201 protein-coding genes, 4 pseudogenes and 1 riboswitch (2 of these 206 running past the window's edge) are annotated in these 225,266 nt (G+C 60.9%); of the genes and pseudogenes, 97 read left to right on the top strand and 108 right to left on the bottom strand.

Features of this window, described 5'->3' with window-relative positions; translation table 11 throughout:
- Positions 1 to 846, top strand: partial view of an SdiA-regulated domain-containing protein gene (locus PspCFBP13508_RS09930; protein ID WP_137214341.1) — the 3' portion only. Its footprint begins 72 nt before the window's first position; only the last 846 of its 918 coding nucleotides appear in the window; its start codon lies off the left edge, out of view; the stop codon is at positions 844 to 846.
- A 143-nt stretch (positions 847 to 989) separates the two neighbouring features.
- On the opposite strand, the gene rpiA is transcribed toward PspCFBP13508_RS09930, so the two are convergent.
- On the bottom strand, positions 990 to 1,664 hold the full coding sequence (rpiA, locus tag PspCFBP13508_RS09920; protein ID WP_007913886.1) for a ribose-5-phosphate isomerase RpiA: 675 nt from the start codon (positions 1,662 to 1,664) through the stop codon (positions 990 to 992).
- Positions 1,665 to 1,925: 261 nt separating this feature from the next.
- Between rpiA and ilvA the strand changes: the two genes are divergently transcribed.
- Positions 1,926 to 3,440 (top strand): threonine ammonia-lyase, biosynthetic, encoded by a 1,515-nt coding sequence (ilvA, locus tag PspCFBP13508_RS09915; protein ID WP_071172186.1) that lies wholly within the window; start codon positions 1,926 to 1,928, stop codon positions 3,438 to 3,440.
- A 41-nt stretch (positions 3,441 to 3,481) separates the two neighbouring features.
- Positions 3,482 to 3,894, top strand: a pseudogene (locus tag PspCFBP13508_RS09910) (DUF2269 family protein).
- A 105-nt stretch (positions 3,895 to 3,999) separates the two neighbouring features.
- On the opposite strand, the gene PspCFBP13508_RS09900 reads toward PspCFBP13508_RS09910, so the two are convergent.
- Positions 4,000 to 4,656 (bottom strand): HAD family hydrolase, encoded by a 657-nt coding sequence (locus PspCFBP13508_RS09900; protein WP_137214339.1) that lies wholly within the window; start codon positions 4,654 to 4,656, stop codon positions 4,000 to 4,002.
- Between the two features lie 143 nt (positions 4,657 to 4,799).
- Between PspCFBP13508_RS09900 and PspCFBP13508_RS09895 the strand changes: the two genes are divergently transcribed.
- Together PspCFBP13508_RS09895 and ptsP are read left to right on the top strand one after the other, a co-directional pair.
- Positions 4,800 to 5,279, top strand: coding sequence for an RNA pyrophosphohydrolase (locus tag PspCFBP13508_RS09895; protein WP_003229203.1), 480 nt, complete (start codon positions 4,800 to 4,802; stop codon positions 5,277 to 5,279).
- 22 nt (positions 5,280 to 5,301) lie between these two features.
- Positions 5,302 to 7,581, top strand: coding sequence for a phosphoenolpyruvate--protein phosphotransferase (gene ptsP, locus PspCFBP13508_RS09890; RefSeq protein WP_064364717.1), 2,280 nt, complete (start codon positions 5,302 to 5,304; stop codon positions 7,579 to 7,581).
- 263 nt (positions 7,582 to 7,844) lie between these two features.
- On the opposite strand, the gene PspCFBP13508_RS09885 is transcribed toward ptsP, so the two are convergent.
- Positions 7,845 to 8,591 (bottom strand): NRDE family protein, encoded by a 747-nt coding sequence (locus PspCFBP13508_RS09885; protein ID WP_137214338.1) that lies wholly within the window; start codon positions 8,589 to 8,591, stop codon positions 7,845 to 7,847.
- Positions 8,592 to 8,721: 130 nt separating this feature from the next.
- On the opposite strand from PspCFBP13508_RS09885, the gene PspCFBP13508_RS09880 reads away from it, so the two are divergent.
- The 3 genes from PspCFBP13508_RS09880 (at position 8,722) to PspCFBP13508_RS09870 (ending at position 11,420) form a co-directional block, all read left to right on the top strand.
- Positions 8,722 to 9,504, top strand: a complete 783-nt coding sequence (locus tag PspCFBP13508_RS09880; RefSeq protein WP_016772682.1) for a sulfite exporter TauE/SafE family protein — start codon at positions 8,722 to 8,724, stop codon at positions 9,502 to 9,504.
- Positions 9,505 to 9,582: 78 nt separating this feature from the next.
- Positions 9,583 to 10,398 (top strand): prolipoprotein diacylglyceryl transferase, encoded by an 816-nt coding sequence (gene lgt, locus PspCFBP13508_RS09875; RefSeq protein WP_016772683.1) that lies wholly within the window; start codon positions 9,583 to 9,585, stop codon positions 10,396 to 10,398.
- 50 nt (positions 10,399 to 10,448) lie between these two features.
- Positions 10,449 to 11,420, top strand: a complete 972-nt coding sequence (locus PspCFBP13508_RS09870; RefSeq protein WP_016772684.1) for a thymidylate synthase — start codon at positions 10,449 to 10,451, stop codon at positions 11,418 to 11,420.
- Positions 11,421 to 11,545: 125 nt separating this feature from the next.
- Here PspCFBP13508_RS09870 and cadR read toward each other — a convergent pair whose 3' ends face one another.
- Positions 11,546 to 11,995, bottom strand: a complete 450-nt coding sequence (gene cadR, locus PspCFBP13508_RS09865; RefSeq protein WP_137214337.1) for a Cd(II)/Pb(II)-responsive transcriptional regulator — start codon at positions 11,993 to 11,995, stop codon at positions 11,546 to 11,548.
- A gap of 84 nt (positions 11,996 to 12,079) precedes the next feature.
- On the opposite strand from cadR, the gene PspCFBP13508_RS09860 reads away from it, so the two are divergent.
- The 7 genes from PspCFBP13508_RS09860 to PspCFBP13508_RS09830 all read left to right on the top strand — a co-directional run bounded on the left by PspCFBP13508_RS09860 (position 12,080) and on the right by PspCFBP13508_RS09830 (position 21,156).
- The gene (locus PspCFBP13508_RS09860; protein ID WP_137214336.1) at positions 12,080 to 14,386 is read left to right on the top strand and encodes a heavy metal translocating P-type ATPase; all 2,307 of its coding nucleotides are present in this window, start codon (positions 12,080 to 12,082) and stop codon (positions 14,384 to 14,386) included.
- 13 nt (positions 14,387 to 14,399) lie between these two features.
- On the top strand, positions 14,400 to 15,263 hold the full coding sequence (locus tag PspCFBP13508_RS09855) for a LysR family transcriptional regulator (protein WP_137214335.1): 864 nt from the start codon (positions 14,400 to 14,402) through the stop codon (positions 15,261 to 15,263).
- A gap of 234 nt (positions 15,264 to 15,497) precedes the next feature.
- Positions 15,498 to 16,574 carry a putative 2-aminoethylphosphonate ABC transporter ATP-binding protein gene (locus PspCFBP13508_RS09850; RefSeq protein ID WP_130911882.1) on the top strand — a complete coding sequence of 359 codons (1,077 nt, stop codon included), beginning with the start codon at positions 15,498 to 15,500 and terminating at the stop codon, positions 16,572 to 16,574.
- Entirely contained in the window at positions 16,574 to 18,298 is a 1,725-nt protein-coding gene (locus PspCFBP13508_RS09845; RefSeq protein ID WP_137214334.1) for a putative 2-aminoethylphosphonate ABC transporter permease subunit, read from the top strand. Before PspCFBP13508_RS09850 ends, PspCFBP13508_RS09845 begins: the two co-directional genes overlap by 1 nt.
- Positions 18,299 to 18,324: 26 nt before the next feature.
- Positions 18,325 to 19,350 (top strand): putative 2-aminoethylphosphonate ABC transporter substrate-binding protein, encoded by a 1,026-nt coding sequence (locus PspCFBP13508_RS09840; RefSeq protein WP_042606530.1) that lies wholly within the window; start codon positions 18,325 to 18,327, stop codon positions 19,348 to 19,350.
- Between the two features lie 118 nt (positions 19,351 to 19,468).
- A complete protein-coding gene (locus PspCFBP13508_RS09835) occupies positions 19,469 to 20,602 on the top strand; it encodes a TIGR03364 family FAD-dependent oxidoreductase (RefSeq protein WP_137214333.1) in 1,134 nt (377 codons plus the stop codon).
- Complete coding sequence (locus PspCFBP13508_RS09830; protein ID WP_137214332.1) at positions 20,599 to 21,156, top strand: phosphonate degradation HD-domain oxygenase; 558 nt, start codon at positions 20,599 to 20,601, stop codon at positions 21,154 to 21,156. Before PspCFBP13508_RS09835 ends, PspCFBP13508_RS09830 begins: the two co-directional genes overlap by 4 nt.
- Positions 21,157 to 21,318: 162 nt before the next feature.
- On the opposite strand, the gene PspCFBP13508_RS09825 is transcribed toward PspCFBP13508_RS09830, so the two are convergent.
- Both PspCFBP13508_RS09825 and PspCFBP13508_RS09820 read right to left on the bottom strand, forming a co-directional pair.
- Positions 21,319 to 22,704 carry a GTPase/DUF3482 domain-containing protein gene (locus PspCFBP13508_RS09825; protein ID WP_137214331.1) on the bottom strand — a complete coding sequence of 462 codons (1,386 nt, stop codon included), beginning with the start codon at positions 22,702 to 22,704 and terminating at the stop codon, positions 21,319 to 21,321.
- Positions 22,697 to 24,070, bottom strand: a complete 1,374-nt coding sequence (locus PspCFBP13508_RS09820; RefSeq protein ID WP_137214330.1) for a DUF2868 domain-containing protein — start codon at positions 24,068 to 24,070, stop codon at positions 22,697 to 22,699. Before PspCFBP13508_RS09820 ends, PspCFBP13508_RS09825 begins: the two co-directional genes overlap by 8 nt.
- Positions 24,071 to 24,155: 85 nt before the next feature.
- On the opposite strand from PspCFBP13508_RS09820, the gene PspCFBP13508_RS09815 reads away from it, so the two are divergent.
- A complete protein-coding gene (locus tag PspCFBP13508_RS09815) occupies positions 24,156 to 24,668 on the top strand; it encodes a dihydrofolate reductase (protein WP_137214329.1) in 513 nt (170 codons plus the stop codon).
- Between the two features lie 90 nt (positions 24,669 to 24,758).
- Here PspCFBP13508_RS09815 and PspCFBP13508_RS09810 read toward each other — a convergent pair whose 3' ends face one another.
- Positions 24,759 to 26,150, bottom strand: a complete 1,392-nt coding sequence (locus PspCFBP13508_RS09810; RefSeq protein WP_137214328.1) for an L-cystine transporter — start codon at positions 26,148 to 26,150, stop codon at positions 24,759 to 24,761.
- 239 nt (positions 26,151 to 26,389) lie between these two features.
- Between PspCFBP13508_RS09810 and PspCFBP13508_RS09805 the strand changes: the two genes are divergently transcribed.
- Positions 26,390 to 27,445, top strand: coding sequence for a haloacid dehalogenase-like hydrolase (locus tag PspCFBP13508_RS09805; protein WP_137214327.1), 1,056 nt, complete (start codon positions 26,390 to 26,392; stop codon positions 27,443 to 27,445).
- 283 nt (positions 27,446 to 27,728) lie between these two features.
- Here the strand turns inward: PspCFBP13508_RS09805 and PspCFBP13508_RS09800 are convergent, their stop codons facing one another.
- The 7 genes from PspCFBP13508_RS09800 to PspCFBP13508_RS09770 all read right to left on the bottom strand — a co-directional run bounded on the left by PspCFBP13508_RS09800 (position 27,729) and on the right by PspCFBP13508_RS09770 (position 37,717).
- The gene (locus PspCFBP13508_RS09800; protein ID WP_178084482.1) at positions 27,729 to 29,483 is read right to left on the bottom strand and encodes an anti-phage dCTP deaminase; all 1,755 of its coding nucleotides are present in this window, start codon (positions 29,481 to 29,483) and stop codon (positions 27,729 to 27,731) included.
- 499 nt (positions 29,484 to 29,982) lie between these two features.
- Positions 29,983 to 31,824 carry a dihydroxy-acid dehydratase gene (gene ilvD, locus PspCFBP13508_RS09795; protein WP_137214326.1) on the bottom strand — a complete coding sequence of 614 codons (1,842 nt, stop codon included), beginning with the start codon at positions 31,822 to 31,824 and terminating at the stop codon, positions 29,983 to 29,985.
- Positions 31,825 to 32,079: 255 nt separating this feature from the next.
- Complete coding sequence (locus tag PspCFBP13508_RS09790; protein ID WP_137214325.1) at positions 32,080 to 33,312, bottom strand: multidrug effflux MFS transporter; 1,233 nt, start codon at positions 33,310 to 33,312, stop codon at positions 32,080 to 32,082.
- Positions 33,305 to 34,282, bottom strand: coding sequence for a diiron oxygenase (locus PspCFBP13508_RS09785; RefSeq protein WP_130911245.1), 978 nt, complete (start codon positions 34,280 to 34,282; stop codon positions 33,305 to 33,307). The genes PspCFBP13508_RS09790 and PspCFBP13508_RS09785 overlap by 8 nt, the downstream gene beginning before the upstream one ends.
- A complete protein-coding gene (locus PspCFBP13508_RS09780) occupies positions 34,279 to 35,352 on the bottom strand; it encodes a SagB family peptide dehydrogenase (RefSeq protein ID WP_137214324.1) in 1,074 nt (357 codons plus the stop codon). Before PspCFBP13508_RS09780 ends, PspCFBP13508_RS09785 begins: the two co-directional genes overlap by 4 nt.
- A gap of 450 nt (positions 35,353 to 35,802) precedes the next feature.
- A complete protein-coding gene (locus PspCFBP13508_RS09775; protein WP_137214323.1) occupies positions 35,803 to 36,999 on the bottom strand; it encodes a class I SAM-dependent rRNA methyltransferase in 1,197 nt (398 codons plus the stop codon).
- A gap of 178 nt (positions 37,000 to 37,177) precedes the next feature.
- Positions 37,178 to 37,717, bottom strand: a complete 540-nt coding sequence (locus tag PspCFBP13508_RS09770) for a type 1 glutamine amidotransferase domain-containing protein (protein WP_137214322.1) — start codon at positions 37,715 to 37,717, stop codon at positions 37,178 to 37,180.
- A gap of 228 nt (positions 37,718 to 37,945) precedes the next feature.
- Here PspCFBP13508_RS09770 and PspCFBP13508_RS09765 point away from each other — a divergent pair, with 228 nt between their 5' ends.
- From PspCFBP13508_RS09765 to PspCFBP13508_RS09755, 3 genes are read left to right on the top strand one after another with little or no spacing between them, the layout of a single operon-like run.
- On the top strand, positions 37,946 to 38,758 hold the full coding sequence (locus PspCFBP13508_RS09765; protein WP_161984078.1) for an HDOD domain-containing protein: 813 nt from the start codon (positions 37,946 to 37,948) through the stop codon (positions 38,756 to 38,758).
- 12 nt (positions 38,759 to 38,770) lie between these two features.
- Positions 38,771 to 39,583, top strand: a complete 813-nt coding sequence (mutM, locus tag PspCFBP13508_RS09760; protein WP_016772703.1) for a bifunctional DNA-formamidopyrimidine glycosylase/DNA-(apurinic or apyrimidinic site) lyase — start codon at positions 38,771 to 38,773, stop codon at positions 39,581 to 39,583.
- 56 nt (positions 39,584 to 39,639) lie between these two features.
- On the top strand, positions 39,640 to 39,963 hold the full coding sequence (locus tag PspCFBP13508_RS09755; protein WP_130911240.1) for a multidrug transporter: 324 nt from the start codon (positions 39,640 to 39,642) through the stop codon (positions 39,961 to 39,963).
- A gap of 124 nt (positions 39,964 to 40,087) precedes the next feature.
- On the opposite strand, the gene PspCFBP13508_RS09750 is transcribed toward PspCFBP13508_RS09755, so the two are convergent.
- From PspCFBP13508_RS09750 to PspCFBP13508_RS09730, 5 genes are all read right to left on the bottom strand, one after another.
- Positions 40,088 to 40,339: a YfhL family 4Fe-4S dicluster ferredoxin gene (locus tag PspCFBP13508_RS09750; protein WP_003195146.1), complete on the bottom strand. Its 252-nt coding sequence runs from the start codon at positions 40,337 to 40,339 to the stop codon at positions 40,088 to 40,090.
- 147 nt (positions 40,340 to 40,486) lie between these two features.
- Positions 40,487 to 40,966: a pantetheine-phosphate adenylyltransferase gene (gene coaD, locus PspCFBP13508_RS09745; RefSeq protein ID WP_003229157.1), complete on the bottom strand. Its 480-nt coding sequence runs from the start codon at positions 40,964 to 40,966 to the stop codon at positions 40,487 to 40,489.
- A gap of 115 nt (positions 40,967 to 41,081) precedes the next feature.
- The gene (locus tag PspCFBP13508_RS09740) at positions 41,082 to 42,677 is read right to left on the bottom strand and encodes a GMC family oxidoreductase (RefSeq protein WP_137214321.1); all 1,596 of its coding nucleotides are present in this window, start codon (positions 42,675 to 42,677) and stop codon (positions 41,082 to 41,084) included.
- Positions 42,678 to 42,811: 134 nt separating this feature from the next.
- On the bottom strand, positions 42,812 to 43,357 hold the full coding sequence (locus tag PspCFBP13508_RS09735; protein WP_137214320.1) for a twin-arginine translocation pathway signal protein: 546 nt from the start codon (positions 43,355 to 43,357) through the stop codon (positions 42,812 to 42,814).
- A gap of 29 nt (positions 43,358 to 43,386) precedes the next feature.
- A complete protein-coding gene (locus PspCFBP13508_RS09730; RefSeq protein WP_137214319.1) occupies positions 43,387 to 44,817 on the bottom strand; it encodes a coniferyl aldehyde dehydrogenase in 1,431 nt (476 codons plus the stop codon).
- A 147-nt stretch (positions 44,818 to 44,964) separates the two neighbouring features.
- Between PspCFBP13508_RS09730 and PspCFBP13508_RS09725 the strand changes: the two genes are divergently transcribed.
- Positions 44,965 to 45,636, top strand: a complete 672-nt coding sequence (locus PspCFBP13508_RS09725) for a TetR/AcrR family transcriptional regulator (protein WP_016772708.1) — start codon at positions 44,965 to 44,967, stop codon at positions 45,634 to 45,636.
- A 31-nt stretch (positions 45,637 to 45,667) separates the two neighbouring features.
- Positions 45,668 to 46,522, top strand: coding sequence for a sulfurtransferase (locus PspCFBP13508_RS09720; RefSeq protein WP_137214318.1), 855 nt, complete (start codon positions 45,668 to 45,670; stop codon positions 46,520 to 46,522).
- A 252-nt stretch (positions 46,523 to 46,774) separates the two neighbouring features.
- Here PspCFBP13508_RS09720 and PspCFBP13508_RS09710 read toward each other — a convergent pair whose 3' ends face one another.
- The 6 genes from PspCFBP13508_RS09710 to PspCFBP13508_RS09685 form a co-directional block, all read right to left on the bottom strand.
- Positions 46,775 to 47,782: a hydrolase gene (locus PspCFBP13508_RS09710; RefSeq protein ID WP_137214317.1), complete on the bottom strand. Its 1,008-nt coding sequence runs from the start codon at positions 47,780 to 47,782 to the stop codon at positions 46,775 to 46,777.
- Between the two features lie 69 nt (positions 47,783 to 47,851).
- Positions 47,852 to 49,324: a pitrilysin family protein gene (locus PspCFBP13508_RS09705; protein ID WP_130911988.1), complete on the bottom strand. Its 1,473-nt coding sequence runs from the start codon at positions 49,322 to 49,324 to the stop codon at positions 47,852 to 47,854.
- A complete protein-coding gene (locus tag PspCFBP13508_RS09700; protein ID WP_137214316.1) occupies positions 49,317 to 50,660 on the bottom strand; it encodes a pitrilysin family protein in 1,344 nt (447 codons plus the stop codon). The genes PspCFBP13508_RS09705 and PspCFBP13508_RS09700 overlap by 8 nt, the downstream gene beginning before the upstream one ends.
- Before the next feature lie 110 nt (positions 50,661 to 50,770).
- Entirely contained in the window at positions 50,771 to 51,373 is a 603-nt protein-coding gene (gene rsmD, locus PspCFBP13508_RS09695; protein ID WP_137214315.1) for a 16S rRNA (guanine(966)-N(2))-methyltransferase RsmD, read from the bottom strand.
- The gene (locus PspCFBP13508_RS09690; protein WP_137214314.1) at positions 51,373 to 52,863 is read right to left on the bottom strand and encodes a pitrilysin family protein; all 1,491 of its coding nucleotides are present in this window, start codon (positions 52,861 to 52,863) and stop codon (positions 51,373 to 51,375) included. Before PspCFBP13508_RS09690 ends, rsmD begins: the two co-directional genes overlap by 1 nt.
- Entirely contained in the window at positions 52,856 to 54,211 is a 1,356-nt protein-coding gene (locus tag PspCFBP13508_RS09685) for a pitrilysin family protein (RefSeq protein ID WP_125916683.1), read from the bottom strand. Before PspCFBP13508_RS09685 ends, PspCFBP13508_RS09690 begins: the two co-directional genes overlap by 8 nt.
- Before the next feature lie 608 nt (positions 54,212 to 54,819).
- Between PspCFBP13508_RS09685 and ftsY the strand changes: the two genes are divergently transcribed.
- The 4 genes from ftsY to rpoH all read left to right on the top strand — a co-directional run bounded on the left by ftsY (position 54,820) and on the right by rpoH (position 58,922).
- Positions 54,820 to 56,262, top strand: coding sequence for a signal recognition particle-docking protein FtsY (ftsY, locus tag PspCFBP13508_RS09680; protein ID WP_137214313.1), 1,443 nt, complete (start codon positions 54,820 to 54,822; stop codon positions 56,260 to 56,262).
- Positions 56,259 to 56,930 (top strand): cell division ATP-binding protein FtsE, encoded by a 672-nt coding sequence (gene ftsE / locus PspCFBP13508_RS09675; protein WP_016772715.1) that lies wholly within the window; start codon positions 56,259 to 56,261, stop codon positions 56,928 to 56,930. The genes ftsY and ftsE overlap by 4 nt, the downstream gene beginning before the upstream one ends.
- Positions 56,927 to 57,952: a permease-like cell division protein FtsX gene (ftsX, locus tag PspCFBP13508_RS09670; RefSeq protein ID WP_053124717.1), complete on the top strand. Its 1,026-nt coding sequence runs from the start codon at positions 56,927 to 56,929 to the stop codon at positions 57,950 to 57,952. The genes ftsE and ftsX overlap by 4 nt, the downstream gene beginning before the upstream one ends.
- A 115-nt stretch (positions 57,953 to 58,067) precedes the next feature.
- The gene (gene rpoH, locus PspCFBP13508_RS09665; RefSeq protein WP_016772717.1) at positions 58,068 to 58,922 is read left to right on the top strand and encodes an RNA polymerase sigma factor RpoH; all 855 of its coding nucleotides are present in this window, start codon (positions 58,068 to 58,070) and stop codon (positions 58,920 to 58,922) included.
- Positions 58,923 to 59,101: 179 nt separating this feature from the next.
- Here the strand turns inward: rpoH and mtgA are convergent, their stop codons facing one another.
- Positions 59,102 to 59,824 carry a monofunctional biosynthetic peptidoglycan transglycosylase gene (mtgA, locus tag PspCFBP13508_RS09660; protein WP_137214312.1) on the bottom strand — a complete coding sequence of 241 codons (723 nt, stop codon included), beginning with the start codon at positions 59,822 to 59,824 and terminating at the stop codon, positions 59,102 to 59,104.
- Between the two features lie 74 nt (positions 59,825 to 59,898).
- Between mtgA and PspCFBP13508_RS09655 the strand changes: the two genes are divergently transcribed.
- From PspCFBP13508_RS09655 to trmB, 4 genes and pseudogenes are all read left to right on the top strand, one after another.
- The gene (locus tag PspCFBP13508_RS09655) at positions 59,899 to 60,270 is read left to right on the top strand and encodes a DUF423 domain-containing protein (RefSeq protein ID WP_137214311.1); all 372 of its coding nucleotides are present in this window, start codon (positions 59,899 to 59,901) and stop codon (positions 60,268 to 60,270) included.
- Between the two features lie 181 nt (positions 60,271 to 60,451).
- A complete protein-coding gene (gene thiS, locus PspCFBP13508_RS09645; protein ID WP_161984075.1) occupies positions 60,452 to 60,652 on the top strand; it encodes a sulfur carrier protein ThiS in 201 nt (66 codons plus the stop codon).
- 60 nt (positions 60,653 to 60,712) lie between these two features.
- Positions 60,713 to 61,507 (top strand): thiazole synthase, encoded by a 795-nt coding sequence (locus PspCFBP13508_RS09640; RefSeq protein ID WP_007964131.1) that lies wholly within the window; start codon positions 60,713 to 60,715, stop codon positions 61,505 to 61,507.
- 9 nt (positions 61,508 to 61,516) lie between these two features.
- Positions 61,517 to 62,207 (top strand): annotated as a pseudogene (trmB, locus tag PspCFBP13508_RS09635) (tRNA (guanosine(46)-N7)-methyltransferase TrmB); the annotation flags it as partial.
- Between the two features lie 69 nt (positions 62,208 to 62,276).
- On the opposite strand, the gene PspCFBP13508_RS09630 reads toward trmB, so the two are convergent.
- From PspCFBP13508_RS09630 to PspCFBP13508_RS09585, 10 genes are all read right to left on the bottom strand, one after another.
- Positions 62,277 to 62,825 (bottom strand): RNA 2'-phosphotransferase, encoded by a 549-nt coding sequence (locus PspCFBP13508_RS09630; RefSeq protein ID WP_137214310.1) that lies wholly within the window; start codon positions 62,823 to 62,825, stop codon positions 62,277 to 62,279.
- A gap of 139 nt (positions 62,826 to 62,964) precedes the next feature.
- Positions 62,965 to 63,288: a DUF3392 domain-containing protein gene (locus PspCFBP13508_RS09625; protein WP_008083808.1), complete on the bottom strand. Its 324-nt coding sequence runs from the start codon at positions 63,286 to 63,288 to the stop codon at positions 62,965 to 62,967.
- 22 nt (positions 63,289 to 63,310) lie between these two features.
- Positions 63,311 to 64,516, bottom strand: coding sequence for a radical SAM family heme chaperone HemW (gene hemW / locus PspCFBP13508_RS09620; protein ID WP_137214309.1), 1,206 nt, complete (start codon positions 64,514 to 64,516; stop codon positions 63,311 to 63,313).
- The gene (gene rdgB, locus PspCFBP13508_RS09615; RefSeq protein ID WP_137214308.1) at positions 64,513 to 65,109 is read right to left on the bottom strand and encodes an RdgB/HAM1 family non-canonical purine NTP pyrophosphatase; all 597 of its coding nucleotides are present in this window, start codon (positions 65,107 to 65,109) and stop codon (positions 64,513 to 64,515) included. The genes hemW and rdgB overlap by 4 nt, the downstream gene beginning before the upstream one ends.
- On the bottom strand, positions 65,106 to 65,540 hold the full coding sequence (locus PspCFBP13508_RS09610; RefSeq protein WP_016772726.1) for a DUF4426 domain-containing protein: 435 nt from the start codon (positions 65,538 to 65,540) through the stop codon (positions 65,106 to 65,108). The genes rdgB and PspCFBP13508_RS09610 overlap by 4 nt, the downstream gene beginning before the upstream one ends.
- A gap of 26 nt (positions 65,541 to 65,566) precedes the next feature.
- A complete protein-coding gene (metW, locus tag PspCFBP13508_RS09605) occupies positions 65,567 to 66,187 on the bottom strand; it encodes a methionine biosynthesis protein MetW (protein WP_024014659.1) in 621 nt (206 codons plus the stop codon).
- Positions 66,188 to 66,194: 7 nt separating this feature from the next.
- Entirely contained in the window at positions 66,195 to 67,334 is a 1,140-nt protein-coding gene (locus tag PspCFBP13508_RS09600) for a homoserine O-acetyltransferase (protein WP_137214307.1), read from the bottom strand.
- A gap of 205 nt (positions 67,335 to 67,539) precedes the next feature.
- Positions 67,540 to 68,130: a YggT family protein gene (locus tag PspCFBP13508_RS09595; protein ID WP_016772729.1), complete on the bottom strand. Its 591-nt coding sequence runs from the start codon at positions 68,128 to 68,130 to the stop codon at positions 67,540 to 67,542.
- An 11-nt stretch (positions 68,131 to 68,141) separates the two neighbouring features.
- Complete coding sequence (proC, locus tag PspCFBP13508_RS09590) at positions 68,142 to 68,960, bottom strand: pyrroline-5-carboxylate reductase (RefSeq protein WP_016772730.1); 819 nt, start codon at positions 68,958 to 68,960, stop codon at positions 68,142 to 68,144.
- A 23-nt stretch (positions 68,961 to 68,983) separates the two neighbouring features.
- Positions 68,984 to 69,670 carry a YggS family pyridoxal phosphate-dependent enzyme gene (locus PspCFBP13508_RS09585; RefSeq protein WP_016772731.1) on the bottom strand — a complete coding sequence of 229 codons (687 nt, stop codon included), beginning with the start codon at positions 69,668 to 69,670 and terminating at the stop codon, positions 68,984 to 68,986.
- 56 nt (positions 69,671 to 69,726) lie between these two features.
- Between PspCFBP13508_RS09585 and PspCFBP13508_RS09580 the strand changes: the two genes are divergently transcribed.
- Positions 69,727 to 70,761 carry a type IV pilus twitching motility protein PilT gene (locus PspCFBP13508_RS09580; protein ID WP_016772732.1) on the top strand — a complete coding sequence of 345 codons (1,035 nt, stop codon included), beginning with the start codon at positions 69,727 to 69,729 and terminating at the stop codon, positions 70,759 to 70,761.
- A gap of 94 nt (positions 70,762 to 70,855) precedes the next feature.
- On the opposite strand, the gene PspCFBP13508_RS09575 is transcribed toward PspCFBP13508_RS09580, so the two are convergent.
- Positions 70,856 to 71,473 carry a C40 family peptidase gene (locus PspCFBP13508_RS09575; protein ID WP_024014657.1) on the bottom strand — a complete coding sequence of 206 codons (618 nt, stop codon included), beginning with the start codon at positions 71,471 to 71,473 and terminating at the stop codon, positions 70,856 to 70,858.
- A gap of 248 nt (positions 71,474 to 71,721) precedes the next feature.
- Between PspCFBP13508_RS09575 and PspCFBP13508_RS09570 the strand changes: the two genes are divergently transcribed.
- Positions 71,722 to 72,156 carry a TM2 domain-containing protein gene (locus PspCFBP13508_RS09570; protein WP_039757549.1) on the top strand — a complete coding sequence of 145 codons (435 nt, stop codon included), beginning with the start codon at positions 71,722 to 71,724 and terminating at the stop codon, positions 72,154 to 72,156.
- A gap of 152 nt (positions 72,157 to 72,308) precedes the next feature.
- Here PspCFBP13508_RS09570 and PspCFBP13508_RS09565 read toward each other — a convergent pair whose 3' ends face one another.
- The 7 genes from PspCFBP13508_RS09565 to gshB all read right to left on the bottom strand — a co-directional run bounded on the left by PspCFBP13508_RS09565 (position 72,309) and on the right by gshB (position 78,395).
- Positions 72,309 to 73,580, bottom strand: coding sequence for a dihydroorotase (locus PspCFBP13508_RS09565; RefSeq protein ID WP_110603640.1), 1,272 nt, complete (start codon positions 73,578 to 73,580; stop codon positions 72,309 to 72,311).
- Complete coding sequence (locus PspCFBP13508_RS09560; RefSeq protein WP_137214306.1) at positions 73,577 to 74,581, bottom strand: aspartate carbamoyltransferase catalytic subunit; 1,005 nt, start codon at positions 74,579 to 74,581, stop codon at positions 73,577 to 73,579. The genes PspCFBP13508_RS09565 and PspCFBP13508_RS09560 overlap by 4 nt, the downstream gene beginning before the upstream one ends.
- Before the next feature lie 27 nt (positions 74,582 to 74,608).
- Positions 74,609 to 75,115 (bottom strand): bifunctional pyr operon transcriptional regulator/uracil phosphoribosyltransferase PyrR, encoded by a 507-nt coding sequence (gene pyrR / locus PspCFBP13508_RS09555; protein WP_024014655.1) that lies wholly within the window; start codon positions 75,113 to 75,115, stop codon positions 74,609 to 74,611.
- A gap of 81 nt (positions 75,116 to 75,196) precedes the next feature.
- On the bottom strand, positions 75,197 to 75,634 hold the full coding sequence (gene ruvX / locus PspCFBP13508_RS09550; RefSeq protein WP_016772738.1) for a Holliday junction resolvase RuvX: 438 nt from the start codon (positions 75,632 to 75,634) through the stop codon (positions 75,197 to 75,199).
- Positions 75,634 to 76,206, bottom strand: coding sequence for a YqgE/AlgH family protein (locus PspCFBP13508_RS09545; RefSeq protein ID WP_016772739.1), 573 nt, complete (start codon positions 76,204 to 76,206; stop codon positions 75,634 to 75,636). Before PspCFBP13508_RS09545 ends, ruvX begins: the two co-directional genes overlap by 1 nt.
- A gap of 170 nt (positions 76,207 to 76,376) precedes the next feature.
- Entirely contained in the window at positions 76,377 to 77,276 is a 900-nt protein-coding gene (locus tag PspCFBP13508_RS09540) for an energy transducer TonB (protein ID WP_039757551.1), read from the bottom strand.
- A 147-nt stretch (positions 77,277 to 77,423) separates the two neighbouring features.
- A complete protein-coding gene (gene gshB / locus PspCFBP13508_RS09535; RefSeq protein WP_137214305.1) occupies positions 77,424 to 78,395 on the bottom strand; it encodes a glutathione synthase in 972 nt (323 codons plus the stop codon).
- 225 nt (positions 78,396 to 78,620) lie between these two features.
- On the opposite strand from gshB, the gene pilG reads away from it, so the two are divergent.
- The 16 genes from pilG to madM all read left to right on the top strand — a co-directional run bounded on the left by pilG (position 78,621) and on the right by madM (position 97,065).
- Positions 78,621 to 79,025 (top strand): twitching motility response regulator PilG, encoded by a 405-nt coding sequence (pilG, locus tag PspCFBP13508_RS09530; protein ID WP_016772743.1) that lies wholly within the window; start codon positions 78,621 to 78,623, stop codon positions 79,023 to 79,025.
- A 60-nt stretch (positions 79,026 to 79,085) separates the two neighbouring features.
- A complete protein-coding gene (gene pilH / locus PspCFBP13508_RS09525; RefSeq protein WP_039757553.1) occupies positions 79,086 to 79,451 on the top strand; it encodes a twitching motility response regulator PilH in 366 nt (121 codons plus the stop codon).
- A 10-nt stretch (positions 79,452 to 79,461) separates the two neighbouring features.
- Positions 79,462 to 80,001 (top strand): chemotaxis protein CheW, encoded by a 540-nt coding sequence (locus PspCFBP13508_RS09520; protein ID WP_130910563.1) that lies wholly within the window; start codon positions 79,462 to 79,464, stop codon positions 79,999 to 80,001.
- 141 nt (positions 80,002 to 80,142) lie between these two features.
- On the top strand, positions 80,143 to 82,191 hold the full coding sequence (locus PspCFBP13508_RS09515) for a methyl-accepting chemotaxis protein (protein WP_101161207.1): 2,049 nt from the start codon (positions 80,143 to 80,145) through the stop codon (positions 82,189 to 82,191).
- Between the two features lie 11 nt (positions 82,192 to 82,202).
- Complete coding sequence (locus PspCFBP13508_RS09510) at positions 82,203 to 88,112, top strand: Hpt domain-containing protein (RefSeq protein ID WP_137214304.1); 5,910 nt, start codon at positions 82,203 to 82,205, stop codon at positions 88,110 to 88,112.
- Positions 88,105 to 88,575, top strand: coding sequence for a chemotaxis protein CheW (locus PspCFBP13508_RS09505; protein WP_137214303.1), 471 nt, complete (start codon positions 88,105 to 88,107; stop codon positions 88,573 to 88,575). The genes PspCFBP13508_RS09510 and PspCFBP13508_RS09505 overlap by 8 nt, the downstream gene beginning before the upstream one ends.
- 513 nt (positions 88,576 to 89,088) lie before the next feature.
- Positions 89,089 to 89,454 carry a hypothetical protein gene (locus tag PspCFBP13508_RS09500; protein ID WP_137214302.1) on the top strand — a complete coding sequence of 122 codons (366 nt, stop codon included), beginning with the start codon at positions 89,089 to 89,091 and terminating at the stop codon, positions 89,452 to 89,454.
- 397 nt (positions 89,455 to 89,851) lie between these two features.
- Positions 89,852 to 91,522, top strand: a complete 1,671-nt coding sequence (mdcA, locus tag PspCFBP13508_RS09495) for a malonate decarboxylase subunit alpha (RefSeq protein WP_024014649.1) — start codon at positions 89,852 to 89,854, stop codon at positions 91,520 to 91,522.
- The gene (locus PspCFBP13508_RS09490) at positions 91,522 to 92,379 is read left to right on the top strand and encodes a triphosphoribosyl-dephospho-CoA synthase (RefSeq protein WP_137214301.1); all 858 of its coding nucleotides are present in this window, start codon (positions 91,522 to 91,524) and stop codon (positions 92,377 to 92,379) included. Before mdcA ends, PspCFBP13508_RS09490 begins: the two co-directional genes overlap by 1 nt.
- Positions 92,379 to 92,678 carry a malonate decarboxylase subunit delta gene (locus PspCFBP13508_RS09485; RefSeq protein WP_039757560.1) on the top strand — a complete coding sequence of 100 codons (300 nt, stop codon included), beginning with the start codon at positions 92,379 to 92,381 and terminating at the stop codon, positions 92,676 to 92,678. The genes PspCFBP13508_RS09490 and PspCFBP13508_RS09485 overlap by 1 nt, the downstream gene beginning before the upstream one ends.
- Positions 92,671 to 93,522, top strand: a complete 852-nt coding sequence (locus PspCFBP13508_RS09480; RefSeq protein ID WP_137214300.1) for a biotin-independent malonate decarboxylase subunit beta — start codon at positions 92,671 to 92,673, stop codon at positions 93,520 to 93,522. The genes PspCFBP13508_RS09485 and PspCFBP13508_RS09480 overlap by 8 nt, the downstream gene beginning before the upstream one ends.
- A complete protein-coding gene (gene mdcE / locus PspCFBP13508_RS09475; protein ID WP_137214299.1) occupies positions 93,519 to 94,304 on the top strand; it encodes a biotin-independent malonate decarboxylase subunit gamma in 786 nt (261 codons plus the stop codon). The genes PspCFBP13508_RS09480 and mdcE overlap by 4 nt, the downstream gene beginning before the upstream one ends.
- Positions 94,298 to 94,918: a malonate decarboxylase holo-ACP synthase gene (locus PspCFBP13508_RS09470; protein ID WP_137214298.1), complete on the top strand. Its 621-nt coding sequence runs from the start codon at positions 94,298 to 94,300 to the stop codon at positions 94,916 to 94,918. The genes mdcE and PspCFBP13508_RS09470 overlap by 7 nt, the downstream gene beginning before the upstream one ends.
- Entirely contained in the window at positions 94,915 to 95,835 is a 921-nt protein-coding gene (gene mdcH, locus PspCFBP13508_RS09465) for a malonate decarboxylase subunit epsilon (protein ID WP_137214297.1), read from the top strand. The genes PspCFBP13508_RS09470 and mdcH overlap by 4 nt, the downstream gene beginning before the upstream one ends.
- A gap of 67 nt (positions 95,836 to 95,902) precedes the next feature.
- Positions 95,903 to 96,295, top strand: coding sequence for a malonate transporter subunit MadL (gene madL / locus PspCFBP13508_RS09460; protein ID WP_016772756.1), 393 nt, complete (start codon positions 95,903 to 95,905; stop codon positions 96,293 to 96,295).
- Between the two features lie 5 nt (positions 96,296 to 96,300).
- Positions 96,301 to 97,065: a malonate transporter subunit MadM gene (gene madM, locus PspCFBP13508_RS09455; RefSeq protein WP_024014642.1), complete on the top strand. Its 765-nt coding sequence runs from the start codon at positions 96,301 to 96,303 to the stop codon at positions 97,063 to 97,065.
- A gap of 201 nt (positions 97,066 to 97,266) precedes the next feature.
- On the opposite strand, the gene PspCFBP13508_RS09450 is transcribed toward madM, so the two are convergent.
- On the bottom strand, positions 97,267 to 98,187 hold the full coding sequence (locus tag PspCFBP13508_RS09450) for a LysR substrate-binding domain-containing protein (RefSeq protein ID WP_056786436.1): 921 nt from the start codon (positions 98,185 to 98,187) through the stop codon (positions 97,267 to 97,269).
- Positions 98,188 to 98,328: 141 nt separating this feature from the next.
- Here PspCFBP13508_RS09450 and PspCFBP13508_RS09445 point away from each other — a divergent pair, with 141 nt between their 5' ends.
- Complete coding sequence (locus tag PspCFBP13508_RS09445; protein ID WP_039757573.1) at positions 98,329 to 98,946, top strand: hemolysin III family protein; 618 nt, start codon at positions 98,329 to 98,331, stop codon at positions 98,944 to 98,946.
- A 5-nt stretch (positions 98,947 to 98,951) separates the two neighbouring features.
- Positions 98,952 to 99,047 (top strand): annotated as a pseudogene (locus tag PspCFBP13508_RS27620) (metal ABC transporter ATP-binding protein); the annotation flags it as partial.
- A gap of 74 nt (positions 99,048 to 99,121) precedes the next feature.
- Here the strand turns inward: PspCFBP13508_RS27620 and PspCFBP13508_RS09440 are convergent.
- Positions 99,122 to 99,841, bottom strand: a complete 720-nt coding sequence (locus PspCFBP13508_RS09440) for a 16S rRNA (uracil(1498)-N(3))-methyltransferase (RefSeq protein ID WP_137214296.1) — start codon at positions 99,839 to 99,841, stop codon at positions 99,122 to 99,124.
- Between the two features lie 152 nt (positions 99,842 to 99,993).
- Complete coding sequence (locus PspCFBP13508_RS09435) at positions 99,994 to 101,400, bottom strand: adenosylmethionine--8-amino-7-oxononanoate transaminase (protein WP_137214295.1); 1,407 nt, start codon at positions 101,398 to 101,400, stop codon at positions 99,994 to 99,996.
- A 223-nt stretch (positions 101,401 to 101,623) separates the two neighbouring features.
- Between PspCFBP13508_RS09435 and PspCFBP13508_RS09430 the strand changes: the two genes are divergently transcribed.
- Positions 101,624 to 103,393: a flavin monoamine oxidase family protein gene (locus tag PspCFBP13508_RS09430; protein WP_130910861.1), complete on the top strand. Its 1,770-nt coding sequence runs from the start codon at positions 101,624 to 101,626 to the stop codon at positions 103,391 to 103,393.
- 363 nt (positions 103,394 to 103,756) lie between these two features.
- On the opposite strand, the gene PspCFBP13508_RS09425 is transcribed toward PspCFBP13508_RS09430, so the two are convergent.
- Complete coding sequence (locus PspCFBP13508_RS09425; protein WP_137214294.1) at positions 103,757 to 104,254, bottom strand: hypothetical protein; 498 nt, start codon at positions 104,252 to 104,254, stop codon at positions 103,757 to 103,759.
- 286 nt (positions 104,255 to 104,540) lie between these two features.
- On the opposite strand from PspCFBP13508_RS09425, the gene PspCFBP13508_RS09420 reads away from it, so the two are divergent.
- Positions 104,541 to 105,092, top strand: coding sequence for a cytochrome b (locus PspCFBP13508_RS09420; protein WP_039757579.1), 552 nt, complete (start codon positions 104,541 to 104,543; stop codon positions 105,090 to 105,092).
- Between the two features lie 31 nt (positions 105,093 to 105,123).
- On the top strand, positions 105,124 to 105,702 hold the full coding sequence (locus tag PspCFBP13508_RS09415) for a YceI family protein (RefSeq protein WP_039757580.1): 579 nt from the start codon (positions 105,124 to 105,126) through the stop codon (positions 105,700 to 105,702).
- 239 nt (positions 105,703 to 105,941) lie between these two features.
- On the opposite strand, the gene PspCFBP13508_RS09410 is transcribed toward PspCFBP13508_RS09415, so the two are convergent.
- From PspCFBP13508_RS09410 to ahcY, 5 genes are all read right to left on the bottom strand, one after another.
- The gene (locus PspCFBP13508_RS09410) at positions 105,942 to 107,804 is read right to left on the bottom strand and encodes a DEAD/DEAH box helicase (RefSeq protein WP_137214293.1); all 1,863 of its coding nucleotides are present in this window, start codon (positions 107,802 to 107,804) and stop codon (positions 105,942 to 105,944) included.
- A gap of 221 nt (positions 107,805 to 108,025) precedes the next feature.
- The gene (locus PspCFBP13508_RS09405) at positions 108,026 to 108,838 is read right to left on the bottom strand and encodes a transporter substrate-binding domain-containing protein (protein ID WP_137214292.1); all 813 of its coding nucleotides are present in this window, start codon (positions 108,836 to 108,838) and stop codon (positions 108,026 to 108,028) included.
- Between the two features lie 87 nt (positions 108,839 to 108,925).
- A complete protein-coding gene (locus PspCFBP13508_RS09400) occupies positions 108,926 to 110,008 on the bottom strand; it encodes a hypothetical protein (protein WP_137214291.1) in 1,083 nt (360 codons plus the stop codon).
- A 77-nt stretch (positions 110,009 to 110,085) separates the two neighbouring features.
- A complete protein-coding gene (gene metF / locus PspCFBP13508_RS09395; RefSeq protein ID WP_137214290.1) occupies positions 110,086 to 110,931 on the bottom strand; it encodes a methylenetetrahydrofolate reductase [NAD(P)H] in 846 nt (281 codons plus the stop codon).
- 159 nt (positions 110,932 to 111,090) lie between these two features.
- Positions 111,091 to 112,500 carry an adenosylhomocysteinase gene (gene ahcY / locus PspCFBP13508_RS09390; protein ID WP_016772771.1) on the bottom strand — a complete coding sequence of 470 codons (1,410 nt, stop codon included), beginning with the start codon at positions 112,498 to 112,500 and terminating at the stop codon, positions 111,091 to 111,093.
- 23 nt (positions 112,501 to 112,523) lie between these two features.
- Positions 112,524 to 112,622, bottom strand: a riboswitch (S-adenosyl-L-homocysteine riboswitch).
- A 190-nt stretch (positions 112,623 to 112,812) separates the two neighbouring features.
- On the opposite strand from ahcY, the gene PspCFBP13508_RS09385 reads away from it, so the two are divergent.
- Both PspCFBP13508_RS09385 and PspCFBP13508_RS09375 read left to right on the top strand, forming a co-directional pair.
- Positions 112,813 to 113,217, top strand: coding sequence for a hotdog domain-containing protein (locus PspCFBP13508_RS09385; protein WP_016772772.1), 405 nt, complete (start codon positions 112,813 to 112,815; stop codon positions 113,215 to 113,217).
- 238 nt (positions 113,218 to 113,455) lie between these two features.
- Positions 113,456 to 114,343 (top strand): formate/nitrite transporter family protein, encoded by an 888-nt coding sequence (locus PspCFBP13508_RS09375; RefSeq protein WP_137214289.1) that lies wholly within the window; start codon positions 113,456 to 113,458, stop codon positions 114,341 to 114,343.
- Here the strand turns inward: PspCFBP13508_RS09375 and PspCFBP13508_RS09370 are convergent, their stop codons facing one another.
- Together PspCFBP13508_RS09370 and PspCFBP13508_RS09365 are read right to left on the bottom strand one after the other, a co-directional pair.
- A complete protein-coding gene (locus tag PspCFBP13508_RS09370; protein ID WP_137214288.1) occupies positions 114,344 to 115,609 on the bottom strand; it encodes a sodium:proton antiporter in 1,266 nt (421 codons plus the stop codon).
- 309 nt (positions 115,610 to 115,918) lie between these two features.
- Positions 115,919 to 117,088: an MFS transporter gene (locus tag PspCFBP13508_RS09365; protein ID WP_071173880.1), complete on the bottom strand. Its 1,170-nt coding sequence runs from the start codon at positions 117,086 to 117,088 to the stop codon at positions 115,919 to 115,921.
- Positions 117,089 to 117,420: 332 nt separating this feature from the next.
- Here PspCFBP13508_RS09365 and PspCFBP13508_RS09360 point away from each other — a divergent pair, with 332 nt between their 5' ends.
- Entirely contained in the window at positions 117,421 to 117,804 is a 384-nt protein-coding gene (locus PspCFBP13508_RS09360) for an MAPEG family protein (protein WP_039757593.1), read from the top strand.
- 114 nt (positions 117,805 to 117,918) lie between these two features.
- Here PspCFBP13508_RS09360 and PspCFBP13508_RS09355 read toward each other — a convergent pair whose 3' ends face one another.
- Positions 117,919 to 119,103 (bottom strand): murein transglycosylase A, encoded by a 1,185-nt coding sequence (locus tag PspCFBP13508_RS09355; RefSeq protein WP_137214287.1) that lies wholly within the window; start codon positions 119,101 to 119,103, stop codon positions 117,919 to 117,921.
- Between the two features lie 128 nt (positions 119,104 to 119,231).
- Between PspCFBP13508_RS09355 and PspCFBP13508_RS09350 the strand changes: the two genes are divergently transcribed.
- Entirely contained in the window at positions 119,232 to 119,681 is a 450-nt protein-coding gene (locus PspCFBP13508_RS09350; protein ID WP_137214286.1) for a cytochrome c, read from the top strand.
- A 166-nt stretch (positions 119,682 to 119,847) separates the two neighbouring features.
- On the opposite strand, the gene PspCFBP13508_RS09345 is transcribed toward PspCFBP13508_RS09350, so the two are convergent.
- From PspCFBP13508_RS09345 to PspCFBP13508_RS09330, 4 genes are all read right to left on the bottom strand, one after another.
- The gene (locus PspCFBP13508_RS09345) at positions 119,848 to 120,243 is read right to left on the bottom strand and encodes a DUF1090 domain-containing protein (RefSeq protein WP_016772779.1); all 396 of its coding nucleotides are present in this window, start codon (positions 120,241 to 120,243) and stop codon (positions 119,848 to 119,850) included.
- A 97-nt stretch (positions 120,244 to 120,340) separates the two neighbouring features.
- A complete protein-coding gene (ligB, locus tag PspCFBP13508_RS09340; RefSeq protein ID WP_137214285.1) occupies positions 120,341 to 122,017 on the bottom strand; it encodes an NAD-dependent DNA ligase LigB in 1,677 nt (558 codons plus the stop codon).
- Positions 122,018 to 122,237: 220 nt separating this feature from the next.
- On the bottom strand, positions 122,238 to 123,428 hold the full coding sequence (gene metK, locus PspCFBP13508_RS09335; protein ID WP_024014624.1) for a methionine adenosyltransferase: 1,191 nt from the start codon (positions 123,426 to 123,428) through the stop codon (positions 122,238 to 122,240).
- Between the two features lie 18 nt (positions 123,429 to 123,446).
- Complete coding sequence (locus tag PspCFBP13508_RS09330) at positions 123,447 to 124,442, bottom strand: metalloregulator ArsR/SmtB family transcription factor (RefSeq protein ID WP_130911658.1); 996 nt, start codon at positions 124,440 to 124,442, stop codon at positions 123,447 to 123,449.
- A gap of 259 nt (positions 124,443 to 124,701) precedes the next feature.
- Between PspCFBP13508_RS09330 and tkt the strand changes: the two genes are divergently transcribed.
- From tkt to fba, 6 genes are all read left to right on the top strand, one after another.
- On the top strand, positions 124,702 to 126,699 hold the full coding sequence (gene tkt / locus PspCFBP13508_RS09325) for a transketolase (RefSeq protein WP_024014622.1): 1,998 nt from the start codon (positions 124,702 to 124,704) through the stop codon (positions 126,697 to 126,699).
- 151 nt (positions 126,700 to 126,850) lie between these two features.
- The gene (gene epd / locus PspCFBP13508_RS09315; protein ID WP_130911661.1) at positions 126,851 to 127,903 is read left to right on the top strand and encodes an erythrose-4-phosphate dehydrogenase; all 1,053 of its coding nucleotides are present in this window, start codon (positions 126,851 to 126,853) and stop codon (positions 127,901 to 127,903) included.
- Between the two features lie 12 nt (positions 127,904 to 127,915).
- Positions 127,916 to 129,079 carry a phosphoglycerate kinase gene (locus PspCFBP13508_RS09310; RefSeq protein ID WP_137214283.1) on the top strand — a complete coding sequence of 388 codons (1,164 nt, stop codon included), beginning with the start codon at positions 127,916 to 127,918 and terminating at the stop codon, positions 129,077 to 129,079.
- Between the two features lie 34 nt (positions 129,080 to 129,113).
- On the top strand, positions 129,114 to 129,335 hold the full coding sequence (locus PspCFBP13508_RS09305) for a hypothetical protein (RefSeq protein ID WP_137214282.1): 222 nt from the start codon (positions 129,114 to 129,116) through the stop codon (positions 129,333 to 129,335).
- Between the two features lie 57 nt (positions 129,336 to 129,392).
- A complete protein-coding gene (locus PspCFBP13508_RS09300) occupies positions 129,393 to 129,725 on the top strand; it encodes an MliC family protein (RefSeq protein ID WP_137214281.1) in 333 nt (110 codons plus the stop codon).
- Between the two features lie 263 nt (positions 129,726 to 129,988).
- Positions 129,989 to 131,053 (top strand): class II fructose-bisphosphate aldolase, encoded by a 1,065-nt coding sequence (gene fba / locus PspCFBP13508_RS09295; RefSeq protein WP_008081027.1) that lies wholly within the window; start codon positions 129,989 to 129,991, stop codon positions 131,051 to 131,053.
- A 213-nt stretch (positions 131,054 to 131,266) separates the two neighbouring features.
- Here the strand turns inward: fba and PspCFBP13508_RS09290 are convergent, their stop codons facing one another.
- The gene (locus tag PspCFBP13508_RS09290) at positions 131,267 to 131,614 is read right to left on the bottom strand and encodes a hypothetical protein (RefSeq protein ID WP_137214280.1); all 348 of its coding nucleotides are present in this window, start codon (positions 131,612 to 131,614) and stop codon (positions 131,267 to 131,269) included.
- Positions 131,615 to 132,277: 663 nt separating this feature from the next.
- Positions 132,278 to 132,946, bottom strand: a complete 669-nt coding sequence (locus tag PspCFBP13508_RS09280) for a polysaccharide lyase family 7 protein (RefSeq protein ID WP_122748171.1) — start codon at positions 132,944 to 132,946, stop codon at positions 132,278 to 132,280.
- A gap of 312 nt (positions 132,947 to 133,258) precedes the next feature.
- Here PspCFBP13508_RS09280 and PspCFBP13508_RS09275 point away from each other — a divergent pair, with 312 nt between their 5' ends.
- From PspCFBP13508_RS09275 to PspCFBP13508_RS09265, 3 genes are read left to right on the top strand one after another with little or no spacing between them, the layout of a single operon-like run.
- Positions 133,259 to 135,382 (top strand): EAL domain-containing protein, encoded by a 2,124-nt coding sequence (locus PspCFBP13508_RS09275; protein WP_137214279.1) that lies wholly within the window; start codon positions 133,259 to 133,261, stop codon positions 135,380 to 135,382.
- A gap of 45 nt (positions 135,383 to 135,427) precedes the next feature.
- A complete protein-coding gene (locus tag PspCFBP13508_RS09270) occupies positions 135,428 to 135,922 on the top strand; it encodes a M48 family metallopeptidase (RefSeq protein WP_137214278.1) in 495 nt (164 codons plus the stop codon).
- A gap of 18 nt (positions 135,923 to 135,940) precedes the next feature.
- Complete coding sequence (locus tag PspCFBP13508_RS09265) at positions 135,941 to 136,237, top strand: winged helix-turn-helix domain-containing protein (protein ID WP_137214277.1); 297 nt, start codon at positions 135,941 to 135,943, stop codon at positions 136,235 to 136,237.
- Between the two features lie 187 nt (positions 136,238 to 136,424).
- On the opposite strand, the gene PspCFBP13508_RS09260 is transcribed toward PspCFBP13508_RS09265, so the two are convergent.
- Entirely contained in the window at positions 136,425 to 136,877 is a 453-nt protein-coding gene (locus PspCFBP13508_RS09260; RefSeq protein WP_137214276.1) for a GNAT family N-acetyltransferase, read from the bottom strand.
- A 255-nt stretch (positions 136,878 to 137,132) separates the two neighbouring features.
- On the opposite strand from PspCFBP13508_RS09260, the gene PspCFBP13508_RS09255 reads away from it, so the two are divergent.
- Positions 137,133 to 137,870, top strand: coding sequence for a transporter substrate-binding domain-containing protein (locus tag PspCFBP13508_RS09255; protein WP_137214275.1), 738 nt, complete (start codon positions 137,133 to 137,135; stop codon positions 137,868 to 137,870).
- A 155-nt stretch (positions 137,871 to 138,025) separates the two neighbouring features.
- Here PspCFBP13508_RS09255 and yccS read toward each other — a convergent pair whose 3' ends face one another.
- The 10 genes and pseudogenes from yccS to betI form a co-directional block, all read right to left on the bottom strand.
- A complete protein-coding gene (yccS, locus tag PspCFBP13508_RS09250; RefSeq protein ID WP_130911667.1) occupies positions 138,026 to 140,200 on the bottom strand; it encodes a YccS family putative transporter in 2,175 nt (724 codons plus the stop codon).
- Positions 140,201 to 140,317: 117 nt separating this feature from the next.
- A pseudogene (locus PspCFBP13508_RS27615) lies at positions 140,318 to 140,419 on the bottom strand (metal ABC transporter ATP-binding protein); the annotation flags it as partial.
- An 11-nt stretch (positions 140,420 to 140,430) separates the two neighbouring features.
- Positions 140,431 to 141,609 carry an NAD(P)/FAD-dependent oxidoreductase gene (locus PspCFBP13508_RS09245; protein WP_137214274.1) on the bottom strand — a complete coding sequence of 393 codons (1,179 nt, stop codon included), beginning with the start codon at positions 141,607 to 141,609 and terminating at the stop codon, positions 140,431 to 140,433.
- Between the two features lie 153 nt (positions 141,610 to 141,762).
- Positions 141,763 to 143,148 (bottom strand): ATP-dependent RNA helicase DbpA, encoded by a 1,386-nt coding sequence (dbpA, locus tag PspCFBP13508_RS09240; RefSeq protein ID WP_024014613.1) that lies wholly within the window; start codon positions 143,146 to 143,148, stop codon positions 141,763 to 141,765.
- 350 nt (positions 143,149 to 143,498) lie between these two features.
- The gene (mdtD, locus tag PspCFBP13508_RS09235; RefSeq protein WP_130911669.1) at positions 143,499 to 144,926 is read right to left on the bottom strand and encodes a multidrug transporter subunit MdtD; all 1,428 of its coding nucleotides are present in this window, start codon (positions 144,924 to 144,926) and stop codon (positions 143,499 to 143,501) included.
- Positions 144,927 to 145,116: 190 nt separating this feature from the next.
- Positions 145,117 to 146,454: a TldD/PmbA family protein gene (locus PspCFBP13508_RS09230; RefSeq protein WP_122612389.1), complete on the bottom strand. Its 1,338-nt coding sequence runs from the start codon at positions 146,452 to 146,454 to the stop codon at positions 145,117 to 145,119.
- On the bottom strand, positions 146,454 to 147,896 hold the full coding sequence (locus tag PspCFBP13508_RS09225) for a TldD/PmbA family protein (RefSeq protein WP_137214273.1): 1,443 nt from the start codon (positions 147,894 to 147,896) through the stop codon (positions 146,454 to 146,456). The genes PspCFBP13508_RS09230 and PspCFBP13508_RS09225 overlap by 1 nt, the downstream gene beginning before the upstream one ends.
- Positions 147,897 to 148,148: 252 nt before the next feature.
- Positions 148,149 to 149,852, bottom strand: a complete 1,704-nt coding sequence (gene betA, locus PspCFBP13508_RS09220) for a choline dehydrogenase (RefSeq protein WP_137214272.1) — start codon at positions 149,850 to 149,852, stop codon at positions 148,149 to 148,151.
- A 148-nt stretch (positions 149,853 to 150,000) separates the two neighbouring features.
- A complete protein-coding gene (gene betB / locus PspCFBP13508_RS09215; protein WP_137214271.1) occupies positions 150,001 to 151,473 on the bottom strand; it encodes a betaine-aldehyde dehydrogenase in 1,473 nt (490 codons plus the stop codon).
- 88 nt (positions 151,474 to 151,561) lie between these two features.
- The gene (betI, locus tag PspCFBP13508_RS09210; RefSeq protein WP_008085771.1) at positions 151,562 to 152,155 is read right to left on the bottom strand and encodes a transcriptional regulator BetI; all 594 of its coding nucleotides are present in this window, start codon (positions 152,153 to 152,155) and stop codon (positions 151,562 to 151,564) included.
- A gap of 486 nt (positions 152,156 to 152,641) precedes the next feature.
- Here betI and PspCFBP13508_RS09205 point away from each other — a divergent pair, with 486 nt between their 5' ends.
- Entirely contained in the window at positions 152,642 to 154,582 is a 1,941-nt protein-coding gene (locus PspCFBP13508_RS09205; protein WP_241669511.1) for a BCCT family transporter, read from the top strand.
- 289 nt (positions 154,583 to 154,871) lie between these two features.
- Here the strand turns inward: PspCFBP13508_RS09205 and choV are convergent, their stop codons facing one another.
- The 3 genes from choV to PspCFBP13508_RS09190 form a co-directional block, all read right to left on the bottom strand.
- A complete protein-coding gene (gene choV, locus PspCFBP13508_RS09200) occupies positions 154,872 to 156,050 on the bottom strand; it encodes a choline ABC transporter ATP-binding protein (protein ID WP_016772804.1) in 1,179 nt (392 codons plus the stop codon).
- Positions 156,047 to 156,892 (bottom strand): choline ABC transporter permease subunit, encoded by an 846-nt coding sequence (gene choW, locus PspCFBP13508_RS09195; RefSeq protein WP_016772805.1) that lies wholly within the window; start codon positions 156,890 to 156,892, stop codon positions 156,047 to 156,049. Before choW ends, choV begins: the two co-directional genes overlap by 4 nt.
- A 77-nt stretch (positions 156,893 to 156,969) precedes the next feature.
- Positions 156,970 to 157,917 carry a choline ABC transporter substrate-binding protein gene (locus PspCFBP13508_RS09190; RefSeq protein ID WP_016772806.1) on the bottom strand — a complete coding sequence of 316 codons (948 nt, stop codon included), beginning with the start codon at positions 157,915 to 157,917 and terminating at the stop codon, positions 156,970 to 156,972.
- Positions 157,918 to 158,352: 435 nt separating this feature from the next.
- Between PspCFBP13508_RS09190 and PspCFBP13508_RS09185 the strand changes: the two genes are divergently transcribed.
- Together PspCFBP13508_RS09185 and PspCFBP13508_RS09180 are read left to right on the top strand one after the other, a co-directional pair.
- Positions 158,353 to 159,729 (top strand): L-serine ammonia-lyase, encoded by a 1,377-nt coding sequence (locus tag PspCFBP13508_RS09185; RefSeq protein WP_137214269.1) that lies wholly within the window; start codon positions 158,353 to 158,355, stop codon positions 159,727 to 159,729.
- 547 nt (positions 159,730 to 160,276) lie between these two features.
- Positions 160,277 to 161,380, top strand: a complete 1,104-nt coding sequence (locus tag PspCFBP13508_RS09180; protein ID WP_007949927.1) for a GlxA family transcriptional regulator — start codon at positions 160,277 to 160,279, stop codon at positions 161,378 to 161,380.
- 89 nt (positions 161,381 to 161,469) lie between these two features.
- On the opposite strand, the gene PspCFBP13508_RS09175 is transcribed toward PspCFBP13508_RS09180, so the two are convergent.
- The 6 genes from PspCFBP13508_RS09175 to PspCFBP13508_RS09150 form a co-directional block, all read right to left on the bottom strand.
- A complete protein-coding gene (locus tag PspCFBP13508_RS09175; RefSeq protein WP_016772808.1) occupies positions 161,470 to 161,733 on the bottom strand; it encodes a hypothetical protein in 264 nt (87 codons plus the stop codon).
- Positions 161,734 to 162,103: 370 nt separating this feature from the next.
- Positions 162,104 to 163,267: a gamma-butyrobetaine dioxygenase gene (locus tag PspCFBP13508_RS09170; RefSeq protein ID WP_137214268.1), complete on the bottom strand. Its 1,164-nt coding sequence runs from the start codon at positions 163,265 to 163,267 to the stop codon at positions 162,104 to 162,106.
- A 22-nt stretch (positions 163,268 to 163,289) separates the two neighbouring features.
- Complete coding sequence (locus PspCFBP13508_RS09165) at positions 163,290 to 163,766, bottom strand: thioesterase family protein (protein WP_137214267.1); 477 nt, start codon at positions 163,764 to 163,766, stop codon at positions 163,290 to 163,292.
- A gap of 127 nt (positions 163,767 to 163,893) precedes the next feature.
- Positions 163,894 to 164,859 (bottom strand): L-carnitine dehydrogenase, encoded by a 966-nt coding sequence (locus PspCFBP13508_RS09160; protein ID WP_137214266.1) that lies wholly within the window; start codon positions 164,857 to 164,859, stop codon positions 163,894 to 163,896.
- 133 nt (positions 164,860 to 164,992) lie between these two features.
- Entirely contained in the window at positions 164,993 to 165,880 is an 888-nt protein-coding gene (locus PspCFBP13508_RS09155; protein WP_016983621.1) for a 3-keto-5-aminohexanoate cleavage protein, read from the bottom strand.
- A gap of 118 nt (positions 165,881 to 165,998) precedes the next feature.
- A complete protein-coding gene (locus PspCFBP13508_RS09150) occupies positions 165,999 to 166,943 on the bottom strand; it encodes a choline ABC transporter substrate-binding protein (RefSeq protein ID WP_137214265.1) in 945 nt (314 codons plus the stop codon).
- Positions 166,944 to 167,133: 190 nt separating this feature from the next.
- On the opposite strand from PspCFBP13508_RS09150, the gene PspCFBP13508_RS09145 reads away from it, so the two are divergent.
- Positions 167,134 to 168,078, top strand: a complete 945-nt coding sequence (locus PspCFBP13508_RS09145) for a GlxA family transcriptional regulator (RefSeq protein ID WP_137214264.1) — start codon at positions 167,134 to 167,136, stop codon at positions 168,076 to 168,078.
- A gap of 95 nt (positions 168,079 to 168,173) precedes the next feature.
- Here PspCFBP13508_RS09145 and PspCFBP13508_RS09140 read toward each other — a convergent pair whose 3' ends face one another.
- The 4 genes from PspCFBP13508_RS09140 to PspCFBP13508_RS09125 form a co-directional block, all read right to left on the bottom strand.
- Positions 168,174 to 168,590, bottom strand: coding sequence for a DUF3010 family protein (locus PspCFBP13508_RS09140; protein ID WP_016772815.1), 417 nt, complete (start codon positions 168,588 to 168,590; stop codon positions 168,174 to 168,176).
- A gap of 28 nt (positions 168,591 to 168,618) precedes the next feature.
- Complete coding sequence (locus PspCFBP13508_RS09135; protein ID WP_137214601.1) at positions 168,619 to 168,942, bottom strand: helix-turn-helix transcriptional regulator; 324 nt, start codon at positions 168,940 to 168,942, stop codon at positions 168,619 to 168,621.
- A complete protein-coding gene (locus tag PspCFBP13508_RS09130) occupies positions 168,926 to 169,180 on the bottom strand; it encodes a type II toxin-antitoxin system RelE/ParE family toxin (protein ID WP_137214263.1) in 255 nt (84 codons plus the stop codon). Before PspCFBP13508_RS09130 ends, PspCFBP13508_RS09135 begins: the two co-directional genes overlap by 17 nt.
- Before the next feature lie 197 nt (positions 169,181 to 169,377).
- On the bottom strand, positions 169,378 to 169,779 hold the full coding sequence (locus tag PspCFBP13508_RS09125) for a lysozyme inhibitor LprI family protein (protein WP_073476459.1): 402 nt from the start codon (positions 169,777 to 169,779) through the stop codon (positions 169,378 to 169,380).
- Positions 169,780 to 170,010: 231 nt separating this feature from the next.
- Between PspCFBP13508_RS09125 and PspCFBP13508_RS09120 the strand changes: the two genes are divergently transcribed.
- The 6 genes from PspCFBP13508_RS09120 (at position 170,011) to PspCFBP13508_RS09095 (ending at position 177,763) form a co-directional block, all read left to right on the top strand.
- Entirely contained in the window at positions 170,011 to 170,988 is a 978-nt protein-coding gene (locus tag PspCFBP13508_RS09120) for a dipeptidase (protein WP_024014597.1), read from the top strand.
- Positions 170,989 to 171,093: 105 nt separating this feature from the next.
- Positions 171,094 to 171,624 (top strand): 4-vinyl reductase, encoded by a 531-nt coding sequence (locus PspCFBP13508_RS09115; RefSeq protein ID WP_039757633.1) that lies wholly within the window; start codon positions 171,094 to 171,096, stop codon positions 171,622 to 171,624.
- Positions 171,625 to 171,639: 15 nt separating this feature from the next.
- Entirely contained in the window at positions 171,640 to 173,700 is a 2,061-nt protein-coding gene (gene dgcA, locus PspCFBP13508_RS09110; protein WP_137214262.1) for a dimethylglycine demethylation protein DgcA, read from the top strand.
- A 113-nt stretch (positions 173,701 to 173,813) separates the two neighbouring features.
- A complete protein-coding gene (dgcB, locus tag PspCFBP13508_RS09105) occupies positions 173,814 to 175,763 on the top strand; it encodes a dimethylglycine demethylation protein DgcB (RefSeq protein WP_137214261.1) in 1,950 nt (649 codons plus the stop codon).
- Positions 175,763 to 176,983 (top strand): electron transfer flavoprotein subunit alpha/FixB family protein, encoded by a 1,221-nt coding sequence (locus PspCFBP13508_RS09100; protein ID WP_137214260.1) that lies wholly within the window; start codon positions 175,763 to 175,765, stop codon positions 176,981 to 176,983. Before dgcB ends, PspCFBP13508_RS09100 begins: the two co-directional genes overlap by 1 nt.
- A gap of 9 nt (positions 176,984 to 176,992) precedes the next feature.
- Positions 176,993 to 177,763, top strand: a complete 771-nt coding sequence (locus PspCFBP13508_RS09095) for an electron transfer flavoprotein subunit beta (RefSeq protein WP_137214259.1) — start codon at positions 176,993 to 176,995, stop codon at positions 177,761 to 177,763.
- 927 nt (positions 177,764 to 178,690) lie between these two features.
- On the opposite strand, the gene gbcA is transcribed toward PspCFBP13508_RS09095, so the two are convergent.
- Complete coding sequence (gene gbcA, locus PspCFBP13508_RS09090; protein WP_016772823.1) at positions 178,691 to 179,986, bottom strand: glycine-betaine demethylase subunit GbcA; 1,296 nt, start codon at positions 179,984 to 179,986, stop codon at positions 178,691 to 178,693.
- Between the two features lie 296 nt (positions 179,987 to 180,282).
- On the opposite strand from gbcA, the gene gbcB reads away from it, so the two are divergent.
- Positions 180,283 to 181,383, top strand: a complete 1,101-nt coding sequence (gene gbcB, locus PspCFBP13508_RS09080; RefSeq protein ID WP_016772824.1) for a glycine-betaine demethylase subunit GbcB — start codon at positions 180,283 to 180,285, stop codon at positions 181,381 to 181,383.
- Between the two features lie 58 nt (positions 181,384 to 181,441).
- On the opposite strand, the gene PspCFBP13508_RS09075 is transcribed toward gbcB, so the two are convergent.
- From PspCFBP13508_RS09075 to PspCFBP13508_RS09060, 4 genes are all read right to left on the bottom strand, one after another.
- Entirely contained in the window at positions 181,442 to 182,206 is a 765-nt protein-coding gene (locus tag PspCFBP13508_RS09075; protein ID WP_137214258.1) for a hypothetical protein, read from the bottom strand.
- Positions 182,203 to 183,558, bottom strand: coding sequence for a hypothetical protein (locus PspCFBP13508_RS09070; protein WP_241669506.1), 1,356 nt, complete (start codon positions 183,556 to 183,558; stop codon positions 182,203 to 182,205). The genes PspCFBP13508_RS09075 and PspCFBP13508_RS09070 overlap by 4 nt, the downstream gene beginning before the upstream one ends.
- Positions 183,559 to 183,662: 104 nt before the next feature.
- Complete coding sequence (locus PspCFBP13508_RS09065) at positions 183,663 to 184,148, bottom strand: Hcp family type VI secretion system effector (RefSeq protein WP_056786550.1); 486 nt, start codon at positions 184,146 to 184,148, stop codon at positions 183,663 to 183,665.
- Positions 184,149 to 184,307: 159 nt separating this feature from the next.
- Positions 184,308 to 185,348 (bottom strand): low specificity L-threonine aldolase, encoded by a 1,041-nt coding sequence (locus PspCFBP13508_RS09060; protein WP_016772826.1) that lies wholly within the window; start codon positions 185,346 to 185,348, stop codon positions 184,308 to 184,310.
- A gap of 126 nt (positions 185,349 to 185,474) precedes the next feature.
- Between PspCFBP13508_RS09060 and PspCFBP13508_RS09055 the strand changes: the two genes are divergently transcribed.
- The 8 genes from PspCFBP13508_RS09055 (at position 185,475) to fdhA (ending at position 195,587) form a co-directional block, all read left to right on the top strand.
- Positions 185,475 to 186,185 carry a TraX family protein gene (locus tag PspCFBP13508_RS09055; protein ID WP_137214256.1) on the top strand — a complete coding sequence of 237 codons (711 nt, stop codon included), beginning with the start codon at positions 185,475 to 185,477 and terminating at the stop codon, positions 186,183 to 186,185.
- Between the two features lie 287 nt (positions 186,186 to 186,472).
- On the top strand, positions 186,473 to 187,726 hold the full coding sequence (gene glyA, locus PspCFBP13508_RS09050) for a serine hydroxymethyltransferase (protein ID WP_024014589.1): 1,254 nt from the start codon (positions 186,473 to 186,475) through the stop codon (positions 187,724 to 187,726).
- A gap of 21 nt (positions 187,727 to 187,747) precedes the next feature.
- Positions 187,748 to 188,998, top strand: coding sequence for a sarcosine oxidase subunit beta (locus PspCFBP13508_RS09045; RefSeq protein ID WP_016772829.1), 1,251 nt, complete (start codon positions 187,748 to 187,750; stop codon positions 188,996 to 188,998).
- A 14-nt stretch (positions 188,999 to 189,012) separates the two neighbouring features.
- Positions 189,013 to 189,342 (top strand): sarcosine oxidase subunit delta, encoded by a 330-nt coding sequence (locus tag PspCFBP13508_RS09040; RefSeq protein ID WP_016772830.1) that lies wholly within the window; start codon positions 189,013 to 189,015, stop codon positions 189,340 to 189,342.
- Positions 189,339 to 192,356: a sarcosine oxidase subunit alpha gene (locus tag PspCFBP13508_RS09035; protein ID WP_137214255.1), complete on the top strand. Its 3,018-nt coding sequence runs from the start codon at positions 189,339 to 189,341 to the stop codon at positions 192,354 to 192,356. Before PspCFBP13508_RS09040 ends, PspCFBP13508_RS09035 begins: the two co-directional genes overlap by 4 nt.
- Positions 192,357 to 192,498: 142 nt before the next feature.
- Positions 192,499 to 193,131, top strand: coding sequence for a sarcosine oxidase subunit gamma family protein (gene soxG / locus PspCFBP13508_RS09030; RefSeq protein WP_016772832.1), 633 nt, complete (start codon positions 192,499 to 192,501; stop codon positions 193,129 to 193,131).
- A gap of 223 nt (positions 193,132 to 193,354) precedes the next feature.
- Positions 193,355 to 194,212: a formyltetrahydrofolate deformylase gene (gene purU, locus PspCFBP13508_RS09025; RefSeq protein WP_137214254.1), complete on the top strand. Its 858-nt coding sequence runs from the start codon at positions 193,355 to 193,357 to the stop codon at positions 194,210 to 194,212.
- 175 nt (positions 194,213 to 194,387) lie between these two features.
- Positions 194,388 to 195,587, top strand: a complete 1,200-nt coding sequence (gene fdhA, locus PspCFBP13508_RS09020; RefSeq protein WP_016772834.1) for a formaldehyde dehydrogenase, glutathione-independent — start codon at positions 194,388 to 194,390, stop codon at positions 195,585 to 195,587.
- 57 nt (positions 195,588 to 195,644) lie between these two features.
- Here fdhA and PspCFBP13508_RS09015 read toward each other — a convergent pair whose 3' ends face one another.
- Complete coding sequence (locus PspCFBP13508_RS09015) at positions 195,645 to 195,857, bottom strand: cold-shock protein (RefSeq protein ID WP_130909680.1); 213 nt, start codon at positions 195,855 to 195,857, stop codon at positions 195,645 to 195,647.
- Between the two features lie 48 nt (positions 195,858 to 195,905).
- The gene (locus tag PspCFBP13508_RS09010) at positions 195,906 to 196,148 is read right to left on the bottom strand and encodes a hypothetical protein (protein ID WP_241662833.1); all 243 of its coding nucleotides are present in this window, start codon (positions 196,146 to 196,148) and stop codon (positions 195,906 to 195,908) included.
- 222 nt (positions 196,149 to 196,370) lie between these two features.
- Between PspCFBP13508_RS09010 and PspCFBP13508_RS09005 the strand changes: the two genes are divergently transcribed.
- Positions 196,371 to 196,928 (top strand): DUF2780 domain-containing protein, encoded by a 558-nt coding sequence (locus PspCFBP13508_RS09005; RefSeq protein ID WP_130909676.1) that lies wholly within the window; start codon positions 196,371 to 196,373, stop codon positions 196,926 to 196,928.
- Between the two features lies 1 nt (position 196,929).
- Here the strand turns inward: PspCFBP13508_RS09005 and PspCFBP13508_RS09000 are convergent, their stop codons facing one another.
- A complete protein-coding gene (locus PspCFBP13508_RS09000; RefSeq protein WP_130909677.1) occupies positions 196,930 to 197,817 on the bottom strand; it encodes an acyltransferase in 888 nt (295 codons plus the stop codon).
- Positions 197,818 to 198,063: 246 nt separating this feature from the next.
- Here PspCFBP13508_RS09000 and PspCFBP13508_RS08995 point away from each other — a divergent pair, with 246 nt between their 5' ends.
- The 4 genes from PspCFBP13508_RS08995 to creD all read left to right on the top strand — a co-directional run bounded on the left by PspCFBP13508_RS08995 (position 198,064) and on the right by creD (position 202,238).
- A complete protein-coding gene (locus PspCFBP13508_RS08995; RefSeq protein ID WP_016772839.1) occupies positions 198,064 to 198,570 on the top strand; it encodes an ATP-dependent zinc protease in 507 nt (168 codons plus the stop codon).
- A gap of 69 nt (positions 198,571 to 198,639) precedes the next feature.
- On the top strand, positions 198,640 to 199,320 hold the full coding sequence (gene creB / locus PspCFBP13508_RS08990; RefSeq protein ID WP_137214253.1) for a two-component system response regulator CreB: 681 nt from the start codon (positions 198,640 to 198,642) through the stop codon (positions 199,318 to 199,320).
- Positions 199,320 to 200,738 carry a two-component system sensor histidine kinase CreC gene (creC, locus tag PspCFBP13508_RS08985; protein ID WP_137214252.1) on the top strand — a complete coding sequence of 473 codons (1,419 nt, stop codon included), beginning with the start codon at positions 199,320 to 199,322 and terminating at the stop codon, positions 200,736 to 200,738. Before creB ends, creC begins: the two co-directional genes overlap by 1 nt.
- Before the next feature lie 132 nt (positions 200,739 to 200,870).
- The gene (gene creD, locus PspCFBP13508_RS08980; protein WP_137214251.1) at positions 200,871 to 202,238 is read left to right on the top strand and encodes a cell envelope integrity protein CreD; all 1,368 of its coding nucleotides are present in this window, start codon (positions 200,871 to 200,873) and stop codon (positions 202,236 to 202,238) included.
- Positions 202,239 to 202,419: 181 nt separating this feature from the next.
- Here the strand turns inward: creD and PspCFBP13508_RS08970 are convergent, their stop codons facing one another.
- The 8 genes from PspCFBP13508_RS08970 to PspCFBP13508_RS08930 form a co-directional block, all read right to left on the bottom strand.
- A complete protein-coding gene (locus PspCFBP13508_RS08970; RefSeq protein WP_137214250.1) occupies positions 202,420 to 203,049 on the bottom strand; it encodes a glutathione S-transferase in 630 nt (209 codons plus the stop codon).
- 163 nt (positions 203,050 to 203,212) lie between these two features.
- Positions 203,213 to 203,392, bottom strand: a complete 180-nt coding sequence (locus tag PspCFBP13508_RS08960) for a hypothetical protein (RefSeq protein WP_110646298.1) — start codon at positions 203,390 to 203,392, stop codon at positions 203,213 to 203,215.
- Positions 203,389 to 204,519 carry a PepSY-associated TM helix domain-containing protein gene (locus PspCFBP13508_RS08955; RefSeq protein WP_122692409.1) on the bottom strand — a complete coding sequence of 377 codons (1,131 nt, stop codon included), beginning with the start codon at positions 204,517 to 204,519 and terminating at the stop codon, positions 203,389 to 203,391. Before PspCFBP13508_RS08955 ends, PspCFBP13508_RS08960 begins: the two co-directional genes overlap by 4 nt.
- A gap of 74 nt (positions 204,520 to 204,593) precedes the next feature.
- Complete coding sequence (locus PspCFBP13508_RS08950) at positions 204,594 to 207,020, bottom strand: TonB-dependent siderophore receptor (RefSeq protein ID WP_137214249.1); 2,427 nt, start codon at positions 207,018 to 207,020, stop codon at positions 204,594 to 204,596.
- A 203-nt stretch (positions 207,021 to 207,223) separates the two neighbouring features.
- Positions 207,224 to 208,198 carry a FecR family protein gene (locus tag PspCFBP13508_RS08945; RefSeq protein ID WP_137214248.1) on the bottom strand — a complete coding sequence of 325 codons (975 nt, stop codon included), beginning with the start codon at positions 208,196 to 208,198 and terminating at the stop codon, positions 207,224 to 207,226.
- Entirely contained in the window at positions 208,195 to 208,671 is a 477-nt protein-coding gene (locus PspCFBP13508_RS08940; protein ID WP_241669510.1) for an RNA polymerase sigma factor, read from the bottom strand. Before PspCFBP13508_RS08940 ends, PspCFBP13508_RS08945 begins: the two co-directional genes overlap by 4 nt.
- Before the next feature lie 359 nt (positions 208,672 to 209,030).
- Positions 209,031 to 209,738 (bottom strand): 3'-5' exonuclease, encoded by a 708-nt coding sequence (locus PspCFBP13508_RS08935; RefSeq protein WP_137214246.1) that lies wholly within the window; start codon positions 209,736 to 209,738, stop codon positions 209,031 to 209,033.
- Positions 209,735 to 211,669 (bottom strand): putative nucleotidyltransferase substrate binding domain-containing protein, encoded by a 1,935-nt coding sequence (locus PspCFBP13508_RS08930; protein ID WP_343287064.1) that lies wholly within the window; start codon positions 211,667 to 211,669, stop codon positions 209,735 to 209,737. Before PspCFBP13508_RS08930 ends, PspCFBP13508_RS08935 begins: the two co-directional genes overlap by 4 nt.
- A gap of 255 nt (positions 211,670 to 211,924) precedes the next feature.
- Here PspCFBP13508_RS08930 and PspCFBP13508_RS08925 point away from each other — a divergent pair, with 255 nt between their 5' ends.
- Positions 211,925 to 212,371: a response regulator gene (locus PspCFBP13508_RS08925; protein WP_137214245.1), complete on the top strand. Its 447-nt coding sequence runs from the start codon at positions 211,925 to 211,927 to the stop codon at positions 212,369 to 212,371.
- A gap of 264 nt (positions 212,372 to 212,635) precedes the next feature.
- On the opposite strand, the gene PspCFBP13508_RS08920 is transcribed toward PspCFBP13508_RS08925, so the two are convergent.
- Positions 212,636 to 214,813, bottom strand: a complete 2,178-nt coding sequence (locus PspCFBP13508_RS08920; protein ID WP_137214244.1) for a malate synthase G — start codon at positions 214,811 to 214,813, stop codon at positions 212,636 to 212,638.
- Between the two features lie 543 nt (positions 214,814 to 215,356).
- Here PspCFBP13508_RS08920 and PspCFBP13508_RS08915 point away from each other — a divergent pair.
- Positions 215,357 to 215,875, top strand: a complete 519-nt coding sequence (locus PspCFBP13508_RS08915) for a glycine cleavage system protein R (protein WP_016772854.1) — start codon at positions 215,357 to 215,359, stop codon at positions 215,873 to 215,875.
- Between the two features lie 223 nt (positions 215,876 to 216,098).
- Here the strand turns inward: PspCFBP13508_RS08915 and rarD are convergent, their stop codons facing one another.
- The 5 genes from rarD to PspCFBP13508_RS08890 all read right to left on the bottom strand — a co-directional run bounded on the left by rarD (position 216,099) and on the right by PspCFBP13508_RS08890 (position 221,943).
- A complete protein-coding gene (gene rarD / locus PspCFBP13508_RS08910) occupies positions 216,099 to 216,986 on the bottom strand; it encodes an EamA family transporter RarD (RefSeq protein ID WP_041476730.1) in 888 nt (295 codons plus the stop codon).
- 161 nt (positions 216,987 to 217,147) lie between these two features.
- Positions 217,148 to 218,122 (bottom strand): serine/threonine protein kinase, encoded by a 975-nt coding sequence (locus PspCFBP13508_RS08905; protein WP_137214243.1) that lies wholly within the window; start codon positions 218,120 to 218,122, stop codon positions 217,148 to 217,150.
- 164 nt (positions 218,123 to 218,286) lie between these two features.
- Positions 218,287 to 220,188 (bottom strand): PhoX family phosphatase, encoded by a 1,902-nt coding sequence (locus PspCFBP13508_RS08900; RefSeq protein WP_024014570.1) that lies wholly within the window; start codon positions 220,186 to 220,188, stop codon positions 218,287 to 218,289.
- Positions 220,189 to 220,258: 70 nt separating this feature from the next.
- Entirely contained in the window at positions 220,259 to 221,023 is a 765-nt protein-coding gene (locus tag PspCFBP13508_RS08895) for a TOBE domain-containing protein (protein ID WP_137214242.1), read from the bottom strand.
- 185 nt (positions 221,024 to 221,208) lie between these two features.
- Positions 221,209 to 221,943, bottom strand: coding sequence for a ComF family protein (locus tag PspCFBP13508_RS08890; RefSeq protein WP_137214241.1), 735 nt, complete (start codon positions 221,941 to 221,943; stop codon positions 221,209 to 221,211).
- A gap of 91 nt (positions 221,944 to 222,034) precedes the next feature.
- Here PspCFBP13508_RS08890 and bioB point away from each other — a divergent pair, with 91 nt between their 5' ends.
- The 4 genes from bioB to bioC form a co-directional block, all read left to right on the top strand.
- On the top strand, positions 222,035 to 223,090 hold the full coding sequence (gene bioB / locus PspCFBP13508_RS08885) for a biotin synthase BioB (protein WP_130911408.1): 1,056 nt from the start codon (positions 222,035 to 222,037) through the stop codon (positions 223,088 to 223,090).
- Positions 223,091 to 223,251: 161 nt separating this feature from the next.
- Positions 223,252 to 224,430, top strand: coding sequence for an 8-amino-7-oxononanoate synthase (bioF, locus tag PspCFBP13508_RS08880; RefSeq protein ID WP_137214240.1), 1,179 nt, complete (start codon positions 223,252 to 223,254; stop codon positions 224,428 to 224,430).
- The gene (locus PspCFBP13508_RS08875; RefSeq protein ID WP_137214239.1) at positions 224,423 to 225,154 is read left to right on the top strand and encodes an alpha/beta fold hydrolase; all 732 of its coding nucleotides are present in this window, start codon (positions 224,423 to 224,425) and stop codon (positions 225,152 to 225,154) included. The genes bioF and PspCFBP13508_RS08875 overlap by 8 nt, the downstream gene beginning before the upstream one ends.
- Positions 225,147 to 225,266 carry the beginning of a malonyl-ACP O-methyltransferase BioC gene (bioC, locus tag PspCFBP13508_RS08870; RefSeq protein WP_137214238.1) on the top strand. It continues 690 nt past the right edge of the window, so only the first 120 of its 810 coding nucleotides appear in the window; the start codon lies at positions 225,147 to 225,149; the stop codon falls past the right edge of the window. Before PspCFBP13508_RS08875 ends, bioC begins: the two co-directional genes overlap by 8 nt.

The raw sequence follows: 225,266 nt of genomic DNA, 5'->3' as shown, positions 1-225,266 counted from the left end.
ATCGGCCAATACCTGCGTCTGTTCGAGCGCGCCTGGTTCAACCTGCACACGCTGTGGCAACCGGTGAGCAGCGAGGCGATCGGCCTGGACCAATATCGGGTGACCATCGAGGCGCGGCCGATCGAGGGGCTCGACGATGACGTCTCGGCGCTGACCTACGATCCGGTGCGCAAAAGCCTGTTCACCGTGACCAACAAGAATTCCGAACTGGTCGAATTGTCCCTGGAAGGCAAGATTCTGCGGCGCATCGCTCTGGTCGGGTTCGGCGATCCGGAAGCCGTCGAGTACATCAGTGCCGACACCTACGTGATCACCGACGAGCGCCAGCAACGGCTGATCAAGATCCACCTCGAGGCCGACACTACTTTTCTCGATGCCGAGGATGCCGAGCAAATGACCCTCGGCGTGCACATGTCCGGCAACAAGGGTTTCGAAGGGCTGGCGTACGATTCGGTGGGCAAGCGGTTGTTCGTGGCCAAAGAGCGCGACCCGATGCTGATCTACGAGGTCCACGGCTTTCCGCACTTCAAACCGGACAAGACCTACGCCGTGCACGTGATCAACAACCCCAAGCGCGATGCCGGGATGTTCGTGCGTGATCTGTCGAGTCTGCAGTACGACGAACGCAGCGGGCACTTGCTGGCACTGTCGGACGAGTCGCGGTTGATTATCGAGCTGGATGTCGACGGGCGCCCCTTGAGCACCATGTCGATCAGCGGCGGGCGTCAGGGTTTGCAGAAAACCGTGCCGCAGGCGGAGGGAATTGCGATGGATGATGACGGCACGTTGTACCTGGTGAGCGAGCCGAATCTGTTTTACGTATTCAAGAAGCCCACACAAAACTGACCAACACCACAAAACACTGTGGGAGCGAGCCTGCTCGCGAAGGCGGTTGATCAGTCTCTGAATATGTTGACTGAACCGACGCTTTCGCGAGCAGGCTCGCTCCCACAGGTTTATTTGTCTGCCCAAGGCAAGTGGGCAGTCTGTTACTCAGCCTTCAGGGTTTTCACGCCTTCACTGGTGCCCAGCAACAACAGATCCGCCGGGCGCGCGGCGAACAGGCCGTTGGTGACCACGCCGACGATGGCATTGATCTGTGCTTCCAGCTCCACCGGGTTGGTGATCTGCAGGTTGAACACGTCGAGAATGATGTTGCCGTTGTCGGTCAACACGCCTTCGCGGTACACCGGGTCGCCACCGAGTTTGACCAGTTGGCGGGCGACGTGGCTGCGGGCCATCGGGATCACTTCCACCGGCAGCGGGAACTCGCCGAGCACCGGCACCAGTTTGCTGGCGTCGGCGATGCAGATGAAAGTCTTGGCCACGGCGGCGACAATCTTTTCCCGGGTCAGGGCCGCGCCGCCGCCCTTGATCAGGTTCAGGTGCGCATCGCTTTCATCGGCGCCGTCGACGTAGAACTCCAGATCGCTGACGGTGTTCAGCTCGTACACCGGAATCCCGTGGCCCTTGAGGCGCGCGGCAGTGGCTTCGGAGCTGGCGACCGCGCCATCGAACGCGCCCTTGTGCTGGGCCAGTGCATCGATGAAGCAGTTGGCGGTGGAGCCGGTGCCGACGCCGACGATGCTCTTGTCGTCGAGTTTCGGCAGGATGAAGTCGACAGCGGCCTGGGCCACGGCCTGTTTGAGTTGATCCTGGGTCATGCGGGCTCCGGAAGCGGGCAAGGGTTGGGCAGAAAGGCCGGCATTATAGGCCTCGCGGTGGTGAAGGTCATTGTCCTGTTGGCAGATCAAAAGATCGCAGCCTTCGGCAGCTCCTACACTTTGGAATGCATTCCCACTGTAGGAGCTGCCGAAGGCTGCGATCTTTTCGGCGCGATAAAACCTCTGGATCCGTGTGGTCGCCCGGGCAAAAGCCGGGTTAGACTCCTTGGCCCTGCCCAACTCGCCCAGTGATGCTTTCCGATGCTCGAACAGTACGTCAAAAAGATCCTCACCTCGCGCGTTTATGACGTTGCCGTAGAAACCCCGCTGCAGAACGCCCGCCAGCTCTCCGAGCGGCTGGGCAATGACATCTGGCTCAAGCGCGAAGACTTGCAGCCGGTGTTCTCGTTCAAGATTCGCGGCGCCTACAACAAGCTGACCCAGCTCAGCGACGAAGAGCGCGCCCGTGGCGTGGTCACCGCCTCGGCGGGCAATCATGCGCAGGGCCTGGCTCTGGCGGCGAAAGTGTTGGGCGTCAAAGCCACCATCGTCATGCCCAAGACCACCCCGGAAATCAAAGTCGAAGGCGTGCGCTCGCGCGGCGGTAAAGTGGTGCTGCACGGTGACTCGTTCCCGGAAGCGCTGGCCTATTCGCTGAAACTGGTCGATGAAAAAGGCTACGTCTACATCCACCCGTACGACGATCCGCACACCATTGCCGGGCAGGGCACCGTGGCCATGGAAATCCTTCGTCAGCACCCGCAGCCGCTGGACGCAATTTTCGTCCCGGTCGGCGGCGGTGGGTTGATCGCCGGTATCGCGGCGTACGTGAAATACCTGCGTCCGGACATCAAGGTAATTGGCGTCGAACCGGACGACTCCAATTGCCTGCAAGCAGCGATGGCAGCGGGCGAGCGCGTGGTTCTGCCGACCGTGGGCATCTTCGCCGACGGCGTGGCGGTGGCACAGATCGGCCAGTACACCTTCGAGATCTGCAAGGATTACGTCGATGAAGTGATAACGGTCAGCACCGACGAGATCTGCGCGGCAATCAAGGATATCTACGACGATACCCGCTCGATCACCGAGCCTGCCGGCGCGCTGGGCGTGGCCGGGATCAAGAAGTATGTTGAGCAGCGTGGCGTCAGCGGCCAGACTTTCGTCGCCATCGACTCCGGTGCCAACGTCAACTTCGACCGCCTGCGCCACGTCGCCGAGCGCGCCGAGCTGGGCGAGGGTCGCGAAGCGATCATCGCCGTGACCATTCCGGAAAAGGCCGGCAGCTTCAAGGCGTTCTGCGAAGCCATCGGCAAGCGCCAGATCACTGAATTCAATTACCGCTACAACACCGGCAGCGAAGCGCACATCTTCGTCGGCGTGCAGACCCACCCGGACAACGACCCGCGCAGCGCCTTGCTGGCAAGCCTGACCGAGCAGGGTTTTCCGGTCATCGACCTGACCGACAACGAACTGGCCAAGCTGCACATCCGCCACATGGTCGGCGGCCGCGCGGCGCAGGTGGTCGATGAAGTGGTGCTGCGCTTCGAATTCCCGGAGCGCCCGGGCGCGCTGTTCAACTTCCTCAACAAGCTCGGCGGGCGCTGGAATATCTCGATGTTTCACTACCGCAATCACGGCGCAGCGGACGGCCGCGTGGTCGCCGGCCTGCAAGTGCCCCATGACGAGCGTCATCTGGTGCCGGCGGCACTGGCGGAAATCGGCTACCCGTATTGGGATGAAAGCGACAACCCGGCCTATCAGCTGTTTCTTGGCTGAGCGGCTACGCTGATGGGCATGGATCTACGAAAGAGAACGACATGGAAACCCTGACCACCCTGAAAGTCCTCCACGTTGCGGCGACCGTGGTCATCCTCGTGAGCGGGCTGGGGCTCGCCGCCCTGACCTGGCGTAATCGCAGCGAAGGCCCGGCCAGTACGATGCGCCGTCCGTGGCTGTTCATCTGGTGTCTGATGCTTATCGGCATGTCAGCATGCCTTTCACCGGCTGGTGGCTGGTGCATCTGGTTGGCTGGCCACTGGGGCAATTGTGGATTCTGGGATCCAGCGTGATCTACGCCGTGGCCACATTCAGTGCGGTCTGGCTGCTGGTCCGGCTGGATCGGCTTTGGACCAGTGGGGTGGGCAATCGCAAGTTCAATCTGGCCCTGGCGATTGTCAGCGGCGTCGGATTTGTCGCCATAGCGGCGTTGATGGGGGCCAAGCCGGTTTAAGGCTGGAGACCGAGTCGATCCCATTCGCGAGCAAGCTCGCTCCCACATTGGATCTGTGTCGTTCACAAATTCCCTGTGGGAGCGAGCTTGCTCGCGAAGGCGGAGTCAGCCGCGCAGACTGATCACCGGCCAGCCACGCTTCTCGGCCTCGGCCCGCAGATTCGGATCAGGATCCACCGCCACCGGATTCGCCACCTGCTCCAGCAGCGCCAGATCATTCATCGAATCACTATAGAAATAGCTGTCCTCAAGCGAATGCCCGGTCTCTTCCAGCCAGCGATTCAGGCGCGTGACCTTGCCTTCACGGAAACACGGAATGTCGGTGCTGCGCCCGCTGTAGCGGCCGTCGACCATTTCGCATTCGGTGGCAATCAGGGTTTCCACGCCCAGGCGCACAGCGATCGGCGCGGTGACGAAACGGTTGGTGGCGGTGATGATCACCAGTTTGTCGCCGGCATCGCGGTGTTTTTTCAGCAGCTCCAGTGCCTTGGGCAGCACGATCGGCTCAATGCAGTCGCGCATGTAATCGCTGTGCCAGGCGTCGAGCACGGCCATTTCGGTGCGGCCGAGAATTTCCAGGCAGAAGTTCAGGTAGGCGGCGTTGTCGAGCTTGCCGGCCAGGTAATCCTGGTAGAACTCGTCGTTGCGCGCCTTGTAGGCGATCGGGTCGAGGAAGCCGCGCTCGCACAGATAATCGCCCCAGGCGTGATCGCTGTCGCCGCCCAGGAGGGTGTTGTCCAAATCGAATAGAGCCAGGCGCATTGCAGTTACCCGCTGAAAAGTCAGTAAAAAGGCGACAAGAATACGGTCTTTTCACAAGAGTGCACATAAGGTAGGAACCTTCGTTGCCGCCTCATCAAGCTTTGTGGAACAATGCGGCGACATGCGTTTGCGAGGTTGTTGCCGTGATCGACCCCGATGGTTTCCGCCCCAATGTCGGGATCATTCTGACGAATGACGCCGGCCAGGTGCTATGGGCTCGCCGTATCAATCAGGACGCCTGGCAGTTTCCGCAAGGGGGGATCAACCCCGAGGAGACGCCGGAAGACGCCTTGTACCGCGAGCTGAACGAAGAAGTTGGCCTGGAACGTGAAGATGTTGAAATACTGGCCTGTACCCGGGGCTGGTTGCGCTATCGTTTGCCGCAACGCCTGGTGCGGACCCACAGCCAACCGCTGTGCATCGGCCAGAAGCAGAAATGGTTTCTCCTGCGCCTGATCTCCAACGAGCAGCGGGTGCGGATGGATCTGACCGGTAAACCGGAGTTCGATGGCTGGCGCTGGGTCAGCTATTGGTATCCGTTGGGCCAGGTGGTGACATTCAAGCGCGAGGTGTATCGACGCGCTCTCAAAGAGCTTGCCCCGCGCCTTTTAGCGCGCGACTGACGACGGAGTTCGACCCCGAGCCATGCTCAATACGCTGCGCAAGATCGTCCAGGAAGTTAACTCCGCCAAGGATCTCAAGGCGGCGTTGGGGATTATTGTGTTGCGCGTCAAAGAGGCCATGGGCAGCCAGGTCTGCTCGGTCTACCTGCTTGACCCGGAAACCAATCGCTTCGTCCTGATGGCCACCGAGGGCTTGAACAAGCGCTCGATCGGCAAGGTCAGCATGGCCCCCAACGAGGGTCTGGTCGGTCTGGTCGGCACGCGTGAAGAACCCCTGAACCTGGAAAACGCTTCGGTTCACCCGCGCTATCGCTACTTCGCCGAAACCGGTGAAGAGCGTTACGCCTCGTTCCTTGGTGCACCGATCATTCACCACCGCCGCGTCGTCGGCGTGTTGGTCATCCAGCAGAAAGAACGCCGCCAGTTCGACGAAGGTGAAGAAGCCTTCCTCGTGACCATGAGCGCGCAGCTCGCCGGCGTAATCGCCCACGCCGAGGCCACCGGTTCGATCCGTGGTCTGGGCCGGCAGGGCAAGGGCATTCAGGAAGCCAAGTTCGTCGGCGTGCCGGGTTCGCCCGGTGCTGCCGTCGGTACCGCCGTGGTCATGCTGCCGCCGGCGGACCTGGACGTGGTGCCGGACAAGACCATCACCGACATCAACGCCGAGCTGGCGCTGTTCAAGACCGCCATCGAAGGCGTGCGCGCCGACATGCGCGCCTTGTCCGCCAAACTCGCGACCCAGCTGCGCCCGGAAGAGCGCGCGCTGTTCGACGTCTACCTGATGATGCTCGACGATGCCTCGCTGGGCAGCGAAATCACCACCGTGATCAAGACGGGGCAGTGGGCTCAGGGCGCGCTGCGTCAGGTGGTCACGGAACACGTCAACCGCTTCGAATTGATGGACGACGCTTACCTGCGCGAGCGCGCGTCGGACGTCAAAGACCTTGGCCGCCGCTTGCTCGCCTATCTGCAGGAAGAGCGCCAGCAGAATCTGGTCTACCCGGAAAAAACCATTCTGGTCAGCGAAGAGCTGACGCCGGCGATGCTCGGCGAGGTGCCGGAAGGCACGCTGGTCGGTCTGGTCTCGGTACTCGGTTCGGGTAACTCCCACGTCGCGATTCTGGCCCGGGCCATGGGCATTCCGACGGTGATGGGCCTGGTCGACCTGCCGTACGCCAAGGTCGATGGCATCGAAATGATCGTCGACGGCACCCGTGGCGAGGTCTACACCAACCCCAGCGAAGTACTGCGCAAGCAGTTTGCCGAGGTCGTTGAAGAAGAGAAACAACTGGCGCTGGGCCTCGATACCCTGCGCGACCTGCCGTGCGTGACCCTCGATGGTCACCGCATGCCGCTGTGGGTCAACACCGGCCTGCTCGCCGATGTGGCGCGGGCGCAGAAGCGTGGCGCCGAAGGGGTCGGTCTGTACCGCACCGAAGTGCCGTTCATGATCAACCAGCGCTTCCCGAGCGAGAAGGAACAACTGGCGATCTACCGCGAACAGCTCGCCGCGTTCCACCCGCAACCGGTGACCATGCGCAGCCTCGACATCGGCGGTGACAAATCGCTGTCGTACTTCCCGATCAAGGAAGACAACCCGTTCCTCGGCTGGCGCGGTATCCGCGTCACCCTCGACCACCCGGAAATCTTCCTCGTGCAGACGCGCGCGATGCTCAAGGCCAGCGAAGGCCTGAACAACCTGCGGATTCTGCTGCCGATGATCTCCGGCACCCACGAACTCGAAGAAGCCCTGCACCTGATCCACCGGGCCTGGGGCGAAGTGCGCGACGAAGGCACCGACGTGCCGATGCCGCCGATCGGCGTGATGATCGAAATCCCGGCAGCGGTGTACCAGACCAAGGAACTGGCGCGGATGGTCGACTTCCTCTCCGTCGGCTCCAACGACCTGACCCAGTACCTGCTGGCGGTAGACCGCAACAACCCGCGCGTCGCCGACCTCTACGACTATCTGCATCCGGCGGTGCTGCAAGCCCTGCAAACCGTCGTCACTGACGCCCATGCCGAAGGCAAACCGGTGAGCATCTGCGGCGAGATGGCCGGGGATCCGGCGGCGGCGGTGCTGTTGATGGCGATGGGCTTCGACAGCCTGTCGATGAACGCCACCAACCTGCCGAAGGTGAAGTGGATGTTGCGCCAAGTGAACCTGAGCAAGGCGCAGGAGATGCTGGCGGAACTGATGAAGATCGATAACCCGCAGGTTATCCACAGCTCGCTGCAACTGGCGCTGAAGAATCTCGGGTTGGCGAAGATGAATTCGCCGGTGGTGAACAAGGCCCTCTAAGATCAAAAGCCCCTCACCCTAGCCCTCTCCCAGAGGGAGAGGGGACTGATTGGGGGGTGCTCGGGAGCCACGCCGACCTGAAAGAGCGCTGCTGAATCCATAATCGACTCGATCTGGAAGTGCTGTCCCAATCCATAGTCAACTCGGTCTGGAAGTGCCGTACCAATCCATAATCAACTCGGTCTGTCAGGTCGATGTACCCCGCAAGACAGCTCGGTCGGCTCCCTCTCCCTCCGGGAGAGGGCTGGGGTGAGGGGCTGCTGTTAGACACAAACCTCAACTTCCCCTAGATGCCCCCCATACGGCCCAAAACTGCGCTCAACCATCCGCCGCGTGCCGTCCGCTTGTACGATCAACGCTGTACTCGCCCGCGTGCCATAACTCTGGCTGGCAATAAACACACTCGACAACAACGCTTCCGTCGCCATGCCTACCCCGGTATCCGGCAACTCCGCCTCGGGTGCGGTCTGCGCATCGCTCAGCAAGGCCAGCAAGCGCTCAGGCTGCGGATCGTCCAGTACCGCGCTCAACGCCGCCCTTGCCTTGAGCAGTTTTGGCCACGGTGTATCCAGTCCGGCATTGGATAACCCGTAAACCCCGGGCTGCAACATCACCGGCTCCGACGCCCGCGCATTGAAATGCCACAGCTCATGGGCATTGCCCAGCAGCAGATTGAAGCCAGCGTATTCGCCCGCACGGCCCACCACATCGCTCAAATAATCATCAATCGACAGATCGTCAGCAAGAAAGCGCGCCACCAGTTCGCCTCGGGATTTGGTCGCCGGTGGCTGTTGCGGATCGCGAATATTGGTCAGCGCGGCGAAGCGGCCGTTGGTGCCGATCCCCAACCAAGTGCCGCCGGCTTCAAGATCGCGCCCGGCATGCACATGCGGCGCCTCGGGCCACGGCGCCAATGGCAGGCTGGGGCGGGCGTAGAATTCGTCGCGGTTGGCCGCGACGATCAGCGGCTGGGCATGGCCCGGGCGCCAGGCGAAAACGATCAGGCACATAAGGTGGTCCTTGTGTGTTTTTTGCCCACTCTACGCATCCGGCGTCCGTGCATCCATCGCCAGTGGAGCAGAAGGCTGCGCATCCGTTAACATGCCGCTCCTGTTTTGCCGATGCGTGCTGGAGACGGTCATGGAATTTCTGCTCTACCTGGCGCTCGGCGCCTGTGCGGGCGTGCTCGCCGGGCTGTTTGGCGTCGGCGGCGGGATCATCATCGTCCCGGTGCTGGTGTTCAGCTTCACCCTGCAGGGCTTCGATCAGTCGATCCTCACGCACCTGGCGGTGGGCACGTCGCTGGCGACGATCATATTCACCTCGGTCAACGCCGTGCGTGAGCATCACCGCCGGGGCGCGGTGCGCTGGGCGATTTTTCGCTGGATGACCGTGGGTATCCTGCTCGGTGCCGGTTTCGGGGCGCTGACCGCAGAAGCCATCTCCGGGCCGAACCTGCAAAAGATCATCGGCGTGTTCGCTCTGGTGATCGCCGTGCAGTTGGCGCTGGATGTCAAACCCAAGGCCAGCCGCACGGTGCCGGGCAAACTCGGTCTGACCGCTGCCGGTACGGTGATTGGCTGGGCCTCGGCGATTTTCGGCATTGGTGGCGGCTCGCTGACCGTACCGTTTCTGACCTGGCGCAGCGTGCCGATGCAGCAAGCCGTGGCGACCTCGTCGGCCTGTGGCTTGCCGATCGCTCTGGCCAGTGCAGCAAGTTTCATGATTCTGGGGTGGCACGATCCGTTGTTGCCGGCCCATAGTCTCGGTTTTGTGTATTTGCCGGCATTGTTGGGCATCGCCCTGACCAGCATGGTCTTCGCCCGGCTCGGCGCGCGTCTGGCGCACAGATTGTCGCCGCGCTTGCTGAAAAGGCTGTTCGCCGCTTTGCTGTTCTGCGTGGGTCTGAGCTTTTTGCTCTGACCGCGTGGCAATCCTGGCTTAATCCTGAGGTGGCAGCGTCGCCCGGGAATTTCGCTTTCAACCTAACAAGGAGTCGCAATGCTGCCTTACCCGCAGATCGACCCGGTGGCCCTGGCCATCGGTCCGCTGAAAATCCACTGGTACGGTCTGATGTACCTGATCGGCATCGGCGGCGCGTGGCTGTTGGCGTCGCGCCGGCTCAACCGCTTCGACCCGACCTGGACCAAGGAGAAACTCTCCGATCTGGTGTTCTGGCTATCGATGGGCGTGATCGTCGGCGGCCGTCTGGGTTACGTGCTGTTCTATGACCTGAGCGCGTACCTGGCCAACCCGACGCTGATTTTCGAAGTGTGGAAGGGCGGCATGTCGTTCCACGGCGGATTCATCGGCGTGATGCTCGCGGCCTTGTGGTTCGGCAAGCGCAATGGCAAGTCGTTCTTCCAGCTGATGGACTTCGTCGCGCCGATGGTGCCGATCGGCCTGGGCGCCGGGCGCATCGGCAACTTCATCAACGCCGAGCTGTGGGGCAAGGCCACCGACGTGCCATGGGCGATGGTGTTCCCGCCGTTCAGCGATCCGGCGCAATTGCCGCGTCACCCGTCGCAGCTGTACCAGTTCGCCCTCGAAGGCGTGGCGCTGTTCCTGATCCTGTGGATCTTCTCGCGCAAACCGCGCCCGACCATGGCGGTCTCCGGCATGTTCGCGCTGTTCTACGGCATCTTCCGTTTCATCGTCGAGTTCGTCCGTGTGCCTGACGCGCAGTTGGGCTATCTGGCGTGGAACTGGCTGACCATGGGTCAGGTGCTCTGCGTGCCGATGATTGTCGGCGGGCTGTTGCTGATCTGGCTGGCCTATCGTCGCGCCCCGGCAGCGCCGCTCGCGCCGACGGCTTAAACTACGAACCCCGGCGCGCGACGCCGGGGCTCCAAGGACACAGGTAACTCATGAAGCAATATCTCGAACTGGTCTCGCACGTCATTCAGAACGGCACCAAGCAGGCCAACCGCACCGGCATCAACACCATCAGTTTTCCGGGAGCGATGCTGCGTTTCGATCTGCAGGAAGGTTTCCCGGCGATCACTACGCGCAAGATGGCTTTCAAATCGGCCATCGGCGAGATGTGCGGCTTTCTGCGTGGCGTCAACAACGCCGCTGAATTCCGCGCGCTGGGCTGCAAGGTCTGGGACCAGAACGCCAACGAAAACGCGCAGTGGCTGGCCAACCCGTTCCGTCAGGGCGACGACGACCTCGGTGAAATCTACGGCGTGCAATGGCGCAAGTGGCCGGCGTACAAGCAGATCCCGCTGAGCAACACTGCTGCCATCGAACAGACCCTGAGCAACGGCTACAAGCAGATCGCTCAGGGCGAAGAAGACGGCCAGGCCTACGTCGTGCTGTACAAGGCAATCGACCAGGTACGCCAGTGCGTCGACACGATCATCAAGGATCCGGGCAGCCGGCGCATTCTGTTCCACGGCTGGAATTGCGCCCAGCTCGATGAAATGGCCCTGCCGCCATGCCATCTGCTGTACCAGTTCCACCCGAACGTCGAGACCAAGGAAATCTCCCTGACTCTCTACATCCGCTCCAATGATCTGGGCCTGGGCACGCCATTCAACCTCACCGAAGGCGCCGCGCTGCTGAGCCTGATCGGTCGCCTGACCGGTTACACGCCGCGCTGGTTCACCTATTTCATCGGTGATGCCCACGTCTACGAAAACCACCTGGACATGCTCAACGAACAGCTCAAGCGCGAGCCGTTTGCCATGCCGAAACTGAAGATCTCCGACCGCGTGCCGGAGTTTGCCAAGACCGGTGTGTATCAGCCGGAGTGGCTGGAACTGGTCGAGCCGAGCGACTTCTCGCTGGAAGGCTATGAGCACCATCCACCGATGACCGCGCCGATGGCGGTCTAAACCACACCGCAATATCCCTGTGGGAGCGAGCCTGCTCGCGAAGAGGGCGTGTCAGTCGCAGATGTGTCGACTGATACACCGCTTTCGCGAGCAGGCTCGCTCCCACATTTGGTTGTGTGTTGGGCTCAGTGGCCGTGGCTACGGCCGACGTGGGAATGCTCAACTTCGGTTGCAACAACCCCGCCACTGACTTCCAGCCGCTGCAAGATCCCGCATTGATCCGACTCCGGCCCTTCGCCACAGCGTTGGCGCAGGTCGAGCAGTTGTGTCTGCAAGGCCAGCAAGCCATCAATCCGCGCTTTCACATGCTGTATGTGCTCGTCGATCAGCGCATTGACGCTCTCGCACTGATCCTGCGGGCTGTCGCGCAGGGCGAGGAGGCTGCGGATTTCTTCGAGGGTCATGTCGAGGGTGCGGCAGTTGCGGATGAAGGTCAGGCGCTCGGCGTGGGCCTGGGTGTAGACGCGGTAGTTGCCGTCGCTGCGCGCCGGTTCCGGCAGGAGGTTTTCGCGCTCGTAGTAGCGGATGGTTTCAACCGCACAGTAGGTGAGTTTCGCCAGTTCGCCGATCTTCATGACGGCCATCTCCAAAAGGGTGCTTGACCCTATAGTGGCTACAGGGTCTTTACTTGGCAACAGGCACCTTCATGGACGCGACCAATGAGCGATTCCCTGCACACCCACAAGCCCGGCGACGGCCACGATCACAGTCATAAATTGCAGCCGGTGCATAAACATTCGCACGGCGGCGATTCCTGCTGCGCTTCGAAAGCTGCGCCGGCCCCGGTTCATGCGCACGAAGATTCCTGCTGCTCGTCGAAAGCCGCAGCGCCTGCCTTGGTGCAATTGAGCGAAAAGACCAGCGCAGACGCGCGCCTGAGCAGCTTCCGCATCGAGGCGATGGACTGCCCGACCGAGCAGACGCTGATCCAGAACAAGCTCGGCAAGCTGGCCGGCGTGCAGCAGCTGGAATTCAACCTGATCAACCGCGTGCTTGGCGTGACCCACAATCTGCCGGGCACCGAGCCGATCACCGAAGCGATCAAGTCCCTCGGCATGCACGCCGAGCCGCTGGAGGCGGGCGTCGATGCGCCGGCACCGGCTGCGGTGAAAAAACACTGGTGGCCACTGGCGCTATCCGGTGTGACCGCGCTGGGCGCCGAAGTCATCCACTTCACCAGCGCTGCCCCCGACTGGGTGGTGGCGATTGTTGCGCTGGTGTCGATCCTCAGCGGCGGCCTCGGCACTTATAAAAAGGGCTGGATCGCCCTGAAGAACCGCAATCTCAACATCAACGCGCTGATGAGCATTGCGGTGACCGGTGCCATCCTCATCGGCCAATGGCCGGAAGCGGCGATGGTGATGTTCCTCTTCACTGTCGCCGAGCTGATCGAAGCGCGCTCGCTGGATCGCGCGCGCAATGCGATCAGCGGCCTGATGCAGATGACCCCGGAGCAGGCCACGGTATTGCAGGCCGACGGCAGCTGGCGCGAACAAGAGGTAAAAAGCGTCGAACTGGGCGCCCGCGTGCGGGTGAAACCCGGCGAGCGCATCGCCCTGGACGGCACGGTGGTCAGCGGCAACTCGACCATCGACCAGGCGCCGATAACCGGTGAAAGCCTGCCGGTGGAAAAAACTGTCGGCGATAAAGTCTTCGCTGGCACCATCAATCAGGCCGGTTCGCTGGAATACACGGTGACCGCTGCGGCGAACAACTCAACGCTGGCGCGGATCATTCACGCCGTCGAACAGGCCCAGGGCGCACGGGCACCGACGCAGCGTTTCGTTGACCAATTCTCGAAAATCTACACCCCGGCGGTATTCGTCTTCGCCTTGGCCGTGGCGATCATCCCGCCGTTGTTCATGGGCGCGGCGTGGTTCGACTGGATCTACCGCGCGCTGGTGCTGCTGGTGGTGGCCTGTCCGTGCGCACTGGTGATTTCCACCCCGGTGACCATCGTCAGCGGCCTCGCGGCGGCGGCGCGCAAGGGCATTCTGGTCAAGGGCGGCGTGTATCTGGAAGGCGGCTTCAAGCTCGATTATCTGGCGCTGGACAAGACCGGCACGATCACCCACGGCAAACCGGTGCAGACCGATTACCTGTCGCTCGAGCCGACCGCAGACGCCACGGCACCGGCCATCGCCGCCGCGCTGGCCGGGCGCTCCGATCACCCAGTGTCGCTGGCGATTGCCAGTGCCGCTGTGGTTAAAAGTTTCGCCGCGCTGACTGTGGATAACTTCGCCGCGCTAGGCGGGAGGGGCGTCAAAGGTGATATCAACGGCAAGACCTATCATCTTGGCAACCATCGTCTGGTTGAAGAATTGGGCCTGTGCTCGCCGCAACTGGAAGAGAAGCTGTTCGCGCTGGAAAAGCAGGGCAAATCCGTGGTTCTGCTGCTCGACAGCGCAGGCCCACTGGCGCTGTTCGCCGTGGCCGACACGGTCAAGGACACCAGCCGCGAAGCGATTCGTCAGTTGCATGAACTCGGGGTGAAAACCCTGATGCTGACCGGCGACAACGTCCACACCGCGCAAGCGATTGCCGCCCAGGTCGGGATCGACGAGGCGCGCGGCGACTTGCTGCCGACCGACAAGCTGCAAGCCATTGAAGATCTGTACAAGCAGGGCTACCGGGTCGGCATGGTCGGCGATGGCATCAACGACGCCCCGGCACTGGCCCGCGCCGAGATCGGTTTCGCCATGGCCGCGGCTGGCACCGACACGGCGATCGAAACCGCCGATGTCGCCCTGATGGACGACGATCTGCGCAAGATCCCTGCGTTCATCAGCCTGTCGCGCAACACCGCGAGTATCCTCAAACAGAACATCGCACTGGCGCTGGTGATCAAGGCGATCTTTCTTGCGGTAACCTTCGCCGGGCTGGCCACCATGTGGATGGCGGTATTTGCCGATATGGGCGTAAGCCTGCTGGTGGTATTCAACGGTTTGCGCCTGCTGCGCAAATAGATGAGGAAAGAGTGTGCTGAGTGCCGAGCTGAAAGCGTTTTACATGGTCGCCCGCCTGGGCAGCATCACGCTGGCGGCGAAAAAACTCGGCCTCAGCCAACCGACCGTGACCACGCAGATCCGCAATCTGGAGAGTCAGTATTCGGTGGAGTTGTTCTACCGTGGCGGGCGCCGTTTAAGCGTCAGTGACGAAGGCGCGCGCTTGCTGCCGATGGTCAAGACCCTGTTGCAGCAAGAGGCGGACATCGAGTTTTTCCTGCGCAACAGTGGGCAGGTCCAGGGCACGCTGCGCATTGCCGCGACGGCGCCGTATTACATCCTCGATCTGGTGAAGACCTTCCGCGAGCGTTTGCCACAGGTGGAGGTTTCGGTGGAAATCGGCAACTCGCAGCAGGTGCTGGAAGCGCTGGAGGATTACCGCGTGGATGTCGCGGCGTCGTCGCAGCTGCTCGACGATACGCGGTTGATTCGCCGGGTGCTCGGCACTGATCCGCTGGTGCTGGCGGTGCATCGCAATCATCCGTTGGCCTCGCTTGAGCATGTGACGTTGAATGCGCTGGCCGGGCATACGTTGTTGATGCGCGAGTCGGGTTCGACCACGCGGCGGTTGACCGAAGAGTTGCTGGCCAGCGCCGGAGTAAGCTTCGGGCCGTTGCTGGAGATCGGCAGCCGCGAGTCGATTCGCGAGGCGGTGCTGCGCAATATCGGCATCAGCATCATCGCGCGGCAGGAAGTGCCGCATGATCCGCAACTGCGCGTGCTGACCATCGAGAATGCACCGCAGATTCCGGAGTATCTGTATTGCCTCAAAGAGAGGAAGGGCGCGCGTCTGCCGGCGGCGTTTCTCGGCTTGGCACAAGAGATGTCTCCGGCATGAGACCTTCAATGTCTGAAAAGGCCTCTTCGCGAGCAGGCTCGCTCCCACATTGGATTTGGGTTGTGAACACGATCCCCTGTGGGAGCGAGCCTGCTCGCGAAGGCGTCACCCCAGGCAAAACACAATCTGAACCAAAATCCCCGAATACCACTATCAGCCGTTTTTGCCTCGCTGCCACATGACGGACGCATTACAACTCTAGGATTGGCCTCATCCGTTTGATGAGGCCTGTCCATGAATCCTGCCATCGCAACTGCCCTGACCAACCCCGGCGCGCCGATGAAAGTGCGCGGCGTGCACAAGCGTTTCGGTGCGTTCACTGCGCTGGACAACGTCTCCCTCGATGTCGCCGCCGGCGAACTGGTGTGCCTGCTCGGCCCGTCGGGCTGTGGCAAGACCACGCTGCTGCGCTGCATTGCCGGTCTGGAGCGGCAGGACAGCGGCGAGTTGTACCTGGGCGATCGCGATGTCTCGCACCTTGCCCCGCAAGCGCGGGATTACGGGATTCTGTTCCAGTCCTACGCGTTGTTTCCCAATCTGACGGTCGAGGCGAACATTGCCTACGGCCTCGCCGGCAGCGGGCGCGATGAAGTGCGCCGGCGTGTCGGTCAGATGCTGGAACTGGTGGGCCTCAGCGGCAGTGAGAAAAAGTACCCAGGCCAATTGTCCGGCGGTCAGCAACAGCGAGTAGCGCTCGCTCGCGCATTGGCGCCGGCGCCGTCACTGCTGTTGCTCGACGAACCAATGTCGGCCCTCGACGCGCGGGTGCGCGAGCATCTGTGCACCGAGCTGCGTCAGCTGCAACGCAACCTCGGCATCACTACGCTGATGGTCACGCACAATCAGGACGAAGCGATGTTGATGGCCGACCGCATCGCGGTAATGAACAACGGCCGGGTCGAGCAGTACGCCACGCCGCAGGAAATCTACAACCGCCCCGCCACGCCGTTCGTGGCCGAGTTTGTCGGCCAGGGCAACTGGCTGCCGTTCCAGCGCAGCAGCGACAGTCACGCCCAGGTCGGCGGGATGAATCTGCGTCTGGCCGATGGCAGCGTGCACGGCGCTTCGGGTCGACTGTTCTGCCGCCCGGAGGCGATCAACGTCAATCCGCTGGTGCACGAAGAGAACCTGTTCCCGGCCAAGGTTCGCGAAATCACCTTCCTCGGCAATCGTTGCCGGATGAGCTTCGAACTCGATCAACTTCCGGGCCACGCGCTGCTTGCCGAACTCGCCCCGGAGGCCATGCCGCGCCTCGGCGCGCAGCAGATCATGGTTGCCTTGCCGCCGCGCAGTTTGCAGGTGTTCGCCTGATGAACAGCAACCTCGCGCTGCCGCTACCGCACAAGCAGGTGCGACAGTCCTCGAAAGCCGAGATCGGTGATCGCCTGTTCGTGGTGGGCGGCAAAGTCCTCCTGCTGGTGTTGCTCGGCCTCGCGGTGCTGTTGCCGTTGCTGGCGATCTTCTGGCGCGGTTTCAGCAATGACGCCGGGCAGGGGGGTGGCTGGCTCGCGGCGAAGGAGTTGGTGACCAGCGCCAATTTCCACTGGCTGCTCGGCAACAGCCTGAAAGTGTCCCTCAGCGTTGCGGCCATTGTCGTACCGCTGGCCTACCTGTTTGCCTACGCGCTGCAACGCACGCTGATTCCGGGCAAAGGCATCTGGCGCGGGATTTCCCTGCTGCCGCTGATGGCGCCGTCGATGCTGCCGGGGATTGCCCTGGTCTATCTGTTCGGCAATCAGGGCATGTTGCGTGGGCTGCTCTCGGACAATATCTATGGCTTCTGGGGCATTGTGCTGGGCGAGGTGATCTACACCTTTCCTCATGCCCTGATGATTTTGCTCTCGGCATTGTCGCTGGCCGATGCACGTCTGTTCGATGCCGCGTCGAGCATGGGCGCCAGTCCGGCCAAGGCGTTTCGCAGCATCACCTGGCCGGCGACCCGCCAGGCGGTGTTCGCCGCGTTCTGTCTGGTGTTCACCCTGACCATCACCGATTTTGGTGTGCCAGTGGTGGTCGGTGGCGACTATCAGGTGTTGGCGCTGGAAGCCTATAAAGCCGTGGTCGGTCAGCAGCAATTCGGTCGCGGCGCCTTGATCGGCATGGTGTTGTTGCTGCCGGCGCTGTTCAGCTTCGGCGTCGATGCGTGGTTGCGTCGGGGTCACGGCGACTCCATGAGCGGGCGCGCGCAGGTGTTCAAGCCGCTGCCGTCCAGGCTGCGCGATGGCTGCTATCTGGCGATTGTTTTGCTGATCTGCGCCGCGTTGCTGTTGGTATTCGGCATGGCAGTGTTCTCCTCGCTGGTGAAGTTCTGGCCGTACAACCTGTCGCTGTCGCTCAACCACTATCAGTTCAACGAGACCGCCGGCGGTGGCTGGCTCGCCTACAGCAACAGTCTGAAAATGGCGCTGGGCACCGCGCTGATTGGCAGCGTGCTGATTTTCACTGGTGCCTATCTGATGGAGAAAACCAGCACTCAGCGCGGGCTCAACCTGGCTTTGCGCATGCTCAGCTTCGTGCCGATGGCGGTGCCGGGGCTGGTGCTTGGCCTGGGTTACGTTTTCTTCTTCAACCTCAGCGGCAATCCGCTGCATGTGCTCTACGGGACGATGACGCTGCTGATCGTCTGCACCATTGCGCACTATCTGACCACCGCACAAATGACCGCGACCACCGCGCTGCGCCAGCTCGACGCCGAGTTCGAAGCGGCGGCGCTGTCGCTGAAGGCGCCGCTGTACCGGCATTACCTGCGCGTCACCGTGCCGATCTGCCTGCCGGCGCTGCTGGACATCGTGCGCTACCTGTTCGTCTCGGCGATGACCACGGTTTCCGCCGCGATCTTCCTCTACAGCCCCGACACCATTCTCGCGGCGGTGGCGGTGCTGAACATGGACGACGCCGGCAACGTCGGCGGTGCGGCGGCGATGTCGACCCTGATTCTGTTCACCTCGGCCGGCGTGTCGCTGCTGCTGGCGTGGGCTTCGCGCGGCTTGCTGCGCCGTTCTCAAGCCTGGCGGCAAACCGCGCCCGGTCACTGATTCAACTCACCTACAGGAAAACGCTCATGTTCAAGCCTATGGCCCTGGCCGCTGCTGTGCTCGCGACTTTCAGCCTGAATGCCTTCGCGGCAAAAACCGAGTTGACGGTGTACACCGCCCTCGAAGCCGAACAACTGAAGTCCTACAAGGAGGCTTTTGAAAAGGCCAACCCGGACGTCGAGATCAAATGGGTGCGCGATTCCACCGGGATCATCACCGCCAAACTGCTCGCCGAAAAAGCCCGCCCGCAGGCCGACGCGGTATGGGGCCTGGCCGCGTCGAGCCTTGCGATCCTCGATCAGCAAGGCATGCTGCAAAGCTATGCACCGAAAGATCTCGGCAAGATCGGCGCGAACTACCGCGACGCCGCCAACCCGCCAGCCTGGGTCGGCATGGATGTGTGGGCCGCGACCATTTGCTTCAACACTGTCGAGGCCGAGAAGCAGGGGCTGAGCAAACCGGTGAGCTGGCAGGACCTGACCAAGCCTGAGTACAAGGGCAAGATCGTCATGCCCAACCCGGCGTCGTCCGGCACTGGTTTCCTCGACGTGAGCGCCTGGCTGCAAACCTTCGGCGAGAAGCAAGGCTGGGCGTATATGGACGGCCTGCACCAGAACATCGGCCAGTACGTCCACTCCGGTTCCAAGCCTTGCAAGCTGGCGGCGGCGGGGGAGTTTCCGATCGGGATTTCCTTTGAATATCCAGCCGTACAGCTGAAACGCCAGGGCGCGCCGCTGGACATCATCCTGCCGAAGGAAGGTCTGGGCTGGGAGATCGAAGCGACAGCGGTGATCAAAGGCACACCGCATGAAGAAGCGGCGAAGAAACTCGCTGATTTCTCCGCCAGCGCCGAGGCGATGGATCTGTACAAGGAAAACTTCGCCGTGCTCGCCCAGCCGGGGATTGCCAAGCCGCAGACCGAATTGCCGGCCGACTATGAGCAGCGTCTGATCAAGAACGACTTTGCCTGGGCCTCGAAGAATCGCGACGAGATCCTGGCTGAATGGCGCAAGCGGTATGACGGCAAGTCCGAGAAAGTTGTCGCCAAGTAAGATCTTTATCGACTGACAAGGCCCCATCGCGAGCAGGCTCGCTCCCACAGTTGCAATGCTGTCCCCTGTGGGAGCGAGCCTGCTCGCGAAAGCGGTTTCTCATTCAGAGCACCTCTACATGACACAACCCAAAGACCTGCTCATCATCGGCGCCGGCATCCTCGGTCTGTCCCACGCCTATGCCGCCGCCAAGCGCGGCCTCAAGGTCGCGGTATTCGAACGCACCGCCACGCCCCTCGGCGCTTCGGTGCGCAACTTCGGCCAGGCGCTGGTGACCGGTCAGCCGCCCGGCATCATGCTCGAACTGGCCAAGGCCAGCCGCGAGATCTGGGGCGACTGGGCGCAACTTGCCGGCCTGCAGGTCAAGCGCAACGGCTCATACCTGTTCGCCCGCAGCGAGGCCGAAGAACACCTGCTCGAAGCCTTCTGCGCCGGCCGCGCGGTCGAGCATGGCTACAACGTCGAGCTGCTGCGCGGCGCGGCGTTGCGTGATCTGTATGGCGGCCAGTTCAGCCATCACCGCGCCGCGCTGCACGGTATCGATGATCAGCAGTTGTACTCGCGCGAAGCGATTCCGGCGCTGATCGACTACTTGCGCCGTGACCTCGGCGTCGAGTTTCACTTTTCCACGCTGGTGCGCGACGTCGAGCCGGGGCGTCTGCACAGCACCGCCGGCAGTTTTACCGGCAAGCAGATCATCGTCTGCTCCGGCCACGATTATCAGACCCTGCTGGCCGAGCCGATTGCCGCGCTCAATCCGCAGATCTGTCGTTTGCAAATGCTCCGCGCCAGACCGCAGGCCGGTCTCAATCTGCAACACGCCGTGCTCACCGGCCTGAGCTGCGTGCACTACGGCGCTTTCGCCGATCTGCCGGAAGCCGCAGCGGTGCAGGCGCAGATTCTCCGTGAACAACCGCACCTGCACGCCAACGGCATTCACCTGCTGATCAGCCCGACGCCGTATGGTGAGTTGATCATCGGCGATTCGCATCATTACGGCAGCGATGCGTCACCGTTCAATGCCGAACAGGTCGACAACTGGATGCTCGAACTCGCCGAGCAGACCCTGGGCTGCCAGGTGCAAGTGGTCGAACGCTGGCAGGGCGTCTATGGTGCTCGTGGGCCGGCGCCGTTTTCATTCCTGCGCCCGGCACCGGGCCTGAGCGTGGCGCTGATGCACACCGGCGTCGGCATGAGCGTCGGCCCGGCGCTGGCGGAACGCAACATCGCGCAATTACTGGAGGAGGCATGAACCACGAACAGGTGATCGCCCGGGTGTTCGGCCTGTATGAACGCTTCGGCGCCAGCGATTACATCGGCGAACCGGTGTCGCAGCTCGAGCACATGTCCCAGGCCGCCGAGCTGGCGATGGCCGAAGGCTGTGACGATGAAGTAGTGCTGGCGGCGTTCTTTCATGACATCGGCCATTTGTGTGCCGAGGGCGCGGAAAACATGGGCGGTTATGGCGTGGTCAGCCATGAACGGCTCGGTGCCGATTATCTGCGTGAGGCAGGTTTCAGCGAACGGCTGGCGCGGCTGGTGGAATATCACGTTCAGGCCAAACGCTATCTGACCTTGCGCGAGCCGGGCTATTACGCGCGGTTGAGTGAGGCGAGTCGGCGCACGCTGGAATATCAGGGCGGGGTAATGTGCGCGGCTGAGGCGGATGCGTTCGAGGCTGATCCGTTGTGTGCGCTGAGTTTGCGCATGCGGCGCTGGGATGAGTTGGCGAAGGAGGTTGCGGTGCCGCTGGTGGATCTGAGTGTGTTAAAGCGCAAGGCTGAGAAATTGTTGTCGGCTGAGTGATTGCAGCCCTCACCCCAGCCCTCTCCCGGAGGGAGAGGGAGCTGATCTCCGTGCTTTTCAAACCTGAGTTCGACTGGATATCTCAGGTCAGTGTATGACCCAAGAGCAACACAGTCGGCCCCCTCTCCCTCCGGGAGAGGGCTGGGGTGAGGGGGTAGCGATCTAAAGCTCAAGCACCCGATCAACCAACGCCTCAACCTGCTCCTGCCTTTGCGCCTGGTTCAACTTCGCCTGCGGATTGAGCGACGACCACTGCGGATGCGCCCGGGCCTTGCCCAAGGCCTCGGGCAACTTGCCTTCGCGCCAGGTTTTATCCACAGGCGTGGCCACCTGAATGCTGTCCATCGCCGCATGCCCACGCTGATCGAGTGCCAGCAACAACTGGCGCTGGCGCAACGCCAACAGGCGCAGCACGGCGTCATCCACCGTCAATTCCCGCTGGCCTTTGATCTTGCCGAGCAGGCGACTGCCATAACTGCGCGCCGTTTGCAGCGCGCCACCGGCAATCGCGCCGGCCAGTGCCGCTGCGCCGAGAGTAATCCCGCCGACCAGTAAATCCACGCCAGCCCCGGCCGCCGCACCGGCAGCAACGCCGCCGCCGACGCGCACGCCGAGTTGTTTCAGGGTTTCCGGATTGAACAGGTCATCGCCCCAGCGCCCGTCGAGCAACGGCAAATCACTGGCCGCCGCGTCCTGCGGGCGAAACGCGTAGAGCTTGAGCAGCGCCTCAACGCACTTCTGCTCACGCTGGCGTACAGCTTTGCGCAGTTCGCTGATCGCCTGCTGTTCCTGCTCGGCTTCGCTGACCACACTGCGCCGGCACGCGGCGCAATCGATCAGCAATTCGGCAATCAGGCGCGCGGCACTTTGCTGGCGCGCGAGGCGCTGCGCCTGCTGGTCGGCGATCAACCGCTCCAGCTGCGGCCGGGCGTTTTCCAATAGCAGGGCGAGGCTTTCGTACAAGCGCCGCTCGCCATCCTCGGGCGGTGCGACGCTGTCGAAACGTACCAGCGCATGTAGCCCCAGCCGCGCCAGCGCCTCGCGCCAATCGGGTTCGCGATGGTTGGCGCTGCTGACGAAATTCAGCACCGGCAGCAGCGGCTTGCCGCAACTGGCGAGCACTTCCAGTTCGTCGCGGTACTTGGCCAGCACCGGCTCGCGGGCGTCGATCACATACAGACCGGCGTCGGAGGCGAGCAACTGCCGCAGTACCTTGGCTTCCTGTTCGAAACGCTGGCGCGCCTCGCTGCCGTCGAGAAACCGCGCCAGCCGCGCCGGGCCGTCGAGACGTTCGCCGGGGCGTTCCAGACGCTCGAGAAAATCCAGCAGGGCGATCGCATCTTCCAGCCCCGGCGTGTCGTACAGATCGAGCAACGGCTCGCCATCCACCGACAAGCGCGCGCCTTCGACATGTCGGGTGGTGCTCGGCCGGTGCGAGACTTCGCCGAAGCCGACATCGCGGGTCAGCGTGCGCAGCAGCGAGGTCTTGCCGACGTTGGTGTGGCCGACCACCGCAAGTTTCAGCGGGGCCTTGCGTGCATCAGTCATGTCCGCTCTCCAGCCAGTTCATCGGCGCGCAATCGGCAAATGGCAGTTCCAGCTGTTGCAGCGCCGCGTGCCAGTCACCCAGACGTTGCCCGTCCAGCGCTTCGCCAGGCGGCGCTTGCAGCAGCCAGATCCGAGTGGCGCCGGCGTTGCGCGCGAGTTCGGCGATCAATGCGAGGCTGCCGCGATCCGGCGAACGTCGTGGATCGCAAGCGATGGCCAGCCGCGCCGGCGGGAAGCGACTGAGTTGTTCGAGCAGTTTGTGCCGCGATTCGCGACTGTCGAGGATGCCTGCGTTGCTAACGTTTTTCGGCAGCGCGGGTGGCCACGGACGCTGTTCGTCCAATTCGATCGCCACCAGCAGCGCGCCTTCACTGGCCAGTTCGCCGACGTTGCTTTCGACGCGATGCAGTTGCGCCGGCTCCGGGTCGTTGACGCCGAGGCGCTCGCTGGTTGGCATCAACCGTTCGCGCAGTTGCGCGTAGCCGGGCAGGTTCAGATCCAGGCGCAGCGCGGCTTTGCCGCTGTTCCAGCGCCACAGGCACAACAGCGCGAGCAGCAGGCGCGGCAGCACGCCGAAGACCACCAGTACACCGACCAGCCAGGTCGCCCAGGCCTGTCGTGCGCTTTCGATGTCGAGGGCACCGTCGCCGCTGGCGCGGATCATTTCCTCGGTCGGCACGTTGAAACCGAGCAGCGCCGGCAGATAGCCGAGGGCTTGGGTGAGGTGGATAAAGGTGTCGGCGCCGAGGATCGTGGTTTCCCAGACAAAGCCGTAGCGCCGCGTGGCCATCAGCGTCAACAGCAGGATCAGCGCGCTGAGCATTGCCAGCAACCACAGGCCATTGACCAAGGCGCCGAGTGCCCAGCGGTTGAGTTTCTTGCGTTGCAGCAACAACAGCAGGGCCGGCGCCAGTTGCGCGGCTTTGGCGTCGCGGGCGAATTTTTCGCTGAGCCACAGCCACAAGCGCCCAAGGGTGGCGCCGTGCTCGCCAGCGAAGACCAAGCCCAGCGCCCAGCTCAGTAGCAAAATCAAATTGATCCCGAGCAGACTGCCCAAGGCCCAGAACACATTCACCGGCGTCTGCCCGAGCGCGGCGAAGGCCAGGCCGGCGCCGCTGAGCACGGCGAAAATCATCAACAGCACCAGCGCCAGGCGCGCGCCTTGCAGCCAGTGCCTGAGCGCGGCGGTCAGTCCGTCGCGCTCGGCCAGCCATAGCGCCCGGCGCGCAATGCGGCTCGGCAGATCGCCGCCAGCGGTGCGGGCCAGACGATTGGCTTCCAGATCATCCAGCGGCCCCGCGTGTTCTTCGCGCAGGCGGATGGTTTCGGTGAGCCAGAGGTTTTGCAGTGGAGTCAGTTCAGTCACGCGGCGTCCCGTCGCTAAATCGAGCGCTGAGCATAACCGCTGTGGCGCTTATCGGGGTAAGCGCGGCTCTGGTATCCTCGCCGCCATGACTAAATCACTGCCCCTCAGCCTGATCGCAGCCCTCGGTGAAAACCGCGTGATCGGCGTCGACAACAGCATGCCCTGGCACCTGCCGGGGGACTTCAAATACTTCAAGGCGACCACGCTCGGCAAGCCGATCATCATGGGCCGCAAGACCTGGGATTCGCTCGGCCGGCCGCTGCCGGGGCGCTTGAACATCGTAGTCAGCCGCCAGACCGATCTGCAGCTCGAAGGTGCCGAGGTCTATCCGTCGCTGGAAGCCGCCGTGGCCCGCGCCGAGGAATGGGCGAAAGCCCAGGGCGTTGATGAACTGATGCTGATTGGCGGCGCGCAGTTGTATGCGCAAGGGCTGGCGCAGGCCGATCGGCTGTACCTGACCCGCGTGGCGCTGAGCCCGCAGGGGGATGCGTGGTTTCCGGAGTTTGATGTGCACCAGTGGAAACTGGTGTCGAATGTTGAAAATCCGGCGGTTGAAGATAAACCCGCGTACAACTTCGAAGTCTGGGAAAAAGCCTAAAAGATCGCAGCCTTCGGCAGCTCCTACAGGATGTACGCATCTCCCCTGTAGGAGCTGCCGAAGGCTGCGATCTTTTGATCTTGCTTTACATCACGCCTGAGCCAACTCGGCATGCTCATCAGCATCCAGCAATGCTTTATCCGTCTGCTGCATGACCTGACTGGTTATCGCCCCAGCGGTAATCGAGCCACTCACGTTCAACGCGGTGCGGCCCATATCGATGAGCGGCTCCACCGAAATCAGCAACGCCACCAGTGACACCGGCAAGCCCATTGCTGGCAGCACGATCAGGGCGGCGAACGTTGCGCCGCCGCCAACTCCGGCGACACCGGCCGAGCTCAACGTGACAATCGCTACCAGTGTCGCGATCCACAGCGGATCCAGCGGGTTGATGCCGACCGTTGGTGCCACCATCACCGCCAACATTGCCGGGTACAGGCCGGCGCAACCGTTCTGGCCAATCGTTGCGCCGAACGAGGCAGCGAAACTGGCGACCGACGACGGAATGCCCAGACGACGGGTCTGCGCTTCGATGCTCAGCGGAATGGTCGCCGCGCTGGAGCGGCTGGTGAAGGCGAAGGTCAGCACCGGCCAGATCTTGCGGAAGAAACGCAGCGGGTTGATCCCGGCGGCCGACACCAGTACGCCGTGCACGACGAACATCAGGCCCAGGCCGATATACGACACCACGACGAAACTGCCGAGCTTGATGATGTCTTGCAGGTTGGAACCGGCGACCACTTTGGTCATCAGCGCCAGCACACCGTACGGGGTCAGCTTCATCACCAGACGCACCAGACGCATCACCCAGGCTTGCAGGGTGTCGATGGCGTTGATCACTTTCTGACCTTTCTCGACGTCGTCCTTGAGCAGTTGCAGTGCGGCGACCCCGAGGAACGCGGCGAAGATCACCACACTGATGATCGAGGTCGGCTTGGCCCGGGCCAGGTCGGCAAACGGGTTCTGCGGAATGAACGACAGCAGCAATTGCGGCACATTCAGGTCGGCGACCTTGCCGGCGTAGTCGTTCTGAATGGTTTGCAGGCGTGCCATTTCCTGCGTGCCGGCGACCAGACCTTCAGCGCTGAGGCCGAACAGGTTGGTCAGGCCGATGCCGACCAGCGCCGCGATAGCGGTAGTGAACAGCAGCGTGCCGATGGTCAGGAAACTGATCTTGCCCAGCGACGAGGCGTTATGCAGACGGGCCACGGCGCTGAGGATCGATGCGAAGACCAGCGGGATTACGATCATCTGCAGCAGTTGCACGTAACCATTGCCGACCAGATCGAACCAGCCGATCGAGGCTTTCAGCACCGGGTTGCCGGCGCCGTAAATCGTGTGCAGCGCTACGCCGAACGCCACGCCGAGGATCAGTGCAAGCAGGACTTTTTTCGCCAGGCTCCAGGTCGTATGGCGGGTTTGCGCCAGGCCGAAGAGCAGGGCGAGGAACACCAGCAGGTTGAGAATCAGCGGTAGATTCATGAGGACTCCAGAAAAGACTGTGCCAACAGCCATCCGGGGCTGCTGCGAACCGGCAAGCCTAACAGCTTGATTTGCAATGATTTAATACCAAAATGGCAGGGCGTCCGTCGTTTTTGGAATAAGAGCGTGTCGCTGTCGGCAATGCAACTGGCGCGCAGGGGACGCAGGCGGTCGCTGACAGGTGAGGGTTGTCACACTGATTTGTTAGCGTCGAACTCTTTGCATCGGGGAGTAGCGCTATGAGAATTGCACGCACGTTGTTGGCTGTGGCACTGGCGGCTGGCCTCGCCGGCCAGGCATTTGCCACGGACCTCAAGCATTGGCCGGCAGATCAGGCCAAGGCGCTGGACGCGATGATTGCCGCCAACGCCAACAAGGGTAATTACGCGGTGTTCGACATGGACAACACCAGTTACCGCTACGACCTCGAAGAATCCTTGCTGCCGTTCATGGAAAACAAGGGCCTGATCACCCGTGACAAGCTCGATCCGTCGCTGAAACTGATGCCCTTCAAGGACACCGCCGAGCACAAGGAAAGCCTGTTCAGTTATTACTACCGGCTCTGCGAAGTCGACGACATGGTTTGCTACCCATGGGTGGCGCAGGTGTTCTCCGGCTTCACCCTCAAGGAGCTCAAGGGCTACGTCGACGAGTTGATGGCTTCGGGCAAACCGGTGCCGGCGACGTATTACGAAGGCGATGTGGTGAAGAAACTCGACGTCAATCCGCCGAAGATCTTCACTGGCCAGCAGGAGCTGTATAACAAGCTGATGGAGAACGGCATCGAGGTCTACGTAATGACCGCCGCCTCAGAGGAACTGGTGCGCATGGTCGCGGCGGATCCCAAGTACGGCTACAACGTCAAACCGCAGAACGTCATCGGCGTTTCACTGCTGCTCAAGGATCAGAAGACCGGCGAGCTGACCACCGCGCGCAAACAGATCACTGCCGGCAAATATGACGAGAAGGCCAACCTCGGCCTGGAGCTGACGCCTTACCTGTGGACCCCGGCAACGTGGATGGCCGGCAAGCACGCGGCGATCCTGACCTATATCGATGAATGGAAAAAACCGGTACTGGTCGGTGGCGATACCCCGACCAGCGACGGCTACATGCTGTTCCACGATGTCGACGTGGCCAAGGGCGGCATTCACTTGTGGATCAACCGCAAGGACAAGTACATGACCCAGCTCAATGGCATGATGGCCAAGCACGCGGCCGCGCAGGCCAAGGAAGGATTGCTGGTGACGGCGGACAAGAACTGGGTGATCGTTAAACCGGAAGAAATTCAATAAGCCCTATTTCAGGCTCTACAGGCCAAACGGGCTTGCTTGCGAAGCGGTAGTCACCAGTAACGATATCGACTGACGACAAACCTTCGGAAACGAGCCCGCATTCATCGGCATGTGGGAGTGGATACAAAATCAGCTTTTTTCGCGATCTCGGGGGGGAGGGTTTGGTGAGCGTGAGTTTGCTTGGGCTGCTTTAAGTGACTCCTGTTTCCAAGTGGGCCACTGCTCTACCACGCGGCGGGACTCATTGAGGTAATTGATGAAATCTTGCTTGTTGCTGGTCATATTAGTTTTCCTCTATGTACCTTGATAGCAGAGCTGCAGCTATGGTTTCACGTTCCATGTACGAACAAGGCAACATCTGGGTCCGCAATTTAGCATCTGATTCTTTCCAGTCAATGATTTCACCTTGGTCGGTTTTCCGAATTACTGGATAGCCGCTACCGAGATTTGTTGAGAATAGATTAAAAAAGCTCCTTGGTCCAACCCCTATAAAAGGCTCAAAAATGACATTATTGCTTTCTTTGTCTAAAGATATTGAATCTGAGTGAAATTCTAACGCTTTGCTCTTCGGATAAGGTTCTACATAAATGACTCGTTGTATTCCAGCTGCCACGATATGCTTGGCGCAGTTGTGGCATGGAAAAGTAGTGCAATATAAATGACTGCCCGCAGTGCTTATTCCAGATCTAGCACTAGACAGAAGAGCCTCCATTTCAGCGTGAACAACTCGGCCGTACTCCGTAATATCTTTTATTTTGCTATTTTTTATGAGGGGGCTTAATTCTTCTCGATACCGTTCGGGGACGGCTTCTATTATTCCTTCTATAATTAATCTTTTCTGTATCGCATTCGAGTCCTCTCCTTTCATGTAGTCTCGGCCGTCGGCGATATCAACAATTTCTTGCGTTTTTTCGTCGATATCTGGCCAATACAACCCTCCATGTGCTTTAGGGACATCATTGGCGCCTGTTGAAATAATGCAACGGCTTTTTGTCAGCACAGCGCCAACTTGGCGAGAAAGATCTGCAGATCTTAATGATGCGGAGAATGCCATGAACATTGCATATTCGTCGAATGTTGGCGTGATGTACGGTTTCCCAAAGAGAAGATCTAAAATTCGCCAAATCTGTTTCTTTAAGGAGTCGGAATTGCCATTGTAATCGATGAAGAAGTCCGAAAGGTGATAAGTGTCACGAGTGTGCTGTCCGTACTCTTCCCTTTCGTCTGCATCTCGTTCAATAAGCTTCGATGCTTGCTCTTTGGACATGGATTTATCTTTAGTCAAATATTCATGTCTGCGCGTATGGTCAGCATGGACACCGATCAAGAAAAAGCCATCTGAGTATATTTTTCTTAATTTTTGAACTTCGGCAGGGCTTTTTAACGAGTTTACAATAAAAGCATTCCGCCGAAGCGGCTCCTGTTTTCCTCTCGATTTATTTATTTGGGCCGCAGCGCCTAAAGCTAAAATTGAATTATCTTGGCTTTCTTTTCTTAGTCTATTTCCTTCCTCCATATATGAGCTGATCCTCTCAAATTCATGACTGCTCTTAGAGGGGTTTCCAATGTTTGCAATTATGTCAGTTGAGATTTTTATGATGCGTGTTTCGTACTTGAAAGTTTTTAGTCTGTCAGTTATTAGCTTTGAAACTTCAGGTAGGTCTGTGCCAATTGTACCGACAAGCCCAATGATTAGCTCTGAGTCGGAGTAGGTGTCATCTATGAAATAGGCATTCTCTGATGTGTCCGTGGTTGATAGTTCTTCTAAAATCTCTTTGTTTTCTTCTGAACGATCTGTTTTGTTGTTCTTGCTTTGGTCTTCAGTGTTTAATAGTGGTTCTACTGATAACTTGAGTTTGTGTGCTGAGTGGGCCTTTCCTTGGAAATGAATTCTCCCTGTAGAGGGGTACCAGTTTAAGCTCCCTTTACTTTTGGTTTTAAATTGATGTTGGTTTTCATTTATTTCTCTCCATTCTCCCGCTGACGAGATTGGTTCTAATTTTTTCTTTAACTCGTCGATTGTTCCGTCAAAGCGCATGCTCAATCCTTTATACGAGAATTATATAAAGTGGCAAAGATCGTTGCCGTGGCTCCGAATGCCAATTGCGATCAACATAGCGCTTCGAGGACTTATTGGCTAGATGCACCGTGAAACTTTTTTGTAGAATATTTTTATGGCGCCTGCGGGGGTGTTTCTTGTGATATATGTCGGATTTTGTGCTCGGAAACAAAGTGTCAGCAAGTAGGAAATTTTTCCTTTGTATTGTGAGGTCTCGATGCGCTTATAGAAGGGTTTTGTATTTCGAATTAAAACTTGCCATGAAAGCTCTCGGAGCCGACCTTACGTGATGGGTAGCGTGCCCCGGTGTCATCATAAAATTCTAAATGTCTTTGAGAGCCAAAGATTACTTAGATGACTCTGTATGGGAATGCTTTCCATGCATTGGGCAGATATCTATTCCGTGCCAAACGGCGATTAATCGATTAACAAAAATGCCCCGCACTTGGCGGGGCATTTATTGTACGACGGTTAAGCCTTACAGCCCGTCGAGCATCGCCTTGTTGCGCACAGCACCCTTGTCGGCACTGGTCGCCAGCAGGGCGTAGGCCTTGAGCGCAGTGGTTACTTTGCGTGGGCGCACTTCAACCGGTTTCCAGCCTTTCTTGTCCTGCTCGGCGCGGCGTGCCGCCAGTTCTTCGTCGCTGACCAACAGGTTGATCGAGCGGTTCGGAATGTCGATCAGCACCTTGTCGCCATCCTGCACCAGACCGATCGCGCCACCGGCCGCAGCCTCTGGCGAAGCGTGGCCGATCGACAGGCCGGAAGTACCGCCGGAGAAACGCCCGTCGGTGAGCAGCGCACAGGCTTTGCCCAGACCTTTGGATTTCAGGTAGGACGTCGGGTAGAGCATTTCCTGCATGCCCGGGCCGCCTTTCGGGCCTTCGTAGCGAATGATGACGATGTCGCCTTCCTTCACTTCGTCGGCGAGGATGCCGCGCACGGCGCTGTCCTGGCTTTCGAAGATTTTCGCGTTGCCTTCGAAGACGTGGATCGACTCATCAACCCCGGCGGTTTTCACCACGCAACCGTCCAACGCGATGTTGCCGTACAGCACGGCGAGGCCGCCTTCTTGCGAATAGGCGTGCTCGAAGCTGCGGATGCAGCCGTTTTCACGGTCGTCGTCGAGGGTTTCCCAACGGGTCGACTGGCTGAATGCGGTCTGGGTCGGAATGCCCGCAGGACCTGCCTTGAAGAAGTGATGCACCGCTTCATCGCTGGTCTGGGTGATGTCCCACTTGGCGATGGCTTCTTCCATGCTGCGGCTGTGCACGGTCGGCAAGTCGGTGTGCAGCAGGCCGCCACGGGCCAGCGAACCGAGGATGCTGAAAATGCCGCCGGCGCGGTGCACGTCTTCCATGTGGTACTTCTGGATGTTCGGTGCGACTTTGCACAGCTGCGGCACGCTGCGCGAGAGACGGTCGATGTCGCGCAGGTCGAAATCGATCTCGGCTTCCTGGGCGGCTGCGAGCAAGTGCAGGATGGTGTTGGTCGAACCGCCCATGGCGATGTCGAGCATCATCGCGTTCTCGAACGCCTTGAAGTTGGCGATGTTGCGCGGCAGAACGGAGTCATCGTCCTCGCCGTAGTAACGCTTGCACAGCTCGACGATGGTGCGCCCGGCCTGGAGGAACAGCTGTTCGCGGTCGCTGTGGGTGGCCAGAGTCGAACCGTTGCCCGGCAAGGCCAGACCCAGTGCTTCGGTCAGGCAGTTCATCGAGTTGGCGGTGAACATGCCGGAGCACGAACCGCAGGTCGGACAGGCGCTACGCTCGTACTCGGCGACTTTCTCGTCAGAAGCGCTGGAGTCGGCGGCGATGACCATGGCGTCGACGAGGTCGAGACCGTGGGAAGCGAGTTTGGTCTTGCCGGCTTCCATCGGGCCACCGGAAACGAAGATCACCGGGATGTTCAGGCGCAGCGCGGCCATCAGCATGCCCGGGGTGATCTTGTCGCAGTTGGAAATGCACACGATGGCGTCGGCGCAGTGGGCATTGACCATGTATTCGACGGAGTCGGCGATGATCTCGCGGCTCGGCAGCGAATACAGCATGCCGTCGTGGCCCATGGCGATGCCGTCATCGACGGCGATGGTGTTGAATTCCTTGGCCACGCCACCGGCGCGTTCGATTTCGCGGGCGACCAGTTGACCCAGGTCCTTCAGGTGCACATGCCCCGGGACGAACTGGGTGAACGAGTTGGCGATGGCAATGATCGGCTTCTTGAAGTCGTCATCTTTCATGCCGGTGGCGCGCCACAGTGCGCGGGCGCCGGCCATGTTGCGGCCGTGGGTGGATGTTTTCGAGCGGTAATCTGGCATGGAGCACTCCGGGCGGCTAATCACGTACTAAAGGGGAGTGAGCTTCTGTTGACCTCTGAAACACCCGAAAAATGGCCGTGTGTCCGGAAGCTGCCGATGACGTTGCGGGATCGCCGCTGGTCTCAGCCTGAGCTCATAAACCCGCCGGGGATGAATGGCGATGAATGAGGCGATTCTACACCGCTGGCGTCGCGAGGGAATGGCGCAAGCGTTGTTCCCCCGCTGAAGAGGCACGCGGGATGACGACTGGCAGGATCAGTGGTCGCCTCCCGGCATCACCGGATTGCTGCGCAGGTTGCTGACGCGACGGCCTATCACGCTGTTGAGCAACAGCGATACGCCGCTCAACACCACGAAGCCGTAACCCAATGTCGCCTGCAGGTTGGCCGGGCCGAGGCTGATCAAGGCGCTGACCAGCCCGCCACAGATAAAGATGATGGTGCTGCCAGCGGACGCCGATGCGCCGGCATTTTCGGCAAACAGGCTCATGGCGCGGGAGGTGGCCGGTGGCCGTGAAATGGTCGTGCCCACCGTGCAGATCAGCATCGGAATCAGCACCGTCGCCGCTGACAGATCATGATTGGCCGCCAGATAGAGCATCACCAGCCCCGAGAGCAGGATCAGACTCAGCCCGGTGAGAATCTGCTGTTGCGCATTGATATGCCGATTCAGCACGCTGGCGAACACGCCGCCGAAGACATAGGCGGCGCCGTAGATCAGCAGGATCAAGGCGAAATCGTAAGGTGCCATCTGCAGCTGCTCCATGAAGATCAGCGGCGAAATGACAATGAAGGAAAAGTGGCAGGCGAAAGCGAAGGCGGAAATCAGCCAACAGCCGACAAATTCGAAATTGCTCAGGACGCGCTGATAGGACTGGAGGAAGCCAAGGCGGCTGGGATCATGAGGAGGACGGCTGTTATCGAGCAATCGCCAGGTCTTGATCAGAACTGCTGCGGCCAGGGCGATGAAGACCCAGAAGCTGCCGCGCCAGCCGAGCGTGGCTTGCAGAAACGTACCCGCCAGTGGCGATACCGAAATGAAGATGCCTGTTGCGGTGACCATCAGGATTCGCAGGCGATCGCGCTCGTTGCCTTCGAACAGATCCTGCACCAGAGCCTGGGACAGCACGAAACAACCGCATCCCAGTGCCTGCATCACCCGGAAAATCAGGAACAGCGTGTAGTCATTGCTCAGCGCGCAGCCAAGCGCGCCGAGCAGCGACACGCTCATGCCGGCAAGCAGCAGACCTTTGCGCCCGATCACATCGGACAACGGGCCGATCAATAGCTGGGCAAATGCGATGCCCACGGCAAACAGACTGATCGACAGGGCGATGTCGTTTGGCGATCGGCCAAAATGTGCTGCCAATGCCGGAAAGGAAGGCAGCAGCACATCCAGTGGAAACACGCCAAGCAGGGTCATCGCCAGCAGCAGGCTGACGGCTGCACGCTGTTGTCGACGGGTAACTACAGGGTTGTGTTTATCCATCGATCAATCCTGCCTTGGCGAAAAGTGTCCGGTTATGGGGCAGTGCAAAAAAACCCGCTTTGTGCAGGGCTTCAAGCGTGGGCCTGGAGCCAGCACGGGCGCGGGCGCGCCTGGCCTGCATCGTGGTCATGCCGGCGACAATCTCAAGCGCGTCGCTATCGGCAATACCGGCCGAGCGCAGGCTTTGTTGCAGCCAGCTTTCATCGGCTTCAAAGAAAATCGAAATGATCTCCACCAGCGTCTTGCTGGCGAACAACCGCTGGCGACTGTTCATCGCGATCCAGAAATAATGGAAAGCTTCGGCGAAATAGCGGCTGTGCCTGGCTTCGTCGGCCAGGTGATCGCGCAACATGTCGTTCACGCTGCTGACCAAAGTATCGCGGCAGGCCTCCAGCAACTCACGGGCAATGATCGTTTCCGAAACGAACCCAAGCAGGAACCAGGCCAGTGCGCGGTTCTTCTCCGGCGTGCGCGCGATCAAGGCGTTCATGCGGGTGATCCGCCTCGGAATGACGGGGCGCCGGGTGATGCTGTAGAACGCGGCGATCTGCTCGGCAATCTGGTTGGAAAACAACGCGTGATAGCCCTCGTCGGTATACAGCTGCAGCGCTGCATGTTTCATCGGCAGCGGAATGTAGATGGGCAGTTCGCGATGCACGATGACTTCCACTGCGCGGTTGACGATGCGGTGTTCAAGCAGGGTGGTGTAGTCGAGGAAGTACACCAGATGATTGGCCGTCAGGCGATGCAGGGTGTCCCGACCCTTGGCCTGAATGGCCGGGTGCGTCAGATAGGGCAGAAACGCCGGGGGGAACCAGTAGCGTGTCTGCAGTTGCTGCTCGACATCGCCTGGTAGTCGATAGTCATGGGTACTGCAGCGCACCGATGCACGGTTGTCCCAGTCTGGAAGGGTAAATTTGAGCGACCATGAAACCGGCGCTTCGCTCTCATCCATCGTCGGGGAAATCATGACGCTACCCCGCTCAGCAGATCACGCATTTCCTGGCACATGGCCTGGCCATCGCTTTCTCCGCAGCCGACGAAGAACAACGGTTGCTCGGCGCTGCCCGCGATGCCGAGCAGGGTTTCAACCTGCGCGTCGGCGAACGCGCCGGTCAGCCAGGTGTTGAGCCCCAGCGTTGTTGCGACCAGTTGAAATGTCTGCGAGAGATGGCCGGCCTCGATGAATGCCATGCGGTAGGCGCGTGAGTGCTCGTACTTCCACCAGAGACGATCAAACCTTGCAGTAATGAAGACGCCCAGCGGCAGGTTATTGATGAAATGCTGGCCACCGAGCAATTGACCCAGTTGCGGATCGGGCAGCGCATTGATCCGACTCAGAGCGTGTTCGGCAGGGTGGTAAGCGTAGACGCCGGGTTCCAGCCCGCTGACATTCTGCGCCAGAAGAAAGCCCTCACAGGCATTCAGTCCGCCACCGGACGGGCAGCTTCGGCGGGCCTCGAGTCCTGGCGCGACAGGATCATCGTGGGCATTTTCGCGCGGTGGCAGATAGCCGAGGGTGAAATACAGCAGCTTGCCCACCTCGTCCAGTGTCACCGCCGCACCGGTGTAGGAACGGCAGGTTTTGCGCTTGAGCAATGCCCGAGTCAGGCTGTCATCGTCCATCGCTCCCGGCTTAGGCAGGGAGATGAGCGCCTCCACAGGCTGCGGCGACCTGGAGTGTGGAGGTTCCGGCTTTGCCAGCACTTCGCTGCAATGCGCCAGATATTGCCTCGACCACTCGTGAATGTTCTGTGGAATATACTCACAAGGAATATTTTGTGTGCCGATGTGATAGATCCTGGATAGTTCATCCCAACCCCATTCCGGGCTGTCTATTTTTGCAATGGTTAGAATGTCTGCGTCCAGAAGTTGTTTGTCTATTATGTTGTCTGGGTCAAAAAGGTCAGGGTTGTCTATAAGTTTCGCAAGGCGATTGGAGTATTCAAGGCCAAGCTCGTGTTGAGTGTGGTTTTTGTAATTCCACACAACTTGGCCAGGTGGGCGCGGCAATATAAATAGAAAAGGATTGATATACATTTGTTCAGGTCACTCAGGAGTAGTCTGAAGGACGCCGCAGTGCCGGCATTCTGCGGCGTCCAGACTTACTTAACGTACGTTGGCTGCAACTAGAAAGGCGAGGTTGGCGATTTTATTTGTTTCCAGATAAATGGTTTTCATGATGTGAACTCCTTGTTCATAGAAAGTTGAAGTCGCTTCATGGCGACAACTTCATAATAGTTTGTAATCGAATATTGGCAAGAGGATATTAAGTAGGAATATTCCAGTAATTTTGTCGGAGTGATCTTGTGCTAATGACTTATTGTGTAGGTTAATTTTCCATAAATAGCGGACACAAAGAAACGTCCTGCAAAGCCGACGGAAATTATTGTAGGAAAAGTTTCAAGCACTCATGGTGAGTGTGAATAAGCGAGGGAAGGGCGTCGCAAATGAAACGGGGAGCCTGTGGCTCCCCGTGTTCAACCGCAATCAGCTATTGGGCAGCAGACGGCAGGTGATGCTTTTGATATAGCGGGTTTCAGCAATGGCCGGATGCACCGGATGATCCGGACCCTGGCCGCCACGCTCGAGCATCTGGATATTGCGGTCCAGATGACGGGCGCTGGTCAGCAGGATGTTCTGCAGATCGTCTTCCGGCAGGTGCATGGAGCACGAAGCACTGACCAGAATGCCGTCCTTGGTCAGCAGGCGCATGGCTTGCTCGTTCAGACGACGGTAGGCGCCTTCGCCGTTCTTCATGTCTTTCTTGCGTTTGATGAAGGCCGGCGGATCGGCAACGATTACGTCGAAACGTTCTTCGCTGGCTTTGAGTTCCTTCAAGGCTTCGAAGACATCGCCTTCGATGCAGGTCATCTTGTCCGCGAAGCCGTTCAGTGCAGCGTTGCGCTCGACACCGTCAAGGGCGAACGCAGAGGCATCGACGCAGAACACTTCGCTGGCGCCGAACGCAGCGGCCTGCACGCCCCAGCCACCGATGTAGCTATAGAGGTCGAGCACGCGTTTGCCTTTGGCGTAAGGTGCCAGGCGTGCGCGGTTCATGCGGTGGTCGTAGAACCAGCCGGTTTTCTGGCCTTGAATGACCGGCGCTTCGAACTTGACGCCGTTCTCTTCCAGCGCGACCCATTCCGGCACCAGACCGAACACGGTTTCGACGTAACGGTTGAGGCCTTCGGCGTCGCGGGCGGCGGAGTCGTTCTTGAACAGAATGCCGCTTGGCTTGAGCACCTGGGTCAACGCGGCGATCACGTCGTCTTTATGCGCTTCCATGGTCGCCGAGGCGATCTGCACCACGATGATGTCGCCGAAACGATCGACCACCAGACCCGGCAGCAGGTCGGAGTCGCCGTAGACCAGACGATAGAACGGCTTGTCGAACAGACGCTCGCGCAACGAAAGTGCGACATTCAGGCGATGCACCAGCAGCGACTTGTCCAGTGCCAGTTTGATGTCGCGCGACAGCAGGCGCGCGCAGATCAGGTTGTTCGGGCTCATGGCGACGATGCCCAACGGCTTGCCGCCAGCGGCTTCGAGCACCGCCTGATCGCCGGCCTTGAAGCCGTGCAGAGGCGTGGCGGCCACGTCGATTTCGTTGCTGTAAACCCACAAGTGGCCGTTGCGCAGGCGACGGTCGGCGTTGGCTTTGAGGCGCAGGCTAGGCAGGGACATGACGTCGCTCCGGAAAAAAGAGCGGGAGTATAGCGTGTTGAGGCGTGCTCCGGTCTGGCCTGCGATGAAAAGCGGATGGCCCCTTCGCGAGCAGGCTCGCTCCCACACTCCCACACTCCCACACTTGGAATGCATTCACCTGTGGGAGCGAGCCTGCTCGCGAAAGCGATTTCAGCTCTTATGCAGCCAGTGCGTCAATCAGGGCCTGGCTGAACGCCGGCACATCATCCGGCTGGCGGCTGCTGATCAGGTTGCCGTCCTTGACCACTTCCTGATCGACCCAGTTCGCACCGGCATTGACCAGATCGTCCTTGACCGTTTTGTAGCTGGTCATGGTCTTGCCGTTGACCAGTCCCGCCGAGATCAGCAACCAGCTGCCGTGGCAGATCACGGCAATCGGCTTGCCCGCCGAAGCGGCAGTCTTGACCAGATGCTGAGCATCCTGATCGATACGGATGGTGTCGGAATTCTGCACACCGCCGGGCAGCAGCACGGCATCGTATTGATCGACGCTCACAGCCTGGAAGGTGTTGGTGACGGGGAAGTCGTCGGCCGGTTTGTCATGGTTCCAGCCTTTGACGGTGCCGGCCTCGGCCGACAGGATATCGACCTGCACGCCGGCCTGCTCGAGGGCATCCTTGGGGCCGGTCATTTCGACCTGTTCGAAACCATCGGTAACCAAAATAGCGACGCGTTTGCCATTGAGGGAAGTTGCCATCGGTAAGCTCCTGAGTCTGTGGAGATTTTGCCATCGCAGCGGATCATTGAGGTCCGATGCGCCCTACAGAGTCCGAAGCCTGTGCACAGATGAAAGTTCCGGCGATGTGCCCATCGGTGTGTCGCCCTGCCGTTTCAGCGGTTAGAATCGCCGCCTGTCCCAGAGTGTGTACTTATGTCCCAAGAGCTGACCACCGAACAGATTCAACAATCGCTGCAAGGCATCAGTGTGCCGGCGCAACCGCAGATCATGGTGGATCTGCAAATGGAGCAGTACATGCCCGACCCGGACCTGGAGGTTATCGCCAAACTGATCTCCCAGGATCCCGGTCTGTCCGGCGCGCTGCTGAAAATCGTCAACTCGCCGTATTACGGCCTGAGCAACAAGATCACCTCGATCCAGCGTGCGGTGAACCTGTTGGGCAGCCGCTCGATCATCAACCTGATCAACGCGCAGTCGATCAAGGGCGAGATGAACGATGACACCATCGTCACCCTCAACCGTTTCTGGGACACCGCGCAGGATGTGGCGATGACCTGCCTGACCCTGGCCAAGCGCATCGGCACCCAGGCCGGTGACGAAGCCTATGCGTTGGGCCTGTTCCACGATTGCGGCGTGCCGTTGATGCTGCAGCGTTTCCCCAATTACATGACCGTGCTGGAAGAGGCCTACGCCAGCGCCAGCCCGGAATGCCGCGTGGTCGATACGGAAAACCGTGTGTTCAACACCAACCACGCCGTGGTCGGTTATTACACGGCCAAGTCCTGGCGCCTGCCGGAGCATGTCAGCGCCGCCATCGCCAATCACCACAACGCGCTGGCGATTTTCAGCGACGAATCGTCGAAAAACAGCCAGCTGAAAAACTTGCTGGCGATTCTGAAAATGGCCGAGCACATCTGCGCCTCCTACCGGGTGCTGGGCAACCAGAGCGAGGATTTCGAGTGGAATGCGGTTGGCCCGCTGGTGCTCGATTACGTCGGTCTGTCGGACTACGACTTCGAAACACTCAAACAAACGATTCGCGACCTCGGCGCGCATTGATCCGAGGACACCATGCCTGAACTGCCGGAAGTCGAAACCACCCGTCGCGGAATTGCCCCGCACCTGGAAGGCCAGCGGGTCAGCCGGGTCATCGTCCGCGACCGGCGCCTGCGCTGGCCGATCCCCGAAGACCTCGATGTGCGTTTGTCCGGGCAGCGCATCGTGCTGGTCGAGCGCCGCGCCAAGTACCTTTTGATCAACGCCGAGATCGGCACGCTGATCAGCCATCTGGGCATGTCCGGCAATCTGCGCCTGGTCGAGGCCGGGTTGCCGGCGTTGAAGCACGAACACGTCGACATTGAACTGGAATCGGGACTGGCCCTGCGCTACACCGACCCGCGACGCTTCGGTGCGATGCTGTGGAGCAACGACCCGCTCAATCACGAACTGTTGATTCGCCTCGGGCCGGAGCCGCTGACCGATCTGTTCGATGGCGAGCGCCTGTTCCAGCTGTCACGTGGGCGCTCGATGGCGGTCAAGCCGTTCATCATGGACAACGCGGTGGTGGTCGGGGTCGGCAATATCTATGCGACCGAAGCGCTGTTCGCCGCCGGCATCGATCCGCGCCGCGAAGCCGGGGGCATCTCCCGCGGGCGTTACTTGAAACTGGCAATCGAGATCAAACGCATCCTCGCCGCCGCCATCGAGCGTGGCGGCACGACGTTGCGCGATTTCATTGGCGGTGACGGTCAGCCGGGATACTTCCAGCAGGAACTGTTTGTCTACGGCCGCGGCGGTCAGCATTGCAAGGTCTGCGGCACCGGCCTGCGCGAAGTGAAGCTCGGTCAGCGCGCCAGCGTGTTTTGCCCGCGCTGCCAGACCTGAAAAAATCCTTGGGTCTATAGTGAGAAGTCTCACTGCGCAGCCCGAAGGATCGTGCCATGAAAGTTCTGCAAGTCCTTTTCGTCAGTCTGCTGCTGAGTTCCTGCCTGGCTGTTCAGGCCTCGGAAACCGGCAGCGGTGATCCGCGTTACACCATCCAGAATCCTCCGGCCTACGCCATGCTCGGCGACCTGCTGATTGCCCGGCCCTTGCTGGTGGTGGCCACGGTGATCGGTGCGGGGGCGTTCGTGGTGTCGTTGCCGTTTACCGCACTGGGCGGCGGTGTTGGCGATGCCGGTCAGGCGCTGGTGGTCGACCCGGCGAAAGCGGCGTTTGTGCGGTGTCTGGGGTGTACAGGGGAGGGGTTTGAGCAGCGCGAGTGAGCTGATCGGGTTTCAGTGGTGTGGCTGATGGCCCATTCGCGAGCAGGCTCGCTCCCACAGGGGAATGCATTGCAAATGTGGGAGCGAGCTTGCTCGCGAAGAGGGCGGTACAGGGCTGAAGAGATCAGGCCTTGCCGGTGATCTTGCGGTACTTCTCCATCAACTGTTCTTCAGTCTCCGGATGGGCTTCGTCCAGTGGAATGCAATCCACCGGGCAGACCTGCTGGCACTGCGGCTCGTCGTAGTGGCCGACGCACTGGGTGCACAGGTTCGGGTCGATCACGTAGATCTCTTCGCCTTGGGAAATGGCGGCGTTCGGGCACTCAGGTTCGCAGACGTCGCAGTTGATGCAATCGTCGGTGATGATCAGGGACATGCTAACTCCAGCCGGGGCGGCAGGCCCGGGCGCTATAAATCAATGCGCGCAATTGTGCCGCATTGGCGAGCGCAGTGCACGCGGGGGCGATCAAGGGCTCTCTTTGGCTGCGATCAAAAACGAAAGGATCGCAGCCTTCGGCAGTTCCTACTTCTTGAAGCGCAGGGTCAGCGCGTCGGCCACGGCCGGGTGGACGAACTTGCTGATATCGCCGCCCAGCGCGGCAATCTCCCGCACCAGCGTCGAGGAAATGAACGAATAACGCTCCGACGGCGTGAGAAACAGGCTCTCCACATCCGGCGCCAGTTGGCGGTTCATGTTGGCCAGCTGGAATTCGTATTCGAAGTCCGACACCGCGCGCAGACCACGCAGGAACACATTGGCGTTCTGCTCTTTGGCGAAATGCGCGAGCAGCGTCGAGAAACCGACCACTTCCACGTTAGGCAGGTGTTTGGTGACCTCGCGAGCCAGTTCGACCCGTTGTTCCAGCGGGAACAGCGGGTTCTTTTTCGGGCTGGCGGCGACCGCAATGATCACGTGATCGAACAGGCGCGAGGCGCGTTCGACCAGATCGCCATGGCCCTTGGTAATAGGGTCGAAGGTACCTGGGTACAACACTCGGTTCATCGCGTCGTCCTGGCGGGAGTCCGTTGGGGAGTCGGATGGTATCGCAGCCTTCCCGGTCGGCCAAGTCGCCTGTTGGATAAGAAAGCACTATAGACGATAGGAATATTCTGCTTTTTCATGGGTTGTTCAGCCGATCAGCCAAGGCTGTCGCCAGTTGCGCGGTGAGGCCATACACCGACAGCTGCGGGTTGGCGCCGATGCTGGTGGGGAACAGCGAGCCGTCGTGAATCGACAGATTGCGCAGTTGATGATGGCGACCGAGGCTGTCAGCGACCGCGCTTTGCGGATCTTCACCCATTGCACAACCACCCATCACGTGGGCACTGCCCAGTCGCGTGCGGTACAGCTCCAGGCTCAGTCCATCGATCATTGAGCGCGCCTCGGCCAGTGTCTTCACATAGCGGCCGTCGGCGTGCATCGGCATCACCGATTGCGCGCCGCCGGCGAACTGAATTTCGGCCATGACGTGAAAGGCCCGGCGCAAACCGTCCCATGCGTATTGCGAAACCTGATAGTCGAGCACCGGCGAGCCATCACCGCGCAGCTCCACCGAGCCACCGCTGCTGTCCGGGTGGAAGCCATCGCGCAGCAGCGCCAGCATCGCGTGGGTGTGCGGCAGGTCGGCCATATGCTGGGCGTTTTCCTTGCCGAAACCACCCAGCAGCGTGGCCGCCAGCGCCGGGTGCAGCGGCGGCACTTCGAGCTTGAACGCCATCGGCCCGGTGGTGCCGTCCTTCCATTGAAAATGGTCGGAATAGATCGACTGCGGCGCGCCGTAGAACGGATTGACCACCTCGGCGAAACGCGCGGCGGACATGTTCACCGGGTGCAGAAAGGTGCGCTTGCCCACGCGCTCATGCGGATCCGGCACGTCGGAGCGCAGCAACAGCGCCGGGCTGTTGATGCCGCCGCCGGCCAGCACGTAATGCCGCGCCTTGACGCTGATGCTGCGCCCGGTCGGCTCGACGCAGCGTTCGTCCATCGCCACGCAATGCAGCCCGGTAACCTTGTCGCCACTGATCAGCAGTTTCTCCACCCGCGCCAGATACAGCAGCTCGCCGCCCTTTTCCAGCGTCGCCGGGATGGTCGTGACCATCATCGATTGCTTGGCGTTGCTCGGGCAGCCCATGCCGCAATAGCCGAGATTCCAGCAACCGCGAACGTTGCGCGGGATCACGTGCCAGCTGTAGCCGAGTTGCTCGCAGCCTTTGCGGATCACATCGTTGTTGGCATTGGGCGGCACCATCCACGGCGCGACCCCGAGGCGCTGCTCCATTTTTTCGAACCACGGCGCCATCTCTGCTGGGCTATGGCCTTTGACGTTGTGCTCGCTGGCCCAGTGTTCGAGGGTCGGCTCGGGCGTGCGGAAGCTCGAGGTCCAGTTGATCAGCGTCGTGCCGCCGACCGCGCGGCCCTGCAGGATCGTGATCGCGCCGTCCTTGCTCATGCGCCCGATGCCTTCCTGATAGAGGCTGCTGTAGGCCTCGTCTTCGAGCAGTTTGAAATCCGAACTGGTCTTCAGCGGGCCTTCTTCGATCAGCAGGACTTTATAACCGGCTGCGCTGAGGATTTCCGCCGTGGTGCCGCCACCGGCGCCACTGCCGATGATCGCCACGTCGGCTTCAAGGGTGAGGTCGTCGCTCAGTTGCGCGCCGTTGTAGGTTTTCCAGCCTCGGGCGAGGCCTTCGCGGAAGGGATCGGGTACGGGCATCGGTCAGGTTCTCTTTATTATTCTGGATGCGGGTGTGTGTGGCGGCTGGCCCCTTCGCGAGCAGGCTCGCTCCCACATTCTGAGATGTAGTTTCCTGTGGGAGCGAGCCTGCTCGCGAAGGCCGCGCCCCGGTTTCAGACCTTCGGCGGCCCGGGATAACCGCAATGAGCCCAGGACTCGGCGCGGGTGTACCAGGCCATCATCACCATCTGCTGCAATGAGCTATGGCCCATGCGCAGCAAGCTCAGTGAACTGTTCTCCCAGCGTTCGAGGAAATGCCGCATCGCTTCAGGGCTGGCGTTTTCCCAACTGCCCCAGATGCCGGTGAGCGGGCCACGTGTCACGGCCATGCCCAGCACGTCGAACAGTTGCCGAGTGAGCTTGAGCATTTCCGGCGACAGGTGGTCGAGGCTGTAATCCAGTGACTTCAGCGTGCCGTCGACCGCTGCGGGCATTTCCCCGGCGGCAACGGCGCCGTCGAGCATCACCGGGATCAGCGCGCGCAGGAACAGCAGATCGCCGTCGCGCAAAACGACAAAGCCGTTGGCGCTGACGCCCGACGAGCAGCCAGTGAGGCTGGCGCCAAGGCCGGCGGTGGCGAGAAACGCGCTGGCGCCGAGGCTGAATTTCAGCAGGCCACGGCGCGACAGGGCAGGTGTTTCGGTCAGGCTTGGGTGCATTGTTGTTATTACCCGGCGTCGACGAACGTTTAGCGAATGAACAGCTTCTGAATCAGTTTCTGAATCGATCTGCCGTAGGGCGGGTAGATCAGCCGGGCCGCGTTGAAGCGCTGTTTGATCAGCACGCCCTTGGCCTTGCTGAACGTCAGGAAACCTTCGTGGCCGTGGTAATGGCCCATGCCCGAGGGACCGATGCCACCGAAGGGCATGTCGTCCTGAGCGACATGCAACAAAGTGTCGTTCAGGCATACGCCGCCGGAATGGGTCTCGTGCAGTACGCGATGCTGTTCGCGTTTGTCGTAGCCAAAGTAGTAAAGAGCCAGAGGACGAGGCCGCTGATTGATGTAAGCGAATGCCTGCTCCAGATCGCGGTAAGGCACGATTGGCAGCAACGGGCCGAAGATTTCGTCCTGCATCACGGTCATCTCATCGCTGACATTGAGCAGCACGCTGTGTGGCATGCGTCGGCCCTGGCCTTGCTCGAACAGCGGGATCAGCAGCGCGCCCTTGCTGGTCGCGTCGCTGACATAACTGTTGAGCCGGGCCAGTTGGCGCTCATTGATAATCGCGGTGTAGTCGGCGTTGTCGGCCAGGGTCGGGTAGAAGCCTTTCACGGCCTGGCGATACGCTTCCACGAAAGCGCCGACGCGGTCTTCCGGCACCAGCACATAGTCGGGCGCGACGCAGGTCTGCCCGGCGTTGAGGGTTTTGCCGAAGGCGATGCGTTCGGCGGCGTCCTTGAGCGGCACGTCGCTGGAGACAATGGCTGGGGACTTGCCGCCCAGCTCCAGCGTTACTGGCGTCAGGTTTTCCGCGGCAGCGCGCATGACGTGTTTGCCGACGCTGGTGGAGCCTGTGAACAGCAGGTGATCTAAAGGCAGGCGTGAGAACGCCACGCCGACATCCGCTTCGCCCAGCACCACGCAAACCAAGTCTTCGGGAAAGATCCGCGCCAGCAGTTCTTTGAGCAGCAGGCCGGTAGCCGGGGTCGATTCGCTGAGCTTGAGCATCACCCGATTGCCGGCAGCCAGGGCGCCGACCATCGGCCCCACGGCCAGATACAGCGGGTAGTTCCACGGCACGATCACGCCGACCACGCCCAGCGGCTGATAAACCACCTTCGCCGAAGCAGGCTGGAACGCCACGCCGACCTTGCGCCGCGAGGGCTTCATCCAGTTTTTCAGGTGACGACTGGCGTAGTGAATGCCGTGCAGGCTCGGCATCAGCTCGGCGAGCAGGGTTTCGTCGGCGCTGCGGTGACTGAAATCGGCGCTGATCGCGTCGATCAATGCCTGCCGCTCAGCGCTGAGCAGATCGCGCAAAGCCTTGAGCCATTGTTGCCGCTGTGCGGCCGGTGGCATCGGGTTGGCGGCGTACGCGGCCCGTTGTGCCTGGAACTGCCGATCGAGGGTTTCAAGAGGCTGTTGCAGCGTTTGCAGGTAGGCAATGTCGGCAGTCATCGCAGGCTCCGGATTTTATTGTAGTGGGCACTTTTTAGAGTCTATGCTCTAGAAAGTCAAACGACTTCCGCGCACGTCAGTGTTTTATCCACTTCCGGTTAGGTCGTAAGATGCGCCGTCAACGCACTCTGAATTAAAGCTCAAGCCATGGCCCCACGAATAAAAACCAGCGAGCGCATCGTTCAGAACAGCCTGGAGCTGTTCAATCAGCAGGGCGAGCGCAGCGTCAGCACCAATCACATCGCCGCGCACATGGAGATTTCTCCGGGCAATCTGTACTACCACTTCCCCAACAAGCAGGCGATCATCGCCGTGTTGTTCAGTGAGTACGAAGCCCTGGTGGACAGCTTTTTGCGTCCGCCCCAGGGCCGTCCGGCGACCGTCGAAGACAAGCGGTTCTATTTGAAGGAACTGCTTTCGGCCATGTGGCGCTACCGCTTTCTGCATCGCGACCTCGAGCATTTGCTCGACAGCGATGCGGAGCTGGCCGCGCGTTATCGGCGCTTTTCCCAGCGCTGCGTGATCCAGGGGGCCGCAATCTACGAAGGTTTTGTCGCCGCCGGCATTCTGAAAATGGATCGCGTGCAGATCGAATCGCTGACCCTCAACGCCTGGATCATCCTTACCTCGTGGGTGCGTTTTCTGTGCACCACGCGGGAAAACTCCAACCACCTCAGCGAACAGGCCGTTAAGCGTGGCGTGTATCAGGTGTTGGTGCTGGAAGCGGGGTTCGTCACCGATCAGGCGCGGGATGAGGTCAACGCATTGTTCGACGAGTTCTACGTGCCGCTGGCGCAGGCCCTTGAAGACGTGAAATAAACCGTTCAGCCGAATTCCACAGGAGCCCGTTATGTCGATTGCGCAGTTGATCAGCCCACAAGCTTTGGACGCTCGCAAAGAGCAGCCGGGGCTGGTGATTCTCGATTGTCGTTTTGCCCTAGAAGATCCGGATTACGGTCAGCGCAGCTACGCCGAAGGGCACATTGCCGGAGCGAGTTTCGCCGATCTGGAACGTGATCTGAGCGGTAAAGTCGAGAAGGGCGTGACCGGGCGTCATCCGTTGCCCGAGCCGGCGGCGCTGATCGAACGCCTGCAAGCCTGGGGCATCAGCAACGACAGCGATGTGGTTTTGTATGACGACGGCCCGGGTGCATATGCGGCGCGGGCTTGGTGGTTGCTGGCATGGCTGGGCAAGCGCGACGGCGTGTTCATTCTCGACGGCGGGCTCAAGGCCTGGCACGCGGCTGGCCTGCCGCTGAGTCTGGATCCGCCTAGCGTGACGCCGGGTAACTTCAGTGGTCAGCCGGACATGAGCCTGTTGCTCAGCGCCGAGCAATTGCAGCAGCGCCTCGGCCAGCCAACCCTGACCCTGCTCGACGCCCGCGCCTTGCCGCGCTTCAAGGGCGAAGTGGAACCGATCGATCCAGTGGCCGGGCATATTCCCGGCGCGCAGTGTGCGGCGTTCACCGACAACCTCGGCAGTGATGGACGGTTTTTGCCGGCAGAGCAGCTCAACCAGCGCTTTGCCGCGAAACTGGGCGATCGCTCACCGTCGGAACTGGTCGCCTACTGCGGCTCCGGAGTGACGGCGTGTCATAACCTGTTCGCACTGTGCCTGGCCGGTTATCCGCTGGGGGCGCTGTATGCCGGATCGTGGAGCGAGTGGATCAACGAACCGTCGCGCGGCATTGCCACCGGCGAATAAACACAGCGATCTCCTGTAGGAGTGAGCCTGCTCGCGATGGCGGTATGTCTGTGAGTTAAATGCCAACTGACTCACCGCTTTCGCGAGCAGGCTCGCTCCCACATTGAACCAGGTTGTGCCATGCATTTTCATGCCGACACAAATCCCTGTGGGAGCGAGCCTGCTCGCGAAGGCGTCCTGTCAGGCATTGAATCTCCAGACTGACACACCGTCATCGCGAGCAGGCTCACTCCTGCAAGGAATATGCGGTGCTCAATGACCGAGTGCGGCCAGCCATTGCGGGATACGCCGCTCCAGGTAATACCCGGGCCTGCGCACCGAGCCGTCGACGAAACCGACATGACCACCACGCGTTTGCAATTCGAATTGGGTGCAGGCTGACAACTCATCGGCCTGCGGCAAGCTGTGGGGAAATACGAAAGGATCGTCCGCCGCCTGAATGATCAGCGTCGGCGTGCGGATTTCGCCGAGGTAGTAGCGGCTCGAGGCGCGGCGGTAGTAATCCTCGGCATCATTGAAGCCATGCAGCGGCGCGGTGACCCGGCCATCGAAATCCCAGAATGTGCGCATGTTCTCCAGCGAACCCAGCGCGGCCAGTTTCGCCAGGCCGTCTTCGCGCCCGTCATGCTGGAACTGGCGCTGCTTGTTCTTGATGTAGGCAACCATCTCACGCATGAAATGCGCCTGATAAACCCGCGAAAATCCCTGGCCGATGCGATCGGCGCATTGATCGAGGCGAAACGGCACCGAGACTGCCACCGCGCCGAGCAAGCCGCTATTGCTACCAGTTTCACCCAGATGTTTAAGCAGCACGTTGCCGCCCAGTGAATAGCCGACCGCATACAAAGGTGCCAACGGGCGTTTCGCGCGCAGGTGCTGGATGGCTTCGGCAAGGTCTTCGCTGGCGCCGGAGTGGTAGCTGCGCGGCAACAGATTCGGCTCGCCGGAACAACCGCGCCAGTTCAGCGCGACGCTGGCCCAGCCCTGCTCGGCCAACGTCTTCTGAATGCCCGCCACGTAGGGCGAATTGGATGAGCCGGTCAAACCGTGCAGTACCAGCACCAACGGCGCCTCGGCACTGTGCGGGCCGTGCCAGTCGAGGTCGAGGAAGTCGCCGTCCTCGAGCCACAGGCGTTCGCGTTCGCGCTCGATGTGCACGGTCTTGCGCCACAAAGGACCCCAGAGGGTTTGCAGGTGCGGATTGCCGAGGCCGAAAGCCGGAACGAAGCGGGAGGCAGGAAGCGCGGACGGTGGTTGCACGGCAAATCTCGACAGGTCTTGCGTAAAGCGGCAGGCGCCCGGTGCGCCAGCCGCTTCTCAATGAAGCGCCTAACTTGCCACAAAGCCGGTGTCGGCGCGACACATGCTCTCATCAGCCTCGCTGACCGGTGCAGCCTCTGGCTCAGGTAATGGCTGCTGTTCGACAGTGGCACCTGCGGTGACCGACACCCAGCGATCTGCCGAAAGATGCCGGTCCATCGCGTTTTTAACATCGGCCACTGTCAGTCTGAGCACCTGCTGCACTGTGTAATCGAGATCGAGCGGCAGGTCGTAGCGGTTGATTTCCACTAGTCTGGCGAGAATCTGCCGATTACTGGCGCTGTCCAGCACGTTCCTGTTGGCCAGCCTGCGCTTGAGATGCTCCAGCTCCAGCGTGGTCGGCCCATCCCGGAGAAACTCATTGAGCATGTCGCGCACCAGCGCGGCGGTGCCAGCGCTGACTGAATTGCCGGTCTGCAAGGTGAAGGTCACTAATCCAGCGCCGCCGGCCCAATTGATGTTGGCGCCGTAGACGTCATAGACCCTACCGCGCTTGTGCCGCAATTCGTTCATCAGACGGTTGTTGCTGCCACCACCGAGAATCTGACCGGCGGCGTACAGGGCGGCATGATCGGCATGGCGACGCGGTACGCTGGTCTGGGCGAAAACGATGTGTGTCTGCTGCTGCTGCGCCAATTCGAGGTGGCCGGTCTGTAAGGCGCTCGGGCTGGCAGTCGCTGAAGCCAAAAACGCGTCGGGTGGCGTGGGCAGGGCATCGCTGATTTGCAGGCTGATCGCCTGCGCCTGCGCCACAGTGAGATCGCCGACCAGAGTGATTTGCGCATGGCGGGCAGCGTAATAGCGGCGGTGGAAATCCTCCACGTGAGCACGCGTCACGGCACTGAGCCCCGACTCGGTGCCGTAGACCGGGAGACTGTAAGGGCTGTCCGGCGCCAGCAATGTCTTGACTCGTTGCAAAGCCTGATAACCGGCTTCGGCTTGCTCCGCGGAGAGCGCGGCGCGCAGTTCGTGCTTGACCGGCGCCAGGCGCTCCTCGCTCAACAGTGGCTCGCTGAGAATTTGTGTCAGCAGGCTGATGGCCGGCAGGCGTTTTGCCGGATCACTGAGGCTGCGCAAGGAGAACATGGCGCGGTCATGATCGATTTCCATATCCCATTGCGCGCCCAGCCCGTCGAAGGTTGCCATGACGGCGGACAGGTCCTTGCCCGGTACCCCCTCGTTGAGCAGGGAAAATGTCGTGGCTGCCAGGCCCGACCGATCACCGTCCCGAGCACTGCCCGCCGCGAAGCTGACGTGAATATCGAACATCGGCAGGTCGGTCGTGCGTACGAACAGCACCTTGGTATCGTTGCGGGTTTTCCAGCCTCTGATCTTCAATGCACGCGGTTTGATTTCCAGCGCTTTGACTTCACCGAGCGATTGCAGGCGTGAGGTCCGCTTCTGCGCAGGCTGGCCATCAGCGCAAGCCGCTGCGGTCAGGCAGATCAGCACGAATCCTGTGAGCAGTGAAAGACTATTCATTGGCGGCCGCCTTGTGCACGTGGGCAACACCCAGACGCTCGCGGGTCAGCCAGAGGGCGGCCGCGTCGCGAATCTGCTCCGGCGTCACTTTCGCCAACGTTTCGGCATCATCATCCAGCAGGCGCCAGGGCAAGCCGATGGTCGGGTACGAGGCGAGCTGACGGGCCTGTTGCTGTATCGAATCGCTGGCATACACCTGCTGCGCGATCAGTTGCGTACGTGCCCGCTCCAGCTCCTCCAGCGACGGCGGCGTGGTGCGCAACGCATCGATCTGCGCCCACACCCGCGCTTGCGCACCTGCCAGATCGGTCAGCGGTGGATCGGCCAATTCGGCGGTCAACAGCAACAGGCTGTCGCCGCGCGTCATTTGGTTGTAAACGGTGTCGATGCGATTGAACACGCGATCGGTAAACATCAGCTTCTGTTGCAGCCGCGCGCCGTTGGCGCCGCCCAGTATCGCGTTGATCAGACGCAAGGCGTGCACGGTGCGCGGATCTTTCGCAGTGGCCAGTCCGGGAACATTGAACGCCATCAGCAACTGCGCGGCGGGGACTTCGCGGTGCAAGGTCAATTGGCGCTCGCCCGGCACTTTCAGTTCCACGGGACTTGGCAGGCGCGGCACGGAGCGTTTTGCAAGGACGCCAAAATAGCGCTCGGCCAGCGGCTGCACCTGTGCGAGGGTGACGTCGCCGACGATCACCAGTACGGCATTGCCTGGTGCATAACGGCTTTCATACCAGTGACGAAGTTCGCCGGCGTCTACCTGCTGCAAGTCATGCATCCAGCCAATAACTGGAGTGCGGTAGCTGTTGGCGAAGTGGGCCAGGGCAGAGAAGTGCTCAAGAACGGCAGCATTGACATTGTCGTCAGTACGCAAATGGCGCTCTTCGCGGATCACCGCCATTTCGGTGCTCAGGTCATCGGCATGCAGATGAGCGGTCGACATCAGGTCGGCCATCAGTTCGAAGACGACGCCCAGATAGCGCGGCGCCAGGGTCTGTTGGTAGCTCGTGGCATCCGCGTAGGTAAAAGCACTTTCTTCGGCACCAATGGATTCCAGAATCCGCGATGCTTCATCGGCGCAGGTCTTGCTGCTGCCTTTGAACAGCATATGTTCCAGAACGTGGGAGAGCCCGGTCTGCCCTGGCGCTTCGTCAGCCGGGCCAACCTTGAACCACAGCTGCGAAGTAACCAGCGGCGCGCGGTGGTCCTCACGGACCAACACCTGCAAACCGTTTTCCAGGGTGAATTGATGAGTCGGCGGGGGCGTGGCGGCCAGCGTCATGAACGGCGCCAGGCCAAGAAAAAGCAGCATCCGGCTGCAGAGCGTATCCATACGCGAAATGTCCTCAGTGGTTAACGCAGATTGCGGCAACCACTGTGGCGATTTGCGAGGGGCAGGGTGCGGTAACTATTTACCGCACTCTCAACCCAGTGCAGGCAGGGTCAGGCGCTGCGTTGCCACAACGCGTAATACACGCGACCGGATTTCTGTTCGCGGTGCAGGCGCCAGTTGCCCGGCAGGCCCAGCGTCGATGGCGCTGTTTCGCTTTCCGTGTAGATCCACGAATCGGCCGCCAGCCATTGGCGCTCTTCCAGCAACGTACATACCGCAGGCAGCAGATTCTGATTGAACGGTGGGTCGAGGAACACCAGATCGAACGGCGTCGCGGTCTGCGTTTCCAGATAGCGCAGCGCGTCGGCGGTCTGTACCTGACCATTGGCGCAGCGCAGAGTGCCGAGGTGTTCTTTCAGGCTGGAAACCGCAACGTTGCTGGCGTCCAGCGCCTGGGCCGTGGCCGCGCCACGGGACAGGGCTTCGAGAAACAGCGCACCGCTGCCGGCGAACGGGTCGAGCACTTTCGCCCCTTCGACATACGGCGCCAGCCAGTTGAACAGGGTTTCACGCACGCGATCCGGGGTCGGGCGCAGGCCCGGTGCGTCGGGAAAGCTCAGCTTGCGGCTGCGCCACTGGCCGCCAATGATGCGCAGCTGATTGACGCCGTTGTGCACGTTTTGCACAGGTTTTTTCGGTGCTCGAGTCGCCATTAATGCTCCGGAACCCCGAGCGGTTGCTCGGCAGGTTTATCAGATGGGGCCGGTAACGGCTTTTGCGGCACGGTCGGGCCAGCGGTGACGATGACCATTTTCTCCGTGCTCAGGTGTTTGTTAAGCGCAGCGCGGACTTGCTCTACGGTCAGGCTCTGTGACTGACGCATGAAATCGTCGAGATAGCTCAGCGGCAGATTATAGAAGCCCATCGCGCCGAGCTGGCCAACGATGTCGGCGTTGCTCGCGGTGGACAGCGGGAAGCTGCCGGCCAGTTCGCGCTTGGCATCGTCGAGTTCTTTCTGTGTCGGCCCGGTTTTCAAGAAGTCGGCGAGCACGTCCTGCACCAGTTTCAGCGTGCCTTCGCTCATCTCGGCGCGGGTCTGCAGATTGATCATGAACGGCCCACGGGCCTGCATCGGGCTGAACGCCGAATACACGCCGTATGTCAGGCCGCGCTTCTCGCGCACTTCGCTCATCAGGCGCGTACCGAAACCACCGCCGCCGAGGATCTGGTTGCCCAGCGACAGCGCGGCGTAATCCGGATCGTCGCGATCAATGCCCAGTTGCGCGAGCATCAGGTTGGTCTGTTTCGACGGAAACTCGATGTGGTTGACGCTGGCCTTCGGTTCCTGAGGTGCGGCGATTTTCGCCAGTGCCGGACCTTTCGGCAGGGCAGAGGAAACCTGATTGGCGATCGCCTCGGCTTCGGCTCGCGACAGATCACCGACCAGTGCAATCACCGCATTGCCGGCGGCGTAGGCCTTAGCGTGGAACTCGCGCAATTGCGCGACGGTAATCTTCGGCACGCTTTGCGGATTGCCGTCGCTGGAATGCGCGTACGGATGATCACCATACAGGCGCTTCATCAGCTCCAGACTGGCGAGTTTGCCGGGGTTCTGTTTCTGGTATTCGAAACCGGCGAGCAGTTGGTTCTTGATGCGCGCGAAGGAATCGGCGGGGAAGGTCGGTTTGCCGACCACATCGGCGAACAGCTTCAACGCCGGTTCACGCTGCTCAGGTGCGCTGAGGCTGCGCAGCGAAGCCAGCGCCATGTCCTTGAACGCACCGTTGCCGAAGTCGGCGCCGAGGCCTTCAAACCCCTGCGCGATCGCACCGACGTCTTTACCGGCGATGCCTTCGTTGAGCATGGCGTTGGTCAGCACCGCGAGGCCGGGCGCGTTGCCGTCCTGGCTGCTGCCAGCGGCGAAGATCAGGCGCATGTCGAACATCGGCAGTTCATGGGCTTCGACGAACAGCACTTTCGCGCCTTCAGCGGTGTTCCAGGTCTGCACATCGAGCTTGCGGCTGGCCGGGGCTTTGCCGTCGAGTTCTGCCAGCGATTGCAACTTTTGGCTGGTTTTTGCGTTATCCAGGGCTTCGCTGGCATGGCTGTCAGCGCTTGGAGACAGATAAACCGCTGCCGAGCCGATCACCGCGACAGCAATCAGGCCAAGCAGCATCAGGCGTGGGGTTTTGCGCTCACTCATGAGTCGTCTCCATTGGCAGGACGTGGGCGACGCTGAGACGTTCGCGGGTGAAATACTTTTTCGCGGCGTTCTGGATGTCTTGCGGAGTCACGCTTTCCAGATCGGCCAGTTCGGTGTCCATCAGCTTCCACGACAGACCGACCGTTTCCAGTTGACCGATCGCGGTGGCCTGGCTGGTGATCGAGTCGCGCTCGTAGACCAGGCCGGCGATGACTTGAGCGCGGACGCGTTCCAGCTCTTCGGCAGACGGCGCGGTGGTTTTCAGCTGCTCGAGCAGTTTCCACAAACCGGCTTCGGCCTGGGCGATGGTCTTTTTCTTCTGTGTGTTCGGCGTCGCCGACAGGGTGAACAGGCTGTCGCCACGGGTGTAGGCGTCATAGTCCGACGAGCCGCCGGAGACCAGCTCTTCGCCGCGTTCCAGCTGCGTCGGGATGCGTCCGCTGTAGCCGCCGTCGAGCAGCGCCGAGATCAAGCGCAAGGCGTTGACCGAGCGTTTGTCTTCAGCGGTAGCAATGCTCGGCACGTTGAAGCCAAGCATCAGGCTCGGCAGTTGGGTCTGCACGCGCAGGGTGATCTGGCGTTCGCCGGGCTCGGCCAGTTCCAGCGGTTTTTTCGCCGGTGGCACGTCGCGTTTGGCGACCGGGCCGAAATAGCGCTGGGCGAGGGTTTTCACTTCGTCTGGAGTGACGTCACCGACCACCACCAGCGTGGCGTTGTTCGGCGCGTACCAGGATTGGTACCAGTGGCGCAGTTCCTCGACTTTCATGCGGTCGAGGTCAGCCATCCAGCCGATGGTCGGCGTGTGATAACCGCTGGCCGGGTAGGCCATGGCCTTGTAGCGCTCATAGGCCTTGGACATCGGCTTGTCATCGGTGCGCAGGCGGCGCTCTTCCTTGATGACTTCGATTTCCTTGGCGAACTCGTCGGCCGGCAGGCGCAGGTTGGCCATGCGGTCGGCTTCCAGCTCGAAGGCCACGCCGAGACGATCACGGGCCAGCACCTGGTAATAAGCCGTGAAGTCGTCGCTGGTAAAGGCGTTTTCTTCGGCGCCGAGGTCGCGCAGGATCAGCGAAGCTTCGCCGGGGCCGACCTTTTCGCTGCCCTTGAACATCATGTGCTCGAGCGCGTGGGACAGACCGGTCTGGCCCGGAGTCTCGTAGCTGGAGCCGACCTTGTACCAGATCTGCGAAACGACCACCGGCGCACGATGGTCTTCGCGCACGACGACCTTGAGGCCGTTGTCGAGGGTGAATTCATGGGTCGGTTGCGGGTCGGCCGCCAGGGCCGAAAGGGGCAGGCAGACTGCGCTGAGCAGCAGGCCAGCAGCGCGGCGGGCTAGAGCATTCATTCGTTTTTCAACCTGTTGGGCTGCCCGCTTGGTCTTAGCGTCGGCGGGCGAGAGGTAGGGCGTGTCATTGATCATTACCAGTACCGCGCCGGCGCCTGATAGTGTGCAGGGCAAGGCGCGAGGAGTGTGGTTTGGTTGTTCCAAATAAACTCCGAGCAACGCAGCCCTGCACACTATCAGGCCCGGCCCTCCGGGTGGCGCCTGAAAACGGGCCATACTGCGTTGCAGTCCTTGGCAAGGAAAGCACATTCCCTGCGGCCTGCGCCTTGTCTGGCCCGTTTTCAGGCGGCCACGCGGTACTGGTAATGATCAATGACACGCCCTAGGATACTGATCCGTTTTACTGGCGGCCACGCCTATCAGGCTTCAGGGTTTGATAAGGCTGTATAGGTTTGCGGCGAAAAGCTGTGTTTTTCCCACTAAACTCCGCGTTTTCGCCGATCTTTGCCGGTTTAGATCAACGTTAATACGATCCTTGAGGTGCCTTCGGTGCCTCGACAAAATGTTGCGCGTGAACAAGCTGGATGAAACACAGTCTGTTCTGCATCGAATATTTATTTGCCGGGGCGCCCTGTTGGCGCGTCGCTACCGTGAGATAGCCGTCCTCCATGTTTGGTTCCAACGACGACAAGAAGAGCCCAGCTGCGGCTGGCGAGAAGAAAAGCCTGTTCGGATGGCTGCGGAAGAAACCGCAGGAACCCGTCGTCGAACAGCCGCCCGCGATTCCTGAGCCGGCCCCCGCGCCAGCACCTGTAATAGAAGAAGAGCCGGCGCCGATTGTGCTGCCGATCGCCGAGCCGGTGCTGCAACCGGAGGCTGAGGCCGAGCCGGAAGCGCCCGCCGCTCCCGAGTTGCCGCTGACGCCCGCCGCCGAGCCGTGGCTGACCTTGCCGGTGGCAGAAGAGCCGGTCGCGCTGGTTGAAGAAGCGGCGCCGCATGTGACGCCAGTGATTCCTGCGCCGGTTGCCGAAGTTGCGGCGCAGCCTGTGCCTGAGCCGGTTGTCCCACCGTCCGAGCCTGAGCCTGCACCGCTTGCCGCTGCGCCAGTTGTCGCTCCTATCGTGCCGGTCGAAGCGCCTGTAGAAACGCCCGTCGAAACCCCGCGCGCCGAGGAAACCAAAGCCGGTTTCTTCGCCCGTCTCAAGCAAGGCCTGTCGAAGACCAGCGCCAGCATCGGCGAGGGCATGGCCAGCCTGTTCCTCGGGCGCAAGACCATCGACGATGAGTTGCTCGACGACCTCGAAACCCGTCTGCTCACCGCCGACGTCGGCGTTGAAGCCACCACGCAGATCATCCAGCGCCTGACCCAGAAGGTCGCACGCAAGGAACTGGCAGACGCCGACGCCCTGTACAAATCTCTGCAGGCCGAATTGGCAGCGATGCTCAAACCGGTTGAACAGCCACTGAAAATCGCCTCGCAGAACAAGCCTTTCGTGATCCTGGTGGTCGGCGTCAACGGCGCCGGCAAAACCACCACCATCGGCAAACTGGCGAAGAAGCTGCAACTGGAAGGCAAGAAAGTCATGCTGGCGGCCGGTGACACCTTCCGTGCAGCGGCCGTGGAGCAATTGCAGGTCTGGGGCGAGCGCAACAAGATACCGGTGATCGCCCAGCACACCGGCGCTGATTCGGCTTCGGTGATCTTCGACGCGGTGCAAGCAGCCAAGGCCCGTGGCATCGATGTGCTGATCGCCGACACCGCCGGTCGCCTGCACACCAAAGACAACCTGATGGAAGAGCTGAAAAAGGTTCGCCGGGTGATCGGCAAGCTCGACGCTGACGCGCCGCACGAAGTGCTGCTGGTGCTCGACGCCGGTACTGGCCAGAACGCCATCAACCAGGCCAAACAGTTCAACCAGACCGTCGAACTGACCGGCCTGGCCCTGACCAAGCTCGACGGCACCGCCAAGGGCGGGGTGATTTTCGCCCTGGCCAAGCAGTTCGGCTTGCCGATCCGCTACATCGGCGTCGGTGAAGGCATCGACGATTTGCGTACCTTTGAAGCCGAACCCTTTGTCCAGGCACTGTTTGCCGAGCGGGAGCGTTCATGATTCGTTTCGAACAGGTCGGTAAACGCTACCCGAACGGTCACGTCGGCTTGCATGAGCTGAGCTTTCGAGTCCGTCGTGGCGAGTTCTTGTTTGTCACCGGTCACTCCGGTGCCGGTAAATCCACGCTGTTGCGCCTGTTGCTGGCAATGGAACGGCCGACCAGCGGCAAACTGCTGCTCGCCGGGCAAGACCTGAGCACCATCAGCAATGCGCAGATTCCGTTCCTGCGCCGACAGATCGGCGTGGTGTTCCAGAATCACCAGTTGCTGTTCGATCGTACGGTGTTCAACAACGTCGCCTTGCCGCTGCAGATCCTCGGCCTGTCCAAGGTCGAGATCGCCAAGCGCGTCGATTCGGCGCTGGAACGCGTGGCACTGTCGGACAAATCCGATCTGTACCCGGGCGACCTGTCCACCGGTCAGCAACAGCGCGTCGGCATTGCCCGCGCCATCGTCCATCGCCCGGCCTTGCTGCTGGCGGACGAGCCGACCGGTAACCTCGACCCGCGTCTGGCCGCTGAAATCATGGGTGTGTTTGAAGACATCAACCGTTTGGGCACCAGTGTGCTGATTGCCAGTCACGACCTGGCGCTGATCGCGCGCATGCGTCACCGCATGCTGACCCTGCAACGCGGCCGCTTGATCGGCGACGGGGAGGCCGGGGTATGAGTGCGACACGCAGTCCGAAGGTATCCGAGCGCGTGGCCCCGAAGGCCGCCGATCCGCAACCGCAGAAAAAGAAAAAGCACGACGATGACGACGGCCCGGACTTCGCCACGCTGTTCCGCGCCTGGATCGAAAGCCATCGCGCCAGTCTGCTCGACAGCCTGCGCCGCCTCGGCAAACAGCCGATCGGCAGCTTCTTCACCTGCATGGTCATGGCCGTTGCGCTGAGTCTGCCGATGGGGCTGTCGCTGTTGCTCAACAACGTTGAGCGTCTTGGCGGTTCCTGGCAGCGCGCGGCGCAGATTTCCCTGTACCTGCAACTCGATGCCAGCCCGGAACAGGGCGAATCGTTGCGTGAACAGATCAAAGGCATGCCCGGCGTCGCTGATGCCGAATATGTCGGCCGCGATCAGGCGCTGGAAGAGTTCCAGCAGCAGTCCGGTCTGGGCGAAGCCCTGCGTGAACTGCCCGAGAACCCGTTGCCGGGTGTGGTGCTGGTCACACCGAACGAAGTCGACAAGCCGACACTCGAAGCATTAAGACAAAAACTTTCCGAGCTGCCCAAGGTACAACAGGCGCAACTTGATCTAGTCTGGGTCGAGCGTCTGGCCGCCATCCTCAAGCTTGGCGACCGCTTTGTCTTCGGTCTGACGGTGTTGTTGGTGTCTGCATTACTTTTGGTGATAGGCAATACCATTCGTCTTCATATTGAAAACCGCCGCACCGAGATAGAAGTGATTAAACTCGTCGGCGGCACTGACAGTTATGTGCGTCGTCCTTTCCTTTATATGGGCGCGTTGTATGGCTTCGGTGCAGGGCTGTTGTCGTGGGGTGTATTGGCGTTCGGCCTGAACTGGCTGAACGATGCGGTGGTCGGACTGGCCGGCTTGTACGGCAGTGATTTCGCCCTGGCCGGTGTGCCAGTGGCCGACGGTCTGTCGCTCTTGCTTGGCGCGGTGCTGTTGGGTTATATCGGTGCATGGATTGCAGTCGCACGTCATCTCAGGGAGCTGGCGCCGAAGTAGAATCTTTTTTGCGCGTGATTGACCTTGCGGTTTTTATGGGAACTTGTACCTGAGTTCCCGGTCAATTTTTCGCAGTGCCGAGAGGCACGAGTATGTAAGTGGGAGGTTTTTTCGTATGACCAATTCTTTGCAACCTGCGTATGCGCTGGTTCCGGGTGCGAACCTGGAAGCCTATGTGCACACCGTCAACAGCATTCCATTGCTGACGCCGGAGCAGGAGCGTGAACTGGCCGAGAGTCTCTACTATGAGCAGGATTTGGGGGCGGCTCGGCAGATGGTGCTCGCCCACCTGCGTTTTGTCGTACACATTGCCCGTAGCTATTCCGGCTACGGTCTGGCCCAGGCTGACCTGATCCAGGAAGGCAACGTCGGCCTGATGAAGGCCGTCAAGCGCTTCAACCCGGAAATGGGTGTGCGTCTGGTGTCGTTCGCTGTGCACTGGATCAAGGCGGAAATTCACGAGTTCATCCTGCGCAACTGGCGCATTGTGAAAGTCGCGACCACCAAGGCCCAGCGCAAGTTGTTCTTCAACTTGCGCAGCCAGAAGAAGCGCCTGGCGTGGCTGAACAACGAGGAAGTCCACCGTGTGGCGGAAAGCCTTGGCGTCGAACCACGTGAAGTGCGCGAGATGGAAAGTCGCCTGACCGGCCATGACATGGCCTTCGACCCGGCTGCCGAAGCCGACGACGACAGTGCTTTCCAGTCGCCGGCCAACTACCTGGAAGACCACCGGTACGACCCGGCGCGTCAACTGGAAGATGCCGACTGGAGCGACAACTCCAACACCAACCTGCACGAAGCACTGGAAGTGCTGGACGAACGCAGCCGTGACATCCTCTACCAGCGCTGGCTGGCGGAAGAAAAAGCCACGCTGCACGACCTGGCGCAGAAGTACAACGTGTCGGCCGAGCGAATCCGTCAGCTCGAAAAGAGCGCGATGAACAAGCTCAAGTTGTCGATCGCCGCCTAACTGGCGAATCCGCAACAAAAAACGCCCCGATCAGCGATGATCGGGGCGTTTTTATTTCTGTTTCAACACAAATCCCTGTGGGAGCGAGCCTGCTCGCGAATGCGGTTTATCAGTGACATCAACACAGGCTGACACACCGCTTTCGCGAGCAGGCTCGCTCCCGCATTGGAATTTCGGTGTTATTCAGCCCAAGGCGCCCGTCGCGAATCATTCAGCCCGAGCAAGTAACTGTCCCCGCCCAACTGACTCATCTGCTGCCGAATCCACCCGGCACGTCGCGATACATAACCGGTCGGATGACTCGCGCTCCACACCCGTGGATTGGGCAGTACCGCCGCCAGATAACTCGCCTGCTGACGCGACAATGACTTAGCACTCACGCCAAAGTGATGCCGCGCCGCCGCTTCAGCGCCAAACACGCCGTCATCCCACTCGACGCTGTTCAGATACACTTCAAGAATCCGCTGCTTGGGCCAGAACACCTCGATCAGCGCGGTAAACCACGCTTCCAAACCCTTGCGCAGATAGCTGCGGCCGGACCAGAGAAAGAGATTTTTCGACACCTGCTGGCTCAAAGTGCTGGCGCCGCGAATCGAACCGCCCAGTTCGTTGTGGGCCAGAGCGGCCTGAATCGCGCGCAGATCGAAGCCCCAGTGCTCGGGAAATTTCTGGTCCTCGCCAGCAATTACCGCCACTTTCAGGTCATCGGAGATCTCCTTCCACGGTTTCCAGGTGCGCTGCAGGTCAATCGGCTCGCCGTCGACCCAGGATTCGACCTTGCGCTCGACCATCAACGCCGTGCCCGGCGGTGGCACGAAGCGGAACACCAGCACCAGCAAGACACTGCCGCCGGCGAACCAGAGCAGGGCCTTCGTGAGATGACGGAAAATTGAACGCAGCATAGAGATGGCTTGGCCGAACCCGTGGAGCGGGCCATTATACAGACCCTGCCGATGGCGTCTGACTGGAGTTCCCCATGCTGCGTGGCTTTTTGATGCTGGCCGCTTTTTTCGGATTCACCGGTGTTGCGCTGGGTGCGTTCGCCGCCCATGGCCTGAAAAACCGTCTGACGCCGGAATACCTGACGATTTTCCACACCGGCGTCACCTACCAACTGGTGCACACACTCGCGCTGTTCGGCGTTGCGCTGCTGGCCACGCAGATTCAAGGGCGCCTGATTACTTGGGCCGGCCTGTCCTTCACCGTCGGCATGGTGTTGTTCTCCGGCAGCCTGTATCTGCTGACCATGACCGGCATCAGCAAACTCGGCATCATCACGCCGTTTGGTGGCCTCGCGTTTCTCATCGGTTGGGTTTGCCTCGGCCTCGCCGCTTGGCGCCTATCCTGAATCTGGCGCTCCCTCCTGTAGGAGCTGCCGAAGGCTGCGATCTTTTGATTTTGTTTTTCAAGATCAAAAGATCGCAGCCTTCGGCAGCTCCTACACGGACGTGTTTCAAGACGAATGGCTTGGGTCAGCCTGATTGATCGGGCTAGAATGCCAGCCCCTAAAAATGATGGCGGCGTTGTGCATGCGCATTCAGTTGAACGGTGAGTCCTTTGAATTGCCCGACGGTGAAACCGTTGCGGGCCTGATCACTCGTCTGGAGCTGACCGGGCGCCGTGTGGCGGTAGAGCTCAATCTGGACATCGTCCCGCGCAGCCAGCATGCCGATACCACATTGAACGACGGCGACAACGTCGAAGTGGTGCACGCCATCGGTGGCGGCTGATCGCCTGGCCCGCGAGGGCACAGAATTCTGCAAGACCCTCACCCCTAAAGAGGATTCCCCATGAGCATCGTTCGTAGCGACAAGCCTTTTGTGCTGGCCGGTCGTACTTACCAGTCGCGTTTGCTGGTCGGTACCGGCAAGTACCGTGACATGGAAGAAACCCGCCAGGCCATCGAAGCCTCGGGTGCCGAGATCGTCACCTTCGCCGTGCGCCGCACCAACCTGGGCCAGATCGAAGGCGAGCCGAACCTGCTCGAAGTGCTGTCGCCGGATCGCTACACCTTCCTGCCGAACACTGCTGGTTGCTACGACGCCATCGAAGCCGTGCGCACCTGCCGCCTGGCGCGTGAGCTGCTCGACGGCCACAACCTGGTGAAGCTGGAAGTGCTGGCCGACCAGAAAACCCTGTTCCCCAACGTGATCGAAACCCTCAAGGCCGCCGAAACGCTGGTCAAGGAAGGCTTCGACGTGATGGTCTACACCAGCGATGACCCGATCATTGCTCGCCAGTTGGCCGAAATCGGCTGCATCGCCGTCATGCCGCTGGCCGGTCTGATCGGCTCCGGTCTGGGCATCTGCAATCCGTACAACCTGCAGATCATCCTCGAAGAAGCCAAGATCCCGGTGCTGGTGGATGCCGGTGTCGGTACCGCTTCCGACGCGACCATCGCCATGGAGCTGGGTTGCGACGCCGTACTGATGAACTCGGCCATCGCCCACGCCCAGCAACCGGTCATGATGGCGCAAGCCATGCAGCACGCCATCGTTGCCGGTCGCCTGGCGTACCTCGCCGGCCGCATGCCGAAAAAACTCTATGCCAGCGCCTCTTCGCCGCTGGATGGTCTGATCAAGTAAGAGCCATTGATGACTGAATCGAACGACACGCCTGTCCAGCCGGACGAAGGCGACGAGCGCCAACACCGCCGCATCAAGAGTTTCGTGATGCGCGCCGGGCGCATGACCGAAGGCCAGCAACGCGGACTGGACCAGGGCGCGCCGCTGTACGTGCTGCCGCTGGCCGATGCGCCGGTCGATTACGACCAGGTGTTCGGCCGCTCGGCACCGCGCTCGCTGGAAATCGGTTTCGGCATGGGCCACTCGCTGCTGGAAATGGCCGCTGCTGCTCCGGAGCAGGATTTCATCGGTGTTGAAGTGCACCGTCCGGGTGTCGGCGCGCTGCTCAATGGCGTGCTGACCCAAGGGCTGACCAACCTGCGGGTCTACGATTGCGACGCGATCGAAGTGCTCAACCGCTGCATCGCCGATAACAGCCTCGATCGCCTGATGCTGTTTTTCCCGGATCCGTGGCACAAGAGCCGCCACCACAAGCGCCGCATCGTCCAGGCCTCGTTCGCCGAACTGGTGCGCAGCAAGTTGAAGGTCGGCGGCATTCTGCACATGGCCACCGACTGGGAACCGTACGCCGAGTACATGCTGGAAGTGATGAACGTCGCCCCGGGCTACCGCAACCTCGCCGAAGACGGCAAATGCGTCCCACGCCCGGCCGAACGCCCGATCACCAAGTTCGAACGCCGCGGCGAACGTCTTGGCCATGNATGATGTTGGATGTTAAGACGCCTTCGCGAGCAGGCTCGCTCCCACAATTGTTTTGTGTATGAGGAGATTACAGGGGGGCAAGAAATCGAGCGGGCACCTGCTCTGTCAACCAGACGCCATTTTCGGCCTGATAGAACTTGAAGCCCTGTTCTTCCATCTGCTTCGCGGCAACCTTCAGAACGACTGGCGTTCCGTAGCGTTGACCCACGGCCGACGCGGTGGCGATCTCATCGGACAGATGCACCTGATGGCGTTGTCCTGGAATCAAGCCTTGTTCGTGGATCGAGTCGAGAAAACGCGTCGCTGTTCCGTGGTAGAGCGTTTGCGGTGGCTGTTTCTGCTCGAATTGCAGATCAACGCTTTTCGCCGAGTGGCCTTGAACAGCGCGTATACAGTGGCCATCAGCGGAAATCGTAAAACGCTTCTTGTCACTGCTGGTCACGATGTTTTCAATCAGCTCACGACTTAAATGTCTGCCATCACGCGCCGCGCCGCTGATCAGTGCATCGATATTTGCCCAGCCTTCCGAATTCAGATTCAGTCCGATCGCTTGAGGCTCGTGACGCAACACGAAGCTGAGAAATTTGCTCGTCTCATCCAGTAGTTTTTTACTCATGAACTTCCCTTTCATTGCGATCAACTGTGGGAGCGAGCCTGCTCGCGAAAGCGGTCTGACTATCAACGATGATGTTGGATGTTAAGACGCCTTCGCGAGCAGGCTCGCTCCCACATTTCGTTTCGGGGTGTTTGCGGTGTCAGCGGCGGTCGGCGACGACGCCGATCAGCACCAGTACCACCAGCAGCACCGGCGCCAGGCTGTAGTTGTTGAACTGGCTCAGGCCTTTGATCACCCATGGCGTGGCGTAGATCAGCGCGGCGCCGCTGCCTATCAGGCAGAGCAGGGCCATCAAAGGCACGCGCAGGGCGCCGGCGATGCTGCCCAGCCGTTGTTCGACCCAGCCTTTGAAGTCAGCGCCGAACAGCACCAGCAGGCAACCGACCAGCGCCAGGGCGATTTCCGAGAGATTGCTGCGGCTCCAGCGGGAGACGGTTGCCAGCAGGTCGAGTATCAAATCCATGCGTTTTCCCTTTGAGCTGAAGTCAGTTCAGAAATTGTTGCAGCAAGTCGTTGAGGAACAGCTGGCCGCGTTCGGTCGCCGCCAGGCGTGACGGTTCGACCTGCAACAGGCCGCTTTGTTCGGCCTCGCGGCGGCCTTCGGCGAGGGTGTCCAGCGACAGGCCGGTGCGCTCCGGATACAGGCGCGATTCGACCCCGGCAGTCAGCCGCAGGGCGTTCATCAGGAACTCGAACGGCATTTCATCATTGCTCAGCGATTTTTCGCCGGCCTGAAAGCTTTTCGCCGGGTTCAGATAGTCCTTCGGCAAGCGGGTTTTCCATGTGCGCACGATGCGCCCGTCCGGGTGACTCAGCTTGCCATGGGCGCCGGCGCCGATGCCGATGAAGTCGCCAAAACTCCAGTAATTGAGGTTGTGCCGCGCTGGTCGCCCGGCCTGGGCGTACGCCGACACTTCGTATTGCGCGTAACCGTGCTCGGCCAGCAGCGCCTGGCCGGCTTCCTGAATGTCCCACAGCGTGTCGTCTTCCGGCAGCACTGGCGGCTGATTCCAGAACACCGTGTTCGGCTCCAGCGTCAGTTGATACCAGGAAATGTGCGTCGGCTTCAGCGCGATGGCCTGGCGCAGATCGCTCAGGGCATCGTCCAGCGACTGATCCGGCAAACCGTGCATCAAGTCGAGGTTGAAGTTATCGAACCCGGCCTGCCGCGCCATGCCTGCGGCACGCACGGCTTCGTCACCGTTGTGAATGCGGCCGAGGGCTTCGAGTTTTTCCTGCTGGAAACTCTGGATACCGATCGACAGGCGATTGATCCCCAGCTTGCGATAAGCAATAAACTTCTCTTGCTCGAAAGTGCCGGGATTGGCCTCAAGGGTGATTTCGATGTCGGCGGCGAACGGGATGCGTTTTTCGACGCCCTGCAACAAACGGCCGAGGGCTTCGGCGCTGAACAGGCTCGGCGTCCCGCCACCAAAGAAAATCGAAGTCAGCTCACGGCCATACACCGCATGCAGATCCTGATCGAGATCGGCCAGCAGCGCGTCGACGTATTCCTGCTCCGGCAGCACCGGGCTGGCGGTGTGCGAGTTGAAATCGCAATAGGGGCATTTGCGCACACACCACGGGATGTGGATGTACAGCGCCAGGGGCGGCAGGGTTGGCAGCGGTGCCCGAGGCGAGGACGCGGCGCCGCCGATGATCAGCGACGACGCGCAAGAATCAGTGGTCATTTCAAGCCCAGACGCTGGCGCAGCAGATCCATTGCACGGGCGCGGTGGCTGATCTGGTTCTTGTCGGCCGGGCTCAGTTCGGCGCTGGAGCAGTCGCGCTCCGGCACCCAGAACAGTGGGTCATAACCGAAGCCATGCTCGCCGCTGGCTGCGTTGAGGATGCGTCCGTGCCACAGGCCTTCGCAGAGGATCGGCAGCGGATCATCGGCGTGGCGCACCAGCGCGAGCACGCAAACGAACTGCGCACCGCGCTCGGCTTCTGGCACATCTTTCAGCGCATCGAGCAGCTTGGCGTTGTTCGCCGCATCGCCCTGGCCGTCGGCGTAACGCGCCGAGTAGATGCCCGGCGCACCATCAAGGAAATCCACTGCCAGTCCGGAGTCGTCGGCCAGTGCCGGCAGCCCGGAAATGCGCGCGGCATTGCGGGCCTTGAGGATCGCGTTTTCGACAAACGACAGGCCGGTTTCTTCCGGCTCGACCTTGCTCCATTCGCCAATCGAGCGCAGTTGCACCGAGTCGCCGAGCATGGCCTGGAGTTCTTTGAGTTTGCCGGCGTTATGGCTGGCCAGTACGAGCTGCTTGATGTTCATCATTCGCCGGGAAAGAGTTCTTGGTTGAAATTGATAGTGTTGATCTTGTCGCCGTTCTGCACCTTGATTTCAAAGGTGCGGGTTTCCTGCTGCGGCACCGGGTACTGGGCGATGTAGTAGATCGCGCCCTGTTCGGTGACCTGGCGAAATTTCAGCGCCACGCTGTTGCTGGTCAGGTCCTTGATCGTGCCAGTGACGCTGGCGATCACCGGTTTGCCGTCCTTGACCACCGAGACGTTGATCACGCCCTGGTTCTTGCTGCGGATCAGCTCGGCAGCCTTGGCGATATCCGGTTGCAGGAACGTCGAGTTGAAGGTGTTGTAGTGCACCGTGATGTCGCCGAAGGTTTCCTTGCGCTCACCTTTGATGACGTCCGCCGCCATGGCGCTGGCGCTCAGGCAGGCGGTGAGTAACAGCAACGCTAGACGACTCATGTTCGTGCTCCTTCAATTGCCCAGGCTCAGACCGCGACCCGGTGGTCCGCCAGTTGCGGACTGCTGACGCGGTAGATACCGATTTCACCTAACAGATTAGGCCATAGCTTACTGGCCCACCCGTGCCGGTGCTGTTGATCCACGGCAAGCCGATCAATGACCTTCGCATCACGTTCGCGGCACAGTTCTTCGAAATCCTCGAAGGTGCAGAAGTGGATGTTCGGCGTGTTGTACCAGGTGTAGGGCAGGAATTCCGAGACCGGCATGCGGCCCTTGCTCGCCAGATACCAGCGGCAGCGCCAGTGGCCGAAGTTGGGGAAGGTGATGATGCACTGCCGGCCGACCCGGAGCATTTCGTCGAGGATCTTGTCCGGGTAATGCACCGCTTGCAGGGCCTGGGTCATGACGACGATGTCGAAACTGTTGCTGGCAAAATTGCCCAGGCCTTTGTCCAGATCCTGCTCGATGACGTTGATGCCCTTGGCCACGCACTCGGCGATGTTGTCGGCGTCGTTTTCCAGGCCATAACCGGTGACATTCTTGTTGTCGCGCAGCCAGGTCAGCAGCTCGCCGTCACCGCAACCCAGGTCGAGGACGCGGCTGCCGGCGGGGATCCATTCCTGGATGATTTCCAGATCAGCTCTCATGGCTTTCTCACAACGAAATGCGGTTCATGTAATTGCCGAACGCCTGCAAGTAACGCGGGATCGGAATCAGGAAGGCGTCGTGGCCCTGGGGCGCGTCGATTTCCAGATAACTGACGTCCTTGCGCGCAGCCATCAGCGCATCCACCAGTTCTCGCGAGCGAGCCGGGGAGAAGCGCCAGTCGGTGGTGAACGACATCACGCAGAATTTGGCTGTGGCGTTTTCAAAGGTTTTCGCCAGATCATCGTCGAAGTTAGCCGCCGGATCGAAGTAATCCAGCGCTTTGGTCATCAACAGATAGGTGTTGGCATCGAAGCGCCCGGAGAACTCTTCGCCCTGATAACGCAGGTAGCTTTCGACCTGGAACTCGACGCTGTGGAAGTCGTAGTTGAGCTTTTCGCTCTTCAGGCCACGGCCGAATTTCTCACCCATGGAGTCGTCGGACAGATAGGTGATGTGCCCGACCATGCGCGCCAGCATCAGCCCGCGCTTGGGGATCACGCCGGCTTCCTGGAACGAGCCGCCGTGGAATTCCGGATCGGTGAGGATCGCCTGGCGCGCGACTTCGTTGAAGGCGATGTTCTGCGCAGACAATTTAGGCGCCGAGGCGATCGCCAGGCAGTGCCGCACGCGATCCGGGTAGGTGATGGTCCATTGCAGCGCCTGCATGCCGCCGAGGCTGCCGCCGATCACTGCCGCCCACTGGCTGATGCCGAGCAGGTCAGCCAGGCGTGCCTGGCTGTGCACCCAGTCTTCCACGGTGAGCACCGGGAAGTCGGCGCCAAACGGCTTGCCGGTTTCCGGGTTGACGCTGCTCGGGCCGGTGGAGCCGTTGCAGCCACCGAGGTTGTTCAGGCTGACCACAAAGAACCTGTTGGTGTCGATCGGCTTGCCGGGACCGATGCAGCTGTCCCACCAACCGGGCTTGCGGTCGTCGACGCTGTGATAGCCGGCAGCATGGTGGTGGCCGGACAAGGCGTGGCAGATCAGCACGGCGTTGCTCGCCTGGGCGTTCAGCGTGCCGTAGGTTTCGTAGATCAGGTCATAGGCGGCCAGCGAACGCCCACAGGCCAGCGCCAGCGGTTCGCTGAAATGCGCGGTTTGCGGCGTTACCAGACCAACAGAATCGGCGGGAAAGGCAGTTGGCATCGACCCTGCTCTCGTTGAAATGAGGCGTAAGTCTAAAGACCGGGGGGGTTAGCGGCAAGCAACGATCAGGTCCGGCGTTTTCGCTTCGAATCGAGGTGCAGCCATTCGCGAGCAGGCTCGCTCCCACAGTTGAAATGCATTCCAATGTGGGAGCGAGCCTGCTCGCGAAAAAGGCGACTCGGCCAGTCAGACCGAACGCACTCGGTTACATCAGCAAACGCAGAATCTCCGGCATCATCGTCATCGCCGCCAGATTGTTGATCACCAGCATGTCGATCAACTTCAGCGCAAGGAAGGCGAAGATCGGCGACAGGTCCAGGCCGCCGAGGTTCGGCAGGAAACGACGGAACGGTGCCAGCGCCGGTTCACAGATCTGGTTGACCAGTTCAGCGCCCGGATTGTGGCTGCCCGGTGCGACCCACGACAGGATCACGCTGATGATCAGGGCGAAGAAGAAGATCTTCAGGAACAGCGCGGTGACGCCGATCAGCGACCAGATCACCAGTTGCAGCGGGTTGCCGGTGGTGCCGTAGGTCAGCAGCAGGGTCAGCGCCATCAGCAGCAGTTGCACCAGAATCGCCAGTACCAGCGACGACATGTCGAGGCCGAACAGGCTCGGGATGATCCGGCGCAAAGGCTTGAGCAGCGGCTGGGTGGCCTTGACCACGAACTGGCACAGCGGGTTGTAGAAGTTCGCCCGCACCAGTTGCAGGACGAAGCGCAGCAGCACGATCAGCAGATACAGGCTGCCGAGGGTTTGCAGCACGTAAACCGCTGCGGTGTTCAATCCGATCATGTAAGGCTCCTTTATTTGCCCAGTTGTTCGGCCATTTCGGCCGAGCGGTGCGCGGCGGCGCCGAGTGCGGTTTCAACCAGCGCTTCGAAGCCGCCAGCCTGGAATGATTTGATCGCTGCTTCCGTAGTGCCATTCGGCGAGGTCACGCGGCGGCGCAGTTCGGCTGCATCGACATCGCTGGACACCGCCATGTGCGCGGCGCCCAAGGCGGTCTGCACGGTCAGTTGCTCAGCGATCTCTTTTGGCAGGCCAAGTTTGACGCCGGCGGCGGTCATCGCTTCGATCAGCAGGAAGAAGTACGCCGGGCCGGAGCCGGACACTGCGGTGACTGCGTCCAGTTGCTGTTCTTCTTCCAGCCACAGGGCGATGCCGACGGCGGACAGCAGCTCTTCGGCTTGCTGGCGCTGCTCGGCGCTCACTTCGCTGGTCGCGTACAGACCGCTGACACCCTGACGCAGCAGCGCCGGAGTGTTCGGCATGCAGCGCACGATCGGCTGTTCGCCGAGCCACGCGGTCATGCTCGCGCAGGTGATGCCAGCGGCGATCGACACCACCAGTTGATTAGGCTTGAGGCTCGGGCGGATTGCCTCGCACACGGCTTTCATCGCCTGTGGCTTGACCGCCAGGACGATGACATCGACGCCGTCGATGGCCTGGGCGTTGTCAGCGAATGTTTCGATGCCGTGTTCGGCGCTGACCTTGGCACGGGTGTCTTCGCCCGGATCGCTGGCGCGGATCTGCGCCGCTTCCAGACCTTTGGCGCGCAAGCCGCCAATCAGACTGGCCGCCATGTTGCCCGCACCGATAAACGCAATACGTGTGTTGCTCATGTGTGGTCCTTATCTGGAAACGTTCAAGACTGGGAATAATCTCTGGCGCCAAACAGCGCGGTACCGATCCGCACCCAGGTGGCACCTTGGGCGATGGCCGACTCGAGGTCGTGGCTCATGCCCATGGACAGTGTGTCGAGCGGCAGAGCGAGGCTCGCCTGCAGTGCCTGTACGGCGGCGAAGGCAGCGTCCTGTTCGGCGCGCTCTTCGGTCGGCTCGGGAATCGCCATCAGTCCGCGCAATTTCAGCCGGGGCAGGGCGCTGATGGCCTCCGCCAGCGCCGGCAGATCGGCCGGGGTGCAACCGGATTTGCTCGCCTCGCCACTGACATTGACCTGAATGCAGATGTTCAGGGGCGGCAGTTCGGCCGGGCGTTGTTCGGACAGGCGTTGGGCAATTTTCAGACGATCCACGGAGTGCACCCAGTCGAAATGCTCGGCAATCGCGCGAGTCTTGTTCGATTGAATGGGGCCGATGAAGTGCCAGATCAAGGGCAGGTCGGCCAGCTCCAGCTGTTTGCCCAAGGCTTCCTGCAAGTAGTTCTCGCCGAAGTCGCGCAGGCCGGCGGCATAGGCTTCACGCAGGGCCTGGGCGGGTTTGGTCTTGCTCACGGCGAGCAAATGGATGCTGTTTTCGTCGCGGTGCGCAGCTTTGGCCGCTGCCTGGATGCGCGAACTAACCTGAAGGATGTTGTCTGCTATCGTGGACATCAAGAGGCGCCGGCGGTCTGTAGGTTCGCGGCATTCTACTGGAATTGAGGGACGCTATGGATATCACTGAACTGCTGGCCTTCAGCGCCAAACAGGGCGCTTCCGACCTGCACCTGTCGGCCGGCCTGCCGCCGATGATCCGTGTCGATGGCGACGTGCGACGGATCAATCTGCCGGCGCTGGATCACAAGCAAGTGCACGATCTGATCTACGACATCATGAACGACACCCAGCGCATCGAATTCGAGAAAAATCTGGAAACGGATTTTTCCTTCGATGTACCCGGCGTGGCGCGCTTTCGGGTCAACGCCTTTAACCAGAATCGTGGTGCCGGCGCGGTGTTCCGCACCATTCCGTCGAAAGTGCTGAGCATGGAAGACCTCGCCATGGGCGATGTTTTCCGCAAGATCACCGATGCGCCGCGCGGGCTGGTCCTGGTCACCGGGCCGACCGGCTCCGGCAAGTCGACCACGCTGGCGGCGATGATCGATTACCTCAACACCCATCGCCATCACCACATTCTCACCATCGAAGACCCCATCGAGTTCGTCCATGAATCGCGCAAATGCCTGATCAATCAGCGCGAAGTGCACCGCGATACCCGCAGCTTCGCCACCGCACTGCGCTCGGCCCTGCGTGAAGACCCGGACGTGATTCTGGTCGGCGAAATGCGTGATCTGGAAACCATTCGCCTCGCTCTGACCGCCGCCGAGACCGGGCATCTGGTGTTCGGCACGCTGCACACGACCTCGGCGGCGAAGACCATCGACCGCGTGGTCGACGTGTTTCCCGGCGACGAGAAGTCGATGGTCCGTTCGATGCTGTCGGAGTCGTTGCTGGCGGTGGTGTCGCAGACGTTGATCAAGAAGATCGGCGGCGGGCGGGTGGCGGCGCATGAAATCATGCTCGGGACGTCGGCGATCCGTAACCTCATCCGCGAAGACAAGGTGGCGCAGATGTATTCGGCGATTCAGACCGGTGGGTCGCTGGGGATGCAGACACTGGACATGTGCCTGAAGGATCTGGTGACCAAGGGCTTGATCAGCCGCGAGCATGCCCGCGAGAAAGCGCGTACGCCGGATAATTTTTAACCACCAAAAGCAAAAGATCGCAGCCTTCGGCAGCTCCTACAGGGAAACGCTGATCCCAATGTAGGAGCTGCCGAAGGCTGCGATCTTTTGATCTTTAACGCTGGACTACGCGCAGTTGCTGTTGTTCTTTCGGCAACACGCGCTTGGCGACGACGTAATGCTTTTCCCAGTACGGCTTGTTCAGCGTGTCGATGCTCACCGCTTTGCCACGGCGCGGGGCGTGGATGAAGCGGTCGTTGCCCAGGTAGATGGCAACGTGGTTGACCCGACGGCTCTTGATGTTGAAGAAAATCAGATCGCCCGGCTTCAGATCCTTGCGCTCGACTTTCTCGCCGTGACCGCTGGCCATGGCGTTGGAGGTGCGTGGCAGGTCGAAAGTAGCGTCGTTGAACGCGTATTTCACCAGACCGCTGCAATCGAAGCCTTTACTTGGGCTGCTGCCGCCCCAACGATAAGGTGTACCGAGGACGTTTACCGCACGGCTCAGCACATTGCTGCTTTCCTTGCTCGCCATCGGTGGCACCAGCTTGCTGCGGCTCTTGCTGCTCAGCGTGGTGGTCTTGCTCTTGCTGCTTTTGCTCGAAGGAGCCGAAGCATGGGATTTAGGGGTGAAGCCGTTGACGTTGGGAAGACGTTGCTCACGATTGGTGGCGTGGGCGGCCAGTGGCATTAATAGGCAAATAGTCAGCCATGTCTTGAAAAATGGTCGCATTAGGCGTGGCTCATAAGTGATAGCGCGCAACTTTATAACAGCTTTTTTTGCCGTTCCGAGGCCGTTCATCGATTCATTCCGCCGGCTACGGAACCAAAAACGCTCAAAAAGTACGCAATTGTCCGACAGAAGTCAGGTTCTACAAGGGTTTCGCGCTAGCAACGGTAACATTTGCCATACGTCGGCCACCTGTAAAAAAGTCACAAAGAAATGAAGAATATTTATCTATCGAGTGCAATGAGGTCTTAATGAACAGCTATCAGCTCCCCCGCGTGAAAGAAAAAGACACTCACAGCAAAGTCATCGGCTACCTGCTGTGGATTTTCGGATTCACCGGCGCGCACCGCTTTTATTACGGCAAGCCGGTGACCGGAACGATCTGGTTCTTCACCTTCGGTTTGCTGGGGATTGGCTGGCTGATCGACGTGTTTCTGATCCCGGCGATGGATCGCGAAGCGGACCTGCGCTTTGCCGCCGGGCCGATCGAGTACAACGTCGCGTGGATTCTGCTGACTTTCCTCGGTGTGTTCGGCGTGCACCGGATGTATCAGGGCAAATGGATCAGCGGCCTGCTGTATCTGCTGACCGGCGGGTTGTTCTTTATTGGCGTGCTGTATGACTTCTGGACCCTGAACGATCAGGTGTCGGTGCGCAACGCGCAGAATCGCGGCGCCTTCCAGTAAGTAGTGGCGAGGGGATTTATCCCCGTTGGGCCGCGAAGCGGTCCTGAATCCGAGAACGCGGTGGATTTGCTCCACCGCGTGCAATGGCTTCGCGACTGCTACGCAGCCGAACGGGGATAAATCCCCTCGCCACAATCTCCCTCAGCAGCAAGTCATGCCTGGTGAGTAATCCGCCCATCCACCAGCGTATAGCGCACCACGCCCGGCAGACTGTGGCCGATGAACGGGCAGTTCTCGCCCTTCGACAGCCAGTGCTCACCGGCCACCGTCGAAGCCTTGGGGTCGAACAGCACGATATCCGCCGCACCGCCCACCGCCAGTTTGCCCGCCGGCAGACGCAGCGCTTCGGCCGGGCCTGCGCTGAGACGTGCCAGCAGCGTCGGCAAGTCGAGCAAACCATCCTCGACCAGCGTCATCGCCAGCGGCAGCAGCAACTCCACACTGCTAATGCCCGGCTCGGTCGCGCCGAACGGTGCCAGTTTGGCGTCGCGCTCGTGGGGCTGGTGATGGCTGGAGATCGCCGAAACCACCCCGGATTTCACCGCTTCACGCAGACCATCGCGGTCGGCACGGGTGCGCAGCGGTGGTTGCACGTGATAAAGGCTGTTGAAGTCGATCAGCGCTTCGTCAGTCAGGATCAGCTGATACAACGCAACATCCGCCGTTACCTTCAAGCCACGGGCCTGCGCCTGAGCAATCAGCGCCACACCCCGTGCACTGGTCAGCTGGCTGAAATGCGCACGCACGCCGGTCTGCTCGACCAGCAGCAGATCGCGAGCCAGCGCCACGGTTTCGGCGGTTTCCGGGATGCCCGGCAGGCCGAGGAAACTGGCGACCGCGCCTTCGTGGGCGAGACCGCCCTCGGCCAGATCGTGATCCTGCGAGTTGAAGATCACTGTCAGGTCGAAAGTCGCCGCGTATTCCAGCGCCCGGCACAGGGTGCGGCTGTTGCGGAAGCTCTCCAGACCGTTGCCGAACGCTACGCAACCGGCGTCGCGCAGCGCGACCAGTTCGGCCAGTTGTTCGCCGTCGAGGCCTTTGCTCAGCGCGCCAATCGGGAACACTTTGGTGTTGCCCGCCTCGCGGGCGCGGTCGAGGATCAGTTCGGCCACGGCGGAGGTGTCGAGCACCGGTTTGGTCTTCGGCGGGCAGCACAGGCTGGTCACGCCACCGGCAGCGGCGGCGCGGGTTTCGCTGACGATCGAGCCTTTGCGGCTGTAACCCGGCTCGCGCAGGGCAACGTTGAGATCGACCAGGCCAGGCGCGGCGACCAGACCTTGGGCATCAATGGTTTCCACTGCGCTGAAACCGGCCGGCGCGGCGCCGAGGGCGACGATCTTGCAGGCTTCAACGTGGATGTCGGTGATTTGATCCAGGCCGCTGCTGGGATCGATGACGCGTGCGCCGAGAATGCTGAGCTTCACTGGGCGGTCTCCTGCTCGAATTGACGTTGCGCAGTCTGCCCGCTCATGGCCATGGACAGCACGGCCATACGAATCGCGATGCCGTAGGTCACTTGATTGAGGATCACCGAGTGCGGGCCGTCGGCCACCGCCGACTCGATCTCCACGCCACGGTTGATCGGCCCCGGGTGCATGACGATGCAATCGGGTTTGGCTCCGGCCAGACGTGCGGTGGTCAGGCCGAACAGGCGATAGAACTCGCCTTCGCTGGGCAGCAGGCCGCCGGTCATGCGCTCACGTTGCAGACGCAGCATGATCACCACGTCGACGTCTTTCAGGCCTTCGGCCATGTCGGTGTAGACCTTGACGCCGTATTGCTCGATGCCGATCGGCAGCAGGGTTTTCGGCGCGATCACGCGGATGTCCTGGCAGCCAAGGGTTTTCAGCGCGAGCATGTTCGAGCGCGCCACCCGCGAATGCAGGATGTCGCCGACGATGGCGACCGAAAGGTTTTCGAAACCGCCCTTGTGCCGACGGATGGTGAGCATGTCGAGCATGCCCTGGGTCGGGTGCGCATGCCGGCCGTCGCCGCCGTTGATGATCGCCACTTGCGGGCAGACATGTTCGGCGATGAAGTGCGCCGCGCCGGAGTCGCCGTGGCGCACGACGAACATGTCGGCGGCCATCGCTTCAAGGTTGCGCAGGGTATCGAGCAGCGTTTCGCCCTTGCTCGCCGACGATGTCGACACGTTCAGGGTGATCACGTCCGCCGACAGCCGCTGGGCCGCCAGTTCAAACGTGGTGCGGGTGCGCGTGGAGTTTTCGAAGAACACGTTGCACACGGTCTTGCCGCGCAGCAGCGGGACTTTCTTCACCGCCCGGGCACCCACTTCAAGGAACGAGTCGGCAGTGTCGAGGATTTCCGTCAGCAACTCGCGGCGCAAACCGTCGAGCGAGAGGAAGTGGCGCAGCTGGCCCTGATCATTGAGCTGCAGCGGGCGCTTGGTATCTAGAGGCGTCATCGCGAGGGGGACTCTCAATAGGGCGGATTAAAGGGTGACGTCTTGCAGTTCGAGCGTCAGCGGCTCGGGGCCGGACAACTTGACCCGCTGGTTGCCGGCCAGGGTCAGGGTGGCGCCGACCACGTTCGGGCGGATCGGCAGCTCGCCGGCGTCCAGGTCCAGCAGGCAGACCAGGGTGACGCTGGCCGGGCGGCCGTAATCGAACAATTCATTCATGGCGGCGCGGATGGTCCGACCGCTCATCAGCACGTCGTCGATCAGCACCAGATGCTGGCCTTCGATCTCGAAGGGCAGGGCGGACGGGCGCACTTGCGGGTGCAGGCCGTTCTGGCTGAAGTCATCGCGGTAGAAGGACACATCCAGCGTGCCCAGTGGCGCATCGCTGGCCAGTTCCTTGAGCAGCGCCTGCGCGACCCAGATGCCGCCGGTGCGGATGCCGATGTAACGCGGTTCGCTGATGTCACGCTGGGCAAGGTGCGCCTTGAGGCGGGTCGCCATCTGGCTGATCAGATCGGCGGGATTGGGCAGGCTCATGGTTGCTCCTTCGTGAATCCGCGCTGCGTCCTGCCGGACGAAGCTCGGTTTATAACCAAAAGAAAAGCGCCGAAGCGCTTGTCAGGATTCAAACAATGCAGTGTTTTCATCGAGCCAGCCCTGCAGCAGCAGGGCGGCGGCGATGGCGTCCACCGGGTTGTCGCGGTAACTGCCTTTCTGCCCGCCACGCACCAGTCGCTCGCCCTTGGCTTCGAAGGTGGTCAGGCGTTCGTCGTGGGTATAGAAGGGCAGGTTGTAGCGGCCGTTGAGGCGGCGGGCGAATTTCTCGGCGCGCACGCACATCTCGCTGGGCGTGCCGTCCATGTTCAACGGCAGGCCGACCACCACGGCGTCGGGTTTCCATTCTTTAATCAGCGCTTCGACCTGATCCCAGTTCGGCACGCCGTTCTGCGCTTTGAGGGTGCACAGCTCGCGGGCCTGGCCGGTGATGACCTGGCCGACCGCGACGCCGATCTGTTTGGTGCCGTAGTCGAAGCCGAGAATCAGGCGCAGGGCCATCAGGCGTGACCCGCCTGGCTGGTGAGCAGATTCAGGTCGATGCCCAGGTGCCGCGCTGCCGCTTCCAGGCGCAATTCGCTGCGAGTGTTGAAGAGGATGTCGGCGTTGAACGGGCAGGTCAGCCAGGCGTTGTCGGCCAGTTCGGCTTCCAGTTGCCCGGCTTCCCATCCGGCGTAACCGAGGGTGATCAGGCTTTGCGCGGGGCCGACGCCGTCAGCGATGGCGAACAGCACATCCTGCGAAGTCGACAGGGCCAGGTCGCCGTCCAGCTGCGCCGTGGCCTGGAAGGTCTGGCCCGCCGGGTGCAGGACGAAACCGCGATCGGTCTGCACCGGCCCGCCGATGAAGATCGGCACATCCTGGCAACGCGCCGGCGGCTCGATGTCCGGGCGCAGCTGTTCGAGGATGTCGGCCAGGTTCAAATCTTGCGGCCTGTTGACCACCAGCCCCATCGCGCCATTGGCCGTGTGCTCGACGATGTAGGTCAAGGTGTGGGCAAAGTTCGGGTCGGCCATGTGTGGCATGGCGATCAGGAAGTGATGCTTGAGGTAGCTGGGGCTGACGTTTTTCATGAGCGCTAGTGTGGCGTTCGAGGGGCGAACTGACAAGCTGGAGATGTAAGCAACACACCGATCCAAGGTGGGAGCGAGCCTGCTCGCGAATGCGGTGGACCAGTCACATTAATATTGAATGACACACCGCATTCGCGAGCAGGCTCGCTCCCACAGGGTTTGCAGGGTCTTTAATTGCTGGAGAGCTTGTCGCCCCTGGCAAATTTCCAGGTGCGGATGATTTCCAGGCGGTCGATGTCCGACAGATCGCCGGTAAACGGTGCAAACGGCGCGGCCAGGCGGACGATGCGCTGCGCCGCCTGATCGAGCAGCGGCTGGCCGGAGGATTCCAGCACCAGCACTTCATACAGCGAGCCGTCGCGGTTGATCGAGACCATCAGGCGCAAATTGCCGTAGATCTGCTTGCGTCGGGCTTCTTCGGGGTAGTTGAGGTTGCCGATGCGTTCGACCTTCTTGCGCCAGTCGTCCTTGTACCAGGCGCCCTTGTCACGCATGGTCGAGGCCGCGCTCAAGCGGTGGATGCGCGGGCGCTTGGCGTACAGCTGTTGTTCCTTGGCCAGCTCCGCCTCGAGGCTGGCGATGTCGCTGGACAGCTGCGAGCTGTCGAACACCGGCGCGTCGACGGTCGGTTTGACTTCGGTTTTGCTTTCTTCTTTCTTGGTCGGCGCCTTTTTCGGTTTCGGCGCGACGGTGGTCACCGCTGCCTTGGGTGCGGCTTCCTGCACCACTGGCTTGGCGGCGGGCGGCGGGGTGACCTTTTTGACCTGATTGTCCTGGAACGGCGCGACTTCGGTGGTCTTGGGCAGGGCCTTCTTGTCCAGCGTGCCGCTGCCTTCCTGGTTTTCCTGGGCGAGAAAATCCGCCTTTTCCGGCTTTTTCTCGGCCTTGAAGGTGGCCAGGGTGATTTCCAGGGTTTTGCTGATCTGCTGCGGCTCGACCATGGTGAAGCCGACGCCGAGCAGCAGCGCCAGGTGAATCAGCGCCGCCAGAAACAGGGTAAAACCGAGGCGATCGGCCGGGCGCACGCCACGATGGGCGAGTTCAGCGGGCAGATCGGACGGCAGAGTCATCGTAGAAAAACCAACATCGCTTTTTTTGGGCTCGGCATGATAACGCAATGTTGGTTTTTAGCTGCAAGTGACAGAGAAGCAAGCGACGAGCCGCAAGCTTCAAGCTTCAAGCTTCAAGCTTCAAGCTTCAAGCTGACGCGGGCGGCTTCAAGCTTGAGGCTTGCGGCTCGAAGCTTGCAGCTGCTTTTCGATAGCATCCATCAGCATGCCGCCGATGTCGGTGCCGAAGGCATTGTCGATTTCGCGGATGCAGGTCGGGCTGGTGACGTTGATTTCGGTCAGGTGCTCGCCGATCACGTCGAGGCCGACGAACAGCAGGCCTTTCTCGCGCAGGGTCGGGCCGACCTGGGCGGCGATCCAGCGATCCTTCTCGGTCAGCGGACGCGCTTCGCCACGGCCACCGGCGGCGAGGTTGCCACGGGTTTCGCCCATGGCCGGGATCCGCGCCAGGCAGTAATCCACCGGCTCGCCATCGATCATCAGGATGCGCTTGTCGCCATCGACGATCGCCGGCAGGTAGCCCTGAATCATGATCTGCTGCTTGCCGTGCAGGGTCAGGGTTTCGAGGATCACCGAGAGGTTCGGGTGGCCGGCGGTATGGCGGAAGATCGACGAACCGCCCATGCCGTCCAGCGGCTTGAGGATCACGTCACCGTGATGGTCGGCGAACTGACGCAATACGTCCGGGCGGCGGCTGACGATGGTCGGCGGCGTGCACTGCGGGAACAGCGTAGCGAACAGTTTTTCATTGCAGTCGCGCAGGCTCTGCGGCTTGTTTACCACCAGCACGCCGGCGGCTTCGGCCTGTTCCAGCAGATAAGTGGAATAGACGAATTCCATGTCGAACGGCGGATCCTTGCGCATCAGGATCACGTCCAGATCGCTCAGCAGGTTGTCCTGCTCGGCGTCCAGTTCGAACCATTTGTCCGGATTGGCGAAGACTTTCAGCGGACTCATCCGCGCCCGCGCCTGGCCTTCGGCCTGATACAGGTCTTTCTGTTCCATGTAGAACAGTTCCCAGCCACGCTTCTGCGCGGCCAGCAGCATGGCCAGCGAGCTATCCTTTTTATAGGAGATGCTGGCGATAGGGTCCATGACAATCCCGACGCGAACGCTCATTGGGTTTTCCTCGAAATTTGGCTACCGGATCGGTATTGAAAAAGTGCCGCCAGAGTGGCGCCGGGCGGGTTTCGGGTCAAGGAAAAACCCGTCGATAGATTGCATCTGGAGACTGTGCTAAAAAGGCTGGCAGATCGCGCCGCCCCATGGGTTTCAAGGGTTTCAGGCCATTATTCACAGCAAAACGGACAATTTGATTCGCAAAGGCGACGGTAGAACCCTCTTATGGAACAGCAGTCCAGCGCCTTGAAGGTCATGGTGATCGACGACTCGAAAACGATTCGCCGCACCGCCGAAACATTGTTGAAGAATGTCGGTTGCGAAGTGATCACCGCAATCGACGGTTTCGATGCGCTGGCCAAGATTGCCGACCACCATCCCGGGATCATCTTTGTCGACATCATGATGCCGCGTCTGGACGGTTATCAGACCTGCGCCCTGATCAAGAACAACAGCGCCTTCAAGGCGACGCCGGTGATCATGCTGTCGTCCAGGGACGGTCTGTTCGACAAGGCCAAGGGGCGGATTGTCGGTTCTGATCAATTTCTGACCAAACCGTTCAGCAAAGAAGAACTGCTCAACGCGATCCAGGCCCATGTTCCGGGCTTCGCCGCCGTTTTGCCGCAGTAAGACACGCACAGTGACGCTCGGCCAGCGGGCCGGCAGTCGACCAGAAAAATGGGGAAGACCATGGCACGTATCCTGATCGTCGATGATTCGCCGACTGAAATGTACAAACTCACCGGCATGCTCGAAAAGCACGGCCATGAAGTGCTCAAGGCCGAGAACGGCGCCGACGGCGTGGCCCTGGCCCGTCAGGAAAAACCCGACGCGGTGCTGATGGACATCGTCATGCCCGGCCTCAACGGTTTTCAGGCGACCCGCCAGTTGACCAAGGATGCCGATACCGCGCACATCCCGGTGATCATCATCACCACCAAGGATCAGGAGACCGACAAAGTCTGGGGCACCCGCCAGGGCGCCAAGGATTACCTGACCAAACCGGTCGACGAAGACACCCTGATCAAGACCCTGAACAACGTCCTCAAAGGCTGATCGCGCGATCATGAACGAATCGCTGACCGCGTTCGAACTGCTCTGGCAGATCGACCAGCGCTGCCGCCTGCTGGCAGCGGACCTGCCGTCGCAAGCGGCGCGCCCGGATCGCTGGAGCGGCATCGGCTTTCGCCTCGGCGAGCATTGGTATGTGGCGCCGATGGGCGAAGTCAGCGAAGTCCTGCATGAACCGCGCTTCACCCAGTTGCCCGGGGTCAAGCCGTGGGTCAAGGGTGTGGCTAACCTGCGCGGGCGGCTGCTGCCGATCATGGACCTGTGCGGGTTCTTCGGCCATGAGCTGTCGCCGCTGCGCAAACAACGGCGGGTATTGGTGGTGGAGCATGAAGACGTGTTCGCCGGGGTAATGGTCGACGAAGTCATCGGCTTGCAGCATTTCGAGCAGGGCAGTTTCGAGCCGCTGTCGATCAGCAAGCGCCAGGGCTCCAAGGCCGAATTCGTCAAAGGCTATTTCCGCCGCGAACAGAACTGGCGGGTGTTCAGCCTGTTTGCACTGGCCAGATCCCCGGTGTTCATGGGTGTGGCGATATAACAGATTCAACACCGTCCCCTGTGGGAGCGAGCCTGCTCGCGAATGCGGTCTGCCCTTTACATTGATGCTGGCTGACCCACCGCCTTCGCGAGCAGGCTCGCTCCCACAAGAGGCCATGGCAGGTTTCATAGGCGAGGACCGATGACAACAGCAAAAACAGGCAAGTCGGCAGAAGCATCGCGCAGTCGTGCGCAGATCATCGTGCTGTTTATCGCACTGATCGTGTTCATCATGCTGCTGTTCGCCAACTTCGCGTACCTCAACACCCAGGCGAACTACGACAAGCAGTACATCGGCCATGCCGGTGAGCTGCGCGTGCTCTCGCAACGCATTGCCAAAAACGCCACCGAAGCGGCGGCGGGCAAAGCGGCGGCGTTCAAGTTGCTCAGTGATGCGCGCAACGATTTCGCCCAGCGCTGGGGTTACCTGAAGAAAGGTGACCCGAACACCGGCCTGCCACCGGCACCCGTCGCCGTGCGCCCGGAAATGCGCGCGGTGCAGATGGACTGGGAACGCCTGCTGAAAAACACCGACGCGATCCTCACCAGTGAACAGACCGTGCTGTCGCTGCATCAGGTCGCCGCGACGCTGGCCGAAACCGTGCCGCAGTTGCAGATCGAATACGAAAAAGTCGTGGAAATCCTCCTCCAGCGCGGCGCCCCAGCGGCGCAGGTAGCGATGGCGCAACGGCAATCGCTACTGGCTGAACGCATTCTTGGCGCAGTCAACACCGTGCTCGCCGGTGACGAAAACTCGCAGCAGGCCGCCGACGCGTTTGGTCGTGATGCCGCGCGTTTCGGTCTGGTGCTCAACGGCATGTTGCAGGGCAACCCGGCGCTGAAAATCAGCCAGGTCGAAGACCGCGACGCCCGTGCGCGTTTGAGCGAAATCTCCGAGCTGTTCCAGTTCGTTTCCGGCTCCGTGGATGAAATCCTCGAAACTTCGCCAGAGCTGTTCAAGGTGCGCGAATCGGCGAGCAACATCTTCACCCTGTCGCAAACCCTGCTCGACGAAGCCTCGCATCTGGCCACCGGGTTCGAGCACCTGGCCGGCGGGCGTAACACCGACACCATTGGCGGCTATGTGCTGGGCTTGCTGGCGCTGGCCTCGATCATCCTCATCGGTCTGGTGATGGTGCGCGAAACCAATCGCCAATTGCGTGAAACCGCCGAGAAGAACGAGCGCAACCAGAACGCGATCATGCGCCTGCTCGACGAAATCGAAGACCTCGCCGATGGCGACCTCACCGTGACCGCTTCGGTGACCGAAGACTTCACCGGCACCATCGCCGACTCGATCAACTATTCCGTCGACCAGTTGCGCGATCTTGTGGCGACCATCAACCTCACCGCCGGCCAGGTTGCCGCTGCGGTGCAGGAAACCCAAGCCACCGCCATGCATCTGGCCCAGGCCTCGGAGCAACAGGCGCAGCAGATTTCCGAAGCCTCGACAGCCATCAGCGACATGGCCGAGTCCATCGATCAGGTCTCGGCCAACGCTGCCGAATCGTCGGCGGTGGCCGAGCGTTCCGTGGAAATCGCCAACAAGGGCAACGAGGTGGTGCACAACACCATCCACGGCATGGACAACATCCGCGAACAGATTCAGGACACCGCCAAGCGCATCAAGCGCCTCGGCGAGTCGTCCCAGGAAATCGGCGACATCGTCAGCCTGATCGACGACATCGCCGACCAGACCAACATCCTCGCCCTCAACGCAGCGATCCAGGCATCGATGGCCGGGGATGCCGGGCGCGGGTTTGCCGTGGTTGCCGACGAAGTGCAGCGGCTGGCCGAGCGTTCGTCCGCCGCGACCCGGCAGATCGAAACCCTGGTGCGGGCGATTCAGGCCGACACCAACGAAGCGGTGATTTCCATGGAGCAGACCACCACCGAAGTGGTGCGCGGCGCGCGACTGGCGCAGGATGCCGGTGTGGCCCTGGAAGAAATCGAAGGCGTGTCCAAGACCCTCGCGGCGCTGATCCAGAGCATTTCCAACGCGGCGCAACAGCAGACGTCTTCGGCCGGGCAGATCTCGCTGACGATGAACGTGATCCAGCAGATCACCTCGCAAACCTCGTCGGGGTCCACGGCCACCGCCGAGAGCATCGGCAACCTGGCGAAAATGGCCAGTCAGTTGCGCCGTTCGGTGTCCGGTTTCACCTTGCCGGCGGCGACAGATAAAGCGTGAGTGGAGTGGTTATGGGTGATCGGCACGACTACGTGGCCCTGGAATGGGTCAAGGGCGAAATTGCCGAAACGCTGAAGCTGGCGCATCAGGCGATCGAAGCCGTGCTCGACGATCCGCAGGCCTTCCCCGGGCTGGACGAATGCCTGGCCTACATTCATCAGGTCCACGGCAGTCTGCAAATGGTCGAGTTCTACGGCGCAGCGTTACTGGCCGAAGAAATGGAGCACTTGGTCGAAGCCCTGCAACATGATCGTGTACCGCACCGCGACGAAGCCCTGCACCTGATGCTGCAAGCCCTGGGGCAACTGCCGCTTTACCTCGATCGCGTGCAGAGCGCCCGCCGTGACTTGCCGTTGGTGGTGTTGCCACTGATCAACGACCTGCGCAGCGCCCGTGGTGAAAGCCTGCTGGCGGAAACCAGCCTGTTCAGCCCGCCACTGCCCGAGCTGGCGCCGCTCGGCGACGCGGCACTCGCCGCCCTGGAACCGCCCGATCTGCCGAACGTGCTGCGCAAACTGCGGCAGATGCTGCAAATGGCTCTGGTCGGGCTGCTGCGCGAACAGGACGACCAGACGCACCTTGGCTATCTGGCCAAAGTCTTCAGCCGTCTCGAAGCGCTGAGCGGCGATGCGCCGTTGAGCCCTTTGTGGCAAATCGCCTCAGCATTGGTCGAGGGCATGCGCGAGGGCGTCATCGCCAACAGTCCGGCGCTGCGCAGCCTGTTCAAGGACGCCGACCAAGAGCTCAAGCGCCTGCTCGAGCAGGGCATCGTCGGGCTCAACCAGCCGGCGCCGGCCGAGCTGCTGAAAAGTCTGTTGTTCTATATTGCCAAAGCCGAACATCCCACCGGGCAGATGCTGACCATGAAAGATCGCTACTCCCTGGACGACGCGTTGCCCGACAGCGCGATGGTCGATGAAGAACGCGCGCGCCTCGCCGGCCCCGACCGCGATGCCATGCGCTCGGTGCTGGCAGCGCTGTGCGAAGAGCTGGTGCGGGTCAAGGAGCGCCTCGATCTGTTCGTGCGCAGCGACCGCCAGCACGCCTCGGATCTGGACAGCCTGCTCGCGCCGCTGCGACAGATTGCCGACACCCTCGCGGTGCTGGGTTTCGGCCAGCCGCGCAAGGTCATCATCGACCAACTGGCGGTGGTGCTCAGCCTCGCTCAGGGCCAGCGCGAACCGAACGACGCCATTCTCATGGACGTAGCCGGGGCCTTGCTCTACGTCGAAGCGACGCTGGCCGGCATGGTCGGCACGGTGGAGACGCAAAGCGCCGACGACACGCGCCTGCCGACCACCGACCTGACGCAGATCCATCAGATCGTGATCAAGGAAGCGCGCATCTGCCTGCAACAGGCCAAGGACATGATCGTCGATTACATCGACGCCGATTGGGACCGCCAGCATCTGCAATCGCTGCCCGAGCTGCTGACACAGGTGCGCGGCGCGCTGGCGATGATTCCGCTGGCCCGCGCAGCGAGTCTGGTCGAGGCCTGCAACGGTTTCATTCGCGAGCATTTGATGCTCGATGCCCACGAACCGGGATGGGAGCAACTCGATCATCTGGCCGACGTGATCAGCAGCCTGGAGTATTACCTCGAACGCCTGAGCGATGATCCGCAGGCACCGGCCGAGCATTTGCTGGATGTAGCGCAAAACAGCCTCGCCAGCCTCGGCTTCTTCCCCAACGAACAGCCCGGTGAACCGCAGGTGCCGGTGCTCGATGAGGTGCTCAGCCCCAGCGAAGCCCAGGTGATGCAGGATCTGCAAGCGCTCGACGACCCTGACGTCGTGCAGTCGCTGGCCGAAGTGCTCGCCAGCCCGGTGTCGGCGCTCAACCCGCCGGCGCGCAACAGCCCCGACAGCCTGATGCCGCCGCCGGCCGATGAAGAACCGGTCGACGATGAGCTGCGCGAAGTGTTCCTGGAGGAGACCGACGAAGTCCTCGCAGTGCTCCACGAATACCTGCCGCGCTGGACCGCCAATCCCCAGGACCGCGCCGCGCTGACCGAACTGCGCCGGGCCTTTCACACCTTGAAGGGCAGCGGGCGCATGGTCCGCGCGTTGGTTCTCGGCGAACTGGCCTGGGCGGTGGAAAACCTGCTCAACCGCGTGCTCGAACAAAGCGTCGAGCCCGGCGCAGTGCTGCGCCAATTGCTCGACGACGCGGTGTTGCTGCTGCCCGAGCTGATCAACGAATTTGCCACCCAGCGCCAACGCCAGCGCAGCGATGTCGACCAACTCGCCGCCCGCGCCCACGCGTTGGCCAAAGGCGATGAGCCGCTGGCTGCCGAAGACACCGACGACGTCGCCGCGCTTGATCCGCTGCTGCTGGAAATCTTCCGCAAAGAAGCCGAAACCCACCTCGCCAGCCTCAACCGTTTCCTCGATCAGGCCGCCGAACAGGTGCCGTTGCCGGCCAGCGACGAACTGCAACGGGCGCTGCACACGCTCAAGGGCAGTGCCTCGATGGCCGGCGTATTGCCGATGGCCGAACTGGCGGCTTCGCTGGATCAACTGGCCCGCGAGTTCAAGGCGCATCAGTTGCCGCTGGATCTGGACGAGGTCGAACTGCTGCTCGAAGCCGAGGGCCTGTTCCGCGTCGGCCTGCGCCAGCTCAAACACGATCCGCTGGCGCCGATTGTAGGTGCGCAGTCGCTGATCAAACGCACCGAGGCGCTGCTCGCCGAGCGCCTGCAAGCCAGCTCCGATGGCGCTGACAGCGGCCTGCGCCTCAAGCGCGATCCGCAGCTGATCAACAACTTCCTCGCCCAGGGCATGGACATCCTCCTCGACGCCGAAAACCTTTTGCAGCGCTGGCAGCAGCACCCCGGCGAGCGCCAGGAACTCAGCGCCTTGCTCGATGAGCTGACCACTCTGGGCGAAGGCGCGCATCTGGCCGATCTGCAGGCGGTCGATGGCCTCTGCGAAGCCTTGCTCGACCTGTATGGCGCGGTGGAAGAAAGCAGCCTGGCGGTCAGCGAGCGGTTTTTCCACGAAGCGCAACTGGCCCACGAAGCGCTGATCAACATGCTCGACGAACTCGCTGCCGGCCAGGAAATCACCGCGCAACCGGAGCGGATTCGGGCCTTGCAGGAACTGCTCGACGAAGGCCTCGACCCGGCGGCGATGGGCCTGATCCGCAGCGATGGCAGCCGCACCCTGGATATTCGCGAGCTGGGCAGCGCCACCGCGCAATTGCAGCAATCGGTTGCCGCCCTCGAGCCGGACGACGAAATCGTCGAAATCTTCCTCGAAGAGGCGGTGGACATTCTCGACAGCGCCGGGCAAGCCTTGCAGCGCTGGCTCAAGGACCCGGACAACGCCGCGCCGCTGTCGTCATTGCAGCGCGACTTGCACACGCTGAAGGGCGGCGCGCGCATGGCCGAGGTCGAGGTCATCGGTGACCTCGCCCAGGAACTGGAAAATCTTTACGAAGGGCTGGTCGATCGACGCTACAGCCACAGCGCCGCGCTCGAAGGTTTGTTGCAGCACAGTCATGAGCGTTTGGCGCTGATGCTGGAGCAACTGCAAGCGCATCAAGCGCTGACTCCGGCGCAGGATCTGATCGACGCGATCCGTCAGTTGCGTCAGGGCCAGGCCGCCAGCGAATCTGCCCCCGCAGCGCTCGAACACGACAACGCCGGGCATGATCCGGAGTTGCTGGAGATCTTCCTCGAAGAAGGTTTCGACATCATCGAAAGCTCCGGCGCCGCGCTGTTGCGCTGGCAGGCCGAGCCGGGCAACCGTCAGGAAATCGAAACCCTGCTGCGCGATCTGCACACCCTCAAGGGCGGCGCGCGGATGGTCGAAATCGGCCCGATCGGCGACCTCGCCCATGAGCTGGAATTTCTCTACGAGAGCCTCTCTGGCGGTGCGCTGCGGCCCTCTGCCGAACTGTTCGCGCTGGTGCAGCGCGGCCATGACCGACTGGCGCAAATGCTCGATGGTGTGCGCGCCGGGCAACCGTGCCCGCCGGCCGATCGGCTGATCAACGCGATCCAGAATTTCAGCCATCCGGCGCAGGTTGAAGCGCCGCCGGCGCCAGCTCCGGTGATCAAGCATGAGGCTGCGCCACCGGCCGCCGATGCTGGCGCGGACATGGTCAAGGTCTCGTCCGAGCTGCTTGATGAACTCGTCAATCTGGCCGGGGAAACCTCGATCTTTCGCGGACGGATCGAGCAGCAAGTCAACGATGCGCAGATTGCTCTCAACGAGATGGAAACCACCATCGAGCGCATGCGCGATCAGTTGCGCCGCCTCGACACCGAAACCCAGGGGCGCATTCTCAGCCGCCAGCAAGTCGATGGCGAACGCCTCGGTTACGAAGATTTCGATCCGCTGGAAATGGACCGCCATTCGCAGCTCCAGCAACTGTCGCGGGCGCTGTTCGAATCCGCCTCGGACCTGCTCGACCTCAAGGAAACCCTCGACCGCCGCAACCACGATGCGGAGAACCTGTTGCAGCAACAGGGGCGGATCAACACCGAATTGCAGGAAGGCCTGATGCGTACGCGCATGGTGCCGTTCGAGCGCATGGTGCCGCGTCTGAAACGCATCGTGCGTCAGGTCGCCGAAGAGCTGGGCAAGGATGTCGCATTCGTGGTCGGCAATGCCGATGGCGAGATGGATCGCAACGTCCTCGAACGCATGGCCGCGCCGCTGGAACACATGCTGCGCAATGCCGTCGACCATGGCCTGGAATCCACCGAGGTGCGGCTGGCGGCGGGCAAGCCGGCGCAAGGGCAGATCACCCTCGATCTGTCCCGCGAGGGCGGCGACATGGTTTTCGACATCCGCGATGACGGCGCCGGGGTGCCGCTGGAAGCCGTGCGGCGTAAGGCGATCAAGCGCGGTCTGCTGGCGCCCGACGCCGAGATCAGCGACCGCGACGTGTTGCAGTTCATTCTCCAGCCGGGTTTCTCCACGGCGGAAAAGATCACCCAGATTTCCGGGCGTGGCGTCGGCATGGACGTGGTCCACGAAGAAGTGCGTCAGCTGGGCGGCAGCATGAGCATCGATTCGGTGCCGGGGCAGGGCGTGCATTTCCGCATTCGCCTGCCGTTCACCGTGTCGGTCAACCGCGCGCTGATGGTGCAGTGCGCTGAGGATCAGTACGCGATCCCGCTGAACACCATCGAAGGCATCGTGCGCGTGTTGCCGAATGATCTGGAAGGGCACTTCCGTCAGGATCCGCCGAGTTATCAATACGCCGGCCAGCGTTATGAACTGTGCTACCTGGGCGAGCTGTTGAAGACTGCGCCACGGCCAAAACTGCTCGGGCAGAACCTGCCGTTGCCGGTGCTGCTGGTGCATTGCAACGACCGCCATGTTGCGGTGCTGGTCGACGCCATGGCCGGCACTCGCGAGATCGTGGTCAAGAGCCTCGGCCCGCAATTCGCGGCGGTGCAGGGCGTGTCGGGGGCGACGATTCTCGGCGATGGCCGGGTGGTGCTCATTCTGGATCTGCTCGCACCGATCCGGGCGATGCAGGCGCGGCTGGCGCAAGAGCCGGCGCGCACGGAGATCGACAGCGAACCGCACAAGCCGTTGCTGATTATGGTCGTCGATGACTCGGTGACGGTGCGTAAGGTCACCAGCCGTTTGCTCGAACGTCACGGCATGAACGTGCTGACCGCCAAGGACGGTGTCGATGCGATGCTGCTGCTTGAAGAGCACCTGCCTGACCTGATGCTGCTCGACATCGAAATGCCGCGCATGGACGGCTTCGAAGTCGCCACCCAGGTGCGCGCCGACGAACGCCTGCGCCACTTGCCGATCATCATGATCACCTCGCGCACCGGGCAGAAACACCGCGACCGCGCCATGGCCATCGGCGTCAACGACTACCTCGGCAAGCCGTATCAGGAATCGGTGTTGCTGGAGAGCATCGCCCAGTGGAGCAAGAAACATGCATGAGCACCGGCACAACCCGCGCACCAGTCAGCTCACCGGGCTGTTGCTGCCGCTGGCCGATCGCAACCTGATCCTGCCCAATGTCGCCATCGCCGAGCTGATCGACTACCAGGCCAGCGCCTTCGATCTCGACACGCCGCCGTGGTACCTGGGCCGGGTAACGTGGCGCGAGCGGCAGATTCCGTTGATCAGTTTCGAATCGGCCTGCGGGCAGAAAATCGTCATCGGCGAACGGGCGCGGATCGTCATTCTGAATGCGCTGGGCGGCTTGCCGCAGCTCAGATTCATCGCCCTGTTGGTGCAGGGGATTCCTCGGTCGTACAAGCTGGACAGTCAGTTGAGTTACGTGGATGTGCCGTTGTGTGCGCTGGAACAGGCGGCGGTGCAGGTGGGCGAGCAGGTGGCGAAGGTGCCGGATTTGTTGGGGCTGGAGAAGTTGTTGGTGGATGCGGGTTTGGCCCGCTGATCCAAGGCTTTCGCTGTTTTGGATGGCCTCTTCGCGAGCAGGCTCGCTCCCACAGGGTGTGTACACCGGGCGACCTCTGTGGGAGCGAGCCTGCTCGCGAAAGCGTCAGTCGCATCACCACAATCCCACAGGTAGATCCTCAATTCCTGTAGCTCAATAAACACCAATCCTTACCGGTGTTTAAAGACACCAAGTGTTACGCCGCACCAGCCTACAAATCCTTGCGCCGCTGCCTACGCCTGCGCCAGAATCCGCCGGCTTGTGCGCCCAGGGCATGCTGCGTAACTTGGATCGGGTCACTGATTCCCAGTGATCGGGTTTAGTAGCCCGCGGTAATTCAGCTGGTCGTGCATTCATCACAGATGTTCCGCATCTGAGCTTGATGGTGGCTGTACGTAGGGCGCTTCGGCGCGCCGGCTTAAGCTGAGTTCCCCGGTCTACTAACCTGCGTACAGTCGCCTCCCTTTCGTTTAGTAGCCAAGGGGTTGGCGCTCAACAACGGGAACACAGCTCATGTTCAAAGTAACGCCAAACCCACCGACCAAAGACCCGGCATCGCCCTACCAATCCCCCGACTCCAAGAAATTCCACGAAGCCGCCGAGCGTGCCCTCGACCATTACCTCGGCCCGCCCGCCGCCGACTTCATGGCCCCGCCGTACACCCCCAACACGCTATACATGGCCAACCCCGAAGCCGACACCGAATCCTTGCTGGCCGACGCTTGTGAAACCCTCGGTTCGGCAACGGTGATGCTGCACAACCACGCCGCTTCCGTGGAAGGCTCGCAGCGCAAGACCCTGCAGGGCATCGCGCAGATTGTCATGGTGGCGGAGATGGCGGTGAACCGCGTGCTGGACAAAATGGTGCCAACCGACTGAAAGCCCCTCACCCCAGCCCTCTCCCAGAGGGAGAGGGAGCCGACCGAGGTGTCTCGCGTCCTACATCGACCTGAATGACCGAGTCGATTATGGATTCACTACAACGGGTTCAGGTCAGAGTCATTCCCAAGCATCCCCCAATCAGTCCCCTCTCCCTCCGGGAGAGGGCCAGGGTGAGGGGCTGTTGATTTTTCATTTCTGGATTCACCACGGCTGGTTCAGGTCGGCGTCATTCCCAAGCATCCCCCTATCGGTTCCTTCTCCCTCCGGGAGAGGGCTAGGGTGAGGGTAGCTTTTGAACGTTACGCTCAGCGTAATGATTCACCACCCAGCTTGATTGATGCCCTCATCACACAAGCCTAACTTGGCTCCACGACAGCGAACCCGTGGAGTGAGCATGACAACAACAATTTCCCCCGACTCGCGCTGGACGCGGCGGCGTGACGAGAAGCAGCGCCGGCTCGACAAGGTGCGCGGGCTCGCCGATGGCGCGGTGCTGCCCAGCGACAAGATCGTCGCCGCGCTCGAAGCGCTGATCCATCCCGGCGACCGTGTGGTGCTGGAGGGCAACAACCAGAAGCAGGCGGATTTCCTCTCGCGTTCGCTGGCCAAGGCCGACCCGGGCAAACTCCACGATCTGCACATGATCATGCCCAGCGTCGGCCGCTCTGAGCACCTTGATCTGTTCGAACGCGGCATCGCCCGCAAGCTCGATTTCTCCTTCGCCGGCACCCAGAGCCTGCGCATCAGCCAGTTGCTCGAAGATGGCTTGCTCGAAGTCGGCGCCATTCATACCTACATCGAACTCTACGCCCGCCTCGTCGTGGACCTGATCCCCAACGTTGTGCTCTCGGCCGGTTTCATGGCCGACCGCGCCGGCAATATCTACACCGGCCCGAGCACCGAAGACACTCCCGCACTGATCGAACCGGCGGCGTTCAGCGATGGCATCGTTATCGTTCAGGTCAACCAATTGGTCGATGACGTCAGCGAGCTGCCGCGCGTAGACATTCCCGCTTCATGGGTCGATTTCGTCGTGGTCGCCGACAAGCCTTTCTACATCGAACCGCTGTTTACCCGCGACCCACGCCACATCAAGCCTGTGCACGTGTTGATGGCGATGATGGCGATTCGCGGGATCTACGAAAAACACAACGTGCAGTCGCTCAACCACGGCATCGGTTTCAACACCGCCGCCATCGAACTGATCCTGCCGACCTACGGCGAATCCCTCGGTTTGAAAGGCAAGATCTGCCGCAACTGGACGCTCAATCCGCACCCGACGCTGATCCCGGCGATCGAAAGCGGCTGGGTCGAGAGCGTGCATTGCTTCGGTACCGAACTGGGCATGGAAAACTACATCGCCGCTCGGCCGGATGTGTTCTTCACTGGCCGCGACGGCTCGCTGCGCTCCAACCGCATGGTCTGCCAACTGGCCGGGCAATACGCGGTGGATCTGTTTATTGGCGCGACATTGCAGGTCGATGGCGACGGCCATTCCTCGACGGTGACTCGGGGCCGTCTCGCCGGTTTCGGTGGTGCGCCGAACATGGGCCACGATCCGCGCGGCCGCCGTCACGGCACTCCGGCGTGGCTGGACATGCGCCACGCCGATGGGCCGCAACCGATGCTCGAACGCGGCAAGAAACTCGTGGTGCAAATGGTCGAGACGTTCCAGGAGGGCGGCAAACCGACCTTCGTCGAAACCCTCGACGCCGTGGAAGTGGCGAAGAAAAGCGGCATGCCGCTGGCGCCGATCATGATCTACGGCGACGACGTTACCCACCTGCTTACCGAAGAAGGCATCGCCTACCTGTACAAGGCGCGCTCGCTGGAAGAGCGCCAGGCGATGATCGCAGCGGTCGCCGGGGTTACCGCCATCGGCCTGCGGCACAACCCGAAAGACACCGAACGCATGCGCCGCGAGGGCCTGATCGCCCTACCCGAAGACCTCGGCATCCGCCGCACTGACGCCACGCGCGAATTGCTCGCGGCGAAAAGCGTGGCCGATCTGGTCGAGTGGTCCGGCGGCCTGTACAACCCGCCCGCCAAATTCAGGAGCTGGTAATGCACGCATTCAACCTGCAAGCGAAACCGCTTTCTCTGGCTGACCGCTTGGCCGATCTGGCGGTGGACGCGTTGATCGACGAAGCGGATCTGTCGCCGAAACCGGCGCTGGTCGACCGTCGTGGCAACGGCGCGCACACCGATCTGCACCTGGGCCTGATGCACGCGTCGGCGTTGGCCTTGTGGCCAGCGTTCAAGGAAATGGCCGAGGTGGCGCTGGAGCTGCGCGAAGTCGGTGTGCCGTTACGCGAAGCGATTGGCCGCATCGGTCGCGAGGGCGAACAAGCCATGCTCGTGACCACCAACGGCGTCAACACCCATCGCGGTGCGATCTGGGCGTTGGGACTGTTGGTGACGGCCGCCGCGCTGCAACCGAAATCCATCGCCCTGTGTGCCGCACGCCTGGCACTGCTCGACGACCGCTACGCACCGACACCGCTCAGCCACGGCGCACAAGTCGCTCAGCGTTACGGCGCACGCGGTGCTCGCGAGGAAGCGCAACTGGGCTTCCCGTCCGTGCTGCAACGCGGCCTGCCGCAACTGCACAAAAGTCGCGCCAACGGCCACGGCGAACAGAACGCCCGGCTCGATGCGTTGCTGGCGATCATGACCGAGCTGGCCGACACCTGCGTGCTTTACCGCGCCGGCGAGCCCGGTCTGCAGGCCATGCAGGCCGGCGCGCAAGCGGTGCTCGATGCCGGCGGCAGCGCCAGCCTCAGCGGTCGTCGGCGCCTGCACGAATTGGATCAACAACTCATCGCATTGAATGCCTCGCCCGGTGGCGCCGCCGACCTGCTCGCCGCCACATTGCTGCTCGATCGTATCGAGCGCGACGGCATCTCTCAGGGAGCGTTTTGATGGAAAACCTATCGTTTGAATTCCCCGCCGGGCAGCCGCCACGCGGGCGTGCGCTGGTCGGTTGTGTCGGCTCGGGGGATCTGGAAGTGCTGATCGAACCGGGTCTGGCCGGCAAGCTGACGATCAACGTGCAGACCTCGGTCAACGGCGCGCAGCAGCGCTGGCAACACCTGTTCGCGCGGATGTTCGACGGCACCACGCCGCCAGCGATGGCCATCGATATCCACGATTTCGGCGCGACACCGGGGGTGGTGCGCTTGCGTCTGGAACAGGGTTTCGAGGAGATCGGCCATGACTGACAGCGCAGCGTTGCTCAACAAACACAGCTTCGTCGAACTCGGCGCGCGGCAGCGGGCGCAAGCCTTGCTCGACGTCGGGACCTTTCGCGAACTGCTCGATCCGTTTCAACGGGTCATGTCGCCGTGGCTTGAGCGCCAAGGTGTGGTGCCGCAAGCCGACGACGGCGTGATCATCGCCAAGGGCAGCCTCGACGGTTTGCCGGTGGTCATCGCGGCGATTGAAGGCGCGTTCCAGGGCGGCAGCCTTGGCGAAGTCGGCGGGGCGAAGATTGCCGGTGCGCTGGAACTGGCCGCTGAAGACAACCGCAACGGCATCCCCACCCGCGCCGTATTGCTGCTGGAAACCGGTGGCGTGCGCTTGCAGGAAGCCAATCTGGGGCTGGCGGCGATTGCCGATATTCACGCGGCGATTGTCGATTTGCAGCAATACCAACCGGTGGTCGGCGTGGTCGCCGGCAGTGTCGGTTGCTTCGGCGGCATGTCGATCGCCGCTGCGCTGTGCAGTTATTTGCTGGTGACTCAGGAGGCACGTCTCGGCCTGAACGGCCCGCAAGTCATCGAGCAGGAAGCCGGGATCGAGGAGTACGACTCCCGCAACCGGCCTTTCATCTGGAGCCTGACCGGCGGCGAACAGCGTTTCCACAGTGGTCTGGTGGATCGTTATGTCGCCGATGATGTAGCGCAGATTCGTCAGCAGGTCGGTGAATTGCTCCAGCAAGGCTTGCCGGCCCAACCGCGCAGTCAACGCGCCGAGTGGTTCCTGCAACGCCTCGGCAAGCTGAACACTGACCTGCAAATCGAACCGTCGGTGGTTCGCGATCTGTATCAAGGAGAGCGCTCATGAGCGGTTATTCATTGCGCGGTTTGCACTGGTTCAACGCGCTCAGCGCTGGCGCCAGTGTCGTCGAAGGTTTGCCGCCGTCGTTGAAAGTCGCCGACGCTGAGCTCGGCCGCTTTATCGCGGTGGTCGCCGACCCGGACAATCGTTTCCCTCGCGCCAGAAACGGCGAAGTCGGTCTGCTCGAAGGCTGGGGTCTGGCCAAGGCTGTGGATGACGCGATCAGCGCCGACCGCGACAGCGCCCAGAAGCGCCCGATCATCGCCATCGTCGATGTGCCGAGCCAGGCGTATGGCCGCCGCGAAGAAGCCCTCGGCATTCATCAGGCGCTGGCCGGCGCGGCGGACAGTTATGCCCGTGCGCGTCTGGCCGGGCATCCGGTGATTGCGCTGCTGGTGGGCAAGGCCATGTCGGGTGCATTTCTCGCCCACGGTTATCAGGCCAATCGCCTGATTGCTTTGCGCGATCCGGGTGTGATGGTGCACGCGATGGGCAAGGCCTCGGCGGCGCGGGTGACATTGCGCAGTGTCGAGGAACTGGAGGCGCTGGCGTCGAGCGTGCCGCCGATGGCCTACGACATCGACAGCTACGCCAGCCTCGGCCTGCTCTGGGAAACCCTCTCGGTGCAGCAGATTGAACAGCCGACAGAGGAAGATCTGACGCGGGTGACTGAGTGCCTCAAGCAAGCGATCAGCGATGTGAGCAGCACTGATTTGAAAGGGCGCCTTGGTGCGAGCAATCGTGCCGCCTCCAGCAAAGTCCGTGAGTTGCTGAGGGCGCAGTGGTGAACCTGCCCCTGGCCCACGATCTGCTCTGGGGCATGACCCCAGCGCAGTTGCCGGCGGATCCGCCGCAGTGGGCAGTCGAGGTGCTCACGGCTGGGCAACCGGTGGTGGTGCGGCGGGCGTTGAGCGAGGAAGGTCTGGTCGCGGTCGGCGTTCGTGGTGTGTTGCGCGAGCAGCGGCTGGCGGCGTTTATGCCGCTCGATTCGATCGCGCGGCGGGTCAGTCCTGAAGCGCTGTGTCATGTCGACAGCCCGCGTGATTTGCCAGTGATGCAGGCGCTGAAACAGCTGCGACCGCTGCTCGACAATTGCGGTTGGGTCTGGGGTGTCAGCGGCAGTGTCGGGTTTGAATTGGCCAGCGGTTTCAGAGCGATGCATGCGGCCAGTGATCTCGATCTGATTCTGCGTGCGCCGCAGATGATCACGCGCAATCAGGCATGCAAACTCGTGGAGCTTTTCGATCAGGCTGTGTGCCGGGTCGACATGCAATTGCAGACCCCATTCGGCGCGGTGGCGCTTCGGGAATGGGCCAGCGGTTCGTCCCGGGTGCTGCTGAAAAATGCGCATCAGGCTGCACTGGTGACGAATCCGTGGCACCCGCAGGAGCAGGCAGCGTGAGCAGCCTGTTGGTGTTTCCCGGCCAGGGCGCGCAGCAAGCGGGCATGCTCCAGCGTTTGCCAAGGGAAACGCTGGCCGAGGCCAGTGATGTACTCGGCGAGGATGTTTTGCAGCTTGATTCAGCCGAGGCATTGCGCACGACACGAGCGGTGCAGCTGTGCCTGCTGATCGCCGGTGTCGCTGCTTCGCGGCAGTTGTTGCAGGATGGACTGACTGCGGATTACGTCGCCGGCCTGTCCATCGGCGCCTACCCGGCAGCAGTGGTGGCGCGAGCCTTGAGTTTCAGCGATGCGCTGCATCTGGTCAGCCTGCGCGGTGAGCTGATGCAGCAGGCTTATCCACAGGGCTACGGCATGACCGCGATCATCGGCTTGCAGTTATCCACCGTCGAAACCCTGCTGGCGCAAGTGCACAGCGAAGATGCGCCGGTGTATCTGGCCAATATCAACGCGGATAACCAAGTGGTCATCGCCGGCAGCAACAAGGCCATGCACGCGGTGGCCGAACTGGCGCGCAGTCGCGGCGCCGGAGTGGCGAAGCGGCTGGCGGTGAGCGTGCCGTCGCATTGCCCGTTGCTGGAAAAACCGGCGCAGGCGCTTGCCGACGCCTTCGCCAAGGTTGAACTGAAGAACCCGAAGATCGCTTATCTGAGCGGCAGCCGCGCAAGGCCTGTTGCCAAAGTCGAAGCGCTGCGCGATGACCTCGCTTTCAACATGTGCCGCGTGGTGGATTGGCGCGGCACCGTGCAAAGCGCCTACGAGCGCGGCGTGCGTCTACAGATCGAACTGCCGCCCGGTGCGGTGCTGACCGGGCTGGCGCGCCGGGTGTTCGAGCAGGGCACCGTCACTGCCTTCGACAGTGCCCGCCTCGATACCCTGCAAGCGCTGTTGCGCGAGGAGGGTGGCCGCCAACTCTAAAACCGCCGCGACTCAAGCTTCGAACAACAAAAACAACATTCGACGATGCACTTTGAGGACTACAACAATGATTATTTACGGTGTGGCGTTTCTCGCCTTCTGCACGCTGGTCGGTATCTGGGTCGGTGAACTGCTCGGCAAGCTGATCGGCGTGCCGGCCAACGTCGGCGGTGTCGGTATTGCGATGCTGCTGTTGATCGGCCTGGGCAGCTATCTCTACAAGAGCGGCTGGCTCAAGGGCAAGACTGAGCAGGGCGTGGAGTTCTGGAGTGCGATCTACATTCCCATCGTGGTCGCCATGGCCGCGCAGCAGAATGTCTACGGTGCGCTGAAAGGCGGGCCGATGGCGATTCTTGCCGGCACCCTCGCCGTAGTGATCGCGTTTGCCTTGGTGCCGGTGCTGACACGCATGGGCAACAAGCAAGAGACGCCGATTGCTCCTGCCAAGACTGCGGGGTAATCGCCATGTACGAATCAATGATGAAAGTGATCACCGGCTACGGTCTGATCAGCGGCTTTTTGATTGTCGGCCTGACCATGTGGGTGTCCTACTGGATGTCCAACACCTTCACCAAGGGCCGTTTGCACGGTTCAGCGATTGCGATTCTGCTCGGGCTGGTGCTGTCGTATATCGGCGGCGCACTCACCGGTGGGCAAAAAGGCGTGGTGGATATTCCCCTGCTGTCCGGCATCGGCCTGCTCGGCGGTGCGATGCTGCGGGATTTCGCGATTGTGGCGACGGCATTTGGCGTCAGCGTCGATGAACTCAAACGCGCCGGACTCGTCGGTGTGCTGGCGCTGTTTGTCGGCGTTGGCACCTCGTTCGTCGCCGGAGTCGGCGTGGCGATGGCGTTCGGCTACACCGATGCGGTAAGCCTGACTACCATTGGCGCGGGTGCGGTGACCTACATTGTCGGCCCGGTTACGGGGGCGGCGATTGGTGCCAGTTCCGAGGTGATGGCGCTGTCGATTGCGGCGGGGCTGATCAAGGCGATTCTGGTGATGGTGATGACACCGTTCGTGGCACCGATGATCGGCCTGAACAACCCGCGCAGCGCGGTGATTTTCGGTGGTTTGATGGGCACCTCCAGCGGCGTTGCCGGCGGCCTGGCGGCCACCGATCCGAAGCTGGTGCCATATGGTTGCCTGACGGCGGCGTTCTACACCGCGCTTGGGTGTCTGCTGGGGCCTTCGCTGTTGTTTCTGGCGATGCGCGGGTTGATGGGCTAGCTAGTCACCCCCAAAAGCCCCTCACCCTAGCCCTCTCCCGGAGGGAGAGGGGACTGACCGCGTTGGATGTTCGAGATACGCCGACCTGAGATATCGAGTCGAACTCAAGTTTTGAACATTCCCCGATCTGCTCCCTTCCCCCTCGCCCCCTTGGGGGAGAGGGCTGGGGTGAGGGGGTAGCTCTTGATTTTTGATCTTGATCTAAACCCCAGCCTGCCGATTGGCATACATCCGACACTCCGCCAGCAACGCCAGCAGATTCGGATCGCGCTCCTTGGCCTTGAGAAACACCACGCCAATGTGCTGCTGCAAGCGGTACTTCTCCTGCAACGGGATGAGCTTCACCCGATTCTCGTACACCGCCGCAATCCGCCCCGGCAACAAGGCGTAGCCCACCCCTGAGCTGACCATGCTCAGCAGGGTGAAGATGTCATTAACCTGCATCGCCACCTTCGGCTCGAATCCCGCTTGCTTGAACACCCGCACACCGTCCTGATGCGTGGCGAAGCCCTGGGTCAGGGTGATGAAGGTTTCATCGCGCACTTCCGCCAGATCGACTTCACTGCGCTGAGCGAATTTTGAATCGGCCGGGGTGGCGAGGAAGATGTCGTCGGAAAACAGCGCAATCTGCTCGCAATCCGGATCGTTGATGCTGTCGTCCAGCGACACCAGAATCGCGTCGACTTCCATGTTTTTCAGCTTGTAGAGCAGGTCGATGTTCGAGCCGAGGATCAGGTCGATGTTGAGTTCGCTGCGGCGGATCTTCAGGCCCATGATCAGCTGCGGCACGGTCTTCACCGTCAGCGAATACAGCGAGCCGAGCTTGAAACGCTCGGCGGAGAACCCGGCGGCTTCGCGGGTCAGGCGCACGCTGTCGACGACGTCGTTGATCAGCTTCTGCGCACGTTCTTCCAGCACATAGGCGCTTTCCAGTGGCGTCAGATTGCGCCCTTCGTGTTTGAACAGCGGGCAGCGCAGGGCGTTTTCCAAAGAGTGAATGGCGCGGTGCACGCTGACGTTGCTGGTCTGCAATTCGGCGGCGGCGCGGGCGAGGTTGCCGGTGCGCATGAAGGCGAGGAACACCTCGAGTTTTTTCAGGGTCAATTCTTCGTCGATCAGCATGGCGCGGACTCTTTTTGGTATCGGCCGATTGTGCCCAATTCCCGCGTGCCGCGCAGGCGAGGTTGAACAGAAACATTGCGCTTTTACGCTCAAGGCCCGAGCCTTGCGCGCTTGCGGTAGTGACTACGAGGTATGCGACACATGTATCACGGGGAAAAACTCAACGCCTGGACCCATCTGGTCGGAGCCATCGCCGCGTTTATCGGCGGCGTATGGATGCTGGTGATTGCCAGCCTCGACGGCAGTCCATGGAAGATCGTCAGCGTGGCGATCTACGCCTTCACTTTGCTGGTGCTCTACAGCGCCTCGACCGTGTACCACAGCGTGCGCGGGCGCAAGAAAGCGATCATGAAGAAGGTCGACCATTTCTCGATCTACCTGCTGATCGCCGGCAGCTACACGCCGTTCTGCCTGGTGACGTTACGCGGGCCGTGGGGCTGGACGCTGTTCGGGATTGTCTGGGGGCTGGCGCTGATCGGCATCCTGCAAGAGATCAAACCGCGCTCCGAGGCGCGGATTCTGTCGATCGTGATTTACGCGGTGATGGGCTGGATCGTACTGGTCGCGGTCAAGCCGCTGATTGCCGCACTGGGCACAGCGGGGTTTGCCTGGCTGGCATCGGGCGGGGTTTTGTATACGGTGGGGATTATCTTTTTTGCCCTCGATCACCGCCTGCGGCATGCCCATGGCATCTGGCACCTGTTCGTGATTGCCGGGAGCTTGCTGCATTTTGTCGCGATTCTGTTTTATGTCCTGTAAATGCAATCCCTGTGGGAGCGAGCCTGCTCGCGAAGGCGTCAGGTCAGCCAACACCTTCGTTGAATGAAACACCGCTTTCGCGAGCAGGCTCGCTCCCACAATAAATCTTCAGTGAACTCTGGTGTTGTGAACACCCTAGATCCAATGTGGGAGCGAGCCTGCTCGCGAAGGGGCCTTAGAAGTCACCCCAAAGTTGCTGGGCTACCGCCAGCGCCACCACCGGCGCAGTCTCGGTGCGCAGCACCCGTGGGCCGAGGCGGGCGGCGTGGAAGCCATTGCCTTTGGCTAACTCGACTTCGCCATCCGTCAAGCCACCCTCAGGCCCGATCAGGAACGCCAGCGTCTCCGGTTTGGCATGACTCACCAGCGGTTCTGCGACCGGGTGCAGCACCAGTTTCAATTCGGCTTCGGTCTGCTTGAGCCAGTCTGCCAGCAACACCGGCGGATGAATCACCGGCACCCGTGAACGCCCACACTGTTCGCAGGCACTGATCGCCACTTGGCGCCAGTGCAGCAAGCGCTTGTCGGCGCGTTCGTCCTTGAGCCGCACTTCGCAGCGCTCGCTGAAGATCGGAGTGATTTGCGTCACGCCCAGTTCAGTGGCTTTTTGAATAGCCCAGTCCATGCGCTCGCCCCGCGACAGGCCCTGGCCGAGGTGGATCTGCAGCGGCGACTCGATTTGCCCGGCGAATTGCTCGTCGAGCTGCACGACCACGCGTTTCTTGCCGACGTCCACCAACGACCCGCGAAACTCATGGCCGGAACCGTCGAACAATTGCACCGCATCGCCTTCGGCCATGCGCAACACGCGGCTGATGTAATGCGCCTGGGCTTCTGGCAGTTCGTGTTCGCCAGTGCTCAGCGGGGCGTCGATAAAGAAGCGGGACAGTCTCATTTCGGGTCTCTGGAAAGATATGAATCAGTTGGATCGGTGTCGACTTCATTCGCGAGCAGGCTCGCTCCCACACTTGAAATGCATTCCCCTGTGGGAGCGAGCCTGCTCGCGAAAGCGGTAGTCCAGCCACCGCAAATCTCAAGCAAGGCGAATCAACCCGGGTCGCGGAATCCCGGATGGAAGTCTTTCGGCACCGCCACGCTGACGCTGTCACGCGTAGCAATATCAATACCTTCACTGGCCACTTCGGCCAAGAAGTCGATCTGCTCCGGGGTGATTACATACGGCGGCAGGAAATACACCACGCTGCCCAGCGGCCGCAACAACGCACCACGTTCCAGCGCATGCTGGAACACCTTCAAGCCACGACGCTCCTGCCAAGGGTAGGCCTCTTTGCTGGCTTTATCCTTGACCATCTCGATGGCCAGGACCATGCCGGTCTGGCGCACTTCGGAGACGTTCGGGTGATCGACCAGATGCGCGGTCGCCGAGGCCATGCGCTGAGCCAGCGCCTGGTTGTTCTCGATGACGTTGTCCTGCTCGAAGATATCCAGGGTCGCCAGTGCCGCAGCGCAGGCCAGCGGGTTGCCGGTGTAGCTGTGCGAATGCAGGAAGGCGCGCAGGGTCGGGTAGTCGTCGTAGAAGGCGCTGTAGACCTCGTCGGTGGTCAGGCACGCCGCCAGCGGCAGATAGCCGCCGGTGAGGGCTTTGGACAGGCAAAGGAAGTCCGGGCGGATGCCGGCCTGTTCGCAGGCGAACATCGTCCCGGTGCGGCCGAAGCCGACGGCGATTTCGTCGTGGATCAGGTGCACGCCGTAGCGGTCGCAGGCCTCGCGCAACAGCTTGAGGTACACCGGGTGATACATGCGCATGCCGCCGGCGCCCTGAATCAACGGCTCGACGATCACTGCCGCGACGCTGTCATGATTTTCCGCCAGCGTCTGTTCCATGGCGGCGAACATGTTGCGCGAGTGTTCCTCCCAGCTCATGCCTTGCGGGCGCAGATAGCAATCCGGGCTCGGCACTTTGATGGTGTCCATCAACAGGGCTTTGTAGGTCTCGGTGAACAGCGGCACATCGCCGACCGCCATCGCTGCCATGGTTTCGCCGTGGTAGCTGTTGGTCAGGGTGACGAAGCGCTTCTTGTTCGGCTGGCCGCGATTCAGCCAGTAGTGAAAGCTCATCTTCAGCGCGACTTCGATGCAGGACGAGCCGTTATCGGCGTAGAACACCCGGTTCAAGCCTTGCGGGGTCATCTTCACCAGACGCTCGGACAGCTCGATCACCGGCTGATGGCTGAAACCGGCAAGAATCACGTGTTCGAGTTGATCGACCTGATCCTTGATGCGCTGGTTGATGCGCGGGTTGGCGTGGCCGAACACGTTGACCCACCAGGAACTGACTGCGTCGAGGTAGCGCTTGCCTTCGAAGTCTTCGAGCCAGATGCCTTCGCCGCGCTTGATCGGGATCAGCGGCAGCTGTTCGTGGTCTTTCATCTGGGTGCAGGGATGCCACAACACCGCAAGATCGCGTTGCATCCACTGGTTATTCAGGCCCATTTACAGTCTCCTCGAGGCGGCTCGCGTCAGGCGCGGGCGAACAATCGCGCAAGCCTATGCAATGCATCGCGCGGGAACAACCCATTGTGTCGATTGAGCTACTTTGTCTGAGCCGATAGACGTCGCTGGCGGCGTTTTGATGGCTAACGTATTCTTCGCGGTTCTTTGAGTCGTCTGACTCGCAAAACTGCTTTTTCCCACATGTTTTTCCGGAGTTCGCTGAATGTCTGTCGGTTGGCTGCGCGCCTGTGCGCTGGTGATGTTGGGGCTGTTCAGCGTTACGGCGCTGGCCAAGGATAAAACCGCAATCGTGATTGGCGGTGGCCTGTCGGGTCTGACCGCCGCTTACGAACTGCAGAACAAAGGCTGGCAGGTCACCCTGCTGGAAGCCAAACCGAGTCTGGGCGGCCGCTCGGGCATGGCCACCAGCGAGTGGATCGGCAACGACAAGACCCAGCCGGTACTGAACAAGTACGTGTCGACGTTCAAGCTCGGTACCACGCCGGCGCCGGAATTCGTGCGTACGCCAGGTTATCTGATCGACGGTGATTATTTCTCCGCCGCTGATCTGGCCACCAAGCAGCCAGCCACCGCCGATGCGCTCAAGCGCTACCAGAAAACCCTCGACGATCTGGCGCGCTCGATCGACGACCCGCAGAACCCGGCGGCGACCGCCACCCTGCATGCACTGGACCAGATCACCGTATCGAGCTGGCTCGACAAGCAGAACCTGCCGGCCACCGCGCGTCAGTTGATCAACCAGGACATCCGTACCCACTACGACGAACCTTCGCGTCTGTCGCTGCTGTATTTCGCTCAGCAGAACCGCGTCTATCGCGGCGTCTCCGACCGCGACCTGCGCGCCTCGCGTCTGGTCGGTGGCAGCCAGGTGCTGGCCCAGGCCTTCGTCAAACAGATCAAGACCATCAAGACCAGCTCGCCGGTCTCGGCCATCATCCAGGACAAGGACGGCGTGACCGTCAAAGTCGGCAGCGTCGGCTATCAGGCTGACTATGTGGTGCTGGCGGTGCCTTTGCGCGCGCTGAACAAGATCTCGCTGACCCCGGCGCTGGATGCTCAGCATCTGGCAGCGATCAAAGGCACCAACTACGGCTGGCGCGACCAGATCATGCTGAAGTTCAAGACGCCAGTGTGGGAAAGCAAATCGCGCATGTCCGGCGAGATCTACAGCAATACCGGTCTGGGCATGCTCTGGATCGAACCGGCGCTGAAGGGTGGCGCCAACGTGGTGATCAACCTGTCCGGCGACAATGCCCGTGTGATGCAGGCGTTCGGCGACAAGCAGATGGTCGATCAGGTGCTGATCCGTCTGCACGCGTTTTATCCACAGGCCCGTGGCTCGTTCACCGGTTATGAGATCCGCCGATACAGCACTGACCCGTCGATGGGCGGCGCCTACCTGGCTTACGGCCCGGGGCAGATCAGCAAGTTCTGGCGCCTGTGGGAACGTCCGCTGCAACGCGTAGCGTTCGCCGGCGAACACACCGACACCTTGTACCCGGGCACCCTGGAAGGCGCACTGCGCACCGGCCAGCGCGCGGCCAGCCAGGTTGAAGATCTGGCGGCAGGCAAGTCCTTTGAACCGGTCAAAGTGGTTCCGGCTGCAGCAGCGGCAGGCGCGGCGGGTGCGGCGGCGGCGAAGAAGGGCAACTTCTTCAGCAACCTGTTCGGCGGCTCGGATGACGAGAAGAAGCCTGAGCCTGTGAAGGCGCCAGAGCCAGCACCTGCTCCGGCCGCTCCAGCGCCTGCACCGACCCCGGCACCTGCGCCAGCGCCGGTGGAAGCACCGAAACCAGCGGCCCCGGTGAAAGCCGAGCCGGCAAAGAAAGCAGCGGCCAAGCCAGCGGCGAAGAAACCGGCGGCAAAAACCGACACGAAAAAGCCGGCGGCCAAACCGGCGGCGAAGAAGGCTGAACCGGCGAAGAAGCCAGCGGCCAAGCCTGCTGCAACGACCGAGACCAAGGCGCAGTAAACCTTGGTTCATATGAAAAACGCGGCCCTCGGGTCGCGTTTTTTTTGCCCTGCGTTTGTGTCCTTCGCGGACCGGTTCCATGGCTGACCTGCGTACCGGAGGCTTCCCACAAGACGCTCGGAATCAGGTGATAGCGGCTGCCCGTCGACCAATTTTATGCTGGGAAAAATTGGAGCTCTCTGATGAAAACACTCACGCTGATACTGTTGCTGATTGCACTTCCCGGTTGTAGCAACGGGCAATTCTTTCCCGGCGGTTATGGTTCGGAACTAGCGCATAAATGCCAGATAGATCCTTACAATGCCGAGTGCCTGCAACCGCCCGCAGTACTTCACAACTAGCCAGTCACACCGTCTGAATCGGTCAGAACTCCCACTTGAAGAACTCTGTCCCGTTCGGCAGTTTCCTCAGCCACTTTTGCTTGGGTTTGCGCAGGCGCCCGGGAATGAAACCGAAACGCGCCCAGCGCAGACTGCCCGTGCGCTGGTCGTAAATCACCAGGTTTCCATCGTCCTGCACAGTCATGTATGTGTTGTACCAAAGCGCCTTGTCGGCGCTGTGCGTGCTTTCCGCGATCCATAATCGTCGCCTGGAAGGGTCATACAGAAAGCCGCTGTTGCTGATCACGAACTGCAGCGGCTCGCGCATCTTCTTCGGGTGCAAAGTTGCGCTGTAAGGTTGATTGGCGTCGGCGATCCAGATAACCCCCTCACCGTCTTTGAGAACCAGATTTCCATCGCTTTGCAGCATCAGACGAAATCGACCGTTCTCGGATTGCAGGAACTGGCCGGGAGACATCGTTTGATTGGGCGGCAGTACAGAAGAACCGCTTGCTTGAAAGGGCGTATATCGCAGAGCCATGTTTTTGCACCTGTCTGTAATGAGAATGGAGACATCATTCGAACAGGTTCAAAAGCCGCATCAGCGGTACAGGGTTATCGGCTTCGCAGTCCTGTGCCTTTGTCGTTGAAACGCGGCACCAGTCATTTGTACAAGCACCTCACAGCGAATTCGCCTTTAATCCTTCCTTAACACCCCGCTCGCAGACTCTTGATCGTATTTCTCGATATTTCAAAGCAAAATTTTCCGCTTTAATTCGATAGATAACTCGCTAGTCTTGGTTCGCAGTTCTCACAGGATTTGGGCAATGCAGCTACGTAACTCTTCTTCGCGCTATGGTTGGGTCAGCATCTTCATGCATTGGGTCGTGGCGTTGGCGGTCTTCGGGCTGTTTGCGCTGGGTCTGTGGATGGTCGGGCTGGATTACTACAGCACCTGGCGCAAAGACGCGCCGGACCTGCACAAGAGCATCGGTCTGGTGCTGCTCGCGGTGATGCTGTTGCGGGTGCTGTGGCGCTTCATCAGCCCGCCGCCGCCAACGCTGCAAAGCTACAGTCGCATGACCCGTATCGGCGCTAAATTCGGCCACGGGTTTCTGTATCTGGCGCTGTTCGCTGTGATGATTGCCGGTTACCTGATTTCCACCGCAGACGGTGTCGGGATCCCGGTGTTTGGCCTGTTTGAAGTTCCTGCTCTGCTCTCCGGACTACCGGATCAGGCAGATACCGCTGGGGTGATTCATCTCTGGCTGGCGTGGGCACTGGTAATTTTTTCCGGTCTCCATGCGTTGGCAGCATTGAAGCACCACTTTATCGATCGTGATGCGACCCTCACTCGAATGCTCGGTCGCAAAGCCTGAAATTCAACCTCGACTCAAAGGAAAAGAAAGCATGTTGAAAAAGACTCTGGCCGCTCTGGCAATCGGTTCGGCCGTACTGTCCGCCAACGTAATGGCTGCTGACTATGTTGTAGACAAGGAAGGCCAGCACGCCTTCGTCGACTTCAAGATCAGCCACCTGGGCTACAGCTACATCACCGGTACCTTCAAGGACATCGACGGCAAGTTCAGCTTCGATGCTGCCAAGCCTGAAGACAGCAAGATCGAGTTCAACGTCAACACTGCCAGCGTGTTCACCAACCACGCCGAGCGCGACAAGCACATCGCCAGCGCTGACTTCCTCAACGCCAGCAAATTCGGCAAGGCCACCTTCGTTTCCACCAGCGTCAAGTCCACCGGTGCCAACACCGCTGACGTGACCGGCGACCTGACCCTGCTGGGCGTAACCAAGCCAGTTGTCGTCAAGGCCACCTTCCTGGGCGAAGGCAAGGATCCATGGGGCGGCTACCGTGCCGGCTTCGAAGGCACCACCACCATCAAGCGCTCCGATTTCGGCAAGCAGAAAGACCTTGGTCCGAAGTCCGATGCGGTCGAGCTGTATGTTTCGTTTGAAGGTGTGAAAGCGAAATAAATTTCGCCGCCACATGAAAACGCCCCCGGTCGCAAGGCCGGGGGCTTTTTTTATTGCCACAACACAGATCCCCTGTAGGAGCTGCCGAAGGCTGCGATCTTTTGATCTTGATTTTTGAAGATCAAGATCAGGATCAAAAGATCGCAGCCTTCGGCAGCTCCTACACAAAGCGATTTGCAGCGCTCAAAAAAATGCCCCGGCTCTTTCGAGTCGGGGCATTTTTCATTGCGGCTTGAACCTCAGCGATTGCGGGTCAGCAAGGCTGGTTTCTCGCCACGCGGGCGGCTTGGCAGTTGATCGAGCTGCTCAGGCGTCGGGAAGCGGTCGGCTTTCGATTCCTTGTGCATGATCTTCGGACCATTGCTGCGCGGATTCTGCACGGCCGGTTCGCTGCGTGGCTGATCGTCACGGGCCGGACGGCGGTTGCGCGGCGCGGATTCGTCACGACGACCCTGACCGTCACGCGGTGCGCCATTGCGCGGGCCGCTGCGTTTGGCCGGTGGCGTGCCGGTGCTCGAGCCGTTGCTGTTGCGCGGACCGTTCTGGCGTCCCTGTGGCTGACCACCGCGTGGTGCGCCAGCGCCTTGCGCCGGTGCGCCCGGACGACGGCCACGGCCGCCAGCAGGAGCGGCCTTCGGTACGTAGTCAACGCGGTTACCGAAGTTATCCACATCGTCGTCGAGGAATTCGTCCGGGGCACGGTCAGCCGCTGCACGCGGTGGCTGGCTTGGGCGCTGGTCGCGGCTCGGGGTGCCTTCGCGCGGTTTTTGCTGACGGGCAGGGCGCTCGCCACGTTCACCGGCCGGCTTTTCCTTGCCCTTGTCTTTGCCCTTGTCCTTGCGACCGCCGCCACCGCCGCCGCCATTCGGGCCGTCGCCACGTGGGCCACGGGAATTGCGCGGGTTGCGGATGTCCGGACGCTCGCGGGCTTCCGGCTTCTCGGCTTCGATGGTGCTGGAGTCGAAGCCCATCAGATCGCCGTCGGCAATCTTCTGCTTGGTCATGCGTTCGATGCTTTTCAGCAGCTTTTCTTCGTCCGGGGCAACCAGCGAGATCGCCTCACCCGAACGACCGGCGCGGCCAGTACGGCCGATACGGTGCACGTAATCTTCATCAACGTTCGGCAGTTCGAAGTTGACCACATGCGGCAACTGATCGATGTCCAGGCCGCGGGCGGCGATGTCGGTGGCAACCAGAATGCGCACTTCACCGGCCTTGAAGTCGGCCAGGGCTTTGGTGCGGGCGTTCTGGCTCTTGTTACCGTGAATCGCCACCGCCGGCAGGCCGTGTTTGTCCAGGTATTCAGCGAGACGGTTGGCGCCGTGCTTGGTGCGGGTGAACACCAGCACCTGTTCCCACGCGCCGGCGGTGATCAGGTGCGCCAGCAGTGCGCGCTTGTGGCTGGCCGGCAGGCGGAACACGCGTTGTTCGATGCGCTCGACCGTGGTGTTCGGCGGCGTCACTTCGATGCGTTCCGGGTTGTGCAGCAGTTTGCCGGCGAGGTCGGTGATGTCTTTGGAGAAAGTCGCCGAGAACAGCAGGTTCTGGCGCTTGGCCGGCAGACGTGCGAGGACTTTCTTCACGTCGTGGACAAAACCCATGTCGAGCATGCGGTCGGCTTCGTCGAGGACGAGAATTTCCACGTGGGACAGATCGACGCTGCCCTGGCCGGCGAGGTCGAGCAAGCGACCCGGGCAGGCGACGAGGACGTCGACGCCACGGGACATGGCCTGGACCTGCGGGTTCATGCCGACGCCGCCGAAGATGCAGGCGCTGACGAATTTCAGGTCACGGGCGTAGATCTTGAAGCTCTCGTGCACCTGGGCCGCGAGTTCGCGGGTCGGGGTCAGGACCAGGACGCGCGGTTGGCGCGGGCCGTGACGCTGGGATTTGTCCGGGTGACCGTTGGGGAACAACCGCTCCAGAATCGGGAGGGCGAAGCCGCCGGTTTTACCGGTACCTGTCTGAGCCGCAACCATCAGGTCGCGACCTTGCAACACGGCGGGAATGGCCCGCTGTTGCACCGGAGTAGGCTCGGTATAGCCCGCATCTTCGATGGCACGGACTAAAGCCTCGGAGAGACCGAGGGAAGCAAAGGACATGAGTAATCCTGTTTTAGTTAGGGCTTGGCCCAATGGGAGTCTTGCCTGGCGCGAATCACGTTTAAGAGGACGCAATCCCGTCCGGTCCAGCGGCGGTTCCGAAGGCACGTCAGGAGCGCTCGCGCGGGCTGGAAGCTGCGCTGTAGCGGGTCGAGAGGCCTGTTACGGTTCCGGGCGTCCGGGCGTGAGCCTGGCGGGAACGCCGGAGTATAACAGAGCAATCACTGCGCGCTGCTTTCCTGCTGCTCAACGGTTTTGCCGCCAACCATGGCGTCACGCAGTGACGCGCTATCAACCGGCGCAGCACCGTAACGTGCGCTGAGCTCGGCGTAGGCCGGTTCGCGCTTGAAACGCTTGAGCTCGGCACCAAAGCGCTGCACCAGCAAGTCCATGCCGGCATTGCGCCGAACCGCAAGAAACTGGCTCTGGCGGCTGATAACCGTCGGGTTTTCGGTGATCAGATCGCGGATGTTCAATTCATCGAGCAAATGCTGGCCGACGCGGCGATCGGTAATCAGCAGGTCGATACGCCCGCGCACCAGTTTGCCGAAGTTGGCTTCATGGGTCGGCGCAGGCTCACGGGTAAACAGCTGCGACTGGCTGAAGTCAGGGCTGTACAGATAGCCCGGCGAGGTGCCGATGGTCAGGCCTTTGAGTTGTTCGAGGGTGGTGAAAGGGTGCGGCCGATCATTGGCGTAGAACATTACGAATTCGACGTCGGACAGCGGCTCGCTGGGGTAAAGCAGGGTGGCGTCGCGCTCGGCGCTGTGAAAGATGTCCAGCGCACCGTCGGCCTGACCGGTTTCGAGCATCGACAGGCAGCGCTTCCATGGCAGGAACTGCCACTCGACTTCAATGCCCAGACGCTTGAACACGATGGCGGTGGTTTCGTAGTCCAGGCCGAGATTCTGCCCGCCCTGCTCGTACACATACGGCGCCCACGGCTCGGTGACAATACGCAACTTCTCCCCCCGGGCGCCGACGCTCAGGCAAGTCAGAAGAATAACGCTCAGCAGTTGGGCAATAAGGGGCATGGCCTGAGGTTAGTACGCGAAACGCCTGATGAGAAGCTCTGGCATGCATGTTTCGCGCAGACCCCAGGCGTAATGGCCGCCATGGTCTTATTTGCTCGAGGTTTTCAGCAGGTGTTTATGAACCTTGGCGTGGCGCGCACCGAGAATCCGCTTGACCAGACCACGACTGAACCAGTCCCTGAGCAAGTGCTTGCAGACCGGCTTGCCGATGCGTTGCTGCTGGTTTTCCAGCGCCTTGTCCCACCAGACCGGTGCACACGCCTGATCGAACTCGTTGGGGTGGTCATAGCAGCCGTAAAGGATTTCGCGAATGAACTGACGCAGATATGCCGGCAGCAGCAGCGTGATGAGCTTGTAGAACATTCGCTGCAGTCGCGGCGGTCGAGGCAGTTGTGGTGACACACGCCGGGTGTCGTCCAGCGCAGCTTCGCCCGTCGGGTTGTCGCCATGTTTGGCGACCCAGGCCTGAACCTTGGCCCTGAACAGATGTTTGCGGCTCCAGTAATGGTGAATCAGATCCGGGCACTTGTTGACGTTTACCGTGCGATAGGCGGCCACCGACAGGCAGAACTCTTCAAGGGTGTAGGCGCCCTGTGCCGACGGAAACAGCTCATCGATCAAGGCGATGGAGCGGTCGAGCACGTGTGCGTCCTGCCGGTGCAAGCCAATGACCCCGGAGTTGAGCAGGCGCATGTGATCATCAGTCAGGCCTTTGTCCAGCAGGGTTGCCGACAGCGTGCGGTAGAGCAGGCTCATCTTGTTGTCGCCATAGCGGGCGTAATAGTCGTTGCACAGCAGCGTGCCGGGCTGAACCCGCTCGAACAGTTTCAGCGGCGAGCAGTGGAAAAACGTATCGGTGTCGATCAGCAGCGCCGTTTCATGCTCTTCAAGTACCGAGCGCAGCGCGACATGCTTGATGCGGAAGTGATAACCGTGGGGCTCGCTCCATTTCTGGCGCGTTTCGGCGTCCAGCGGGCGAATGCGTACGGGGAGATGCTCGTAGGGTTGCGGATTGTCGCTGAAAACCTGGATATCGATCGCGGCATCCGGAGTCTCGCGCAACCACGCCAGAGCACTGGCGATGCTGAAAACAGCTTCCTGATGGTAGGTCTCGGCACCGAAAACCAGATAGACCAGTTGAGGGCGTGTTTTTGTTTGCGCGCAGATCATTGACGACAACATTCCATTTGGTGCTTTTCATTGAAAAGGCCCGGTAAGGGCCTTTTTTTATACCGCATGAAAAACCTTCAGCGCGGCAGCTTGAGGTTGTTCCAGATCGCCAGGCTAGGTTCGGCCTGGTTCATCGAGTAGAAGTGCAGCCCCGGTGCGCCGCCCTGCAGCAGGCGTTCGCACATCTCGCTGACGACTTGTTCGCCAAAGCGTTGAATGCTTTGCGTGTCATCACCGTAGGCTTCCAGTTGCTTGCGGATCCAGCGCGGGATTTCCGCACCGCAGGCGTCGGAGAAGCGCGCGAGTTTGCTGTAGTTGGTGATCGGCATGATCCCCGGCACGATCGGCAGATCCACGCCCAGCGCCTGCAAACGGTCGACGAAGTAGAAGTAGCTGTCGGCGTTGAAGAAGTACTGGGTGATCGCGCTGTCGGCACCGGCCTTGGCCTTGCGCACGAAGTTGGCGAGATCGTCTTCGTAGTTGCGCGCTTGCGGATGCATCTCCGGGTAAGCGGCGACTTCGATGTGGAAATGATCGGCGGTTTCTTCACGAATGAACTCCACCAGTTCATTGGCGTGACGCAGCTCACCGCTGGTCATGCCCATGCCGGACGGCAGGTCGCCACGCAGGGCAACGATGCGCTTGATGCCGGCAGCCTTGTATTCGTTCAGCAGGCCGCGCAGGTCGTCCTTGCTGTCACCAACGCACGACAGGTGCGGAGCGGCGGGAACTTTGACTTCGCTTTCCAGCTGCAGCACGGTGTTGAGCGTGCGATCACGGGTCGAACCGCCAGCGCCGTAGGTGCAGGAAAAGAAATCCGGGTTGTAGGTGGCCAACTGACGGGCAGTGGCAAGCAGCTTTTCTTGCCCGGCATCGGTCTTGGTCGGGAAAAACTCGAAGCTGTAGCGACGGTCTTGGGACATGGTCATACCCTTGTAAACAAGTACCTTCGAGGCGCTGCAATCCCGTGTGGGAGCGAGCCTGCTCGCGAAAGCGCTGGGTCAGACAACACGGATGTTGAATGATAAGCCGCCTTCGCGAGCAAGCTCGCTCCTACAGGGAGAGCGAGCTTTCAGCGCCTGTTAGTAGCGGTAGGCGTGCGGCTTGAACGGGCCTTCGACGGTGACGCCGATGTAGTCAGCCTGTTGCTTGGTCAGTTGAGTGACCACGCCGCCGAAGCCGCGAACCATTTCCAGGGCCACTTCTTCGTCGAGTTTCTTCGGCAGCACTTCAACGGTCAGACGCTCGGCTTTCTGCGCTGGCGACAGGTCGGCGTATTTCTGGCCGAACAGGAAGATCTGTGCCAGAACCTGGTTGGCGAACGAACCGTCCATGATGCGGCTCGGGTGACCGGTGGCGTTGCCCAGGTTCACCAGACGGCCTTCGGCCAGCAGGATCAGGTAGTCGTCGTTCTGTGGATCGAAGCTGCCAGCGCCGGTGCGGTGAACCTTGTGCACCTGTGGCTTCACTTCTTCCCATGCCCAGTTCTTGCGCATGAAAGCGGTGTCGATTTCGTTGTCGAAGTGACCGATGTTGCAGACAACGGCGCGCTTCTTCAGGGCTTTGAGCATATTCGCGTCGCAAACATTGACGTTACCGGTGGTGGTCACGATCAGGTCGATCTTGCCCAGCAGCGCTTTGTCGATGCTCGCTTCGGAACCGTCGTTGATACCGTCGATGAACGGCGACACCAGTTCGAAACCGTCCATGCAGGCTTGCATGGCGCAGATCGGGTCGACTTCCGACACTTTGACGATCATGCCTTCCTGACGCAGGGACTGGGCCGAGCCCTTGCCCACGTCACCGTAACCGATGACCAGCGCTTGCTTGCCCGACAGCAGGTGGTCGGTGCCGCGCTTGATCGCATCGTTCAGGCTGTGACGGCAGCCGTACTTGTTGTCGTTCTTGGACTTGGTCACCGAGTCGTTGACGTTGATCGCCGGGATCTTCAGCTCGCCCTTGGCCAGCATGTCCAGCAGACGGTGTACGCCAGTGGTGGTTTCTTCGGTCACGCCGTGAACGCGATCGAGCACTTGCGGGTATTTCTTGTGCAGCAGCTCGGTCAGGTCGCCGCCGTCGTCGAGGATCATGTTGGCGTCCCATGGCTGGCCATCCTTGAGGATGGTCTGCTCCAGGCACCACTCGTACTCTTCTTCAGTCTCGCCTTTCCAGGCGAACACCGGGATACCGGCGGCAGCGATAGCGGCAGCGGCCTGATCCTGAGTGGAGAAAATGTTGCAGGACGACCAGCGTACTTCGGCACCCAGGGCAACCAGGGTTTCGATCAGCACGGCAGTCTGAATGGTCATGTGGATGCAGCCGAGGATTTTCGCGCCCTTGAGCGGCTGCTCGGCAGCGTATTTGCGGCGCAGACCCATCAGGGCAGGCATTTCCGATTCGGCGATGATGGTTTCGCGACGGCCCCAGGCAGCCAGGGACATGTCGGCAACTTTGTAATCGGTAAAATCGGCAGGCGTGTTGACAGCGCTCATGAAGAGCCTCCATTCGTAATGTATGCGAATGGGCGCCGTTGTGCGTTTAGTGTCCGGCGTGAGCCGGTCAACGCCCCATCCGAGCCTGACAGGTCGAACCTGCTGCAGCGCCCCTCGGACAGGTGGCGGGAAAACGGCATAGCCGTTCTGAATCGGTGGCGATTATAGCGGTCTTCGCCCGGCTAGTGGCAAGCGGCAAGCTACAAGCGGCAAGTAAAAGCCAATCCGCTTTTACTTGCAGCTTGTAGCTGAAAACTTGAAGCTGGGGGCCAATACCCCTAACGCTCAAACGCCTCGACCCAGGAGCCCCCCATGAATTTCCACACCCGCAAATGGGTTAAACCCGAAGACCTCAACCCCAACGGCACCCTGTTCGGCGGCAGCCTGCTGCGCTGGATCGACGAAGAAGCGGCGATCTACGCCATCGTGCAACTGGGCAACCAGCGTGTGGTGACCAAGTACATCTCGGAAATCAACTTCGTCAGCGCCTCGCGCCAGGGCGACATCATCGAACTGGGCATCACCGCCACCGAATTCGGCCGCACCTCGATCACCCTGACCTGCGAAGTGCGCAACAAGATCACCCGCAAGAGCATCCTGACCGTCGAGAAGATGGTGTTCGTCAACCTCGGCGAAGACGGCCTGCCGGCGCCGCACGGGCGGACCGAGATCAAATATGTGAAAGACCAGTTCAAGGATGACGAGGCCGTTCAATAAGATCGGCGGCGCATTCTTCGCGAGCAGGCTCGCTCCCACAGGAATCACCTGTGCCTGTAGGAGCTGCCGAAGGCTGCGATCTTTTGATCTTGTTTCTGAAAATCAAAATCAAAAGATCGCAGCCTTCGGCAGCTCCTACCCTGGATTGGTGTGCATGCAGAGATTTGCGCCGCGCCTACAGAACGTATTCCCAAGCGCAACGGTCGTAGCTACATCCCCCCCCACCGGTTGCCACGCCATGACCACCCCCACCAGCGACAAGACCCCCGACCTCTCGGCCAAGGAGCAGCACGAGGTCGAAAAGAGCCAGCCGCCGCGCGCGGCCGTTCTGCATGAAATCATCCGCACTCAGGGCGATCAGGAACTGGAGCGCAGCATTGCCGCGCTGTGGTGGTCGGCGCTGGCGGCAGGGTTGACCATGGGCCTGTCGCTGATGGGCATGGGATTGCTCAATTCGCGCCTGCCCGACGGCGACGAATTCAAGGTGATCGCCAGTTTCGGCTACTGCGCCGGTTTCCTCGCGGTCATCCTCGCGCGCCAGCAACTGTTCACCGAAAACACCCTGACCGCCGTGCTGCCGGTGATGACCAGGCCGACGCTGAAGAATTTCCTGCGCCTGATCCGTCTGTGGACAGTGGTATTGGTCGGCAACCTCTGCGGGACGATTCTGGTGGCGTACGTGATGCTGGAACTGCCGATTTTCGACAGCAAGACCGACGTCGCCTTCCTCGAAATCGGCCGTAAGGTCATGGAGCACAGCGCCAGTCAGATGTTCGCCAAGGGCATTGTTTCCGGCTGGATGATCGCCACCATGGTCTGGATGATCCCGTCCATGGAGAGCGCGAAGATGTGGATCATCATCCTCATCACCTACTTCATGGCACTGGGCGATTTCACCCACATCGTCGTCGGATCGGCGGAAGTGTCCTATCTGGTGTTTGCCGGCGAGTTGCCGTGGAGTGATTTCTGGGCGGTGTTCGCCGGACCTACGCTGGCGGGGAACATCATTGGCGGCAGCTTCATCTTCGCGCTGATCAGCCATGCGCAGATTCGCAGTGAAAGCGGTGCGCCGAAGGAGTCTGCGGATCAGGCTGTTGAGCCCGATCCGCAGTCGATCAAGAAATGATCAGTGGTGGGCTGGCTCAGCCACGCTGGCCGGCTCGTTGCGCGTCGCGTGCTTGACCAGTTTGCCGATGGTCAGGCCCTGCAGCAGGATCGACGAGAGCACGACGATGTAGGTGATGCTCAGCAGCAGGTCGCGCTCCGGGCCCAGCGGCAGGGCCAGAGCCAGTGCCACCGACACACCACCGCGCAAACCGCCCCAGGTGAGGATGCGGATGGTGCCAGCCGGCACTGAGCGCCAGCGACGCAGCAAGAGGATCGCCGGGGCCACGGTAAGCAGGCGCGACAGCAGAATCGCCACCGCCAGCAGACCTGCAGCGGCCATGTGCAGCCAGTTGAACGGCAGCAGCAACAACTCCATGCCGATCAGCGCAAACAGCAGCGCGTTGAGCATGTCATCGAGCAACTCCCAGAAACCGTCGAGGTAGCGCCGGGTCATGTCGTTCATCGCCAGGTTGCGCCCCAGGTTGCCGATGATCAGCCCGGCGACCACCATCGCGATCGGCGCCGAGACGTGCAGCTCGGTGGACATCGCCGAACCGCCGATTACCAGGGCCAGGGTCAGCATTACGGTTATCTGGTGCTGCTCGATGCTTTTGATCATGCGATAGACCAGATAACCGATCAGCCCGCCGAACAACACACCACCAATCGCTTCGTGGACGAAGAGCATGGCCGTGGCGCTGACGGTCGGGGTTTCGCCCAGTTGCGCGATGCCCAGCAGCACAGTGAAGACCACCACCGCCGTGCCGTCGTTGAACAGTGATTCGCCGACGATGGTGGTTTTCAGTGGTTTCGAAGCGTTGGCGGTACGCAACACGCCGAGCACGGCAATCGGGTCGGTCGGAGAGATCAGCGCGCCGAACAACAGGCAGTAGAGGAAACTCACGTGCCAGCCGAACAGGGCAAAAATGTAGAAGGCGAGGCTGCCGATCACCACGGTGGCGATCAACACGCCGAAGGTCGCCAACAGGCCGATCGGCCAACGGTAGCTGCGCAAGTCATTCAAGTTGACGTGCAGGGCGCCGGCGAACAGCAGGAACGAGAGCATCCAGTTCATCAGCAGATCGCCGAAGTCGATCTGGCCGATCAGTTGTTGCACGCGGTCTTCCAGACCGGGGAAGCCGAGGACGCTGAGGCCTTGCAGGAGCAGTGAGAACAGCAGGGCGGTAACCATCACGCCGATGGTCGGCGGCAGGCCGATAAAGCGGAAATTGACGAAGGTCAGGAGGGTGGTGAGGCAGATGAAAGCGGCGACGAGTTCAAGCATCCGGGGTCCTTTGGATGGAGAGTGAATGGAGCGCGACCGGAGTCTGGACGCAGGGGTTTGATGGGGCGGGGTTGACTGAGGGCACATTCGAATTGCGCGTCACGCCCAGCAGCCCCTCACCCCAGCCCTCTCCCAGAGGGAGAGGGAGCCGACCGAGGTGTCTGGCGAGGTGCATCGACCTGGACGATCGGGTCGATTATGGATTCAGCAATGCACGTTCAAGTCGGCGTGGGTATCGAGCATCCCCCGATCAGTCTCCTCTCCCTTCGGGAGAGGGCTAGGGTGAGGGCTCTATCCGACACACCACGATCAGCCAGACACATTGACCGCACTCGCCCGCCGACGTTGCAGGTAAATGAACAACAGCGCCGTCAGCACCGTCAGCACGCCAACCAGCGCCCCGGTCCACGGCAGGTCCGCCAAATCCGCACCGCTGGCAACCACCAGCCCGCCAATCCAGGCACCTGCTGCGTTGCCCAGATTGAACGCGCTTTGGTTCAGCGTCGAACCCAGATTCGGCGCTTCGTGCGCCTGATCGATGATCAACAGCTGCAGAATCGGGCACAGCGCAAAGGCGAAAATTCCCCACAGCACCAGGGTGATCGCCGCCGGAATCACCGCGCGGCTGGTCTGGCTGAACGCCGCGAGAATCACCACGACTGCCAGCGCAACGCCGACCAGCGATGGCAGCAAGCGGCTGTCGGCCAGACGCCCGCCGAGCATGCTGCCCGCTGTCAGGCCGACGCCGAACAACAGCAGCATCACCGTCACGCCGTGGGGGCTGACGCCAGTGATGTCTTGCAGAATCGGCGCGATATAGGTGAACACGCTGAACAGGCTGGTCGAGGCCAGCACGCTCATGCCCAGGGCCAGCAGCACGTTGGCCTTGCCCAGCACCTTGAATTCGCTGGCGAGATTGGCCTTGTCCATCGCGATGTGTTTCGGCAACCACAACCATTGCGCCAGCGCGGCGACAATGCCGATTACCGACACCGCCCAGAAGGTCGAGCGCCAGCCAGCGTATTGGCCCAGCGCTGTGCCCAATGGCACGCCGAGGACGTTGGCCAGGGTCAGGCCGGTGAACATCATGGCAATGGCTTGCGCGCGTTTGTTCGGCGCCACCAGGCCGGCGGCAACCACCGAGCCAATGCCGAAAAACGCCCCGTGACACAGCGCCGTGACCACCCGCGCCGCCATCAGCGTCGCGTAGTTCGGCGCGAGCGCGCAGAGCACGTTGCCGAGGATGAACATCAGCGTCATGCCCAGCAGTGTCGCTTTGCGCGGCATATTGGCGGTGCCGATCGCCAGGATCGGTGCGCCGAACACCACGCCCAGGGCGTAACCGGTGATCAGCAGCCCGGCATGAGGAATGCTTACCGCCAGATCGCGGGCAACGTCGGGCAGCAGGCCCATGATGACGAATTCGGTGGTGCCGATGCCGAACGCGGCAACGGCGAGTGCAAGCAAAGCGAGGGGCATGCGCAAGGTCTCTGTCGGTAGTCTTGACGCTTTGATCAGGCATACGCGTGCCAGCGACCGTTTTCGAAGAAAGCGGAGCAGGCAGCTTTTATTGGAATTTTTTGGTGTGCAGCTGAGTACGGCGTGGTGGGTTGCAGTATAAACAGCTGCTGACACATGGCGAATCAATAATCTGACTAATCGACGGCGCGCTGGAAGTGCCGTGTTATATCCAGCTGAAAGAACCTTTCTGCCGGGCGCGGCTCTTAGCCTGTGGGCAGGTGCTGATCGGCATGCTGGTGATGAATTTCTGATCGCTCGCCAATTTCTCCAATCGAAAAAAGGACGACGTTATGACAGTGGCTCTGTGGTGTGTGTTGATCGCGATTTTCCTGCCGTACGTGTGCACGATCGTGGCGAAGGCCACCGGCGGTTTCCGCCTCAAGGACAATTACGATCCACGGGACTTTCTCGACAGCGTCGATGGCGTCGCCCGTCGCGCCCACGCCGCGCAACTGAACAGCTTTGAAGTAACGCCTGCGTTTGCCGCTGCGGTGATCGTTGCCCACCTGGTCGGCACTGCGCAGCTGGTGACGGTCAATGTGCTGGCCGTGCTGTTTATCACCAGTCGCCTGCTGTACATCATCTGCTACCTGGCTGACTGGGCAGCACTGCGTTCGGTGGTGTGGTTTATCGGGATGGGGCTGATTGCTTCGTTTTTCTTTGTGTCGATCTGATTATCGGCTGTTGCTGCCGCCCTCTTCGCGAGCAGGCTCGCTCCCACATGGAAATGCATTCCAGATGTGGGAGCGAGCCTGCTCGCGAAAGCGATGGATCAGGCCACGAAGAACCTAAGACTTTTGCTTCGGTGTATCCGCCACCTGCGGGACCTGCGGCAACGCCGCCCCTTTGGGCCAGAGCATCCAGATCTGCCCCTGCTGCTTCATGTCCCCGGCCAGTTGTCCGGCCGCATCACCCGTGCCCCAGAACAGATCCGCGCGCACCTCGCCGGCAATCGCGCCGCCGGTATCCTGCGCCGCGACCGGGCGCACCAGTGGGGTGCCATCCGGTTTGGTGGTCGACAGCCATAACAGACTGCCCAACGGAATCACCTTGCGATCCACCGCCGCGCTGTAGCCGGCGGTCAGCGGCACGTTCAGCGAGCCGCGTGGGCCTTCGTTGCTGTCCGGGTTGCGGGTGAAGAACACGTAGCTCGGGTTGCTGGCCAGCAGTTCCGGGATGCGCGTCGGGTTGGCCTTGGCCCAGTCGCTGATTGCGGTCATGGTCACGTCTTCTTTCTTCAGCTCGCCTTGCTCGACCAGCCAGCGACCGATCGGGCGATACGGGTGGCCGTTCTGATCGGCGTAGGCGATGCGCAATTGTTTGCCGTCCTCGGTCTGAATCCGGCCCGAGCCCTGAATCTGCAGGAATTGCAGATTCATTGGATCAGTCAGATAGGCGACCACTGGCGCTTTCACGCCTTTGGATTCAATGGTCGCCGCGTCGTCGTAAGGCTTGAGCACGCGACCTTCGAGACGGCCGCGCAGGCGCTTGCCTTTCAGTTCCGGATAGATGCTGTCGAGCGAGACGATGATCATGTCTTCCGGCACGCCATACACTGGCACGTTCGCCGTTGCGGTGGGCGTCAGGCTGCCGGGGTACACCGGTTCGTAGTAGCCAGTGATCAGACCGTTGGGGTTGTCGTTCTCGGCGCGCAGGCCGTAGACATCGAGATTCTGCTTGAGGAATGCACGAATCTCGGCGGCGCTTTGCGGCACATTCGCCGCCGCAGCGCAGGTCGGCCCCCAGACTGCGTCGGATTTGAGTCGTGTGCAGGCGCTGCGCCACGAGCCGAAACCGGCGACCAGATCGCTGTCGGAGACCGCTGGCAACGCTTCCCAGGTCGCGCTGGAATAAGTGGCCAGCGCATGGGTTTTCGGTTTGGCGCTGTCGCCGCCTGTGCAACCGGCGAGGATGGCGAGCAGTGGAAGGGTGACGATAAGCGGGTGACGCCAGGCCGTGAAGCGGCTGTTCATGGAGTGATTCCTGTGCCGGTTGGCCGAGTGCTCCATGCGCTCGACCAACCCGTATTTTTAATAGGGCTATTGGTGTTTGGCGGTGAGCCGAGGATACTGGTCGCCGATTTCCGCGACCTGAAGCCACCATGACTCTGAAACCCATTGCTGTTGTATTGCTGGCCTGCCTGGCTTTGTCCGCCTGCGGCGGTGTCGACCCGAATTCGCCGCTGGGTCAACGCAAGGCGATCTTCAAGCAGATGCTCAAGACCAGCGAAGACCTCGGCGGCATGTTGCGCGGGCGCATTGCCTTCGACGGGCCGAAATTTGCCGAGGGCGCGGTCAGACTTGATGCGTTGGCCCATGAGCCGTGGAAGCATTTTCCGCAGGTGCGCGAGGAAGATCACACCAGCGCCAAGGACGATGTCTGGCAAAAACAGGCGCGTTTTCAGGAACTGGCCCGCGCCCTCGAGACAGCCACCGGTGAATTGGTGGTCGCCAGTCAGGTTCAGCCGTACAAGGCCAGCAATCTTGGGCCGGCAGTGCAGAAAGTTGAAGATGCCTGCAGTGCTTGCCATAAAGAGTTTCGCGATCATTGATTCCTGAAGCTGCTGAGTGCCTTGTGGTGAGGGGATTTATCCCCGATGGGCTGCGAAGCAGCCCCAAAACCATACAACCGAGTTTTTTCAGTCAGACCGGACTAGCCGAATTTGCGACGGATTCGCCGCCGGACGGGGATAAATCCCCTCGCCACAGGGGCTTCGGTTACTTATCGATTTCGTCCAGTGCTTCCTGCAGTTCCTTGCGCGACTCGGCGAGCTTTTCCTTGCGCTTGTTGATCTTCTCCGGATCGCCTTTCTTCATGGCCTTGTCGAGGTCCGCCTGACGCTGGCTCACCTCATGCTTGGCCTCAAGCACTTTGTTCTCACGTTCTTTTTTCAGCCCGGCGTCGGTGCAGTGTTCATTGACTTCACGCAGTGCGGTTTCCAGGCCTGCCTGCTGCTCCATGTTGCCGCGCGACTTGGCCTGTTCGATCTGATTGATGATGCCCTGCTTCTTGGCAGCGCAACCGGTCAGGCCCGGGCCGTCTTCCTCGGCCATGACCGGAGCGGCCATGACGCCGCAAAGAGTAAGCAGGGCGAGCGGTGCGAGAAATTTCATAAAAGCTCCATGTGCAAAGGCAATCGGGGTGGGAGGGCACTGCGCTGTTGGAGCGTCTGGCCGGCCGTTGGGTTCCCGCCGGGCGGGGATTGCAGGTTCAGAAGCCGTCGATTCCGGCGGCTTTCAGGGTTTCACTCAAAGCCAGTACCTGCGGGTCGCGAAAGAATGCGCTCAGTTGCGCCGCGCGTCCCGGGCCGATGCCGGCTTCTGCCTGCCATTGTTCAGTGTCGCGTTGTGCCAGGGCCTGCCACGAATCGTCCAGTTGTGCCTGTCCGGTCGGCGGCATGCCCAGCGCTTTCAACCATCGAGCGAACGGCTGTTGCCGCGCGCCCTCAAAACTCTGGATCAAACGTGCGCTGCTGCGCTCGCCGAGGCCGGCAATGTTAGCAAGCTCTGACGCATCGAGGGTCAGCCAATCCAGCAGGTGTTTCAGACGGCCTGTTTCCAAAAGTTTCTCCCAGGTGCCACGCCCGACATGTTGCATGGCCAGGCCCTGCTTGCCACCGAGCCAGGTCAGACGCGCGAGAAACTGGCTTTCACACCCCGGCGTCGGTTGCCAGCAGCTCAGTACGTGGTAATCGCCGACATCGGGAATGCTGATGTCTGCCCGTTCGCTGGTGCGCAGCACGACACTGTCCAGGCGCGGAATGGTCAGCCCGGCCAGACTGATTGCCACCTGATCGCCGGGGCGAATGTCGAGGGTTTGCCAGCGCTTGAGCGAGCTGACGCTGACCCGTTTGATTTCGCGGTCATCGAGTCTGACTGGCAGTAGTTCCAGCACCGGCGTAATCCGCCCGGTGCGGCCGATCTTGAAATTGACCTTGCGCACCTCGGCCAGTGCCTGGGCGAACGGGTATTTCCAGGCTATCGCCCAATACGGCGCGCGAGCCTGCCAGCGTTCGGCAGGTGGCCGTTGGCTCTGACGCAGCACCACGCCGTCGCTGGCAAAGGGCAGGGGCGAGCGATACCAGTGCTCGCGCCATTTTTGTGCGTCTTCGAATCGGCTGACGGGCTGTGTAAAGGGCTCGGTTGTGGCGAACCCCAATGTCTGAAGTTCGGACAATCTTTCCGGCAGCCGCACAGGACCTTGCGGCCAGTCCCATACAAACAGACCGATCCCGGCGGCCTGGTCGGCATCCAGGGATTTGCGCCCCATCAGCCCGGCGATGGTGGCGCGGGCATTGACGCTGCCGGACTGTGATTGAACATGTGCGTTCAGGCGCCAATAGAGTTCGCCTTGCACCAGCAGATCCCGTGGCTGCCTCAAACGTTGCGGAATGGCTGCAATCCTGCGGGCGGAGGCGGTCCAGTCCTGGCCGTTGACCCCGTCACCGCGACTGATCGCCTGCTGCAATATTCCCTGGCGGTAGATCAGCGTGACAGCCACGCCGTCGACCTTGGGCTGCACCCAGACGTTCTGGCGATCGCGCAACCAGTGGGCGACGTCTTCGGCTTTGTGCAGCTTGTCCAGGCCGGTGTGGGCGATGGGGTGGGTGACCGGGCCGGACGCGGTGCGCAACGGCTGCGGGGATGAGGGTTGGTTGAAACAGGCTTGCCATTCTTTCAGCCGTAGCTGGGACTGGTCATAGAGTTCGTCGCTGATCAATGAGCGGCCTTCGAGGTGATAGGCGTCGTCCCATTGGTCGATCCGGTTTTGCAGGGCGGTGATTTCGCGTTGGGCTTGGGAAAGATCCCAGTTCGGGCAGTTGGCTTGGCTGACGAGGGTGATGAGTGCCAGCAGGAAGGCCAGCAACAGGCGCAGTGTGAAGAGCATTGTGAGCGTCCTTGCTCGGGGGTGATGCTTGAAGGGTAGGTGAGGATTCGAAATGCGTTACCGAGGGTGTTTTTCGAGGTGTTTCCGGATTCTGAATTGACGTTGCATGGGCGGGCGCCTTCGCGAGCAGGCTCGCTCCCACAGGGATCTCAAAAATCTGTAAGGCATGAAAAAGCCCCGCACGGCGCGAACCGTGCGGGGCTTTCATGCAGCCAGGGTTTTACAGGCCAGCGGCGGAACGCAGGGCGTCGGCGCGGTCGGTTTTTTCCCAGGTGAACGTGGTGAAGCTGTCTTCGCCAACGGTCTTGGTCTGCGGTGCACGGCCGAAGTGGCCGTAGGCTGCGGTTTCCTGGTACATCGGGTGCAGCAGGTCGAGCATGGTGGTGATTGCGTATGGACGCAGGTCGAACACTTCACGCACCAGTTTGATGATCTTGTCATCGCTGATCTTGCCGGTGCCGAAGGTGTTCAGCGAGATCGACGTAGGCTGGGCCACACCGATCGCGTAGGAAACCTGAATCTCGCAACGCTCGGCCAGGCCGGCTGCAACGATGTTCTTGGCCACGTAACGGCCAGCGTAGGCAGCCGAACGGTCAACCTTCGATGGATCCTTGCCGGAGAACGCGCCGCCGCCGTGACGGGCCATGCCGCCGTAGCTGTCGACGATGATCTTGCGACCGGTCAGACCGCAGTCACCTACCGGGCCGCCAATGATGAACTGGCCGGTCGGGTTGATGTGGAACTGGGTGTCCTTGCTCAGCAGTTCGGCAGGCAGTACGTGCTTGACGATCAGCTCCATCACGCCTTCGCGCAGGTCTTTGTACGAGACTTCCGGGTTGTGCTGGGTCGACAGAACAACAGCGTCGATGCCGACAACCTTGCCGCCTTCGTAACGGCAGGTCACTTGCGACTTGGCATCCGGACGCAGCCAAGGCAGCAGGCCCGACTTGCGTGCTTCAGCCTGACGCTGCACCAGCTGGTGCGAGAAGGTGATCGGCGCTGGCATCAAAACGTCGGTTTCGTTGCTGGCGTAGCCGAACATCAGGCCCTGGTCGCCGGCGCCCTGATCTTCAGGCTTGGCGCGGTCAACACCCTGGTTGATGTCAGGGGACTGCTTGCCGATGATGTTCATCACGCCGCAGGTCGCGCCGTCGAAGCCGACTTCGGAGCTGGTGTAGCCGATGTCGCAGATCACGTCACGAACGATCTGCTCCAGGTCGACCCAGGCGCTGGTGGTCACTTCACCGGCAACGATGGCCACGCCGGTCTTGACCAGCGTTTCCACGGCCACGCGAGCGTGTTTGTCCTGGGCAATAATGGCGTCCAGCACCGCATCGGAAATCTGGTCGGCGATTTTGTCCGGATGTCCTTCAGACACGGACTCGGAGGTGAAGAGGGAGTATTCGCTCATCTCGATGTTTTCCTGAATTTACCGATGGTGAGTGTCGCCAGCCGGTCGCTGAAAGTGGCGAACCTGGATCTGGAAACCATTACGTAAGCCTACATAGAGGCTTTCCCCGGGAACGAGTCCCGCAGCGGTGGCCCAACGGGCCAGATCGTCCTGTTCAAACCCCAACCAGAGATCACCGCAGGCCTCCCTGGCCCAACTCTGGTTGTGGCTACATAACTCTGTCACGAGCAGGCTACCGCCCGGTTGCAGCAAGTCGGCCATGTGCCTGAGCGCATCGGCCGGGGCGGCGAAATGGTGCAGGACCATGTTCAACACCACGCAATCGGCTTGAAGGCTTGTGCCGTTCAATGCATCGGCCAATTGCAGGCTGACGTTAGCCAGCTGTTCACGTTCACACACCTGACGCGCCAGTTCGAGCATCGCCGGGCTGTTGTCCAGCGCGGTTACGGTGCCGAAGCGACGGGCCAGTTCCGGCAGAAAAGCACCATCGCCGGGGCCGACTTCAATGGCCGTGGCTGCACCATCGAAGTTCAGTTTGTCGAGCAGCGCCAGCACGCTGTCACGGTACTGCGGCAGGCCTGCGATCAAATCCTGCTGGGCACGGAATTTTTCCGCGACCCGGGCGAAAAAGTCCCGGCTGGCGGCGGCACGCTGACCATGAACCTGCTCGATGCGCGCTTGCACTTCATCAGGCAGATGCAGATTGTCGACTTCTTCCAGCAATGCCGCATGCAGCTTGCCGCCGAGCAATTCGCTGTGTGGCAGGGCGCGACGATAGAAAATCGCGTTGCCCTCACGGCGTGTCGCCACCAGATCGGCTTGCGCCAGCACCTTGAGGTGATGGCTCATGCCCGACTGGCCGATGCCGAAAATCTGCGCCAGCTCCAGCACGCCAAACGAATCGTTGGCCAGCGCGCGCAATACATTCAGCCGCAGCGGATCGCCGCCGGCCTTGCACAGGGCCGCCAGCTCGTCGCAATCGTCATGGCGAATGGAAGGCACGCGTAAGTTCATAGGGCTGGCAGTCTAGAGACGGGGGCAAGGCACCGCAAGGCCAATATCAAAAAGTTTTGATATTGCTCGATAAATGGCACTTCTCAGCGCACGGTAGTCTCTACAAACGAATAGCGGAAAGGTTTCACCAAGCGAAACCTGTGCTATCGATTGGAAAAACGCCTGCCGATGACTATCTGTCATTGCCCCGAGGCGCATGGGTGAGGGAAAATGCCCTCCTTTTTTCCGTTTCAGTCTATTCACACCCAGGAGATCAGCGATGCCTAGCCGTCGTGAGCGTGCCAACGCCATTCGTGCCCTCAGCATGGATGCCGTGCAAAAAGCCAACAGCGGCCATCCCGGTGCCCCTATGGGTATGGCAGATATTGCCGAAGTGCTGTGGCGCGACTACCTCAAGCACAACCCGAGCAACCCGTCGTTCGCCGACCGTGACCGCTTCGTGCTGTCCAACGGCCACGGCTCGATGTTGATCTACTCGCTGCTGCACCTGACCGGTTACGACCTGTCGATCGACGACCTCAAGCAGTTCCGTCAACTGCACAGCCGCACTCCAGGCCATCCGGAATTCGGTTACACCCCGGGCGTTGAAACCACCACTGGTCCGCTGGGTCAGGGCCTGGCCAACGCCGTCGGTTTCGCCTTGGCGGAAAAAGTCATGGGCGCGCAGTTCAACCGTCCCGGCCACAACATCGTTGACCACCACACCTATGTGTTCCTCGGTGATGGCTGCATGATGGAAGGCATTTCCCACGAAGTCGCCTCTCTGGCCGGCACGCTGGGCCTGGGCAAGCTGATCGCCTTCTACGATGACAACGGCATTTCCATCGACGGCGAAGTCGAAGGCTGGTTCACCGATGACACGCCGAAGCGTTTCGAAGCCTACAACTGGCAGGTGATCCGCAACGTCGACGGCCACGATCCGGAAGAGATCAAGACCGCCATCGAAACCGCGCGCAAGAGCGCCCAGCCGACCCTGATCTGCTGCAAGACCACCATCGGTTTCGGTTCGCCGAACAAGCAGGGCAAGGAAGACTGCCACGGCGCCCCACTGGGTGACGCGGAAATCGCCCTGACCCGTCAGGCGCTGAACTGGAACCACGGCCCGTTCGAAATCCCGGCCGAGATCTATGCCGAGTGGGACGCCAAGGAAGCTGGCCGCGCGGTCGAAGCCGAGTGGGATCAGCGTTTCGCCGCTTACTCCGCTGCATTCCCGACTGAAGCCAACGAGCTGATCCGCCGTCTGAGCGGCGAGCTGCCGGCCGACTTCTCGGAAAAAGCCTCGGCCTACATCGCCGAAGTCGCGGCCAAGGGCGAAACCATAGCCAGCCGCAAAGCCAGCCAGAACACCCTCAACGCCTTCGGCCCGCTGCTGCCGGAAATGCTCGGCGGTTCGGCTGACCTCGCCGGCTCCAACCTGACCCTGTGGAAAGGCTGCAAAGGCGTCAGCGCTGAAGATGCCAGCGGCAACTACATGTACTACGGCGTGCGCGAGTTCGGCATGACCGCGATCATGAACGGCGTCGCCCTGCACGGCGGTCTGGTGCCTTACGGCGCGACGTTCCTGATGTTCATGGAATACGCACGCAACGCCGTACGTATGTCGGCTTTGATGAAGAAGCGCGTGATCCACGTCTACACCCACGACTCCATCGGTCTGGGCGAAGACGGCCCGACGCACCAGCCAATCGAGCAATTGACCAGCCTGCGCAGCACGCCGAACCTCGACACCTGGCGTCCAGCCGATGCCGTGGAATCGGCAGTGGCCTGGAAGAACGCTCTGGAACGCAAGGACGGCCCGTCGGCGCTGATCTTCTCGCGGCAGAACCTGCAACATCAGGAACGCGACGCTGGCCAGATTGCCAACATCAGCCGTGGCGGTTATGTGCTCAAGGATTGCGCAGGCGAGCCTGAGCTGATCCTGATCGCCACCGGTTCGGAAGTCGGTCTGGCGGTTCAAGCCTTCGACAAACTGACCGAGCAAGGCCGCAAGGTTCGCGTGGTCTCGATGCCTTGCACCAGCGCGTTCGATGCTCAGGATGCGGAGTACAAGCAGTCGGTTCTGCCGTTGCAGGTCAGTGCACGTATCGCCATCGAAGCCGCCCATGCCGATTTCTGGTTCAAGTATGTGGGTCTGGAAGGTCGTGTGATCGGCATGACCACCTACGGTGAGTCGGCGCCGGCTTCGGCATTGTTCGAAGAGTTCGGCTTTACCCTGGAAAACATCCTCGGTCAGGCTGAAGAGCTGCTGGAAGACTAAATCTGACAGTTATGTTGTCCGGGCTGACGCCTTCGCGAGCAGGCTCGCTCCCACAGGGAAATGCATTCCAATGTGGGAGCGAGCCTGCTCGCGAAAGCGCTGGTTCAGGCAATATCGCACTGCATGATTCACCACGGTAATCGAGAACCCCATGCCTCAACCGCGTCCCTACAAAGTTGCACTCAACGGCTACGGCCGCATTGGTCGTTGCGTCTTGCGGGCGTTGTTCGAGCGCGGCGCGCAGGCCGGGTTTGAAATTGTCGCGATCAACGATCTGGCCGACATGGCCAGCATCGAATACCTGACACGCTTCGACTCCACCCACGGCCGCTTTCCCGGCGAAGTGCGGGTTGAGGGCGATTGTCTGCATATCAATGGCGACTGCGTGAAGGTCTTGCGCAGTGCCACCCCTGAAGGCATCGATTGGGCGTCGCTGGGCGTCGATCTGGTGCTTGAGTGCTCTGGCGCTTACCACACCCGTGCCGATGGCCAGCGGTTTCTCGACGCCGGCGCACCGCGCGTGCTGTTCTCGCAGCCGATGGCCAGCGAAGCGGATGTCGACGCCACCATCGTCTACGGCGTCAATCAGGACTGCCTGACCGGCGATGAACTGCTGGTGTCCAACGCCTCCTGCACCACCAACTGCGGCGTGCCGCTGCTGCGTCTGCTCGATCAGGCGATCGGTCTGGATTACGTGTCGATCACCACGATTCACTCGGCAATGAACGATCAGCCAGTGATCGACGCTTATCACCACGAAGACCTGCGCCGCACGCGTTCGGCGTTCCAGTCGGTGATCCCGGTGTCCACTGGTCTGGCACGCGGTATCGAGCGCCTGCTGCCGGAACTTGCCGGGCGAATTCAGGCCAAAGCCGTGCGCGTGCCGACAGTCAACGTGTCCTGCCTCGACATCACGATGCAGACCGCCACCGCGACTGACGCCAATGAGGTCAACCGGATCCTGCGCGAAGCCGCCACCAGCGGCCCGCTCAAAGGCCTTTTGGCCTACACCGAGTTGCCGCACGCCAGCTGTGATTTCAACCATGACCCACATTCGGCCATCGTCGATGCCAGTCAGACCCGTGTCTCCGGCCCCAAACTGGTGAACATCCTGGCCTGGTTCGACAACGAATGGGGTTTTGCCAACCGAATGCTGGACGTTGCAGACCACTATCTGCAAACAGCAACTTCAAAAAAACCGTAGGAAGTGCGACCCATGACCGTGTTGAAGATGTCCGACCTCGATCTGCAAGGTAAGCGCGTATTGATCCGCGAAGACCTCAACGTCCCCGTCAAGGACGGTGTTGTCACCAGCGACGCGCGCATCCTGGCTTCGCTGCCGACCATCAAGCTGGCCCTGGAAAAAGGCGCGGCAGTGATGGTCTGCTCGCACTTGGGCCGTCCTACCGAAGGCGAATTCTCCGCCGAGAACAGCCTGAAACCTGTTGCCGACTACCTGAGCAAGGCGCTCGGCCGCGAAGTGCCGCTGGTGGCTGACTACCTCGGCGGTGTCGAGGTCAAGGCTGGCGACATCGTGCTGTTCGAAAACGTGCGCTTCAACAAGGGCGAGAAAAAGAACGCCGACGACCTGGCCCAGCAATACGCGGCCCTGTGCGACGTGTTCGTGATGGACGCTTTCGGCACTGCTCACCGCGCCGAAGGTTCGACCCATGGTGTAGCCAAGTTCGCCAAAGTCGCTGCCGCTGGCCCGTTGCTGGCCGCTGAACTGGACGCACTGGGCAAAGCCCTGGGCGCACCGGCCAAGCCAATGGCGGCCATTGTTGCCGGCTCCAAGGTCTCGACCAAGCTCGACGTACTCAACAGCCTGAGCCAGATCTGCGATCAACTGATCGTCGGCGGCGGCATCGCCAACACCTTCCTCGCGGCCGCCGGCCACCCGGTTGGCAAATCGCTGTACGAACCGGACCTGCTCGACACCGCCCGTGAAATCGCGGCGAAAGTCAGCGTGCCGTTGCCGGTTGACGTCGTGGTCGCCAAGGAATTTGCCGAAAGCGCTGAAGCGATCGTCAAGTTGATCGCTGACGTGGCGGCAGACGACATGATTCTCGACATCGGCCCGCAAACTGCAGCCAACTTCGCCGAACTGCTGAAGTCGTCGAAAACCATTCTGTGGAACGGCCCGGTTGGCGTGTTCGAGTTCGATCAGTTCGGTAACGGCACCAAAGTGCTGGCCCAGGCTATCGCTGAAAGCTCGGCATTCTCCATTGCCGGCGGTGGCGACACCCTGGCGGCGATCGATAAATATGGCGTGGCTGAGCAGATCTCCTACATTTCCACCGGTGGTGGCGCGTTCCTCGAATTCGTCGAAGGCAAGGTGCTGCCCGCCGTTGAAGTCCTGGAAAGCCGGGCCAAGGCCTGAGGCCGCCCGTTTGGCCAGGCAAAGGAGTGTTCACATGGTCAAGTCGTTAGCGCTGTTGTTGCTGACCGGTACGCTGGCGGCCTGCGGGAGCACCCCTAAGGCCGACGCGACGCCAGCACCGAGCGAATCGCAGAAGGGCTGTTATCAGGCCGACTGGCAGGCCGAAACCAACCCGGTGCTGAACAAACGCTCGGGTCCGGACGGCCTGGACAAATACGAGACGCAAACCCCGGCCAAGGAACATGGTTGTCCTTGACGGGTCTGACTCTTTAACTCAGGGCTGGCGGCATGCGTCGTCAGTCGAGGAACACGGATGAAAGGCTTGATCGCCGTTGCGGCGTTGGCATTGTTGGGTGGTTGCGCGCAGTTGAACCTGTTTCAGTCGTCGGCCCCGGTAGACAACTGGACGACCTGGACCTGCGACAGCCAGGCCAAGGTGTTGTGGCGTTACGCCGATGCCGGCCAGAAGGCAGTCGACGTTCGCCTCGGCGGCGGTGATCAGGTCTATCGCCTGAAAGAAGAGCCGGGCGCCTCGGGCACGCTGTACAGCGATGGCATGCTGGCGTTTCACGTCAAGGGTGACGAAGGCCTGGTGTACTGGGTCGCCACCAATGACCTGATTGGCCGTGGTTGCAAGGCCGAGTAACACGATTGAATTGATGTACAAAGATCCAAATGTGGGAGCGAGCCTGCTCGCGAAAGCAATCTTGCCGTCGATGATGCAGTGTCTGTCAGACCGCTTTCGCGAGCAGGCTCGCTCCCACAGGGGTTCTCTGTTGTTCACACAGTTTTGGTAACACCGAATCACCAGACCGGGCCTCAACCCCCGATCTGCATTAACTTGAATAGCCGCCGCCGCTCCGGCAGGCTGGCACGATCAACGACCCTCAACCGGGAGAGACACACACAATGGCACTTATCAGCATGCGCCAGATGCTGGACCACGCAGCCGAGTTCGGCTACGGCGTTCCAGCTTTCAACGTCAACAACCTTGAGCAGATGCGCGCCATCATGGAAGCCGCTGACAAGACTGACTCCCCGGTGATCGTCCAGGCTTCGGCCGGCGCCCGCAAATACGCCGGCGCGCCATTCCTGCGTCACCTGATCCTGGCCGCGATCGAAGAATTCCCGCACATCCCGGTGTGCATGCACCAGGACCACGGCACCAGCCCTGACGTCTGCCAGCGTTCGATTCAACTGGGCTTCAGCTCGGTGATGATGGACGGCTCGCTGGGCGAAGACGGCAAGACCCCGACCGACTACGACTACAACGTCCGCGTTACCCAACAAACCGTGGCCATGGCCCACGCCTGCGGCGTTTCGGTAGAGGGCGAGCTGGGCTGCTTGGGTTCGCTGGAAACCGGTATGGCCGGTGAAGAAGACGGCATCGGCGCCGAAGGCGTTCTGGATCACAGCCAGATGCTGACCGACCCGGAAGAAGCCGCTGACTTCGTCAAGCGCACCCAGGTCGACGCCCTGGCCATCGCCATCGGCACCAGCCACGGCGCCTACAAGTTCACCAAGCCACCCACCGGCGACGTGCTGGCGATCGACCGCATCAAGGAAATCCACAAGCGCATCCCGAACACTCACCTGGTGATGCACGGTTCGTCCTCCGTGCCACAAGAGTGGCTGGCGATCATCAACCAGTACGGCGGCGACATCAAAGAAACCTACGGCGTCCCGGTTGAAGAAATCGTCGAAGGCATCAAGCACGGCGTGCGCAAGGTCAACATCGACACCGACCTGCGCCTGGCCTCCACCGGCGCCATGCGCCGTCTGATGGCCACCAACCCGAGCGAATTCGACCCACGTAAATTCTTCGGCGCCACCGTGACCGCAATGCGTGACGTGTGCATCGCGCGTTATGAAGCGTTCGGTACTGCCGGTAATGCTTCGAAGATCAAACCGATCTCGCTGGAAGCGATGTACCAGCGTTATCTGAAGGGTGAGTTGAACGCCAAGGTCAACTAAGCCTGAGTGTTGAGCTGATTAAAAGAAACCCGCCGATAGGCGGGTTTTTTGTCGGCAAATATTACGCCTGACGAAGTGATTTAAAGTAAGAGCAATTTATAATGCTTCGAAGACTCAGCAGATCTCGCTGGAGGCGATCTATCCGCGTCATCGGAAGGATGAGATAAACGTTGAGGTTAACTGATTTATCCATTTTTGTCGGTAATAAAAAAGTCAGCTTCTTGTGAATTTGATTCCGTAGGTCTGGCCGACATTCGGCCCACCTGATTCAACTTTAACCGTACCTTCCAAGTAGCTGTCGGTCCCGTCAGACGATTTCATCTTGATCGAGAGAGAGCTTGGGCCATGGTTAAGCTCATCTCTTTTCGTGGCATCTGATTTCGCTTGAAGATTAAAAGACCTGGTGGGTTTTGTATAGGTGCCAGTGACGATAAAATCGAGTCCGCAATAGTCCATGTAGCCTTTACTTATATTGCCGTTTTGCTGGCCTAGATCGTCAAATTTGAGTGTGGCGGCATGTTGCTCACTAGCGTTGAATACGAAGCCATTGTAAGTTTTCATAATGTTCACCTTCTGCATTCGAGTATTAAAGTCAAATAGGTTGTCTCCTGTTGCGTTCATGAGGTTAGGCAAGAAAGGCTCGCAGGTAACCTGATATAAATGACAGTTGTTTATAATCTTTAGCTATGGATGATGCATGCGGACTTAATTTTTTGATCTGTGAGATGAGCCAGTGAAATAATCTGCGGGGTTACTGGAGGAGTTCGATGTATCGGCGTGTCCCCTTTATCGGTCCCTTTGTCGATGAAGGTCATAGATGCTATTTAACATTATTCAATAGGTCTGGTGCATGCTGAGCCGTTGGACACCATAGAAAACGTAAAAGCAAAAATTCAAGATAAAGAGGGTATTTCACCCGATCAGCAACGCCTGATTTTTGCTGGCAAACAGCTCGACGATGGTCGAGCATTGTCTGACTACAAGAAAAAAAGGAGCAGTTCTTGACTTGGTCCTTAGATGGTAGAACGGTAATCACGGCTTCCGCTGTATTATTTTTTTTGTGATCGCCGAGCTGTAGATCCGGTTATTGAACGTCCGGTGATGCAGAAAGGATTTTGAAGGTCAATCCGATCTCGCTGAGGTGCGATCTTTCGATTTGTCTTTTCAGCATCCAAAACAATCAAAAGATCGTAGCCCGCAGTGGCTCTTACAGGAGGACGTAAGCTATTTGTCGTGATCAATATCCAGTTTGGTAAACGTCACCTGCCCACCTTCACTGGTGTAGCCAGTGTTGTCCTGCACATAAACCCCAGCCTTGAAGTACAACGGCTTGTCGCGCCAGGTCGCGCTGATCTGGGAATCCCACTGATACCCTGCTGCACTAACGCCCAACGCGCCGCCAGGACTCAGGTGGATCAGGTAGTTGAATTCGCGATCGAGCTTGATGCCGGTGGCGAGGGTGATGACGCGGCTTTCGGCGTCGTCCGGGCGCATGCGCACTTTGATCACCAGATTGCCGGTCTGGGTTTTTTCCTTGTACTGGTATTCGAGCTTGACCATCGGCCGCTGGCTCTCATACGCGTGGATCTGGCCGATGACGATCTTGCCCGAGCTCGGCACTTTGTTCACCGCGAGGGTGGCGCGCAGCAGGTTGTCGGCGTCCGGGTAGTACCAGTTGCGCAGGGTGCCGTTGCTGTAGGTTTCGCGCAATTCGGTACGAGGGTAGATGGCGTTTTCGGTTTTCGAGCCGGTTACCGGTGACCAGAAGAACAGGGTTCCGGTGTCGGAATGGAAGTACTGATCCTTGAAGCCATCCACCAGTTTTGAGGTTTCGACGGTGTACGGCGGGCTGCCAACAGGAACGCTGAGGTTCCAGGTTGCGAGGTCGATCATGACGGTTCTTCCAATCAATTCATCCGGAACGCCGGTGCCAGAAGCTCTAGCCCGCGCGTTTTCGGGCGTCTTTATAAGCGTAGCGGCATTTTTTGTTAATGCCCGTCCGGCGATTAGTTGACGTCAAAGTCCTGTCGAAATGCCATCCCGCCCGGTTTTCGGGGGCTGTGGCGGTGACCGTTAGTCGGCTCGACGGAACATTGGCCAAATGATGGCGTGACGACAGCTTCTGCTTTGCGGCATCCGCGACTAGAGTGAAGGCTCAGTACGTCTATGGTTTTGCCGGCAACCGGTCCCGATAAGAGAAGCAGCATGGAATGCGCGCAACCCCAGCCAGGTGAAGGCAGCTCGGTCCTTTTGATCGTCGATGATTACCCCGAAAACCTGATCAGCATGCGCGCGTTGCTGCAGCGTCAGGATTGGCACGTGATGACCGCCGCCTCGGGTTTCGAGGCGCTGAACCTTTTGCTCGAACACGACATCGACCTGGTCCTGCTCGATGTGCAGATGCCCGGCATGGACGGTTTCGAGGTCGCACGGTTGATGCGCGGCAGCCAGCGTACGCGGCTGACACCGATCATTTTCCTCACCGCCAACGAGCAATCCCAGGATGCCGTGATCAAGGGCTATGCCAGTGGCGCGGTGGATTACCTGTTCAAGCCGTTCGATCCGCAAATCCTCAAGCCCAAGGTCCAGGCGCTGCTCGAGCACCAGCGCAATCGCCGTGCCTTGCAACGCCTGAGTCATGACCTGGAAGTGGCGCGCGCTTTCAATGCCTCGGTGCTGGACAACGCCGCCGAAGGCATTCTGGTATTGAGCGAGGACGGCGTGATCCGCTTTGCCAACCCGGCGATTTCGCGACTGCTCAATGCGCCGGTGAAGGATCTGGAAGGCAAGGAGTTTCTCGATTTCCTGCAGAAGCCACACATTCCCCTGTGGGCCGATTCCGAGTTCTACGCCGGTTACCTGCGCGGTGAAACCCTGCGCCTGCATGATGCGTTGTTGCGTACTGCGCCGGGGCAGCAAGTGCCGGTGGCATTGTCCTGCGCGCCGCTGCCCTCGGAGCAGCACGCGATGGTGGTGACGGTGCTGGACATGTCGGTGGTGCGTCACTTGCACCAGCAACTAGAGTTCCAGGCGGTGACCGATCCGCTGACCGGGCTGCTCAACCGGCGCGGGTTCTACCAGACCGTGGAAAACCTGTTGTTGCGCGGCGAACGCAGCGACAGCAGCTGGGTGCTGCTCTACCTCGATCTCGACGGCTTCAAACGGGTCAATGATTCCCTCGGCCATGACGCCGGCGACCGCGTGTTGCGTTGGGTCTCCGAACAATTGAAGGCGTGCCTGCGGCCGTTCGATATTCTCGCGCGCATGGGCGGCGATGAATTTACCGCGCTGCTGGATCTGGAGTTCCCCGAGCAAGCGGCGAAGATTGCCGAAAAACTCATCGAACGGGTATCGGTCTGTCAGCAGATCGAAGGCCTGGATATCGTCCTTGGCGCCAGTATCGGCATCGCTACTTATCCCGACTGTGGCCGTAACCTCGACGGCTTGCTGCGCGCTTCGGACATTGCCATGTACGAAGCCAAGCGTGCCGGGCGTCAGCAATATCGCTTCTACGATCATGAAATGAACGGCCGCGCGCGTTCGCGTCTGATGCTTGAAGACAGCGTGCGCGAGGCTATCGAGAATCGTGATTTCAATCTGGTCTATCAGCCGCAGGTGGCGATCGGCAGCGGACAGATCCGTGGGTTCGAAGCGTTGCTGCGCTGGCAGCACCCGAGCGTCGGCGATGTGCCGCCGGGGTTGTTTCTGCCGTTGCTGGAAGAGGCGCGCTTGATCAGTCGCCTCGGCAGCTGGATCTATCACCGTGGCGCCGGCCAGCGCAAAGCCTGGGAAACCTTGTTCGCCGAAGATCTGGTGCTCGGCGTGAGCCTGAGCAACACCCAGTTCGGCCTGCCGAATCTGGTCACCGAATTGCGTCAGGTCATGGAACGCCATGCGCTGCAACCGCAGCAACTGGAAGTCGAGGTCACCGAAGAAGCGTTGATGCAAAACCCCGACGAAACCCGCAAGCAACTACGCTTGCTGCGTCATCTCGGGGTGCGTGTGGCACTGGATGATTTCGGTTCCGGGCCTTGCTCGCTGACGCATCTGCGCGATCTGGAACTGGACACGCTGAAGCTCGACCGCCACCTGATCGCGCGCCTGCCGGACTCGCCACGCGATGCGGCGCTGGTGCGCATGGTTCTCGACCTGTGCAAGCAATACAGTCTGCTGGTGATTGCCGAAGGGGTGGAAACCCTCGAGCAATATCAGTGGCTGCAAGCCCATGGCTGCGAATACGTGCAGGGCTTCCTCGTCGCGCGGCCGTTGATCGCCGAAGACGCGGTCAGCTTCGTTGAACCGTTTGACTGGAGCGCGTTGCCCGGTTGAATTCGCTACACTGGCGCACCTTTTTTCGAACCGTGCTGCCCGTCCATGACTGTGTTGAAGTACCTCCAGGCCTACCCCGCGCAATTGCAGGATCAGGTGCGTCAACTGATTGCCGAAGGGCGGCTGGGTGATTACCTCGATCAACGCTATTCGGGGCGACATGACGTGCAGAGCGACAAGGCCTTGTACAGTTACGCGCTGGATCTCAAGCAGCAGTACATGCGCAATGCGCCGGCCATCGACAAAGTGCTGTTCGACAACCGCCTCGACCTTACCCACCGCGCGCTCGGCCTGCACAGCACAGTCTCGCGGGTGCAGGGCGGCAAGCTCAAGGCCAACAAGGAAATCCGCATCGCCGCGCTGTTCAAGGACGCCGCGCCGGATTTTCTGAAGATGATCGTGGTGCACGAGCTGGCGCACTTCAAGGAATCGGATCACAACAAGGCGTTCTATAAACTGTGCGAGCACATGCTGCCGGGGTATCACCAGATCGAGTTCGATCTGCGCGTGTACCTGACGTGGCGGGATATGCAGGCTTGACCAATCAGGAAGGTGTGGATGGACGTCAGCAAGACCAAAAGCAGTTTCTATCGCCGTTTGTACGTGGCTTATCTAATCGATAGCGGCCTGGCGCCGAGTGTGCCGACGTTGACCGAAGTCACCGGCATGCCCCGACGCACGGCGCAGGACACAATTGCCGCGCTGGCCGATCTGGATATCGTTTGTGAATTCGAGCAGGAGGAGGGCGCGCGCAATCATGCCGGGCGCTATCGGATTCGCGATTGGGGTGCGATTGATCGCGGGTGGATCGAACGCAATTTGCGGCAGATCAAGGCTGTTCTTGAGTATCCCTGAAAAAGCCCCTCACCCCAGCCCTCTCCCAGAGGGAGAGGGAGCCGATCGGGGGAAATTGTAAAATTTCACCGACGTGAGCGAATGCTGTTGAATCCATAATCGACACTGTTTTTCAGGTCGCCGCATGGCCCAAGACACCAAGGTTAGTCCCCTCTCCCTCTGGGAGAGGGTTAGGGTGAGGGGCTGTTCAGGCGCGACGCATCCCGATGTGCGGAATGTCATCCTCGAGATATTCCTCGCCGACTGCGACAAACCCGTACTTGCCGTAATACCCCTGCAGATGCGCCTGCGCCGACAGATAGATCGGAACCTGCGGCCAGTGCTTCTCGGCCTGTTTCAGTGCCTGTTCCATCATCTCGTGCCCCAGCCCCTTGCCACGCCCGGCAGGGGCGGTGATCACCCGGCCAATCACCACGTCGCCGCCTTGGGATTCCGGGTCCAGCAGGCGCAGGTATGCCATCAACTGATCGTCTTCCCAACCCATCAGATGATGGGTATCGCCCTCCAGATCCTGGCCGTCGAGGTCCGGATAGGCGCATTTCTGTTCGACCACGAACACATCCGAGCGCAGCTTCAATAATGCGTACAACTGCTCTTTGCCCAGATCGCTGTGATGTTTGCAGATCCACTCGATTGTCATTTTGCGATTCCTTGACGATGTCGCCCGATACTAAGCGCAGCAGCGCCGTATGTCTGTATGGCGCAACAGTCTGTGATAAAGGTCAAAATGCCACTATTCCTTTCTCGCGCTGGCTGCGACTTTGTGTAATCTGCTCCAGAGCACTGTCCACTGGCTCCCATGAGCTAATGTTCAATGCTTGGGTTTTGCCGGTAAGGGGCCTTGGGTTTTGACGTGAAACCACGTCGGGCGGTTGCCCGCTGAGGATGTTCAAGCATGCTGCGATTGCTTCAAGCCGTTGCTTTTATCGGACTGCTGGTGCTCGGCCAGGATGCTGCGGCGCAGAAGCTGCGGCTGGCGTTCGATAACTGGCCGCCATTTACCGACGATGCACTGGTCAACGGTGGCCTGGCCACTGACATTGTCAGCACCGCACTGGCTCGCGCCGGTTATGCCAGCGGTTACGAACAGGTGCCTTGGGCGCGGGCGTTGCTGGGGATTGGCGAGGGGCGTTACGACGTTCTGGTCAACGCCTGGTACAACGACGAGCGCACGCAGATCGGCCAGTTTTCCGGTGAGTACCTGATCAACCGCATCCGCTTCCTCAAGCGCAAAGACGCGCCCATTGAATACAACAGCCTCGAGCAACTGCACACCTATCCGATTGCGGTGGTGCGCGGCTATGCCTATTCCGCACCGTTCGATGCCGACACGGCGATGCAGAAAGTGCCCGTGCACAACTTCGCCATGGGCGTGCGCATGCTCGCGGCGGATCGGGTCAAGCTGACGCTTGAGGATGAGTACGTAGCGAAGTATTACCTGGCGCGGGAATCGGCCAAGGTACGCAATTCGGTGGAGTTTTTACCCAAGCCGTTGAGTGAGAACAGCCTGCATATTCTGGTCAGCCTGAAGAACCCGCAGCATGAGCAGATCGTCGCCGGGTTTGACCGGGCGATTGCAGCGATGAAGGCTGACGGGACTTATGAGAAGTTATTGCGGCGGCATGGAATGTAGTTGGGAGCTACAAGCTTCAAGCGGCAAGCTGCAAGTTAGAAGCCGGGTAGCGTTTGGCTTGTAGCTTGTAGCTTGTAGCTTGTAGCTTGTAGCTTGTAGCTTGTAGCTTGTAGCTTGTAGCTTGTAGCTTGTAGCTTGTAGCTTGCAGCTTGCAGCTAGACTTCTTTGATCAAATGCGCCGCCAATGTCCGAAGCGGTCCCAACTGCCGGCAAATCAGCGCCAGCTGCGTCTGCACCAACCGCTGCCCTTCATCGATTTCATCCGGCATTTGTTCCAGCTCATTGGCCAGCGCTTCTTCTTCATCACTCTGAATCGCGATTGGCTGCTTGCTCGCCAGGCCTTGGGCGATTTCGTCGATGCTGCTCGCCAGTTTCGCCCCGGCGCCTTCGATCAGATGCTCACGAACCTCGGCCGGCAGCTGCGTTTCGCGGTGCGCGCCGAGGCCGGACAAGTAGCTGAGCAGAGTGTGCGACAGCACCAGGAAGCGGAAGCCGACATCCGCCTCCTTACGGAAATGCCCCGGCTCCATAAGCATGTTCGCCAGTGTCGTCGACAGTGCGGCATCGGCGTTATGGGCGTTGCGTCGGGCCAGGCGATAGGCCAGGTCATCGCTCTTGCCGGCGGCGTATTGCTGCATGATCTGGCGCAGGTAGATGCTGTTGCAGGTCAGGGTGTTGGCCAGCACTTTGTTCAGGCGCCGACCCTGCCAGTCCGGCAGGAACAGGAACACCGCCAGCCCGGCAATCAGGCTGCCCAACAGCGTATCGAACAGCCGTGGCAGAAACAGCCCGTAGCCATCGCCGACCTGATTGAAGCAGAACAGCACCATGATGGTGATCGCCGCCGTCGCCAGGGTGTAGCGGGTGGTGCGATTGGTAAAGAACACCACACCGGCAGCGATGGCGAAGCACGATTGCACCACAGGGTTGGGGAACAGATCGAACAGCGCCCAGGCCACCGTCAGGCCAATGGCCGTGCCGATGATCCGCTGGCCGAGCTTGCGTCGGGTGGCGCCGTAGTTCGGCTGGCAGACGAACAGCGTGGTGAGAATGATCCAGTAGCCTTGCGACGGGTGGATCAGGTGCACCATGCCGTAGCCGATGCTCAGTGCCAGCGGCAGGCGCAGGGCATGACGGAACAGCAGCGAAGTCGGCGTCAGTTGCGTGCGCAGGCGAATCCACACGTCCTTGAGATTGCGCGGTGAGCGGTCGAGCAGGCTGCTGTCGGTGGCGTCCGCCAGGGCATCGGGGTTGCTGGCATCGCTGAGCAGGCGGTCGAGGGTGCCGAGGTTGGCCGCCAGTGCGCGTAGCGAGCGCAGCAGACCGCGCCATGCCGGGTTGCTCTGGATGCGCAAGTGTTCGAGGGAGGCGTGGAGGTCGTTCAGGGCTTCGGCGAAACTTGCGTCGTAGATGAACGGCTGGCGCATCTGGATTGACTCGGCCAAGGCCCGGCAGGCCTTGCCTTGCTGGCGCAGCAGGCGCTGGCAGCGGAACAGCACGTCGCTGTGGAAGAACGCCTCGGCCAGCGCGTTGTAAGGGTAGTGCGAAGAGCTGGCGCGTTCGTGAATGTCCTGAGCGAGGAAATACAGCTTCAGATAACGGCTGACTTTCGAGCCGGGCCGGCCGTTACCGACACGGTGCAGGATGATTTCCTTGGCCGTGTTCAGGGCGGCGACCACGCGGCCATTCTGCTGCGCCAGTTCGAGGCGGCGGGCTTCGACGTCCATCTGCCGGATCGGCTCGAACAGCGAGGATTTCAGCTTCAGATACAGGCCCAGTTCACGGAACAGCCGCGCCAGACTTTGCTGCACCGGTTGATTGGAAAACAGCGCCTGCCATAGGACCGAGAGCAGGCCGTACCACGCCGCGCCGGCGACCAGCAGCATCGGTTCGTGCCAGAAATCGGTAACCGCGCCGCCGCGCTGATCAACGCCGATCATCGTGTAGACCGAGAGAATCAGCGTCGCCGAGGCGATCGCACCGTAACGCTCGCCCAGCGCGCCGAGCATGGTCAGACCGAAACTGGCCAGCGCCAAGGCCACGGCGAAAATGATCGGGTAAGGAAAGAGCAATTCCACCGACAGCGCGGCGATGCTGAAACACACCAGCGTCACCGCCAGAGCGTTGAGACGACCCTGCCAACTGTCGTCGGTTTCGGCCAGGGCGCTGGCGATGATGCCGAGGAACAACGGGATCAGCAGGCCCATTTCATCCTGATACCAGCACAGCGCCATGCTGCCGGTCAGGGCGATGAATACCCGCACGCTATAGCTGAATTTATCCAGCGCCCACAGGCGCCGCAAAGACTGACGAAACGAGGTCGAGGACATGAAGTGCGAAGGCCTTCCGAGGCGATGCCGCTAAATTGAGCCAGTAATGACGCCGACGCAATGGCGCCGAGCACATCTGACAGCAAAAAGTGTTCCTTTTACTTACACCACAAACCATTGTGGGAGCGAGCCTGCTCGCGAAAGCGGAGTGTCATTCAACATTGATGTCGACTGGTACACCGCATTCGCGAGCAGGCTCGCTCCCACAGGGTTTTGTATTTAGCCTTGAGTTAAGCGTACTGCGCCGCAGCGTAACCCGAGGCCCAGGCCCACTGGAAATTGAAGCCGCCCAGGTGCCCGGTGACGTCGAGCACTTCACCAATGAAGTACAGGCCGGGGCTTTTCAGCGATTCCATGGTCTTGGACGACACCTCGCGGGTATCGACGCCACCCAGAGTCACCTCAGCCGTGCGATAGCCCTCAGTCCCCGCCGGCACGACTTTCCAGCTGCCGAGCTTCTCGGCAATCTCCGCCAGTTCGGCGTGGGTGTACTGCTTCATTGGTTTGGAAACGAACCAGTTGTCCGCCAGCAGATTGGCCATTTTCTTGGTGAAGATCTCGCCAAGCAAAGTCTTCAGCTCGCTGTTCGGACGCTCGGCGACTTGCTCTTGCAGCCAGCTCGCCGCGTCGTGATCCGGCAGCAGGTTGATTTCCACCGTGTCGCCGGGCTCCCAGAACGAAGAAATCTGCAGAATCGCCGGGCCGCTGAGGCCACGGTGAGTGAACAGGATGTTCTCGCGAAAGCTCTGGTCATTGCAGCTGACCAGACAATCCACCGAGGTGCCGGACAGCTCTGTGCACAACTCCTTGAGCTGGTCGGTAATGGTGAACGGCACCAGCCCGGCGCGGGTCGGCAGCAGCTCATGGCCGAACTGTTTGGCGACTTGATAACCGAATCCGGTAGCGCCCAGGGTCGGAATCGACAGCCCGCCGGTGGCGATCACCAGAGACTGGCACTGAACCTGACCAAGTGTGGTGTCGAGCAGATAACCGCTGTCGGTTTTTTCGATGGTCTGGATCGAAGTGTCCAGGTGCAGCTCGACGCCGGCCTGATCGCATTCATCAAGGAGCATGCCGAGGATGTCGCTGGATTTGTGATCGCAGAACAGCTGGCCGAGTTTCTTCTCGTGGTACGGCACGCCATGTTTGCCGACCAGACCGATGAAATCCCACTGGGTGTAACGCGCCAGCGCCGATTTGCAGAAATGCGGGTTCTGCGAAAGGAAATTGCTCGGTTCGGTATGCATGTTGGTGAAATTGCAGCGACCGCCGCCGGACATGAGGATTTTCTTGCCGGCCTTGTTCGCGTGGTCGAGCAGCAACACCTGACGCCCGCGCCCGGCGGCGGTCAGGGCACACATCAAGCCGGCCGCGCCAGCGCCAATGATCACGACTTCGGTAGAGCGCAAAACGGTGTCCTCTTGGTGGGTCGCTACAAAACAAACTGTGGGAGCGAGCCTGCTCGCGAAAGCGTTGTGTCATTCAACAATGATGTCGACTGACAGATTGCATTCGCGAGCAGGCTCGCTCCCACAGGGGATCTCCTCTGGATGGAAGATCGCTTACAGAATACGCACGCGCAACGAGCGGCCCTTGATCTTGCCGTCGTTCAGGCGCTGCAAGGCCTGCATGGCCACGGTGCGCTCGACAGCGACGTAGGCCTGGAAATCGAAGATCGCGATCTTGCCGACCTGCGCACCGGGAATGCCCGCTTCGCCGGTCAGTGCGCCAAGAATGTCGCCCGGGCGCACTTTGTCTTTGCGGCCAGCGCCGATGCACAGGGTAGTCATCGGCGGTTGCAGCGGCGCCAGGCCCTGGGACTTGAGGTTGTCGATCTGATCCCAGTTCAGCGGCGCTTTCTGCAGTTGTTCGATGGCTTGCGCACGATGAGCTTCGGACGGCGCGACCAGGCTGATGGCGATGCCTTTCTCGCCCGCGCGACCGGTACGGCCGACGCGGTGGATGTGGATTTCCGAATCGCGCGCCAGCTCGACATTGATCACCATGTCCAGCGCATCGATGTCCAGACCACGGGCGGCGACGTCGGTGGCGACCAGCACCGAGGTGCTGCGGTTAGCGAACATCGCCAGGACCTGATCGCGGTCACGCTGTTCCAGATCGCCGTGCAGTCCAACGGCGGAAATACCTTTGGCGGTCAGGTGATCGACGGTTTCCTGAACCTGCTGCTTGGTGAAGCAGAACGCCACGCAGGACGCCGGACGGAAGTGGTGCAGGACTTTGGTCACCGCGCTCATGCGCTCTTCCGGGGAAATCTCGTAGAAGCGCTGCTCGATCTGCGTGTCGTCGTGGAAGGCTTCAGCCTTGACGGTCTGCGGATCGCGCATGAATTTCGAAGCCAGTTGCTTGATGCCCACCGGGTAGGTCGCGGAGAACAGCAGAGTCTGCCGGCGCTCCGGGGTCTTGATGATAATGTCTTCGATGGCGTCGTAGAAACCCATGTCGAGCATGCGGTCGGCTTCGTCGAGGATCAGCGTGTTCAGGCCATCGAGCACCAGCGAGCCCTTGCGCAAGTGCTGCTGAATGCGCCCTGGGGTGCCGACGATGATGTGTGCGCCGTGTTCCAGCGAAGCGATCTGCGGGCCGAACGACACGCCGCCGCACAGGGTCAGGACCTTGATGTTGTCTTCGGCGCGGGCCAGACGGCGGACTTCCTTGGCCACCTGGTCGGCCAGCTCGCGGGTCGGGCAGATCACCAACGCCTGGCAACCGAAGTAGCGCGGGTTGATCGGGTTGAGCAGGCCGATGCCGAATGCGGCGGTCTTGCCGCTGCCGGTCTTGGCCTGGGCGATCAGGTCCATCCCCTTGAGGATCACCGGCAAGCTCTGCGCCTGGATCGGCGTCATCTGGGCATAACCGAGTGATTCGAGGTTAGCCAGCATGGCGGCGGACAGCGGCAGAGTATTAAAAGCGGTGGCGATGGTGGTCACGGGACTGGCCTGCAAAACAAAATGTCGCGCAGTGTAGCAGCCCCGTGCCAGTTTCCTCGACAGTTCTGGACGAACAGCGACTCAATCGATGTCCGCGAGCGAGTCCTGGCCGAAGATTACCTGTGGCGAGGGGATTTATCCCCGCTGGGGTGCGCAGCAGCCCTAAAACGGTTGGATGCGATCAGCCTGATGAATCGAGGTGGTGGGTATTGGGCTGCTGCGCACCCCAGCGGGGATAAATCCCCTCGCCACAGAAGCTCTTCAGCAGCCACAGAAGCTCTTCAGCAGCCACAGAAGTCCTTCAGCAGTCACAGAAGTTTTTCAGCAGCCACAGATGTCCTTCAGCACAATCAGTGTTCGATGTGCTCCTGCGGCCGTTTCGCCCGGCGCCCGTCTTCCTTGGACAGCTGCGAGAAAATCGTCGCGGCGAGCATGGCCATGATGCCGACCGTGACGAAGGTCAGCTGAAACGCACCGAGTACGGTTTCCACGCCATCGTTGCCGACCTTCGCAGTGAAGCCACCAAGCAGCGCACCGGCGCAGGCCACGCCGAGGCTCAGCGACAACTGCGCGACCACCGAAAGCAGACTGTTGCCGCTGCTGGCGCTGGCATCGTCGAGGTCGATCAGCGTCACCGTATTCATCGCGGTGAATTGCAGCGAGTTGATTGCACCCAGCACGGCTAGCAGGCACAGCAGCAGCCAGTATGGCGTCTGCTCGCTGACCAGACCCATGCTCGCCAGCATGATCCCCAGCGCCAGCGTGTTTCCGGTGAGCACGATGCGATAGCCGAGGCGTTCGATCAGCGGACGCGCGACCCACTTGGCGATCATTGCTGCAGCGGCCAGCGGCAACATGCTCATCCCGGCTTGCGACGGCGAATAACCCAGCGCCACTTGCAACAACAACGGCACCAGAAACGGCAAAGCGCCGCTGCCCAGTCGCGCGAACAGGTTGCCGAGAATGCCGACGGCAAACGTGCGGGTCTTGAACAATGACGGCGCGAACAATGGGTTTTCGATGTGCCCGGCGCGCAGCCAATACGCCGCCAGGCAGGCCATGCCGGCGAACAGCAGCAACATCACCCGCAGGTGCGGCAGGTGCAGTTCGCCAAGGCCTTCCATGGCGATGGTGATGAGGATCATCGCCGCGCCGAACAGCAGAAAACCGAGGCTATCGAAGCGCGTGCGCTCCGTGCCGCGCAGGTCGGGAATGAACTTCCACACCGCATAACAGCCGATCACCCCGACCGGCAGATTGATCAGGAAGATCCAGTGCCACGTCACGTATTCCACCATCCAGCCGCCCATGGTCGGGCCGATCAGCGGGCCGAGCAGGCCGGGAATGGTGATGAAACCCATGATCCGCACCAGTTCCGAGCGCGGGTAGGCACGCAGCACCACCAGTCGCCCGACCGGCAACATCAGCGCACCGCCGAGGCCCTGAATCACCCGCGCACCGATAAGCATGCTCAGGCTGCTGGACAAGGCGCAGAGCAGCGAGCCGAAACTGAACAGCAGAATCGCGCCGAAGAAGATTTTCTTGGTGCCGAAGCGGTCGGCGATCCATCCGGAGGCCGGGATCAGCAGGGCCACGGTGAGCATGTAGGCGATGATCACACCCTGCATGCGCAACGGGTCTTCGGCCAGATCGCTGGCCATGGCCGGCAGCGCGGTGTTGAGGATGGTCCCGTCGAGGGACTGCATGAAGAATGCGATGGCGACGACCCACGGCAACCAGCGGGCGGTGATGGCGTCGAGAGGCGGGCGGTTGGGCATGGAACCTCTTGTGGGTGGTTGATCCAGATTTTTGTTCAAACATGAAACCCTGTGGCGAGGGGATTTATCCCCGCTGGGTCGCGCAGCGGCCCCAAAAAAGCGGGACTGCTGCGCAGTCCATCGGGGATAAATCCCCTCGCCACAGTTTCTATTCCAACAGGTGATCCCCTGTGTGCCGGGGATCTTTGTTTTACAGCGTTAGGGTCAACCGGCTGACCAGCGCCCCCGGCAACAGCGATGACGAGGTATTGCGCTGACTGTAGGTACTCGCCGACAGCAGCAATTCACGCTCGGTAGTCAACGCTTCCAGCTGCGAGCCGAGCAGGTTGTAGGCGCTGTCGTCGAAACGCATGGTGCTGACCGGCGCCTGGATCTCGCCGTTCTCGACCCAGAAGGTCGCGAAGCGGGTCATGCCGGTCATGCGCGCCGCCGGTTGATCCGAGTAGTTCAGGTACCACAGGTTGCTGATGTACAGCCCGGTGCCCAACTGCTTGAGGATCTCTGCTTGCGACAGATCACCGGCGGCCATGTTCAATGCACTGGGCATTTCGCCGCCGCCCGCACCGTTCGCCGCCAGACCATATTCCGCCGCGCTGCGCGAGCCGACCAGTTGATCGCCGGCCCGGCCTTCGATGATCAGACGCAGATCGCTGCGCGGATATCCCTCGGCGGAAAACGCCGGGCTCAGGGATTCGCTGACTTTCTCATCCAGCGACACCAGCGGACTGAACGCCTGATCGCCGACGTAGAGTTTCTGCAACGGACTGCTCTTGCTGGCGATCGATTGCGCCGAGAACCCGCCCCAACTGAGCATGCCCATGATTTCTTCCAGCGCCGCTGGTGCCAGATAGGCGCGGTACTGTCCCGGTGCCAAAGTGCGTAACGGTCGGCCGAGAAACTCCAGCTGTTCGCGGGCCTGGGCGAAACGCCGGGCAAACCCTTCGTCGCTCCAGTCGTGCCCGGCGTAGCTGGCCTTCACCGCTTCGCCGTTTTCGTGGAACAGGCTGAAGTCGAAATTGAAGCTGTTGGCTTCATGCCAGCCGAACGCGCCGGCGGAGCTGGCGAACCCGCGGCTGATCGGGCCGGCAGCATAGAAACCGACCAGATCGAGACCTTCAGCGGCAGCGCAGATTTGCCCGACGACATCTTCGGTGTCCGGCAGCGGATGCGCTTGTACGTGCGTGCTCTGCCAGCTGTTGTGATTGAGCAGCAGGTACGGATCCTGCGGCAGCAGCGGCAGGGTTTCGCGCAGTTGCTGCAAGCCTTCGGCGAGGCGTTGCAGATCGGCTTCCTGATCCCCGGACAAGGTGATCTGCAGGTCGGCGTGGCGACCGTCGTTGATCAGTTTCAGGCCGACGTTGGCCTGCTGCACTTGCCCGGCCTGGCGCACCTTGGCGTGATTGAAGCGCACGAACGCCGAAGCTTCGGCGGCGTAGCTGAGCGTGAACTGTTCCGGCTCGCGCACGCTGTCGCGCAGCCAGTTGACCATGACCTTGAAGGCGTCGGACTGACGCTTCGAAATGCTCATCAGGCGTCTCCCCCAAACACATCAATGTTGCTGAATACGCAGGCCGGCGAAGCGTGGCCGACGCGAATCACCTGGTTCGGTTCGCCCTTGCCGCAGTTCGGCGTGCCCAGCACCTTGACGGTGTTGGCATCGCCGACGGCGCGCAGGCTCTTCCAGAAGTGCGCGGAAATGGCCCGGTAGTTGGGATTTTTCACCACGCCTTTCAGTTCACCGTTCTCGATCAACTGGCCCCATTCGCAGCCGAACTGGAATTTGTTGCGCGCATCGTCGATCGACCACGAGCGGTTGGTGCTCATCAGGATGCCGTGCTCGATACCACCGATCATCTGCTCCAGCGTCTGATCGCCCGGCTCGATGTTGAGGTTGGCCATGCGGTCGATCGGTGGCCGGTTCCAGCCGCAGGCGCGGCTGTTGGCAACGCCATCGAGGCCGGCGCGATATTGCGACAGTGCTCCACCCAATGGCCGCAGCAACAGGCCGTCGCGGATCAGGAATTGTTTGCTCGCCGCAGTGCCGTCGTCGTCATGGCCGTAGCTCGCCAGCTCTTCGGGAATGCCTGGATCGAAAGTTACGTTGAGCAGGTTGGAGCCGTATTGCAGGCTGCCGAAATCGCTGGTCTTGACGAAACTGGTGCCGGCGTAATTGCGCTCATCGCCGAGGATCCGGTCGAGCTCCAGCGGGTGACCGATGGATTCATGGATCTGCAGCATCATCTGATCAGGCATCAGCAGCAGGTCGCGCGGGCCTTGCGGGGTGTTCGGCGCGAGCAGCAGTTGCAGGGCCTGGTCGGCGACTTGCGGACCGGCACCGACCAGGCCGCAGCGGCTGATGACGTCGGCGCCACCCTGCTGGCCGAAGTTCTCGCGGCCGAGGCTGCGGGTCTGGCTGTCGTTGCCGTCGTAGGCGGTGACGTCGAGGCTCGGATAAACGAAGCGCTGGGCCTGGCGTAATTCGGCGCCGGCGCTGCTCAGGTAGATCTGCTCGACATGGGTGATGCCGATGCTCACCTGCCAATTGACCAGGCGTTCATCCTTGGGCACCGAAGCGGACTCCGCACCGAGCAGATCGAAGCATTCACTCAGGGACGGGAAGGGCTGTTCGAGGTTGGGTGAAAAATAATCAGCGCGGTCGCTGGACAGCGTCTGCTCGCGCAGATCGAGCAAGGCGTGCGGCTTGAGCCGGCGGGCTTGCAGTTCGGCGCGTTCAAGCGCGGCTTGCAGGCCTTGTTGCGACAAGTCGTTGGTCGCCGCGTAGGCTTCGACGCCATTCACGCGCACGGTGAGCATCGCCCCTTCATCGCGGCTCAGGCTCGGCGGTTCGGCGACGTTCTTGCGCACCGACAGAAACTGCCCGGACTCGCGCACATACCGCAGGGAAAAAAATTCAGCGCCCGTGCGCAAGGCAGCAAAGCGCTGCTTGAGCTGGGGGTAGAAATCGAACATTCGAGAACCTCCTTGTAATGGAGTAGCGGCATGGCGACAGCGGGGAGGGGTGAAACGGTTGTGCGAGGTCTAGAGTAGGCCTGCGTGGGGGTAGGATCAAGTGAAGAGGGGGTGTAGGGGGATTTACTGTGCAGCGGGGGAATTTGTGCTGAATTTGAGGGCCCCTTCGCGAGCAGGCTCGCTCCCACAGTTGAAATGCATTCCAATGTGGGAGCGAGCCTGCTCGCGAAGGTCGCGCCTCGGTCTTACGACTTACTGGGTAACCGGGGTGATATCCCGCATCGGCTTGCCTTTGACCGGTGCGCCGTTCGCGACGTAATACGCAGCGGTGCTGCGTGGCAGCGGCTTGCGGCCACGGATCTTGTCGGCGATTTTCTCGGCCATCATGATCGTCGGTGCGTTGAGGTTGCCGGTGGTGATGATCGGCATGATCGAGGCATCGACCACGCGCAGGCTCTGCATGCCGTGCACACGACCTTCGCCATCGACCACGGCCATCTCGTCGGTGCCCATCTTGCACGAGCAGGACGGGTGGAACGCGGTTTCGGCGTGCTCGCGGATGAACTTGTCGAGCTGCTCATCGGTTTGCACGTCGATGCCCGGGCTGATTTCGCGACCACGGAACGCGTCGAGGGCCGGCTGCTGCATGATTTCGCGGGTCAGGCGGATGCCGTCGCGGAATTCCTGCCAGTCCTGCTCGGTGGCCATGTAGTTGAAGAGGATGCTCGGGTGCTGGCGCGGGTCCTTGGATTTGACCTGGATGCGACCACGGCTCGGCGAGCGCATGGAGCCCATGTGCGCCTGGAAACCGTGTTCTTTCACACCGTTGCTGCCGTTGTAGTTAATCGCCACCGGCAGGAAGTGGTATTGGATGTTCGGCCATTCGAATTCCGGACGCGAACGAATGAAACCGCCGGCCTCGAACTGGTTGCTGGCGCCGATGCCGGTGCCGTTGAACAGCCACTCGGCACCGATCGCCGGCTGGTTGTACCAGAGCAGCGATGGATACAGCGAAACCGGTTGGGTGCAGGCGTATTGCAGGTACAGCTCAAGGTGATCCTGCAGGTTTTCACCGACGCCCGGCAGATCGTGGACCACCGGGATGTCGAGGCTTTCCAGCAGTTTCGCCGGGCCGACACCGGAGCGCTGCAGAATCTGCGGCGAAGCGATGGCGCCGGAGCACAGCAGGACTTCCTTGCGCGCCTTGGCTTCAACACGTTCTTCAGCGTCACCGATCAGGTAACGCACGCCGACCGCGCGCTTGCCCTCGAACAGGATCTTGTCGGTCAGGGCGTGGGTAACGATGGTCAGGGTCGAACGCTTCTTGGCGATGTCGAGGTAGCCACGGGCAGTGGAAGCACGGCGGCCGTTCGGCGTTACGGTGCGGTCCATCGGGCCGAAGCCTTCCTGCTGGTAACCGTTGAGGTCTTCGGTGCGCGGGTAACCGGCCTGCACGCCGGCTTCAACCATGGCGTGGAACAGCGGGTTGTTGCCGGCTTTCGGCGTGGTCACGCTGACCGGGCCGTCGCCACCGTGGTAATCGTTCGGGCCGATGTCACGGGTTTCGGCTTTGCGGAAGTACGGCAGGCAATCGAGGTACGACCAGTCTTCCAGGCCCGGCAGTTTCGCCCAGCCGTCGTAGTCCATCGCATTGCCACGGATGTAGCACATGCCGTTGATCAGCGAAGAGCCGCCGAGGCCCTTGCCGCGACCGCATTCCATCCGGCGGCCGTCCATGTGCGGCTCTGGATCGGTTTCATAGGCCCAGTTGTAGCGACGACCCTGCAGCGGGAAGGCCAGCGCGGCTGGCATCTGCGTACGGAAGTCGAGGCGGTAGTCCGGACCCCCGGCTTCGAGCAGCAGAACGGTGACGCCTTCGTCTTCAGTCAGACGGGTGGCAAGTGTGTTACCTGCAGAGCCGGCGCCTATGATGATGTAGTCGTATTCTTGAGTCATAAATTCTCCTGCGGGAGCTACAAGCCACAAGCTTCAAGCTGCAAGAAAAAGCAGCGAGCTGTGGCTTCGAAATCGGGGAGGGCGGCAACCCCAAACTGCTTTTACTTGCAGCTTGAAACTTGCCGCTTGCAGCTGATCAGCTAGCTGATCAGAACACCGAGACGTAGTCGCCCAGCTCGACCTGTACCGATTTGATGCGGGTGAAGTTGTTCAGCGAGCTGATCCCGTTCTCACGGCCCACGCCCGACTGCTTGTAGCCGCCGACCGGCATTTTTGCGTCGGACTCGCCCCAGGCGTTGATCCAGCAGATACCGGCTTCCAGTTGATGAATCACGCGGTGGGCGCGGTTCAGGTCGCGGGTGACGATGCCGGCGGCCAGGCCGAAGTCGGTGTCGTTGGCGCGGCGGATCACTTCTTCTTCGGTTTCGTAGGAGAGGATCGCCATCACCGGGCCGAAGATTTCTTCGCGGACGATGGTCATGTCGTCGGTGCAGTCGGTGAACACGGTTGGCGCAACGAACGCGCCTTTGGCGAATTCGCCGTCGGTCAGACGACCGCCGCCGCACAGCACGCGTGCGCCTTGTTCTTTACCTTTTTCGATATAGGCCAGCACGCTTTCCATGTGGGCGAAGCTGACCAGCGGGCCGAAGTTGGTGTTCTCGTCTTCCGGGTTGCCAACGCGGATGCGGGCAACACGCTCAACGACCTTGGCTTCAAAAGCGGCTTTCAGATGCGCCGGTACGAACACGCGGGTGCCGTTGGTGCAGACCTGACCGGAGCTGTAGAAGTTGGCCATCATCGCAGTGTCGGCGGCGCGATCGAGGTCGGCGTCGTCGCAGATGATCAGCGGCGACTTGCCGCCCAGTTCCATGGTCACGTCTTTGAGCGACGAAGCCGAAGCGCTGGCCATGACTTTCTTGCCGGTGTCGGTGCCGCCGGTGAAGGAGATTTTTTCGATGCGCGGGTGCTCGGTCAGCCAGGTGCCGACTTCGCGGCCGCTGCCGGTCAGGACGTTGAACACGCCGTTCGGCACGCCGGCTTCAGTGTAGATCTCAGCCAGTTTCAGGGTGGTCAGCGAGGTGACTTCGCTTGGCTTGAAGATCATCGCGTTACCGGCGGCCAGGGCTGGAGCGGATTTCCACAGCGCGATCTGGATCGGGTAGTTCCACGCGCCGATACCGGCGACCACGCCCAGCGGCTCGCGACGGGTGTAAACGAAAGAGGTGTCACGCAGCGGGATCTGCTCGCCTTCGATGGCGGGCACCAGGCCTGCGTAGTATTCCAGCACGTCAGCGCCGGTGACGATGTCGACGTACTTGGTTTCGGAGAAGGATTTGCCGGTGTCCAGGGTTTCCAGTGCGGCCAGCTCATCGTTGCGCTCGCGCAGGATGTCGACGGCGCGACGCAGGATGCGCGAACGCTCCATGGCAGTCATCGCGGCCCAGACTTTCTGGCCTTTTTCGGCGCTGACCACGGCGCGCTCGACATCTTCCTTGGTCGCACGTTGCACCAGTGCGAGGACTTCACCGTTCGCCGGGTTGATGGCTTCGAAGGTGGCGTCGCTGCCGGCGTCGGTATACGCGCCATCGATGTAGAGTTTTTGCAGTTCGAAACGGGCCATAGTGTCCTCGCAAGTGCATTGGTGGTTGGCGTTGCCCACCGCGATCACGCTGCGGTGGAGTTCAGGGGCTGAGCGTTTTCTGTGTGCTCTAGCTCACCTTCTTGGCCAATTGGAAATCCATGTATTCGTAAGCGATCTGTTGCGCCTGAGCGGTGTCGAAAGCGTCTCCGGACAGCGCGCCGCGCAACCACAAGCCGTCAATCAACGCTGCCAGACCCCGGGCGGCGCTGCGCGCATCTTCGAGCGGCAGCACACGGCGGAACTGGCAGCACAGGTTGGAATACAGACGGTGATCGTTGATCCGCTGCAACCTGTGCAAAGACGGCTGGTGCATGCTGGTGGCCCAGAAGGCCAGCCAGGTTTTCATTGCCGGGCCATTGACCTGGCTGGCGTCGAAGTTGCCTTCGATGATCACCTGCAGATGCGCCCGTGGGCTGTCATCTGCCAGCGCCTGACGGCGCGCGGTGACGCTCTCGCTGAGGGCTGTCATCAGATACCGCATCGTGGCGGCGATCAGGCCGTTCTTGTCCTGAAAGTAATGACTGATGATGCCATTCGAGACACCGGCCAAACGGGCGATCAGCGCAATGCTGGCGTCCCCCATTCCGACCTGATCGACCGCTTGCAAAGTGGCTTCGATCAATTGTTGGCGGCGGATGGGTTGCATACCGACCTTGGGCATCTTGCACATCTCCTTAGGCCTTCCGAGGGGCGAATGACGCCGATCGGATTGAGGGCCAGTCTATTTTGTTTTGATTGAACGTTCAATCAACAAAGAATAAGATCTGCGACAATTCGTCGCTGCCTACAGAAAATTCCTACGCGTGATGACGATAAAAACCGACACCTGAAGCGGCTCGAAACCTGCGTGGGGCATGGCGCGGTTCGCGATTCGATGGACGTGTTGAAAGGGCAAGACGCTCGGGGCCAGGTTTCGGATGAACGTCCGTCGCCTCTGGCCACGAAAGCGAATACGCAACGCCATTTCAGCAGGTTCGGGCTTTTTTCGGAGTGTCTTTATATCACCCGCCGGTCGGCTGCCAACTAACCGATTGGTCGGGTTCCGTGATGCCTTGTGTTCTTCTCTCGCACTGCCTGGAGCATTTGTGCCATGAGTTCTGCCTCGCTAATAAAGACCCCGCCCGAGAAGGTGACGGTCAACGGTTGGGTGTTCTACACCTCGACCGCGCTGATTCTGTTGTTGACCGCCATTCTGATCATCGCCCCGCAAGAGGCCGGCAGAATGTTGGGCATGGCCCAGGCCTGGTTGTCGCGCAGCTTCGGCTGGTACTACATGGTGGTGATCGCCGCCTACCTGGTGTTCGTGGTCGGTCTGGCGTTTTCCTCGTACGGCAAACTCAAACTGGGCAGCAAGGACGACACCCCGGACTTCAGTTACGGCGCCTGGGCGGGGATGCTGTTCTCGTCGGGCATCGGCATTTCGCTGCTGTACTTCGGCGCGTCCGAGCCACTGGATCACTACTTCAATCCGCCGGAAGGCACCTCGGCCACAAACATGGCCGCGCGCCAGGCGGTGCAACTGACTTTCCTGCACTGGGGCCTGCACGGCTGGGCGATCTACGCACTGGTCGGTCTGGCCGTGGCGTATTTCGCCTATCGGCATAACCAGCCGCTGGCGCTGCGTTCGGCGCTGTATCCGCTGGTCGGCGAGCGTTGGGTCAAAGGCGCGGCCGGGCACGCGGTGGACGGCTTCGGCATGTTCGTGACCCTGCTGGGTCTGGTGACCAACCTGGGGATTGGCTCGCTGCAAGTGTCGTCCGGGCTGGAAAACCTGTTCGGCATGGAGCACAGCAACACCAACCTGCTGATCGTTATCATCGTCATGAGCACCGTGGCGACCATCGCCGCAGTGTCCGGTGTGGAAAACGGCATCCGTCGTCTGTCCAACCTGAACATCGTGCTGTTCAGCGGCCTGCTGATTTTCGTCCTGCTGTTCGGCCCGACCCTGCACCTGCTCAACGGCTTCGTGCAGAACATCGGTGACTACCTCAACGGCGTGGTGCTGAAGACCTTCGACCTGTACGTCTATGAAGGCGACAGCGCCAAGTCCGATCGCTGGCTGGGCCTGTGGACCCTGTTCTACTGGGCCTGGTGGATTTCCTGGGCGCCATTCGTGGGCATGTTCATCGCACGGATTTCCCGTGGCCGCAGCGTGCGTGAACTGGTCGCTGGCGTGCTGCTGATTCCGCTGGGCTTCACTTTGGCGTGGCTGTCGATCTTCGGCAACTCGGCGCTGGATCTGGTGATGAATCAGGGCGCGGTGGAGTTGGGCAAGACGGCGCTGGAACAGCCGTCGATGGCGATCTATCAATTGCTTGAGCATTATCCGGCGTCGAAAGTCGTCATCGGGGTGTCGATCTTTGTCGGCTTCGTGCTGTTCCTGACCCCGGCCGACTCCGGCGCGGTGATGATGGCGAATCTTTCCTGCAAGGGCGGCAACGTCGATGAAGACGCGCCGCACTGGCTGCGGATCTTCTGGTCGGTGGTGATCACCCTGGTGACCATCGGCCTGCTGTTCGCCGGCAACTTCGAAGCCATGCAGACCATGGTCGTGCTGGCCGGCCTGCCGTTCTCGGTGGTGCTGATCTGCTTCATGTTCGGCCTGCACAAGGCGATGCGCCAGGACGTGCAGATCGAACAGGAGCAAGCGCAACTGGCCGAGCGCGGACGCCGTGGTTTCAGCGAGCGCCTGACGCAACTGGATCTGCAGCCGAGCCAATCGGTGGTGCAGCGCTTCATGGACAAGCGCGTCACCCCGGCGCTGGAAGATGCAGCGACGCAATTGCGCAATCAGGGCATTGAAGTGCAGACGCTGCTGGGCAAGGCCAAGCGCTGCATGGGTGTGCGGGTCGAGATGGAAGAGGGCAACCCTTTCGTTTACGAAGTGAGCCTGGACGGTTATCTGGCGACCCCGACCGAATCGGCGCAATCAGATGAAGCGCGTCAGCGTTACTACCGGGCCGAGGTGTATTTGCACAATGGCAGTCAGGATTACGACTTGATGGGCTTCACGCCGGAGCAGATTACGCGGGATGTGCTGGATCAGTTTGAAAGCCATCGGCAGTTGTTGGGGCGGGTTTATAGCTAAAGTCAAAAGCCTGCCCTCACCCCAGCCCTCTCCCGGAGGGAGAGGGAGCTGACCGAGGTGTCTTGCGCTATACGCCGACCTGGAAGACCGAGTCGATTATGGGTTTGGAACCCGACCGGAAGCTTCTCCTAGCCTGAGTTCGACTCGATTTCTCAGGTCGATGTAGCTCGAAAGTTCAACTGGGTCAGTCCCCTCTCCCTCTGGGAGAGGGCTAGGGTGAGGGGCTTTTCCCTGACCCAATAAAAAGGGATCGCTCACCGCGATCCCTTTTTTTATCCCACCTGGCGCATTACCCCAGATTCTTGCCCAGCAACGCGTGATACAACTCGCTGTCACCCAGAATCCCCACCACATGATTGTTATCGTGCAGCACCAGCTTGTTGCCGGTCTGATAACGGATCTGCAGCGCGTCACGCATGCCGATGTTCGAGTCCACCAGCGTCGGTTTGCGCTCCAGGCCCTCCACTGCTTGCCCCGGTGCCCAGTTCTGCAGGTTCAGCACTGAACCGTTCTGCCGTGCGCCTTTGATGGTGTTGCCTTCGGCCAGGTCCAGCCACGAGTCGCCGCCAGGATCCAGGCACACCGAGCCGTTGATGCGTTTGCACTTGTCCAGCGTGCGCATCAGGCTGCGGCCGCAGAGCACGTTGAGCGGATTGGTGTGGGCGACGAAGGTGCGCACATAGTCGTCCGCCGGGTTGAGGACGATTTCTTCCGGCACGCTGTACTGGATGATCCGGCCGTCCTTCATGATCGCGATGCGGCTGCCGAGTTTGAGTGCTTCATCGAGGTCGTGGCTGACAAACACGATGGTCTTGCTCAGCTTGCGTTGCAGCTCCAGCAGTTCATCCTGCAGACCCTGGCGGATCAACGGGTCGAGGGCCGAGAACGGTTCGTCCATCAGCAGAATATCGGCGTCCATGGCCAGCGCACGGGCGAGGCCGACGCGCTGCTGCATGCCGCCGGATAGCTCATCAGGCTTCTTGTTGCGCCATTGGGTCAGGCCAACCAGTTCGAGTTTCTCATCGACCAGTTTCTTGCGTTCCTTCTCCGGTCGACCCTGCATTTCCAGACCGAAACTGATGTTCTCGCGCACTGTCAGCCAGGGCATCAGGGCGAACTTCTGGAACACCATGGCAATGCGCTTGGTGCGCATCATCTTCAGCTCGGCGGGCGTGCAGGACGCGATGTCGATCTGGCGGTTTTCATGCTCGACGAACAGCTTGCCGCGGCTCACCGTGTTGAGGCCGTTGATGCAGCGCAGCAGGCTCGACTTGCCCGAGCCGGACAGGCCCATCAGCACGCAGATCTCGCCTTTGTTGATGTCCAGCGTGGCTTTTTCCACGCCGACGATCTGACCGGTCTTCTTCAGGATCTCGTTGCGGGTCATGCCCTGATCGAGCAGCTTGAGTGCCTCGCGCGGGTCCTTGGAGAAGATTACGTCGACGTCTTCGAAGCGAATTATGCTCATGCGTCACCCCCTACTTTAGCGTCGGGTTGTTTGCAGATACGGTCGAGCATGATCGCCAGCAGTACGATTGCCAGGCCTGCTTCGAAGCCCAGCGCAATATCAGCAGTGTTCAGTGCGTTGACCACCGGTTTGCCGAGTCCGTCGGCGCCGACCAGTGCCGCGATCACCACCATCGACAGCGACAGCATGATGCACTGGGTGATGCCGGCCGCGATGCTCGGCATGGCGTGCGGCAGTTCGATCCGTGAGAGCAATTGGCGACGCGAGCAGCCGAAGGCCTTGCCGGCGTCCATCAGTTCTTGCGGGACATCGCGGATGCCCAGGTAGGTCAGGCGGATCGGCGCCGCGATGGCGAACACCACCGTGGAGATCAGGCCCGGAACCACACCCAGCCCGAAGAGGGTCAGGGTAGGAATGAGGTAAACGAAGGTCGGTACGGTCTGCATCAGATCGAGCACCGGCCGCATCATGGTGTAGAACATCGGTTTGTGCGCGGCGACGATGCCCAGCGGCACGCCGATCAACACGCAGACCAGGGTGGCGAACAGCACCTGGGCGAGGGTTTCCATGGTTTCCTGCCAGTAACCCAGGTTGAGGATCAGCAGGAACGAGGCGACCACGAACGCGGTCAGGCCCCACTTGCGTTGAATCAGATGGGCAATGATGGCAATCAGGCCAATCAGCACCAACGGGTTGAACCAGGTCAGCGCAAACGTCACGCCGTGGATCATCGTTTCCAGTGTCACGGCGATTGCGTCGAAGGTGTTGGCGCCGTGTTGCGTCAACCATTCGACGAAGCCCGCGATGTACTGGCCTAAAGGTATTTTCTGATCAATCAGCATGGTAGTGAACGTCCGCATGCAAGGAAATTAACAGCCCGGGCAGGCACGCCTGCCCGGCATAAGCGGTGCCCCTCAAATCAAGGCGCGAGCTTGGCTTTCACGGCCTCCAGGCCTGGTTTACCGTCAATGGTGGTCACGCCAGCGAGCCAGGTATCGAGCACCTGTGGATTCTTTTTCAGCCAGGCCTTGGCGGCCGCGTCAGGCTTCATCTTGTCGTCGAGGATGTTGCCCATCAGTTCACTTTCCATGTCGACGGTGAACTCCAGGTTTTTCAACAGCTGACCGACATTGCTGCATTCTTCGGCGTAACCCTTGCGGGTGTTGGTCGCTACGGTGGCTGCGCCGAAATCGGGGCCGAAGAAGTCGTCGCCGCCGGTCAGGTATTGAATCTTGAAGCGCTTGTTCATCGGGTGCGGTGCCCAGCCGAGGAAGACCACGGCGGTGTCGCGCTTCTGCGCCCGGTCAACTTGCGAGAGCATCCCGGCCTCGGAAGATTCGACGATCTTGAAGCCAGCGGTTTTCAGGCCGAAGGCATCCTTGTCGATCATGCTCTGGATAAGCCGGTTGCCGTCGTTGCCCGGCTCGATGCCGTAGATCTTGCCGTCGAGCTCTTTCTTGAATTTGGCGATGTCGGCGAAGTCGTGCAGGCCTTTGTCGTAGAGGGCTTGCGGCACGGCGAGGGTGTATTTGGCACCCTTGAGGTTGGTGCGCACGGTGTCGACGGTGCCGGCATCGCGATACGGCTTGATGTCGTTCTCCATGGTCGGCATCCAGTTACCGAGAAACACGTCCATGTTCTTGCCGTCGGCCAGCGACTTGTAGGTCACGGGCACGGAGATCATGGTGGTTTTGGTCTTGTAGCCGAGGGCGTTGAGAACAACGGAAGTGGTGGCGGTGGTTGCGGTGATGTCGGTCCAGCCGACATCGGAGAAGTTAACGAGGCTGCACTGTGCCGGTTCTGCGGCTTGCGCCAGTAACGGCAGACTCAGCAGGGCGGCCAACAACAACGACGGGGAACCTTTCATGGATGGACTCCTTGGTGTTTTTTTTGGCAGTGTTCCGACTGTGGACCACCGCACTTATGGGTTGCGGTTGGTGGCGTTCTGACGACAGCTCTACCGCAGCGCCTTGCAATCGAGTCATCCCGATCATGTACCAGTGAAAATCTGACGCCTACAGGGAGGGTCGTATCCAGTACAGGGATGGTCGCTTCCAGTGTCGGTGACGTCGCTTACAGCTTTTTTCCGCCCCCGATGACCTGCTCAACGGCATAAAAACGGCGTATTTGCGGGGCGAAAACGTAACGACGCTGCTGGACATGACTGCGTCGGTGTCAGACGCCGAGCGCGCCGACAAAAGCCCGATGATGCCGGCATTCGGCGGATCGCAGCTTGAGCGTAGCAGCTCCGCCAGCGGGCGCTTTTGCCGCCCGGACCGGTATTCTCAGGAGCTTCGCAGCAATGGCTATCAGCGTTTTCGACCTGTTCAAAATCGGCATCGGCCCTTCCAGTTCCCACACCGTCGGGCCGATGCGCGCCGCCGCATTGTTCGTCGAGTCGCTGCGCGGCAAGCACCAGCTGGAACAGGTGCGGCGCATCGAGGTGCAGTTGTTCGGATCGCTTTCCGCCACCGGCATCGGTCACGGCAGCGACAACGCGGTGATCATGGGCCTGATGGGCGAGTGGCCGGACGCAATCGACCCGGCGCAGATCGGCCCGCGCATTCAGGCGCTGCGTGAAACCCATACGTTGTTATTGGATGGTCGCCTGTCGGTGCCGTTTGTGTGGGCGCGGGACATGCGTCTGATCGATGAAAACCTGCCATTCCATCCCAACGCCATGACGCTGGTGGCCGAAGGCGAGTTCGGTGAGTTGCACCGTGACACCTACTATTCGGTCGGCGGCGGCTTCGTCGTTGATGAGGCGCAAGCGTCCAGTGGTGTGGTCGATCTGGATCGCACCGAATTGCCCTACGACTTCTCCAGCGCGGTCGAGCTGCTGCAGTTGTGCAAAACGCACAACCTGCGCGTCGCTGAACTGATGATGGCCAACGAAAAGGTCTGGCGCAGCGAAGAAGAGATCCGTGCCGGGCTGATGAAACTGTGGCGGGCGATGCAGGATTGCGTCGAGCAAGGCCTCAAGCACGAAGGCATTCTGCCCGGCGGCCTGAACGTGCGGCGGCGCGCGGCGAAGTTGCACCGCAGCCTGCAAGAGCTGAATAAGCCCAATGTCATCGGCTCGACCCTGAGCGCGATGGAGTGGGTGAATCTGTTCGCCCTGGCCGTCAATGAAGAGAACGCCGCCGGCGGGCGCATGGTTACCGCGCCGACCAATGGCGCGGCGGGGATCATCCCGGCGGTGCTGCACTACTTTATGAAGTTCAGCGAAGCGGTCACCGACGCCAACGTCGTCGACTATTTCCTCGGCGCGGCGGCGGTCGGAATTCTGTGCAAGAAGAACGCTTCGATCTCTGGGGCCGAGGTCGGTTGTCAGGGCGAGGTCGGTTCGGCCTGCGCCATGGCTGCGGCGGGGCTGGCGGAGATTCTCGGCGCCACGCCCGAGCAATTGTGCAACGCGGCGGAAATCGGCCTGGAGCACAATCTGGGCCTGACCTGCGACCCGGTCGGTGGTCTGGTGCAGGTGCCGTGCATCGAGCGCAATGCAATCGCGGCAGTAAAAGCCATCAACGCGGCGCAAATGGCCCTGCGTGGCGACGGGCAGCACTTTATCTCGCTGGACCGGGTGATCCGCACCATGCGCGATACCGGCGCCGATATGCATGACAAATATAAAGAAACTTCGCGCGGTGGCTTGGCGGTCAGCGCGGTTGAGTGCTGAGCCAGCCACACCGAGGTGGATTCTTCGCGAGCAGGCTCGCTCCCACAATAGATCTCCAGTGAACACAATATTTGTGAACCCCAGATTCCAGTGTGGGAGCGAGCCTGCTCGCGAAGGCGCCAGACCAGTCAAAACTGCTCAACAAAAGAACACCCCGATCCAGCCACGCCACCTTTTGGCGCGTCGCAATCAGACAAGCGTCACTGTCAGTCGTGACTTGTCAGTCGCTACTCGACCGTCCGTCGTCCGTGCTTGCGGTGACACTCTGTGCAAATCCTCTGCAGGCCAGTTCCCACAAGTGCTACCGATCTGCTCACAGGCTGTGCGGCAGGGCTCTCGCAGCGTCTGATGGCACTTCGAAATGGCATGTTCCGAGGTCTCGTATAGACGCGTCGCGAGGTCGTTTTCAGGAGTTATTGAATGGCCGTCCAATTTCAGGCACGGCAATTGCTCTGTCATAACAAAGCCTGCTTTCTCTGTGAGACGCGGGCAATAACAAGAGCCTCCGCCTGAGGCCGCCACCCGCTTTGTGTGAGGAGATACCGCGATGACGTCGTTCAACTCCGGGGCCCAACCCCAGAACCGTGCGCCTCAATCCATCGGCTTTCTGCTGCTGGACAATTTCACGCTGATTTCCCTGGCGTCCGCCGTTGAGCCGCTGCGCATGGCCAACCAGTTGTCCGGTCGCGAGCTGTATCGCTGGAGCACCCTCACCGTCGATGGCGGCCAGGTCTGGGCCAGTGACGGTCTGCAGATCACACCCGATGCCTCCATGCACAAAGCCCCGCCTCTGGACACGGTCATTGTCTGCGGCGGCATCGGCATTCAACGTACCGTAACCCGTGAACACGTCTCGTGGCTGCAAAGCCAGGCGCGCCAGTCCAAGCGCCTGGGCGCGGTGTGCACCGGCAGTTGGGCGCTGGCCTGCGCCGGTCTGCTCGACGGCTTCGATTGCAGCGTGCACTGGGAATGTCTGGCGGCGATGCAGGAAGCTTTCCCGCGGGTGGCCATGAGCACACGCCTGTTCACCCTCGATCGTAACCGCTTCACCAGCTCCGGCGGCACCGCGCCGCTGGACATGATGCTGCACCTGATCAGCCGCGATCACGGTCGCGAACTGTCGGCAGCGATCTCGGAGATGTTCGTCTACGAGCGCATCCGCAACGAACAGGATCACCAACGTGTGCCGCTCAAGCACATGCTCGGCACCAACCAGCCGAAGTTGCAGGAAATCGTCGCGCTGATGGAAGCCAACCTGGAAGAGCCGATCGATCTGGATGAACTGGCGGTGTATGTCGCGGTGTCGCGGCGACAGCTGGAGCGGTTGTTTCAGAAATACCTGCACTGCTCGCCGTCGCGCTATTACCTGAAGCTGCGCCTTATCCGCGCCCGGCAACTGCTCAAGCAGACGCCGATGTCGATCATCGAAGTGGCGTCGGTGTGTGGTTTCGTCTCCACGCCGCACTTCTCCAAGTGCTATCGCGAGTACTTCGGCATCCCGCCGCGTGACGAGCGCGTCGGCTCCAACACCACCCAGCAGGTGGCGATGCTGCCACTGCCGCAGGCCATCGTGATGTCGCCGCTGTCGGGGCCGATGTCAGCGCTGAGTCAGGCGCGCAATGAGTCGACGTTTGCCAGCGTAAGGCTGTAAAGCAAAAGATCGCAGCCTTCGGCAGCTCCTACATTTGGAATACGTTCCCCTGTAGGCGCTGCCGAAGGCTGCGATCTTTTGATCTTTTCTCAGGCGCTGTGGGACTGCTGGTAATCCGAGAGGGCCGGCAACAATTGCTTGTCGATCGCCTGACGCACCGCCGGCTGAATGCTGGCGCCACTGGTGTACATGTCCTTGACCATCTTGCGCAGTTCAAATGCGCGAACATTGTCCAGGCCACGCACCGCACACTCGCAGGCCTGCTCGGCGGTGGTACCGCTCGGCACCTGAATACCCAAGGCCTTGAGCTGGCCCAACAGATCTTCCTGGTCAATCAAATCGGCGTACATCATTACGCAAATCCTTCTGTGGCAACGGAGGTCTTGGCTCGATTCTGGTGGCCCCGACCGGACGCGGCAAGGGCGTTTTGTCGCGGTGGCCGGGACGACTATGAACAGGTCGTTTTCGGCTAACCGACTGGATGGGCGACTAGGCACACTGGCCCCAGCTCGCTTCACGAAGGTTTGGTCACCCTCGCCTGGCAGCTCCTCAACAGTACCCTCCTCAGCTCCGATCCTGTCACGGCTTGATCGGAGTTTTTTTTGCTTTGAATCAGCCAGAGATTTGTTGTTCCCGCTGACGCTTTCGCGAGCAGGCTCGCTCCCACTTTGCAATGCGTACCCCTGTGGGAGCGAGCCTGCTCGCGAAGAACGATGACGCGGTTCAACGTTGCAACACCAGAATCCGCGACAACAACTCATCCCGGTCGACATAGCAGCCCTGAAAATGCCGCGCCCCGGTCGCTGGATCAAAGGCATTGCGTGCATGCAGCGTGCGGCGGTTGTCAAAGCACCACAACTCGCCCGGCTTGAGCCGCTGCATCAGCCGAAACCGCGGCTCGCGGGTCATCGCAATAAAGCGCCGATAGGCTCGATACAGCAGCGGCATCTGCGCCACCGACGTATCGAACGCCCCGCGCAGAAAGTTGGCCATGCGAATCTCCGCCACCCGGCCCAGCGCATCCACAGCGATGATCGGCGCCAGGCAGCGATAGTCGCTGTGCCGGTCCTTGTTGCGGAATTCCACAGGGATTTCGCACAGGGCCTCAAACAGCTGCGGCTCCTCCTGACGCAAGGCGTCGGCGATCGCAAAACCATCGACGAAAATGCTCTCGCCACCCTCGGCATCATTCACCAGGCAATGCAGAAATTGCAGCCCCGGCTGCAGCTCGCGAGTCGGCAGATCCGTGTGCAATGGCAGGTTGAAGGCGGTGTAGGCGTTGCTGTCGGCGTCGGCTTTGGATTGCACATTGAACAGCACGCCGAAGTTGCTTTCGCGGATGAAGGAAATCCGCTGCGCGATGAGCTTCAGCGAGCCCGGCTCGGCGGGCACGCCGCGCACTTGGGTCAGGCCGATGTCGCGCACGGCGAGCAACCATTGCAGCAGCGCGGCGTTGTCGTTCATCAGCGCGATGTAGTCGAACACCGGCAACTGCAGATCGCTGTGCCACAAATGGGGCTGCGGTTTGCCGGCCAGGCGTTCGGCGCGGGATTCATCGTCATAGGCATGTGCGCGCAACCAGCCCGGGTCAAAGCGGCTGAGGTGACCGTCCTGCCAGTCGATGCGCAGGCAACCATCGGTGTCGATGCGCGTGGCCAGCGGTTGCAAATCCTCGGCGGCATCGACGCTTTCAAAGACTTGCTCGCGAGTGACGCTGTAGACACATTGATCACACGGGCAATTGTCGCGCAGCCATACGTGGTGAAACGGGCTGACACGTCCGTCAGCCCATTCGATGACAACGCGATCCGCCAGACCCTGCACGCCACCGAGCGCGCTGATCAACGGATAAGTACGAAAATCGGCAACAGTGACGGCGGTGTTCATGGCGGCTCCTTCAGTGGGGGATTTACCGAGCGGGTGGCAGCGCGATCACGCGGCCGATGTAAGCGGGAGCGGGCAGGTCGGTCTGATCGGCGACGATGGCTTGCAGGCAATGCAACGTATCGGGGCTGAACGGCGCCGAGCGCGGGCCGGCGAGGTCGACGTGCAAAAGCATCTGTTCGTTGCCGGCCAACTCTTGCTCATCGCCGATTTTGTGCAGGCTGTGGTAGAGGTGCAGGCGCTTGCTGTCGTGGCCGATGATTTGCGTGCGCACTTCGACCTCGGTGTCGAGTTTCACTTCGTGCAGATAATTGAGGTGCAGTTCGAGAGTGAACAGCGAATGGCCGCTGGCCTCGCGGTTGCTGCTGTCCATGCCGAGGCGGTCCATCAGCGCATCGGTGGCGTAGCTGAAGATCAGCAGGTAGAAGGCGTCGCGCAGGTGGCCGTTGTAGTCGACCCAGTCGGAGATAATGGTGGTCTGGTAGGTGGTGAGGTGGGGCATGGTTTCGGTTCCAACATTGATGATGACTGGACTGCCGTCTTCGCGAGCAGGCTCGCTCCCACATTGAAATGCGTGTACCTGTGGGAGCGAGCCTGCTCGCGAAGGGGCCGGAAGCGCTCTGCAAGGTCTATTCGCTGAAACTCATGCCATGCTTTTCCTTGGTGGTTTTCACCGCCTCGAGCACCGCCAGCAAACAATCATCACGATAGCGCTCCAGCGCCGAAATGCTGTGTCGACCGAGTTGATCGGTGGTGCCATCGACCACATCATCGATCAACTTGTCGGTCAGCTCCGGCGCTGGCAGATACGTCCACGGCAACTGCAATGCGGGGCCGAACTGCGACATGAAGTGGCGCATGCCGGCATCGCCGCCGGCCAGGGTGTAGGTCAGGAACGTGCCCATGAACGACCAGCGCAGGCCGGCACCAAAGCGAATCGCATCGTCGATTTCGCCTGTAGTCGCCACACCGTCATTGACCAGGTGCAACGCCTCGCGCCACACCGCTTCGAGCAGGCGATCGGCGATGAACCCCGGCACTTCCTTGCGCACATGCAACGGGCGCATGCCGAGGGATTGGTAGACTTGCATCGCCGCTTGCACCGCCTCCGGCGCGGTGTTTCTGCCGCCGACGACTTCGACCAGCGGCAACAGATAAACCGGGTTGAACGGATGCCCGACCACGCAGCGTTCAGGGTGTGTCGAACTCTCGTAGAACTCGCTGGGCAAAAGGCCTGAAGTGCTGGAGCCGATCAGCGCATCGGGCTTGGCGGCGGCGCTGATCTTGCTGTGCAGGTCGAGCTTCAGTTCCAGCCGTTCCGGGGCGCTTTCCTGGATGAAATCGGCGTCACGCACGCATTCCTCGATGGTTGCGACAAAACGCAGACGGTCCTGCGAAGCGCCGGGCGCCAGGCCGTTCTTCTCCAGCGCGCCCCAGGCATTGGCTACGCGTTGGCGCAATGCCGCTTCGGCGCCGGGCGCCGGGTCCCAGGCCACCACGTCGAGGCCGTGGGCGAGGGCGCGGGCGACCCAGCCACTGCCGATGACACCACTGCCCAGAGCGGCGAAGGTTTTGATTTCGGTGATAAAGCGCATGGTGATGTCCTGAAGAGTTCGAAGAGCCCTGTAGGAGCTGCCGAAGGCTGCGATCTTTTGATCTTGCTTCTAAAAAGTCAAAGTCAAAAGATCGCAGCCTTCGGCAGCTCCTACAGGTGAAATGGGTGATGGATCAGCCGCGCTGGGTCAGGCCCATTTTTTTGCGACCTTCGGCCGGCGTAAGCACGCGGGCACCGAGGCGGCTGAGGATTTCCGTGGCGCGTTCAACCAATTGGCCATTGGTCGCCAGCACGCCTTTGTCCAGCCACAGGTTGTCTTCCAGCCCGACCCGCACGTTGCCGCCCAGCAGCACCGCTTGTGCGGCCATCGGCATCTGCATGCGGCCGATGCCGAAGCCGGCCCACACCGCGTCGGCGGGCAGGTTGTCGACCATGGCTTTCATCGTGGTGGTGTCGGCCGGCGCGCCCCACGGGATGCCCAGACACAGCTGGAACAACGGGTTGTCGAGCAAGCCCTCCTTGATCATCTGCTTGGCGAACCACAGATGCCCGGTGTCGAAAATCTCCAGTTCGGCCTTCACGCCCAGTTCGGTGATGCGCTTGGCGCCGGCGCGCAGTTGCGCCGGGGTAGAGACGTAAATGGTGTCGCCGTCGCCGAAGTTCAGCGTGCCGCAATCGAGGGTGCAGATTTCCGGCAGCAGTTCTTCAACGTGGGCAAGACGCGTCAGCGGGCCGACCAGATCGGTGTTCGGGCCGAACTCCATCGGGTTCTCGCCCGCGCCGATTTCCAGGTCGCCACCCATCCCGGCGGTGAGGTTGACGATGATGTCGACGTCCGCCTCGCGGATGCGCTCCATCACTTCGCGGTACAGCGCCACGTCACGGCTGAACTTGCCGGTCTGCGGGTCGCGCACATGGCAGTGCACGACGGTGGCGCCGGCCTTGGCCGCTTCCACCGCGGCAGCGGCAATCTGTTTCGGGGTGACCGGCACGTGTGGGCTCTTGGCGGTCGTGTCGCCAGCACCGGTAAGTGCGCAGGTGATGATGACGTCGTGGTTCATGGTGCGTTTCCTTCAGGCGTGATGGGTCTGTCCGCAGCCCGTGGCGGGGCTGCGAAGCGTCGTTAAATTCCCTCTCCCTTGGGAGAGGGCTAGGGTGAGGGGGCTTTTGATCGCAAGGTTATTTGCTGGTCAGTTGCAGATTTTCAGCAGCCGGTTTGCCATCGAAAGTCGTCACACCTTCAAGCCAGCGCTGTTTGTCTTCGGGGTGATCCTTGAGCCACTGCTTCGCCGACTCGAAGGCATCCTTGTGATCGAGCAGCGGCTGCATCATCCGGCTCTCGGATTCGGCGGTGAACGTCAGGTTGGTCAGCAGGCGGCCGATGTTCGGGCATTGCTCGGCGTATTTCGGCGCGGTGACCGTCCACACCGTGGCCATGCCTTCGTTCGGGCCGAGGGCGTCTTCGCTACCAGTCAGATAGGTCATCTGGATATTGACGTTCATCGGGTGCGGCGCCCAGCCGAAGAACACCACGGCTTCCTTGCGGCGCACGGCGCGGTCGACGGCGGCGAGCATGCCGGCCTCGCTCGATTCGACGAGTTGGAATTTGCCCAGGCCAAACTGGTTCTTGGCGATCATCGCTTTGATCTGCGTGTTGGCGCCCGAGCCTGGTTCGATGCCGTAGATCTTGCCGCCCAATTCCTTCTCGAATTTGGCGATGTCGGCGAAGGTTTTCAGGCCCTTGTCAGCCAGATAGGTCGGCACGGCGAGGGTGGCGCGGGCGTCTTTCAGGCTCGGTGCTTCGAGCACTTTCACCTGATTGGCCTCGACGAATGGCGTGATGGTCTGGGTCATCAGCGGGTTCCAGTAGCCGAGGAACAGGTCCAGGCGCTGATCGCGAATCCCGGCGAAGATGATCTGCTGCGAGGCGCTGGTCTGTTTGGTGCTGTAGCCGAGGCCGTCGAGCAGAACCTGGGTCATGGCACTGGTGGCGATCACGTCAGTCCAGTTGACCACGCCCATGCGTACGTTCTTGCAGGAGGCCGGTTCGGCCGCCATCACGCCGGTGCTGAAGAAAGCGGTACCGCTGAGTGCAAGAACGCAGCTGCTGATCAGTCGTTTCATGTCGGGTTCCTCGGCAGTTCGATTATTGTGGTTCCCGGCATCTGCGCGCCGGTGAGGCCAAGTTACGCAGCTATGCACCCGTGAAAGCGCACTGCGGCGACTGGCATTTGCACTGTAGCGACCTGCACGCTTGAACGCCGCCGATAATCGGCGTATCAACGAGCCACGCGTCCGCCAACCGAGTGCGCTCATGTCCCAGGATTTCTACTTTTTGCTGATGCCGGGGTTCTCCGCCATCGGCTTTATTTCCGCGATCGAACCGTTGCGCGTGGCCAACCGCTTTCGCGGCGAGTTGTACCGCTGGCATGTGCTCAGCGCCGATGGCGGCGCGGTACTGGCGAGCAACGGCATGTCGGTCAACGCCGATGCAGCACTGGAGCCGCTGAAGAAAGGCGCGACCTTGCTGGTGGTGGCCGGCTTCGAACCGCTGAAGTTCATCACTCCGACGCTGGAACACTGGTTGCGCAGGCTGGACAACGAAGGCGTAACCCTCGGCGCCATCGACACCGGCAGCTTCGTCCTCGCCGAAGCGGGCCTGCTCGATGGCCATCGCCTGACCCTGCACTGGGAGGCGATCGATGCGTTCAAGGAGTCTTATCCACAGCTCAGCGTGACCCAGGAGCTGTTCGAGATCGACCGGCGGCGGATCACCTCGGCGGGTGGCACGGCGTCGATTGATCTGATGCTCGACCTGATCGCCCAGGCCCACGGCCCGCAACTGGCGATTCAGGTCAGCGAACAGTTTGTGCTCGGGCGCATCCGCCCGCGCAAAGACCACCAGCGCATGGAAGTCGCGACGCGCTACGGCATCAGCAACAAGAAACTGGTGCAGGTGATTGGCGAAATGGAACAACACAGCGAACCGCCGCTGACCACGCTGCAACTGGCGGAGTCGATCAAGGTTACGCGGCGGCAACTGGAGCGCTTGTTTCGGCTGCATCTGAACGATACGCCGAGCAACTTCTATCTGCGGTTAAGGCTTGAGAAAGCCCGGCAGCTGTTGCGCCAGACCGACATGAGCGTGCTCGAAGTCAGCATTGCCTGCGGCTTTGAATCACCGTCGTATTTCACCCGCAGCTATCGCGCGCGTTTCGCCCGCTGCCCCCGGGAAGACCGGCGTACCGCGCAGGTCTGAAAGTCAAAAGATCGCAGCCTTCGGCAGCTCCTACAGGGAAATGCATTCCAAAGTAGGAGCTGCCGAAGGCTGCGATCTTTTGATCTTGCTCTTGGTTACTTCTTCACCAACGCTGAACACGCCGCCTTGTAAGCCTCATGCTGATATTTGTTCAACGTCCCCGGCAGTTCAAAGTTGTGCTTCTTGGCCTGCGCGTTGATCGTCTGCGGCGACAACAGTGTCACCTCACAGCCATCAAGCAACTGAAACACGCCCTCAATCTTGAACGTCGTCGGCCCACCGGCAAACTCGCCCTTTTTGCTGCGCTTCTTGATCGCGATCCGGTCCACCGAATTCTCCCGCACAAACGACGCCACCTGCGCCGCGAACCGCCGCACATTTGCCGCCTCGTCATCGTCATCCAGGGCAATCTTTTTCGTGGCGAGAGGGACGTGGCTCAACGTCGAACCGTCGAGCGCCGCCACGGCGATGATCGCTTCGCTGCCTTTGATTTCAATGCCGCAGATGTTCATGGGAATTCCTTGGAATAAAGAGGGCAGCTTACAGCTCAAGCTGACTGGCTGTGATGCCGAACGCGGCGGCGATTTTCTCGCGGGTGGCCTTGCGGGGTTTGGCGACTGTTTCCTGCTGGGCAAACGCCGGTTGCGAGATGCCCATGCGATTCGCCACTTCTTCCTGAGTCAGGTTGAGATGTTCGCGCCAGGCGCGGATCGGTGTTGCGCCATCAACGATTCGACTTACTACCTCATGGGGAATCAGATCGGGCTGTATTTTCTGTGCGACATATTGAGCGTAGGGGATAACCACGAATGCAGGATTACCCTCGGCGTCATTGATTATTTGAATGTCAGTAGGTGCGTTCATCACGTTTTTTGACCTCTTGTATACTGACCACTTTGATTGCGCCATCCCAGTCGAACATGACTCGATAATTGCCGACACGCAGTCGGTAAGCGTAGTCACGACCAACCAATGCTTTTACGTTGTCAACATCGGGCATGTCGGCAAGCGCCGTGACGGCGTCGCGAACCTTCCCTTGGTGCACGGAATGCAATTTCAAAAGCTGCTTAACAGCTTTGCGAGTCCAGTGGATGCTGTTCATAGAAGAATATAAGTCTTTTATAAGATTCGCGAATCTTTGCTTATATTTTTCCAGTGACCAATAAACAAGGCGTGTCGGCATGTTGCGCGTGTGCGTCGCTACTGGCCATCAAGGCACAGCCTGTCGGCTCGATCGCAATATGATGGTTGAGGACGAGGTTACGCCGATGAAGCCGCAACAGCCGTCCAGACCTTCTATCACTCCTGCCCGATCGACTCCAAAAACTCCGACCGTTCATCACTCATCCGCGCGACACAATCATTCTGCGCAATGGTGAACGCCTTGCTCCCCGCCGTTGCCGGGAATGCTTCCACCGCGCAATCCGCATCCCGGGTCTTCAACCATTGTTGCTGGGCGGTCTTGAGTTTGGCGGTGATGTCGGCCAGTTGCGTCGGGTTCTTGCCGTAGGCGGTCTGCATGCGTTCGTTGAGGCTGGCGTAGTTGTCTTTGAGCAAGTCTTCGGCGGTGCTGCGGCTGTAGGCGGAGCATTCCAAGGTCTGGATGTCGTTTTCCACCGCGTCGCACGGGTTGTTCTCGGATTCTTCGGCGGCGTGGGCGCCGGTCGCAATCAGTGCCAGGGCGAGGAAGATCGATTTCATTGGGGTCGCTCTAATCCGTTGGTAGGTGCAGGCTGCGGCAGATTCTGGCGTAAGCGCGCGGGCTTGAACAGCCAGCCGAGGAGGGTGGCCGACGACCCTTTGTCGCGGATTGACGCTTTCGGCAATTCCCCTGTCGTTTTTGCACCCGGTCGCCCCGGCACCGAGGCATATGCTGGCCCCAAAGCGCCGGCAGACGATTCGGCGCATGAATCGCCAATAAGGGGACGCCTGATGAGCCCAGCCGAATTACACGCCGACAGCATCGTTATCGACGGTCTGATCATTGCCAAATGGAACCGCGAGCTGTTCGAAGACATGCGCAAGGGCGGTCTGACGGCGGCCAACTGCACTGTGTCGGTGTGGGAAGGCTTTCAGGCGACCGTGAACAACATTGCTGCCAGCCAGAAACTGATCCGCGAAAACAGCGACCTGGTGATGCCGGTGCGCACCACCGCCGACATCCGTCGGGCCAAGGAGCAGGGCAAGACCGGCATCCTCTTCGGCTTCCAGAACGCCCACGCTTTCGAAGACCAGATCGGTTATGTCGAGGTGTTCAAGCAGCTCGGCGTCGGTATCGTGCAGATGTGCTACAACACCCAGAATCTGGTCGGCACCGGTTGCTACGAGCGTGACGGCGGCCTGTCGGGTTTCGGTCGCGAGATTGTTGCCGAGATGAACCGCGTCGGCGTCATGTGCGACCTGTCCCACGTCGGTTCCAAGACTTCCGAAGAAGTCATCCTCGAATCGAAAAAACCGGTCTGCTACTCGCATTGCCTGCCGTCGGGTCTCAAAGAGCACCCGCGCAACAAGTCCGATGCAGAGCTTAAGTTCATTGCCGACCACGGCGGTTTCGTCGGCGTGACCATGTTCGCGCCGTTCCTCGCCAAGGGCATCGATTCGACCATCGACGATTACGCCGAAGCGATCGAATACACCATGAACATTGTTGGCGAAGACGCCATCGGCATCGGCACCGATTTCACTCAGGGTCACGGCCAGGACTTTTTCGAATACCTGACCCACGACAAGGGCTACGCCCGCCGTCTGACCAGTTTCGGCAAGATCATCAACCCGCTGGGCATCCGTACCGTCGGCGAATTCCCCAACCTCACCGAAACCCTGCTCAAGCGCGGCCATTCCGAGCGCGTGGTGCGCAAGATCATGGGCGAGAACTGGGTAAGCGTTCTTAAGAACGTCTGGGGCGAATAACGCTTTCTCAAGACCGCCGCCGATCTGCCCCCTCTCCTGCGGGAGAGGGCTGGGGTGAGGGCCGCGGCCAACACTGAACCATCATTTTTCTGGAGTTAAGTTTCCATGGCCAAGATCGCCCCGCAATTGCCAATCGAAGTCGACAGCGAGACCGGTGTCTGGACCTCCGACGCCCTGCCAATGCTGTATGTGCCGCGTCACTTTTTCGTCAACAACCACATGGGCATCGAGGAAGTGCTCGGCGCTGAAGCCTATGCCGAGATCCTCTACAAGGCCGGCTACAAATCCGCCTGGCACTGGTGTGAAAAGGAAGCCGAATGCCACGGCCTGGAAGGCGTCGCGGTGTTCGAGCACTACATGAAACGCCTGTCGCAGCGCGGCTGGGGCCTGTTCAAGATCCAGGACATCGACCTCGACAAGGGCACCGCCAGCGTCAAGCTCGAGCACTCGGCATTCGTCTATGTCTACGGCAAAGTCGGGCGCAAGGTCGATTACATGTTCACCGGCTGGTTCGCCGGCGCCATGGACCAGATTCTCGAAGCCCGTGGCAGCAAGATCCGTACTGTGGCCGAACAAGTCTACGGAGGCTCCGAAGAGGGCCACGATGACGGCTTGTTCATCGTCAAGCCGTTGTAAGCCGAGGACCGTGCCATGGCTTTCGAAGCAATGTTCCAGCCGATCCAGATCGGCAAACTGACCATCCGCAACCGCGTTCTCAGCACCGCGCACGCCGAGGTCTACGCGACTGACGGTGGCATGACCACCGACCGCTACGTCAAATACTACGAAGAGAAAGCCAAGGGCGGCATCGGCCTGGCGATCTGCGGCGGTTCGTCCGTCGTGGCGATCGACAGCCCGCAGGAATGGTGGAGTTCGGTCAATCTATCCACCGACCGGATCATTCCGCACTTCCAGAATCTGGCCGACGCCATGCACAAGCATGGCGCCAAGATCATGATCCAGATTACTCACATGGGCCGTCGCTCGCGCTGGGACGGTTTCAACTGGCCGACCTTGATGTCGCCCTCGGGCATCCGTGAACCGGTGCACCGCGCCACCTGCAAGACCATCGAGCCGGAAGAGATCTGGCGAGTGATCGGCAACTACGCCCAGGCCGCGCGCCGGGCCAAGGCTGGTGGCCTCGATGGCGTCGAACTGTCGGCCGTGCACCAGCACATGATCGACCAGTTCTGGAGCCCGCGCGTCAACAAGCGCACCGATGAATGGGGCGGCAGCTTCGAAGGGCGGATGAAGTTCGGCCTGGAAGTCCTGAAAGCCGTGCGCGCCGAGGTCGGTGACGACTTCTGCGTGGGCATGCGCCTGTGCGGTGACGAGTTCCACCCGGACGGCTTGTCCCACGAGGACATGAAGCAGATCGCCAAGTATTACGACGACACCGGCATGCTCGATTTCATCGGCGTGGTCGGCTCGGGTTGCGATACGCACAACACCCTGGCCAACGTCATTCCGAACATGAGTTATCCACCGGAGCCGTTCCTGTACCTGGCTGCCGGGATCAAGGAAGTGGTCAAGGTGCCGGTGTTGCACGCGCAGAACATCAAGGACCCGAACCAGGCCACGCGCATCCTTGAAGGCGGTTACGTCGACATGGTCGGCATGACCCGCGCGCACATCGCCGACCCGCACCTGATCGCCAAGATCAAGATGGGCCAGATCGACCAGATCAAGCAGTGCGTCGGCGCCAACTATTGCATCGACCGTCAGTATCAGGGCCTGGACGTGCTGTGCATCCAGAACGCCGCGACCTCCCGTGAATACATGGGCGTGCCACACATCATCGAGAAATCCACCGGGCCGAAACGCAAAGTGGTGATCGTCGGTGCCGGCCCGGCCGGGATGGAAGCCGCGCGTGTTGCTGCCGAACGGGGCCACGACGTGACACTGTTCGAAAAGAAGGAATTTATCGGCGGGCAGATCACTACCGCGTCGAAAGCACCGCAGCGTGACCAGATCGCCGGCATCACCCGCTGGTTCCAGTTGGAACTGGCGCGGCTGAAAGTCGATCTGCGCCTGGGCACGGCGGCGGATGCCGACACCATCATGGACCTGCGTCCGGATGTCGTGGTGCTTGCGGTCGGTGGTCATCCGTATCTTGAGCAGAACGAACACTGGGGCGCCGCCGAAGGGCTGGTGGTCAGCAGCTGGGACGTGCTCGACGGCAAGGTTGCGCCGGGCAAGAACGTGCTGGTCTACGACACCATTTGCGAGTTCACCGGCATGTCGGTCGCCGACTTCCTCGCCGACAAGGGCAGCCAGGTCGAGATCGTCACCGACGACATCAAACCGGGCGTGGCCATCGGCGGCACGTCGTTCCCGACCTACTACCGCAGCATGTACCCGAAAGAAGTGATCATGACCGGCGACATGATGTTGGAGAAGGTCTACCGCGAAGGCGACAAGCTCATCGCAGTGCTGGAGAACGAATACACCGGCGCGAAAGAGGAACGGGTGGTCGATCAGGTGGTCGTCGAAAACGGCGTGCGCCCGGACGAGGAAATCTACTACGCCCTCAAGGACGGCTCGCGCAACAAGGGCCAGATTGACGTCGAAGCGCTGTTCGCGATCCAGCCGCAACCTTCGCTGAGCGAGGCGGGCGACGGCTACTTGTTGTTCCGCATCGGCGACTGCGTGGCGCAGCGTAATACCCACGCCGCCATTTACGACGCACTTCGGCTCTGTAAGGATTTTTGACGGCTCAGCTGCAAGCCACAAGCTGCAAGCTGCAAGTAAAAGCACAGCCGATCCATGCTGCTCTTTCTTGCCGCTTGTAGCTTGCAGCTTGCCGCTCGCCAGAGGTGACTCTGATGTTGAACACCCTTCTTCCAATCCTGTTGTTCGCAGCCCTGGGCCTTGCTGTCCTCGGCGCGTTGCGGCGGATGAACATGTGGCGCCGGGGGCGGGCGGCGAAGGTCGATCTGCTCGGCGGTCTGCTGGCCATGCCCAAGCGCTACATGGTCGACCTGCACCACGTCGTCGCGCGGGACAAATACATTGCCAACACCCACGTCGCCACGGCGGGCGGTGCGGTGGCGTCGATTGTGCTGGCGATCCTCGTGCACGGTTTTGGCCTGCACAACCGCATCCTCGGCTACGCCTTGCTGCTGATGTCGGCGGTGATGTTTGTCGGCGCGATCTTCATGTACATGCGCCGGGTCAATCCGCCTGCACGTCTGTCGAAAGGCCCGTGGATGCGCCTGCCGAAAAGCCTGCTGGCCTTCTCCGCGTCGTTTTTCCTGGTGACCCTGCCGGTGGCCGGGATCCTGCCGGCGAACTTCGGCGGTTGGGTGCTCGCCGCCATTCTCGGTGTTGGCGTGCTGTGGGGCGTGTCGGAACTGTTCTTCGGCATGACCTGGGGCGGGCCGATGAAGCACGCCTTTGCCGGTGCCCTGCACCTGGCCTGGCACCGTCGCCCGGAACGTTTCGGCGGCGGGCGCTCGACCGGTTTGAAGCCACTGGACCTGAACAATCCCGATGCGCCGCTGGGCGTGGAAAAACCCAAGGATTTCACCTGGAACCAGTTGCTCGGTTTCGACGCCTGCGTGCAGTGCGGCAAGTGCGAAGCAGCGTGCCCGGCCTTCGCCGCCGGCCAGCCGCTGAACCCGAAAAAACTGATTCAGGACATGGTCGTCGGCCTCGCCGGCGGCACTGACGCCAAGTTCGCCGGCAGCCCGTATCCAGGCAAACCGATCGGCGAGCATGGCGGCAATCCGCATCAACCGATCGTCAACGGTCTGGTCGATGCCGAAACCCTGTGGTCGTGCACCACCTGCCGCGCCTGCGTCGAGGAGTGCCCGATGATGATCGAGCACGTCGATGCGATCGTCGACATGCGCCGGCATCTGACCCTGGAAAAAGGCGCGACGCCGAACAAGGGTGCCGAAGTTCTCGAGAACCTTATTGCAACCGACAACCCTGGCGGTTTCGCCCCGGGCGGGCGGATGAACTGGGCGGCGGATCTGAACCTCAATCTGCTCAGTGAGAAGAAATCCACCGACGTGCTGTTCTGGGTCGGCGACGGAGCCTTCGACATGCGCAACCAGCGCACCCTGCGCGCGTTTGTCAAAGTGCTGAAAGCGGCAAACATCGACTTCGCCGTGCTCGGCCTCGAAGAACGTGACAGCGGCGATGTGGCCCGGCGTCTCGGCGACGAAGCGACGTTCCAGTTGCTGGCCAAACGCAACATCCAGACGTTGGCCAAATACAGCTTCAACCGCATCGTCACCTGCGATCCGCACAGTTTCCATGTGCTGAAAAACGAGTACGGCGCCTTCGACGGCAACTATCTGGTGCAGCACCACAGCACCTACATGGCCGAGATCATTCAGGCCGGCGCGCTCAACCTCGGTCAGCACAAAGGCAACAGCGTGACCTATCACGATCCGTGCTACCTGGGCCGCTACAACGGCGAGTACGAAGCGCCGCGCGAAGTGCTGCGTGCCCTCGGCATTGAAGTCAAAGAGATGCAGCGTTCTGGCTTCCGCTCACGCTGCTGCGGCGGTGGTGGCGGCGCGCCGATCACTGACATTCCGGGCAAGCAGCGCATCCCCGACATGCGCATGGAAGACATCCGCGAAACCGGCGCCGAACTGGTGGCGGTGGGTTGTCCACAATGCACGGCGATGCTCGAAGGCGTGGTCGAACCGCGTCCGCTGATCAAGGACATCGCCGAACTGGTCGCCGACGCGTTGCTCGAGGACGCCGCGCCAAGCAAGCCTGCCACCCCGGCCAAACGTGAACCTGCGGAGGTGCACTGATGAGCGACATTATCCGCCGCGACCCGCGCGCCGAATGGATTGCCCGTAACCGCCTGCATCCGCTGCACGCGGCGATGCAACCGGCGCAGCACAGCTGGATGGGGCCCAATGGCGTCATCCGCAAGAATCTGCACGGCATGGGTTTTATCGGTCCCAACGGCATCAAGCGGATCGACCGCAGCGGCGCGCAGCAGGGCGGGGCGGTCAAACGTTCGGCTGCTGTTGAAGTGCAGTTGCCGCTGCATCAAGTGCCGACCCCGGCGTTCTACATCAGCGTGGTGCCGGATATGGTCGGCGGTCGCCTGAGCAGCCACGACCGCGATCTGCTCGGCCTCGCTCACCAACTGGCCGGCACCGATGGTGCAGTGCTCGCCGTGGTGTTCGGCGAGCACAAGGAAAGCGCTTTCGAAACTGCTGGCGTCGATCGCCTGCTGGTGCTTGAAGGCGAGGAATTCAGCGGTTATGCACCGGAACAACGGGTGCAGGGTTTGCGTGCTGTGGATAACCAGTTCAATCCGCGTCACTGGTTGCTGCCGGACAGCCGCAGCGGTGGCGGCGAACTCGGCCGGCGCTTTGCTGCGGCACTGGGCGAGCGCCCGGCCACGCGGGTCTGGCAGGTCAAGGATCAGGAGTGCATCGGCCGCGCCGGGGCCGGATTGCAAGATCTGGCGCGTCCAGTGGCGCGGTTGATTCTCGCCGCTGCCGAATGCGCGGAGCCGGTCAGCGAAACCCGTCACGAAGCGTTGCCAGTGGAGTTATCCACAAGCGTCGCGCGCAGCTTGTCGCGAATCGAAGATCTTGGTGCCGTGGCGGTGGATCCGGCAGCGATTCCGATGGCCGAAGCGGAATTCATTTTCTCCGGCGGCAACGGGGTCAAGGACTGGCAGCTGTTTCACGAAACGGCAGCAGCCCTCGGCGCCACCGAAGGCGCTTCGCGGGTTGCAGTGGACGACGGCTTCATGGCGCGGGATCGCCAGGTTGGCGCGTCCGGCACCTGGGTCACCGCGCGGGTCTATGTCGCTGTGGGTATCTCCGGCGCGATCCAGCACCTGCAAGGCATTGGCGCCTGCGACAAGGTGGTGGCGATCAACCTCGATCCGGGTTGCGACATGATCAAGCGTGCCGACCTCTCGGTGATCGGCGAAAGCGCAGAGATTCTGCAAGCGTTGATCGAAGCGGTCGCGGCTTACCGCAACGAAGCCAAGCGCGATGCGGCTTAAGGAGACCCTATGAACACGAACGTTATCAGTCTGGTTTCAATCGGTGCTCACCCTACTTCGGGTCGGCCACGGCGCGCCGATCAGGATGCGCGCGCGGTGGAACTGGGCCTGCAACTGGCTGGGGATAACCTGCAAGTGCTGCACGCCGGTGATGTTGCCGAACCGGCACTGCGTGCCTATCTGGGCATGGGCCTGGAACAGCTGCATGTGCTGGAACAACCCGTCGGCGCCGATGCCTTGCCGGCGCTGACCGCATACCTGCGCGATGCCGGGGCGCAAGTAGTGCTGACCGGCAGTCAGGCGGAAACCGGCGAAGGTTCGGGGATGTTGCCGTTCCTGCTGGCGGAAGGTCTGGGCTGGCCGCTGGTAGTGGGCCTGGCGCAGGTCGAATCGATCAATGACGGGTCGGCGCTGGTCCTGCAAGCGTTGCCGCGCGGCCAGCGACGCCGCTTGAAGGTGAAGCTGCCGTTTCTGGCCACTGTGGATAACGCCGCACCGAAGCCTCGGCAGAGCGCGTACGGCCCGGCACGACGGGGCGAATTGGCCGCTGATGACGTTGAAGTGGTGGAGGACCAATTGTTGGCCGTCGCCACGCTGCAACTGGCCAAGCCACGACCCAAGCGCTTGAAGGTGATCAAGGCCAAGAGCGGTGCCGACAGGATGAAGGCCGCGACGGCCAAGGCCAGTGGCGGTGGGGGGCAGGTTTTGAAAGGTGTAACCGCGCAGGCGGGTGCCGAAGCCATCCTCAAGTTGCTGATCGAAGAAGGCGTCGTGCGCTAAAAGCCCCTCACCCTAGCCCTCTCCCGGAGGGAGAGGGGACCTACGGTGGCGCTCTCAGGTTTGACGTCGACCTGAACGATCAGCGTGAGCTCAGGTTTGGCCAAGCCAAGGTCACCGCACAGGTCGCAGGTCTGTACATTTCTCCATTCCACCTCGGTCGGCTCCCTCTCCCTTCGGGAGAGGGCTGGGGTGAGGGTAGCGGTTTACCCACAATCCCTGTTGGTGGATCTGTGGATAACGTGTTCGCCCCTCCCTACATCCCTCGCCAATCAAGCCCTGCAGCCATCCGGTCAAAAAACAACCAGCCTAAGTCACGGGTTTTTCGGGCTTTTTTCCGCTAATAACTCGACAAGTTGCCCCCAATCTCTGTTGGCGCTTCTGTGGATAAGATGTTCGCTATCCGCTGTAGGCCATATGGATCAGGGTCTACACGGGTTTGATCAATTATTGATCAAATGCGCCTTCCTAGCGCCAAGAGCCGTCAACGCGAGGGGTTTTCCCCAGTCATTGGGGTTTTTCCACAGGTGAATCAAAGTTGTCCCCGATCTCTGTTGGCGCTTCTGTGGATAACGTGTTCGCTACCCGCTACAGGCCTTTAAATACGTGGTATGTACGAGGTTGATCAAAAAACGATCGATCGTTTTCAGAAACCGTGATTCCGAATAAGTCACGATTTTTCTTTGCAAATCAGCAGGATATTTTTTGACTCATCCACAGTTACCCCCATTTGCTGTGGGCGGGTGTGTGGATAACTTGTTTGCGGAAGGCTGGAGGGCTTGGTGGGTATGGGGGCGGGGGTGGTTGATCGGAAATTGATCAATCAGACTTGTGATGTAGGTAAGGACGCCTTCGCGAGCAGGCTCGCTCCCACAGGGGAATGCATTCCACCTGTAGGAGCCGCCGCAGGCTGCGATGTTTTGCTCCTGATCAGCCCTGAACCGGTACACCTTTGAGGTAAGGCGCAGGCTCGGCCCCGAGGTTGTTCAACATCCGCTCGCTGTACCAGTCGACGAAGTTGACCACGCCGAATTCATAGGTCTTCGAGTAAGGCCCCGGCTGGTAAGCGGTGGAGTTGATCCCGCGCTGGTTTTCCTCAGCCAGACGCCGGTCCTGATCGTTGGTCGCGTCCCACACCTGGCGCATGCGCTCGACGTCGTAATCGACACCTTCCACCGCATCCTTGTGCACCAGCCACTTGGTGGTGACCATGGTTTCCTGGGCGCTGATCGGCCACACGGTGAAGACGATGATGTGATCGCCCATGCAGTGGTTCCACGAATGCGGCAGGTGCAGGATGCGCATCGAGCCCAGGTCCGGGTTCTTGATCCGGCCCATCAGTTTCGCGCAGCCTTGCTTGCCGTCGAGGGTCATCGACACGGTGCCCTTGAGCAGCGGCATGCGCACGATACGGTTGCGCAAGCCGAAACTGGCGTGGGCGTAAGGGATCTTTTCCGCTTCCCAGGCAGCGGCGGAGGCGGCGACGTGATCCTTGAAGGCCTGATCGGCGCGCGGGTCGGTGACGTCGTCCCACTCCAGCAGGGTTTTCAACAGTTCCGGGTGCGACGCGTTGCAGTGGTAGCACTCGCGGTTGTTTTCCAGAACCAGTTTCCAGTTGGCTTTCTCCATCAAGGTGGTGGTAATCGCCACCTTGGTGTTCTCCATGTCATACGGTTCCATGTAATGGTTGAGCGTCGACAGGAAGTCATCGATGGCCGGCGGGTTCTCCGCCAGGCTGATGAAGATGTAACCGCCAGCGGTTTTCACATTTACTGGTTTGAGGCCGTACTGCTTCATGTCGAAGTCGGCGCCCATCTCGGTGCCGGCGAACAACAGGCGACCGTCCAGTTCGTAAGTCCACTGGTGGTAATGGCAGACCAGTTTGGCGACTTTGCCTTTTTCACTGGTGCACAGGCGCGAGCCACGGTGGCGGCAGACGTTGTGGAACGCGTGCACCACGCCCTCAGCGCCACGAATGACGATGATCGGGTTCTTGCCGACCTGCAGGGTCAGGTAGTTGCCCTTGGCCGGGATCTCGCAGGTCATGCCGGCGATCAACCATTCCTTCTGGAAGATCTCCTGCATGTCGATATCGAACAGGCGCTCGTCGCTGTAGAACGGTTGCGGCAGGGAAAAGGTGCGCTCGCGCTCCTGGAGCATTTGTGCGGTGGCCTTGCGTGCGGGTTCCAGCGGATCGCCCAGGCTGATTTTTGCGGTGACGTCCATCGATGTAATCCTCATGGCCCTCTGCGTGGCCGGCGAAAGTGGCTGATCAGGTGTGCTGCAAAACGGTTGCTACGCAAGGTGTAAAGAAGTCGTCTTGTGTTGGGGCGAGTGTGGGGCCGGCGCTGGGGGGAACCTTATCCATGCGCGACATGGCGCAATCTGTTCCCGACGCGCAAGCCCCGGTGTTCAAGGGCTGGTCGCGATAAGTATGTCAATGTCGCGGATAGGTAAACGCACGGTCTGCGCTATACGCAGAATCGCCGACAAGAGGCCGACAGTCGGCCGTGGAGAACAGCATGTCCAACAGCTTCCTGAATCCGGTCACCACCCAGACCTGGGCCAATGGCCGACACATTGTCCGTTGCGTCAAAGTCATCCAGGAAACCTGGGATGTGCGCACCTTCTGCTTTATGGCCGACCAGCCGATCCTGTTCTTCTTCAAGCCGGGGCAGTTCGTCACCCTGGAGTTGGAAATCGAAGGCCAGCCGATCATGCGTTCGTACACGATTTCCAGCTCGCCGTCGGTGCCGTACAGCTTTTCGGTGACGATCAAACGCGTGCCGGGTGGCAAGGTCTCGAACTGGTTGCACGACACTTTGCATGAGGGGCAAGAACTGGCGGTGCACGGCCCGGTCGGGCTGTTCAACGCGATCGACTTCCCGAGCCCGAAGGTTCTGTATTTGAGCGGCGGCGTCGGCATTACCCCGTGCATGTCGATGGCGCGCTGGTTCTACGACACCAACGCCAATGTCGACATGACCTTCGTGCACAGCGCGCGGTCGCCGAAAGACATCATTTACCACCGCGAGCTTGAGCACATGGCGTCGCGGATCGACAACTTCAGCCTGCACCTGATCTGCGAAAAACACGGTCTCGGTGAGCCATGGGCCGGTTATCGCGGTTACCTGAACCACAAGATGCTCGAACTTATGGTTCCGGACTTCCTCGAACGCGAAGTGTTCTGCTGCGGCCCGACGCCTTACATGACTGCGGTCAAACGCTTGCTGGAAGCGGCCGGCTACGACATGTCGCGCTACCACGAAGAATCCTTCGGCGCCACGCCACCCGAGGCCCGCGCCGACGCGGTGGAACAGGCCGAACAAGCCGCCGACGCGCCGGAAATCGATGCCGCGGATCTGCATCAGGTGGAATTCACCGCCTCCGGCAAAAGCATTCGCGTCGGCCCGGGCGAAACCGTCCACGCAGCAGCCGCCAAACTCGGCCTGATGATCCCGAAAGCCTGCGGCATGGGTATCTGCGGAACGTGCAAAGTGATGAAACTGGGCGGCGAAGTGGAGATGGAGCACAACGGCGGGATTACCGAGGATGACGAGGCGGAAGGATTTATCCTGTCGTGCTGCAGCGTGCCGAAGGGGGATGTGCGGATTGAGTTTTAAATAGGCATGAACTTGGGTCGATCTCCTAAATGAGGAGATCGACCGGGAAAGTGCAATTTCAAATCAGCCCGAACAGAGCGAGCAGGCCGAAGCCCACAAAGGCAAAGCCAAATATTTGCTGGTATTTATTCAGTTTGAGCAGGTCGCGTTTGAGTTTTGGCGGGAAATTCTTAACGTCTCTTGCGCTGACTTTGCCTTGGGAAATGTACCGTGCGGGTTTTTTGAGGATGCCGAAAATCTCACCCAACATATAAATACGTCCCCCCAGGCCCGCTTGCCATAACATGAGCAAAGACGATGTGATTGAACTGCGTTTCAGGCTATTCAGGATCGTTTCCAGTCTTCTCTTGGCGGTATAAAGTAAAATTCCATTTACCACTAAAAGACCTGTGAGACTCACCAGTGTCGTGATCACAATTGGATCTTTTACGATATTGTTAATTTGATCTACGGATGAGCTTATTCCCAAGCACATCATAATTGCAAAAAAAATGAAAACCAGTTTGTATAAAATAATCAGGTTCTTTTTCAGTTTTTTGGGGAAGTTTTCGAAGTCTTTCGCGCAAAGTTTTCCGGTGTGAATGTAAAATTCAGGGTTTCGCATGATGTCGAACACTTCTCCCATCATGTAGATTTTGCCCCAAGGACCTCCGTGCCAAAGCATTATCAGTCTGCTCGAAATAGAACTGTTTGTTAGATGGTTCAATATGGTTTCGGTCTTTGTTTTCGCGACATACAACATCACTCCTATCAAAGTAAATATGCCGACGAAGTCTACAATACCAATCAACAAGAATATTTTCTCTGAAGTACGAAGAGTCATTTAACAGCCTCGTATACTTTCTGTGCGATCCGTTCGCCGCCTTTCTCGCCCAAAGTCCCGCCGGCGTAATTTCCGAGTCCTGCCAGTAGCGCACTGCAAAGTACAGTGCCAAGCCCTCCTGTCGGGAGGCCAGCGCCTACGCAAATCGTTGAGGCAGTCAAGCTTACGAGCGCGCCGGCAACCATTCCGCCACCCACACCACCCAAAAAGCTTCCGCTCTCCGTGAACTTCACTTTTTCACATGCCTCCGCGCTTCCGTGCATGCAGACATCCTGCACCTTTAAGGCGGAGGCGCCACCACCCACCGCTGTACCGATCCAGCCGCCATATTTAACGTACTTTGATGCTTGGCTGACTGCCCGAATATGCGTGGCATAACCTGGGTTCTGGCCGATGCCGCCGGCTTTTCGCCAGTGGTGCACAAGATAGGGATGATCAATGCCTAGAGTGGTCTTCAGGCTCGGGTAATCGGGGATGCCAATACTCTGCCGGGTGAACCGATTGAGTTGGACGTCCAGCTTTTTGAGTAATTGGTCACGCTTGTTTATGAATTCTTCAGAGACCCGGTGGCCTTTTACGTCCAGCGTTTGAACATGCAACTTCTCAATATCTGCGAGAACATTTTTTATGCCATCCAGATGATTGGCTGCCATGGCCGTGACGACCCCGATCACTTTTGATTCATAGGCGAGTGCGGTCTGGATCACGCCATAGTGCTGCGCCATGAAATCCGCTTCTTCCACGGTCAGCGGTTCCAGCGTCGCACTGACGAAACGCGCGGTCTGCATCAGCAATGCTTCCTCGTATGTGCATTGCTGATTGTCAGGGTCGCTCAGCACGATCATCGAACCGGCTTTAATCATGTCCGGGGTCGGATTCAAACTTCTGAATCTGGCGATGACATTCGGGTTGGCGGAGGGGAGCAGTTGTGCCTCAAGCTTCTCGACGACAATGCTTTTCGGCACGATGTAAAAACCCGGCTCCGATGGGGCCGGACGATCTTGCGGCCAGTGCTCGCTGGGGAAGAACTTCAAGTCGTTGACGGGCTGAGGGCTGCGCGCGGTGCTGCTGTTATTAACGCGCGCCACCCTGAGGTTCTGCTGACGAATCGCGCGTAGCAACCTGTCTGGATCGGAGCGCGAGGCAGGCTGCCTGAGCATCGATAACGGGCGTTTTTTCACCGCTTCAGGAACGGCACCTTTGGTGCCGCGTACCAGAACTCTGGATTGGTTCAGAAGATGACGCTGTTCCTGTGCAAAGGCGTCAAGGCCCATGTCCGCTGAAAGGCGGCCGCTGGCGACATCATCGACAATGCCCTTGGCGAAGCGCGCGACCTCCTGATTGAACTGCACGCGCGCAATGCCGAATGCCAGATGACTTGAGCCGACTGTCTGTGCCTGTGAGAGCAGCTTGCCGGCAACGTGTCGAACGTCGCTGAGACCATGGCGCCGATCGCTCAACCTTCTTCGCCCCACGAGGCATGGCCGCTGGTCCCGGCGAGGTGATGCACCCAGCTGATGCCACGATAACGAATGGCGACCTGCTCCTGAGGTTCCGCGTCGTTGTGCAGAATGACGTGGGGCATATCCAGGTTCAGTTCGGTGAGCACCGCGCCGTCGATCGAGACAGAAAAGTATTTTTCCTGCTGACCCTGAGGGGAGGTTCGGTAGAAGTTGATCTTGCAGTCGATCTCTTCACGGTTGGCCAGTGCCTGGGCGAGCAGCGGTGAAGATTTGTCGACGACTTTGGTGACAATGACCGGCGCGTGGGTGGCTCGGTGAGAGTTGTCGAGGTTGGCGAGGTTGTGGCTGTACGACAGCACCATGATTTCATCGGTGTGTGCCGCCTGATATCTGTTGCCGACCGAATCAGGCGTTGAGCAGCCTGCCGAAATCAGCCCTTGGGTCTTGCCCGTGATCGTCATGTAGCCGGGAATTGCCATCGCGTGCGCTCCTTGAATCGGGAGCGGGCAGTCTATGGCGGGATTTTTGTGCTTTCTGTAGGCCTTGGTGTAGTCCGATTCTGAAAATGCAGGTCTGCGACGCGCAGCCTCTGGGTTGCATTCCCGTGCTGAGCATGGGAATGCAAGCCGGGAGCGGAATCAGGCCGACATGACCTCGCGAATATCGCGCGCCAGTTCGCGCACGCGCTCTTCTTCGGTGTCCCAGGAGCACATGAAACGTGCGCCGCCCTTGCCGATGAAGGTGTAGAAACGCCAGTTCTTTGCAGTCAACGCAGCGATGGCCGGCTCGGACAGTTGCAGGAACACTCCATTGGCCTGCACCGGGAACATCAGTTCGACGCCGGGGATGTCGCTGACCAGTTCTGCCAGCAGTTGCGCGCAGTGGTTGGCGTGGCGGGCGTATTTGAGCCAGGCGTCGTTTTCCAGAATGCCGACCCACGGTGCCGACAAAAAGCGCATCTTCGACGCCAGTTGCCCGGCCTGCTTGCAGCGGTAGTCGAAGTCTTCGGCCAGTTTGTGGTTGAAGAACAGGATCGCTTCACCCACCGCCATGCCGTTCTTGGTGCCGCCGAAGCACAGCACGTCGACGCCGGCTTTCCAGGTCAGGTCGGCGGGCGAGCAGCCGAGGAATGCGCAGGCGTTGGAGAACCGCGCGCCGTCCATATGCAGGTGCAGGCCCAGTTCCTTGCAGGTTGCGCTGATGGCGCGGACTTCTTCCGGGGTGTAGACGCTGCCGACTTCAGTGGCTTGAGTCAGGGTCACCACACGCGGTTTCGGGTAGTGGATGTCCTGACGCTTTAGCGCGACCTCACGGATCGATTGCGGGGTGATCTTGCCGTTTTCAGTGCCGGCGATCAGCAGCTTCGAGCCGTTGGAAAAGAATTCCGGAGCGCCGCATTCGTCGGTTTCGACGTGGGCGGTTTCCGAGCAGATCACGCTGTGGTAACTCTGGCACAGCGACGACAGCGCCAGCGAGTTGGCGGCGGTGCCGTTGAAGGCGAAGAACACTTCGCAGTCGGTTTCGAACAGTTTGCGGAAATGATCGGCCGCGCGGGCGGTCCATTCATCGTCGCCGTAAGCGCGCTGGTGGCCGTGGTTGGCCTGTTCCATGGCAGCCCAGGCTTCCGGGCAGATCCCGGAATAGTTGTCGCTGGCGAATTGTTGGCTCTTGTCGGTCATGGCCGGCTTCCGTAATCGAGACTCTTGTGAAGGCTCGTGGTCAATGAGGATGCGCACTTTACCGAAGATCTTCCGGGGAGCACATGCGATGTCGGGTGGGGAAAATTACCAGTTTATGGGCCGATTATGCACCTGAGCCAACGCGACGGTGCCCTGGATCTGCTCAAGTGGCTGGCGCTGCTGAGCATGTTGCTCGATCACCTGCGATATGTCGGCTTCTCCGCCGACTGGCTGTATGTGCCGGGGCGCCTGGCGTTTCCATGGTTTTGCCTGGCGATGGCGGCGAATCTGGCACGAGACGGTTCGCGCAAGATGGAATGGCGCTATCTGGGCTGGCTGTTGCTGTTCAGCGCCATCAGCGAAATCCCTTATCGCTTTTATATCTCCGACCCTGACACATTCAACGTGATGCCGACGCTGGCGCTGGGCTTGCTGGTGGCGCGCGGCTGGCAGGACTCAGCGTCGGTGCCACGGTTGCTCGCGCTGGCCGCGCTGGTGGTTGCGGCGGTTTTTTCAGAACGACTGATGTTCGGTTTCTTCGGCGTAATGTTGCCATTGGCGATGCTGCTGGTGTTCCGCCGATCTTGGTATTTCAGCCTGTTGCCGGGGCTGGTGTGTCTGGCGGCGAACCAATGGCAGGTGCTGCTCGAATCGGCGCGATTCGGCAACAGCGTGGCGATGCTTGGTCTGGCGACGTGTGTGTTTGCGCCGATGCTCGGAATGTTCTTGTTGCGACATGGGCGACATCTGCAGCCACCACCGATGCGGCGCTGGGCGTATGCGCTGTATCCCGCGCATTTCCTCCTGCTGCTTGCCATCCGCCAAATCATCGCCTGACCCCTGTGGGAGCGAGCCGGCTCCGGGCGGCGTTCCGACGAAAGCGGTCTGCCAGCCAACTTCTATGTCGGATGTGCCGGCATCTTCGCGAGCAGGCTCGCTCCCACAGGGGATCTGCGGCGTTTCGAAGAGGTCATTTCCAGCCATGTCGTAAACGCACCTTTGCGTGGCGTCCGCAGGCATTTGAGCTGTCTGCACCGGCCATACCATCGCATCAAAGGGCACTGCCATCGTTGCCAGTGCCTTACCGAGACGAATGGCGCACAGATGCCGCTGGGAGAGACGCGATGTTCAGCAAGCAAGACCAGATCCAGGGTTACGACGATGCACTGCTGGCGGCGATGAATGCCGAGGAGCAACGTCAGGAAGATCACATCGAGCTGATCGCGTCGGAGAACTACACCAGCAAGCGCGTCATGCAGGCGCAGGGCAGCGGCCTGACCAACAAATACGCCGAAGGCTATCCGGGCAAGCGCTACTACGGTGGCTGCGAGCATGTGGACAAAGTCGAAGCACTGGCCATCGAACGCGCCAAGCAACTGTTCGGCGCCGACTACGCCAACGTCCAGCCGCACTCCGGCTCCTCGGCCAACAGCGCCGTGTACCTGGCGTTGATCCAGCCGGGTGACACCATCCTCGGCATGAGTCTGGCCCACGGCGGTCACCTGACCCACGGCGCGAAAGTGTCGTCCTCGGGCAAGCTCTACAACGCCGTGCAGTACGGCATCAACACCGACACCGGGCTGATCGACTACGACGAAGTCGAGCGTCTGGCGGTCGAGTGCAAACCGAAAATGATCGTTGCCGGTTTCTCTGCTTACTCGAAAACTCTGGACTTCCCGCGCTTCCGTCAGATCGCCGACAAGGTCGGTGCGCTGCTGTTCGTCGACATGGCTCACGTCGCCGGTCTGGTCGCTGCTGGCCTGTATCCGAACCCGCTGCCGTACGCCGATGTGGTCACCACCACTACGCACAAAACCCTGCGCGGTCCGCGTGGCGGGCTGATCCTGGCCAAGTCCAACGAAGAAATCGAGAAGAAGCTCAACGCCGCCGTTTTCCCCGGTGCTCAGGGCGGCCCGCTGATGCACGTCATCGCCGGTAAAGCGGTGTGCTTCAAGGAAGCGCTGGAGCCTGGCTTCAAGGCTTATCAGCAACAAGTGATCGACAATGCTCAGGCGATGGCCAGCGTGTTCATCAAGCGTGGTTACGATGTGGTCTCCGGCGGCACCGACAACCATCTGTTCCTGGTCAGCCTGATCCGTCAGGGCCTGACCGGCAAGGACGCCGATGCCGCGCTGGGCCGTGCCCACATCACGGTGAACAAGAATGCCGTGCCGAACGATCCGCAGTCGCCGTTCGTGACCTCGGGCCTGCGCATCGGCACCCCGGCGGTGACCACGCGCGGCTTCAAGGTCAGCCAGTGCGAAACCCTCGCCGGCTGGATCTGCGACATCCTCGACAACCTCGGCGACGCCGATGTCGAGGCCAATGTCGCCCAGCAGGTCTCGGCCCTGTGCGCAGACTTCCCGGTTTATCGCTGAGTCGGTTTTGGAGTAATGACTATGCAACGCTATTCCGGCTTCGGCCTGTTCAAACACTCGCTCAGCCACCACGAAAACTGGCAGCGCATGTGGCGCACGCCCACCCCGAAAAAAGTCTACGACGTGGTCATCGTCGGCGGCGGCGGGCACGGCCTGGCGACCGCCTATTACCTGGCGAAAGAACACGGCATCACCAACGTCGCCGTGGTCGAGAAAGGCTGGCTGGGCGGCGGTAACACCGCGCGCAACACCACCATCGTGCGTTCCAACTACCTGTGGGACGAGTCGGCGCACCTCTACGAACACGCGATGAAATTGTGGGAAGGCCTGTCGCAGGATCTCAACTACAACGTGATGTTCTCCCAGCGTGGCGTCTACAACCTGTGCCACACCCTGCAGGACATCCGTGATTCCGAGCGTCGGGTCAGCGCCAACCGCCTCAACGGCGTCGACGGCGAACTGCTCGACGCCAAGCAGGTTGCGGACGAGATTCCGTACCTGGACTGCTCGAAGAACACCCGTTACCCGATCATGGGCGCAACCGTGCAGCGTCGCGGCGGCGTCGCCCGACACGATGCCGTGGCCTGGGGCTTTGCCCGTGCCGCCGATGCCTTGGGCGTGGACCTGATCCAGCAGACCGAAGTGATCGGTTTCCGCAAGGAAAACGGCGTGTGCATCGGCGTCGAAACCAACAAGGGTTTCATCGGCGCCAAGCGCGTCGGCGTGGTCACGGCCGGTAACTCCGGGCACATGGCCAAGCTTGCCGGTTTCCGCCTGCCGATCGAATCCCACCCGCTGCAAGCGCTGGTCTCCGAGCCGATCAAGCCGATTATCGACAGCGTGATCATGTCCAACGCCGTACACGGTTACATCAGCCAGTCCGACAAGGGCGACCTGGTGATCGGCGCCGGTATCGACGGCTACAACGGCTACGGCCAGCGTGGTTCGTACCCGGTGATCGAACACACCATCCAGGCCATCGTCGAGATGTTCCCGGTGCTCTCGCGGGTACGCATGAACCGCCAGTGGGGCGGCATCGTCGACACCACCCCGGACGCTTGCCCGATCATCTCGAAAACGCCGGTACCGAACATGTTCTTCAACTGCGGTTGGGGCACCGGTGGCTTCAAGGCTACACCCGGCTCGGGCAACGTGTTTGCCGCGAGTCTGGCCAAGGGTGAAATGCACCCATTGGCTGCACCTTTCTCCATCGACCGTTTCCACAACGGTGCGTTGATCGATGAACACGGCGCTGCTGCGGTTGCCCACTAACAGGAGAAATCCCCATGTTGCATATCTTCTGTCCTCACTGCGGCGAACTGCGCTCTGAAGAGGAATTCCACGCATCCGGTCAGGCGCACATCCCGCGTCCGCTGGATCCGAACGCCTGCACCGATGAAGAGTGGGGCGACTACATGTTCTTCCGCGATAACCCGCGCGGTCTGCATCACGAGCTGTGGGACCACGTTGCCGGTTGCCGCCAGTACTTCAACGTCACTCGCGATACCGTGACCTACGAGATTCTCGAGAGCTACAAGATCGGCGAGAAGCCGCAATTCACCGACAAGGCTGGCACTGCGAAAACAGCCACGACGGCGCTGGGAGAGAAGGTATGAGCCAGACCAATCGCCTGTCCAACGGTGGACGGATCGACCGCAACAAAGTCCTGAGCTTCACCTTCAACGGCCAGACCTACAAAGGCTACGAAGGCGACTCGCTGGCCGCTGCACTGATTGCCAACGGCGTCGACATCATCGGCCGCAGCTTCAAGTATTCGCGCCCTCGCGGCATCTTCGCCGCCGGTTCCGAAGAGCCGAACGCGGTGTTGCAGATCGGTGCCACCGAAGCCACGCAGATTCCCAACGTGCGCGCCACGCAACAGGCGTTGTATCAGGGCCTGGTCGCCACCAGCACCAACGGCTGGCCGAGCGTCAACAACGACATGATGGGCATTCTCGGCAAGGTCGGCGGCAAGCTGATGCCGCCGGGTTTCTACTACAAAACCTTCATGTACCCGCAATCGTTCTGGATGACTTACGAGAAGTACATCCGCAAGGCTGCCGGCCTCGGCCGTTCGCCGACCGAGAACGATCCGGACACCTACGACTACATGAACCAGCACTGCGACGTGCTGATCGTCGGCGCCGGCCCGGCCGGTCTCACCGCTGCCCTGGCCGCTGCGCGCAGCGGTGCCCGCGTGATTCTGGCCGATGAGCAGGAAGAGTTCGGCGGCAGCCTGCTCGACTCGCGCGAAAGCCTCGACGGCAAACCGGCGATGGAATGGGTCGCCAGTGTCATCGCTGAATTGAAGAACACCCCGGACGTGCTGTTGTTGCCGCGCGCCACGGTCAATGGTTACCACGACCACAACTTCCTGACCATTCACGAACGCCTCACCGATCACCTCGGTGACCGCGCGCCGATCGGTCAGGTGCGGCAGCGCATCCACCGTGTCCGCGCCAAGCGTGTGGTGCTGGCGACCGGCGCCCACGAGCGTCCGCTGGTGTACGGCAACAACGACGTGCCGGGCAACATGCTCGCTGGCGCGGTGTCGACTTACGTGCGTCGTTATGGCGTAGCGCCAGGCAAAAAACTGGTGCTGTCGACCAACAATGATCACGCCTATCGCGTCGCTCTGGATTGGCTCGATGCCAGTCTGCAAGTCGTCGCCATCGCTGACGCCCGCAGCAATCCGCGCGGTGCATTGGTCGAAGAAGCGCGCGCCAAAGGCATTCGCATCCTCACCGGCAGCGCGGTCATTGAAGTGCGTGGCAGCAAGCGTGTCAGCGCTGCCCGCGTCGCTGCGATTGACGTCAAAGCACACGCTGTGACTAGCCCAGGCGAGTGGCTCGACTGCGACCTGGTTGCCAGTTCCGGCGGCTACAGCCCAGTGGTTCACTTGGCGTCGCACTTGGGCGGCAAACCGGTCTGGCGTGAAGACATTCTCGGTTTCGTACCGGGCGAAGCGCCGCAGAAACGTGTGTGCGTCGGTGGCATCAATGGCGTCTACGCGCTCGGCGATTCGCTGGCCGACGGTTTCGAAGGTGGCGTGCGCGCTGCCGCCGAAGCCGGTTTCCAGACCGTCGAAGGCGTGTTGCCGAAAGCCCTGAGCCGTCTCGAAGAGCCGACCCTGGCGCTGTTCCAGGTGCCGCACGAGAAGAACTCGGCGCGTGCACCGAAGCAATTCGTCGACTTCCAGAACGATGTCACCGCCGGTGGCATCGAATTGGCGACCCGTGAAGGTTTCGAGTCGGTCGAGCACGTCAAACGCTACACCGCGCTGGGCTTCGGCACCGATCAGGGCAAGCTCGGCAACGTCAACGGTCTGGCCATTGCCGCCCGTTCGCTGAACGTGACCATCCCGCAGATGGGCACCACCATGTTCCGTCCGAACTACACGCCGGTGACCTTCGGCGCCGTGGCCGGTCGGCATTGCGGGCACATCTTCGAACCGGTGCGCTACACCGCGCTGCATGCCTGGCATGTGAAGAACGGCGCCGAGTTTGAAGACGTCGGCCAGTGGAAACGTCCTTGGTACTTCCCGAAAAACGGCGAAGATCTGCATGCAGCGGTGAAGCGCGAATGCAAAGCCGTGCGCGACAGCGTTGGCCTGCTCGATGCCTCGACCCTCGGCAAGATCGACATCCAAGGCCCGGATGCCCGCGAGTTCCTCAACCGCGTGTACACCAACGCCTGGACCAAGCTCGACGTGGGCAAAGCGCGCTACGGTCTGATGTGCAAGGAAGACGGCATGGTCTTCGACGACGGGGTGACCGCGTGTCTGGCCGACAACCATTTCGTCATGACCACCACCACCGGCGGCGCCGCGCGCGTACTGCAATGGCTGGAGCTGTACCACCAGACCGAATGGCCGGAACTGAAGGTGTACTTCACGTCGGTCACCGACCACTGGGCGACCATGACCCTGTCCGGGCCGAACAGCCGCAAGCTGCTCAGCGCCGTGACTGACATCGATCTGAGCAACGAAGCGTTCCCGTTCATGACCTGGAAAGAAGGTCTGGTCGGCGATGTGCCGGCGCGGGTGTTCCGTATCTCGTTCACCGGTGAGCTGTCGTACGAAGTCAACGTGCAGGCCGATTATGCGATGGGCGTGCTGGAGAAAATCGTCGAGGCCGGCAAGCAGTACAACCTGACGCCGTACGGCACCGAAACCATGCACGTGCTGCGGGCCGAGAAGGGCTTCATCATCGTCGGCCAGGACACCGACGGCTCGATGACCCCGGATGACCTGAACATGGGCTGGTGTGTCGGTCGCACCAAACCGTTCTCGTGGATCGGCCAGCGCGGCATGAACCGCGAAGATTGCGTGAAGGACCAGCGCAAACAACTGGTGGGCCTCAAGCCGATCGATCCGACCAAATGGCTGCCGGAAGGTGCGCAGCTGGTGTTCAACACCAAGCAGGCGATCCCGATGACCATGGTCGGCCACGTGACCTCCAGCTACGCGCACAACTCCCTCGGTTATTCGTTTGCCATGGGTGTGGTCAAGGGCGGTCTCAAGCGCATGGGCGAGCGGGTGTTCGCACCGCTGGCCGATGGCAGCGTGATCGAAGCGGAGATCGTGTCTTCGGTGTTCTTCGATCCGAAGGGTGATCGCCAGAACATCTGACAACCTCGGGAGCGGTGGGCGGGCGGCTATTCGCGAGCAGGCTCGCTCCCACATTCGATCGCGTTCCCCTGTGGGAGCGAGCCTGCTCGCGAAGGCGGCGGCACAGCAACCACAGGAACCAACAGAATTCAGAAGGTGCTTTATGACCACAGCCAATGTTTACCAGCAACGCCCGACCACCGGCGCCCGTGCCGAGTCGTCGCTGCACCATGCCGACCTCGCCAGCCTGGTCGGCAAGGGCCGCAAGAACGCCGGCGTGATCGTGCGGGAAAAGAAACTCCTCGGCCACCTGACCATTCGTGGCGATGGCCACGATGCAGCCTTCGCGGCCGGTGTGCACAAAGCGTTGGGCATTGAATTGCCCGGCGCGCTGAGCGTGATCGTCAAAGGCGAAACCAGCCTGCAATGGATGGGCCCGGACGAGTGGCTGCTGATCGTGCCAAGCGGCGAAGAATTCGCCGCCGAGCAGAAACTGCGTGAAGCGCTGGGCGATCTGCACATCGCCATCGTCAACGTCAGCGGCGGCCAGCAGATTCTCGAACTGAGCGGGCCGAACGTGCGTCAGGTGCTGATGAAGTCCACCAGCTATGACGTGCACCCGAACAACTTTCCGGTCGGTAAAGCGGTGGGCACGGTGTTCGCCAAGTCGCAGCTGATGATTCGCCATACCGCCGAAGACACCTGGGAACTGCTGATCCGGCGCAGCTTCTCGGATTACTGGTGGTTGTGGTTGCAGGATGCTTCGGCTGAGTACGGGTTGAGCGTTCAGGCCTGAAAAAGATCAAGAGCTACCCCCTCACCCCAGCCCTCTCCCCCAGGGGGGAGAGGGGGGAAAGGGAGCAGATTTGTGTGTTTTTCGAGCCTGAGTTCGCCGCGCTATTTCAGGTCGGCGTAGCTCGAAAGAACACCTCGGTCAGTCCCCTCTACCTCCGGGAGAGGGCTAGGGTGAGGGAAAAAAATCCCCTGACACCCCGCACAAGAACAGGAGTCACCGCACCATGAGCCGCGCCCCAGACACATGGATTCTGACCGCCGACTGCCCCAGCGTCCTCGGCACGGTGGACGCGGTCACGCGTTTTCTGTTCGAGCAGGGCTGTTATGTCACCGAGCACCACTCGTTCGATGACCGCCTCTCGGGGCGCTTCTTCATCCGCGTGGAATTCCGTCAGCCTGATGGTTTCGATGAGCAATCTTTCCGCGCAGGTTTGGCCGAGCGCGGAGCGGCGTTCGGCATGCTCTTCGAGCTGACCGCGCCGAACTACCGGCCGAAAGTGGTGATCATGGTGTCCAAAGCCGATCACTGCCTCAACGACTTGCTCTATCGCCAGCGCATCGGCCAGTTGTCTATGGACGTGGCCGCGGTGGTGTCCAACCATCCGGATCTCAAGCCGTTGGCCGACTGGCACCAGATTCCCTACTACCATTTCCCTCTCGACCCCAATGACAAACCGGCGCAGGAGCGTCAGGTCTGGCAGGTGATCGAAGAGGCCGGTGCCGAACTGGTGATCCTCGCCCGCTACATGCAGGTGCTATCGCCGGAGCTGTGCCGCAAGCTCGATGGCAAGGCGATCAACATTCATCACTCGCTGCTGCCGGGCTTCAAGGGCGCCAAGCCGTATCACCAGGCCTACAACAAGGGCGTGAAACTGGTGGGCGCGACGGCGCATTACATCAACAACGATCTCGATGAAGGGCCGATCATCGCCCAGGGCGTCGAGGCGGTGGATCACAGTCATTATCCCGAGGACCTGATTGCCAAGGGGCGCGATATCGAAGGCCTGACGCTGGCGCGGGCGGTTGGGTATCACATCGAAAGACGGGTGTTCTTGAACGCTAACAGAACCGTCGTTCTCTAGATCGCTTTCGCGAGCAGGCTCGCTCCCACAGGGGTATGCATTCCAATGTGGGAGCGAGCCTGCTCGCGAAGGGGCCATAACAAACAACGCAAGACCAACAAGCAATACCCGAGCACTCAACGCGCTGCCCAACCCGGGCAACGCGGTTCCATAAAAACAACAGCGAGGTGAAAGCATGTCTGGCAATCGTGGTGTGGTGTATCTCGGCGCTGGCAAGGTCGAAGTACAGAAAATCGACTATCCGAAAATGCAAGACCCGCGCGGTCGCAAGATCGAGCACGGGGTCATTCTCAAAGTGGTTTCCACCAACATCTGCGGCTCCGACCAGCACATGGTGCGCGGTCGGACCACGGCGCAGACCGGTCTGGTGCTGGGTCACGAAATCACCGGCGAGGTGATCGAAAAGGGCTCCGACGTCGAAAACCTGAAGATCGGCGATCTGGTCTCTGTTCCGTTCAACGTAGCTTGCGGGCGCTGCCGTTCCTGCAAGGAGCAACACACCGGCGTCTGCCTGACCGTCAACCCGGCCCGTGCCGGCGGCGCATACGGTTACGTCGACATGGGCGACTGGACCGGTGGCCAGGCTGAATACGTGCTGGTGCCGTACGCCGACTTCAACCTGCTGAAACTGCCGGATCGCGACAAGGCCATGGAGAAAATCCGCGACCTGACCTGCCTCTCCGACATCCTCCCGACCGGTTACCACGGCGCCGTCACTGCCGGCGTTGGCCCGGGCAGCTCCGTGTACATCGCCGGCGCCGGTCCGGTCGGTCTGGCCGCTGCCGCTTCCGCACGTTTGCTTGGTGCTGCGGTGGTGATTGTCGGCGACGTCAATACCATCCGCCTGGCCCACGCCAAGGCCCAGGGTTTTGAGGTCGTCGACCTGTCCAAGGACACCCCGCTGCACGAACAGATCGCTGCACTGCTGGGCGAGCCGGAAGTGGACTGCGCAGTGGACTGCGTTGGCTTCGAAGCACGCGGCCACGGCCACGACGGCGTCAAGGCCGAAGCCCCGGCCACGGTGCTCAACTCACTGATGGGTGTAGTGCGCGTTGCCGGCAAGATCGGTATCCCTGGCCTGTACGTCACCGAAGATCCAGGTGCCGTCGACGCCGCCGCAAAAATGGGCAGCCTGAGCATCCGCTTCGGCCTGGGCTGGGCCAAATCCCACAGCTTCCACACCGGCCAGACTCCAGTCATGAAGTACAACCGCCAGTTGATGCAGGCGATCATGTGGGATCGCATCAACATCGCTGAAGTGGTCGGCGTGCAAGTGATCAGCCTCGATCAGGCGCCGGAAGGTTACGGCGAGTTCGACGCCGGCGTGCCGAAGAAGTTTGTGATTGATCCGCACAAGTTGTTCAGTGCGGCGTAAGTGTTAGCGCAACGCAAAACGGCGACCTCAGGGTCGCCGATTTTTTTTGGTTATGGTTCATTCAACGCGGACTTGAGCTGCTTGCAAGCCTTTCTGTCCCTTCTCGGCCACGAATGAAACTGACTGTCCTTCTTTGAGCGATTTGAATCCATCGGATTCAATTGCCTTGAAATGGACGAAGAGGTCAGCACCGCCATCAGCAGGGGTAATAAATCCAAAGCCTTTATCGTCGTTAAACCACTTTACGGTACCGCTTGTTCTGTTTGACATATCCATGCTTCCTGTTTGCTTTTCAAAACCAAGGATCACGACCAGGATTTATCTGTTCCTTCTGTCGCGAACCAGTCGAACATTGATTGCGTATTGCTGCCCTGTATCGCTTTTTATCACTTCATAACTGACCCTTCGTCCGGCCTTGATTTCTCCAATGATGGGATCGTTCGGATCAACGCAAAAGATGATTGCTGAGGGTTGCGCAATCACTTCCTTTGCAGCGCCCTTGGACGGTCTCTTCACCGGCGCGATGATCGAGTCGTCGCGGTCTGACAATCGCTTCTCCATCGCAGCACCTCCCTCAGAATGATCCGCGGCAAACTTGTCTCGAATTCAAATCTAAACAACTCGAATAGAGCTGATAACTGTTAGGTTTGACAGTTTTTAGAAACGTTTTGGAATAGCCTGAATATCAATTTGGAATGACCGGAACATGCCACCGGATCCCCGGTCAAACCGGCAGTTTCGTCGCCGTTGTCCGGTGGCAGCTTTCTCCAAGAGGATGTCTGAATGAAGATTTCACGCGGTTTTGCCCTGGCATCGCTCCTGACCCTAGCCGCCGGGCCGGTGTTTGCCGGGTTCAGTCTGAATGACGTGGCCGGCGTGGTGTCGGGGATGCAGGGTGGTGACAAGGCGGCCGCTGCGGCGCCGACCTCGGAAACCGCTGGTTTGTTGAGTGCTCTGAGTGCGCTGGACGTCACGCCGGAGCAGGCCGTTGGCGGCACCAGCGCGATGCTCGGGTTGGCGAAGAATCAGTTGAGCAGCACCGACTATTCGCAACTGGCCAAGGAAGTGCCGGGCATCGACAAATTGTCCGGTGGCAGCGGCAATTTGGCGGCGCTCGGGGCGTTGCTCGGTTCGTCCGGCAAGTCCGCTGGCCTGGAAAATGCGCTGGGCAACGTCAAAGACAGCAACGACCTGAACAACGCGTTCAGCGCGCTGGGCATGGACAGCGGCATGATCGGCCAGTTTGCCCCGGTGCTGCTGCAATACCTCGGTCAGCAGGGCGTCGGCGGTTCGCTGTTGAGCAGCCTGGGCAGCATCTGGGGTGTCGGCAGCGGCACTTGAGTCAGCGGCGCTCGTTGCGCAGCTCGACGATGCGTTGATCCTTCTCGGTCCAGAGCTGGTTGACCCAGTTCTGGACGTGTTGGCGAAAGGCCGGATCTTTCTCGTAATCGCCCTGCCACAGCGTCGGGTCGAGTTCGCGGGTCCTGATGTCGATGATCACTCGCGGCACGTTGCCGCTGATCAGGTCCCAGAAGCCCGGGATTTTTTCCTGCGGATACACCACCGTCACATCAAGCATCGCGTCGAGCTGTTCACCCATCGCTGCCAGCACGAACGCCACGCCGCCGGCCTTGGGTTTGAGCAAGTGGCTGAACGGTGAATCCTGCTGGGTGCTTTTCGCCAGGGTGTAGCGGGTGCCCTCCAGATAGTTCACCACCGTCACCGGCTGCCGTTTGAACAGCTCGCACGCCGCTTTGGTGATTTCGAGATCCTTGCCCGCCAGCTCGGGGTTCTTTGCCAGAAAGGCTTTGGTGTAGCGCTTCATGAACGGGTAATCCAGCGCCCACCACGCCAAGCCGAGGAACGGCACCCAGATCAGCTCTTTCTTCAGAAAGAACTTGAAGAACGGCGTGCGCCGGTTGAGGGTCTGGATCAGCGCCGGAATGTCGACCCACGATTGATGGTTGCTGACCACCAGATAGGACGTGTCGCGGCGCAGATCGTCGCCGCCGCGTATGTCCCATTGCGTCGGGATGCACAGCTGGAAGATCAGCTTGTCGATCTCGGCCCAGGTCTCGGCAATCCACATCACCGCACCTGATGCGTGGTCACGCCAGCGCCCGGGTGCAACCAGTTTGAGCAGGGCAAACACCATCAACGGCCCGATCAGGATCAAGGTGTTGAGCAACAGCAGCAGGGTGACGAAACAGCCGGTGAGCAGGCGGCGCATAAGCAACTCTATGAAGTGGCAGGGGCGAGCCATGATAAGCAGCTTCGCGCAGCAGGCCAAATCGGTGCTGACGAATGTTTCACTTTTCAAACCGTAAGATCAAAAGATCGCAGCCTTCGGCAGCTCCTACACCGATCCCTGTAGGAGCTGCCGAAGGCTGCGATCTTTTGATCTTGATTCAGCCGAACGAATTCAAAGGTGACGGTCTAAAATCCCGTTGCCCAACCTCCCAAGGAAGCCCCTTACGTGAAATCCCTCCTTGCTCTGTTTGCCCTTGTCGCGCTGCCGGTCATGGCCGCCGAGCCGACGCTGTACGGTCGCTACGAATACATCGCACTGCCGGAAATCGGTGGCGAAGTGCTCAAGGCCAAGATGGACACCGGCGCGCTGACCGCCTCGCTGTCGGCCAAGGACATCGAGACCTTCACCCGCGACGGCGAAGACTGGGTACGTTTCCGCCTCGCCACCAAGGACGCCAGCAACAAGGTTTTCGAGCACAAGGTCGCGCGCATCAGCAAGATCAAAAGCCGTTCCGACGAGGACGATGAAGAGCGTGACAGCAGCGATGTCGCCAAGCGCCCGGTGGTCGATCTGGAACTGTGCCTGGGCAACGTCAAGCGCACCGTCGAGGTCAACCTGACCGACCGCAGCCACTTCAACTATCCGCTGCTGATCGGCGCCAAGGCCTTGCGGGAGTTCGGCGCGGCGGTCAATCCGGCGCGGCGTTACACCGCCGACAAGCCTGACTGCTAAGTGGTCTGATTGACGTAACCCCGGGCTTGGGGCACCGTTCGCGCACTAACTGCCACGGGCTCGGACGCCATGCCGCACATCCTGATTGTCGAAGACGAAGCGGCGATTGCCGACACATTGATTTTTGCCTTGCAGGGCGAGGGGTTCAGCACCACGTGGCTGAACCTTGGCGCGGCGGCGCTGGGGCATCAGCGGCAAACCCCGGCCGACCTGATCATTCTCGATATCGGTCTGCCGGACATCAGTGGCTTCGAAACCTGCAAGCAATTGCGGCGCTTCACGGAAGTGCCGGTGCTGTTTCTCAGCGCCCGCGACGCCGAGATCGACCGCGTGGTGGGTCTGGAGATCGGTGCCGACGATTACGTGGTCAAGCCGTTCAGCCCGCGTGAAGTGGCGGCGCGGGTCAAGGCCATCCTCAAACGCATGGCGCCGCGCGCAACCCTGGAAGCAGGCTCAACGCTGTTTCGCATCGATGCCGAACGCGTACAGATCAGCTATCGCGGCCAGCCGCTGAGCCTGACCCGCCATGAATTCCGCTTGTTGCAATGCCTGCTCGAACAACCTGAGCGGGTGTTCAGCCGCGAGCAATTGCTCGATGCGCTGGGCGTAGCGGCCGACGCCGGTTACGAGCGCAGCATCGACAGTCACATCAAAAGCCTGCGCGCCAAGTTGCGCCTGGTGCGCGCCGAGGCCGAGCCGATTCAGACCCATCGGGGCCTCGGTTACAGCTACAGCCCGGGGCACAGCTGATGTCGCTGGGGCTGCGGATCTTTCTTGTGTACGTGCTGTTTGTCGGCCTGACCGGTTATTTCGTCCTCAATACGGTGATGGAAGAAATTCGCCCCGGCGTGCGCCAGTCCACCGAAGAGACGCTGGTCGACACCGCCAACCTGATGGCAGAAATCCTGCGCGACGATTTCAAGGCCGGCACCCTCAGCGAGAACCGCTGGCCGCAATTGCTCCGCGCCTATGGCGAGCGGCAGCCGCAAGCGACCATCTGGGGCTTGCCGAAAAACCAGGTCAACCACCGCATCTACGTCACCGACGCCAAGGGCATCGTCGTGCTCGACTCCAGCGGCGTCGCGGTCGGCCAGGATTATTCGCGCTGGAACGACGTCTACCTGACCCTGCGCGGCGAGTACGGCGCGCGCTCCAGCCGCAGTGATCCTGACGATCCGAGCTCCTCGGTGATGCACGTCGGCGCTCCGATCCGTGACAACGGCAAGATCATCGGCGTGGTCACCGTGGCCAAGCCCAACAGTTCGCTGCAACCCTACGTCGATCGCACCGAACGGCGTTTGCTGTTTTACGGCGCCGGACTGATCGGCCTTGGTCTGCTGTTCGGTGCGTTGCTGTCGTGGTGGCTGAGTCGTGCGCTGCACCGCTTGACCGGTTATGCCCAGGCCGTGAGCGAAGGCCGGCGCGTGGAAGTGCCGCACTATCGTGGTGGCGAGCTGGAGCAACTGGCGACGGCGGTCGAGCAGATGCGCACGCAGCTCGAAGGCAAGGCCTACGTCGAGCGCTATGTGCACACCCTGACCCATGAATTGAAGAGTCCGCTGGCGGCGATCCGGGGCGCGGCGGAGTTGCTGCAAAGCGAGATGCCGCCGGCCCAGCGTCTGCGCTTCGTCGGCAACATCGACAGCGAAAGCGCACGAATGCAGCAGTTGATCGAGCGCCTGCTTAACCTGGCGCAGGTGGAACAGCGCCAAGGGCTGGAAGAAAGGGTGGCAGTGCCGCTGGCGCTGTTGGTCGCAGAATTGCTCAAGGCGCAGGCCGCGCGGATCGAGGGCAAACAACTGCGCGTCGAGCAAGCGATCGGTGAGGAGTTGCTGCTGATTGGCGAGCCGTTTCTGCTGCGTCAGGCGTTGGGAAATCTGCTGGAAAATGCACTGGATTTCACCCCGACGCAGGGCCTTTTGCGCTTTAGTGCCGAGCGGGTTGGCGAGCACGTCGAGTTCCGCCTGTTCAACCAGACCACGCCGATTCCCGATTACGCCTTGCCACGCCTGACCGAACGCTTCTACTCGTTGCCGCGCCCGGACAGCGGACGCAAGAGCACCGGGCTGGGGCTGAACTTCGTTGAAGAAGTGGTCAAGTTGCATGGTGGGGTGATGCGCATTAGCAATGTCGAGGGCGGGGTTGAGGTGGTATTGCGCTTGCCTTGAAACCGAGTCGCGACCTTCGCGAGCAGGCTCGCTCCCACAGGGGAATGCATTCTCCACACAATCTCCATATTCCCCGCACATTCCCTCCACACCGCATCGCCAGACTCCCCCCATCCAAACAGGGAGAGTCCCATGAACAAGAATCTGACCATCAAACTCGGCGCGATCGCCTTGCTGATCCTGCTGTTGCTGATCCCGTTGCTGATGATCGACGGCATCATCGATGAGCGTCAGCAACTGCGCGACGGTGTGCTCGAAGACATCGCGCGCAGCTCCAGTTACAGCCAGCAGCTGACCGGACCGGTGATGGTGGTGCCGTATCGCAAGGTGGTGCGCACCTGGAAGACCAACGAGAAAACCAACAAGCGCTACGAAGAAGTCAGTGAAGCGCGCGGGCGTCTGTACTTTCTGCCGGAGCGTTTTGAACTCGACGGCCAGGTGCAAACCGAACTGCGCAAACGCGGCATTTACGAGGCGCGACTGTTCCACGCCGATAACCGTATCGACGGGCATTTTTCCCTGCCGGCGCATCTGGGCATCAAGGAGAATTTTGCCGATTACCAATTCGACGCGCCGTTCCTCGCCGTGGGTATCAGCGATATTCGTGGCATCGAAAACGCGCTGAAACTCGAGCTCGGCGGCCAGCAACTGGACTTTGTGCCCGGCAGCGAAGTGGCGTGGATCGGTGAGGGTGTACACGTGACCCTGCCGGCGCTCGACGCCAGCAAAGCCACGCAACTGACCTTCGGTTTCGACCTGCGCCTGCAAGGCACCGGCTCGCTGCGTGTGGTGCCGGTGGGCAAGACCAGCAGTGTCAGCCTCGCCGCCAACTGGCCGCACCCCAGCTTCGTTGGCAACTTCCTGCCGGCCAAGCGCGAGATCAACGATCAGGGTTTCAGCGCCGACTGGCAGACCTCGTTTTTCTCCACCAACCTGCAAGAGGCGATGGAGCGCTGCGTCGCTGGCGACTGTGATGCACTCAACGGGCGCAGCTTCGGCGTCAGCTTCATCGATCCGGTGGATCAGTACCTGAAGAGCGACCGGGCGATAAAATACGCGCTGCTGTTCATCGTCCTGACATTCGCCGGTTTCTTCCTCTTCGAAGTGCTCAAGAGCCTGGCGGTGCACCCGGTGCAATATGCCTTGGTCGGTGTTGCGCTGGCGTTCTTTTACCTGCTGCTGTTGTCGCTGTCCGAACACATCGGTTTTGCGCTGGCGTATCTGTTGTCGGCGAGTGGCTGCGTGTTGCTGATCGGCTTCTATGTCAGCCACGTCCTGCGCAGCGCGCGGCATGGTTTGAGTTTCTCGGCCGGGCTGGCGGCGCTGTATGGCTTGCTGTACGGCTTGCTCAGCGCCGAGGATTACGCGCTGCTGATGGGCTCGCTGATGCTGTTCGGTCTGCTCGGGGTGTTCATGGTGCTGACGCGCAAACTGGACTGGTACGGGATTGGTTTGAAGCCGGCCAGGCCGCTGGAGTTTGATGTGGAGGCGATGCAATGAGCGGGTGGCTTGGGTTACGCGAGGAACAGCGTGAAGCGGAGGTTTTGGTGACGCTGCTTATTGCGTCACTACCTCAGAAACCGAGTTGGTGCATTCGCGAGCAAGCTCGCTCCCACATTGGAATGTGGTCAACTGTGGGAGCGAGCCTGCTCGCGAAGAGGCCGGAACAGGCAGCCCAGATCTAAGGCTTGGGCATCGTCGCCACCATGGACGGTCGCTGACTCACTTCAAAATACCAATTGCCCAGTTGTGGATTGGCTGCACGCCAGTCCATGTCCGGGAAGCGCAGATCCAGATAGCCCAAAGCGCAGGCCACGCTGATCGCCGCAACATCGAAATGGCTGGTCAGCTCGGCAATCGCTTCGTTCTCAAGCACGGCGAGGGCGCGGCGGATCTTGTCGCGCTGGGCGTCGAGCCACTCGTCCCAGTGTTTTTCCACCGGGCGCAGAACGGTTTCATAACGCACCATCACCGAGGCATCCATGATCCCGTCAGCCATCGACGCCAGCGTCAGGCGCCGCCAGCGCGCCGCACCTTCACGGGGGATCAGCGGATTGCCGACGTTCTGCTGGTCGAGGTACTCGAGGATGACGCGGCTGTCATGGATGACATTGCCGTCGGCCAGGCGCAGGGCGGGGATCTTGCTCAACGGGTTGTCGGCGATCAGCGCAGGGTTCGGGCTGACCGGGCTGAGCACACAGTCCTGCAGCGCGACACGATCCTGCTGACCGGTTTCGTGGAGCAGCACCATGACTTTGCGGACAAAGGGCGACAGGGTGTTGTGGTACAGGGTCATGCTGGGGGCGGACATGGGCAAGGTCTCGATCAGGACAATGATCGGGCAGCATAGCCTGCTCGAGTCCGGCGCAGAACCCATGTGGGAGCGAGCCTGCTCGCGAAGGCGTCGTGACAGTCGACTTTGATGTTGAATGTCCGGGCGCTTTCGCGAGCAGGCTCGCTCCCACAAGGGATTCTCAGCTTCGCGGCAGAAAACCTCTCATCGCCAGAAATGCCGGCACGCCAAGCCCGACCCAGCTCAAGGCATCCCAGATTCCATCCCCCAGCAACGCCGCAAACAGCCCCGCCGCACTGAGCAGGGCGATCACGATCGGTGTACTGAAAACCTTCCAGAAACTCGACTGACGCGGCTTCATGCCGAGGCCTCCGCCGTTTCCAGAACAGGCTTGGCCGCCTTGCGCCGCACTACCCAAAGATAAACGCCACTGGCCAACACGATGATCGTCAGCACATCCAGCGTCGCCCAGAGAATCTTCATCGGCATGCCGCCATAGTCACCAAAGTGCAGCGGTTGCGACATGCCCATGGCGTCCATGTACCACGGACGTTCGGCCACGGCGGTGACCTGCAAGGTCGTGGCGTCGATCAGCACTGGTGTCAGCAGGTGCGAGGTCAGGTGCGTGCCGCCCTTCATGAACACCGAATAATGGTGCTCGCTGGAAAAGCGCGTGCCGGGGAAGGCGATGAAATCCGGCTTCATCCCCGGTGCGACTTCCTCGGCGATGTCGAGCAGCCGCGTAGCCGGCGCCAGTTGGGTCAGCGGCGGCGCATCGCGATACGGCGCGATCAGCGTGGTCAACGCGTCGTTGCGCCAGGCAGCGATGAGCAGGTCGGCGCAGGCGCTGATCACTCCGGTCACGCCCACCACCAGGCACCAGGTCAAAGTGACGACGCCGATCAGGTTGTGCAGGTCGAGCCAGCGCAGTCTTGTCGATTTGTCTTGGCGCACGGTACCGAATTTCAAGCGGCGCATGAACGGCAGGTACAGCACCGTGCCGGACACGATCGCCACGACAAACAACAGACCCATGAACGCCAGCAGCAGCTTGCCCGGCAGCCCGGCGAACATGTCGACGTGCAGGCGCAGGATGAACAGCATCAAGCCACCGTTGGCCGAAGGGGTTTCCAGCGCTTCGCCAGTGCGCGCATCGAGCATGAAGGTGTGCGAAGAGTTCGGCTCGGTGTCGGCCGTCCTGGCCATGATCGCGAATGCCGCGTTCGGCTCTTCGTCGTCATAACCGAAGTACTGCATGACTTCGCCCGGGCGATGTTTCTGCGCGGCATCGACCAGTTGCTGCAGATCGAGTTGCGGCGTGTCGGCCGGCATCTCGCGCAGCTCCGGGGCGTTGCCCAGCGCGTGATCAATCTCGTGGCTGAAAATCAGCGGCAGACCGGTCAGCGCCAGCATCAGCAGAAACACCGTGCAGATCAGGCTGGTCCAGGTGTGGATGAACGACCAGCGGCGGATGGTTTTACTTTTCATTGCATGACCTTCAAAAACACCAAAGCCGCCCGGTGCGGACGGCCTGGGAACAGGGCCTGTTTCAGCTCACTGGCTTACCACTTGTAGGTGGCGCTGGCGACGACACTGCGCTGGTCGCCGTAGTAGCAGTAGAAGCTGTCGCAGGTGGAAATGTAGTCCTTGTCGAACAGATTGGTCGCGTTCACCGCCAGCGACGCACCTTTGAGGCTGTTGTCCAGACGGCCCAGATCATAATGCACGCTGGCGTCGAACACGGTGTAGGCGTCAGCCTTGCCCAGCCAGGTGTTGGCCTTGTCGCCGTAGGTGTTGCCGGTGTAGCGCACGCCGGCACCGATACCGAAACCGTCGAGCACGCCGGCGTGCCAGGTGTAGTCGGTCCACAGCGAGGCTTGTTGGTTGGGCATCAGTTGCAGACGATTGCCCTTGTCGACGCCTTTCTGCACTTCGGACTTGGCCAGGGTGTAGGCGGCGATGACTTTGAGGTTGTCGGTCACATCCGACACCGCTTCGAGCTCGAGGCCTTTGACCTTCACTTCACCAGTCTGGCTGGTCACCGAAACGTTGTTGACGAAGGTGTTCACCGCGACGTTCTTCTGGGTCAGGTCATACACGGCGGCGGTCAGCAGGGTCTTGCTGCCCGGAGGCTGGTATTTGATGCCCAGTTCCCACTGCTTGCCTTCGGTTGGCTTGAGCGAGCCGGTCGAGGTGGCATCGGCGCCGGTGGTCGGCTGGAAGGATTCGGCGTAGGACAGGTACGGCACGAAGCCGTTATCGAAGACGTAGCTGAGCGCCGCGTTGCCGCTGAATTTCTTGTCACGCTGGGTGTTGGTCGCATCGCCCTTGTTGAAGAATTCAGTGCTGGTGTGCACCCAGTCTTCACGGCCGCCGAGGGTCAGGCGCCACTGGTCGAGAGCCATTTGGTCCTGCACGTAGAGACCGGTCTGGTAGGTCTTCTGGTTGTAGTCGTAAAACGCCGTGGAGCGCGCCGGACGTACGATCGGCTGGCCGTAGATCGGGTTGATGACGTTGGTTTGCAGGCCATCGCCAAAGATCGAGGTGTAGTTGGTGTTGCTGCGCTGGTGATCCAGACCCAGCAGCAAGGTGTGGCGGATGTCGCCCGTGGCGAAGTCCGCCTGGAAGTTGTTGTCCACGGCAAACTGGCTGATGTCTTCGTCGACGCTGGTGCTGGTGCGGCCGACGTTGCCCTCTGCGTCCACGGTGGTGAACGGATAGGAACCAGGGGTCAGCGACTGGAACGACAGGTCCGACTTGGTGTAGCGCAGGTTCTGCTTGAACTGCCAGACATTGTTCAACCGATGTTCGAAGGCATAACCCAGCGCGTAGTAGGTGCGGTCGTAGTATTCCCAATCCGGATCGCCGAGATTCTTGTGATGGGAAATATCACCGAGCGGCGATTTGATTTTGGTGCCCTGAATGGGCAGAAACTGGCTGGTGATGCCGGTGTCGTCGCGGGTGAACTGGCTCAGCAGAGTGAGTTTGGTGTCGTCGTCGATGTTCCAGGTCAGGCTCGGCGCGATGTTGTAGCGCTTGTTGTCGACGTGGTCGACCTGGGTGCCGCTGTCGCGCACCACGCCGCTGAGGCCATAGAGAAACTGCCCGGCGTCATCGATCTTGCCGGTGCTGGCGAAGTTGATCTGGCGGTGGTTGTCGCTGCCGTATTGCAGCTGGATTTCGCTGCTGGCCTCGGCGCTCGGGCGGCGGCTGACCATGTCGAGCAAACCGCCCGGCGGGGTCTGGCCGTACACCGACGAGGCCGGGCCACGCAGTAGGGCGAGGCGGTCGAGGTTCCAGGTTTCCTGTTTCGGGTTGGCGTACACGCCTTTGGGCAGCGGCAGGCCATCAAGGAACTGGGTCGGTTCGAAACCACGCACGCGCAGCCAGTCGGCGCGGGTGTCGCTGCCGTAGCTGCTGGCGGTGATGCCCGGCATGTAGCGCACGGCATCATCGAGGCTGTGCACGCTGCGGTCGTCCATTTGCTGGCGGGTCGCCACCGAAATCGATCGCGGTGCTTCGACCAGGGCGGTGTCGGTCTTGGTGCCGGCGGCGGTGCGAGTCGCGGTGTAGCCTTCGACCGGGCCCCAGGCGCTTTCGAAGTTTTCCACGCCGATGACCGAGGTTTCCGGCAGGGCCAGCGTGCCTTCCGGCACGGCCACTAGGGTGTAAGTGCCGGCGCTGCTCCGTTCCAGTTGCAGGCCGGTGCCGCGCAAGGCCGCGCGCAGGGCGCCGGCGGCGTCGTACTGGCCGTTGACCGGCGCTGAGGTCTTGCCGGCGGCCAGCGCAGGATTGAGCGACAGGGCGAGGCCGCCCTGGCTGGCGATCTGGTTCAGGGTGGTCGACAGCGGCGCCGCCGGCAGGTTGTAGGCGCGCACGCTGGAAGCTTGCTCAGCGGCGAGCAACGGGCTGCTGATCAGCGGCGTGCCGAAAGCGATGGCAAAAGCCAGCAGACTGGGGCGCAACAAGGTGTCTGGCGAACGGGACATACGGCGGCTCCTGAATGGAAATATTTCTCAATTGCCTGTGTGCCGGACGAGATTGGAAAAGTGATAGGGCTGGGTGGAAATTCTTTTTGCAGGAAATGGTTGTGCGGCTGATGGCGCCTTCGCGAGCAGGCTCGCTCCCACAGGTGATCGCATGCCAGTGTGGGAGCGAGCCTGCTCGCGAAGGCGGTTTTCCTGCTGGCGCATTATTCAGGCTTGATATCAGCCTTCGCCACGGTGACCCAATACGGCGTATGCCGCTCGATCTGCACCGGCAAGGTCGGCAGCAAAGCGCTCAGGGCCTTGTCGGTGTCATGCAACGGAAAGCTGCCGGTAATGCGCAGATCGGCCACTTCCGGCGCCACGCCCAGATGCCCGCGACGATAGCGCCCCAGCTCGCGCACCAGATCGCCGAGCCGTGCGTTGTCCACCACCAGCATGCCGCGCGTCCAGGCATCGGCGCCGGGGGCGAGGGCGGCAATCGAGCCCAACCCGTCACTGCGCAGCAACACCTGCTGGCCTTCGCGCAGAATCTGTTCTTGCGGGTTGGCCTGGGCATGGGCCGCCACCGCTGACTGCAACACGCTCAGGCGCGTGCCGTCGTCCTCGCGCTTGACCAGAAACCGCGTGCCCAGCGCACGCATGCTGCCTTCGCGGGTTTCGACGATAAACGGCCGCGCATCGCCATGCCCGGTTTCGACGAGGATTTCGCCTTCCTGCAACACGATCAAGCGGCGCTTGTCATCGAAACGTACGTCGACTGCGCTGTGGGTGTTGAGATTGAGCAGGGTGCCGTCGGACAGGCGCACGGTGCGCTGTTCTCCGGTGGCGGTGCGTTGATCGGCGAGCCAGTAATCCAGCGGCAGAAAACGCTCACTGACAAACAGCCCCAGCCCGACGACCATCACTACACTGGCCAGCCCGCTGCCGAGTTTGCGCACCCGCCGACGGATGCCTTCGCGCGATTGCAGCAACGCATTGCGCGCCGGACCCTTGGCCACGCTGAAGCGCTGATCGAGCATGCCCAACTGACGCCAGGCGCGGGCGTGTTCTTCATGGGCCGCGTGCCACTTGGCGAACTCCTCGCGTTCCAGCGCGGTGCTCGAATCGAGGGTCAATTGCCAGGCGATCGCCGCGTCCAGCACATGTGCCGGCACCGGCCGCGAACTGGCCGCCGTCATGTCGGCTCACCGTACAGGGCGATGTAGCACTGGCGCAGGCCTTGGGCCAGATACTGCCGCACGCGCGGTACCGAGACACCGAGCTTGTCAGCGATTTCGGCGTGGCTGAGGCCGTCGAGGCGGTTATACAGAAAGGCTGCGCGGGCCTTGGTCGACAGCTTGCCGAGCAGGCGATCGATGGCTTTGAGGTCGTCGAGGATCATTTGCTGCTCTTCCACCGACGGCTGTTCGCCTTCGGGGATCAGCATCAGTTCGGTGAGGTAGGCCTGTTCCAGCGCAGCGCGGCGGAAGTAGTCGAACAACAGGCCTTTGGCGATCGCCACCAGAAACGCCCGAGGTTCGCGCGGCGTCAGCAGTTCGTCGCGGTTGAGCAGGCGCACAAACGTGTCCTGACTCAAATCCTCGGCACGCTGCGGACACGCCACATTGCGCCGCAACCACGCCAGCAGCCAACCGCGATGGTCGCGATACATCGCACCGACGAGCTCACTGTGGGGGTTGGGCACTGACGACACCGGACATCACCGATTGGGAAATGTTAACTAACGAGAATAGTTCGCGATTCTGGCAGAGGTGGGAATGGTTAGCAATTGGCCACTGGTCAGGTGATGATTCAAGGGCAGCCCCTCACCCTAGCCCTCTCCCGGGGGGAGAGGGGACTGATCGGGGGATATTCTGGAGGTACACCGACCTGAACGATTTTCACGATTCCTCAATCGACTCGGTCTTTCAGGTCGATATAAGGCTTCAGACACCACGATCGGCTCCCTCTCCCTCCGGGAGAGGTCTGGGCGGGCGGCGTTCCGATGAGGGGCTTTTGATCTGAATGATTCTAAAAGGACGGCGCCTGCTGCCTGCGCTTCCACTGATTCAACCGCTGCTGCAACTGCAACGGACTGTAAATCTGCTGCGCCCGCGCCCGGCTGAACAGAATCAATGCCAGCTCCGCCGTGGCCAGCGCATCGGCACTCGCGTTATGCCGCTCGAACACTTCAAGCCGGAACCATTCGATCCACTCATCCAGCCCCGCCTCGCGAATCTGCGCCTGCGGACATAACAGCGGCGCGATATCCGCCACATCCAGAAACACATGTTGCAGCTTGTGCCCCAAGTGCTCCTTCACTGCACGCCCGAGCATGTGCTGATCGAACGGCGCATGAAACGCCAGCACCGGGCTGTCGCCGATGAACTCCAGCAACTCCAGCAACGCTTCCGCCGGGTCGCTGCCTGCGGCAATTGCACTAGGGCCGAGGCCATGAATCAGCACGCTGGGGCTGAGCTTCAATTCGCGGCATTGCAAGGTGCGTTCGAACTGCTGACGGAAATCGATCGCGCCGTCCTCGATCACCACCGCGCCGATCGACAGGACCCGATCCTTGCTCATATTCAGGCCGGTGGTTTCCAGGTCCAGCACCACCCAGCGCTGCTCGCGCAGGCTGCATTCGTTCAGCTCGGCAAGCGCCGGCAGCTTCGCCAGCCGCTGCTGCAAGTCCGCCGACACCACGGGGCTGGCCGGGCGCAGCCAGGAGAACAGGCTCATAGCTGATACCGCAAGGTCAGGCTGCTTTGCAGGCGCTGCGCCTGGCGCAGGGATTCGCGCAGGATGCGCCGGTCGAGATGATTGAGGCTGTCGGGATCGACGCGGTTGGAGTACGGCTGGTTCTCCCGGGTCTGCAGCTGATGCTGCTGCATCCGCGTTTGTTGAATGAAGTGATAGGCCTCTTCGTACGCCGCGCCGTCGAGCGGCTCGATGACCTCTTTATCGACCAGTTGGCGAAAGCGTTCGAGGGTGTTATTGGCGTCGATGCCGTTGGCCAGCGCCAGCAAGCGGGCGCCGTCCACGAACGGCGTCAGGCCCTGGATTTTCAGATCCAGCGTGGCCTTCTCGCCGTTCTTGCGTGCCAGCACGAACTCACGGAAGCGCCCAACGGGAGGGCGATTGCGCAGCGCATTTTCGGCGAGCATGCGCTGGAACAGACGATTGTCAGCGACTTGATCGAGGATGCCCCGGCGCAATTGCTCACAGCCTTGCTCATCGCCCCAGACCACACGCAGGTCGAAATAAATGCTCGAGCCCAGCAGGTTCTCCGGCGTGGCTTCGCGGATGAACGCGGCAAAGCGCCGCGCCCATTCGGCCCGCGACAGACACAGCTCGGGATTGCCGGCCATGATGTTGCCCTTGCACAGGGTGAAGCCGCACTGCGCCAGGCTGTGGTTGATCTGCTGGGCAATCGGCAGCAGCTTGCCGCGAATCTCTGCTGCGTGCGCCGCGTCGCGGGCATCGAACAGGATGCCGTTGTCCTGGTCGGTGTGCAGCGTCTGCTCGCGCCGGCCCTCGCTGCCGAAACACAGCCAGCTGAACGGCACGCCCGGGTCGCCTTTTTCCGCCAGGGTGAGTTCGATCACCCGGCACACCGTGTGATCGTTGAGCAGGGTGATGATGTGGGTGATCTGCGTCGACGACGCGCCGTGGGCGAGCATGCGCTCGACCAGTTGGCCGATCTCGCCGCGCAGGGTCACCAGTTGTTCGACCCGTTGCGCGCTGCGGATGGTCCGGGCGAGGTGGACCAGATCGACCCGTTGCAGGGAGAACAGATCACGCTCGGACACCACGCCGCACAAGCGCTGATCCTTGACCAGGCAGACGTGAGCAATGTGCCGCTCGGTCATGGCGATCGCCGCATCGAAGGCGCTGTGATCCGGCGACAGATAAAACGGTGATCGAGTCATGTGCTGTTCGATGGCGTCGCTGAAATCACCGACACCTTCGGCGACCACATGGCGCAAATCGCGCAGGGTGAAAATCCCCAGCGGCGCCTTGTGCTCATCCACCGCGACGATGCTGCCGACCTGTTGCTCGTGCATCAGCTTCACCGCTTCACGCAACGGCGTCTCGGCGCTGCAGGTCACCGGATGGCGCATCGCAAGTTCACCGAGACGAGTGTTCAACGAGTATTGGGTGCCGAGGGTCTCCACGGCTTTTTGTTGCACTTGCTGGTTGACCTGATCGAGCAGGCTGCTGACCCCACGCAAGGCGAAATCGCGGAAGGCGCTGGACAGGGCGAACAGTTTGATGAACGCCAGTTTGTTCAGTTGCAGGCAGAAGGTGTCTTCGCCCGCCAGGTGCTCGGTGCGTGTGGCGCGTTCACCGAGCAGCGCGGCCAGCGGAAAGCATTCGCCGGTGGTGATTTCGAAGGTGGTCTCGGTGCCGGGCTTAGTGATGTGCTGGCGTTCGCCGACCACCCGACCCTGTTTGACGATATGAAAGTGTTCCACCGGGCCGTCGGCCGGTTTGATGATGCTCTCGCCCTGGGCGAAAAAACGCAGCTGACATTGCTCCACCAGATAGGCGAGGTGGGCGTGTTCCATCTGATTGAAGGGCGGGAAGCGCTGGAGGAATTGCAGGGTGCCCTGAATGTTCTGCAACACCGCGGTTTTCCCTGCCTGGGTGAAGGCGTCCGCTTTGCTCATAACCATTACCGCAGTCTTTTTCGAATTGTTGTTGTCGGATCGTTGCGACCATGGTCGGCCCCGGCGGGCAGGGTGCCCATTGGACGTAAGTCTAGGTTTTGCCACCATTGGCCGATTTTCGGAAATAACCTACGTAAAAGCTCGGAAAAGCTTGCGCTAGCCACTTGGAAAAAATTCCGACGAAGTGCACATTGAAGCGCTGTCCGGTGATGTCTGACGACTTGCCAGGGATTGTTTGAACATTTAGAGAGCGCCATGTCCGACCACGATATTTTGAGCGACGCCGAGCGGGAAGCGCTCAGCGCAGTGATGCTCGAACCTGATCTGCCGCCGCAGCGTGTCCTGATCGTCGACGACGACAAGGACGCCCGCGAGCTGTTGTCGGAGATTCTCGCGCTCGATGGCATTCATTGCATGACCGCAGCCAGCGGTGAAACCGCGCTGAAAATGCTCGATGAAAAGCCTTCGATCGGTCTGGTGATTACCGACCTGCGCATGGGCAATGTCGATGGCCTGGAGCTGATTCGCCAGGTGCGTGAATCGGTACGGGCAGCGATGCCGATCATCATCGTCTCCGGCGATGCCGACGTGAAAGATGCGATCGAAGCGATGCACTTGAGCGTGGTGGATTTTCTGCTCAAGCCGATTGATACGGGCAAGTTGCTTGAGTTGGTGAAACACGAATTGGGCATCGAGCCCTAGAAGCCCCTCACCCTAACCCTCTCCCGGAGGGAGAGGGGACTGACCGCGGTGAATGTCAGAGGTACACCGACCTGAAATTCATGAGTCGAACTCATGAGTTGAAGCTTCCCCAATCTGCTCCCTTTCCCCTCTACCCCTTGGGGGAGAGGGCTGGGGTGAGGGGGATGGATCTCAAGCCCACCACAAGAATCCAATCCACCTCACAAACAAAAAAGGCCCCGATCTCTCGATCAGGGCCTTTTTCATTTCCAGCGTCAGCGCAAATTACAGACCATTCTTGGCCTTGAACTCGCGACGACGACGGTGCAGCACCGGCTCGGTGTAGCCATTCGGCTGCTTGGTGCCTTCGATCACCAGTTCGACCGCCGCCTGGAAGGCGATGTTGCTGTCGAAGTCCGGTGCCAGCGGGCGATACAGCGGGTCGTTGGCGTTCTGGCGGTCAACCACCGGCGCCATGCGCTTGAGGCTTTCCATCACTTGCTCTTGGCTGACGATACCGTGGCGCAGCCAGTTGGCGATGTGCTGGCTGGAGATGCGCAACGTCGCACGGTCTTCCATCAAGCCGACGTCGTTGATGTCCGGCACTTTCGAGCAGCCGACACCCTGGTCGATCCAGCGCACCACATAGCCAAGAATGCCCTGGGAATTGTTGTCCAGTTCGTTCTTGATCTGCTCAGGCGTCCAGCTTGGGTTCACTGCCAATGGAATGGTCAGGATGTCGTCCACCGAGGCGCGCGCACGTTTGGCCAGTTCAGCCTGACGCGCAAACACGTCAACCTTGTGGTAGTGCAGCGCGTGCAGCGCAGCGGCGGTTGGAGAAGGGACCCAGGCAGTGTTGGCGCCGGCCAGTGGGTGGGCGATTTTCTGCTCAAGCATCGCCGCCATCAGGTCCGGCATGGCCCACATGCCTTTGCCGATTTGCGCACGACCTTGCAGGCCGGTGCTCAGACCGATGTCGACGTTCCAGTTCTCGTAGGCGCCGATCCACTTCTCGGCCTTCATGTCAGCCTTGCGCACGACAGGGCCGGCCTCCATGGAGGTGTGGATTTCGTCGCCGGTGCGGTCGAGGAAACCGGTGTTGATGAACACTACGCGCTCGCTGGCCGCCTTGATGCAGGCCTTGAGGTTGACCGTGGTGCGGCGCTCCTCGTCCATGATCCCGACTTTCAGGGTGTTGCGCGGCAAGCGCAGGACATCTTCGATACGCCCGAACAGCTCGTTGGTGAACGCCGCTTCTTCCGGGCCGTGCATTTTCGGTTTGACGATGTACACCGAACCGGTGCGGGTATTGCGTCGCGAGGTGTTGCCGTTGAGGTTGTGCATTGCGGCCAGGCAAGTCACCAGACCGTCGAGAATGCCTTCCGGCACTTCGTTGCCTTGGCTGTCGAGGATCGCGTCGATGGTCATCAGATGGCCAACGTTACGCACGAACAGCAGCGAACGACCGTGCAACGTCACTTCACCGCCATTTGGCGCGGTGTAGGTGCGATCCGGGTTCATGGTGCGGGTGAAGGTCTGGCCGCCCTTGGACACGGATTCCGCGAGGTCGCCTTTCATCAGGCCGAGCCAGTTGCGGTAGATCACCACTTTGTCGTCGGCGTCAACGGCGGCCACGGAGTCTTCGCAGTCCATGATCGTGGTCAGCGCCGCTTCCATGAGGATGTCTTTGACGCCGGCGGCGTCGGTCTGGCCGACCGGAGTGCTGGCGTCGATCTGGATTTCGAAGTGCAGGCCGTTGTGCTTGAGCAGCACCGCGATCGGCGCGTTGGCGTCGCCTTGGAAGCCGATCAACTGAGCGTCATCGCGCAGGCCGCTGTTGCTGCCGCCCTTCAGAGTGACGACCAGTTTGCCGTCAGCGATTTTGTAGCCGGTCGACTCGACGTGGGAGCCGGCGGCCAGTGGTGCGGCTTCGTCGAGGAAAGCACGGGCGAAGGCGATGACTTTGTCGCCACGCACCTTGTTGTAGCCTTTGCCTTTTTCCGCACCGCCGTCTTCGCTGATCGCGTCGGTGCCGTAGAGAGCATCGTACAGCGAACCCCAGCGGGCGTTCGAGGCGTTGAGCGCGAATCGCGCATTCATCACCGGCACGACCAGTTGCGGGCCGGCAGTGCGGGCGATTTCATCGTCGACGTTTTGCGTCGTCGCCTGGAAATCAGCCGCTTCCGGCAGCAGATAACCGATCTCTTGCAGGAAAGCTTTGTAGGCCACGGCATCGTGCGCCTGGCCGGCATGCTGCTGATGCCAGGCATCGATGCGCGCCTGGAAGTCATCGCGTTTGGCGAGTAGGGCTTTGTTCTTCGGCGCCAGGTCGTGAATGACCTTGTCGGCACCTTCCCAGAATTGTTCGGCGGTGAGGCCGGTACCGGGAATGGCTTCGTTGTTCACGAAGTCGAACAGGACTTTGGCGACCTGCAGGCCACCGACTTGAACGTGTTCAGTCATTGCTTGCCTCACTCTGCTCAGCTATTTCGCTTTTCAGCTCGTCAATTTAACAATGAAGCTTCTGGCCATTTAAACCACAAACCTGCCGACCAGTACATGCCATTGCTGGCGGCTGGGCTAGGACCAATCAACGGCTTGGAGGCCTTGCTGACGGGGCTTTCAGGGTTGCGAACGGCCTTGGGCAGACATCGATCCAGCGTTATGTAGTGCGCGCTGCGGCATACTACATGATGAGTTGCGCTTGTGAAAATCAGACTAATTACGTCGTTCTGCGACCTCATGACGCATTGCGGTCACGTCGCGGAACGGGATGTTCTCAAAAAAGCATTGGATTGTTCCAGTTAAATATCGAAAGTTGTACACGATTTGTCTGTCGCGCAGATCCCCAGTGCTGCCATTCGCGAGCAGGCTCGCTCCCACATTTGGAATGCGACCCCTGTGGGAGCGAGCCTGCTCGCGAAGGGGCCAGTCGATTCAACACAGAATCAGCCCTTGCCTATACTTGCCCTTCGATAACAAAAGTCATGACAAGAGGGCTGCGCCATGGACCATCTCGTACTCACCGTTTTCGCCCCGGACAAGCCCGGGCAGGTCGAGCGCATCGCCCAATGCATTGCCGAGCACGGCGGCAACTGGCTGGAAAGCCGCATGTCACGGATGGCCGGGCAGTTCGCCGGGATTCTGCGCGTGGGTGTGCCGGCGGAGGCTTACGACGAACTGGTCGATGCCCTGCAAGCGCTGTCGGCCCATGGCATTCGGGTACTGATTGCCGAAAGCGGAGTGGAGCAGTCCTGCACGTGGAAACCGATCGCCATGGAACTGGTCGGCAATGACCGGCCGGGTATCGTCCGCGATATCACTCGGCTGTTGAGCGAGCAGGGTGTGAACCTGGAGCGGCTGGTAACTGAGGTGCGCCCGGCGCCGATGAGCAGCGAGCCGCTGTTTCACGCCGAGGCGATTCTCGCGGTACCACTGACGCTGTCGCTGGATGTGTTGCAGGCGCGCCTGGAAACCCTGGCCGATGATTTGATGGTCGAACTGGTGTTACGCACAGAGGTTTAAGCGCAGACAGGGTTATTCAGGTTTAACGTGCACCTGCCTGTGGATAACCTGTAGAGACAGAGCGCCACGCCACGCCGGCCGTGGCTTTGCGTCTATTGCTCAAAAAACCGCCAACATTCAGCGACTTGCGCACAAACGGCGGGGATCACGCTGTGGATAAGCTTGGGAAGGAACGATGCAGGCCACGAGAACCGTGGCCTGTAGAGGTTTGTGCGTTTTTTGATCAGGCGCGCCGGCGCAAACTTATCCACGCATCAACGCTATAGACCGCCAGACCGGCCCAGATAAACATGAACGCGACCAGCGTGCTCGAAGATAAGTGCTCGCCAAACAGCAGCACGGCTTGCAGCAACACCAGCGTCGGCGCGATGTATTGCAGGAAGCCGATGGTGGTGTAGGGCAAGTGGCGGGTGGCGGCGTTGAAACACACCAGCGGCACCAGCGTCACCGGCCCGGCAGCCACCAGCCACCAGGCTTCGGAGGTGGTCCAGAAGGCTGGCTGCACACTCGTGGCGGTCTGATTGAACAGCAACCACGCAATCGCAATCGGCACCAGCATCCAGGTTTCCACTACCAGCCCCGGCAGCGCTTTGACCGGCGCCTGCTTGCGGATCAGGCCGTAGAAACCGAAGGTGAGCGCCAGCGCCAGCGACACCCACGGCAGACTGCCGACCTGCCACACCTGCTGCGCGACGCCGATAGCAGCCAGCCCGACCGCCACCCACTGCATGCGCCGCAGCCGTTCGCCAAGGATCACCATGCCCAACAGCACGTTGACCAGCGGATTGATGTAGTAACCCAGACTCGCCTCGAGCATGCGGCCGTTGTTCACCGACCAGACATAGGTCAGCCAGTTGGCCGCGATCAGCGTGCCGCTCAGGGCCAGAATCGCCAGGCGCTTAGGATTGTCGAGCAACTCGCGCAGCCAGCCCGGGTGTTTCCACACCATCAGCAGCAACGCACCGAACAGCGCCGACCACAGCACCCGGTGGATGATGATCTCGACGGCCGGGACTTCGGCGATGGCTTTGAAATAGATCGGGAACAGGCCCCAGATGATGTAGGCGCTCAGGCCCAGTATGTACCCGCGACGCGGGTTGGCGGCTTGCATGCAGAATCCTTGCTCAGGCAGCTGACAAAGGAGGGATTGTAAGGAGGTTGTATAGATGTGTCGTGTCAGAAAGCAAAAAGATCGCAGCCTTCGGCAGCTCCTACAGGGATATGCATTCCAAGGTAGGAGCTGCCGAAGGCTGCGATCTTTTGATCTTTAATTCAGAACAACTTCAAAGGTTCTTCGTTAAGCGCGGACAGTTGCTCACGCAACGCCAGCACCTGGTCGCCCCAATACCGCTCCGTGCCAAACCACGGAAAGCTGTGCGGGAACGCCGGGTCGTCCCAGCGCCGCGCCAGCCAGGCGCTGTAGTGCATCAGGCGCAGGGCGCGCAACGGTTCGATCAGCGCCAGCTCGCGCGGGTCGAAATCATGGAATTCGTTGTAGCCGTCCATCAGTTCCGACAACTGCCCCAGACACTCCTGGCGATCGCCGGCGAGCATCATCCAGATGTCCTGCACCGCCGGGCCCATGCGGCAGTCGTCGAGGTCGACGATGTGGAACATCTCGTCGCGGCACATCATGTTGCCGGGGTGGCAGTCGCCGTGCATGCGGATGTTCTGGTGCGGCGTGGCGGCGTAGACGTCTTCGACGCGTTTGAGCAGGTCGCGGGCAACCGACTCGTAAGCCGGCAGCAGGCTCTTGGGAATGAAATTGCCTTCGAGCAAAGTGTTCAGCGAGGCATGGCCGAAGTTCTGCACGGCGAGGGCTTCGCGGTGCTCGAACGGCTTGGTCCCGCCCACCGCATGCATGCGCCCGAGCAACTGGCCGAGGCGATACAGTTGATCAAGATTGCCCGGCTCCGGCGCCCGACCACCACGACGCGGGAACAGGGTGAAGCGGAAACCGGCGTGCTCATGCAGGGTTTCGCCGTTGTGGATCAGCGGCGCTACCACCGGGATGTCGATGTCGGCCAGTTCGAAGGTGAACTGGTGCTCTTCGAGGATGGCCTCTTTGGTCCAGCGCTGCGGACGATAGAACTTGGCAATCAGCGGCTCGGAGTCTTCGATACCGACCTGATACACACGGTTTTCGTAGCTGTTGAGCGCCAGGATGCGCGCGTCGCTGAGAAAACCGATGCTTTCGACGGCATCCAGGACGAGATCGGGGGTGAGGGTTTCAAACGGGTGGGCCATGCTGACTCCTGCGCGCAGCAGGCTGCTGCGTCCGGCTCGGCATGGTAGCGCAGATGGCGGCGCGAAGGGTGTTGGTGTCTGCCCGGGCCTCTTCGCGAGCAGGCTCGCTCCCACCTTGGAATGCGATTCCCTGTGGGAGCGAGCCTGCTCGCGAAAGCGGTTTATCAGGCGCCGACAATCCCGCCGTCTTCGCGGGTAATCGCCATCACCGAAGACCTTGGCTTGCCATTGGGCAGATGCTCGGGGAAGGTAGAACCGCCGTTTTCGCCCGGATGCTGGATCCCGACAAACAGGGTTTTCTGATCCGGCGAGAAGCTGATCCCGGTCACTTCGCAACCGACCGGCCCGACCATGAAACGGCGAATCTCACCGGTCGCAGGATCGGCGCAGAGCATCTGGTTGTTGCCCATGCCGGCGAAGTCGCCAGCGTTGCTCGAGTCGCCGTCGGTGAGAATCCACAGGCGTCCGGCCTTGTCGAAACCCAGACCGTCGGGGCTGTTGAACATGTTCTGCGGGGTGATGTTGGATGAGCCACCCTTCGGCGTACCGGCATGCACGCCCGGGTTGCCTGCGACCACAAACAGATCCCACGCAAACGTCTTCGAGGCGTGATCGTTGCGGTCGGTACGCCAGCGCAGAATCTGCCCGTAAACGTTCTTCTCGCGCGGGTTTGGACCGCCCACCGGTTGGCCGTCCTCGCCGCGCTTGGCGTTGTTGGTCAGGGTGCAATAAACCTGGCCGTCCTTGGGACTGACGACGATCCACTCCGGGCGGTCCATGCGTGTTGCGCCAACCACGCTGGCGGCAAGGCGCGCGTGAATCAGCACTTCCGCCTGATCGGCAAACCCGCTGCTGGCGTCGATGCCGTTCTTGCCGTGGGTCAGCTCGATCCACTGGCCCTGGCCTTTCGGATGATCGGGGTTGCCGTCACCGGCATCGAATTTGGCCACATACAACGTGCCGTGATCGAGGATGTCGCGGTTGGCTTTCTGATTGCGATGGTTGATGCGATCACGGCTGACGAATTTGTAAATGAACTCGCCACGCTCGTCGTCACCCATGTACACCACAGCGCGACCATCGTCGGTCTCGGCCAGCGCGGCGTTTTCATGCTTGAAGCGGCCCAGCGCGGTGCGTTTGACCGGAGTCGATTGCGGGTCGAACGGATCGATCTCGACCACCCAGCCGTGACGGTTGAGTTCGTTGGGGTTCTTGGCCATGTCGAAGCGCGGGTCGTGCGGGTGCCAGTTGATGTCTTTGCTGCTGGCGACAACGCCGTAGCGCTTTTGCGCCGCATCGAATTGCTGCTGGGCGTTGCTGCTGCCGAAGCAGTCGGTGAAGTTTTCTTCGCAGGTCAGGTAGGTGCCCCACGGTGTCTTGCCGTTGGCGCAGTTCTGGAAGGTGCCGAGGACTTTTTTGCCGTGCTTGTCGGCGGCGGTTTTCATCAAGTCGTGGCCGCGGGCCGGACCGCTGATGCGCAGCGGCGAGTTACCGTGAATCCGACGGTTGTAGCGCGAGCCCTGGACGAATTGCCACTGGCCGTTCTTGCGCTGCACTTCGATCACCGACACGCCTTCGCAGGCCAATGCCTTGCGCACATCCTCAGCCGACTGCGGCATGCCGCCATGCGGATACAGGTAGCGATAGTTGGTGTATTCGTTGTTGATCGCCATCAGCGCGCGGTTCTTGTCGTCCGGGAAGGCGAACAGGCTCATGCCGTCATTGTTGTCGCCGAACTGCACTTCCTGTGCGGCAGCGGTGCCGTTACCGCTCGGATCGAAGGCCGGGCCGTTCTTGTGCAACGGCTGGCCCCAACTGATCAGCACCGAAGACTTGTAGCCCTTGGGCAGGCTGATGGCGTCGGTGGTCGCCGCCGGAATGCTCTCGAAACCGAGCAGGCGGCTGTTGCCGGCGCTGACGCTGGCGGCCATGACGCTGCGGCTCAGCAGGTTGCCGCCGAGGAACATCGCCGCCCCGCACAACGCGCCGGCGCTGATGAAACCGCGACGGCTGAGGCCGACCATTTTTTCCAGATCAGTGGATTGGTTTTCTTCTAATAGGCTCACATCAGGCTCCCTGCTTGGTTATGGGCAACACCTTAATGCGGGTCGATGACGCTTTTGTGGCAAGGGCGAATCAGAGCGGCGTGCCGATCAGCACGTTGGACGGCGCACATTGCACCTGCACCGCAGACCCCACGCCGAGTTGCTGGTTGCGCAAGTGCAGCGGTTCGGCCAAGGCGCAGAGAGTGTGGCCGTTGGGCAGGGAAATGCGCACTTCGCTGGGGCCATCCTCGGCATCGAGGATCGCTTCGATGGTGCCGCTCAGGACATTGTGTCCGGGCGTGGCCGGCTGATCGGCGCCGAGCAACTCAAGCCAGCCAGCCTTGATCAGCGCCATCACGTCGCTGCCGATCTGCAATTCCAGATGCACGGTGCTGTCGTGGGTGATCTGTGCCTCCAGAGCAATGCCTTCGGCCAGTTCGAGGTGGATCAGATCATTGCGCCCCTGCGCCTGAATCGCCGCGACCGTGCCATGCAGCTGATTGCGCGCGCTGGTCCTGAGCATCAGCCGCCCGAGCAGGTCGAGATCACTGGCGTCTTCGGCCGCTTCCAGCACCTGCGCCTGCAACGCCTGCAATTTCTGATACAGACGCAGCACCCGCTCGCCCTCGCTGGACAGTCTGGCGCCGCCACCACCCTTGCCACCCACCACGCGCTCGACCAAGGGTTTCTGCGCCAGGTTGTTCAACTCATCGATCGCATCCCATGCCGCCTTGTAACTGAGCCCCGCGCTCTTCGCCGCGCGGGTGATCGAACCCTGCTCGGCGATGTGTTGCAGCAGGGCAATGCGCTGCGGGCGGCGGACAATGTGCTGGGAGAGCAGGGTGGGCAGGGACATGGCAGAACGCTTCTGGCTCGGGCGATGAGAGGGACGTTGGCCACTTGCAACGCGCGAGTCAAGCCTGACGCCGAGCCCCTGTGGGAGCGAGCCTGCTCGCGAAAGCGGTTTGACCAACCACAGCTTTGTTGAATGTGACGCCCATTCGCGAGCAGGCTCGCTCCCACATGAGATCTGTATTCGCTTCAGGTACCGGGTTTCGGCGTCCGGGCCAGGCAATACACATCAACCCGCGCCGCACCTGCATTCATCAACAACCGCGCCAGCGCCTGAGCGGTCGCGCCAGTGGTCAAGACGTCGTCAACCAGCGCGAAATAGCGGCCGCTTACCTCTGCATCAGGCGCCAGCGCAAAGGCATTGCGCAAATTGCGTTTGCGCGCCTTGGCATCGAGATCCTGCTGGGCATCGGTGTCCATGACTCGCCTTAGAAGCTGTTCTTCACAGGGCAAATCCAGCGACACACTCAACCAGCGCGCGAGCATCGCCGCTTGATTGAATCCTCGCCGACGCAGTCGTTTATTCGCCAACGGCACCGGTAGCAACACATCGGGTCGCGGCAAGTCCTCGGCGAAGCGATGCTGCAGGTATTGGCCGAGAACGTCGGCGAGCAGGTGACCAAACGGCCATTTCGCGTTGTGTTTAAAGCGTGTAATCAGACTGTCAACGGGGAAGCCATAAACCCAGGGCACGGCGACCTGCTCAAAGGCCGGAGGCTCTAGCAGGCACTCGCCGCAAGTCAGGCCATCCGCCGCCAGCGGCAAAGCGCAGCTCTGACAATGGCTGCCGAGCCAGGGCAGCTCGGTTTCGCAGGCCTCGCACATTGGCATTTGTGCTTCTGCCGGCTCATCGCACAGCAAACAGGTCTGTACGTTTTTTAAACAGATGTAAACCTGTCCTTGGTATTGCGGTTGACAGCGCATCGCTCTTCCTTAAATATGCCGAACATCCGTGTAGCGCCTGTGGATATTCCATTTTTCCCGGCGCCAGCCAAGCATAACCAAGGAATTGCCCATGAGCGCGAGCACCACTGCCACCCTGCGTCACGATTGGTCTCTGGCCGAAGTCAAAGCACTCTTCGTACAGCCATTCAACGACTTGCTGTTCCAGGCGCAAACGGTGCACCGCGCGCATTTCAACGCCAACCGCGTGCAGGTCTCGACACTGCTGTCGATCAAGACCGGCGCCTGCCCGGAAGACTGCAAGTACTGCCCGCAGTCCGGGCACTACAACACCGGTCTGGAAAAAGAAAAGCTGATGGAAGTGCAGAAAGTCCTCGAAGAGGCGGCCCGCGCCAAAGCCATCGGTTCGACGCGATTCTGCATGGGCGCGGCGTGGAAACATCCGTCGGCCAAAGACATGCCGTATGTGTTGAAGATGGTTGAAGGGGTGAAAGCCTTGGGCCTGGAAACCTGCATGACCCTCGGCCGTCTCGATCAGGAGCAGACCGAAGCGCTGGCCAGGGCCGGTCTCGATTACTACAACCACAACCTCGACACCTCGCCGGAGTTCTACGGCAGCATCATCACCACCCGCACTTACAGCGAGCGTCTGCAGACGCTGGCCTACGTGCGTGAGTCGGGGATGAAAATCTGCTCCGGCGGCATTCTCGGCATGGGCGAATCGCTGGACGATCGCGCCAATCTGCTGATCCAGCTGGCCAACCTGCCCGAGCACCCGGAGTCGGTGCCGATCAACATGCTGGTGAAAGTCGCCGGCACGCCGCTGGAAAACGCCGAAGACATCGACCCGTTCGACTTCATCCGCATGCTCGCCGTGGCGCGCATCCTCATGCCGCAATCTCACGTGCGCCTGTCCGCCGGTCGCGAAGCGATGAACGAGCAGATGCAGGCCCTGGCATTTTTCGCCGGCGCCAACTCGATTTTCTACGGCGACAAATTGCTCACCACCGCCAACCCGCAGGCAGACAAGGACATGCAGCTGTTCGCGCGCCTCGGTATCCAGCCGGAGGCTCGCGAAGAGCATTCCGATGAGGTTCATCAAGCTGCGATCGAGCAGGCGCTGGTGGAGCAGAAGAGTAGCGAGCAGTTCTACAACGCTGCGGTGTAATAAACCGCGCGGATTGCGCTGAAGGAATGCAAAACCCCTGTGGGAGCGAGCCTGCTCGCGAAAGCGGTTTGGCCGCCAACATCCATGTTGGATGTGACGCCCATTCGCGAGCAGGCTCGCTCCCACACGGGATCTGTGTCATCTGAAAAATCGAGGCCTGCATGTCTTTCGATCTCGCCGCACGCCTTGCTGCCCGCCGTGCCGACAAACTCTACCGGCAGCGGCCGCTGCTCGAATCGCCGCAAGGCCCGCAAGTCGTGGTCGACGGCCAACCGCTGCTCGCTTTCTGCAACAACGACTATCTGGGCCTGGCCAATCATCCGCAGGTGATCGAAGCCTGGCGCGCCGGTGCCGAGCGCTGGGGTGTCGGCGGTGGCGCGTCGCATCTGGTGATCGGCCACAGCAGCCCGCATCACGCGCTGGAAGAAGCACTCGCCGATCTGACCGGGCGCCCACGTGCACTGCTGTTCACCACCGGCTATATGGCCAACCTCGGCACGGTCACCGCGCTGGTCGGGCAGGGCGATACGGTGCTGGAAGACCGGCTCAATCACGCCTCGTTGCTGGACGCGGGCCTGTTGTCCGGCGCGCGTTTCAACCGCTATCTGCACAACGACGCCGAAAGCCTGGGCAAACGCCTGGAGAAAGCCACTGGCAACACACTGGTGGTGACCGATGGCGTATTCAGCATGGACGGTGACATCGCCAACCTGCCGGCGCTGGCCCGCGCGGTCAAGGCCAAAGGCGCGTGGCTGATGGTCGACGATGCCCACGGCTTCGGTCCGCTGGGCGCCAACGGTGGCGGCATCGTCGAGCATTTCGGCCTGAGCCAGGACGATGTGCCGGTGCTGGTCGGTACCCTCGGCAAAGCCTTCGGCACCGCCGGGGCCTTTGTCGCCGGCAGCGAAGAGTTGATCGAAAGCCTGATCCAGTTCGCCCGCCCGTACATCTACACCACCAGCCAACCGCCGGCGCTGGCCTGCGCGACGCTGAAAAGCCTCGAGCTGCTGCGCAGCGAGCACTGGCGCCGTGAGCACTTGCAGATGCTGATCCGCCAGTTCCGCCACGGCGCCGAGCAGATCGGGCTGGAGCTGATGGACAGCTTCACGCCGATCCAGCCGATCATGATCGGCGATGCCGGGCGCGCCGTGCGGTTGTCGCAGATGCTGCGCGAGCGCGGGCTGATGGTGACCGCAATTCGCCCACCGACCGTGCCTGCCGGGAGCGCGCGCCTTCGCGTGACGCTGACCGCCGCCCACAGCGAAGCTCAAGTGCAACAGTTGCTGGAAGGATTGGCAGATTGTTTCGCCCGATTGTCGTTGGAGCCAAGCCATGCGTAATCGTCTGATTCTGCTGCCCGGCTGGGGCCTCGGCGTGTCGCCGCTGGAACCGCTGGCCGCAGCATTGCGTGGCCTCGACGAACATCTGCAAGTCGAGATCGAACCGCTGCCGGAGCTGGATTCCGCTGACCTTGAAGACTGGCTCGATGAACTCGATGCGCGAATTCCACAGGAAGTCTGGCTCGGTGGCTGGTCGCTGGGCGGGATGCTCGCCTCTGAGTTGGCGGCACGACGCGGTGAGGCGTGCTGCGGTGTGCTGACGCTGGCGAGCAACCCGGCGTTTGTCGCCCATGAGCAATGGCCGACCTCGATGCCCGGCGAGACTTTCGATGCATTTCTTGGCGGTTGCCAGGCCGATCCGCGTGTCACGCTCAAGCGCTTCGCTTTGTTATGTGCGCAAGGTTCGCCAGACCCGCGTGGCTTGTCGCGGTTGCTGCTTGGTGGTGCGCCAGCAGCCGCGCCGACTGCGCTGATGTTCGGGCTGGAACTGCTCGCGCAACTGGATACGCGCCAGGCGTTGCAGGCGTTTCGCGGTCCGCAGTTTCATCTGTTCGGCGGGCAGGACGCTCTGGTCCCGGCGGAAGCGGCCGGCGCATTGTTCGCGCTGTTGCCGGATATTGAAATTGGTCTGATCGAACAGGCCAGCCATGCTTTTCTGCTGGAAGACCCGCACGGAGTCGCGGGCGCGATCCAGGCTTTTCTTCATGAGTGCGCTGATGACTGACCTGTCCCTTGTGCTGCCTGGGGGCTTGCCCGACAAGCGCCAGGTGGCGGCGTCTTTTTCTCGCGCGGCGGCCAGTTACGACAGCGTCGCCGAGTTTCAGCGTGACGTCGGC

The sequence above is a fragment of the Pseudomonas sp. CFBP13508 genome (assembly GCF_005233515.1).
Taxonomy (GTDB): Bacteria; Pseudomonadota; Gammaproteobacteria; order Pseudomonadales; family Pseudomonadaceae; genus Aquipseudomonas; species Aquipseudomonas mercuritolerans.
The sequence above is the reverse complement of the archived record's forward strand: the minus strand, read 5'-3'. Positions and strand labels throughout refer to the sequence as shown.

What these genes read in the sequence shown, in the direction of transcription:
- rpiA (WP_007913886.1), bottom strand. Translation starts at nt 1,664, where the DNA reads ATGACCCAGGATCAACTCAAACAGGCCGTGGCCCAGGCCGCTGTCGAC.
- ilvA (WP_071172186.1), top strand. Translation starts at nt 1,926, where the DNA reads ATGCTCGAACAGTACGTCAAAAAGATCCTCACCTCGCGCGTTTATGAC.
- PspCFBP13508_RS09900 (WP_137214339.1), bottom strand. Translation starts at nt 4,656, where the DNA reads ATGCGCCTGGCTCTATTCGATTTGGACAACACCCTCCTGGGCGGCGAC.
- ptsP (WP_064364717.1), top strand. Translation starts at nt 5,302, where the DNA reads ATGCTCAATACGCTGCGCAAGATCGTCCAGGAAGTTAACTCCGCCAAG.
- PspCFBP13508_RS09885 (WP_137214338.1), bottom strand. Translation starts at nt 8,591, where the DNA reads ATGTGCCTGATCGTTTTCGCCTGGCGCCCGGGCCATGCCCAGCCGCTG.
- PspCFBP13508_RS09880 (WP_016772682.1), top strand. Translation starts at nt 8,722, where the DNA reads ATGGAATTTCTGCTCTACCTGGCGCTCGGCGCCTGTGCGGGCGTGCTC.
- lgt (WP_016772683.1), top strand. Translation starts at nt 9,583, where the DNA reads ATGCTGCCTTACCCGCAGATCGACCCGGTGGCCCTGGCCATCGGTCCG.
- PspCFBP13508_RS09870 (WP_016772684.1), top strand. Translation starts at nt 10,449, where the DNA reads ATGAAGCAATATCTCGAACTGGTCTCGCACGTCATTCAGAACGGCACC.
- cadR (WP_137214337.1), bottom strand. Translation starts at nt 11,995, where the DNA reads ATGAAGATCGGCGAACTGGCGAAACTCACCTACTGTGCGGTTGAAACC.
- PspCFBP13508_RS09860 (WP_137214336.1), top strand. Translation starts at nt 12,080, where the DNA reads ATGAGCGATTCCCTGCACACCCACAAGCCCGGCGACGGCCACGATCAC.
- PspCFBP13508_RS09850 (WP_130911882.1), top strand. Translation starts at nt 15,498, where the DNA reads ATGAATCCTGCCATCGCAACTGCCCTGACCAACCCCGGCGCGCCGATG.
- PspCFBP13508_RS09845 (WP_137214334.1), top strand. Translation starts at nt 16,574, where the DNA reads ATGAACAGCAACCTCGCGCTGCCGCTACCGCACAAGCAGGTGCGACAG.
- PspCFBP13508_RS09840 (WP_042606530.1), top strand. Translation starts at nt 18,325, where the DNA reads ATGTTCAAGCCTATGGCCCTGGCCGCTGCTGTGCTCGCGACTTTCAGC.
- PspCFBP13508_RS09835 (WP_137214333.1), top strand. Translation starts at nt 19,469, where the DNA reads ATGACACAACCCAAAGACCTGCTCATCATCGGCGCCGGCATCCTCGGT.
- PspCFBP13508_RS09830 (WP_137214332.1), top strand. Translation starts at nt 20,599, where the DNA reads ATGAACCACGAACAGGTGATCGCCCGGGTGTTCGGCCTGTATGAACGC.
- PspCFBP13508_RS09825 (WP_137214331.1), bottom strand. Translation starts at nt 22,704, where the DNA reads ATGACTGATGCACGCAAGGCCCCGCTGAAACTTGCGGTGGTCGGCCAC.
- PspCFBP13508_RS09815 (WP_137214329.1), top strand. Translation starts at nt 24,156, where the DNA reads ATGACTAAATCACTGCCCCTCAGCCTGATCGCAGCCCTCGGTGAAAAC.
- PspCFBP13508_RS09810 (WP_137214328.1), bottom strand. Translation starts at nt 26,150, where the DNA reads ATGAATCTACCGCTGATTCTCAACCTGCTGGTGTTCCTCGCCCTGCTC.
- PspCFBP13508_RS09805 (WP_137214327.1), top strand. Translation starts at nt 26,390, where the DNA reads ATGAGAATTGCACGCACGTTGTTGGCTGTGGCACTGGCGGCTGGCCTC.
- PspCFBP13508_RS09800 (WP_178084482.1), bottom strand. Translation starts at nt 29,483, where the DNA reads ATGCGCTTTGACGGAACAATCGACGAGTTAAAGAAAAAATTAGAACCA.
- ilvD (WP_137214326.1), bottom strand. Translation starts at nt 31,824, where the DNA reads ATGCCAGATTACCGCTCGAAAACATCCACCCACGGCCGCAACATGGCC.
- PspCFBP13508_RS09790 (WP_137214325.1), bottom strand. Translation starts at nt 33,312, where the DNA reads ATGGATAAACACAACCCTGTAGTTACCCGTCGACAACAGCGTGCAGCC.
- PspCFBP13508_RS09785 (WP_130911245.1), bottom strand. Translation starts at nt 34,282, where the DNA reads ATGATTTCCCCGACGATGGATGAGAGCGAAGCGCCGGTTTCATGGTCG.
- PspCFBP13508_RS09780 (WP_137214324.1), bottom strand. Translation starts at nt 35,352, where the DNA reads ATGTATATCAATCCTTTTCTATTTATATTGCCGCGCCCACCTGGCCAA.
- PspCFBP13508_RS09775 (WP_137214323.1), bottom strand. Translation starts at nt 36,999, where the DNA reads ATGTCCCTGCCTAGCCTGCGCCTCAAAGCCAACGCCGACCGTCGCCTG.
- PspCFBP13508_RS09770 (WP_137214322.1), bottom strand. Translation starts at nt 37,717, where the DNA reads ATGGCAACTTCCCTCAATGGCAAACGCGTCGCTATTTTGGTTACCGAT.
- mutM (WP_016772703.1), top strand. Translation starts at nt 38,771, where the DNA reads ATGCCTGAACTGCCGGAAGTCGAAACCACCCGTCGCGGAATTGCCCCG.
- PspCFBP13508_RS09755 (WP_130911240.1), top strand. Translation starts at nt 39,640, where the DNA reads ATGAAAGTTCTGCAAGTCCTTTTCGTCAGTCTGCTGCTGAGTTCCTGC.
- PspCFBP13508_RS09750 (WP_003195146.1), bottom strand. Translation starts at nt 40,339, where the DNA reads ATGTCCCTGATCATCACCGACGATTGCATCAACTGCGACGTCTGCGAA.
- coaD (WP_003229157.1), bottom strand. Translation starts at nt 40,966, where the DNA reads ATGAACCGAGTGTTGTACCCAGGTACCTTCGACCCTATTACCAAGGGC.
- PspCFBP13508_RS09740 (WP_137214321.1), bottom strand. Translation starts at nt 42,677, where the DNA reads ATGCCCGTACCCGATCCCTTCCGCGAAGGCCTCGCCCGAGGCTGGAAA.
- PspCFBP13508_RS09735 (WP_137214320.1), bottom strand. Translation starts at nt 43,357, where the DNA reads ATGCACCCAAGCCTGACCGAAACACCTGCCCTGTCGCGCCGTGGCCTG.
- PspCFBP13508_RS09730 (WP_137214319.1), bottom strand. Translation starts at nt 44,817, where the DNA reads ATGACTGCCGACATTGCCTACCTGCAAACGCTGCAACAGCCTCTTGAA.
- PspCFBP13508_RS09725 (WP_016772708.1), top strand. Translation starts at nt 44,965, where the DNA reads ATGGCCCCACGAATAAAAACCAGCGAGCGCATCGTTCAGAACAGCCTG.
- PspCFBP13508_RS09720 (WP_137214318.1), top strand. Translation starts at nt 45,668, where the DNA reads ATGTCGATTGCGCAGTTGATCAGCCCACAAGCTTTGGACGCTCGCAAA.
- PspCFBP13508_RS09705 (WP_130911988.1), bottom strand. Translation starts at nt 49,324, where the DNA reads ATGAATAGTCTTTCACTGCTCACAGGATTCGTGCTGATCTGCCTGACC.
- PspCFBP13508_RS09700 (WP_137214316.1), bottom strand. Translation starts at nt 50,660, where the DNA reads ATGGATACGCTCTGCAGCCGGATGCTGCTTTTTCTTGGCCTGGCGCCG.
- rsmD (WP_137214315.1), bottom strand. Translation starts at nt 51,373, where the DNA reads ATGGCGACTCGAGCACCGAAAAAACCTGTGCAAAACGTGCACAACGGC.
- PspCFBP13508_RS09690 (WP_137214314.1), bottom strand. Translation starts at nt 52,863, where the DNA reads ATGAGTGAGCGCAAAACCCCACGCCTGATGCTGCTTGGCCTGATTGCT.
- PspCFBP13508_RS09685 (WP_125916683.1), bottom strand. Translation starts at nt 54,211, where the DNA reads ATGAATGCTCTAGCCCGCCGCGCTGCTGGCCTGCTGCTCAGCGCAGTC.
- ftsY (WP_137214313.1), top strand. Translation starts at nt 54,820, where the DNA reads ATGTTTGGTTCCAACGACGACAAGAAGAGCCCAGCTGCGGCTGGCGAG.
- ftsE (WP_016772715.1), top strand. Translation starts at nt 56,259, where the DNA reads ATGATTCGTTTCGAACAGGTCGGTAAACGCTACCCGAACGGTCACGTC.
- ftsX (WP_053124717.1), top strand. Translation starts at nt 56,927, where the DNA reads ATGAGTGCGACACGCAGTCCGAAGGTATCCGAGCGCGTGGCCCCGAAG.
- rpoH (WP_016772717.1), top strand. Translation starts at nt 58,068, where the DNA reads ATGACCAATTCTTTGCAACCTGCGTATGCGCTGGTTCCGGGTGCGAAC.
- mtgA (WP_137214312.1), bottom strand. Translation starts at nt 59,824, where the DNA reads ATGCTGCGTTCAATTTTCCGTCATCTCACGAAGGCCCTGCTCTGGTTC.
- PspCFBP13508_RS09655 (WP_137214311.1), top strand. Translation starts at nt 59,899, where the DNA reads ATGCTGCGTGGCTTTTTGATGCTGGCCGCTTTTTTCGGATTCACCGGT.
- thiS (WP_161984075.1), top strand. Translation starts at nt 60,452, where the DNA reads ATGCGCATTCAGTTGAACGGTGAGTCCTTTGAATTGCCCGACGGTGAA.
- PspCFBP13508_RS09640 (WP_007964131.1), top strand. Translation starts at nt 60,713, where the DNA reads ATGAGCATCGTTCGTAGCGACAAGCCTTTTGTGCTGGCCGGTCGTACT.
- PspCFBP13508_RS09630 (WP_137214310.1), bottom strand. Translation starts at nt 62,825, where the DNA reads ATGAGTAAAAAACTACTGGATGAGACGAGCAAATTTCTCAGCTTCGTG.
- PspCFBP13508_RS09625 (WP_008083808.1), bottom strand. Translation starts at nt 63,288, where the DNA reads ATGGATTTGATACTCGACCTGCTGGCAACCGTCTCCCGCTGGAGCCGC.
- hemW (WP_137214309.1), bottom strand. Translation starts at nt 64,516, where the DNA reads ATGACCACTGATTCTTGCGCGTCGTCGCTGATCATCGGCGGCGCCGCG.
- rdgB (WP_137214308.1), bottom strand. Translation starts at nt 65,109, where the DNA reads ATGATGAACATCAAGCAGCTCGTACTGGCCAGCCATAACGCCGGCAAA.
- PspCFBP13508_RS09610 (WP_016772726.1), bottom strand. Translation starts at nt 65,540, where the DNA reads ATGAGTCGTCTAGCGTTGCTGTTACTCACCGCCTGCCTGAGCGCCAGC.
- metW (WP_024014659.1), bottom strand. Translation starts at nt 66,187, where the DNA reads ATGAGAGCTGATCTGGAAATCATCCAGGAATGGATCCCCGCCGGCAGC.
- PspCFBP13508_RS09600 (WP_137214307.1), bottom strand. Translation starts at nt 67,334, where the DNA reads ATGCCAACTGCCTTTCCCGCCGATTCTGTTGGTCTGGTAACGCCGCAA.
- PspCFBP13508_RS09595 (WP_016772729.1), bottom strand. Translation starts at nt 68,130, where the DNA reads ATGATCGGATTGAACACCGCAGCGGTTTACGTGCTGCAAACCCTCGGC.
- proC (WP_016772730.1), bottom strand. Translation starts at nt 68,960, where the DNA reads ATGAGCAACACACGTATTGCGTTTATCGGTGCGGGCAACATGGCGGCC.
- PspCFBP13508_RS09585 (WP_016772731.1), bottom strand. Translation starts at nt 69,670, where the DNA reads ATGTCCACGATAGCAGACAACATCCTTCAGGTTAGTTCGCGCATCCAG.
- PspCFBP13508_RS09580 (WP_016772732.1), top strand. Translation starts at nt 69,727, where the DNA reads ATGGATATCACTGAACTGCTGGCCTTCAGCGCCAAACAGGGCGCTTCC.
- PspCFBP13508_RS09575 (WP_024014657.1), bottom strand. Translation starts at nt 71,473, where the DNA reads ATGCGACCATTTTTCAAGACATGGCTGACTATTTGCCTATTAATGCCA.
- PspCFBP13508_RS09570 (WP_039757549.1), top strand. Translation starts at nt 71,722, where the DNA reads ATGAACAGCTATCAGCTCCCCCGCGTGAAAGAAAAAGACACTCACAGC.
- PspCFBP13508_RS09560 (WP_137214306.1), bottom strand. Translation starts at nt 74,581, where the DNA reads ATGACGCCTCTAGATACCAAGCGCCCGCTGCAGCTCAATGATCAGGGC.
- pyrR (WP_024014655.1), bottom strand. Translation starts at nt 75,115, where the DNA reads ATGAGCCTGCCCAATCCCGCCGATCTGATCAGCCAGATGGCGACCCGC.
- ruvX (WP_016772738.1), bottom strand. Translation starts at nt 75,634, where the DNA reads ATGGCCCTGCGCCTGATTCTCGGCTTCGACTACGGCACCAAACAGATC.
- PspCFBP13508_RS09545 (WP_016772739.1), bottom strand. Translation starts at nt 76,206, where the DNA reads ATGAAAAACGTCAGCCCCAGCTACCTCAAGCATCACTTCCTGATCGCC.
- PspCFBP13508_RS09540 (WP_039757551.1), bottom strand. Translation starts at nt 77,276, where the DNA reads ATGACTCTGCCGTCCGATCTGCCCGCTGAACTCGCCCATCGTGGCGTG.
- gshB (WP_137214305.1), bottom strand. Translation starts at nt 78,395, where the DNA reads ATGAGCGTTCGCGTCGGGATTGTCATGGACCCTATCGCCAGCATCTCC.
- pilG (WP_016772743.1), top strand. Translation starts at nt 78,621, where the DNA reads ATGGAACAGCAGTCCAGCGCCTTGAAGGTCATGGTGATCGACGACTCG.
- pilH (WP_039757553.1), top strand. Translation starts at nt 79,086, where the DNA reads ATGGCACGTATCCTGATCGTCGATGATTCGCCGACTGAAATGTACAAA.
- PspCFBP13508_RS09520 (WP_130910563.1), top strand. Translation starts at nt 79,462, where the DNA reads ATGAACGAATCGCTGACCGCGTTCGAACTGCTCTGGCAGATCGACCAG.
- PspCFBP13508_RS09515 (WP_101161207.1), top strand. Translation starts at nt 80,143, where the DNA reads ATGACAACAGCAAAAACAGGCAAGTCGGCAGAAGCATCGCGCAGTCGT.
- PspCFBP13508_RS09510 (WP_137214304.1), top strand. Translation starts at nt 82,203, where the DNA reads ATGGGTGATCGGCACGACTACGTGGCCCTGGAATGGGTCAAGGGCGAA.
- PspCFBP13508_RS09505 (WP_137214303.1), top strand. Translation starts at nt 88,105, where the DNA reads ATGCATGAGCACCGGCACAACCCGCGCACCAGTCAGCTCACCGGGCTG.
- PspCFBP13508_RS09500 (WP_137214302.1), top strand. Translation starts at nt 89,089, where the DNA reads ATGTTCAAAGTAACGCCAAACCCACCGACCAAAGACCCGGCATCGCCC.
- mdcA (WP_024014649.1), top strand. Translation starts at nt 89,852, where the DNA reads ATGACAACAACAATTTCCCCCGACTCGCGCTGGACGCGGCGGCGTGAC.
- PspCFBP13508_RS09490 (WP_137214301.1), top strand. Translation starts at nt 91,522, where the DNA reads ATGCACGCATTCAACCTGCAAGCGAAACCGCTTTCTCTGGCTGACCGC.
- PspCFBP13508_RS09485 (WP_039757560.1), top strand. Translation starts at nt 92,379, where the DNA reads ATGGAAAACCTATCGTTTGAATTCCCCGCCGGGCAGCCGCCACGCGGG.
- PspCFBP13508_RS09480 (WP_137214300.1), top strand. Translation starts at nt 92,671, where the DNA reads ATGACTGACAGCGCAGCGTTGCTCAACAAACACAGCTTCGTCGAACTC.
- mdcE (WP_137214299.1), top strand. Translation starts at nt 93,519, where the DNA reads ATGAGCGGTTATTCATTGCGCGGTTTGCACTGGTTCAACGCGCTCAGC.
- madL (WP_016772756.1), top strand. Translation starts at nt 95,903, where the DNA reads ATGATTATTTACGGTGTGGCGTTTCTCGCCTTCTGCACGCTGGTCGGT.
- madM (WP_024014642.1), top strand. Translation starts at nt 96,301, where the DNA reads ATGTACGAATCAATGATGAAAGTGATCACCGGCTACGGTCTGATCAGC.
- PspCFBP13508_RS09450 (WP_056786436.1), bottom strand. Translation starts at nt 98,187, where the DNA reads ATGCTGATCGACGAAGAATTGACCCTGAAAAAACTCGAGGTGTTCCTC.
- PspCFBP13508_RS09445 (WP_039757573.1), top strand. Translation starts at nt 98,329, where the DNA reads ATGTATCACGGGGAAAAACTCAACGCCTGGACCCATCTGGTCGGAGCC.
- PspCFBP13508_RS09440 (WP_137214296.1), bottom strand. Translation starts at nt 99,841, where the DNA reads ATGAGACTGTCCCGCTTCTTTATCGACGCCCCGCTGAGCACTGGCGAA.
- PspCFBP13508_RS09435 (WP_137214295.1), bottom strand. Translation starts at nt 101,400, where the DNA reads ATGGGCCTGAATAACCAGTGGATGCAACGCGATCTTGCGGTGTTGTGG.
- PspCFBP13508_RS09430 (WP_130910861.1), top strand. Translation starts at nt 101,624, where the DNA reads ATGTCTGTCGGTTGGCTGCGCGCCTGTGCGCTGGTGATGTTGGGGCTG.
- PspCFBP13508_RS09425 (WP_137214294.1), bottom strand. Translation starts at nt 104,254, where the DNA reads ATGGCTCTGCGATATACGCCCTTTCAAGCAAGCGGTTCTTCTGTACTG.
- PspCFBP13508_RS09420 (WP_039757579.1), top strand. Translation starts at nt 104,541, where the DNA reads ATGCAGCTACGTAACTCTTCTTCGCGCTATGGTTGGGTCAGCATCTTC.
- PspCFBP13508_RS09415 (WP_039757580.1), top strand. Translation starts at nt 105,124, where the DNA reads ATGTTGAAAAAGACTCTGGCCGCTCTGGCAATCGGTTCGGCCGTACTG.
- PspCFBP13508_RS09410 (WP_137214293.1), bottom strand. Translation starts at nt 107,804, where the DNA reads ATGTCCTTTGCTTCCCTCGGTCTCTCCGAGGCTTTAGTCCGTGCCATC.
- PspCFBP13508_RS09405 (WP_137214292.1), bottom strand. Translation starts at nt 108,838, where the DNA reads ATGCCCCTTATTGCCCAACTGCTGAGCGTTATTCTTCTGACTTGCCTG.
- PspCFBP13508_RS09400 (WP_137214291.1), bottom strand. Translation starts at nt 110,008, where the DNA reads ATGATCTGCGCGCAAACAAAAACACGCCCTCAACTGGTCTATCTGGTT.
- metF (WP_137214290.1), bottom strand. Translation starts at nt 110,931, where the DNA reads ATGTCCCAAGACCGTCGCTACAGCTTCGAGTTTTTCCCGACCAAGACC.
- ahcY (WP_016772771.1), bottom strand. Translation starts at nt 112,500, where the DNA reads ATGAGCGCTGTCAACACGCCTGCCGATTTTACCGATTACAAAGTTGCC.
- PspCFBP13508_RS09385 (WP_016772772.1), top strand. Translation starts at nt 112,813, where the DNA reads ATGAATTTCCACACCCGCAAATGGGTTAAACCCGAAGACCTCAACCCC.
- PspCFBP13508_RS09375 (WP_137214289.1), top strand. Translation starts at nt 113,456, where the DNA reads ATGACCACCCCCACCAGCGACAAGACCCCCGACCTCTCGGCCAAGGAG.
- PspCFBP13508_RS09370 (WP_137214288.1), bottom strand. Translation starts at nt 115,609, where the DNA reads ATGCTTGAACTCGTCGCCGCTTTCATCTGCCTCACCACCCTCCTGACC.
- PspCFBP13508_RS09365 (WP_071173880.1), bottom strand. Translation starts at nt 117,088, where the DNA reads ATGCCCCTCGCTTTGCTTGCACTCGCCGTTGCCGCGTTCGGCATCGGC.
- PspCFBP13508_RS09360 (WP_039757593.1), top strand. Translation starts at nt 117,421, where the DNA reads ATGACAGTGGCTCTGTGGTGTGTGTTGATCGCGATTTTCCTGCCGTAC.
- PspCFBP13508_RS09355 (WP_137214287.1), bottom strand. Translation starts at nt 119,103, where the DNA reads ATGAACAGCCGCTTCACGGCCTGGCGTCACCCGCTTATCGTCACCCTT.
- PspCFBP13508_RS09350 (WP_137214286.1), top strand. Translation starts at nt 119,232, where the DNA reads ATGACTCTGAAACCCATTGCTGTTGTATTGCTGGCCTGCCTGGCTTTG.
- PspCFBP13508_RS09345 (WP_016772779.1), bottom strand. Translation starts at nt 120,243, where the DNA reads ATGAAATTTCTCGCACCGCTCGCCCTGCTTACTCTTTGCGGCGTCATG.
- ligB (WP_137214285.1), bottom strand. Translation starts at nt 122,017, where the DNA reads ATGCTCTTCACACTGCGCCTGTTGCTGGCCTTCCTGCTGGCACTCATC.
- metK (WP_024014624.1), bottom strand. Translation starts at nt 123,428, where the DNA reads ATGAGCGAATACTCCCTCTTCACCTCCGAGTCCGTGTCTGAAGGACAT.
- PspCFBP13508_RS09330 (WP_130911658.1), bottom strand. Translation starts at nt 124,442, where the DNA reads ATGAACTTACGCGTGCCTTCCATTCGCCATGACGATTGCGACGAGCTG.
- tkt (WP_024014622.1), top strand. Translation starts at nt 124,702, where the DNA reads ATGCCTAGCCGTCGTGAGCGTGCCAACGCCATTCGTGCCCTCAGCATG.
- epd (WP_130911661.1), top strand. Translation starts at nt 126,851, where the DNA reads ATGCCTCAACCGCGTCCCTACAAAGTTGCACTCAACGGCTACGGCCGC.
- PspCFBP13508_RS09310 (WP_137214283.1), top strand. Translation starts at nt 127,916, where the DNA reads ATGACCGTGTTGAAGATGTCCGACCTCGATCTGCAAGGTAAGCGCGTA.
- PspCFBP13508_RS09305 (WP_137214282.1), top strand. Translation starts at nt 129,114, where the DNA reads ATGGTCAAGTCGTTAGCGCTGTTGTTGCTGACCGGTACGCTGGCGGCC.
- PspCFBP13508_RS09300 (WP_137214281.1), top strand. Translation starts at nt 129,393, where the DNA reads ATGAAAGGCTTGATCGCCGTTGCGGCGTTGGCATTGTTGGGTGGTTGC.
- fba (WP_008081027.1), top strand. Translation starts at nt 129,989, where the DNA reads ATGGCACTTATCAGCATGCGCCAGATGCTGGACCACGCAGCCGAGTTC.
- PspCFBP13508_RS09290 (WP_137214280.1), bottom strand. Translation starts at nt 131,614, where the DNA reads ATGAAAACTTACAATGGCTTCGTATTCAACGCTAGTGAGCAACATGCC.
- PspCFBP13508_RS09280 (WP_122748171.1), bottom strand. Translation starts at nt 132,946, where the DNA reads ATGATCGACCTCGCAACCTGGAACCTCAGCGTTCCTGTTGGCAGCCCG.
- PspCFBP13508_RS09275 (WP_137214279.1), top strand. Translation starts at nt 133,259, where the DNA reads ATGGAATGCGCGCAACCCCAGCCAGGTGAAGGCAGCTCGGTCCTTTTG.
- PspCFBP13508_RS09270 (WP_137214278.1), top strand. Translation starts at nt 135,428, where the DNA reads ATGACTGTGTTGAAGTACCTCCAGGCCTACCCCGCGCAATTGCAGGAT.
- PspCFBP13508_RS09265 (WP_137214277.1), top strand. Translation starts at nt 135,941, where the DNA reads ATGGACGTCAGCAAGACCAAAAGCAGTTTCTATCGCCGTTTGTACGTG.
- PspCFBP13508_RS09260 (WP_137214276.1), bottom strand. Translation starts at nt 136,877, where the DNA reads ATGACAATCGAGTGGATCTGCAAACATCACAGCGATCTGGGCAAAGAG.
- PspCFBP13508_RS09255 (WP_137214275.1), top strand. Translation starts at nt 137,133, where the DNA reads ATGCTGCGATTGCTTCAAGCCGTTGCTTTTATCGGACTGCTGGTGCTC.
- yccS (WP_130911667.1), bottom strand. Translation starts at nt 140,200, where the DNA reads ATGTCCTCGACCTCGTTTCGTCAGTCTTTGCGGCGCCTGTGGGCGCTG.
- mdtD (WP_130911669.1), bottom strand. Translation starts at nt 144,926, where the DNA reads ATGCCCAACCGCCCGCCTCTCGACGCCATCACCGCCCGCTGGTTGCCG.
- PspCFBP13508_RS09230 (WP_122612389.1), bottom strand. Translation starts at nt 146,454, where the DNA reads ATGAGCATTTCGAAGCGTCAGTCCGACGCCTTCAAGGTCATGGTCAAC.
- PspCFBP13508_RS09225 (WP_137214273.1), bottom strand. Translation starts at nt 147,896, where the DNA reads ATGTTCGATTTCTACCCCCAGCTCAAGCAGCGCTTTGCTGCCTTGCGC.
- betA (WP_137214272.1), bottom strand. Translation starts at nt 149,852, where the DNA reads ATGACTCAAGAATACGACTACATCATCATAGGCGCCGGCTCTGCAGGT.
- betB (WP_137214271.1), bottom strand. Translation starts at nt 151,473, where the DNA reads ATGGCCCGTTTCGAACTGCAAAAACTCTACATCGATGGCGCGTATACC.
- betI (WP_008085771.1), bottom strand. Translation starts at nt 152,155, where the DNA reads ATGCCCAAGGTCGGTATGCAACCCATCCGCCGCCAACAATTGATCGAA.
- choV (WP_016772804.1), bottom strand. Translation starts at nt 156,050, where the DNA reads ATGAGCATAATTCGCTTCGAAGACGTCGACGTAATCTTCTCCAAGGAC.
- choW (WP_016772805.1), bottom strand. Translation starts at nt 156,892, where the DNA reads ATGCTGATTGATCAGAAAATACCTTTAGGCCAGTACATCGCGGGCTTC.
- PspCFBP13508_RS09190 (WP_016772806.1), bottom strand. Translation starts at nt 157,917, where the DNA reads ATGAAAGGTTCCCCGTCGTTGTTGTTGGCCGCCCTGCTGAGTCTGCCG.
- PspCFBP13508_RS09185 (WP_137214269.1), top strand. Translation starts at nt 158,353, where the DNA reads ATGGCTATCAGCGTTTTCGACCTGTTCAAAATCGGCATCGGCCCTTCC.
- PspCFBP13508_RS09180 (WP_007949927.1), top strand. Translation starts at nt 160,277, where the DNA reads ATGACGTCGTTCAACTCCGGGGCCCAACCCCAGAACCGTGCGCCTCAA.
- PspCFBP13508_RS09175 (WP_016772808.1), bottom strand. Translation starts at nt 161,733, where the DNA reads ATGATGTACGCCGATTTGATTGACCAGGAAGATCTGTTGGGCCAGCTC.
- PspCFBP13508_RS09170 (WP_137214268.1), bottom strand. Translation starts at nt 163,267, where the DNA reads ATGAACACCGCCGTCACTGTTGCCGATTTTCGTACTTATCCGTTGATC.
- PspCFBP13508_RS09165 (WP_137214267.1), bottom strand. Translation starts at nt 163,766, where the DNA reads ATGCCCCACCTCACCACCTACCAGACCACCATTATCTCCGACTGGGTC.
- PspCFBP13508_RS09160 (WP_137214266.1), bottom strand. Translation starts at nt 164,859, where the DNA reads ATGCGCTTTATCACCGAAATCAAAACCTTCGCCGCTCTGGGCAGTGGT.
- PspCFBP13508_RS09155 (WP_016983621.1), bottom strand. Translation starts at nt 165,880, where the DNA reads ATGAACCACGACGTCATCATCACCTGCGCACTTACCGGTGCTGGCGAC.
- PspCFBP13508_RS09150 (WP_137214265.1), bottom strand. Translation starts at nt 166,943, where the DNA reads ATGAAACGACTGATCAGCAGCTGCGTTCTTGCACTCAGCGGTACCGCT.
- PspCFBP13508_RS09145 (WP_137214264.1), top strand. Translation starts at nt 167,134, where the DNA reads ATGTCCCAGGATTTCTACTTTTTGCTGATGCCGGGGTTCTCCGCCATC.
- PspCFBP13508_RS09140 (WP_016772815.1), bottom strand. Translation starts at nt 168,590, where the DNA reads ATGAACATCTGCGGCATTGAAATCAAAGGCAGCGAAGCGATCATCGCC.
- PspCFBP13508_RS09135 (WP_137214601.1), bottom strand. Translation starts at nt 168,942, where the DNA reads ATGAACGCACCTACTGACATTCAAATAATCAATGACGCCGAGGGTAAT.
- PspCFBP13508_RS09130 (WP_137214263.1), bottom strand. Translation starts at nt 169,180, where the DNA reads ATGAACAGCATCCACTGGACTCGCAAAGCTGTTAAGCAGCTTTTGAAA.
- PspCFBP13508_RS09125 (WP_073476459.1), bottom strand. Translation starts at nt 169,779, where the DNA reads ATGAAATCGATCTTCCTCGCCCTGGCACTGATTGCGACCGGCGCCCAC.
- PspCFBP13508_RS09120 (WP_024014597.1), top strand. Translation starts at nt 170,011, where the DNA reads ATGAGCCCAGCCGAATTACACGCCGACAGCATCGTTATCGACGGTCTG.
- PspCFBP13508_RS09115 (WP_039757633.1), top strand. Translation starts at nt 171,094, where the DNA reads ATGGCCAAGATCGCCCCGCAATTGCCAATCGAAGTCGACAGCGAGACC.
- dgcA (WP_137214262.1), top strand. Translation starts at nt 171,640, where the DNA reads ATGGCTTTCGAAGCAATGTTCCAGCCGATCCAGATCGGCAAACTGACC.
- dgcB (WP_137214261.1), top strand. Translation starts at nt 173,814, where the DNA reads ATGTTGAACACCCTTCTTCCAATCCTGTTGTTCGCAGCCCTGGGCCTT.
- PspCFBP13508_RS09100 (WP_137214260.1), top strand. Translation starts at nt 175,763, where the DNA reads ATGAGCGACATTATCCGCCGCGACCCGCGCGCCGAATGGATTGCCCGT.
- PspCFBP13508_RS09095 (WP_137214259.1), top strand. Translation starts at nt 176,993, where the DNA reads ATGAACACGAACGTTATCAGTCTGGTTTCAATCGGTGCTCACCCTACT.
- gbcA (WP_016772823.1), bottom strand. Translation starts at nt 179,986, where the DNA reads ATGGACGTCACCGCAAAAATCAGCCTGGGCGATCCGCTGGAACCCGCA.
- gbcB (WP_016772824.1), top strand. Translation starts at nt 180,283, where the DNA reads ATGTCCAACAGCTTCCTGAATCCGGTCACCACCCAGACCTGGGCCAAT.
- PspCFBP13508_RS09075 (WP_137214258.1), bottom strand. Translation starts at nt 182,206, where the DNA reads ATGACTCTTCGTACTTCAGAGAAAATATTCTTGTTGATTGGTATTGTA.
- PspCFBP13508_RS09065 (WP_056786550.1), bottom strand. Translation starts at nt 184,148, where the DNA reads ATGGCAATTCCCGGCTACATGACGATCACGGGCAAGACCCAAGGGCTG.
- PspCFBP13508_RS09060 (WP_016772826.1), bottom strand. Translation starts at nt 185,348, where the DNA reads ATGACCGACAAGAGCCAACAATTCGCCAGCGACAACTATTCCGGGATC.
- PspCFBP13508_RS09055 (WP_137214256.1), top strand. Translation starts at nt 185,475, where the DNA reads ATGCACCTGAGCCAACGCGACGGTGCCCTGGATCTGCTCAAGTGGCTG.
- glyA (WP_024014589.1), top strand. Translation starts at nt 186,473, where the DNA reads ATGTTCAGCAAGCAAGACCAGATCCAGGGTTACGACGATGCACTGCTG.
- PspCFBP13508_RS09045 (WP_016772829.1), top strand. Translation starts at nt 187,748, where the DNA reads ATGCAACGCTATTCCGGCTTCGGCCTGTTCAAACACTCGCTCAGCCAC.
- PspCFBP13508_RS09040 (WP_016772830.1), top strand. Translation starts at nt 189,013, where the DNA reads ATGTTGCATATCTTCTGTCCTCACTGCGGCGAACTGCGCTCTGAAGAG.
- PspCFBP13508_RS09035 (WP_137214255.1), top strand. Translation starts at nt 189,339, where the DNA reads ATGAGCCAGACCAATCGCCTGTCCAACGGTGGACGGATCGACCGCAAC.
- soxG (WP_016772832.1), top strand. Translation starts at nt 192,499, where the DNA reads ATGACCACAGCCAATGTTTACCAGCAACGCCCGACCACCGGCGCCCGT.
- purU (WP_137214254.1), top strand. Translation starts at nt 193,355, where the DNA reads ATGAGCCGCGCCCCAGACACATGGATTCTGACCGCCGACTGCCCCAGC.
- fdhA (WP_016772834.1), top strand. Translation starts at nt 194,388, where the DNA reads ATGTCTGGCAATCGTGGTGTGGTGTATCTCGGCGCTGGCAAGGTCGAA.
- PspCFBP13508_RS09015 (WP_130909680.1), bottom strand. Translation starts at nt 195,857, where the DNA reads ATGTCAAACAGAACAAGCGGTACCGTAAAGTGGTTTAACGACGATAAA.
- PspCFBP13508_RS09010 (WP_241662833.1), bottom strand. Translation starts at nt 196,148, where the DNA reads ATGGAGAAGCGATTGTCAGACCGCGACGACTCGATCATCGCGCCGGTG.
- PspCFBP13508_RS09005 (WP_130909676.1), top strand. Translation starts at nt 196,371, where the DNA reads ATGAAGATTTCACGCGGTTTTGCCCTGGCATCGCTCCTGACCCTAGCC.
- PspCFBP13508_RS09000 (WP_130909677.1), bottom strand. Translation starts at nt 197,817, where the DNA reads ATGCGCCGCCTGCTCACCGGCTGTTTCGTCACCCTGCTGCTGTTGCTC.
- creB (WP_137214253.1), top strand. Translation starts at nt 198,640, where the DNA reads ATGCCGCACATCCTGATTGTCGAAGACGAAGCGGCGATTGCCGACACA.
- creC (WP_137214252.1), top strand. Translation starts at nt 199,320, where the DNA reads ATGTCGCTGGGGCTGCGGATCTTTCTTGTGTACGTGCTGTTTGTCGGC.
- creD (WP_137214251.1), top strand. Translation starts at nt 200,871, where the DNA reads ATGAACAAGAATCTGACCATCAAACTCGGCGCGATCGCCTTGCTGATC.
- PspCFBP13508_RS08970 (WP_137214250.1), bottom strand. Translation starts at nt 203,049, where the DNA reads ATGTCCGCCCCCAGCATGACCCTGTACCACAACACCCTGTCGCCCTTT.
- PspCFBP13508_RS08960 (WP_110646298.1), bottom strand. Translation starts at nt 203,392, where the DNA reads ATGAAGCCGCGTCAGTCGAGTTTCTGGAAGGTTTTCAGTACACCGATC.
- PspCFBP13508_RS08955 (WP_122692409.1), bottom strand. Translation starts at nt 204,519, where the DNA reads ATGAAAAGTAAAACCATCCGCCGCTGGTCGTTCATCCACACCTGGACC.
- PspCFBP13508_RS08950 (WP_137214249.1), bottom strand. Translation starts at nt 207,020, where the DNA reads ATGTCCCGTTCGCCAGACACCTTGTTGCGCCCCAGTCTGCTGGCTTTT.
- PspCFBP13508_RS08945 (WP_137214248.1), bottom strand. Translation starts at nt 208,198, where the DNA reads ATGACGGCGGCCAGTTCGCGGCCGGTGCCGGCACATGTGCTGGACGCG.
- PspCFBP13508_RS08940 (WP_241669510.1), bottom strand. Translation starts at nt 208,671, where the DNA reads ATGTATCGCGACCATCGCGGTTGGCTGCTGGCGTGGTTGCGGCGCAAT.
- PspCFBP13508_RS08935 (WP_137214246.1), bottom strand. Translation starts at nt 209,738, where the DNA reads ATGAGCCTGTTCTCCTGGCTGCGCCCGGCCAGCCCCGTGGTGTCGGCG.
- PspCFBP13508_RS08930 (WP_343287064.1), bottom strand. Translation starts at nt 211,669, where the DNA reads ATGAGCAAAGCGGACGCCTTCACCCAGGCAGGGAAAACCGCGGTGTTG.
- PspCFBP13508_RS08925 (WP_137214245.1), top strand. Translation starts at nt 211,925, where the DNA reads ATGTCCGACCACGATATTTTGAGCGACGCCGAGCGGGAAGCGCTCAGC.
- PspCFBP13508_RS08920 (WP_137214244.1), bottom strand. Translation starts at nt 214,813, where the DNA reads ATGACTGAACACGTTCAAGTCGGTGGCCTGCAGGTCGCCAAAGTCCTG.
- PspCFBP13508_RS08915 (WP_016772854.1), top strand. Translation starts at nt 215,357, where the DNA reads ATGGACCATCTCGTACTCACCGTTTTCGCCCCGGACAAGCCCGGGCAG.
- rarD (WP_041476730.1), bottom strand. Translation starts at nt 216,986, where the DNA reads ATGCAAGCCGCCAACCCGCGTCGCGGGTACATACTGGGCCTGAGCGCC.
- PspCFBP13508_RS08905 (WP_137214243.1), bottom strand. Translation starts at nt 218,122, where the DNA reads ATGGCCCACCCGTTTGAAACCCTCACCCCCGATCTCGTCCTGGATGCC.
- PspCFBP13508_RS08895 (WP_137214242.1), bottom strand. Translation starts at nt 221,023, where the DNA reads ATGTCCCTGCCCACCCTGCTCTCCCAGCACATTGTCCGCCGCCCGCAG.
- PspCFBP13508_RS08890 (WP_137214241.1), bottom strand. Translation starts at nt 221,943, where the DNA reads ATGCGCTGTCAACCGCAATACCAAGGACAGGTTTACATCTGTTTAAAA.
- bioB (WP_130911408.1), top strand. Translation starts at nt 222,035, where the DNA reads ATGAGCGCGAGCACCACTGCCACCCTGCGTCACGATTGGTCTCTGGCC.
- bioF (WP_137214240.1), top strand. Translation starts at nt 223,252, where the DNA reads ATGTCTTTCGATCTCGCCGCACGCCTTGCTGCCCGCCGTGCCGACAAA.
- PspCFBP13508_RS08875 (WP_137214239.1), top strand. Translation starts at nt 224,423, where the DNA reads ATGCGTAATCGTCTGATTCTGCTGCCCGGCTGGGGCCTCGGCGTGTCG.